Source organism: Pseudodesulfovibrio alkaliphilus, from assembly GCF_009729555.1.
In the GTDB taxonomy this organism is placed as follows: Bacteria; Desulfobacterota; Desulfovibrionia; order Desulfovibrionales; family Desulfovibrionaceae; genus Pseudodesulfovibrio; species Pseudodesulfovibrio alkaliphilus.
The window spans coordinates 57,672-284,597 of record NZ_WODC01000003.1 but is presented as its reverse complement, the minus strand read 5'-3'; the positions used below and the strand labels follow the sequence as shown (position 1 = coordinate 284,597).

208 protein-coding genes, 1 tRNA gene and 1 other RNA gene (2 of these 210 running past the window's edge) are annotated in these 226,926 nt (G+C 64.9%); 97 read left to right on the top strand and 113 right to left on the bottom strand.

Going from position 1 to position 226,926, the window contains the following annotated elements:
* The 4 genes from GKC30_RS06785 to GKC30_RS06770 all read left to right on the top strand — a co-directional run.
* Positions 1–1,081, top strand: partial view of a Tex family protein gene (locus tag GKC30_RS06785; RefSeq protein WP_155933367.1) — the 3' portion only. Its footprint begins 1,148 nt before the window's first position; 1,081 of the gene's 2,229 nt are visible here — the last part of the coding sequence; the start codon falls outside the window, past its left edge; the stop codon is at positions 1,079–1,081.
* Between the two features lie 105 nt (positions 1,082–1,186).
* Positions 1,187–1,639 carry a hypothetical protein gene (locus tag GKC30_RS06780; protein WP_155933365.1) on the top strand — a complete coding sequence of 151 codons (453 nt, stop codon included), beginning with the start codon at positions 1,187–1,189 and terminating at the stop codon, positions 1,637–1,639.
* A gap of 165 nt (positions 1,640–1,804) precedes the next feature.
* Positions 1,805–2,395, top strand: a complete 591-nt coding sequence (locus tag GKC30_RS06775) for a DUF4390 domain-containing protein (protein ID WP_155933363.1) — start codon at positions 1,805–1,807, stop codon at positions 2,393–2,395.
* A gap of 7 nt (positions 2,396–2,402) precedes the next feature.
* Entirely contained in the window at positions 2,403–4,595 is a 2,193-nt protein-coding gene (locus tag GKC30_RS06770) for a sensor histidine kinase (protein ID WP_155933361.1), read from the top strand.
* 205 nt (positions 4,596–4,800) lie between these two features.
* Here the strand turns inward: GKC30_RS06770 and GKC30_RS06765 are convergent, their stop codons facing one another.
* Complete coding sequence (locus GKC30_RS06765) at positions 4,801–6,045, bottom strand: EAL and HDOD domain-containing protein (protein WP_155933359.1); 1,245 nt, start codon at positions 6,043–6,045, stop codon at positions 4,801–4,803.
* Between the two features lie 204 nt (positions 6,046–6,249).
* On the opposite strand from GKC30_RS06765, the gene GKC30_RS06760 reads away from it, so the two are divergent.
* Positions 6,250–7,053, top strand: a complete 804-nt coding sequence (locus GKC30_RS06760) for a 2-amino-3,7-dideoxy-D-threo-hept-6-ulosonate synthase (RefSeq protein WP_155933357.1) — start codon at positions 6,250–6,252, stop codon at positions 7,051–7,053.
* 1,039 nt (positions 7,054–8,092) lie between these two features.
* Here GKC30_RS06760 and GKC30_RS06755 read toward each other — a convergent pair.
* The 3 genes from GKC30_RS06755 to GKC30_RS06745 are packed head-to-tail and all read right to left on the bottom strand — an operon-like array spanning position 8,093 to position 10,260.
* Positions 8,093–8,497, bottom strand: a complete 405-nt coding sequence (locus tag GKC30_RS06755; protein ID WP_155933355.1) for a hypothetical protein — start codon at positions 8,495–8,497, stop codon at positions 8,093–8,095.
* A 19-nt stretch (positions 8,498–8,516) separates the two neighbouring features.
* Positions 8,517–9,491 carry a HEAT repeat domain-containing protein gene (locus GKC30_RS06750; protein WP_155933353.1) on the bottom strand — a complete coding sequence of 325 codons (975 nt, stop codon included), beginning with the start codon at positions 9,489–9,491 and terminating at the stop codon, positions 8,517–8,519.
* Positions 9,492–9,513: 22 nt separating this feature from the next.
* A complete protein-coding gene (locus tag GKC30_RS06745; RefSeq protein WP_155933351.1) occupies positions 9,514–10,260 on the bottom strand; it encodes a S24 family peptidase in 747 nt (248 codons plus the stop codon).
* 159 nt (positions 10,261–10,419) lie between these two features.
* On the opposite strand from GKC30_RS06745, the gene GKC30_RS06740 reads away from it, so the two are divergent.
* Both GKC30_RS06740 and GKC30_RS06735 read left to right on the top strand, forming a co-directional pair.
* Positions 10,420–10,851, top strand: a complete 432-nt coding sequence (locus GKC30_RS06740; RefSeq protein ID WP_155933349.1) for a DUF5675 family protein — start codon at positions 10,420–10,422, stop codon at positions 10,849–10,851.
* Positions 10,833–11,069 (top strand): helix-turn-helix domain-containing protein, encoded by a 237-nt coding sequence (locus GKC30_RS06735; RefSeq protein ID WP_155933346.1) that lies wholly within the window; start codon positions 10,833–10,835, stop codon positions 11,067–11,069. The genes GKC30_RS06740 and GKC30_RS06735 overlap by 19 nt, the downstream gene beginning before the upstream one ends.
* Here the strand turns inward: GKC30_RS06735 and GKC30_RS06730 are convergent.
* From GKC30_RS06730 to GKC30_RS06700, 7 genes are all read right to left on the bottom strand, one after another.
* Positions 11,064–11,855 carry a hypothetical protein gene (locus GKC30_RS06730; protein ID WP_155933344.1) on the bottom strand — a complete coding sequence of 264 codons (792 nt, stop codon included), beginning with the start codon at positions 11,853–11,855 and terminating at the stop codon, positions 11,064–11,066. The two genes, GKC30_RS06735 and GKC30_RS06730, sit on opposite strands and share 6 nt — an antisense overlap.
* Positions 11,856–11,977: 122 nt before the next feature.
* A complete protein-coding gene (locus GKC30_RS06725) occupies positions 11,978–13,351 on the bottom strand; it encodes an SH3 domain-containing protein (protein WP_367614012.1) in 1,374 nt (457 codons plus the stop codon).
* A 90-nt stretch (positions 13,352–13,441) separates the two neighbouring features.
* Positions 13,442–14,014, bottom strand: coding sequence for a flavin reductase family protein (locus tag GKC30_RS06720; protein WP_155933340.1), 573 nt, complete (start codon positions 14,012–14,014; stop codon positions 13,442–13,444).
* Positions 14,015–14,116: 102 nt separating this feature from the next.
* A complete protein-coding gene (locus tag GKC30_RS06715) occupies positions 14,117–15,121 on the bottom strand; it encodes an asparaginase (RefSeq protein WP_155933338.1) in 1,005 nt (334 codons plus the stop codon).
* Positions 15,122–15,212: 91 nt separating this feature from the next.
* Positions 15,213–17,825: a [protein-PII] uridylyltransferase gene (gene glnD, locus GKC30_RS06710; protein ID WP_155933336.1), complete on the bottom strand. Its 2,613-nt coding sequence runs from the start codon at positions 17,823–17,825 to the stop codon at positions 15,213–15,215.
* Between the two features lie 105 nt (positions 17,826–17,930).
* Positions 17,931–18,269, bottom strand: a complete 339-nt coding sequence (locus tag GKC30_RS06705) for a P-II family nitrogen regulator (protein WP_155933334.1) — start codon at positions 18,267–18,269, stop codon at positions 17,931–17,933.
* Between the two features lie 22 nt (positions 18,270–18,291).
* Complete coding sequence (locus GKC30_RS06700; protein WP_155933332.1) at positions 18,292–19,494, bottom strand: ammonium transporter; 1,203 nt, start codon at positions 19,492–19,494, stop codon at positions 18,292–18,294.
* A 237-nt stretch (positions 19,495–19,731) separates the two neighbouring features.
* On the opposite strand from GKC30_RS06700, the gene GKC30_RS06695 reads away from it, so the two are divergent.
* Positions 19,732–20,175, top strand: coding sequence for a hypothetical protein (locus tag GKC30_RS06695; protein WP_155933330.1), 444 nt, complete (start codon positions 19,732–19,734; stop codon positions 20,173–20,175).
* Between the two features lie 116 nt (positions 20,176–20,291).
* Here GKC30_RS06695 and serB read toward each other — a convergent pair whose 3' ends face one another.
* Positions 20,292–21,500, bottom strand: coding sequence for a phosphoserine phosphatase SerB (gene serB / locus GKC30_RS06690; protein ID WP_155933328.1), 1,209 nt, complete (start codon positions 21,498–21,500; stop codon positions 20,292–20,294).
* 182 nt (positions 21,501–21,682) lie between these two features.
* Between serB and GKC30_RS06685 the strand changes: the two genes are divergently transcribed.
* Positions 21,683–23,197 carry a hypothetical protein gene (locus tag GKC30_RS06685; RefSeq protein WP_155933326.1) on the top strand — a complete coding sequence of 505 codons (1,515 nt, stop codon included), beginning with the start codon at positions 21,683–21,685 and terminating at the stop codon, positions 23,195–23,197.
* Positions 23,198–23,199: 2 nt separating this feature from the next.
* Here GKC30_RS06685 and GKC30_RS06680 read toward each other — a convergent pair whose 3' ends face one another.
* The gene (locus GKC30_RS06680; RefSeq protein ID WP_155933324.1) at positions 23,200–24,042 is read right to left on the bottom strand and encodes a mechanosensitive ion channel family protein; all 843 of its coding nucleotides are present in this window, start codon (positions 24,040–24,042) and stop codon (positions 23,200–23,202) included.
* An 86-nt stretch (positions 24,043–24,128) separates the two neighbouring features.
* On the opposite strand from GKC30_RS06680, the gene corA reads away from it, so the two are divergent.
* Positions 24,129–25,181 carry a magnesium/cobalt transporter CorA gene (gene corA, locus GKC30_RS06675; protein ID WP_155933322.1) on the top strand — a complete coding sequence of 351 codons (1,053 nt, stop codon included), beginning with the start codon at positions 24,129–24,131 and terminating at the stop codon, positions 25,179–25,181.
* Positions 25,182–25,295: 114 nt separating this feature from the next.
* Complete coding sequence (locus GKC30_RS06670) at positions 25,296–26,774, top strand: sensor histidine kinase (RefSeq protein WP_155933320.1); 1,479 nt, start codon at positions 25,296–25,298, stop codon at positions 26,772–26,774.
* Between the two features lie 37 nt (positions 26,775–26,811).
* Here GKC30_RS06670 and GKC30_RS06665 read toward each other — a convergent pair whose 3' ends face one another.
* The 3 genes from GKC30_RS06665 to GKC30_RS06655 form a co-directional block, all read right to left on the bottom strand.
* Positions 26,812–27,972, bottom strand: coding sequence for an AI-2E family transporter (locus GKC30_RS06665; RefSeq protein ID WP_155933318.1), 1,161 nt, complete (start codon positions 27,970–27,972; stop codon positions 26,812–26,814).
* A gap of 158 nt (positions 27,973–28,130) precedes the next feature.
* Positions 28,131–30,023 carry a molecular chaperone HtpG gene (gene htpG, locus GKC30_RS06660; protein WP_155933316.1) on the bottom strand — a complete coding sequence of 631 codons (1,893 nt, stop codon included), beginning with the start codon at positions 30,021–30,023 and terminating at the stop codon, positions 28,131–28,133.
* A 113-nt stretch (positions 30,024–30,136) separates the two neighbouring features.
* Positions 30,137–30,754, bottom strand: a complete 618-nt coding sequence (locus tag GKC30_RS06655) for a MerR family transcriptional regulator (RefSeq protein ID WP_155933314.1) — start codon at positions 30,752–30,754, stop codon at positions 30,137–30,139.
* A 306-nt stretch (positions 30,755–31,060) separates the two neighbouring features.
* Here GKC30_RS06655 and GKC30_RS06650 point away from each other — a divergent pair, with 306 nt between their 5' ends.
* The 3 genes from GKC30_RS06650 (at position 31,061) to GKC30_RS14885 (ending at position 32,371) form a co-directional block, all read left to right on the top strand.
* The gene (locus tag GKC30_RS06650) at positions 31,061–31,546 is read left to right on the top strand and encodes a MauE/DoxX family redox-associated membrane protein (RefSeq protein WP_155933312.1); all 486 of its coding nucleotides are present in this window, start codon (positions 31,061–31,063) and stop codon (positions 31,544–31,546) included.
* 171 nt (positions 31,547–31,717) lie between these two features.
* Positions 31,718–32,209 (top strand): bactofilin family protein, encoded by a 492-nt coding sequence (locus GKC30_RS06645; protein WP_155933310.1) that lies wholly within the window; start codon positions 31,718–31,720, stop codon positions 32,207–32,209.
* Positions 32,210–32,221: 12 nt separating this feature from the next.
* Positions 32,222–32,371 (top strand): hypothetical protein, encoded by a 150-nt coding sequence (locus GKC30_RS14885; protein ID WP_196772831.1) that lies wholly within the window; start codon positions 32,222–32,224, stop codon positions 32,369–32,371.
* A 1,000-nt stretch (positions 32,372–33,371) separates the two neighbouring features.
* Here the strand turns inward: GKC30_RS14885 and GKC30_RS06640 are convergent.
* The 5 genes from GKC30_RS06640 to hflK form a co-directional block, all read right to left on the bottom strand.
* Entirely contained in the window at positions 33,372–34,340 is a 969-nt protein-coding gene (locus GKC30_RS06640) for a hypothetical protein (RefSeq protein WP_155933308.1), read from the bottom strand.
* Positions 34,341–35,219, bottom strand: a complete 879-nt coding sequence (gene panB, locus GKC30_RS06635) for a 3-methyl-2-oxobutanoate hydroxymethyltransferase (RefSeq protein ID WP_155933306.1) — start codon at positions 35,217–35,219, stop codon at positions 34,341–34,343.
* A 121-nt stretch (positions 35,220–35,340) separates the two neighbouring features.
* On the bottom strand, positions 35,341–36,063 hold the full coding sequence (locus GKC30_RS06630; RefSeq protein WP_155933304.1) for a LexA family transcriptional regulator: 723 nt from the start codon (positions 36,061–36,063) through the stop codon (positions 35,341–35,343).
* Between the two features lie 323 nt (positions 36,064–36,386).
* Positions 36,387–37,238, bottom strand: a complete 852-nt coding sequence (gene hflC, locus GKC30_RS06625; RefSeq protein ID WP_155933302.1) for a protease modulator HflC — start codon at positions 37,236–37,238, stop codon at positions 36,387–36,389.
* Between the two features lie 12 nt (positions 37,239–37,250).
* The gene (gene hflK, locus GKC30_RS06620; RefSeq protein WP_155933300.1) at positions 37,251–38,327 is read right to left on the bottom strand and encodes an FtsH protease activity modulator HflK; all 1,077 of its coding nucleotides are present in this window, start codon (positions 38,325–38,327) and stop codon (positions 37,251–37,253) included.
* A gap of 106 nt (positions 38,328–38,433) precedes the next feature.
* Here hflK and GKC30_RS06615 point away from each other — a divergent pair, with 106 nt between their 5' ends.
* The 5 genes from GKC30_RS06615 (at position 38,434) to GKC30_RS06595 (ending at position 43,570) form a co-directional block, all read left to right on the top strand.
* Positions 38,434–39,807 carry a phosphomannomutase/phosphoglucomutase gene (locus GKC30_RS06615; RefSeq protein ID WP_155933298.1) on the top strand — a complete coding sequence of 458 codons (1,374 nt, stop codon included), beginning with the start codon at positions 38,434–38,436 and terminating at the stop codon, positions 39,805–39,807.
* Positions 39,804–40,292 carry a YkgJ family cysteine cluster protein gene (locus tag GKC30_RS06610; protein ID WP_155933296.1) on the top strand — a complete coding sequence of 163 codons (489 nt, stop codon included), beginning with the start codon at positions 39,804–39,806 and terminating at the stop codon, positions 40,290–40,292. Before GKC30_RS06615 ends, GKC30_RS06610 begins: the two co-directional genes overlap by 4 nt.
* A complete protein-coding gene (locus GKC30_RS06605) occupies positions 40,289–41,380 on the top strand; it encodes an efflux RND transporter periplasmic adaptor subunit (protein WP_155933294.1) in 1,092 nt (363 codons plus the stop codon). Before GKC30_RS06610 ends, GKC30_RS06605 begins: the two co-directional genes overlap by 4 nt.
* Position 41,381: 1 nt before the next feature.
* The gene (locus tag GKC30_RS06600) at positions 41,382–42,104 is read left to right on the top strand and encodes an ABC transporter ATP-binding protein (protein WP_155933292.1); all 723 of its coding nucleotides are present in this window, start codon (positions 41,382–41,384) and stop codon (positions 42,102–42,104) included.
* A 230-nt stretch (positions 42,105–42,334) separates the two neighbouring features.
* Positions 42,335–43,570 (top strand): ABC transporter permease, encoded by a 1,236-nt coding sequence (locus GKC30_RS06595; protein WP_155933290.1) that lies wholly within the window; start codon positions 42,335–42,337, stop codon positions 43,568–43,570.
* 127 nt (positions 43,571–43,697) lie between these two features.
* Here the strand turns inward: GKC30_RS06595 and GKC30_RS06590 are convergent, their stop codons facing one another.
* The 10 genes from GKC30_RS06590 to GKC30_RS06550 all read right to left on the bottom strand — a co-directional run bounded on the left by GKC30_RS06590 (position 43,698) and on the right by GKC30_RS06550 (position 50,903).
* Positions 43,698–44,090: a hypothetical protein gene (locus GKC30_RS06590; RefSeq protein WP_155933288.1), complete on the bottom strand. Its 393-nt coding sequence runs from the start codon at positions 44,088–44,090 to the stop codon at positions 43,698–43,700.
* Positions 44,083–44,460, bottom strand: a complete 378-nt coding sequence (locus GKC30_RS06585; RefSeq protein ID WP_231117069.1) for a hypothetical protein — start codon at positions 44,458–44,460, stop codon at positions 44,083–44,085. Before GKC30_RS06585 ends, GKC30_RS06590 begins: the two co-directional genes overlap by 8 nt.
* Before the next feature lie 13 nt (positions 44,461–44,473).
* Entirely contained in the window at positions 44,474–44,662 is a 189-nt protein-coding gene (locus GKC30_RS14980; RefSeq protein WP_231117068.1) for a hypothetical protein, read from the bottom strand.
* 220 nt (positions 44,663–44,882) lie between these two features.
* Complete coding sequence (gene rnhA / locus GKC30_RS06580) at positions 44,883–45,365, bottom strand: ribonuclease HI (protein WP_367614011.1); 483 nt, start codon at positions 45,363–45,365, stop codon at positions 44,883–44,885.
* Positions 45,358–45,870 carry a hypothetical protein gene (locus GKC30_RS06575; RefSeq protein WP_155933284.1) on the bottom strand — a complete coding sequence of 171 codons (513 nt, stop codon included), beginning with the start codon at positions 45,868–45,870 and terminating at the stop codon, positions 45,358–45,360. Before GKC30_RS06575 ends, rnhA begins: the two co-directional genes overlap by 8 nt.
* A 95-nt stretch (positions 45,871–45,965) precedes the next feature.
* On the bottom strand, positions 45,966–47,234 hold the full coding sequence (gene hemW / locus GKC30_RS06570; protein WP_155933282.1) for a radical SAM family heme chaperone HemW: 1,269 nt from the start codon (positions 47,232–47,234) through the stop codon (positions 45,966–45,968).
* Positions 47,227–47,595 (bottom strand): hypothetical protein, encoded by a 369-nt coding sequence (locus GKC30_RS06565; protein WP_155933280.1) that lies wholly within the window; start codon positions 47,593–47,595, stop codon positions 47,227–47,229. The genes hemW and GKC30_RS06565 overlap by 8 nt, the downstream gene beginning before the upstream one ends.
* Entirely contained in the window at positions 47,592–48,182 is a 591-nt protein-coding gene (locus tag GKC30_RS06560) for an epoxyqueuosine reductase QueH (RefSeq protein ID WP_155933278.1), read from the bottom strand. The genes GKC30_RS06565 and GKC30_RS06560 overlap by 4 nt, the downstream gene beginning before the upstream one ends.
* Positions 48,183–48,422: 240 nt before the next feature.
* Positions 48,423–49,892 (bottom strand): Rne/Rng family ribonuclease, encoded by a 1,470-nt coding sequence (locus GKC30_RS06555; RefSeq protein WP_155933276.1) that lies wholly within the window; start codon positions 49,890–49,892, stop codon positions 48,423–48,425.
* A gap of 33 nt (positions 49,893–49,925) precedes the next feature.
* Complete coding sequence (locus GKC30_RS06550) at positions 49,926–50,903, bottom strand: radical SAM protein (RefSeq protein ID WP_155933274.1); 978 nt, start codon at positions 50,901–50,903, stop codon at positions 49,926–49,928.
* A gap of 274 nt (positions 50,904–51,177) precedes the next feature.
* Between GKC30_RS06550 and GKC30_RS06545 the strand changes: the two genes are divergently transcribed.
* Complete coding sequence (locus GKC30_RS06545; RefSeq protein WP_155933272.1) at positions 51,178–52,044, top strand: tRNA (adenine-N1)-methyltransferase; 867 nt, start codon at positions 51,178–51,180, stop codon at positions 52,042–52,044.
* Positions 52,045–52,682: 638 nt separating this feature from the next.
* Positions 52,683–53,954 (top strand): amidohydrolase family protein, encoded by a 1,272-nt coding sequence (locus tag GKC30_RS06540; RefSeq protein ID WP_155933270.1) that lies wholly within the window; start codon positions 52,683–52,685, stop codon positions 53,952–53,954.
* Between the two features lie 250 nt (positions 53,955–54,204).
* Here GKC30_RS06540 and GKC30_RS06535 read toward each other — a convergent pair whose 3' ends face one another.
* From GKC30_RS06535 to GKC30_RS06495, 9 genes are all read right to left on the bottom strand, one after another.
* The gene (locus GKC30_RS06535; protein ID WP_155933268.1) at positions 54,205–55,014 is read right to left on the bottom strand and encodes a ZIP family metal transporter; all 810 of its coding nucleotides are present in this window, start codon (positions 55,012–55,014) and stop codon (positions 54,205–54,207) included.
* 128 nt (positions 55,015–55,142) lie between these two features.
* Positions 55,143–56,177: a dual-specificity RNA methyltransferase RlmN gene (gene rlmN, locus GKC30_RS06530; RefSeq protein WP_155933266.1), complete on the bottom strand. Its 1,035-nt coding sequence runs from the start codon at positions 56,175–56,177 to the stop codon at positions 55,143–55,145.
* Between the two features lie 46 nt (positions 56,178–56,223).
* Positions 56,224–56,439 carry a hypothetical protein gene (locus tag GKC30_RS06525; protein ID WP_155933264.1) on the bottom strand — a complete coding sequence of 72 codons (216 nt, stop codon included), beginning with the start codon at positions 56,437–56,439 and terminating at the stop codon, positions 56,224–56,226.
* 144 nt (positions 56,440–56,583) lie between these two features.
* Positions 56,584–57,171 carry a hypothetical protein gene (locus GKC30_RS06520; protein WP_155933262.1) on the bottom strand — a complete coding sequence of 196 codons (588 nt, stop codon included), beginning with the start codon at positions 57,169–57,171 and terminating at the stop codon, positions 56,584–56,586.
* Between the two features lie 1,027 nt (positions 57,172–58,198).
* Positions 58,199–59,038: a hypothetical protein gene (locus tag GKC30_RS06515; RefSeq protein WP_155933259.1), complete on the bottom strand. Its 840-nt coding sequence runs from the start codon at positions 59,036–59,038 to the stop codon at positions 58,199–58,201.
* Entirely contained in the window at positions 59,035–59,265 is a 231-nt protein-coding gene (locus GKC30_RS06510) for a Bbp19 family protein (protein WP_155933257.1), read from the bottom strand. Before GKC30_RS06510 ends, GKC30_RS06515 begins: the two co-directional genes overlap by 4 nt.
* Positions 59,255–61,036 carry a portal protein gene (locus tag GKC30_RS06505; protein WP_155933255.1) on the bottom strand — a complete coding sequence of 594 codons (1,782 nt, stop codon included), beginning with the start codon at positions 61,034–61,036 and terminating at the stop codon, positions 59,255–59,257. The genes GKC30_RS06510 and GKC30_RS06505 overlap by 11 nt, the downstream gene beginning before the upstream one ends.
* A 1-nt stretch (position 61,037) precedes the next feature.
* Positions 61,038–61,337 (bottom strand): hypothetical protein, encoded by a 300-nt coding sequence (locus GKC30_RS06500; protein WP_155933253.1) that lies wholly within the window; start codon positions 61,335–61,337, stop codon positions 61,038–61,040.
* 402 nt (positions 61,338–61,739) lie between these two features.
* Positions 61,740–63,356, bottom strand: coding sequence for a flagellar hook protein FlgE (locus GKC30_RS06495; RefSeq protein WP_155933251.1), 1,617 nt, complete (start codon positions 63,354–63,356; stop codon positions 61,740–61,742).
* A gap of 217 nt (positions 63,357–63,573) precedes the next feature.
* Between GKC30_RS06495 and GKC30_RS06490 the strand changes: the two genes are divergently transcribed.
* Entirely contained in the window at positions 63,574–65,490 is a 1,917-nt protein-coding gene (locus GKC30_RS06490) for a methyl-accepting chemotaxis protein (protein WP_155933248.1), read from the top strand.
* A 164-nt stretch (positions 65,491–65,654) separates the two neighbouring features.
* On the top strand, positions 65,655–66,185 hold the full coding sequence (locus GKC30_RS06485) for an OmpH family outer membrane protein (RefSeq protein ID WP_155933246.1): 531 nt from the start codon (positions 65,655–65,657) through the stop codon (positions 66,183–66,185).
* Positions 66,186–66,262: 77 nt separating this feature from the next.
* Here the strand turns inward: GKC30_RS06485 and GKC30_RS06480 are convergent, their stop codons facing one another.
* From GKC30_RS06480 to GKC30_RS06470, 3 genes are all read right to left on the bottom strand, one after another.
* Positions 66,263–66,619, bottom strand: a complete 357-nt coding sequence (locus GKC30_RS06480) for an Hpt domain-containing protein (protein WP_155933244.1) — start codon at positions 66,617–66,619, stop codon at positions 66,263–66,265.
* A 75-nt stretch (positions 66,620–66,694) separates the two neighbouring features.
* Positions 66,695–67,876, bottom strand: coding sequence for a glycosyltransferase (locus GKC30_RS06475; protein ID WP_155933242.1), 1,182 nt, complete (start codon positions 67,874–67,876; stop codon positions 66,695–66,697).
* A gap of 96 nt (positions 67,877–67,972) precedes the next feature.
* Positions 67,973–69,301 (bottom strand): hypothetical protein, encoded by a 1,329-nt coding sequence (locus GKC30_RS06470; RefSeq protein WP_155933240.1) that lies wholly within the window; start codon positions 69,299–69,301, stop codon positions 67,973–67,975.
* A 313-nt stretch (positions 69,302–69,614) separates the two neighbouring features.
* Between GKC30_RS06470 and GKC30_RS06465 the strand changes: the two genes are divergently transcribed.
* Positions 69,615–70,109 carry a 3D domain-containing protein gene (locus GKC30_RS06465; RefSeq protein ID WP_155933237.1) on the top strand — a complete coding sequence of 165 codons (495 nt, stop codon included), beginning with the start codon at positions 69,615–69,617 and terminating at the stop codon, positions 70,107–70,109.
* Between the two features lie 120 nt (positions 70,110–70,229).
* On the opposite strand, the gene GKC30_RS06460 is transcribed toward GKC30_RS06465, so the two are convergent.
* The 3 genes from GKC30_RS06460 to GKC30_RS06450 are packed head-to-tail and all read right to left on the bottom strand — an operon-like array spanning position 70,230 to position 72,105.
* Positions 70,230–71,033: a nitroreductase family protein gene (locus GKC30_RS06460; RefSeq protein WP_367614010.1), complete on the bottom strand. Its 804-nt coding sequence runs from the start codon at positions 71,031–71,033 to the stop codon at positions 70,230–70,232.
* An 11-nt stretch (positions 71,034–71,044) separates the two neighbouring features.
* A complete protein-coding gene (locus GKC30_RS06455) occupies positions 71,045–71,650 on the bottom strand; it encodes a hypothetical protein (protein ID WP_155933235.1) in 606 nt (201 codons plus the stop codon).
* A complete protein-coding gene (locus tag GKC30_RS06450) occupies positions 71,647–72,105 on the bottom strand; it encodes a hypothetical protein (RefSeq protein ID WP_155933233.1) in 459 nt (152 codons plus the stop codon). Before GKC30_RS06450 ends, GKC30_RS06455 begins: the two co-directional genes overlap by 4 nt.
* Before the next feature lie 154 nt (positions 72,106–72,259).
* Between GKC30_RS06450 and GKC30_RS06445 the strand changes: the two genes are divergently transcribed.
* The 10 genes from GKC30_RS06445 (at position 72,260) to GKC30_RS06400 (ending at position 84,843) form a co-directional block, all read left to right on the top strand.
* Positions 72,260–72,718 carry a hypothetical protein gene (locus GKC30_RS06445; protein WP_155933231.1) on the top strand — a complete coding sequence of 153 codons (459 nt, stop codon included), beginning with the start codon at positions 72,260–72,262 and terminating at the stop codon, positions 72,716–72,718.
* A gap of 29 nt (positions 72,719–72,747) precedes the next feature.
* Positions 72,748–73,524, top strand: a complete 777-nt coding sequence (locus GKC30_RS06440) for a GGDEF domain-containing protein (protein ID WP_155933229.1) — start codon at positions 72,748–72,750, stop codon at positions 73,522–73,524.
* A gap of 92 nt (positions 73,525–73,616) precedes the next feature.
* A complete protein-coding gene (locus GKC30_RS06435; protein WP_155933227.1) occupies positions 73,617–76,643 on the top strand; it encodes a PAS domain S-box protein in 3,027 nt (1,008 codons plus the stop codon).
* 100 nt (positions 76,644–76,743) lie between these two features.
* Positions 76,744–79,248: an EAL domain-containing protein gene (locus GKC30_RS06430; protein WP_155933225.1), complete on the top strand. Its 2,505-nt coding sequence runs from the start codon at positions 76,744–76,746 to the stop codon at positions 79,246–79,248.
* Between the two features lie 46 nt (positions 79,249–79,294).
* Positions 79,295–79,552, top strand: coding sequence for a hypothetical protein (locus tag GKC30_RS06425; RefSeq protein ID WP_155933223.1), 258 nt, complete (start codon positions 79,295–79,297; stop codon positions 79,550–79,552).
* 280 nt (positions 79,553–79,832) lie between these two features.
* Positions 79,833–81,929: a phage tail protein gene (locus GKC30_RS06420; RefSeq protein WP_155933221.1), complete on the top strand. Its 2,097-nt coding sequence runs from the start codon at positions 79,833–79,835 to the stop codon at positions 81,927–81,929.
* A 52-nt stretch (positions 81,930–81,981) separates the two neighbouring features.
* The gene (locus GKC30_RS06415; RefSeq protein WP_155933218.1) at positions 81,982–82,479 is read left to right on the top strand and encodes a hypothetical protein; all 498 of its coding nucleotides are present in this window, start codon (positions 81,982–81,984) and stop codon (positions 82,477–82,479) included.
* On the top strand, positions 82,476–83,444 hold the full coding sequence (locus tag GKC30_RS06410; RefSeq protein WP_155933216.1) for a hypothetical protein: 969 nt from the start codon (positions 82,476–82,478) through the stop codon (positions 83,442–83,444). The genes GKC30_RS06415 and GKC30_RS06410 overlap by 4 nt, the downstream gene beginning before the upstream one ends.
* A gap of 3 nt (positions 83,445–83,447) precedes the next feature.
* Positions 83,448–84,395 (top strand): discoidin domain-containing protein, encoded by a 948-nt coding sequence (locus GKC30_RS06405; RefSeq protein ID WP_155933214.1) that lies wholly within the window; start codon positions 83,448–83,450, stop codon positions 84,393–84,395.
* Positions 84,396–84,405: 10 nt separating this feature from the next.
* On the top strand, positions 84,406–84,843 hold the full coding sequence (locus GKC30_RS06400) for a tail fiber assembly protein (protein WP_155933212.1): 438 nt from the start codon (positions 84,406–84,408) through the stop codon (positions 84,841–84,843).
* 78 nt (positions 84,844–84,921) lie between these two features.
* Here the strand turns inward: GKC30_RS06400 and GKC30_RS06395 are convergent, their stop codons facing one another.
* The 5 genes from GKC30_RS06395 to GKC30_RS06375 all read right to left on the bottom strand — a co-directional run bounded on the left by GKC30_RS06395 (position 84,922) and on the right by GKC30_RS06375 (position 88,622).
* Positions 84,922–85,437 carry a cupin domain-containing protein gene (locus tag GKC30_RS06395; RefSeq protein WP_155933210.1) on the bottom strand — a complete coding sequence of 172 codons (516 nt, stop codon included), beginning with the start codon at positions 85,435–85,437 and terminating at the stop codon, positions 84,922–84,924.
* Between the two features lie 27 nt (positions 85,438–85,464).
* Positions 85,465–85,674 carry a SlyX family protein gene (locus tag GKC30_RS06390; protein ID WP_155933208.1) on the bottom strand — a complete coding sequence of 70 codons (210 nt, stop codon included), beginning with the start codon at positions 85,672–85,674 and terminating at the stop codon, positions 85,465–85,467.
* A gap of 137 nt (positions 85,675–85,811) precedes the next feature.
* Positions 85,812–86,699, bottom strand: coding sequence for a DMT family transporter (locus tag GKC30_RS06385; protein WP_155933206.1), 888 nt, complete (start codon positions 86,697–86,699; stop codon positions 85,812–85,814).
* Positions 86,700–86,859: 160 nt separating this feature from the next.
* Complete coding sequence (locus GKC30_RS06380; protein ID WP_155933204.1) at positions 86,860–87,507, bottom strand: cyclase family protein; 648 nt, start codon at positions 87,505–87,507, stop codon at positions 86,860–86,862.
* A 20-nt stretch (positions 87,508–87,527) separates the two neighbouring features.
* Positions 87,528–88,622 (bottom strand): tRNA dihydrouridine synthase, encoded by a 1,095-nt coding sequence (locus tag GKC30_RS06375; RefSeq protein ID WP_155933202.1) that lies wholly within the window; start codon positions 88,620–88,622, stop codon positions 87,528–87,530.
* A gap of 163 nt (positions 88,623–88,785) precedes the next feature.
* Between GKC30_RS06375 and GKC30_RS06370 the strand changes: the two genes are divergently transcribed.
* Entirely contained in the window at positions 88,786–89,193 is a 408-nt protein-coding gene (locus GKC30_RS06370; RefSeq protein WP_155933200.1) for a hypothetical protein, read from the top strand.
* A complete protein-coding gene (locus GKC30_RS06365) occupies positions 89,190–89,402 on the top strand; it encodes a hypothetical protein (RefSeq protein ID WP_155933198.1) in 213 nt (70 codons plus the stop codon). Before GKC30_RS06370 ends, GKC30_RS06365 begins: the two co-directional genes overlap by 4 nt.
* Positions 89,403–89,407: 5 nt before the next feature.
* Here GKC30_RS06365 and GKC30_RS06360 read toward each other — a convergent pair whose 3' ends face one another.
* On the bottom strand, positions 89,408–90,400 hold the full coding sequence (locus tag GKC30_RS06360; protein ID WP_155933196.1) for a tetratricopeptide repeat protein: 993 nt from the start codon (positions 90,398–90,400) through the stop codon (positions 89,408–89,410).
* 51 nt (positions 90,401–90,451) lie between these two features.
* On the opposite strand from GKC30_RS06360, the gene GKC30_RS06355 reads away from it, so the two are divergent.
* The 3 genes from GKC30_RS06355 to GKC30_RS15135 all read left to right on the top strand — a co-directional run bounded on the left by GKC30_RS06355 (position 90,452) and on the right by GKC30_RS15135 (position 97,258).
* Positions 90,452–91,738, top strand: a complete 1,287-nt coding sequence (locus GKC30_RS06355) for a terminase large subunit domain-containing protein (RefSeq protein ID WP_367614009.1) — start codon at positions 90,452–90,454, stop codon at positions 91,736–91,738.
* A complete protein-coding gene (locus GKC30_RS06350; protein ID WP_155933192.1) occupies positions 91,725–92,099 on the top strand; it encodes a hypothetical protein in 375 nt (124 codons plus the stop codon). Before GKC30_RS06355 ends, GKC30_RS06350 begins: the two co-directional genes overlap by 14 nt.
* Positions 92,100–92,254: 155 nt before the next feature.
* Positions 92,255–97,258, top strand: coding sequence for a FecR domain-containing protein (locus GKC30_RS15135; protein WP_155933190.1), 5,004 nt, complete (start codon positions 92,255–92,257; stop codon positions 97,256–97,258).
* A gap of 83 nt (positions 97,259–97,341) precedes the next feature.
* Here GKC30_RS15135 and GKC30_RS06340 read toward each other — a convergent pair whose 3' ends face one another.
* Positions 97,342–99,282, bottom strand: a complete 1,941-nt coding sequence (locus GKC30_RS06340) for a hypothetical protein (RefSeq protein ID WP_196772830.1) — start codon at positions 99,280–99,282, stop codon at positions 97,342–97,344.
* A gap of 280 nt (positions 99,283–99,562) precedes the next feature.
* Between GKC30_RS06340 and GKC30_RS06330 the strand changes: the two genes are divergently transcribed.
* Positions 99,563–100,945 carry a tetratricopeptide repeat protein gene (locus tag GKC30_RS06330; protein WP_367614008.1) on the top strand — a complete coding sequence of 461 codons (1,383 nt, stop codon included), beginning with the start codon at positions 99,563–99,565 and terminating at the stop codon, positions 100,943–100,945.
* A 76-nt stretch (positions 100,946–101,021) separates the two neighbouring features.
* On the opposite strand, the gene GKC30_RS06325 is transcribed toward GKC30_RS06330, so the two are convergent.
* The 5 genes from GKC30_RS06325 to GKC30_RS06305 form a co-directional block, all read right to left on the bottom strand.
* Complete coding sequence (locus GKC30_RS06325; protein WP_155933186.1) at positions 101,022–102,020, bottom strand: restriction endonuclease; 999 nt, start codon at positions 102,018–102,020, stop codon at positions 101,022–101,024.
* Positions 102,017–103,117 (bottom strand): DNA cytosine methyltransferase, encoded by a 1,101-nt coding sequence (locus GKC30_RS06320; RefSeq protein WP_155933184.1) that lies wholly within the window; start codon positions 103,115–103,117, stop codon positions 102,017–102,019. The genes GKC30_RS06325 and GKC30_RS06320 overlap by 4 nt, the downstream gene beginning before the upstream one ends.
* Positions 103,110–103,259 (bottom strand): excisionase family DNA-binding protein, encoded by a 150-nt coding sequence (locus GKC30_RS15215; protein WP_231117076.1) that lies wholly within the window; start codon positions 103,257–103,259, stop codon positions 103,110–103,112. The genes GKC30_RS06320 and GKC30_RS15215 overlap by 8 nt, the downstream gene beginning before the upstream one ends.
* Positions 103,260–103,388: 129 nt before the next feature.
* A complete protein-coding gene (locus tag GKC30_RS06310; protein ID WP_155933182.1) occupies positions 103,389–105,317 on the bottom strand; it encodes a sensor histidine kinase in 1,929 nt (642 codons plus the stop codon).
* A 194-nt stretch (positions 105,318–105,511) separates the two neighbouring features.
* Positions 105,512–106,309 carry a substrate-binding periplasmic protein gene (locus GKC30_RS06305; RefSeq protein WP_155933180.1) on the bottom strand — a complete coding sequence of 266 codons (798 nt, stop codon included), beginning with the start codon at positions 106,307–106,309 and terminating at the stop codon, positions 105,512–105,514.
* Between the two features lie 132 nt (positions 106,310–106,441).
* Here GKC30_RS06305 and GKC30_RS06300 point away from each other — a divergent pair, with 132 nt between their 5' ends.
* The 3 genes from GKC30_RS06300 to GKC30_RS06290 all read left to right on the top strand — a co-directional run bounded on the left by GKC30_RS06300 (position 106,442) and on the right by GKC30_RS06290 (position 109,379).
* The gene (locus GKC30_RS06300) at positions 106,442–107,926 is read left to right on the top strand and encodes a HoxN/HupN/NixA family nickel/cobalt transporter (RefSeq protein ID WP_231117067.1); all 1,485 of its coding nucleotides are present in this window, start codon (positions 106,442–106,444) and stop codon (positions 107,924–107,926) included.
* A 297-nt stretch (positions 107,927–108,223) separates the two neighbouring features.
* Positions 108,224–109,054 carry a phage capsid protein gene (locus tag GKC30_RS06295; protein ID WP_155933178.1) on the top strand — a complete coding sequence of 277 codons (831 nt, stop codon included), beginning with the start codon at positions 108,224–108,226 and terminating at the stop codon, positions 109,052–109,054.
* Between the two features lie 73 nt (positions 109,055–109,127).
* Positions 109,128–109,379 carry a hypothetical protein gene (locus GKC30_RS06290; RefSeq protein ID WP_155933176.1) on the top strand — a complete coding sequence of 84 codons (252 nt, stop codon included), beginning with the start codon at positions 109,128–109,130 and terminating at the stop codon, positions 109,377–109,379.
* A 241-nt stretch (positions 109,380–109,620) separates the two neighbouring features.
* On the opposite strand, the gene GKC30_RS06285 is transcribed toward GKC30_RS06290, so the two are convergent.
* Positions 109,621–110,457 (bottom strand): MBL fold metallo-hydrolase, encoded by an 837-nt coding sequence (locus GKC30_RS06285; protein ID WP_155933174.1) that lies wholly within the window; start codon positions 110,455–110,457, stop codon positions 109,621–109,623.
* Positions 110,458–110,521: 64 nt separating this feature from the next.
* Here GKC30_RS06285 and GKC30_RS06280 point away from each other — a divergent pair, with 64 nt between their 5' ends.
* Positions 110,522–111,049 carry a thermonuclease family protein gene (locus GKC30_RS06280; RefSeq protein WP_155933171.1) on the top strand — a complete coding sequence of 176 codons (528 nt, stop codon included), beginning with the start codon at positions 110,522–110,524 and terminating at the stop codon, positions 111,047–111,049.
* A gap of 173 nt (positions 111,050–111,222) precedes the next feature.
* Positions 111,223–113,634, top strand: a complete 2,412-nt coding sequence (locus GKC30_RS06275) for a methyl-accepting chemotaxis protein (protein WP_367614007.1) — start codon at positions 111,223–111,225, stop codon at positions 113,632–113,634.
* Positions 113,635–113,718: 84 nt separating this feature from the next.
* On the opposite strand, the gene GKC30_RS06270 is transcribed toward GKC30_RS06275, so the two are convergent.
* The gene (locus GKC30_RS06270; RefSeq protein ID WP_155933169.1) at positions 113,719–114,303 is read right to left on the bottom strand and encodes a phage connector family protein; all 585 of its coding nucleotides are present in this window, start codon (positions 114,301–114,303) and stop codon (positions 113,719–113,721) included.
* A 312-nt stretch (positions 114,304–114,615) separates the two neighbouring features.
* Here GKC30_RS06270 and GKC30_RS06265 point away from each other — a divergent pair, with 312 nt between their 5' ends.
* The 10 genes from GKC30_RS06265 (at position 114,616) to GKC30_RS06220 (ending at position 125,232) form a co-directional block, all read left to right on the top strand.
* Positions 114,616–115,905 (top strand): HD-GYP domain-containing protein, encoded by a 1,290-nt coding sequence (locus GKC30_RS06265; RefSeq protein WP_155933167.1) that lies wholly within the window; start codon positions 114,616–114,618, stop codon positions 115,903–115,905.
* A gap of 412 nt (positions 115,906–116,317) precedes the next feature.
* Positions 116,318–118,375: a methyl-accepting chemotaxis protein gene (locus GKC30_RS06260; protein WP_155933165.1), complete on the top strand. Its 2,058-nt coding sequence runs from the start codon at positions 116,318–116,320 to the stop codon at positions 118,373–118,375.
* Between the two features lie 140 nt (positions 118,376–118,515).
* Positions 118,516–118,591, top strand: a tRNA-Ile gene (locus tag GKC30_RS06255).
* Positions 118,592–118,767: 176 nt separating this feature from the next.
* Positions 118,768–119,775 (top strand): Nif3-like dinuclear metal center hexameric protein, encoded by a 1,008-nt coding sequence (locus GKC30_RS06250; protein WP_155933163.1) that lies wholly within the window; start codon positions 118,768–118,770, stop codon positions 119,773–119,775.
* A gap of 53 nt (positions 119,776–119,828) precedes the next feature.
* On the top strand, positions 119,829–120,566 hold the full coding sequence (locus tag GKC30_RS06245; RefSeq protein ID WP_155933161.1) for a zinc ribbon domain-containing protein: 738 nt from the start codon (positions 119,829–119,831) through the stop codon (positions 120,564–120,566).
* A 15-nt stretch (positions 120,567–120,581) separates the two neighbouring features.
* Positions 120,582–120,942: RNase P RNA component class A (rnpB, locus tag GKC30_RS06240), an RNA gene on the top strand.
* Positions 120,943–120,999: 57 nt separating this feature from the next.
* Positions 121,000–122,220, top strand: a complete 1,221-nt coding sequence (gene ispD / locus GKC30_RS06235; RefSeq protein WP_155933159.1) for a 2-C-methyl-D-erythritol 4-phosphate cytidylyltransferase — start codon at positions 121,000–121,002, stop codon at positions 122,218–122,220.
* 15 nt (positions 122,221–122,235) lie between these two features.
* Positions 122,236–123,108 (top strand): aq_1923 C-terminal domain, encoded by an 873-nt coding sequence (locus GKC30_RS06230; protein WP_155933157.1) that lies wholly within the window; start codon positions 122,236–122,238, stop codon positions 123,106–123,108.
* 43 nt (positions 123,109–123,151) lie between these two features.
* Positions 123,152–124,612 (top strand): cysteine--tRNA ligase, encoded by a 1,461-nt coding sequence (gene cysS / locus GKC30_RS06225; RefSeq protein WP_155933155.1) that lies wholly within the window; start codon positions 123,152–123,154, stop codon positions 124,610–124,612.
* A gap of 161 nt (positions 124,613–124,773) precedes the next feature.
* Complete coding sequence (locus GKC30_RS06220; protein ID WP_155933153.1) at positions 124,774–125,232, top strand: hypothetical protein; 459 nt, start codon at positions 124,774–124,776, stop codon at positions 125,230–125,232.
* A 112-nt stretch (positions 125,233–125,344) separates the two neighbouring features.
* Here GKC30_RS06220 and GKC30_RS06215 read toward each other — a convergent pair whose 3' ends face one another.
* The 3 genes from GKC30_RS06215 to GKC30_RS06205 form a co-directional block, all read right to left on the bottom strand.
* The gene (locus GKC30_RS06215; RefSeq protein WP_155933151.1) at positions 125,345–126,355 is read right to left on the bottom strand and encodes a DUF362 domain-containing protein; all 1,011 of its coding nucleotides are present in this window, start codon (positions 126,353–126,355) and stop codon (positions 125,345–125,347) included.
* Between the two features lie 57 nt (positions 126,356–126,412).
* Positions 126,413–128,851, bottom strand: a complete 2,439-nt coding sequence (gene topA, locus GKC30_RS06210; protein ID WP_155933149.1) for a type I DNA topoisomerase — start codon at positions 128,849–128,851, stop codon at positions 126,413–126,415.
* 162 nt (positions 128,852–129,013) lie between these two features.
* A complete protein-coding gene (locus GKC30_RS06205) occupies positions 129,014–130,657 on the bottom strand; it encodes a glycosyltransferase family A protein (protein WP_155933147.1) in 1,644 nt (547 codons plus the stop codon).
* Positions 130,658–130,982: 325 nt separating this feature from the next.
* Here GKC30_RS06205 and GKC30_RS06200 point away from each other — a divergent pair, with 325 nt between their 5' ends.
* The 13 genes from GKC30_RS06200 (at position 130,983) to GKC30_RS06140 (ending at position 140,747) form a co-directional block, all read left to right on the top strand.
* Positions 130,983–131,690 carry a YggS family pyridoxal phosphate-dependent enzyme gene (locus GKC30_RS06200; RefSeq protein WP_155933145.1) on the top strand — a complete coding sequence of 236 codons (708 nt, stop codon included), beginning with the start codon at positions 130,983–130,985 and terminating at the stop codon, positions 131,688–131,690.
* A gap of 24 nt (positions 131,691–131,714) precedes the next feature.
* On the top strand, positions 131,715–132,476 hold the full coding sequence (locus GKC30_RS06195; protein ID WP_155933143.1) for a motility protein A: 762 nt from the start codon (positions 131,715–131,717) through the stop codon (positions 132,474–132,476).
* Positions 132,477–132,506: 30 nt separating this feature from the next.
* The gene (locus tag GKC30_RS06190; protein ID WP_155933141.1) at positions 132,507–133,328 is read left to right on the top strand and encodes an OmpA/MotB family protein; all 822 of its coding nucleotides are present in this window, start codon (positions 132,507–132,509) and stop codon (positions 133,326–133,328) included.
* 2 nt (positions 133,329–133,330) lie between these two features.
* Positions 133,331–134,059 (top strand): OmpA/MotB family protein, encoded by a 729-nt coding sequence (locus tag GKC30_RS06185; protein ID WP_155933139.1) that lies wholly within the window; start codon positions 133,331–133,333, stop codon positions 134,057–134,059.
* A gap of 92 nt (positions 134,060–134,151) precedes the next feature.
* A complete protein-coding gene (locus GKC30_RS06180; protein WP_155933137.1) occupies positions 134,152–134,640 on the top strand; it encodes a flagellar basal body-associated FliL family protein in 489 nt (162 codons plus the stop codon).
* A 73-nt stretch (positions 134,641–134,713) separates the two neighbouring features.
* Positions 134,714–135,238, top strand: coding sequence for a flagellar motor switch protein FliN (fliN, locus tag GKC30_RS06175; RefSeq protein WP_155933135.1), 525 nt, complete (start codon positions 134,714–134,716; stop codon positions 135,236–135,238).
* Positions 135,231–135,653, top strand: a complete 423-nt coding sequence (locus GKC30_RS06170; RefSeq protein ID WP_231117066.1) for a FliO/MopB family protein — start codon at positions 135,231–135,233, stop codon at positions 135,651–135,653. The genes fliN and GKC30_RS06170 overlap by 8 nt, the downstream gene beginning before the upstream one ends.
* The gene (fliP, locus tag GKC30_RS06165) at positions 135,650–136,423 is read left to right on the top strand and encodes a flagellar type III secretion system pore protein FliP (protein WP_155933133.1); all 774 of its coding nucleotides are present in this window, start codon (positions 135,650–135,652) and stop codon (positions 136,421–136,423) included. Before GKC30_RS06170 ends, fliP begins: the two co-directional genes overlap by 4 nt.
* A 35-nt stretch (positions 136,424–136,458) precedes the next feature.
* The gene (fliQ, locus tag GKC30_RS06160) at positions 136,459–136,728 is read left to right on the top strand and encodes a flagellar biosynthesis protein FliQ (RefSeq protein ID WP_155933131.1); all 270 of its coding nucleotides are present in this window, start codon (positions 136,459–136,461) and stop codon (positions 136,726–136,728) included.
* A 138-nt stretch (positions 136,729–136,866) separates the two neighbouring features.
* Positions 136,867–139,281, top strand: a complete 2,415-nt coding sequence (locus tag GKC30_RS06155) for a Lon protease family protein (protein WP_155933129.1) — start codon at positions 136,867–136,869, stop codon at positions 139,279–139,281.
* Between the two features lie 13 nt (positions 139,282–139,294).
* Positions 139,295–139,951, top strand: a complete 657-nt coding sequence (locus GKC30_RS06150; RefSeq protein WP_155933127.1) for a metallophosphoesterase family protein — start codon at positions 139,295–139,297, stop codon at positions 139,949–139,951.
* Between the two features lie 34 nt (positions 139,952–139,985).
* Entirely contained in the window at positions 139,986–140,456 is a 471-nt protein-coding gene (locus GKC30_RS06145) for a 23S rRNA (pseudouridine(1915)-N(3))-methyltransferase RlmH (protein WP_155933125.1), read from the top strand.
* A gap of 12 nt (positions 140,457–140,468) precedes the next feature.
* Complete coding sequence (locus GKC30_RS06140) at positions 140,469–140,747, top strand: hypothetical protein (RefSeq protein WP_155933123.1); 279 nt, start codon at positions 140,469–140,471, stop codon at positions 140,745–140,747.
* On the opposite strand, the gene GKC30_RS06135 is transcribed toward GKC30_RS06140, so the two are convergent.
* Complete coding sequence (locus GKC30_RS06135) at positions 140,738–141,415, bottom strand: 16S rRNA (guanine(527)-N(7))-methyltransferase RsmG (RefSeq protein ID WP_155933121.1); 678 nt, start codon at positions 141,413–141,415, stop codon at positions 140,738–140,740. The two genes, GKC30_RS06140 and GKC30_RS06135, sit on opposite strands and share 10 nt — an antisense overlap.
* A 54-nt stretch (positions 141,416–141,469) precedes the next feature.
* On the bottom strand, positions 141,470–143,029 hold the full coding sequence (locus GKC30_RS06130) for a PP2C family protein-serine/threonine phosphatase (RefSeq protein WP_155933119.1): 1,560 nt from the start codon (positions 143,027–143,029) through the stop codon (positions 141,470–141,472).
* Positions 143,030–143,156: 127 nt separating this feature from the next.
* Here GKC30_RS06130 and GKC30_RS06125 point away from each other — a divergent pair, with 127 nt between their 5' ends.
* Genes GKC30_RS06125 through GKC30_RS06115 form a run of 3 tightly spaced genes read left to right on the top strand, consistent with a single transcriptional unit; the run spans position 143,157 to position 145,090 of the window.
* A complete protein-coding gene (locus GKC30_RS06125; protein WP_155933117.1) occupies positions 143,157–143,756 on the top strand; it encodes a hypothetical protein in 600 nt (199 codons plus the stop codon).
* A gap of 1 nt (position 143,757) precedes the next feature.
* The gene (locus tag GKC30_RS06120) at positions 143,758–144,711 is read left to right on the top strand and encodes a hypothetical protein (protein WP_155933115.1); all 954 of its coding nucleotides are present in this window, start codon (positions 143,758–143,760) and stop codon (positions 144,709–144,711) included.
* Positions 144,698–145,090, top strand: a complete 393-nt coding sequence (locus GKC30_RS06115) for a PqqD family protein (protein WP_155933113.1) — start codon at positions 144,698–144,700, stop codon at positions 145,088–145,090. Before GKC30_RS06120 ends, GKC30_RS06115 begins: the two co-directional genes overlap by 14 nt.
* Before the next feature lie 16 nt (positions 145,091–145,106).
* Here the strand turns inward: GKC30_RS06115 and GKC30_RS06110 are convergent, their stop codons facing one another.
* From GKC30_RS06110 to GKC30_RS06060, 11 genes are all read right to left on the bottom strand, one after another.
* Positions 145,107–146,312: a tetratricopeptide repeat protein gene (locus tag GKC30_RS06110; protein WP_155933111.1), complete on the bottom strand. Its 1,206-nt coding sequence runs from the start codon at positions 146,310–146,312 to the stop codon at positions 145,107–145,109.
* Positions 146,309–146,968: an energy transducer TonB gene (locus GKC30_RS06105; RefSeq protein ID WP_155933108.1), complete on the bottom strand. Its 660-nt coding sequence runs from the start codon at positions 146,966–146,968 to the stop codon at positions 146,309–146,311. The genes GKC30_RS06110 and GKC30_RS06105 overlap by 4 nt, the downstream gene beginning before the upstream one ends.
* Positions 146,968–147,378, bottom strand: coding sequence for an ExbD/TolR family protein (locus GKC30_RS06100; RefSeq protein ID WP_155933106.1), 411 nt, complete (start codon positions 147,376–147,378; stop codon positions 146,968–146,970). Before GKC30_RS06100 ends, GKC30_RS06105 begins: the two co-directional genes overlap by 1 nt.
* A gap of 4 nt (positions 147,379–147,382) precedes the next feature.
* Positions 147,383–147,982: a MotA/TolQ/ExbB proton channel family protein gene (locus tag GKC30_RS06095; protein WP_155933104.1), complete on the bottom strand. Its 600-nt coding sequence runs from the start codon at positions 147,980–147,982 to the stop codon at positions 147,383–147,385.
* On the bottom strand, positions 147,969–149,387 hold the full coding sequence (locus GKC30_RS06090; RefSeq protein ID WP_155933102.1) for a MotA/TolQ/ExbB proton channel family protein: 1,419 nt from the start codon (positions 149,385–149,387) through the stop codon (positions 147,969–147,971). The genes GKC30_RS06095 and GKC30_RS06090 overlap by 14 nt, the downstream gene beginning before the upstream one ends.
* The gene (locus tag GKC30_RS06085) at positions 149,384–150,139 is read right to left on the bottom strand and encodes a DUF3450 domain-containing protein (RefSeq protein ID WP_155933100.1); all 756 of its coding nucleotides are present in this window, start codon (positions 150,137–150,139) and stop codon (positions 149,384–149,386) included. The genes GKC30_RS06090 and GKC30_RS06085 overlap by 4 nt, the downstream gene beginning before the upstream one ends.
* A 286-nt stretch (positions 150,140–150,425) precedes the next feature.
* Complete coding sequence (locus GKC30_RS06080; RefSeq protein WP_155933098.1) at positions 150,426–150,749, bottom strand: hypothetical protein; 324 nt, start codon at positions 150,747–150,749, stop codon at positions 150,426–150,428.
* Between the two features lie 51 nt (positions 150,750–150,800).
* Positions 150,801–152,477 carry a PepSY-associated TM helix domain-containing protein gene (locus GKC30_RS06075; RefSeq protein WP_155933096.1) on the bottom strand — a complete coding sequence of 559 codons (1,677 nt, stop codon included), beginning with the start codon at positions 152,475–152,477 and terminating at the stop codon, positions 150,801–150,803.
* A 9-nt stretch (positions 152,478–152,486) separates the two neighbouring features.
* Positions 152,487–154,844 carry a TonB-dependent receptor gene (locus GKC30_RS06070; protein WP_196772829.1) on the bottom strand — a complete coding sequence of 786 codons (2,358 nt, stop codon included), beginning with the start codon at positions 154,842–154,844 and terminating at the stop codon, positions 152,487–152,489.
* Between the two features lie 211 nt (positions 154,845–155,055).
* Positions 155,056–156,123 (bottom strand): FecR family protein, encoded by a 1,068-nt coding sequence (locus GKC30_RS06065; RefSeq protein WP_196772828.1) that lies wholly within the window; start codon positions 156,121–156,123, stop codon positions 155,056–155,058.
* Entirely contained in the window at positions 156,116–156,691 is a 576-nt protein-coding gene (locus tag GKC30_RS06060) for an RNA polymerase sigma factor (protein ID WP_196772827.1), read from the bottom strand. The genes GKC30_RS06065 and GKC30_RS06060 overlap by 8 nt, the downstream gene beginning before the upstream one ends.
* A 193-nt stretch (positions 156,692–156,884) precedes the next feature.
* Here GKC30_RS06060 and GKC30_RS06055 point away from each other — a divergent pair, with 193 nt between their 5' ends.
* A complete protein-coding gene (locus tag GKC30_RS06055) occupies positions 156,885–157,628 on the top strand; it encodes a queuosine precursor transporter (RefSeq protein WP_155933088.1) in 744 nt (247 codons plus the stop codon).
* 83 nt (positions 157,629–157,711) lie between these two features.
* The gene (locus GKC30_RS06050) at positions 157,712–158,110 is read left to right on the top strand and encodes a hypothetical protein (protein WP_155933086.1); all 399 of its coding nucleotides are present in this window, start codon (positions 157,712–157,714) and stop codon (positions 158,108–158,110) included.
* A gap of 104 nt (positions 158,111–158,214) precedes the next feature.
* Here the strand turns inward: GKC30_RS06050 and GKC30_RS06045 are convergent, their stop codons facing one another.
* Positions 158,215–158,946, bottom strand: coding sequence for an SPOR domain-containing protein (locus GKC30_RS06045; protein ID WP_155933084.1), 732 nt, complete (start codon positions 158,944–158,946; stop codon positions 158,215–158,217).
* 24 nt (positions 158,947–158,970) lie between these two features.
* Positions 158,971–160,614: an arginine--tRNA ligase gene (gene argS / locus GKC30_RS06040; protein WP_155933082.1), complete on the bottom strand. Its 1,644-nt coding sequence runs from the start codon at positions 160,612–160,614 to the stop codon at positions 158,971–158,973.
* Positions 160,615–160,970: 356 nt separating this feature from the next.
* On the opposite strand from argS, the gene GKC30_RS06035 reads away from it, so the two are divergent.
* The 12 genes from GKC30_RS06035 to GKC30_RS05980 all read left to right on the top strand — a co-directional run bounded on the left by GKC30_RS06035 (position 160,971) and on the right by GKC30_RS05980 (position 172,882).
* Positions 160,971–161,378 carry a hypothetical protein gene (locus GKC30_RS06035; protein ID WP_155933080.1) on the top strand — a complete coding sequence of 136 codons (408 nt, stop codon included), beginning with the start codon at positions 160,971–160,973 and terminating at the stop codon, positions 161,376–161,378.
* A gap of 3 nt (positions 161,379–161,381) precedes the next feature.
* Positions 161,382–162,707: a DNA repair protein RadA gene (gene radA / locus GKC30_RS06030; RefSeq protein WP_367614006.1), complete on the top strand. Its 1,326-nt coding sequence runs from the start codon at positions 161,382–161,384 to the stop codon at positions 162,705–162,707.
* A gap of 128 nt (positions 162,708–162,835) precedes the next feature.
* Entirely contained in the window at positions 162,836–164,176 is a 1,341-nt protein-coding gene (locus GKC30_RS06025) for a phosphoglucose isomerase-related protein (protein ID WP_155933078.1), read from the top strand.
* 76 nt (positions 164,177–164,252) lie between these two features.
* Positions 164,253–165,677: an ATP-binding protein gene (locus GKC30_RS06020; RefSeq protein WP_155933076.1), complete on the top strand. Its 1,425-nt coding sequence runs from the start codon at positions 164,253–164,255 to the stop codon at positions 165,675–165,677.
* A gap of 21 nt (positions 165,678–165,698) precedes the next feature.
* Entirely contained in the window at positions 165,699–166,475 is a 777-nt protein-coding gene (locus GKC30_RS06015; protein ID WP_155933074.1) for a hypothetical protein, read from the top strand.
* Between the two features lie 52 nt (positions 166,476–166,527).
* Positions 166,528–166,995, top strand: coding sequence for a LysM peptidoglycan-binding domain-containing protein (locus GKC30_RS06010; RefSeq protein WP_155933072.1), 468 nt, complete (start codon positions 166,528–166,530; stop codon positions 166,993–166,995).
* Between the two features lie 174 nt (positions 166,996–167,169).
* On the top strand, positions 167,170–167,355 hold the full coding sequence (locus tag GKC30_RS06005; RefSeq protein ID WP_155933070.1) for a hypothetical protein: 186 nt from the start codon (positions 167,170–167,172) through the stop codon (positions 167,353–167,355).
* Positions 167,352–168,065, top strand: a complete 714-nt coding sequence (locus tag GKC30_RS06000) for an ATP-dependent zinc protease family protein (protein ID WP_155933068.1) — start codon at positions 167,352–167,354, stop codon at positions 168,063–168,065. The genes GKC30_RS06005 and GKC30_RS06000 overlap by 4 nt, the downstream gene beginning before the upstream one ends.
* Positions 168,058–169,593: a UUP1 family membrane protein gene (locus GKC30_RS05995; protein WP_155933066.1), complete on the top strand. Its 1,536-nt coding sequence runs from the start codon at positions 168,058–168,060 to the stop codon at positions 169,591–169,593. The genes GKC30_RS06000 and GKC30_RS05995 overlap by 8 nt, the downstream gene beginning before the upstream one ends.
* Positions 169,594–169,595: 2 nt before the next feature.
* A complete protein-coding gene (locus GKC30_RS05990) occupies positions 169,596–170,552 on the top strand; it encodes an alpha-L-glutamate ligase-like protein (protein ID WP_196772826.1) in 957 nt (318 codons plus the stop codon).
* A gap of 560 nt (positions 170,553–171,112) precedes the next feature.
* On the top strand, positions 171,113–171,967 hold the full coding sequence (locus GKC30_RS05985; protein ID WP_155933502.1) for an AraC family transcriptional regulator: 855 nt from the start codon (positions 171,113–171,115) through the stop codon (positions 171,965–171,967).
* Positions 171,968–171,991: 24 nt separating this feature from the next.
* On the top strand, positions 171,992–172,882 hold the full coding sequence (locus GKC30_RS05980; protein ID WP_367614005.1) for a DMT family transporter: 891 nt from the start codon (positions 171,992–171,994) through the stop codon (positions 172,880–172,882).
* A 13-nt stretch (positions 172,883–172,895) separates the two neighbouring features.
* On the opposite strand, the gene GKC30_RS05975 is transcribed toward GKC30_RS05980, so the two are convergent.
* From GKC30_RS05975 to GKC30_RS05935, 9 genes are all read right to left on the bottom strand, one after another.
* Positions 172,896–173,720 carry an ABC transporter ATP-binding protein gene (locus GKC30_RS05975; protein ID WP_155933062.1) on the bottom strand — a complete coding sequence of 275 codons (825 nt, stop codon included), beginning with the start codon at positions 173,718–173,720 and terminating at the stop codon, positions 172,896–172,898.
* A complete protein-coding gene (locus GKC30_RS05970) occupies positions 173,701–174,510 on the bottom strand; it encodes an ATP-binding cassette domain-containing protein (protein ID WP_155933060.1) in 810 nt (269 codons plus the stop codon). The genes GKC30_RS05975 and GKC30_RS05970 overlap by 20 nt, the downstream gene beginning before the upstream one ends.
* The gene (gene nikC, locus GKC30_RS05965) at positions 174,507–175,358 is read right to left on the bottom strand and encodes a nickel ABC transporter permease subunit NikC (RefSeq protein WP_155933058.1); all 852 of its coding nucleotides are present in this window, start codon (positions 175,356–175,358) and stop codon (positions 174,507–174,509) included. The genes GKC30_RS05970 and nikC overlap by 4 nt, the downstream gene beginning before the upstream one ends.
* Entirely contained in the window at positions 175,355–176,299 is a 945-nt protein-coding gene (gene nikB / locus GKC30_RS05960) for a nickel ABC transporter permease subunit NikB (protein WP_155933056.1), read from the bottom strand. The genes nikC and nikB overlap by 4 nt, the downstream gene beginning before the upstream one ends.
* Entirely contained in the window at positions 176,299–177,894 is a 1,596-nt protein-coding gene (nikA, locus tag GKC30_RS05955) for a nickel ABC transporter substrate-binding protein (protein ID WP_155933054.1), read from the bottom strand. The genes nikB and nikA overlap by 1 nt, the downstream gene beginning before the upstream one ends.
* A 272-nt stretch (positions 177,895–178,166) precedes the next feature.
* The gene (locus tag GKC30_RS05950; protein ID WP_155933052.1) at positions 178,167–179,804 is read right to left on the bottom strand and encodes an AMP-binding protein; all 1,638 of its coding nucleotides are present in this window, start codon (positions 179,802–179,804) and stop codon (positions 178,167–178,169) included.
* Between the two features lie 194 nt (positions 179,805–179,998).
* Positions 179,999–180,547 carry a helix-turn-helix domain-containing protein gene (locus GKC30_RS05945; RefSeq protein WP_155933050.1) on the bottom strand — a complete coding sequence of 183 codons (549 nt, stop codon included), beginning with the start codon at positions 180,545–180,547 and terminating at the stop codon, positions 179,999–180,001.
* 218 nt (positions 180,548–180,765) lie between these two features.
* A complete protein-coding gene (locus GKC30_RS05940) occupies positions 180,766–182,406 on the bottom strand; it encodes an AMP-binding protein (protein ID WP_155933048.1) in 1,641 nt (546 codons plus the stop codon).
* Between the two features lie 8 nt (positions 182,407–182,414).
* Positions 182,415–182,975, bottom strand: a complete 561-nt coding sequence (locus GKC30_RS05935; RefSeq protein ID WP_155933046.1) for a helix-turn-helix domain-containing protein — start codon at positions 182,973–182,975, stop codon at positions 182,415–182,417.
* 330 nt (positions 182,976–183,305) lie between these two features.
* Here GKC30_RS05935 and GKC30_RS05930 point away from each other — a divergent pair, with 330 nt between their 5' ends.
* Together GKC30_RS05930 and GKC30_RS05925 are read left to right on the top strand one after the other, a co-directional pair.
* Positions 183,306–184,238, top strand: a complete 933-nt coding sequence (locus tag GKC30_RS05930) for a radical SAM/SPASM domain-containing protein (RefSeq protein ID WP_155933044.1) — start codon at positions 183,306–183,308, stop codon at positions 184,236–184,238.
* Positions 184,239–184,285: 47 nt separating this feature from the next.
* The gene (locus tag GKC30_RS05925) at positions 184,286–185,125 is read left to right on the top strand and encodes a tetratricopeptide repeat protein (RefSeq protein ID WP_155933042.1); all 840 of its coding nucleotides are present in this window, start codon (positions 184,286–184,288) and stop codon (positions 185,123–185,125) included.
* Positions 185,126–185,226: 101 nt separating this feature from the next.
* Here GKC30_RS05925 and GKC30_RS05920 read toward each other — a convergent pair whose 3' ends face one another.
* From GKC30_RS05920 to GKC30_RS05885, 8 genes are all read right to left on the bottom strand, one after another.
* Positions 185,227–186,654, bottom strand: coding sequence for a sigma-54-dependent transcriptional regulator (locus tag GKC30_RS05920; RefSeq protein ID WP_155933040.1), 1,428 nt, complete (start codon positions 186,652–186,654; stop codon positions 185,227–185,229).
* Between the two features lie 81 nt (positions 186,655–186,735).
* Positions 186,736–188,424, bottom strand: a complete 1,689-nt coding sequence (locus tag GKC30_RS05915; protein ID WP_155933038.1) for a potassium channel family protein — start codon at positions 188,422–188,424, stop codon at positions 186,736–186,738.
* Between the two features lie 56 nt (positions 188,425–188,480).
* A complete protein-coding gene (locus tag GKC30_RS05910; protein WP_155933036.1) occupies positions 188,481–188,825 on the bottom strand; it encodes a P-II family nitrogen regulator in 345 nt (114 codons plus the stop codon).
* A 2-nt stretch (positions 188,826–188,827) separates the two neighbouring features.
* A complete protein-coding gene (locus GKC30_RS05905) occupies positions 188,828–189,556 on the bottom strand; it encodes a DUF1538 domain-containing protein (RefSeq protein ID WP_155933034.1) in 729 nt (242 codons plus the stop codon).
* Positions 189,553–190,248, bottom strand: a complete 696-nt coding sequence (locus GKC30_RS05900) for a DUF1538 domain-containing protein (RefSeq protein ID WP_367614003.1) — start codon at positions 190,246–190,248, stop codon at positions 189,553–189,555. Before GKC30_RS05900 ends, GKC30_RS05905 begins: the two co-directional genes overlap by 4 nt.
* A 130-nt stretch (positions 190,249–190,378) precedes the next feature.
* Positions 190,379–191,554: a cation:proton antiporter gene (locus GKC30_RS05895; protein WP_155933032.1), complete on the bottom strand. Its 1,176-nt coding sequence runs from the start codon at positions 191,552–191,554 to the stop codon at positions 190,379–190,381.
* A 57-nt stretch (positions 191,555–191,611) separates the two neighbouring features.
* On the bottom strand, positions 191,612–192,088 hold the full coding sequence (locus GKC30_RS05890) for a cation:proton antiporter regulatory subunit (RefSeq protein WP_155933030.1): 477 nt from the start codon (positions 192,086–192,088) through the stop codon (positions 191,612–191,614).
* A 130-nt stretch (positions 192,089–192,218) separates the two neighbouring features.
* Positions 192,219–193,994 carry a glutamine--tRNA ligase/YqeY domain fusion protein gene (locus GKC30_RS05885; RefSeq protein WP_155933028.1) on the bottom strand — a complete coding sequence of 592 codons (1,776 nt, stop codon included), beginning with the start codon at positions 193,992–193,994 and terminating at the stop codon, positions 192,219–192,221.
* 218 nt (positions 193,995–194,212) lie between these two features.
* Between GKC30_RS05885 and GKC30_RS05880 the strand changes: the two genes are divergently transcribed.
* The gene (locus GKC30_RS05880; protein WP_155933026.1) at positions 194,213–195,031 is read left to right on the top strand and encodes a nitroreductase family protein; all 819 of its coding nucleotides are present in this window, start codon (positions 194,213–194,215) and stop codon (positions 195,029–195,031) included.
* A 19-nt stretch (positions 195,032–195,050) separates the two neighbouring features.
* On the opposite strand, the gene GKC30_RS05875 is transcribed toward GKC30_RS05880, so the two are convergent.
* Positions 195,051–195,791: a tetratricopeptide repeat protein gene (locus tag GKC30_RS05875; protein ID WP_367614002.1), complete on the bottom strand. Its 741-nt coding sequence runs from the start codon at positions 195,789–195,791 to the stop codon at positions 195,051–195,053.
* A gap of 416 nt (positions 195,792–196,207) precedes the next feature.
* On the opposite strand from GKC30_RS05875, the gene GKC30_RS05870 reads away from it, so the two are divergent.
* Positions 196,208–196,693, top strand: coding sequence for an Lrp/AsnC family transcriptional regulator (locus tag GKC30_RS05870; protein ID WP_155933022.1), 486 nt, complete (start codon positions 196,208–196,210; stop codon positions 196,691–196,693).
* A 44-nt stretch (positions 196,694–196,737) separates the two neighbouring features.
* Positions 196,738–197,841 (top strand): alanine dehydrogenase, encoded by a 1,104-nt coding sequence (ald, locus tag GKC30_RS05865; protein ID WP_155933020.1) that lies wholly within the window; start codon positions 196,738–196,740, stop codon positions 197,839–197,841.
* An 85-nt stretch (positions 197,842–197,926) separates the two neighbouring features.
* Here the strand turns inward: ald and GKC30_RS05860 are convergent, their stop codons facing one another.
* The 6 genes from GKC30_RS05860 to GKC30_RS05835 all read right to left on the bottom strand — a co-directional run bounded on the left by GKC30_RS05860 (position 197,927) and on the right by GKC30_RS05835 (position 204,379).
* Positions 197,927–199,240 carry a TRAP transporter large permease gene (locus tag GKC30_RS05860; protein ID WP_155933018.1) on the bottom strand — a complete coding sequence of 438 codons (1,314 nt, stop codon included), beginning with the start codon at positions 199,238–199,240 and terminating at the stop codon, positions 197,927–197,929.
* Positions 199,241–199,729, bottom strand: a complete 489-nt coding sequence (locus GKC30_RS05855; RefSeq protein ID WP_155933016.1) for a TRAP transporter small permease — start codon at positions 199,727–199,729, stop codon at positions 199,241–199,243.
* A 58-nt stretch (positions 199,730–199,787) separates the two neighbouring features.
* Positions 199,788–200,789 (bottom strand): TRAP transporter substrate-binding protein, encoded by a 1,002-nt coding sequence (locus GKC30_RS05850; protein WP_155933014.1) that lies wholly within the window; start codon positions 200,787–200,789, stop codon positions 199,788–199,790.
* A 90-nt stretch (positions 200,790–200,879) separates the two neighbouring features.
* Positions 200,880–201,887 (bottom strand): TRAP transporter substrate-binding protein, encoded by a 1,008-nt coding sequence (locus GKC30_RS05845; protein ID WP_155933012.1) that lies wholly within the window; start codon positions 201,885–201,887, stop codon positions 200,880–200,882.
* Positions 201,888–201,942: 55 nt separating this feature from the next.
* Positions 201,943–202,536 carry a TetR/AcrR family transcriptional regulator gene (locus tag GKC30_RS05840; protein ID WP_155933010.1) on the bottom strand — a complete coding sequence of 198 codons (594 nt, stop codon included), beginning with the start codon at positions 202,534–202,536 and terminating at the stop codon, positions 201,943–201,945.
* 175 nt (positions 202,537–202,711) lie between these two features.
* Complete coding sequence (locus GKC30_RS05835; RefSeq protein WP_155933008.1) at positions 202,712–204,379, bottom strand: FG-GAP-like repeat-containing protein; 1,668 nt, start codon at positions 204,377–204,379, stop codon at positions 202,712–202,714.
* 277 nt (positions 204,380–204,656) lie between these two features.
* Here GKC30_RS05835 and GKC30_RS05830 point away from each other — a divergent pair, with 277 nt between their 5' ends.
* The gene (locus GKC30_RS05830; protein WP_155933006.1) at positions 204,657–204,884 is read left to right on the top strand and encodes a hypothetical protein; all 228 of its coding nucleotides are present in this window, start codon (positions 204,657–204,659) and stop codon (positions 204,882–204,884) included.
* Between the two features lie 31 nt (positions 204,885–204,915).
* Here the strand turns inward: GKC30_RS05830 and GKC30_RS05825 are convergent, their stop codons facing one another.
* From GKC30_RS05825 to GKC30_RS05800, 6 genes are all read right to left on the bottom strand, one after another.
* The gene (locus tag GKC30_RS05825) at positions 204,916–206,667 is read right to left on the bottom strand and encodes a PAS domain-containing sensor histidine kinase (protein WP_155933003.1); all 1,752 of its coding nucleotides are present in this window, start codon (positions 206,665–206,667) and stop codon (positions 204,916–204,918) included.
* Positions 206,668–206,787: 120 nt separating this feature from the next.
* Positions 206,788–207,099 (bottom strand): hypothetical protein, encoded by a 312-nt coding sequence (locus GKC30_RS05820; protein ID WP_155933001.1) that lies wholly within the window; start codon positions 207,097–207,099, stop codon positions 206,788–206,790.
* On the bottom strand, positions 207,096–207,575 hold the full coding sequence (locus GKC30_RS05815; protein ID WP_155932999.1) for a MauE/DoxX family redox-associated membrane protein: 480 nt from the start codon (positions 207,573–207,575) through the stop codon (positions 207,096–207,098). The genes GKC30_RS05820 and GKC30_RS05815 overlap by 4 nt, the downstream gene beginning before the upstream one ends.
* On the bottom strand, positions 207,572–209,320 hold the full coding sequence (locus GKC30_RS05810) for a rhodanese-like domain-containing protein (protein ID WP_155932997.1): 1,749 nt from the start codon (positions 209,318–209,320) through the stop codon (positions 207,572–207,574). The genes GKC30_RS05815 and GKC30_RS05810 overlap by 4 nt, the downstream gene beginning before the upstream one ends.
* Positions 209,317–209,859 carry a peroxiredoxin family protein gene (locus tag GKC30_RS05805; protein ID WP_155932995.1) on the bottom strand — a complete coding sequence of 181 codons (543 nt, stop codon included), beginning with the start codon at positions 209,857–209,859 and terminating at the stop codon, positions 209,317–209,319. Before GKC30_RS05805 ends, GKC30_RS05810 begins: the two co-directional genes overlap by 4 nt.
* Positions 209,856–210,593, bottom strand: coding sequence for a response regulator (locus GKC30_RS05800; protein ID WP_155932993.1), 738 nt, complete (start codon positions 210,591–210,593; stop codon positions 209,856–209,858). The genes GKC30_RS05805 and GKC30_RS05800 overlap by 4 nt, the downstream gene beginning before the upstream one ends.
* Before the next feature lie 268 nt (positions 210,594–210,861).
* On the opposite strand from GKC30_RS05800, the gene GKC30_RS05795 reads away from it, so the two are divergent.
* The 3 genes from GKC30_RS05795 to GKC30_RS05785 all read left to right on the top strand — a co-directional run bounded on the left by GKC30_RS05795 (position 210,862) and on the right by GKC30_RS05785 (position 217,421).
* Complete coding sequence (locus tag GKC30_RS05795) at positions 210,862–213,507, top strand: response regulator (RefSeq protein ID WP_196772824.1); 2,646 nt, start codon at positions 210,862–210,864, stop codon at positions 213,505–213,507.
* A gap of 94 nt (positions 213,508–213,601) precedes the next feature.
* Entirely contained in the window at positions 213,602–215,728 is a 2,127-nt protein-coding gene (locus tag GKC30_RS05790; RefSeq protein ID WP_155932989.1) for a glycosyltransferase, read from the top strand.
* Entirely contained in the window at positions 215,721–217,421 is a 1,701-nt protein-coding gene (locus GKC30_RS05785) for a glycosyltransferase (RefSeq protein WP_155932987.1), read from the top strand. The genes GKC30_RS05790 and GKC30_RS05785 overlap by 8 nt, the downstream gene beginning before the upstream one ends.
* A gap of 13 nt (positions 217,422–217,434) precedes the next feature.
* Here the strand turns inward: GKC30_RS05785 and GKC30_RS05780 are convergent, their stop codons facing one another.
* Together GKC30_RS05780 and GKC30_RS05775 are read right to left on the bottom strand one after the other, a co-directional pair.
* A complete protein-coding gene (locus GKC30_RS05780) occupies positions 217,435–218,610 on the bottom strand; it encodes a THUMP domain-containing class I SAM-dependent RNA methyltransferase (RefSeq protein ID WP_155932985.1) in 1,176 nt (391 codons plus the stop codon).
* Between the two features lie 23 nt (positions 218,611–218,633).
* Entirely contained in the window at positions 218,634–219,902 is a 1,269-nt protein-coding gene (locus GKC30_RS05775; protein ID WP_196772823.1) for a hypothetical protein, read from the bottom strand.
* A gap of 321 nt (positions 219,903–220,223) precedes the next feature.
* On the opposite strand from GKC30_RS05775, the gene GKC30_RS05770 reads away from it, so the two are divergent.
* Positions 220,224–220,871, top strand: a complete 648-nt coding sequence (locus tag GKC30_RS05770) for a hypothetical protein (RefSeq protein WP_155932980.1) — start codon at positions 220,224–220,226, stop codon at positions 220,869–220,871.
* A 70-nt stretch (positions 220,872–220,941) separates the two neighbouring features.
* Here GKC30_RS05770 and GKC30_RS05765 read toward each other — a convergent pair whose 3' ends face one another.
* From GKC30_RS05765 to GKC30_RS05755, 3 genes are read right to left on the bottom strand one after another with little or no spacing between them, the layout of a single operon-like run.
* On the bottom strand, positions 220,942–221,268 hold the full coding sequence (locus GKC30_RS05765) for an STAS domain-containing protein (RefSeq protein ID WP_196772822.1): 327 nt from the start codon (positions 221,266–221,268) through the stop codon (positions 220,942–220,944).
* Complete coding sequence (locus tag GKC30_RS05760; protein WP_231117065.1) at positions 221,265–221,717, bottom strand: ATP-binding protein; 453 nt, start codon at positions 221,715–221,717, stop codon at positions 221,265–221,267. Before GKC30_RS05760 ends, GKC30_RS05765 begins: the two co-directional genes overlap by 4 nt.
* A 23-nt stretch (positions 221,718–221,740) precedes the next feature.
* Positions 221,741–223,891, bottom strand: coding sequence for a SpoIIE family protein phosphatase (locus GKC30_RS05755; protein ID WP_367614001.1), 2,151 nt, complete (start codon positions 223,889–223,891; stop codon positions 221,741–221,743).
* Between the two features lie 142 nt (positions 223,892–224,033).
* Here GKC30_RS05755 and GKC30_RS05750 point away from each other — a divergent pair, with 142 nt between their 5' ends.
* Positions 224,034–226,565 carry an ABC transporter ATP-binding protein/permease gene (locus GKC30_RS05750; protein ID WP_155932974.1) on the top strand — a complete coding sequence of 844 codons (2,532 nt, stop codon included), beginning with the start codon at positions 224,034–224,036 and terminating at the stop codon, positions 226,563–226,565.
* A 326-nt stretch (positions 226,566–226,891) separates the two neighbouring features.
* A protein-coding gene (locus GKC30_RS05745; protein WP_155932972.1) for a carboxymuconolactone decarboxylase family protein crosses the window boundary here: on the top strand, positions 226,892–226,926 show its beginning. The gene runs 295 nt beyond the window's last position; 35 of the gene's 330 nt are visible here — the first part of the coding sequence; its start codon is at positions 226,892–226,894; its stop codon lies beyond the right edge, outside the window.

The window sequence follows — 226,926 nt, the reverse complement described above, 5'->3', positions numbered from 1 at the left end:
CGGGAAAGCCCTGCGCACCTTGTGCTCCAGGCATTGCATCGAGGCTGTGGCCGTGGGCAACGGCACCGCTGGCCGCGAGACAGAGGCGTTTGTCCGAGCCCTGGACCTGGGTGTGCCCGTGGTTCTGGTCAACGAGGCGGGCGCGTCCATCTATTCCGCGTCCGAGGCGGCCCGGCGGGAGTTCCCGGACCTGGACCTGACCGTGCGCGGCGCGGTCTCCATTGGGCGCAGACTGATGGACCCCCTGGCCGAGCTGGTCAAGATCGACCCCGGTTCCATCGGCGTGGGCCAGTACCAGCATGACGTGGATCAGGCGGCCCTCGGACGCGCCCTGGACGATGTGGTGGCCAGCTGCGTCAACTCCGTCGGGGTGGATGTGAACACGGCCAGTGTGGAGCTGCTGGCCCATGTCTCGGGCCTTGGCCCGGTCCTGGCCGCCAACATTGTGGCCCACCGGGACGGGAACGGCCCTTTTGCCTCGCGCCGCGATCTGCTCAAGGTCAAGCGGCTCGGACCCAAGTCCTTTGAGCAGGCGGCCGGATTTCTGCGGGTGCGCGGGCAGGGACCGGGGCATGATCCGCTGGATGCCAGCGCGGTGCATCCCGAGCGCTATCAACTGGTCCGGCGCATGGCCCGGGACGTCGGCTGCGCTGTGGCGGACCTGCTGCGCGACGAGGCGGCCAGGGGGCGTATCAGGCCGGAAGCGTATGTGTCCGAGGAGGTGGGGCTGCCCACCCTCAGGGACATTCTGGCAGAGCTGGCCCGTCCCGGACGCGACCCCCGCGCCGGGTTCAGCGCCTTTGCCTTTGACGACAGCGTCAGCGACATCGCGGACCTGCGCGAGGGAATGCGACTGCCCGGCATCGTTACCAATGTGACCAAGTTCGGCGCCTTTGTGGATGTCGGCGTCCATCGCGACGGTCTGGTCCATATCAGCCAACTGGCCGACCGCTATGTGGCCGACCCGGCCGAAGTGGTGGCCGTGGGCCGCGAGGTGCTGGCCACGGTCATCGGCGTGGACCATGCCCGCGGCCGCATCTCCCTGAGCCTGAAGGGCGGGCCGGTGGATGAGGGCGCATGACGACCGTCCTCCATCCCTGTGGTTGATAACGGTTGTCAATGTCCTGGGGTTGGGCTAGGCTCGCTTCCACCCGTTACGATCTGAACCATCACTGCGATCAAAGACATGAGAATATCACTGCTTGCCTTGTTTCTGGCGTTGATTATTTCCAGCATCCCGGCCCTGGCCGCCGACTCCCGCTACCTGGACCGGATGGCCTTTGAATCCGAGATCAAGAGCATCGCGGTCGTCTCCCGGGTGCAGCGCATGGGGGCCGGGGCCGAGGGCACCTTTTTGCGCGTGACCTTCAAGACCGACTACGCGTTGACCTCCTTTACCCCGGAGTCCTTCACGGGCGGCTGCAACACCATGGAGAGCGCGTGGCAGCAGCGCTCGCCGGGCACGGTATATTTCAATCCCAAGCAGGGGCAGAAGGTGTTCGTCACCGTCTCGTCCAACGACGGGGCCATCACGAGCCTCACGCCGCTGACCCCGCTGCTTGACGCCGTTGTCCGCACCGAACCCTGGCGGCTGACCTACAACCAAGGCCGCGCTGTCATCCTCCCCAAGGACGACTAGCCGTGGCCCGGAAAGCGGGGAAAGGGGAGGAAAACCCCTTTTCTCCGTCAAACCCTCGGCCCCCCGAAGGAGCCGCCGGAGGCTTCCCGCCATTGACAGGTTTGCCGTGGCCGGGAATCGCGCCGCTTGTCCTTTGTCGGCGGTGCTGATACACAGCGGGCATATATGAAAAACACCCACGCCGTTTCGGCGCCGGCCCGATTCCGGCTTCCCCTGGCCCTGGTTCTGGTCTTGGCCGCCTTCCTGGCGGCGGGGCCGGCCTGGGCCCAGGCCATCAGTCTTCGGGCACCCTCCCTGGCCAATGTCTCGGGCGTGCTCACGGCCCGTTTCGGGGTGGGCGTGTTGGAGCCGGTGGTGCTCAAGGGCGAGCTGGAGGACGGGGCGCAACTCGCCCTGCGCTGCTCGGTCAGCCTGCGCACCGCCCGGGACTACTGGTTTGACGGTCATCTGGCCTCGGCCACCTTTGTCAGCACCCTTTCCCGCGACGCCCTGAGCGGCGAATTCGTCATGGCCCTGCCGGGCAGGGCCGCCCCCCTGCGCGGCAAGGACATCCAGGCCCTGCTCCTGGAGGGTTGGGGAGTTCTGGAGGTTGGGCTCGGGCCGTGGGACATGCTGGAGCGCGGCCGCAAGTACCGTCTCTCCCTTGACGCCTTCATGGCCGACGCCGACGCGCCCGAGGGGCTGTCGCGCTTCATCTACTTCTGGTCATTGGACGCCGGGGCCGGGACTTCCTTCCAACTGGATTTCACCTACTGAGGCGGCCATGACTCCCGATCCCATCCGCATCAACCCGACCACCAGAACCGAGCGGAAGCGGCGCAAGCGGGAGTATGTCGTGGCCGTGGTCTTCCTGCTGCTCATTGTCGGGCTGACCTGGGCCGAGCTGAAATACCTGAGCGGCGACTACTACCTCATCCTCAACCTGCTCATCCTCAACGTGGTCCTGCTGCTGGGCATGATTTTCTATGTGGCCCGCAACGCCGTGCGCCTGATGCTGGAACGCCGCCGCAGGGTTCTCGGCTCCAAGCTCCGCACCCGGCTGGTCCTGGCCTTCATCTCCCTTTCCCTCATCCCCACGGCCCTCATCTACCTCGTTTCGGTCAAGTTCGTGCAGACCTCGGTGGACTACTGGTTCAAGGGGCAGGTGGAGGAGTCCATGGAGCAGGCCCTGGAACTTGGCCGCGCCTTTTACGGCTCGGCCCAGGAGCGGCTGGAACGGCGCGGCGAAGCCATGATCGCCGAAATCCGGCGCAGCGGCTATGCCTGGGGCGGCAAAACCATGAACGACTACTTGGGCGGGAAGTTCGAGGAGTACGACTTCAGCCTCATCGGCGTCATCAGTCCAGAAGGGCAGGAACAGAACACCCATGCAACGGCACAATGGGAGCAGGCATGGCCCGAGATCAAGGAAAAGGTGGACTGGCAGAGCCTGCGTGCGGACCCGCGCTCCTGGACCACCATCATCCCCAGGCCCGGCAGCGACCTGGTGCTGGGCGTCACTCCGGTGGACGAGGGCCGCTCCGGCTACCTGGTCATCGGCGAGACCGTGGGCCATGGCCTGATGCACCGCCTCGACCAGATCGTGCGCGGCCTGGACGAATACAAGAAGCTCAAGACCCGCAAATATCCCTGGAAGATGAATCTGTACCTGACCATGGGGGTCATGGCCATGCTCATCATCCTCGGGGCCATCTGGTTTGGTTTTCGGCTGGCCAAGGAGCTGTCGGCCCCTGTCCAGGCCCTGGCCGCGGGTACCGAGCGCATTGCGCGGGGCGATCTCTCGGTGCGCCTTGAGGACCGCTCCGACGACGAGCTGGGGTTCCTGGTCCAGTCCTTCAACCGCATGGCCGAGGATCTGGAGCAGAGCCAGAAGTCCGTGCAGCAGGCCAATGTGCGTCTGGCCCAGCAGAATCAGGAGCTGGAGCGGCGCGGCCAGTATATCGAGGCCGTGCTCAACAACATCACCTCAGGCGTCATCTCCATGAACGCCGAGGGGCGCATCGGCACGGTCAACACCGCGGCCGAGCACATCCTGGGCGTACCCGGTTCCATGCTCATCGGGCGCAAGCCGCAGTCGCTGCTTTCTGGCGATTTTGCGGACATGATGAACGAGGCCCTTTCCTCGGTCAGCGCCAACCCCGGCACCCTCTGGTCCCGGCAGATCGACCTGCCCGTGCGCGGCCGCAACATCAAGGCCCTGGTCAACGTGGTCTCCTTGCGCAACGTGGGCGGGCGGGAGGCCGGGCATGTCGTGGTGCTGGAGGACATCACCGAGCTTGAGAAGATCCAGCGCCTTGCCGCCTGGCGCGAGGTGGCCCGGCGCATCGCCCACGAGATCAAGAATCCGCTCACGCCCATCAAGCTCTCGGCTCAGCGGCTGCAACGCAAGTACGGCGAGCGGGTCCATGAAAAGGTCTTCGACGACTGCACCGAGCTCATCGTCAAACAGGTGGAGCGGTTGCAGAACATGGTCACCGAGTTCTCTTCCTACGCCAAGCTGCCCGAGATACAGCCCCGGCCCGACCAGCTGGCCCCTGTGCTGGAAGAGGTGGTCGGCATGTTCGAGAACACCCATCGCAAAATCCGGTGGAAACTCGAGATATTCACGACCATCGACACCTTTTCCTTTGACCGCGAGGCCATCCGCCGGGTGCTCATCAACCTCTTCACCAACGCGGCCGAGGCCCTGCGCGGCCAGCGCGACGGGCGGGTGCAGGTTCGAGCGGGCCACGACGCCGAAGCCGGGCTGATCACCATCACCGTGGCCGACAACGGCCCGGGCCTGCCCAAGGACTCTTCGCGCATGTTCGAGCCCTACTACACCGAGAAGAAGGGCGGCACGGGACTCGGGCTGACCATAGTGCGCTCCATCGTGGCCGATCACGGTGGCCAGGTGCGGGCCACGCCCAACTCCCCCAGGGGCACGGTGTTTGTCGTGGAGATTCCCGGCGCCTGACCTGCCTGAGCGCTTCTGGTCCCGAACGCTTCTGGCCTCCGGCCGCCCCTCCCCCACTTCGCCTTCGCGCCACTCCGCGCCAGATCCCCTTTGGGGTCGCCAGAGTGCGAAACCACGCGCCGCATCCTCTGTCGCAGCAGCCGGAAGGCGGGTGCCGGGAGAGGCGTCGATACGTTATCGTTTGCGAAAAATGCTGTTTTTTCTACTAGTCAGCGCTTTCCGATGCGAAAAACGAGTCGGCCCAGGTAAAGGCGTGCTGGTAGCTGACGGCCACAGTGCCGGGAAGCAGGTCCAGGGTCTTGGCCGTGGTGCCCACCGCGTCCCAGTCCGACTGCTCAATGGCCTTGGCCAGGGCGAGCCAGGGGGCGTAGCGGTTGTTTTCGCCGCACAGGGCGCTCTTGATGTCGTCCTCCACGGGCAGGTGTCTGACGATGTCCTCCATGCGCATGTCGAGCAGGGCGTCGAGGAGGGAGAAGAGGCCGAGCATGAAGAGCTTGTCCGACTCCTCCTCGTAGCCGCCGCCAAGGGCCGCTGTCTCGAAGAGCTTGGCCCGGTGGGCAGAGAGGTAGGAAAGCTCAAGGCTTTTCTGCGAGGGGGCCATGTCGGTGAGGATGATCAGCCGCAGCCAATTGCGGATGGGCTTCCACCCGGCCAGGACCACGGCCTGCCGGATGGAAGTGACGGTGGTGGCGAAGCTGAAGCTGGCGGAGTTGAGGAAATTCAGCAATCGGTAGCTGATGGCCACATCGGCCTCAATGGCCGGGGCCAGGGCGTCGAAGTTCGGTTCGTCCTTTTCGATGATCTCGAAAAGCTTGAGCCGGGTGATCTCCGAAGAGGCGAGCTTGCGGCCCGACTCGGTCTGCGGGTGCTTGAAGAAGAAGCCGTGGAAGAGGGTGAACCCGGCCTCCCTGGCCCGCTCCAGGTCGTCGGCGTTCTCCACGCATTTGGCGATCATCCGGGAGACGCCGAATTTTTGGCCCTTGCCGACGATGGCGGCGAGTTCCGAGGCGCTTTTGCCGGTCATGTCCACCAGGAGCGCGTCGGCCATCTCGGCCAGCGGTTCGCTGCCCGGGCTCCCCAGGAAGTTGTTGATGGCTACCTCGTAGCCGTCGCTCTTGAGCCCCCGCAGGGCTTGGAGCAGGGCTTCCGGGGGGGCGGCACGCTCCCCAAGGGTGATGACCGTATTGCCCGAGGGCACGGCCAGGGGGGTTCCGGCGGTCACGTCCTCGGGGGTGAAGTGGATGAGCAGCCGCGAGCGGTTGCCTGCCAGCCCCCGGCACAGGGGCAGGTTGGCCACCAGGTTCATGGTCGCCTCGGAGTTGTCCGAGATCACGGCCCGGTCGGCGTCCTGGCTGTCGCGAAAAAGCATCAGGTAGCCCCAGGTGTCGTTGTGCGCGGTGAAAATGGGCTGGCGGGCGACGAATATGGTCTGGTAGGTGGTCTCGTCCATGGTCCCTCTCTTTGGGGGCGTGTGCTTGCAGGATTGTGGTCGTATTTTCCGATGGAGTCAATACGGTGAGTGGGCGCGGAGCATGATTACCGCGCAGCAGGGAGTGATCATTGTGCTTTCCTCCGGCCCTGGAGTGTATTATGTCAACGGCACTGTCGAGCACTCCGGCGGCGCGACGCCAAACCACCATGCAAGAGGTGCAGGATGCATATCGGAAAAGCCATTCGTCTGGAGAGGATCTTCAATCGCGACACCCGGCGCACCATCATCGTGCCCATGGACCACGGCGTGACCGTTGGCCCCATTCCCGGCCTGGAAAAGATGCGCGACACCGTGACCAGTCTGGTGGCGGGCGGGGCCAACGCGGGCCTGGTGCACAAGGGGCAGGTCAAGCTTGGCCACCGGATGCAGGGGCGGGACTTCGGGCTCATCGTCCACCTGTCGGCGGGTACGGTCCTGTCGCCCTATCCCAATGTCAAGCGGCTGGTGACCACGGTGGAGGAGGCCATCCGTCTGGGAGCGGACGGGGTGAGCGTGCATGTCAACCTTGGCGACGAGACCGAGGGGCAGATGCTGGCCGATCTGGGCGCGGTGGCCGCCACTGCCGCCGAGTGGGGAATGCCGCTTCTGGCCATGGTCTATGCCCGCGGCCCCAAGGTGCCCGACGAATACGCCCCCGAGGTGGTGGCTCATTGCGCCAGGGTGGGCGCCGAGCTGGGAGCCGACGTGGTCAAGGTCAATTACACCGGGGATGCCGAGACCTTTGCCCATGTGGTGGAGTGCGCCTGCGTGCCCGTGGTCATCGCGGGCGGCCCCAAGCTTGAGTCCACACGGGATTTCCTGGACATGGTCCGGGTGTCCATCGACGCGGGCGGGGCCGGGCTCTCGGTGGGCCGCAACGTGTTCCAGCACCGCGATCCCTCGAGGCTGGTGCAGGTCCTTGGCCGCGTTGTTCACGAGGGCCTGGCCGTGGACGAGGCCCTGGACGGCTACCGGGACGTGCTGTAAGCGCTCCTGCTACCATGGGAGACGCGGCTCTTCCGGCGCCTCCTTTTGCGTCTGCGCCGTTTCGGTCCCCTGGCCCGGGGGGGCGGGCCGTCCTGCCGGGCCAGGAGCAGAGGAAGGTTCCCCGGGCGTCTTTCCTGCACTCTTGATCACCCCGTCTCCTTCGCGGCCGAACCCGCCCTCGGCGGGCATCGGTACCTGAAGCGCATCATGGCTCCGAGCCTGTCCGTCGCGCCGGGGCACTGCCGCGGACACCGCAAACCCTGCGCGGCGGAAGTCCTCGCTCGTCGGGAGCCCCTCCCCCTCACTGCCAAGTATCAATAGCGCAGCCCGCATAGCCAACCTCGCGGCATCACGACCGCACACAACAATCGCAATGCTGATATTGTGAATAGAAAAAATACAGAATAAGCGTTGAAACATTAGGGTCGACAGCGGCGAATGTCCAGCAAAAACTGACCAAAATTGTACGTAATGTGCTATTTTACTTTGAAAAAAGTGTCAAATAACATTATAAGTTTTTGCTGATGCAGAGGCAGTGGGCTTCATGGCGGCTGGCGCGACATTTCCGAAGTAAAGAAAGGTCTGTTGTGGGTTGGTCAATACATTGGCCTCGGCCGTCACTGCATTGGCAATGCGTCGCGTCAGACCTGTTTGCATTTGCCGGGGCATGAGGGGGAGTGCAAAGACGGCGGCCTGCCGCCCTTTGGCAGAAGAGGGTAAGCCTTCACGCCGCACAGTGCCTGTCCTTGGTGCGGGAGTCGCCCCTCTCTGTCCGCCTGATCTGTGGGGCGCGAAGACGGCCCAGGGCCTCGGCCTTGGGTCCGTTTGCGTCGACGGCTCACCATTGCTGACGCCCTCGGTGCGCTGGCTCCTTTAGCGGGCTGACAGGAGAAGGGCCGGTTCCGACATGGTGTGTCGGAACCGGCCCTTGCGGTGTTGGTACAGGTGTTCCTGACGCTGCGTCAGGCCAGCCGTCATTCAATGCGTTTCTTTCGGCGCAGGAGTGGACGCGCACCGCCGCCCGGAAGCGCGTACGGCCTCAGGAGGCGTTCGTGCCCGTGAACACGAACAGGGGCAGCTCGACCTTGGTCTGCCAGCCGCTGTCGGTTTTGATGGCGGCGGAAAGGGTGTGGCGGCCCTCGGCGGCCACCTTGAGGCCGGGCAGCTGGAAGTTCATCTTGTGGAGCATGGTCGCGCCGGGGGAGACCTCCTGGATTCCGAGCATGATGCCCTCGCCCTTGGGCGGGGTCAGGGTCAGCGACACGGTGAAGGGCTGGCCGCCTTCGCTGTCCAGCTCCCACAGGCTGACGAAGAACAGGGGCGGCAGGGTGGCGGGAAGCGCCGGGACCACGGCGTGTTCCACGGTCCGGATCAGGGAGGTGCTGTTGGAATCCCTGTCAATGATCAGGTCGGCGCAGAGCAGGGCGTACACGAGTCTTGGCATGGAAGCCTCCGATGGCGGGCTAGGGGTCGTGCCTGAGCCCGGAAAGGGACAGGCGGAGATCCTCGGGCAGCGAGAGCACCGAGGCCGGGTCGATGTGGGCCAGGAGCAGAGCCGCTCCGGTGCGCTGGCTCGGGCTGCCGGTGGTCACTGCGCGGGACAGGGCCGGTATGGCGTCGTGGCCGATGCCGAGCAGGGCGCGGAAGGCGGTCTGGGCCAGGGGGGTGCCGGGCCGGTCGAGCAGTCGCACCAGGGTGGATGCGGCGTTTCTGCCGAGCCTTTCCTGGGGATACAGCCCCGAGGGGGTCGCGCCCAGCAGCATGAGATGGTGCCAGACCAGGGCGGGCGGAGGGGAGATGTTGTCGATGGTCTCGGCCACCACATGCAGCACCCGCAGGTCTTCGGTATCAAGGGCCCGGATCAGGGCCGGAGCGGCCGGGGCGGCGTCCGCGCCCATGTGCCCCAGCAGCCACGCGGCCTTGGCCCGGGCAAAGGCGTCGTCCGCGGCCAGGCCCGCGATGAGGGCGGGAAGGGCGCGTGTGCCCATGAGGCTCAAGCCATAGGCTGCCGCGTCCCGTCTGGCCCGATCCGGGTCGGCCAGCAACTCCACCAGCCGGGGGGCCATGGGCGGACCGGCCGCGCCGGCCGCATGGGCGGCCATGCTGCGCACCGTGGTGTCCGGGTCGGCCAGGGCGGCCTCTATGGCTCCGGCGGCCAGTCCGGGTGCGGGTAACAGGCCCAGGCCCAGGGCCGCGCCGCGTCGCCGGACGGCGTCGCCCTTGTCCAGGGCGGACACAAGGCCGCGCATGGCGGGCTGTCCCAGCCCCTTGAGGCGGGCGGCGGCTTGTTCTCGGGCCTGGGGGTCGGTTCCGCCGAGAATGTCGGCCAGGGCGGGAATCTCAGCCTCAAGGGCCTGGGCGGCCGCGCCCGGGCCGACCGGGAACAGCAGGCACAGGACTGGCAGGCAGCAAGTGAAAAGTCGGATGGCTAAACACATGTCTATCTCCTGTGCTCAGGGGCTATTTCCTGGTCATGTCGCTCCATGCCCAGACCACGTTTCCGCCGATGGCGCGGCGGATGTCGCCGTCGTAATCGCGCTCCAGGCGGTAGGTGACGGGCGGGAACTGCCGGCTGTTGTCCGAGTAGAAGATGAGTTCCAGGTCGCCGTCGAGGCGTTTGGTGTTGACGCGCTTGACCATGGTGCCCCCGTCCGGGCCGGGCTCGCTGACGAGCATGATCTTGCCCGCCGGGCTGGGATCGCGGTCGTTGCGGTCCACCAGCACGATGTCGCCGGGATGCAGGGTGGGGATCATGGACAGCTCGTTCTTGCCGACCTCAACGGCCACCAGATTGGAGCGGAAGCGGATGGACTCCTGATGCCGCCAGACAAGAACCCATCCTTCTATCCTGTCCTCGGGAATCAGGCCGGGTCCGGCGGCCACGGGCGAACTGGCCAGGGGCACGGCAAGATAGTCGTCCGGCTGCGGATCGGCCGCGCCAGGCACTGCCTGGGTCTTGTCCGGCAGACGGAAGCATACCTCGCGGGCCGCGTCCGCGGGCTCGTCGCCAAAGGTCAGCGAGACGCCGATGCGGTCCAGGATGTGCCCCAGCGAGTCGGCGTTGAGGCCGCGCTCGCGTTTGAGGAATCGGTTGAGCTGCGAGGGGTCGATGCCCAGCTCGTCGGCCATGCGCTTGTTGTTCGGATACCGCTTGCCCCGGCCCACCCGACTGAGAAGGGCCTGACGCACGTCTTCGGTGAACCCCATGATCCTCCCCTTATGAATGACGCGAAGTTACGGACATATATACACGGAATTTGATGAATGTCTAAAGTAAAATGACAAAAACTGTTGACTGCTTCATAGTCAAACGTCTACGATCTCCTTGTTCGTGCCAGTGGAGGATCTCTGCATAAGGAGTGTCAAATGATTGAAAATATGGAGCTTGTTAGAATGGAGAGCAGTGAGGCCGGAACCTTTGGCGCACTCCGCCTTGACGGGCGGGTTTTCTGCCTGACTCTGGAGCCGCCGGATCGGGGCAATGCGGTGGGCCTGTCCTGCATCCCTGCAGGGCGCTATCAGTGCCGCCGGGTCAAGTCGCCGAGGTTTGGCGACACCTTCGAGGTGGCTGGCGTGCCCGGCCGGACACATATCCTGTTTCACCGGGGAAATGTGTCAGCCGACACCAGCGGGTGCGTCTTGCTGGGGTCGCGTTTCGGCGTGGTGGGCGGTATTCGGGGGATTCTCGAGTCCGGCCGTGCCTTTGTCGCCTTCATGGAGCGCTGCGCGGGGCAGGATCGTTTTGAACTGACCATCCGCGATACAGGGGGGGAGGGCGTATGGACTCCATCTGCCTGAAGGGGGCCAAGGACATCTGCCTGGCCGTGGGCGAGAACCCCAAAAACATGCACCGTCTGGTGCGGGAGTATGGCCTGCCCGCCTGGAAGCGGGGCGTCAAGGGAACATGGCGGGCCCTGCCCGAGGACCTGCACACCTGGATGCGCGAGCAGCGCAATCAGCATCTGGAGCGGCCGCCGCTGGCCGATGTGTGCCGACCCTGGGCGCGGGATTCATGAGCGCAGGGTCGGCGCAGCCCCTGCTTCCGGGAGGGCTGCGTCCAACGAGGCGGGAGGGCTTGTCTGCATCACGGGATGGCGCACCGAGCCTGCGCCGCTGACGCCAGCCACGCCTTGACTGTCCGGGGTGGAGGCGACGCAGCGGACCCCAGGGTCGAATCCGCGCAGATACATGCGCTCGGCCTGGGCCAGGGAGGATTCGAGGCGGTTGAGCCGCTCGGCGAGCGGGTCTGGCTCGATGGCGCGGGAGCCGACGGCCGTCAGAGCCCCGGTCTCGGTCGGAATCGGCCCGGCCCGGCGCAGAGGTTCGAGCCGTGCTTCCGGTTTTGCTTCCGGTCGAACGTCATCCCGTGTCTGTCTTTCTGGCCACGGCGTGGCGAGGGAGGCGGTCATGGTCGGGTATATAGGGGTGGTCAGCCCCTTTGGCGGCACGGGGTCTGCGTCTGCCGGTGCAGCGAGCACTGGCGCTGCGGCGGGTTCCGCCTCGCTGACCGCGCTGGGGGCGGCCCCGGCGAGCAGGGGGTGCTGCTCCGGGGGTTCTCCCGCCGGGCCGATGAACCACGCGAACTTCTCGCCAAAAACCTCGTCCGGGGTCTTGTCGTTGACTGCGTAGTGGTAGGCATACTCGGCCACGGTGCAGGCCGTTCCCGCATACTGGACCGGGGCCGGGCCAACCAGCCCGAGAACGCCGAGCATGGCGTTGACGGCCAGACAGCCCGCCAAGGACGCGGGCAATGCGGCCAACAGGGTGGCGGGGATCCATGGGGTGCGTGACGGTCTTTTCATGCCAGGGGATGTGCATGACCCGTACCCGAGGAGGATTCTCCCTGGCGGATGGCCCCCTTGGATGGGGCTTTTCGGTCTGTGCGCGGTCCAGTGTCGGGAAACCGTCGCCCGGTGTGGCCGGGCTATGGGGTCGCGCCGGATGCCGGGCCGAGGGTGTTAATGGAGGTCACGGTCTCCAGGAGGATGCCGTCGGGCCGCGACAGGGTGGGCAGCTCAAGGCCCGGCTCCAGGGTGGTGATGACCGCGCTGCCGATGACTTCGCGGCCCGGCTTGCCCTGGTGCATGGTCCGAAGGCCCCAGACCGCGTGAAAGACCACGGGTTCGCCGTCGTGTTGGCCGATGTAGAGCATGATGTGGCCGGGCTTGCCTACCAGGGTCATGAACGGGGTGGCCCGGGCCAGGATGAACCGCTTCTTGGCCTGCCGGTCGAGTCCGGCGATGGTCGCCACCTCGCCGGAGGCCGCCTGGGGCCGGGAGTTTCGCGGCAGGAAGATGCCGAACGGGGCCATCAGGTCCATGACCGCCATGGAGCAGTCGCGCCCCTCGTACAGCCCGCCCCAGCCGTAGGGCCGCCCGAGCATGGCGTTGATCAGCGCGGTGAAGTTGGCGGGAGTGGCCGCAAGGGGCGCTGGCCGGACCACGGAAGAGGGCAGGAAGGCCACCTGGGCCACTGCATCGCCGCGGCGATCGCGCACCGGGATGACCAGGGCCATGCCATTGTCGCCGAAACCGCCCTGGAGCACGGGCAGAATCCAGCCGATGTGGGCGTCGAAGCGGAACACGCCGTCTCCGTCCACCACGGGCACGTCGTCGCGGACGATGGCGGCGTAAGTGCCGGTGCGAAAGAATGTCTCAAATCCGTCGTCCACCCAGGCGATGTCCGTGGCCCTGACCCAGCCGAAGGCGTACCGCGCCTCCACCAACACCCAGGCCCGATCCTCGCTGGTGTGGGTGGCGAGCAGCGGCGTACCCGCCGCCACCAGGGAGTTCTGCATCATGTCAAAGGGGAACCCTTCGCCAGCCCGGGAGGGGTCGTAAAAGGTGGGCGGCAGGGTGGGCAGCACCCGCATGTTGACGTTGGTCACGGCAATGGCCCGGCGGTTCATGGAAGGATAGCTGTCCGCCCGTGCGTAGCGGCCCAGGCGCTTGATCCAGTCCGGGTCGCGGGCCAGGGTGTTTTCGCCGAAGAGGTGCGCCGTGCCGAAGTGAGTCAGCCCCCAGTAGGCTGCGTCGGCCTCGATGGGCGTCCGATCCGGCTCCCACGGGGCGAAATGGGCCTGAAGAAACTCCGCGTAGGCCAGGGTCTGTGCTGTGTTTGCAATGAGCGGCTGTTCGGGATCAAGGCCGTGATACACCCCGGCGTCCTGGGCCAGGGGAATCAGGTCGGCCGCCGGCCCGTCCGGGGTGCGCGGGGTGCAGCCGGTCAGAACCAGGATCCAGACAAGGGCAATGGCCAGGGACGGCCGGATGGTCCGCGCAGGGCGGGATTTCTTCACTATTGCGATGGGGCGCACAGAGGTTCTCATTTCCGCATTCGATCTGCTTTGGTCCGAAAAGTCAATACGCCTGGGATGGCCCTGGCCGGGTCACTTCATGAACGCCTTGCCGACATGGAAGCCCTTGGCCACCATCGGCCCCAGGCCGTGGTAGGTGCCAGCGCCCGGAGCATAGACCAGGGGCTGCACCAGGGCCGGGTCAGGGTGCTTGCCGTCCAGCAGCTTGTCCGCATCGCACTTCACATCCTTGATTTCGCCCACCATCAGGGTGTGGGCGCCCAGGTCGTGGGAATGGATCAGGGCGCACTCCATCACCAGGGGAAACTCGTCGATATAGGGGGCGTTCACATGCTCGCCGCGAACCGGGGTCAGGCCCGTTGCCGCGAATTTGTCCGTCTTGCGCCCGGAGACCAGACCGAGAAAATCCGCCTCGGCGGCCAGGGCTTGCGGGCAGACGCTGACGGTGAACGCCTTGTGGCGCATGATACCCGCATAGGTGTGGCGGCCCGGCCGCACCGATACGGTCAGGCAGGGCGGCTGAGAGCAGCAGATGCCGCCCCAGGCCGCGATCATGGCGTTGGGCCTGCCTTCTTCGTCGTAGGAGCCAACGGCCCACACGGGTGTTGGCAGGGCCAGGGTGGCCGGGCCGAGAGATTTTTTCATGGTCCGCTCCTTGTTTTTCCTGAGCCTATGCCAACCCGGGACAAAAGAAAACCGGGGAAAGCCTCTCCCTGTTCAGGGCGCTGATGCTGCGGAGCTTCTCTGTCATGCGTCCTCGAACAGGGCGCGGATGTGGTCCGGGTCGCGGGTGGTGCCCAGGGCGCAGATGAGTCGCAGCCGGGCCTTGGGGCCGCCCAGTCGGCCGCAGAGGATGACCCCCAGCCCGGCCAGATCGGCCCCGCCGCCGGGATAGCCGTAGATGGGCCAGACTCCGCCCTTGATGCAGCGGGTGGCCAGGACCACGGGGATGCCTTGGTCCAGGCACACGCCAAGGGCCGGGACAACGGCTGGCGGCACATTGCCTGCGCCGAATCCCTCAACGACAAGCCCTTGTATTCCTAGGGTTAGCAAGTGATCGACAAGCGATCGGTCCATCCCGGTGTACGCGGTCAGGAGCGGCACGTTGGCGCCCATGTCCACCGGGTGGAGCTTGCGGCGCGGGGTGTGGGTCAGGGCGCGATCGGCCAGGATGACGGACTCGCCCGCCACATAGCCGACAATGCCTCCCTCGCGGGACTCGAAGGCATCCACGTTGAGGGAGTTGACCTTGACCGCGTCGCGGGCGGCGAAGAGGCGGTCGGTCATGAGCACACAGGCCCCGGTGCCGGGCGGCAGGGGGAGCAGGCAGGCGCGTACAGCGTTGATCAGGTTGCGGATGCCGTCGTAGCCGGATTCCGAATAGTAGCGCATGCTTCCGGTCAGGATGACGGGCTTGTCCGAGTCGATGACCATGTCGCAGAGGTAGGCGGTTTCCACCAGCACGTCGGTGCCGTGCAGAATGACTGCGCCCAGGGTCTGCGGGCGGGCCAGGGCAGCCTCCACCTCGCGGGCCAGGGCAAGCATGTCGGCGGGGGTCATGTGCGGGCTGGGTTTGTCCGACCAGGCCACGGGGCGCAGGGTCACACCCGGTCGCTGGGGGGCCAGCTGGTTGAGCAGCTTGTGGAAGTTGCCGCCCGGCGCCACGCCGGGCATCCCCTCGGCCGGGGTCATGCCGATGGTTCCTCCGGTGAAGAAGACGGCGATTTCTCCCTGTCTCTCTGTCTCTGTCATGGGTCGCCCCGTGCTGGCTGAAGTTGGTCGCGATGCCTCACGCCCGATGTTGCAGAGTTTGACGCAAAGCGCAAGGCCGGTGCGCGGGTACTCAGGCCGGTTCTGCCGCGGCGAGCAGGGCGCGGCGTAGGGACTCGATTTGTCCGGGCTCGGTCAGCCTGCCGCCTGAGCGGTGGCGAACGTGGAAGATGTCGGCGGCGCGGCCCTTGATGGTGGCGATTTTGGCCAGGTGGATGGACAGGCCGTGGGCGGCCAGGGCGCGGGCCATGTCGTGCAGGAATCCGATGCGGTCCGGCGCGGCCACTTCGACCACGGTGAAGGCATCGCTGTCCCGGTTGTGGATGGCGACCAGGGGGCGCAGTCTGGGCGATAAGCCGTTGCGGGCCAAAGGCGACCTGCGCCGCTCGGCCAGCCGGGATTCGAGATCAAGGCGGTTCGTCAGGGCAAGGGAGATGGAGCGGCTGACTCGGGGCCAGACCTCGTCAAGGAACAGGGCGTCGGGCGGCTGGGTTACGGTGAACACGTCCACGGCCGTGCCGTCGGCCCAGGTGAAGAGCTCGGCGGCCAGGATGTTCACCCCGTGCAGGGCCAGGGCTCCGGCCATGACCGCGAAAAGTCCGGGTCTGTCCAGGGCCGCGAGGGTCAGGCGGCATGTCTCTTCCGCCGGGCCGGGTCCGGCCTCGGCAAGGACAATCCCTTCGCCGCCGGAGCCTGTTGCGCCGGGATGATTTTCCCGGCGTTCCCGCGCCACGGCCTCCCACAGGCGCCGCACCAGCCGGATGTGCCCGGCCAGGGTCTCCGGGGCCAGGGCAAAGAGTGCGCGTCGGGGCATGGCGTTTAAGGCGGCGTCGACCGTATCCCTCTCCTCCGGGAGTGTCGCGGCCAGCACGGCGGCCCGAATCCCCTCCACGCGGCCAAGGGGGCCCGGCTCGGCGGCGATGCCGTGCAGCAGCTGCCGACGCACCTTGAAATACAGCTCGCCAAGCAGCGAGCGCGACCACGTGTTCCAGGCCCGCGGGCCGGTGGCCATGGCGTCGGCCATGGACAGGAGATATAGCGCGTCGAGGCGTTGAGGGGTTCGGACCAGTCCGGCAACCTCCCCGATGACCCCGTCGTCCGCCAGATCGCGTCTTGTGGCGGTCTTGGCCAGAAGCAGATGGTGGCGGACCAGGAAGGCCACCTCGTCCACGGTCCTGGCGTCGCGGCCGAAGCGTTCCAGAACCCTGGCGGCGATGGCTGTACCCGCCTCGCAGTGGTCGGGCTCGTTCTTGCCCAGGTCGTGGAAGAATCCGGCCAGCACGAGGCGGTCATGGTCCGCGATCCGGGCCGCGATCTCTCCGGCCCAAGGGGCGTCCCTGTCCGCTTCCGCCGAGGCGAATCCGGCCAGCCGGGAAAGGCAGGCCATGGTGTGACGGCCCACGGGGTGGACGTGATAGTCGTTGAACTGGATCAGGTGCTCCACCTGGGCGAATTCCGGGATCAGGGCGGGCAGGAGCCGGGTTTCCAGCAGTCCGTCGCAGGCCGGGCCGGAGCGCGGGGAAGAGAATATCTCCACCAGGGCGGTAAGGGTGGCGTCCTGGTCGGCAAGCCCCCGGACTATGCGCGGCAACTGGCCGCGAATCACCCGGCGGGTGTTCCAGGTCAGGGGCAGGCCGGAATAAGCGGATTCGAGAAAGGCGTCGAGAACCGTGGCCGGGTCCGCCTGGCTCCGGGAAGTCAGGCTTACGCCGCGTCCGTCCATCGCCACACCCATGCGGGTGGCTCGGGCGGTTTGTTCCAGGGCCGGGAATGCCTCCTGAAACAGGGCTTCGCGCATGGCCTTGATCCGGGTCATGGCCTGATGCAGGCGCGAAAGGAAGAACTCCACGGCCCGGCCGGTGGCTTCGGGCCCGGTGCCGGGTGCGGCAAAGCCCATGAGCCGGGCGGTTGGCGGCTGGAGGTCGAAGAAGAGGCGGTCGGTCTTGCGCCCGGCGCAGAGGTGCAGGGCGGTGCGTACCCTGTTGAGAAACGCCTGATCCTCGCGCAGCCGGGCCAACTCCTCGGGCAAAAAGACCGGCTCAATGCCGAGGGCCTCCATGACCCGCTGAAGCCAGAAGACCTGCTGACCGTCGCGCAGACCGCCCAGGCCGTTCTTGAGTTCGGGTTCGAGCATGGCGCTGGCGTCGCCGTACTGGGCGGCGCGGGAGGCGTTGTGCCTGCGCAGGCTCTGGACAAAGATGCGGCCGTGGCCGCGCAGGGCCTTGGTTGCAAAGGCGTCGCACAGTCTGCGGAACACCTCGGCGTCTCCGGCCAGAGGGCGGGCGTCCATGAGGGAGGCGAGAACCTGGAAATCCTTGCCCGCCAGTGAAATGCAGTCAGCCACGGTGCGTACGCCGTGGCCGAGGTCAAGGCCGAGATCCCACAGGGGGAAGAGCAGTGATTTGACAAAGGGCTCGGCCTGGCCGGGAATGCGTCGGGCAAAAATGAGCAGAATGTCCACATCCGAGCCCGGGCAGAGTCTGCCCCGGCCGTAGCCGCCCACGGCCACCAGGGCGAAGCCCGGTGGATGTTCGCCTATCTCCTTGACCCGCTCCTCGAAGTAGCGATCAACAAGGTGGGTGCATTCCCAGGGGAATCCTGCCACAGCGCCGCCCCTGGCCCGTTCGAACAGGGCGTCACGTCCGCTCTTGAGGCGCTCGGCTGAGGGAGGAAGGGCGGTGTGCATGGCTTCCGATGGATTGGGGCGGGCGGCGGGAAGGGGGTTCCCGCCGCCCTGGGGATGACCACGCCCCGAACCTGGGCCGGGGCGCGATGTGGTTGCCCTGGGGTTTTAGACGGCATCCTCGCCGGTCTCGCCAGTGCGGATGCGAACCACCTCGTCCACGGGGGAGACGAATATCTTGCCGTCGCCCACTTGGCCGGTGTGGGCCGCCTTTCTTGCGGCCTCGACCACCTGGGCGGCGAAATCGTCCTCCACCACCACGTCGATCTTGATCTTGGGGACAAAGTCCACCTGATATTCCGCGCCGCGATAGACTTCCTTGTGACCGCCCTGGCGGCCGAAACCCTTGACCTCTCCGACGGTCATGCCCTTGACCCCGATGCCTGCCAGGGCCGTCTTGACCTCGTCGAGCTTGAAGGTGCGGGTGATGATCTCGATTTTCTTCATATGCGTATCTCCTTGGGGCTCGTTACCACTGATAGCCGGTCTCGCTGTGTTCGGCGATGTCCATGCCCTTGTCCTGGGCCGCGTCGTCCGCCTTGAGGCCGACGGTGGCGTCCACCACCTTGAAGATGACGAAGGTCATGGCAAAGCAGAAGGCCCAGGTGGCGACCACGGAGACGAACTGTACCCACAGCTGGTGTCCGTTGCCAAGGAGCAGTCCCTCGGCCCCGATGGTGGCGAGCACTCCGGTGGCAAGGGCGCCGTAGGTACCGCCCAAGCCGTGGATGCCGACCACGTCCAGGGCGTCGTCATAGCCGAGCTTGTTCTTGAGAATGATGCCGCCGTAGCAGATGACGCCCGCGCCCAGGCCCAGCACGAGGGCGGCCATGGGCGAGACGAATCCGGCCGCCGGGGTGATGGCCACAAGGCCCGCCACGGCGCCCGAGGCCGCGCCCAGCGTGGTGGGCTTGCCGCCGTGGACCCACTCGGCCACGATCCAGGACATGGCCGCTGCCGCTGTGGCCAGATGGGTGGCCACGAAGGCGCTGGCGGCCAGACCGTCGGCGGCCAGGGCGCTGCCCGCGTTGAAGCCGAACCAGCCGAACCAGAGTATGCCCGCGCCGAGGATGGTCATGGGCAGGTTGTGAGGGATGAACGCCTGGGAGCCGTGCCCCTTGCGCTTGCCGATGAGGATGGCGCAGCACAGGGCTGCCGCGCCAGAACTCATGTGGACCACCGCTCCGCCTGCGAAGTCGAGGGCGCCCATCTCGTCGAGCCAGCCGCCGCCCCAGACCCAATGGCACATGGGCGCGTAGACCAGGAGCAGCCACAGGGCCGAGAAGACCAGAAAGCCGGGGAATTTCATGCGCTCGGCAAAGGCTCCCGAGATGAGGGCCGGGGTGATGACCGCGAACATGCACTGGAAGATCATGAAGGTCAGGTGGGGCAGGTTTTCGGCCGGTGAGCCCGCATTGTCCATGCCCACGCCGTCGAGGAAGGCAAAGTCCAGCCCGCCGATGAGGCCGCCTATGTCGGTGCCAAAGGCGAGGGTGTAGCCGACCACGGCCCAGAGCACGGACACCAGCCCGAGCATGATGAAGGACTGCATGATGGTGGCGAGCACGTTCTTGGAGCGGACCAGTCCGCCATAGAACAGGGCCAGGCCCGGGGTCATGAACATGACCAGAGCCGCACAGATGAGAATGAAAGCGTTGTCGACGAAGTTCATTGTGGTACCTCCGGCGGCGGCTATTGCAAATCCGGGGCCAAAGAAATCCGGCCGAATTTCCTTGCTTTCCACAAGAACGTGCATTTTGCCCTTAACAAAAGTGGCAAATTTTGCAAAATCTTTTCATAAATGTAAAACAAGAAGCTTTCCGCCGGGCGGCTGGACGGGTTGACCGCGGTCCGGCCGGGTCCTATGCTTTATCGGACCGCGCTGTCTCCCGTACCAAGGAGGTCCCGCATGACGCGAAGCCGCAGCGCCGTGATCGTTTTCTTTCTGCTGGCCCTGGCCGTGGGCGTGGCCTTGTCCCTGGACTACACCGACACCTACGTGGCAGAGCGGTTCCGCAAGGCCTTGGCAGCCGGGCAGTACCGGCCGGGCGAGCCTTTTTCCCTTGACGCCTTTCTTGATTACCATGACTGGGATGCGGTCTGTTTCGTGGGGCCGGGGCATGTGCCCGAGCTGCGCAACCGCTTCGGGCTGGCCTATTCCCCGGCCGTGCGCCAGGGCAGGTGGAGTCTGGTTTTTGTCCGCGCAGACGCCGTGGTTGCCGAGGTGGCCCTGGCCAACGAGGAGCTGGCTCCGCCCGAGCCGATGCCGGGCATCTGCCTTGAGCGATGGGCTGCCTTTGTCAGCATTGAGGAAGACGCCCTTTCCCGCCGACTGACGGTCCTGGGGCATTGACCGTTTCAGGCCGGATGTGGCGGGATTGTCAAAACCGCGTTCTCGGGGCTTTGCGGATCAAGGCTTGGAGCGCATCACGGCCCGGCCGGGCCTCTTTTTCCGCCGCTTCCCTGTCCCTAGCGGACATCCCGATCGCGGACGCCTATGAGATAGAGGATCGAGTCGAGCCCGAGGTTGGAGATGGCCTGGCGTGCGCCTTTCTTGACTTTGGGCTTGGCGTGGAAGGCGATGCCGAGGCCCGCGAGGTTGAGCATGGGCAGGTCGTTGGCCCCGTCGCCCACGGCGATGACCTGCTGCAGGCTGATGCCCTCCTGGTCGGCAATGGCCTGGAGCAGCTCGGCCTTTTTTTGTGCGTCCACAATCTCGCCCAGGGCGCGGCCCGTGAGCTTGCCGTCCACTATCTCCAGCTCGTTGGCGTGGACATGGTCGATGCCCAGCCGCTCCTTGAGAATGTTGCCGAAATAGGTGAACCCACCTGAAAGGATGGCTATCTTGTAGCCCACATTCTTGAGGGTGGAGATAAGCCTTTCCGCTCCTTCGGTCAGGGGCAGCCGCTCGGCCACCCGGCACAGCACGGACTCGTCGAGCCCCTCAAGCAGCGAGAGGCGCTTGCGCAGACTCTGCTTGAAGTCCAGTTCGCCGCGCATGGCCGCTTCGGTGATGGCGGCCACCTGCTCGCCTACCCCGGCTTCCTTGGCCAGCTCGTCGATGACCTCTGCCTGGATCAGGGTGGAGTCCATGTCAAATGCCACCAGACGCCGGTTGCGGCGGAAGATGTTGTCTTCCTGGAACGCTATGTCGGCTACCAGCTCGGCGGAGATGTCGAGGAATTTAGCCCGCAGGGCGGCAATGTCCGGGGGGGTGCCGCGCACGGTGAACTCCACGCAGGCGCGGGAGTTCTGTGCCGGCCGACCGGCCAGGGGCACTCGGCCGGAGAGGCGATGGATGGTGTCGATGTTCAGGCCCGACTCGCTGACCACGGCGGTGATGGCCGCGATCTGCTCGGCCGAGATGGACCGGGCCAGCAGGGTGATGATGTGGCGCTGCTTGTCTGCCTCTCCCACCCAGGAGGCGTAGTCGGACTCGGCCAGCGGGTGGAGCTTCATGGTCACGCCCAGTTCGTGGGCCTTGAAGAGCAGGTCCTTGAGTACGGGCTGGGAGTCGTGAGGCAGCCGAACGAGGATGCCAAGCGTCAGGAAGTTGTGGATGACCACCTGGCCGATGTCGAGGATGTCCACATTGAATCCGGCCAGCACCTCCGAAAGCTCGGCGGTAAGCCCTGGCCTGTCGTTGCCGGTCACATGCACCAGTATGATCTTTTCCATGCGTCTCGCTCCCCTGCGCGGGTTTTGCGGACCTTGGCACAAATCGGGTCGGCAGTAAATGGCGCGGCGGCGAGGGTGGCGGGGCGGGCTTTCCTTTTGGCATGCAATGTTGCATATCGAAAGAGGGCGAAAGCGCCGGGGAATCGACATTTCGGGCAACCAGAAACGAGGCGAGCAAGACCATGACCCTGCTGAAACTGGCGAAAGAGCGATTTGGCGACCTGACCGAGGTTGAGGAAAAGCTGTTTCTGGATATTCAAATGGACGGGATGGCTATCTTCCTTGACGACTTGGAGGACATTGATCCCTCCACCGCCGATTTGCCAGAACTCCCCGCCGAGTGCGTGGCCTGGCTGCTGACGGACAGAAAGGTGGGGGAGCTGATCACCCACCGGGGCGTGACTGTAGTCGGGGCGAGGTTGACCGGGGTGCTGGATGCGTCCTTTGCGCGGTTCCCGTGGCAGGTTAATCTATTCCATTGCCATGTGTCGGAGGGCCTGAATCTTCGGGAAGCCTCCTTGGGCCTGCTGCGTCTTTCACGCTCCCATGTCGGATGGTTGAGCGCCGATGGCATGGGGGTTTCCGGGGATGTCTTCCTTGGACAGGGCTTCACCGCCTGTGGCGAGGTCCGTTTCCTGGGAGCGAGCATCGGTGGGGACTTGGAGTGCAGTGGCGCAACTTTTGACAATGCCGGCGGGTACGCGCTGAGCACGAATCGCATGAAGGTTTCTGGGGCGGTTTTTCTCAACAAAGGCTTCAGCGCAGAGGGCGAAGTGTGCCTTGTGGGCTCATCCATAGGCGGGAAGCTTGAGTGCACTGGCGGCAGCTTCCAAAATTCAGGCGGCGACGCTCTGAACCTTGAAGCCGTCACCCTGTCTGGTGCCGTGTATTGCAATGGCATGGCCGTTGACGGGCGTGTCAAAATCGAAAACAGCTCACTGCACAGAAAGCTGCATCTTGCCGATAACATATGGGAGGCGGGAAGCTCCCTTTCGCTGATCGGGACATCGGTCAATGTGCTTTGCGATGGTAATGGGGCATGGCCGGACAAGGGGAATGTGCGCCTGAACGGATTCACCTATGAGGCGATCCACGATGAAGCCACCAAGGACGTTGCCGAGCGCCTCGCCTGGCTCGACCTTCAGCCGGATGACGAATACCGGCCCCAGCCCTATGAGCAGTTGGCGGCGGTGTATGCGCGAAACGGGTTTGGCAGTCAGGCCAGGAAGGTGCTCATCGCCAAGAACAGGCGGCTGGCAAGGTTCTATCGGCGCGACATGGCGGCTGGTCTCAAGCGTCTTTTCCGGTCATCGGGCGAAGCGGTATTGCCGGGATACGGTTTCCTGCCCGGAATCTGGCACCACGTTCTCGGTGCGGTGGTGGGCTACGGCTATCGGCCGCAGCGGCTTTTGTACCTGGCGCTGGGCATGGTGGCTTTGGGCTGGCTGCTGTTTGGCCTGGGCGGGCAGGGGGCCATGGTTCCGGCCCTGGACGGGGCGCAGGGGCATCCGCCGTTTCATGCCTTGATCTATTCCCTGGACACCTTTCTGCCCTTGGTCGATCTGGAGCAGAAGAACCGCTGGGTGCCGGACGGCCGGGTCTGGTGGCTGGGCTGGTATCAGGTCTTGCACATCCTGATGGGCTGGTTCCTGACCACCATGGGCGTGGCCGCCCTCATTGACCGCCTCAAGCGGTAGCCCTACTCTGTCTGCATCGCTGCCAGCTCCAGCTCTCCCGGGGCGAGGTGGCCGAGGACGCGGGTGATTATGAAGTCTTCGCTTTCGCGGATCAGGCGGGTGCGGCAGAGGTGGCGCAGGGTCAGGCGGATGCCGCCCGGTGCCACGGTGACATAAACCCGGGGGGTCATCTCGCGAAAATAGACCGAGCGGCGCTCGAAGGCGGCCCGGATCTTGTCGAGGTCCATGGATTGCGACTCCCGGTACGCCTCGGCTGCGTCCAGCAGGATGGAGCGCGCCCGCTGCCAGTCGCTGGCCGGGGTCAGGGTCAGGCGCAGCTCGTGCCAGAGGTAGCCCGCGCCCCGAGTGTGGTTGACCACGGGCAGGGTCAGGACATGGGCGTTTGGCACCTTGACCAGCTTGCCCGTGCTGTGGCCCGTGGTGCCGCAGCCGCCGGATTCGAGCAGGGTGAAGTAGAGCACGCCCTTGGCGATGACATCGCCCGCGTTCTCGCCCACCTGGACCCTGTCGCCGATGGCGAAAAGCTCGCGCCAGAAGATGACGAAGGAACCGAGGAAGTTGAGGATAAACTCCTTGGACACGATGGTCAGGGCCGCGGCCACAAAGGTCAGGGCCGCGAAGACCGGGCTTAATCCCTCGAACCAGATGAAGACCAGCCCGACGACAAAGGCGATCATGGTCGCATACTTGATGGCGTGGGGCGTCTCGGCCACGGGTCTGCCGCGGCGGGTGGCAAATGACCGGGCCATGCGGGCCAGGACCAGCAGGGTCAGGGCCAGGGCCACGGTGTGGGCCACCTTGACCAACTGGGGATTATCAAGAATCTGGAGGATCAGCGCATCCATGAAAACTCCCGCGTGGACATAGGTGGTTTCGTCGGTATATTTTGATAGCAGGAACCCAGGCCCATGACAAATCAAGGGAGGCGCCCATGTTCGATTCCCTGCGCTGGATGCGCGTCAAGCACGACAGCCCTCCGGGCTCCCTGATCTATGCGGGCGAGGGGCGCGACTTCGCCCCCTTCGTCGAGGTGTGCGCCTACTCCCGGGACGCCCTCATGGAACGGCGGCTGGACCCTGGCGAGAGCATCGCCCCTGCGCCGGATCGAGTCAACCTCGTGGTGGTGGTGGGCATCCATGATGCCGAGACCATCCGCCGGGTGGGCGCTGATCTCGGTTTCCCCGCTCTGGCTCTGGAGGATGTGATGAACGCGGGCCAGCGGGCCAAGTTCACCTTGGCAGACGACGAGACCGCCTTTGTCGTGCTCAAGCATCTGGCCGAGATCGATGGAAGCTTGGTCAGCGAACAGGTCAGTCTGTTCTGGCGCGACAATCTGGTGGCCGTGTTCCTCGAGCGCGAAGACGACCTGCTCGACGGCGTACTGGCCCGCATCCGCAAGGGCAAGGGGCGCCTGCGCTCCGAGGGAGGTGCGTATCTTCTGTGCGCCATTCTCGATGTGCTGGTGGACTGCAACATGGCCGCCCTGACCCGTTTCGGTGAGCTGGCAGAGGCCCTTGAGGCCCGTCTGGAGGGCCGCACCACCGATGATCTGCTGGGGCGCCTCTACACCCTCAAGCGAGAGGTGCTCCTGCTGCGCAACCAGCTGGTGCCCATGCGCGAAATGTTCAAGGCCCTGCTGGGCGAGGATGCGGACCTGCCCGAGCCGGTGCTGCCCTTTCTGCGCGACGCGGCCGGGCATCACGAGCAGACCGTGGACGCGGCCACCACGCTCCACGACATCCTCAAGTCCATGATCGACTACCAGATATCGCTCCTCTCCATGCGGACCAACCGGGTCATGCAGTTTCTCACGGTCATCGCCACCATCTTCATCCCGCTGACCTTCATCGCCGGGGTCTACGGCATGAACTTCGAATACATGCCCGAACTCTCCTGGCGTTACGGGTATTACTATTCCCTGGCGATCATGGGGGCGGTGGGCGCAGGCATGCTCGTCTACTTCCTGCGCAAGCGTTTTTTATGATTCTCGCCGGTTTTTTCGCGCATTGCTTGTCTTCGGGCTGTGCAGGACGTATATTGTTCGCAATCGTGGGCCATGGTCCGATGCGGACAACGGCCCGGCAGACAGGGAGGCCGCATGCGGTTCGCCGACGATTCCCGGCGCGAGGAAGCCAGGACCCGGCTCGACTTCGACTCCGACGAGGAGCGGTTCGAGTATGTGGTCCGGCGCATCGAGGAAAAGCTCGACGACTACGAGGGGTACGACTTCACCCTGCGTCAGGTGCGTGCCCTGAACATTTTCTTCGAGCTGGCCCAGGAGGTGCGCGGGCGGGACATGTTCTACGCCGTGTGCATGATGATCCCCAGGGTTCTCTTCGGTCTTGAAAGCTCCATTTATCTGCTGGAGGACGAGGAGACCTTTGCCCTGGCCGATTGCTCCACGGACCGATGCGCCTTTGAGCCGGTGCGTACCTGGGACCACGAGCTGACGCACCATGTCATCCTCTCCGGGGACCGCCTGCACATCCCCATCCGGTGCAATCCCCACTATGCGGACATGCTTCCCTTTCAGCCGCCCCACAACATCCTCGGCTCCTTTGTCCTCCACCCCTGCGGAAACACCCAGGGCCACGAGTGCCTGTTTCTTGAAAAATACGTCAACCGCGTGGGCTACCAGCTCCATCAGCGCATCATCCGCTCGCGAAACCGGGAACATCTGCGGTTCATCAAGTCCATGGTCCAGGACATCGGGCACAACGTCATTGTGCCCAACATGTACTTCAAGCTCTATTTCAACCGGCTCAAGCGGCAGATCGAGGAACTGCACATGACCACCGAAGGGGTGCTCATCCACATGGCCCGCTGCGCCGACGGGGAATGCGTGCGCCAGGGCGAGCGGCTGGCCCGCACGGCCGCGGCCATCGAGGCCCAGTACCAGGAGATCTACCGCCACTACGAGACCACCTCCATGTTCCTTGAGACCCTGTTGCGCCGTCGCCACTTCGAGGAGGGGCGCTATGTGCTGGAAAAGCGCGAGGTGGACCTGCGCACCGGGGTGCTGGAGCCGCAGCTGGAGCGCTACCGTCAGGCCCTGGAGGACCGGGACGTGCAGATCGGCTACCAGCTCGGCGGTGCGCCGGACCAGGAGGTTCGCATGGTTATGGACCGGGGCCTCATCGCCCAGGTCTTTGCCAACTTCCTCTCCAACGCGGTCAAGTACACCGAGCCCGGAACCCTTCCCGACGTTGGCCGGGGCAAGTTTCTTTCCTACGGCTGGCAACTGCTCAAGGATTACTACGGACCGGGCCGTCCGGCCATCCGGCTGTGGGTGATCACCACCGGCCCCCCCCTGCGACTGGACGATCCCATGGCCGTGTTCAAGCCCGGATTCCGGGCCGACAATGTGGCCAGGGAGAGCGGCACGGGCAGGGGGCTCTACTTTGCGCGTCAGGTTGTGGAGCTGCATGGTGGCAGCGTGGGCTACCGCCACGACGGGCGCGGCAACGAGTTCTACTGCCTGCTCCCCTTCGAGCAGGAGCCAAGGGAAAAACACGCCGCCCCCGAGTCGATCAGCCAGGACGCCGCGACCGTGGAGTGCGGCGATTCGCGGCAATGAGTCTTTTGGCAGGGCCTGGGCGGGCAAGGCGCCGTTGTCAGCCGTGCGTCTCTCCTGTGTCGTCCGGCTGCGGGGTGGGCGGCTGGCCCTTCTCGTCGTCAAGGGGGCGGCGGCCGGCCAGCATGCGGCGGTAGTAGGAGAGGCACAGGCAGGTGGCAGGCAGGGCGATGAGCAGTCCGAGGAATCCGAGCAGTTTGCCCCAGATGGACAGGGAAAGCAGGATGAGCCAGGGCGAGAGGCCCAGGTTTTCACCCTGGATTCTCGGGATGAGTATGATCTCCTGGATGGCCTGGACCACGGCGAAGACGAGCAGCACCAGGACGATGCCGATCCACGGCGGCTGGCCCGCCTCCAGCGAGGAGAGCCCGGCCAGGGCCACGGCGGGAGCGATGCCCAGGGTGCCCAGATACGGGGCGATATTGAGGATGCCGATGAACATGCCGAGCATCACGGCCATGGGCAGACCGATGAGGACAAACCCCACGGACAGGAGCGTCCCCACCAGCAGGGCGATGATCATCTGTCCCCGGAAATACAGACTCATGGTCCGCTCGAATTCCTGCATGAAGGCCGCGGCTCCGGCCCGGTAGCGCTCGGGCAGGTAGTCCTGCCAGCGCTCCCGGATTCTGGCGAAGTCCGCCAGCAGAAAGATCACATAGAGCAGGACCACCCCCAGGCCCAGGACCCAGGCAAAGAGGTCCAGGGTGCGGTAGAGCACGCCCCGGACGCCGGGCAGCAGGGTTCCGGCCACTCGGCGCATGGCCTCCACCGCGCCGTCGCTGGTGAAGAGGGCTCGCACGTTTTCGTCCCCGGCCATGGTACGCACCCAGACCCAGACCTCGTCGGGCAGGTATTCCCTTGCCCGTCTGGCCAGGGCCGCATTGCCCGCCAGATCGGCCAGCACCCGGCCCATGTGGGCGAACTCCGCCGCCACCAGGGGGGAGAGCAGCCAGACCACTCCGGTGGCCACGGCGGCCAGCCCGGCCACGGTGATGGCCACGGCCAGCCAGCGGTTGCGCACGGCGCGTTCCACCCGGCTGGTCAGCGGGTTGAGCAGATACGCCAGGAGCAGGGCCACCACAAAGGGGATGAGCACGCCCGAGAGGTAGCCGAGCATCCAGACAAGGCCTGCCACAAAGGCTGCGCCAAGCAGCATGCGGACCACGCTGTCCAGGGTGTATGGGGTGTCTTTGAGCATGGCGACCTTCCAGGCGGTGGGTGTCTTTCGTCAGTCTCTTCCTATCAGCCCCGGCGGCTTTGGACAAGCCGAGGCAGCCCATTCCGGCGGACACGACAAAGGCCCCGCCGGGCGTATTGAGCCGGGGGGCCTTGTTGTCTGTCGGTCGTTGTCGGCCGTTACTTTCTGGAATCCACGTACCAGCCGCTCGATTTGGTCAGCAGGTCCTGAACCCGGCCCACCAGGGCGTGGGGGTCGGTCAGGTAGCCTTCGAGCAGCAGGGCGGACTCGAAGAGCTGGTTGGCCGCCTGGCCGATGAACGGGTCGTCGGCGTCCTGCTCGAAGATGGTCAGCATGTTGCGCACCAGGGCGTGGTCCGGGTTCACCTCCAGCACCTTCTTCGGGATGGAGGTGTCCTTGCTGATGACGCGCATGATCTTGTCCATGGAGCTGGTGACGTTGCCGTCCGGGTTGGCCAGACACACGGGCGAGCCCGAGAGCCGCCGCGAGACCCTGACCTCGGTGACGGATTCGCCAAGGGCTTCCTTGATGCGGGCCAGCAGCCTGTCCAGGGTCGTTTTCTGGTCGTCGCTGAGGGGGGCGGCCTCTTGGTCCCGTTCCAGGTTCTCGAATCCGTCGAGGGTGGCCATGTCCGCGTGTTCGGCCGCCACCAGGGCGTGGCCGTCGAAGTCGCGCAGGGCGTCCATGACGAACTCGTCGATGGGCTCGAAGAGGTAGAGGACCTCAATGCCCTTCTTGCGGAAGACTTCCAGGTGGGGGGAGAGGCCGAGCGCCTCGCGGCTTGGGCCGTAGGCGTAATAGATTTCCTTTTGCCCCTCCCTGGCCCGGGAAAGGTAGTTGGCAAAGGAGGTCAGCCCCTCGGCGTTTTCACTGGCCGAGGAGTTGAAGCGCACCAGCCGGGCGAATTTGTCCTTGTTCAGAAAATCCATGTATCCGGCCTTGAAGAGAGTGCCGTGGGCGCGCCAGAACTCGGCGTAGCGGTCCGCGTCGTCCCTGGCGATCTTCTCCAGGTTGTCCAGCGCCTGCTTGACCAGGGTGGAGCTGATCTTGCGCAGGAGAAGGTTGTCCTGAAGCGTCTCGCGGGAGATGTTCAGGGGCAGGTCCTCGGTATCGACCACGCCTTTGATGAAGCCGAGATACTCGGGCAGAAGATCCTTGTTCTGCTTCTCGATGAGCACGCGGCGGACATAGAGATCAAGCCCCCTGTTCTCGCGGTTCATGCCAAAGGGATCGTCGCCTGCCTTGGGGATGAACATCAGGGCGTTGAACTGCACGGGCGCGTCCACCGAGGTGTGCAGGGTGTCGAGCGGGTCCTCGGCGTCGTAGGTCAGGAACTTGTAGAACTCGGCGTACTGCTCGCTGGTGATCTGGAACTTGGGCTCGCGCCACAGGGCGGTGACGGTGTTGACCCGCTCGCCGTCCACATGGATGGGGAAATTGATGAAGTTGGAGTGCTTCTTGATGATGGACTTGAGGTGCGCCGCGTTGGCGAATTGCCCGGCCAGATCGTCCTTGAGCCTGACCACGATGCGGGTGCCGCGGGCCACGCCGTCCTCTTCGAGTTCCTGGAGTTTGTAGTCGGTCTTGCCGTCCGAGGTCCAGACCATGGGTTTGGCGCCCGGCTCAATGGAGCGGGTGGTCACTTCCACCTCGTCGGCCACCATGTAGACCGAGTAGAAGCCCACGCCGAAGCGGCCGATGAGGGTATCGAGGGACTCCTTGCCCTCGGTGGCCATTTTCGTCAGCTCGGCCGTTCCCGAGTGGGCGATGGTGCCGATGTTCTTCATCAGCTCGTCGCGGGTCATGCCCACGCCCGTGTCGGTAACGGTGACGGTCTTGGCGTCCTTGTCCGCCTCGATGCGGATTTCAAGGGGGGTGTCGTCCTGCCCGCCTTGGGCGGTGGTCAGGAAACGGACCTTTTCCAGGGCGTCCGAGGCGTTGGAGATGAGCTCCCGCAGGAATATCTCCTTGTTGGTGTAGAGGGAGTGGACCAGGATGTCGAGGAGCTGGCTGACCTCGGCCTTGAACTTGTGGGTGGTTTTCTTGCCCATGCGGTTGTCCTCCGAAACGTGCTGTGCGCGAAGATCCGCCGGGCGTTCGGCCCGGCGGGGACGCGAAAATGATATGTGGGTGGGGCGCTGACGGCGGTCAGCGCCACGCGGAGTTAGGTAGTCACGGAACGGATCTTGTCAAGGAGGTACTTTTCCATCTCGCGGCGGTCCTTGCGCAACCGGACCATCTCGGCCTCCATGATCTTGAGCTTTTCCCTGAGCAGCTCGTTTTCCGCCTTGAGCTGATGGGTTTCCTCCATCTGGGCGGTGATGCGCCGGGCAGCGTCCTCCAGTCCCTGGCGAACCTCGGCCACATCGGCGCCGTTGCCGCAATCGCTCCCGGCCAGTACGCTGCGGACGCCCTCGCCCACGCTCCGCGCGATTTCCAGGCCGATGGCCGCGGCCATTTTCATGGCGGGCTCCATGGCCGATTCCATGGCGCTGGCAGCCATGGCGGGGGGCAGGGAGACGCCCTGTGGCATGGCGTCGGCGTGGAGCGGGTAGTCGTGGGAGAGCTGGTCCATGACATCGCGGGCCGTGTGCCCTTCCTTGAGCAGCCGCGAGATGGTGCCGAAGACCTCGACGGCCTCGGGCCTGAAGCGCTTCTGCCGGCCTCGACCCACGCTGGGCAGGTGCTGTGCAAACCGATTCTTCCAATAGTGGACTGTGGATTCCGGCAGCTCCAGCTCCCTTGCGATCTCGGCCACAGACAGCACCTTCTTGCCGCTCATTGCTTGTTCCCCCTGATGTGTTGCCTTGTTGTTTTTCATTGGAGTACAAAAAAAATCGCGTCATCTCAAGAAAAATCTCTATTTATCTGCTTAATTTCAAAGAGTTTTTCCTCTCTGCGGCGGTTGTGGTTGAAATTCTTGATATTTTCTAGACAATATCGGGATTCTGTTGCTGCGCGGTTGTGGCCGGTTGCATGGCGTTGCAGGTGGTTGCTGGCCGGGGTTGTCGTCGGCAGGGGAATTGCGCACCAGGGGGATTGTCCGTATAACCGAAGCGCCCCTGGGCTAAGGAGGATTCGGCGATTCATGACCAGACAGACGTTGATGACAGGCGCGTATCTCGCGCTCAGGCTCGGCCTGGGAGGCGCGTTCGTGTATGCCGGGGTGCTCAAGCTCATGGACCCCATGGCCTTTGCCGCTGCCATTGACGGCTACGGGCTGGTGAGCTGGAGCACGGCCAAGACCCTGGCCAGGGTGCTGCCCGCAGTGGAAGTGGTCACCGGAGCCGGGCTGGTTTTCGACATCCGCGGGGCGTTGGGGCTGGTTGTGGCACAGTTGTTGGTGTTCATGGGCGTGCTGGCCTGGGCCATGCACCTGGGGCTTGATGTGGACTGCGGCTGCTTCGGCCCGTCAGGGCTTCCGCCGGGGATCACGCCCCCGCCGCCCTCCGATGGCCTTGGCGAGACGGCCAGGGCCATGATCCGCGATGCGGCCATGCTCGCGGCAGGCGGCTTGATCCTTTGGTTGCGGCGGATTCTCGGCGTTCGCCCGCGTCCGCATCGGCGCGGCTAGGCTTTTGCGGGCAACGCCGGAGAGGCCGGGCATGGACAGCCTGGGGCGGCGTGGTTGCGAAAAAGATGTGGCCTTTGGCTCTGGCCGGGGGTATAGAAGAGTCCGGTTGACGCCGATATGATCGGCTCCGAGGGGATGCGCCGCATTCCCCGCACAGCTGTGAGGTGAGCGATGGGCCTTTTTTCGAAAAAAAAGACAGACAACACCGAGCTGAACGCATTCCTGGGCGTTGGCACGGAGTACCGCGGCAAGCTCGACTTTGTGGGCGCCGTACGCATAGACGGCCGTTTCGATGGTGAGATTTCCACCGAGGGCGATCTGGTCCTGGGGCGCAAGGCGCACATCACAGGCACAGTCCGGGTGGGCAGGCTGACCTCGTGCGGCCGTATCGACGGCGATGTGGTGGTCACTGAACACACCGTGCTCGAAGCGACCTCGGTGCTCAACGGCAGTCTGCACACCCCCGTGCTCACGGTGGAGCGCGGAGCAGTCGTGGAGGGTTGTGTGTCCATGAGCGGGAACGCCGGACCTGTCAGAAAAAAAGTGGTGGCAGCCGATTTCGGCGGCAAGGGAGTTTCCGGGAGCGCGGGCCAGCCGGATGCGGAGCCGTCCGTGTCGTCCGGTTCCGTGGCCCGGACCGGCTCCGATGACGCAAGCATCTAAGGAAGGAAGCATATGTTTGAGCTGGTGATTGAACGCAATGGGGTGGAGCTTGTAGTCTATTCTGCCGAGAGCCGGCGTGAGGTGGAGCTGGTGCTCCAGCGTCACATCCGCTCCCTTACGGCAGGCTCCGCTTTTGTCCGCGAGGCCAAGGTCGGCAAGTAAGCGGCGAACCGAGGTTTGCGGGTACTTGACAGGCTGCTTTCGAGCCGGGACAACGCCATGGAAAAGGGCCGCTTGCGCGGCCCTTTTCTGTTTGGGGGTTCACTGGTTGAGGAGGTTAGGATCTGCGTTCAAGGAGGTGTGGTGTATGCTTAAAAAACTCTGGGTCCAGATTGCGGGCGCCGGGCGGTGTGGGGGCTTTTCACCCGGACGGCCACTGGAACCGGAGTCCTGAAGCCAGGCTTGTCTCCCTCGCCTACCCGGATGCCGGAGAAGGCATCCGGGGAGGAGAGGAGGGACCGCCGCAACAAGGCGGCGGTCAGGATGATGAGAATGAATGTTGCTGCGTCGTGCATACACACTCTTAGCATCTCCTGTGCCAAACATTTTTAGGCGTTATTTCAGTATGTTGCAAATTGTTGTTACAGCAACGATTGTGCAATGTGCAGGTTTTTACTCCTGTGGTTGTGCTTTCTTCTGCACTTTGCTTTCGGTTTATCCGCCCCGCCCGGGCAGGCAAAGGAGAAGAGCCGCTTGCGCGGCTCTTCTCGGTTGGGGGGTTCACCATGAGGAGGGGGATGGTGCAGGATGTTTTTGGGGTGTGTTCAGGGCTTTGTGCGCCGGGTGTGCGGCCTTGCCGCCCGGTGTTGCCTGGATGGCCGGCCCGTCACCGGAGCAGGCCGCAGGACTTGGTCGTTGTCCTGCTCTTCCCTTCTGGCGGCTGAAGGCTCTCGGGTGGAGAGCAGCGACCGCTTCAGCAGGAGGGCCATCAGAACGAGAAAGATGAAGGTTGCCGCATTGTTCATGCCCTGGCTTAAGCATGACTCATGCCAAAATTTTATCGATAAATTCTAGCTGGTTAAAGTTTGTTGCTAGTGCAACAGATGTGCATTCTGCACACAAGTGCAAGGCAAGGGTTTTCTTGTGCAATTCTTCGACCGCGGAAAGGCCTGTGCATGGTCAGGACGGCAGGGGGGTGAGGGGTGGGTCTTTTGGGCAGCGGTCAGGCGACCAGGGCATAGACTCCGCCCACCAGAATCAGGCTTGCCGCCCGCAGGGTCTGGTTACAGGCGATGAGCCTGACCGCCATGCGCGGCTTGAAGATGCCTGCGTAATAGGGAAACTGGTGGCGGAAGGCACGCATGGGCGATGAGAGGATGTTGCCGACCATGAGGGCCAGCACGATCTGATACTGGGTCAGTCCGGCGTCGGCGATAAGGGCCCCGGCCACGGCCAGCCCGGCGGTGAATTCCGCGGCCATGTGAAAGGCCACGATGGTCAGCGCCTCGGGGGGGAGGAAGGAGAAAAACCCCACCTGCCCGGCCATGAACTGCTCAAGCCAGGAGAAGAGTCCGGCCTGCTTGAGCAGAAAGAATCCCGCGTAGATGGGTGCCGTGATGTACAGCACCCTGGGCAGACGCTCGAGAAATCGGCGCCATGTCTTGCGCAGGGCCGAGCCCTTGTCGCGCATGGCCTCGGCCTCGTCCAGACGACAGGGAACGCACCCCTCGGGCACGGGCGGCAGCAGGAAGCGGCCGGCAACCACGATGGACACGGTGCGCAGCACGGCGGCCACTGCGGTGAGGCCCACATACACGGCGGCCGTGCTTCCGATGAACGGGGCAGCGATGAAAAAGACCGTGGGCAGATGCAGGAAATAGGTGGGCAGACTGTTGAAGAGGTTGGAAAGCATCAGCTCGCGGTCGCTGATGGTTCCCTTGGCGTGGGCTTCGGAGAGCATGGTGTTGGCCGTGATGCCGGAAAAGAAGGCCATGGAGAAGCTGGCAGCGGACACATCCTTGAGCCGGGCCCGCCGGGCCAGGGGATCGGCCAGCCGTGCGGCGTGGCGCGTCCAGTGCAGCGACTCGATGAGGTTACCCACAAACAGGCCGAGACTGATGAAGAAGGTCAGCCGCATGAGCGGCCAAAGCAGCCCATGCCAGAGCACTGGCCACGACAGGTCAAAGAACATCTATTTCTTCTTCTTGACCTTGAGCTTGCGGACCTGGGCCACCTGGTCCTCGGGCATGTAGAGCGTGTTCTTGTCCCCGGGAAAACGGCCGCGGCGCACATCCTCGCAGTACTGGACCAGAGCCTGACGCGAGGCCTCGCCCAGGTCGGCGTAGCGTCGGACGAACTTGGGGACAAAGCGATCAAAGAGCCCGAGCACATCGTGGTAGACCAGGATCTGGCCGTCGGTGACGCTGCCCGCGCCGATGCCGATGGTGGGGATGTCCACGGCTTCGGTGATCAGCTGGGCGCATTCCACGGGCATGGCCTCAAGGACCACGCAGAAGGCCCCGGCCTCTTCCACGGCCTGGGCGTCGTCGATGAGCGCCCTGGCTGCCTCGACCGACTTGCCCTGGGCCTTGAACCCGCCGAAACGGGCGACGTGCTGCGGGGTCAGGCCCACATGGCCCATGACCGGGATGCCCGCCTCGGTCAGGGCGCGGATCTGGGGAACCACAGCTGTGCCGCCTTCAAGCTTGACCGCCCTGGCCCGGCCCCGGCCCATGAGGCTGTGGGCGGTTTCCATGGCGCGCTCCACCGTGCCGTAGGACATGAAGGGCATGTCGGCCACGAGCAGGGCGCGGGACACGCCCCGGCTGGCGGCCAGGGTGTGGTGGACCATCTCGTCCACGGTCACGGACAGGGTGTCCCTGTGGCCGAGGACCACCATGGCCAGGGAATCGCCCACAAGGACGATGTCCACCCCGGCCGAGTCGGCGATCATGGCCGAGGGGTAGTCGTAGGCGGTGATGCAGCAGATCTTGTCGTCCACGCCTTTGCGGGCCTGGATGTCCGGGGCGGTGACGGGCGACTGGCGTCCGGTGTCGGTGTTGGTATTCATACCAGGACAGTATGGGGCGAGCATGGCCGCGTCAAGGGGACGGGCCAGGGAATGGACAAAAGGAAAACGGGGCCGGACGGAATGCTCGGTCCGGCCCCGAAAGGATCGCGGTTCTTCCGTCTTACATGGGAGCCAGGGTTTGCAGCACCCAGATGACGCGGCCCACGGTGCGCTCGTCCATTTCGGCGGCCGGGATGGTCAGGTCGGTGTATTTGTCGTTGTCCGCCTTGAGCAGGAAGCTGTCGCCCTGCATGAAAACACGGCGAATGGCCAGGCCCTGGTGGGGAAAGTGCACGGCGCAGAGGTCTCCGTCCGGGTGCTCGCGCTGGTCGCGGTCGATGCCCACAAAGGCGCTGCGGCCGATGACCGGCTCCATGGCCGAGGAGTCGACCTTGACCACCTGGAGTTTCGGGCGGCAGAAGGACTCGGGCACGGACAGTTCCTCAACGGGATTGGGTTCCCAGGCGGCGCTTTCCTTGTCGGCTCCGGCCATGGTCGAAACCGGGACCACGCGACCGCGGGAATTCATGCGGCCATAGGGGGCCGGGGTCTCGCGCAGCAGGGTGTCGGCCGGGATCTTGGCCTTGTCGGCGTTGATATAGACCGGCTCCACTCCCTCGGACAGCCAGTCAGGGTCGAGCCCGTGGCTGCGGTAGAGCTTGAGAAACCAGTCGGCCGGGATGGAGCAGCGGCGCTTGGCGTCGGAGATGCTTGACTGCCTGACATCCAGAACCTCTGCCAATTGCACCTGGGTGCGGGCGCCTGTGGCCTTCTTGATCCGCTCCAGCGCTTCCTCGAACCATTTCAATTGGGCCTCGTCACAGTGACGTTTTTTCTTCGGCATGGTGGCTCCTTTGAACCTGTGGCTACATTTGTGTAGCCAGTGACTGTCGCATTCATGCTCCGTCAACCAGGAGCATACTCGTGGTTTCCTAGCCGTGAGAATGATTTTTCTGGATCACTCGGAGATTTTTTGACAGACGGCCTTTGGAGGGTGTGCTGTGGATGAGGAGCTGTCAAAATATCGTGTTGTCGAAAACTTCCCAGGCACTTTGGGAGAATTTCCCGGTATTGTCAAGCCGTGCATATCTGATGGGCAGGACAGTTTCAGGGCACGGCCCGTCTTGGCGCGGGCCGTGCCTTGGTGTGTTCCGAATGTCAGCCGGGTCACCGCATGTGGCGCAGGAACTGGCTCTCGGGGGTCATGATGAAGCGGGTGTTGTCGCCGAAACTCTTGCGATAGGCCTCAAGGCTGCGCATGAAGTCGTAGAAGTCAGGCGCCTTGCCCAGGGCTTCGGCGTAGATGGCCGTGGCTTGCGCGTCGCCGTCGCCTCGGACGATCTCGGCCTCCTTTTCGGCATCGGCCAGGATGATGGCCCGCTGCTTGTCCGCTTCGGCAATGATGCGGGCGGAAGCCTCGCGGCCCTCGGAGCGATACTGCCTGGCCTGGCGCTCGCGCTCGGCCTTCATGCGGCCGTAGATGGCCCGTGCGTTTTCCGGCGGCAGATCGGTGCGCTTGATACGCACATCCACCACCTCGATGCCGTAGGGGCGCAGCAGCTCGCGGGAGCGCTCGGTCACGGCGGTCATGATCTCCAGACGCTTGTGGGAGACCACCTCGATGAGGGTGTAGCGGCCCACAGCCACGCGCAGCTGGGAGCGGATGATGTCGTCCAGCCTCGCCTGGGCGCCCTGGACGCTGCGCACCTTGGTATAGAAGGTGAGCGGGTCGTAGATGCGCCACTTGGTGTAGGAGTCCACGTTCATGTATTTCTTGTCAGCGGTGGTGATCTCCTCGGGCCGGGCGTCAAAGTCAAGGATGCGCGAGTCGAAGAAGACCACGTTCTGGACAACGGGGAGCTTGAAGTGCAGTCCGGGCTCAAGGGCCACGTCGCCCACCGGGCGGCCGAGTTCGAGGACGATGGCCCGCTCGGTCTGGTCCACGGTGAAGACGACCTGGGTCAGACCCAGGGTGGCGACGACAATGAGAGCTATAAGCGCTATGGTGATCGGTTTCATGGTCTCTCCCCCCTATTGCTTGGCCTGGCTGGGTGTGGCCTGCCTGGGCAGCTTGTCCAGGGGCAGGTAGGGGACGGACTTCTTGAGCGCGTCGTCGGCCATGATCAGTTTCTCGACATCCGGGTTCTGGAGGATGGACTCCACGGTTTCGAGGTACAGGCGTCGCCGGGTGATGTCCTTGGCCTTGTTGTACTCGGTGAGCACGGCCAGGAAGCGGGAGGCGTCACCCTGGGAGCGGCGGACCTTGGCCTCGGTATAGGCCTGGGCCTCGTTGACGATGCGGGCTGCCTCGCCTCGCGCCTTGGGCAGGATGTCGCGCTCGTAGGCCTCGGCCTCGTTGACAAAGCGGCTGGAGTCCTCGCGGGCGCTGGCCACGTCCTTGAATGCTTCGATGACCTCGTCGGGCGGATGCACGTTCTGCATCTGCACGGCCACGATGTTGATGCCCGATTCGTAGGAATCGAGAATCTGCTGCATCAGGTCGCGGGTTTCCACCTGGATGTCCTGCTTGCCGGTGGTCAGGGCGTCGTCGATCCTGGAGCGGCCGATGACCTCGCGCATGGCCGACTCGGCCACGTGCACGATGGTCGCCTCGGGCGAGGCCACGTTGAAGAGGTACTCGCGGGCGTCCTTGATCATGAACTGCACCGTGAACTGTACGGAGACGATGTTCTCGTCGCCCGTGAGCATCAGCGCCTCCTCGGGCACCTCGCGGGAGACCCCCTGCTGGAAGTTGCTCTGCAACAGTCCCCGGGCCACGGAGCGGAAGCCGAACTCGAGCCGCTGGATCTGCGTGACCTTGGGGGTGACGGCGCTTTCCACCGGGAAGGGAATGTGGTAGTTCGGCCCGGGTGTGGTGATCCGGTCGAACTCGCCGAACCGTTTGACCACGCCGATCTCGTCCGGCTCTACAATATAGAAGCCGGAGGCGATCCACAGGACGATGAGGAGAGGAACGACGAGTTTCCACCCTGGCACCTTGAAATTCTTGAATTTCTGAAAGTGCTGTTGGAAATCGTCAAATCCCGGCGGCTTGCCGCCCGGGCGACCCTGTTGTTGTTTCTGGAGTTTTTCCCAATCCCAATTCATAATAGAGCAGGAATAGGCATAATCGGGCGCAAGGTCAAGAAGAGTCGGACGGTTCCGCCTGTCGGCCCCTCGGGGCCGGATTGCCGTCAAATCAACGGGGAGACGCATGCTGCCAATCAATAAGGGAATTTTTCGGGCCTACGATATCCGGGGCATTGTGGACGAGGATTTTGACGAGGCGTGGGTGCAGGAGCTTGGCCGTGCCTGCGGGGCATTCTTTGCCCGGCGCGGAGCCGGTCGCGCCCTGGTCGGGCACGATTGCCGGGCAAGCTCGCCCGCCTATCAGCAGGCCATGGCCCGGGGGCTGGCCGCCACCGGCCTGGACGTGCTTTGCCTGGATCAGGTTTCGACCCCGGTTTTTTATTTTGCGGCCCGCCATCTGGGTTTTGACGCAGGGGTGATGATCACCGCCAGCCACAATCCGAGCGAGTACAACGGGTTCAAGGTCTGGAGCGGCCGCTCCACCATCCACGGCCGCGATGTGCTGGTCATCCACGACCTCATGGCCGCGGGCGACTTCCCCTCGGGTTCCGGCATGGTTTCGTTTCACGACATCCTCCCGACCTATGCCGGGGATCTGCTCTCCCGCGTCACCCTGGCCCGGCCGGTGCGGGTGGTGGTGGACGGCGGCAACGGCGCGGCCGGCGACCTGACGGCCGACATTCTCGAAGAGGCCGGGGCCGAGGTCTTCCGGCTCCACTGTACGCCTGACGGTTCGTTTCCCAACCATCACCCGGACCCGGTGGTGGAGGCAAACATGGAAGACCTCAAGGCGGCTGTTGTGGAGTTTGGCGCGGATTTCGGCGTGGGGCTCGACGGCGACGGCGACCGCATCGGCGCCGTGGACGAGACAGGCCGCCTCATGTACGGCGACCAGCTCCTGGCCATCTATGCCCGCGACCTGCTGCGCGAGCTGCCCGGCGCGGGCGTGGTGGCCGATGTCAAGTGCAGCCACCTGCTCTTTCGTGATGTGGAAGCCCACGGCGGCCGCGCCGAGATGTGCGTCACCGGCCATTCCATCGTCAAGGACCGGATGATCGAGACCGGCGCGGCGCTGGGCGGCGAGATGTCGGGCCACATGTTTTTCTTCCACGGCTACCACGGCTTTGACGACGCCACCTTCGGCGCCCTCAGGCTGGCGGCCATCGTCAGCCGGGCCGACCGGCCCCTGTCCGCCTTTCTGGCTGACTGGCCCACGGTCTACAACACCCCGGAAATCCGCATGGATTGCCCCGAGGCCATCAAGTTCGAGGTGGTGGCTCGCGCCCAGGCGTACTTCAAGGCTCGCTACCGGGTCATTGACATGGACGGCGCCCGCGTGGAGTTCGGCGACGGCTGGGGGCTGGTTCGCGCCTCCAACACCCAGGGAGCCCTGGTGTTGCGCTTCGAGGCCGAATCCGCAGCCCGGCTCGAGGAAATCCGCGCCCTCATGGAGCCGCCCGTCCGGGGCTGGATAGCCGAGCTGGGGGGAGAAGATTGAGCGGCCCGAGGGTGTTGCTAGGATTGTTGCGCCGTCTGCGCTCTATCGTCCTGCGCAGCGAGGTGCGGGTGATGGGCCGGTGCGGCGTCTGCGGCCAATGCTGCACCGGCATCCTCCTGCGCGACAGGGGCCGCTGGATCAAGACCGAGCGGGCCTTTCGCAGACTCTGTCAGGACAATCCGCGCTACCGGCGCTTCGAGGTCATTGATCGCGACGAGGCGGGCCACCTCGTGTTCCGCTGCGCCCTGCAGGACGAAGATAATTATTGCACAAGCTATGCGGACCGGCTGCCCTTGTGTAGGGAGTACCCATCGAAGTCCCTCTACTATCAGGGAGTCACCCTGCGTGAGGATTGCGGTTTTTCCTTCAAAGCAACGACGTTTCGTGACATACTCATGCGCCGCAAGAGACGCTCGGTCCCGGAATTCACCGAGGTGTTGCGCCAGGAACTGAACAAGCCCGGGAACAGGAAACAGACGCCATGAAAAAATTCCTCTTCATTCTCGTGACCATACTGATCACAGGCGGCGGCATATGGTTCTTCGCTGGCGGCGCGGCCAAGAAGGAAATCACGGTCATCCGCACCGCCACCGTGGCCCGCGGCGATGTCTCGAGAATTCTCGAGGCCACGGGTATCGTCAAGTCCCAGGTGGGCGCACAGGTCAAGATCGGCGCACGCGCAACCGGCGTCCTCGAATCCGTGTCCGTCAAGGTGGGCGACGCGGTCGGCAAGGGCGACCTCATCGCCACCATCGACAGCCGCGAGCTGCGCTCGCAAATCTCCGAGGCCGAGGCCAATCTGCGCCAGCAGACTGCCAAACTGCGCTATATGGAAACCAACCTGCCCCGCAAGAAAAGCCTGGTCAGCCAGAAGCTCGAGCCCCAGGACTCCCTGGACATCGCCATCCAGGACACAGAAATGGCCCGCCATGCCGTGGCCTCGGCCCAGGCCAGGCTCGACACCCTCAAGGTCCAGCTCTCCTACACCCGCATCCACAGCCCCATCGACGGCGTTGTCAGCCAGGTGGCGGCCCAGGAGGGCGAAACCATCGTCTCCGGCCTTTCCGTCACCAACCTGATCACGGTCATCGATCCCTCGCGCCTGGAAATGTGGATATACATCGACGAGACCGACGTGGGCCGCGTCGCCCACGGCCTGCCCGTGCGCTACACCGTGGACGCCTACCGCGAACGGGTCTTCGAGGGCGAGGTGGACACCATCTATCCCGAGCCGGAAATCCGCGACAACATCGTCTATTACCGGGCCCTGGTGCTGGTCTCGGCCGAACAGGCCGGGTTCCTGCGGCCCGAGATGACCACCCAATGTAAAATCATCGTCGAGACCCGCCGCGATGTCCTCGCCGTGCCCAATACCGCCATCAAGTGGGTGGGCGGCCGCAGGGTCTGTTTCGTGGTGGACGATCCCAGGCGCCCCCCTCGCGAGGTCATGCCCGAACTCGGACTGGTCGGGCTCGAGGCCAGCGAGGTGCTCTCCGGTCTCAGCGAGGGCGACGTGGTCGCCACCCAACTGGTTCTGCCCGCCTCCGGGGCAGGGAAGGGAAGGGGCAACTAGCATGGCGGACACGGCCATCAGCCTTGAAGCCATCACCAAGACGTTCTTCCAGAACGCCGAGAACAAGCCCACGGCCGACGCCCCCGGCATCGAGGTGCTCAAGGGCATCACCCTTGAGGTCCCCAGGGGGGAGTTCATCGCCCTGCAAGGCACCTCGGGCTCGGGCAAATCCACCCTGCTGCACATCATCGGTCTGCTGGACAGGCCCACCTCGGGCATCTACCGCCTGCGGGGCCGCGAAACCTCCGCCCTTGACGACGACCAGCAGTCCGACCTGCGCAACCTGGCGCTGGGTTTCGTCTTCCAGTCCTTTTACCTCATCCCCTACGCCACGGCACTGGAGAACGTGACCCTGCCCGGCCTCTACTCCGGCAAACCGCACCGGGAACTCAGGGAACGCGCCGCCCGCCTGCTGGCGGATGTGGGCCTTGAGGACCGCATGGACTTCAAACCCTCCCGCCTGTCCGGCGGGCAGCAGCAGCGCGTGGCCATGGCCCGCGCCCTGCTCAACGAACCCGACATCATCCTGGCCGACGAACCCACCGGCCAGCTCGACTCCGCCACCTCGGTGGAAATAATGAAGCTCTTCCATACCGTGCACCAGACCGGCAAAACCATCGTCATCGTCACCCACGACGAGGACGTGGCCCGCGAGGCAGACCGCGTCATCAAGCTGCACGACGGCCGCATCGCGGAAGACGTGAGGCGCGGGGCGGCTGGGTGAGGGAGAGGCCTCCGGCGGCCCCTTCCTGGGGACCAGGGCGCTGTCCTGGACCCCAGGCTTGTTTCCGGGCGGGCGCGCCGGAAACGGGGTTTGGGTTAAGAAGTAGCAATTGTTTTGGCATGACGGACGCTTGAACGATCGCCCCCTCCCGCGCACATGCGCCGCCAAAAAATTTCGGAAGGGAGAGGGGTTGGGGGGTTCAGGGGGGAAGGGGAGAGGCACCACACAGCATGAAGGCACTACGATTACACGCGCGGGTGGCGGGCATGGGCTTGGGGGCTGTATGGTCCTTCAAGCTGCGTTCGTTTTTCGTGGTATTGGGCGTGGCGTTTGGCATAGCGAGTCTGACCCTGATCGTCACGGCGGTGGACGGGGCCAACCGCAGGGCCGTGGAGATGGTGGAGATGTTCGGGCCGGACGCGGCGCTGGTCTTTGGCGGCAACGTGATGATGCGTGCCGTGGGTATGCGTACCATGACCCTGAGCCGCGACGACGTCAGGCAGGTGCGCGATTCGCTGCCGGGTGTCAGGGCGGTGCTGCCCATGCGCTCGATGGGGGGGCAGACGGTCAAGGCGGGCGGGCGCAACGCCCAGGACGTGCAGGTGATCGGCACCACAGAGAATTACGCCCTGGCCTGGAACTGGCCGCTGGCCGAGGGCCGAGACCTCACGGCCGAGGACGAGGCGGTCGGGGCCAAGGTGGTGCTCCTTGGCGACAAGCCCAGCAGGGAGCTGTTCGGGGACGAGTCCCCGGTGGGCCGGGTGGTGTTCATCAACAACGTCCCGTATCAGGTGGTGGGCAAGCTGTCCTACCGCGGGGTTGCCACGGGGGGCGGTGGCGACATTGACAGCCGCGTGGTCATTCCGCTGAACACCCTGCTCCAGCGGTACAATCTGGACCGGAACTATTTTCGCGCCTTGCGGGTCAAGTTTTACGAGCCCGAGCACATGGAGGCGCATGTGGAGAACCTGCGCTCGCTGCTGCGCGACCTGCACCGCCTGGAGCCGGGGGCGGACGACGACTTCACCATCCTGACGGCTGACGAGATCTTGAAATTCTTAAGCATGTTCAAGGGCGGGCTGTCCATCTTCCTGGGGGTGACAGCCACCATCGCCATGCTGGTGGGCGGGTTCGTGCTGGCCAACCTGTTTTCCATCAGCGTCAGCGAGCGGGCCGAGGAGATAGGGCTGAAGAAGGCGCTGGGGGCGCGTGGCTCGGCCATCATGTGGCAGTTCCTGGTGGAGGCGTGCGCCCTGACGCTCTTGGGCGGGGTGCTCGGGTTGTTTCTCGGTCTGGGGCTCGGCCAGTTCCTGACGCGCCTGGACATCCTGACCATCCAGTTTTCGTGGAAGGCGTTCTTCCTGGCCCTGGCCGGCTCCCAGGCCGTGGGTCTGATCTTCGGCCTCAAGCCCGCCCGCCAGGCCGCCGGGCTTGACCCCATCCAGGCCCTGCGCGGCGAGGGGTGAGGCGTTTCCTTTCAATTGCGATTCGCGGACCCTCGCCCGCATATCCAGCATCAGCACAAGGTTTTTCAGCCGCTTCAGGTTCTGCAATTCGTTGGATATCTGCCAACGGCTCCCTGTGCGAATCAGCTTATGGAAGATACGATTTCACTTTGTCCGGGCACATCTTCATTGCGGTATCAAGAGCCTCCTCTGGCACTGAGTGCACGACACAGAACCATTCTCCTCCAGAAGGAAACTCGTCCTTTGGGATGACGATAACAGCATATCCCGTTCGCACCGTAATTGAGTCATCATGACAGTTGGCAACAAACTCCTTCAGAGAGGTCTTTGTGACATCCAAATCAACGCATGCCACAAAGACCCTTTTTTCTTTTCCTCCGTCAAGATAATCTCGTCCTTTGCTCACCACGATACTTTCAATATCTTCACAGGAGAGATGAAGGTCGCATGCGAGCGCCTGTATTGTGCAAACGAAAACGAGGAGTAAAGAGAGAGCAACACAGGACATTGTATTAGCCATCCCAATCCTCATAAATGATCGTGTAGTTGACTTGAATGTTGTCAGAACCATGACCCACCAACCGAATTTTCCAGATGACAGGTGCATCCTCATCGCTGGTCAAATTGATCGTGTGCGAGGCTTGAGGTGGACAAGCATAATTCCCTTTGGATTCACCATTAACTTCGAGCCAAACGCCAGTAGTCGCACCGCCCCAGACACCTTTCAGACGAACGAGAACGTGCTTGCCTCCCTTAAACCTGCTCCACTCATGGGTGGATAAAGTGCCATTAATATGTCGCTTGGGTTTTTGCAACGGATGTTTCTTGATTTCGCACTTGCAGTGAGGGTGGGGCCGTTCAGGTTCCTCCATGAATTCCTTGCCAGCCATTGCATGGCATTTCTCACAGGCATTCTGCTTTGGGAACAGTCCAGTAATAGTCCCCTTTGTGGTCGAATTTCCTTGCTTCTCTTGAGGATTGGGCTTTCCTGGCATTTGCCAAGTTCTCTTCCGTCGAGACCCTGACCATCCGCCTGGGCATCCCGTAGATCAGTTGATCGTCACCGATGTGTTGCCCCTGTTTTTCGCTCATGGGCAGTCTCCTTTTCCTTGTGTTGTCTTGGCCCGCGTGGAGCAGGCTTGAATGACGGCTGGATAACACGGGTTTTGGAGAGGAACGGAAAACGGGCGCGGCAGGACAGGAAAGGAGTGCATAGGGCGAAGAAGTCCGCTTGACAGGGGATGCCGGACACGCCGACGCCATCCCCTCGCGTCGGCGTGTTTCATTGGCGTGGCGATGATGGCGAGAAGGGTTACGGGGCCGTATCGTCCAGCAGGTTCTGGCCTGCGGCGGCGGTGCGGGCCAGAACGTCGCAGCGCTCGTTGAGCAGATGGCCGCTATGGCCCTTGACCCAGTGAAAGGTGACATCGTGCCGCTCGATCAGCGGGATGAGCCGCTGCCAGAGGTCCTGGTTCTTGACCGGCTTCTTGGCTGCGGTCTTCCAGCCGTTGCGCTGCCAGTTGCCGATCCAGTCCTTGGTGATGGCCTCCTGCACGTATTTGGAGTCGGTCCACAGGTCCACGGCGCAGCGGCGGGTCAGGGTCGAGAGGCCGACAATGACCGCCCGCAGTTCCATGCGGTTGTTGGTGGTGTCGCGATAGCCCTGGGAGAGTTCCTTGTAGTTGGGGGCGTTCATGCCCTTGTACTCGCCGTGGATGAGGACTGCGCCGTAGCCGCCCGGACCGGGATTGCCCAGGCAGGAGCCGTCTGTGTATATGGTCACGCGGCTACTCACCGGGCTCGTCTCCTTCAAGGCCGGTCAGTTTTTCGTAGATGGCGGCCAGGGCCATCTGGATTTCCATGGGCCATTCGTCGGTGGCAAGTGCGGGCAAGAGAGACTCCGTTTTGAGGGATTCGATGAAGTCGGCGCCGAGGGCGCGGCTCATCATGGGGGGGAAGCGCAGCTCCACGCTGCCGATGGCCGGGGCCAGACCCATGTACATGGTCTTGGCGTCCAGCGCAGGGACCACAAAGTCGCCGCCGAAAATCTGCACCCGGCAGCTCATGCCGAACTCCTCCTTGAGGGCGCGGGCAAAGGAGACGATGAACTTGCGCTGCTCCTCGGTGAGGATGCCGGTTTCGTCATAGACCGTGCCCTGGCGGCTGAGGGTGTCCAGCACGCGCTCGTTGTTCTTGACAAAGGCCCAGGCCACCAGGGCGAAGATCAGGACCAGGGCGAGGGCGCGGATGATTTTTTCCCTGGGGGACTGGCCGGGGACCTTGGGTATGGCTATGTGCATGGGTTCTCCTCGTCGCAGGGGCCGGGTGCAAACGACCCTACGTCTACCCCGACACGGCCCGGGGCGCAACCGGATGTCTGCCGTTCGCGGGCGGACTACTCCCCGTCAAAGGCAAGACGGCGGATGATGACGTTGGACACGAGCATGCCGTTCTTGGTCAGGCGCAGAAAGCCGTGGCTGATGCGTACGAGGTTTTCGCGGTGCAGGGCGGCGATGAGCCGTTCGTGGCGCTTGATCATGTCGAATCCGGCGCGTTTGCGGAACTCCTTGAGGTCGAGCCCCTTGGCCGTGCGCAGGGAGAGCATGACCATCTCGCGCAGCAGGTCCGTGTCGGTCAGGGTTTCGTGTTCGCGGCCCACCAGCCCGCCGCGCACATAGGCGTCGTATTCGTCCATGTAACGCGGGTTTTCGAAGCGGCGACGCCCGATGGTGGACACGGCCGACGGCCCCAGGCCCAGGTAGTCGGCCCCGCTCCAATAGCCGGAGTTGTGGGCCGAGACGAATCCCATGCGAGCGAAATTGGACACCTCGTAGTGCATGTAGCCCATGGATTCGAGGTATTCCGCGCCGTAGACGAACATGCGGCCCTGCTCCTTGTCGGGCGGCAGGGTCAGGGGGCCGTCCTCGGCGCACAGGGCGGCCATGGGCGTGTCCGGTTCCAGGGTCAGGTTGTAGGCCGAGATGTGCTCGGGCCGCATGGACGTGACCACGGCAAGCTGGTCCACCCAGCCCTTGAGCCGCTGGCCGGGCAGCCCCCAGATGAAATCGAGCCCGATGTTGCCGAACCCGGCCTGACGGGCGCTGGTGTAGGCGGCGTGGGCCATGGCTGCCGAGTGGGGGCGGCCCAGGGCGTGCAGGTCCGCGTCGCTCAGGCTCTGCACTCCAAGGGAGAGGCGGTTGACGCCCATGGAGAGCAGTGCCCGGAAATAGCTGACATCCGTTGCCGAGTCCGGGTTGGCCTCCAGAGTCACCTCCATGGCCGGGCCAAAGTCGAAGGACTTGTCCAGTGCCTGCATGATCTGCGCAAGATGGGAAAGGGGGATCAGGCTCGGGGTGCCCCCGCCGAAATAGACGGTGCGCAGCTTGGGCCTCTTGAGCCGCGCTCCCCAGAGCTTGATCTCCTCAAGCAGCAGCTTGTGGTACCAGGCAAAGGTGACTTGGTTGAATGCCTGGGAGTGGAAGGTGCAGTAGTGGCAGCGCGAGCGGCAGAAGGGGACATGGATGTAGAGGAGCAGTCCTTTTTCATCGGAGGGCGCTCCTTTGGGGCCGTCCCCGTCCTGCTTTCCTGCCTTCCTGCGGCCCTTGCCGACCGCGTCGGGAAAGGCCGGGCGGGTGGGCACGTCCTCGCCGTAGATCCTACCCATGGTCGTCCTGCCGGTGCCGGCCCAGGAAGACGGTCAGCCCGGCCCATACCAGGACCGCCCCGGCCGCCAGCCGGAGGATCCCCGTCCCGGTTCCGCCCAGACCGGCCGGGTCGGACTCGGCCAGCAGGAGGATGGCCCCGGCCATGAGATGACGCGTGGCCGTAATCAGCATGACCAGCACCACGGTCCACAGGGGGACGGGACGCCCCTGGCGGGCCATCCAGCTCAAGGCCGAGAAGACGACGAGGGCCAGGACGCCTGTGGTCCAGGCGTCAGGCGTGTTCAGGATCAGGCCGTGGGCCAGCCCTTCGACCGCGGTGACGGCCACGAAGAGAGCGAGGGCGAGGTCGCGGCGGTTCATTGCTCTCCTCGCTGCTTCGGCCCCTTGCCGCCGGGTTGCCTCTTCGGCCCCTGGAGCAGCCGGGCGTGGCGTTCGTTTTCGCTGTAGAGGCAGCCGCAGTATTGCTGGCGGTAGATGCCCCACTCCCTGGATGTCTCGATGCCCTCGCTCCAGCCCTGGCGGAAGTCGTGGTAGACAAAGGGGGCGGACTTGCGCGCCATGTCCCGGCCCAGGTCGGCGATGGTCTCGTGGTTTTGGTGTTTGGAATAGAGCAGGGTGGTGGAAAAGCCGTCGAACCCGCCCTTTTCGGCTATGGCCGCGGTGCGCTCCAGGCGGCGGGCATAGCAGAGAAAGCAGCGGTTGGCCTCGCGGTGGGCCATGTCGCGAAACCACGCCTTGGGGTCGTACTCGTCGTCCTTGACGATGACCTTGACGCCCAGCCGTCCGGCCACCTCAAGGCATCCGTCGCGCCGTTTGACATACTCGGTCAGGGGATGGATGTTGGGGTTGTAAAACAGCCCCGTGACCTCGAAACCCTGATGGCGCAGGGTGCCCAGCGTGGTGATGGCGCACGGCCCGCAGCAGATATGCAGGAGAAGGCGTTTCATGTCTCTTTCCGGTTGCATGGCCGGGCTCGCAATCTGATCCCGGAAGGGGTCAAGCAGTCTGTTCAAAAAGGTTCGAGTGCCGCCTTGAGCCGTTGATGAGCCGTCTTCGGCGAACCCTGCGGGTCAGGGCGGCAGCGACAGACGCGAAAAAAGGTCAAGGCCGATGCCCAAATGCGCTGTTCTGCGGGCTCGTGACCCTTTTGAAGCAACGCCGCAGCCGGACATTTTGCAACAGCCGGACTATTCGTCGTATTCGTACTCGATATCCACATGGATGCGCTTGCCGTAGCGGCTCTCCAGGTCGGCCAGAACGCCACGCTTGTTGTTGAGCAGATAGATGGCCAGTTCCTCCTCGCAGGTGAAGTCCACCATCTCGTTGCCGGGTTTGCGGGCTTCGCGGTGGATGTCTTTCAGTGCCTGCATGGCCTGCCACTCCATGTTGCGCCGGATGCCGGTGCCCTTGCAGCAGGGGCAGGGCTCGGTGGAGATGGCGATGGCCGAGGAGCCGAGGCGCTGGCGCACCAGCTCCATGAGGCCAAAGGGCGAGATGCGGCTGACATCTGTGCGGGCCCTGTCGTTCTTCATCTCGGCCTTCATGACCTTCTCCACCTCGCGGCAGTCCTTGGGGTTCTTCATCTCGATGAAGTCGATGACCACCTGGCCGCCGATGTCGCGCAGACGCAGTTGGCGGGCAATCTCGCAGGCAGCCTCCATGTTGGTCTTGAGCGCCATTTTCTGGAAATTCTTTTCGCCGCCGATCTTGCCGGAGTTGATGTCGATGGCGGTCAGGGCCTCGGTGGCGTCGAAAACGAGCCGCCCGCCCGAGGGCATGGATGCTTCGCGGGAGTATATCTCCTGCACCTGCTTGACGAGGTTGAAGCGCTCAAGCAGGCTCAAATCCGCGTCCTCATGCAGCTTGACCAGGTTGTTCTTGCGGGGGAAGGCGAGTTTGACGAACTGGTTGACCTGCTCGTAGGTGTCCTTGTCGTCCACCCAGACCTCGGTCACGTCCAGGGTCAGGTAGTCGCGCACTGCGCGGGCGGCCAACCCCAGCTCCTGGTAGACCATTGCCGGGGCCTTGACCTTCTGGGCGTTGGCCCGGATGTCCTCCCAGAGCCGGTTAAGGTACTTGAAGTCGCGTTCGAGGGCGGCCTTGGCCTGGCCCACGGCGGCCGTTCGGGCGATGAGCCCCACGCCTTCGGTGGTGGGGAAGGTCTCGATGACGTTCTTGAGCCGCTCGCGTTCTTTTTCGTTCTCGATCTTGCGCGACACGCCCATCTGGCTGCGGCCCACGGTATAGACAAAGCTGCGGCCGGGCAGCGAGAGGTAGGTGGTCAAAAACGCGCCCTTCTTGCCCGTGGGCTCCTTGACCACCTGGACCAGAACCTCCTGGCCCGGCTTGAGCACCTTCTGCATCAGCGGGTAGCGAGCCCCCTTTTTCATGGGATAGCTGCCCATGTAGTATTCGGGGTGGACCTCGTCTATCTGGAGAAAACCGTTGCGTTCGGCCCCGTAGTTGATGAAGGCGGCCTGCAATCCGTTGTCGATGTTGTGGATGTAGCCCTTGTAAATGTCGCCCTTGGTCTTGGCCTGATGGACCATCTCAACGTAATACTCGTTGACCTTGCCCTCTTCGGCGATGACCACCTCCACCTGTTCTCCCGGCAGTACGGAGATGAACATCTTTTGCCGTTTCTTCTTGTCGGTCATAAAATCCTCGTGTCAAAAAATGTATGAAATAATTCAAGGCTTTGGCGAGTCCTTTTTGGCGTCTTCAAGGACGTGCCCCGAGCCGTGGTAGCAGAGTTCGCCCCGGTCGGCGCGGGCAACGATCTCGCCCGCCTGTTCCAGGGCCTCCACGGCCGTACGCACCGCTTCGCGGGGTGCGCCCAGGGCCTGGGCCAATTGTGCAACGGTCTGGGGCCTGCGCACGAGGGAGGCGAGCACGAACTCGCGTGTCCGCGTCGTGTCCAGCGTGGCGTGTGTGGGCTCCTTCCGTTCCCCGACACGGGCCTGTCCCGCGCCGAGCGCCTTGCGCCAGCGGCTCAAGGTGGCCCCGTCCACGGGGCCGACTCCCCTCACCGTGCCCGGACGGGTCAGTGTGACCACATCCACCCGGTCAGGGGCGAGCTGCTGGCAGAAAGTCTTCAGCCTGCCCAGGTTCTCGTCGGAATCGTTGATTCCCGAGGCAAGCAAAATCTCCAGAAAGATCAAGCCATCAAACTCCCGCCTGAAGGCAAGAAGCCCCTTGGCCACGTCCGATGGCGTCACCCCGGCGCAGGGGCGGTTGACGGCCTCGAACTCCGCCTCCACCAGGGAGTCCATGCTCGGCAGGACCACGTCGGCCAGGGCCAGTTCGCGGCGTACCTCGGGGATGATCATGGTGGTGGCGTTGGTCAGCACGGCCACGGGCACGGAGGGAAACAGGGCGCGAGCTCCCTGGATGACCTCGGGCAGGGCCGTGTTCAGTGTCGGCTCGCCCAGACCGCCCAGGGTTACTGCCTCGGGCGGCTCGAATCCTTGCGCCTTCCAGTGGGCCAGCTCGTCGAGGATGACCCGTGCCGGGACGTATTCCCTTCGCTCAAGGGTCAGGGTGCGGGTTGCCCCCACCTCGCAGTACACACAGTCCATGGAGCAGACGCGGCCACCCAGCAGGTCCAGCCCCAGGGACCGGCCCAGCCGCCCGCTCATGACGGGTCCGAAGACGTATGCGTATGCCATGTGCCGGGCGTACCTCGCAGGGGTTCGGGGGGTGGTTCCAAAAAAACGTGAGCAATATTAAGCAGCAGGGCGCACATGTCAAGGAGTCCGTCCACTCCGGCGGCCTCGGCCCGCCCTTCTCCACTGCATGAAACCTACAGGGCGGACGGTGCGCTGGCAAGGGGTATGTGCGTCGGGCATGGGCCGTACCCGCAGGCCGGGTGCGGCGCTTTTCCTTGACTTCGCGGCCCGGGGGCCGTACCCCAAGCCATATTTTCACCAGGAGCATAAGGACATGATCGAACCAGGACAACTCGTGCTGCTCATCAGCCACAAGGGCAAACGCTATCTGCGCAAGCTGGAGGCGGGCGCAGAGGTGCATACCCATGACGGCAGGCTGCTCATGGACGACGTGGCCGAGGCCGGATTCGGCCAGTACGTCAAAACGCATCTGGGCCGGTCCTATCTCATCCTCAAGCCCACCCTGCACGACCTGATCAAGGGCGTGAAACGCCAGACCCAGATCATGTACCCCAAGGAAATCGGGTATCTGATGATGAAGCTGGGCATCGGCCCCGGCTCCACGGTCATCGAGTCCGGCACCGGCTCGGGCGGCCTGACCACGGCTCTGGCCTGGTTTGTGGGCGACACGGGCAAGGTCATCTCCTACGAGCGGCGGGCGGATTTTTACAAGCTGGCGGGCAAGAATCTGGAGCGCGTGGGCCTGGCCTCGCGTGTGGAGCAGGTCAACCGCAACATTGAGGACGGTTTTCTGCACTCGGGCGCGGACGCGCTTTTTCTGGATGTGCGAACCCCTTGGGAGTACCTGGGGGGTATTCCGGGCGCGGTTATTCCCGGCGCCATGTGCGGCTTTCTGCTGCCAACGGTCAACCAGGTCAGCGACCTGCTGCGCGGGCTCGAGGCCGGCCCCTTTGCCGAGACCGAGGTGCTGGAAATCCTGGTGCGCCGCTGGAAGCCCGTGGCCGACCGCCTGCGTCCCGACGACCGGATGGTGGCCCATACCGGCTTTCTGGTCTTTGCCCGCTACATGGAGCCGCCCGCGGGTCCGTCGGCCGAGCTGGATGACGGGGAAGCCCCCGCCGCCGCCCCAACCGATTCCGACCTGGAGCAGGACATGGGCCCGGACCTGGACGACGAGTAGCCCGACCCCGCATCCCGTCAAAAAACAACAGGCCCGCCTCCCTTGAGGCGGGCCTTGTTCGTTCCGGGCAAAGGCATAGTGGACAATCGCTTCCCCTCCAGGTCCGTAGCCGTGGTAATCCACGGATTCGCCAAGCTATTTCTCTAATTTTCTTTTCCTCTGTCACCGAAGTGACTGCTGGGAAGCGTTTCGTCCCTTCGGGCCGAGGTACTTTTTGGCTGGCGCCCCAAAAAGTACCCAAAAAGTGCGCTTTTTTTCTGTGATCGGGTCTCCCGCGCCGCACCCCAGTAACGTCGGGCCGCTGGCGAAACAGTTGGAAGCGTCGAAGACTCCGCTTCCGCCGGGTTTCGCCCGAGGCGCGGCCCGACGAACTGGCGCTGCGACGTTCCGCCGATTGTCTATCTGCCGTAAGTGAAGTCGAAAATGATGTGACCAGCGTGGACATGAAGAGATTCCGAGATCACAGTTCCTTTCCGCCTCCTGCTACCGCAGCCCTTCCATCTTCCTCCTCTCTTGCTCCCTACGGCCAGAGGGGAAACAGAGGCGTTTCCCTGTCAGCCCGTTCCGGCCCCTTTATCATTGGCGCAGCGTGGGGTAGTAGAGGAGGGAAATCAACGACTCCCACGCGAGGAACACCCATGCCCCTTGACCTGATCGTCAGAAACTGCGTCCTGCACGGCGAGCCGGAATTGATGGACATCGCCTGCGCGGGCGGCCGCATCGTGGAGGTGGCCCCGGCCATCCAGGCCTATGCCGCCAATGAGGTGGATGCGGGCGGCCACCTCGTCACCCCGCCCTTTGTGGACAGCCATTTTCACATGGACGCCACCCTGTCCGTGGGCATGCCCCGGCTCAACCGCGACGGCACCCTGCTCGAAGGCATCCGCATCTGGGGCGAGCTCAAGCCCCACCTGACGGCCGAGAGCATCAAGGCCCGGGCCATGAAGCTCATCTCCTGGGCCGTGGCCAGGGGCAACCTGGCCATCCGCACCCACGTGGACACCACGGACCCGAGCCTGATGGCCGTGGACGTGCTCCTTGAAGTGCGCCAGGAGATGCGGGACGTGGTCGACATCCAGCTCGTGGCCTTTCCCCAGGATGGCCTGCTCCGGTCACCTGAGGGTATGGGGCTGATGCGTGCCGCCCTGGACCGGGGGGTGGACGTTGTGGGCGGCATACCCCACTTCGAGCGGACCATGGAGGCGGGCCGCGAGTCGGTGCGGCTGCTGTGCGAGCTGGCGGCCGGGCGCGGCCTGATGGTGGACATGCACTGTGACGAGTCCGACGACCCCCTGTCGCGCCATGTCGAATCCCTGACCTTCGAGACCCAGCGGCTGGGTCTGCACGGCCGGGTCGCGGGATCGCACCTGACCAGCATGCACTCCATGGACAACTACTACGTGTCCAAGCTCCTGCCGCTCATGGCCGAGGCGGGCGTCAACTGCGTGTGCAACCCGCTGGTGAACATGAACCTCCAGGGCCGCCACGATACCTATCCCAAGCGGCGCGGCCTGATGCGCGTGCCCGAGTTGATGGCCCACGGCATCAACGTCTCCCTGGGGCACGACGATGTCATGGACCCGTGGTACCCCATGGGCACCCACGATATGCTGGAGGTTGCCCACATGGGTGCCCACGCCCTGCACATGACCGGCGTGGAGCAGCAGGAGGCGCTCTTTGACGCCGTGACCGTCAATGGGGCGAAGACGCTTTGCCTGGATGGCTACGGAATGACTCCGGGCTGCCACGCGGACATGGTGGTGCTTCAGGCTGCCTCCAAGATGGAGGCCCTGCGCCTGCGCCCGGCCCGGCTCCACGTCATCCGCCGGGGCCGCGTCATTGCCTCCACCCCGGAGGTGGCGGCCAGCGTGGACCTGGGGGGCGGCCCCATGCGGGTGGATTTTCGCTAGGCGGCTGTTGAAAAACGGCGATCTGCGTCGTTGCTCAAAAAGGTCACAAATCCGCAGGACAGCGGATTTGGACGTCGGCTCCTGCCGACGCCCCGAAAGGGTGAGCCCCAGGACGGGGCGAATCAAACCCTCGCGTACGAGGAGTACGCTTCGGCCTTGACCTTTTTCGCGCCTAGCATCTCACCATTTTTGAACAGCCTGCATATTCTGATTATTTCAACGGCCAGTTGGCCTGGTCCCGATTCCTGCCTCAGGACAGGGCCACGTCCAGAATCATCATCACGGTGAAGCCGAAGATGCAGCCCATGGTGGCCTGATCGCCGTAGCCCGAGGCCTGGGATTCGGGAATGACCTCCTCCACCACCACGAAGATCATGGCCCCGGCGGCAAAGGCCAGGGCATAGGGCAGGATGGGCTCGGCCAAAAAGACCGTGGCCGCGCCGATGACCGCGGCCACGGGCTCCACCGCGCCGGACGCCTGGCCGTAGAAGAAGCTTTTCCTGCGCGACAATCCCTGCCGACGCAGCGGCACGGACACGGCCGTGCCCTCCGGGAAGTTCTGGATACCGATGCCGATGGCCAGGGCCACGGCCCCGCCCAGGGTGGCCGAGTCGAATCCGGCGGCCACCGCGCCAAAGGCCACGCCGATGGCCAGTCCCTCGGGGATGTTGTGCAGGGTGATGGCCAGGACCAGCAGGATGGAGCTGTTCCAGTCGGTCTTGACGCCCTCGGCTTCGGAACGGGGCGCGTGGATGTGCAGGTGCGGAAGAAAGATGTCCACCAGCCGCAAAAAGGCCGCGCCCAGGACAAAGCCCACGGCCGCGGGCACGAACTTGAACGCGCCCATGTGTTCGCTCATCTCAATGGCCGGGGCCAGCAGCGACCAGTAGCTGGCGGCGATCATCACCCCGGCGGCAAAGCCGAGCATGATGTCCAGGGTGCGCTTGCTCACGTCCCTGCCCGCAAAGACAACGGCCGCCCCCAGGGCGGTCATGCCCCAGGTGAAGAGGGTGGCCAGCAGGGCCTGGGTGACGGGGGAAAGGGCGGTGAAATACTCCATCTGGCGGTCTCCTTGGGCCGGGCGATACTGCGATCCTGGGAGCATACCCCATGTCCGCCTCGGTTGAAAAGCCCGTGCCGGGTCGCTGTGCGGCAGGTCCGCTGCGCTGGCCGAAAGGGTTGGGCCTGTCAGTCGGCGTCGGCGGCCTTGAGCTGGCCGCAGGCGGCCTTGATGTCCGCGCCCATGGAGCGGCGGATGAAGGCGGTCAGTCCGTGGTCCCACAGCCGCTTCTCAAAGGCCTCGACCCTCTCGCGCTCCGGGGCCTCGTAGGGCATGCCCTCGGTGGCGTTGTAGGCGATGAGGTTGATCTTGCCTTTTTTGCGGTCGATGAGCCGGGCCAGTTGGTCGGCGTGCTCCAGGGAGTCGTTGACACCCTTGAGGAGCAGGTACTCGAAGGTGATGCGCTCCCGCGGGCGCATGGGATAGGCCCGTAGCGCGGCCATGAGGTCGTCCAGGTGGACGCGGGCCGCCCTGGGCATGATCCGGGCGCGCAGCTCCTGGGTGGGCGCGTGCAGCGAGATGGCGGGCAGGGCCACCTCCCGCTCGCCCAGGATGCGCAACTGCTCGGGAAAGCCCACGGTGGAGACCATGGAGCGCCGCCACGACAGGGAAAGCCCGCGCTCGCAGGGCAGGTCGTCGAGCACCCCAAGCAGGGTTTCGAGATTGAGCAGCGGCTCGCCCATGCCCATGAACACGAGGTTTTTAAGGGGGTTCATACCGCGGTCCTCCAGATACTGGCGGCCCACCAGCACCTGGCCCAGGATCTCGCCGTAGGTCATGTTGCGCTCGAAGCCGAGTCTGCCGGTGCTGCAGAAGGTGCAGCCCATGGCGCAGCCCACCTGGGTGGAGAGGCACTGGGAGTAGCGGTCCTGCATGGGGATGAGCACGGTCTCCACCAGCTTGCCGTCGCCAAGGCGCAGCAGGAACTTGATGGTCCCGTCCTCGCTCTGCTGCACCCGTGCCACCTCGGGCCAGGCGATGGTGGCCATGGCCGCCAGCTTCTCGCGCAGGGGCTTGGAGAGGTTGGTCATGCCCGCCACGTCGCGGACGCGCTTTTGCCACAGCCACTGCCAGATCTGCTCCGCGCGAAAGCGCGGCTCCTTCAGCTCGTCCGCCACAAAGGCTTCGAGGTCGCTCTTGGTCAGCTCGATGAGATTTTGCATGCGAGCCAGACACTAATGCAACCCGGCCCCGTGTCAAGCGGCAGGGTCAGGCGGCAGGGTCAGGCGCGCCTTTGTCTCCCCTCAGAAATCGCACGTAGGCCCAGCCCAGGGTGCAGAAGGCGGCGACGGTGACGGCCAGCGCCGCTGAGAGTAAAGCAAAGCATAGCGGTATGAAGTGGTAGTCGTCAAATGTCATGAGCACGCGTTCATGCACAAGAGTGGCATAGTGAACCACAAGCAGGGGGATGAGGAGTTTGTTCATGGCGTGCGTTCAGGTGCTTTCTTCATGCTTGACGGTCGTGTTGTTGAGTCCGGGCGGCAAGGCATCTTTTTCCAATGTGAATCTGTTGTAGAGAATGGCTGCGGACGCGGCAACGTATAAAATATGGATGACGAAGCTCGATGTTCATAGTGCATAGGTGAACGGAGCATGGAGAATGAAAATGATGCTGTAGAATATGGCCCACATGAGGGAGGTCATGACCGGGATGGTGAACGTGTGCACGATGGCGAGGCAGATGACGGTGACGGCGCAGAGTCCGGCAACGAAGTATTGCAGAAGGATGATCACATCGGGTTCAGCGAATTCCAGGATTGATGCTGCGGCGATGGACAGGAGCATGAGGGCGGACAGGAGTGAATGCGCGACAAAGCCCCTGTCTGGCCGGGGCTGGTGGTCCGGGGAAGAGGCCCGGACGAAAGAGGCGAGGGCATAGAGCATTGCGGCGGCACTGAGCGCGTGCAGGGCTGCGAGATGCAGGGAGATTCCCGCGCAGTATGCGGCCACCACGCCTGCCGTCACCAGCGAGAGCGCCGAGGCCCCGAGGGTGGCGATCCGCGTTTGTCGGGCGACGGCGTGGTTGGCCAGCGGCACGGCCCCCAGCGCGAGAAGCAGAATCGCCGGGGGAGCCTGCCCTTCGAGAAACAGGGCCATGCCCTGCCACGCCGAAAGGGCCGCCGACACCGCGAGGAGGAGAGATGCCATAATATTCATCAGGCGCTCCGGGTGATTGTGGCCACCGGGAGCTTCCGGTGGCCACTGTCTATTTGCTGTTTTGTTTTCTTTTGTGCCATTCACCAAATTTTTGAATTGGCGTCACTCGGGGGTCTGGCAGTCCAAGATACCCATCCGCAAAGGGTTGCAACTTGGCTTTCATGACCCCCTTTATCCACTCACGGTCCCGTTCCTTGTCAGGGTGGCCATCGGGTTTGTAGATGCTCGGGTGAACATGCTTGTAAAACCACGACTCGGACTCGCGCTGCGCGTCAGGACCCGGTTTCTGGCCTTTCTCCCATTGTTTCAGGGCCTCGGCGTCCTGGGTTGCATTGCGCTGGGGGCCTGGGCAGCGGCCGAGGTGCTGGCCTCGAAAGTCCTGAGACCCAGCCCTGGGCAAGCAGGGAGCCGAGGGGGTGTGCCGGGGCGGGCCTCTTTTTTCCCTGCCCCGGCGAGGACGCGGTTGAGGGTGACTCTGATCCCGTGGTCGCGGGGGTCCCAGTTGCGCGGTTTTTCCGTCACCCACCAGTCATCGGCAGGATCGTCGGTGCGGCGTTTTTTTTATCAGGTCACCCTCCTTGCGTACCGGCTCAAACATCCCGTCTGCATAGCAGGCTGTCCAAAAACGCCCGATTGCTGCGTTGCTTCAAAAAGGGCAAACCCTCGCGTACCTGGAGTACATCTCTGCTCTCATGATCCGTAAGGCTCGAAGACTCGCCAACGGCTCAAGGGCTTCGGCCTTGCCCTTTTTTCGCGCCTATCGCTGCTGTCCTGATCCGTAGGATTCGCCGAAGACGGCTCATCAACGGCTCAAGGCTGCACTCGAACATTTTTGAACAGCCTGCTGGAAGATGGTGTTTAAGGAATGAAGAATTGCGCTATTGGCGATTCTGTCTGCCGGTGGTGTTGTCGTAGCGCAGTCGGGTGTATTTGTCAGTATTGAATGCGTCGAACATATAGATTGTCCTTAGCGAGTGCGGTTGGATTGGGCCGGGGGACGAGCCCCCGGCCCGGTGGGGCGGGGCGGTCAGATTTGGCCGCCGGGGACGTAGTTGCCGGGGTACAGGGCTTCGAAGCCCTTGCGGACCTTGGTCACGTAGGTGTCGTCGCGGCGCGACGGGTCGTGGTAGCGCGGGTCCTGCATCATCTCGCGCAGTTTCTCGCGGCTCAGTTCCTCGCCCCAGCCCGAGGGCGCGCCGCGCAGGCCGCTTTCGAGCACCAGGGGGGCGATCTTGGCAAAGGCGCTGATGACCGCGGCCCGGTCGCCCGCGCCGGTCCGGGTCAGGGCGTCGAGGAGTTCCTCGCCGCCGATGGCCTCGGCCGCACGCAGGGCTTTGTCGAGCAGACGCGGGGTCTCGCCCCGGTGCACGGCGCGAAGGGATTCCAGCTCGCTGTCGCGCAGGCGCTGGGCCTCGTCGCGCAGGCAGTGGTGGGCGTCCAGCACCAGGGGCAGGAACCAATGATAGAGTCCGGCCACCTGGGCCGGGGTCAGGCCCAGCTCGTGGGCCCTGGCCCGGAGGCCCGCGATCAGCTCCTCGCGCAGCTCCAGATCCTCGGGCAGTTCCAGCTCGGGCAGGGTGTAGTCGTCCGGGCTCTCGGGCCGCCCCAGGGCGGCGTGGAAGGCGGCCATCTGCTCCGCGTCGGCGTCCGGCCCGGGCAGGCGGATGTAGCCCTCGGGCGTCCTGCCCAGCAGCTTCTGGGCGTGGACCAGGGCCTTGACCGCCTCGTCCTTGCTCGCGTAGCGGGCCAGGGCCGGGTGCTCGCGCAGGGGGATCTCGCGCTCCTCGCCGTCCTCGCCGGTCAGGCGCACGGTCCATTCCTCGGGCAGGGTGGCCCGCCAGTCGTTGATGTCCTTGGTCATGGTCATTGGGTGATCTCCTTGAGGTTGATGAAGTGGGTTTCGTCGAGCATGTGCTTGACGTGCAGCACCAGGGACCGGCGGCCTTCCTCGAAGGCGGCCCGTCCGGGGTCGGTGGAGAAGGTGGAGCGCATGAACGAGCCGCGCCGCTCCAGATCCTCCATGACCCGTTTGCCGTCCGCGGACTCGAAGAGCCGCCGGTAGGCGCGATGCAGATCCAGCGGGCTAACCGGCATGGCTGGCCCCCCTTTCCGTCGGGGCGGAGCCGAACCCGTTGTCTGGCGCGTGATCGGGCGCGGTATGGGATTCGGCCCGGTCCGATTCGTCGGGCCGGGTTGCCGGGGACGCATCGCCGAACCGGGCGGCCAGCAGGGACCACAGGTCGGTCAGCACGCTGGGCCTGTCTGTGTGCGCCTCGGCCAGGACGCGGGCCGTCTCGGCCACCTGGGCAGCCACCCGGACCATGCGCGAGGTCTCGTCCGTGCGGGTCTTTTCCGCTCGCGTCTGGGCCACCTCGGCCTCGGGCCGCAGGTAGTCGGGCGGGGTGCCGAACAGTTCGGCCACATGCCGGGCGGCCCTGTCCGTGGCGAAGTTGTCCATGATCCCGAAGGGATCGGCGCTTCCCACCAGCGGGGCCAGGTATTCCATGGTCCGGGCCAGTCCCCGGGCCTCGAACTCCTTCTGGGCGCGGGCCACGGGCGAGGTGTAGCGCACCTCGATGTCGTCCGGGCCGAACCCCTCGGGAAAGGGAGGCAGTGCGCCCGCCCGGAGCATGATGCGGAACACGCGGCGGATGAGGGGGCTTAAGAACTCGGCCTGGAGCCTGCCCAGCACCGGGCCGAGCACGCGCATCCGCTCGCTCTGGCGGATGACCGCCTCGGTGGCGGTCACGGCCGGGCCGTCCGGGGCGAGCTGGTCGCCCAGGAAGATGCGCCGGATGGACTGGCGGCGCTGCTCCATCATCCGCTCGGTGGCGGCCAGATCCACGGTCACGGGCAGGGCCTCGATGCGGTCCGGGCTGCCCGCCCGGTAGTAGGAGAGCCCCCCTGGCCCGGAATGGACCGGCCCGAGGAACCCGTCGTCAGGCACCATCAGCGGCGGGTCGGACATCTTCTCGGCGGCCATCAGCGCGGTGCGGGCCATGGCGTTGAGCACCCTTGTGTCAGAGAGGGCGGTCTGGCCCGGCCCGCGGCCATAGGTCTCGCCTGCGGCCTTGGCCCAGCGGGGCACGAGGTAGGGCATTTCCAGGTAGCCGGATTCCTCCAGCACATGGTCCGCGCCGGTCTCCACATAGACGCTGGCCCAGGGGAAGTGGGCCGCGCCCAGGGCAAAGGGGTCGCGGTCGGTGCGCGGGAACACGGCGTGCAGGATCTCCACCTTCTCGTCCGGCCGTTCCTCGGCCGTGCGCCGGGTGGCGTCCGAGCAGGCCGCGCCCCATTCACGGGCCGCCTGGCGGGCCGTGAGGACGTAGCGGCGGTAGACCGTGTCCACCGCGCCGCGCACCGACTCGGCCGCAAAGACCTCGCCCAGGGGCCGGGTGCGGAAACTGACCACCGTGTCCGGGTCCGCCTCCACATACATGACCGCCGTGCCCAGCAGGACCACGTCGAGGTACAGCTCGTGGACATTGGTCTGGAAGCCGGTGTCCTCGGTGTTGAAGAGGGCGATCATGCGGTCGCGGGCCTGTTGCAGGAAGGCGCGCACCCCGCCCGCGTCGCCCTGGGCCGGGTCGCGTGCGCGGATGTCGAACCAGGGCATGGCCGGGTTGGTCAGCAGCCCGCCAAGGGACGAGGCGAGCAGCTCCAGGGCGTGGCTGGGCGCGGAGTCGAAGATGCGCTCGTCGCCCACGCGCCCCCGTGCAATCAGCGGGTCTGCCCCGGTGAAGCTGTTCTTGCGCGGGAGCATGTAGTCGGTCAGCTCGCGCCAGGAGGCGAGCCAGGGGCGGCGGGCCTCCTCCAGCCCGGCGAACCGGGCCTTGAGCGAGCGGGCAAGTTCCGTGGTGTGCATGCTACTCCCCCAGCTTGGTCTTGAGCGTCCCGGTGGCGGCCGCGTTGTCGTCGGACGAGGCGGCCGTGCCAGCGGATGCCTGGGCCAGCCGTTTCTGCTCCACCGTCCGGGCCTCAAGGAGCTTTTCCCGCTCGCGCTTGCGTTCGCGGGCCTCTTTTTGCCGCTGTTCCTCCTCCTGGCGGGCGCGTTCGGCCGCCAGCTCAGCGGATCGGTTCGAACCGGACGAGCGCTGCTGGCCCGCGCCGAGTACGCCTGCCACGCCGCTGAAGACCGAAGTGATGAGTGCCGGGCTTCCTCCCATGATGAATCCTCCTGTGAAGAGGCTGTTGAAAACGGCGATCCGCGTGGTTGCGTCGATGCGTTCACAAATCCGCAGGACGGGGCGAATCAAGGCCTTGCGTGCAGGAGCCGCCTCTTGGCCTTGCATTGTTTCCGCGTCCGGCATCTCGTCATTTTTGAACAGCCGCTCTGTCTTGACCTTTTCGCCGGTCAGTTAAAGGGTTTTTCGGACCATAGCCCTGGAATCCGCCCCGGACGGAGAACGGGCGAAAGGAGGAGTCGAAAGGACGAGAAAGGGCGGACATTGCCTGTTGACAGGGGTTCCGGTCAGGGTTGTCCTGGAGGTTCAAGCTGTCGGCGCAAACGACGAGGGCCGCCGCCGGAGTGCTTCCGGCGGCGGCCCTCGGCTGTGTCCTGCCCGGCGCTAGCGCTTGATGCTGATGAGGGTGTTGAGCAGGGAATCCGTGGTGGTGATGACCTTGGTGTTGGCCTGGTATCCGCGCTGGGTGATGATCATGTCGGCGAATTCCTGGGCCATGTCCACGTTGCTTGTCTCCAGGGAGTTCTGCTCGAAGAAGCCCCTGCCTCCCTGGCCCGCCTTGCCCACAATGGCCTCTCCCGAGGCGTCGGTGGACACGAAGTGGTTGTTTCCGGCGCGGCGCAGCCCCCACTCGCTGGTGAAGCGGTAGTTGGCGACCTGATAGAACTGCTCGCTCTGGCCGTTGGAGAAGTAACCGCTGAGGAATCCGTCCTTGTCCACGCTGGTGTTGAGCAGATAGCCCCAGGTGTGGCCGTCCTGAATCTGGAAGAGGGTGAAGGAACTTTGATCGTAACTGGTGGTGATGCGGGCGTCGCGTCTGGCATCGTCCATGCCCGGCAGGTTGTTCGCGTTGCGTCCCACATCGGCGGCCGTGGCCCCGCCCGGTTTCCAGGAGGAGGTTCGCGATGTCAGGCCGAAGTCGTAGCTTATGGTCACCATCTCCCCGATGGCCGCCCCGTTGCTGCCGTAGGTGAAGGAAAACTCGGGCTTTCCGTCGGCGCTGAACGAGGCGGGAGCCCAGTTGCTCAGGACCTTTCCGTCGGCCCTGGCGCCGGGGTCCAGAGAGTAGGCCGACTGCTCCACCAGCTCGCCCTGGTCGGTGAAAACCAAGACCCCCATTCCGGCCAGCCCGGCCGAGGAGGTATTGAAGGCGTCGCTGCCGTCCGCCGAGGTCGGCAGCGCCACAAGGTATTCCCAGTAAATGTATCCCGGAACCGCGTTGGACAGCGTCGAGGTGTCAACGGGATCGAAGTGGACGCTCAGTTTGCGCTCGTTGCCCTCGGAATCGTACACGGTCAGGTTCGAGGAGTAGGCGGGCTGGTTGTCGCCGAAGGGGTTGCCGTCGGCGCGGCTGCCGTCGTAGGCGGCCAACATGGCGAAGAAGGGGTTGGTCTCGCTCGAGTGCTTGTCTCCGGACATGGCGTCGAGATTGGTGACCATCGCCACCGAGGAGGTCGCCCGGGGTTGGGAACGCACCACCCTTGCAGGCTGGCCGTCTATGATCACGTCCTCGTAAGGCAGCTGAACGTCCGAGACCTGGTTGGACACTTCCCCGGTTTGGCGGTCAACGACATACCCCTGGAGCCTGAATCCGTGGGGGTCCACCAGATAGGCGTCGAGATCGAAGCGAAACGCCCCGGCCCGTGTGTAGTGGGTGGCCCCGGCAGCGCCTTCCGAGCCCGGGTCGCGCACCCCGAAGAAGCCGTTGCCGGAGATGGCGAGGTCGGTGGACGTGCTCGTCAGCTCCAGGCCGCTTTGGGTGAAGATGTTGCGCACCGCGGACATGGCCACACCCATGCCTATCTGGCTCGAATAGCTGGCCCCCGACTCATACTGTCCGCCGCCCGAGGCGAGTTGCCGACTCATGGCGTCGCAGAACAGGGCGTCCGCACGGCGGAACCCCATGGTGCTGACGTTGGCCAGGTTGTTGGCCACCACCTGCATCCGGTTGCCGTGGGCGACGACGCCCGTGGCGCCGACAAACAAGCTGCTAAAACCCATACCTTCCTCCGATCCGGCCCGGTTGGGCCAGGCAGGAAGCGCTCCGGGGGACCCGGCCCCGGCAACATCTTCCCCTTTGCTTCTCCGCCGGGGAAACAGCAAGGACCATGCCACGGAAAAAGGCTCCGCCACGTTTCCCGCGGCGCATTATTATAATGGATTATCCCCTCGCCCTCAGGCCAAAGTTGACACGAACATGTCAAAAAGGGGGGGCACCATGCGTATCGTTGAAAACCTCGGGGTCGGCCAGAGGCTGATCCTGGTCATCTCTGTCGTCATTCTCGCGCTGCTCGGGGCCATCGTCGTCGATGTGACCCTGAGCACCAGAAACCTGACCTTGTCCATCTCCGACAAAATCCTTTCCCAAAACAGCAGAACCGTTACCTCCACCTTGAGCGGCTGGCTCGGCGACAAGCTGCGCTATCTGAACTTGGCGGCGGAGAATCCGTACGTCATCGAGGCGGCCCTTGGCGGCGATTTTGAGGCGGCCACTGCCTGGCTGGTCAAGGCCAAGGAGGCCGACCCGGCGCTGGAGTCCCTCTTTGTCCACGATGCCCAGGGCATCTCCGTCGTCACCACCAATCCGGGCGGTCGCGGCCGCTCCTATGTCAACCAGGAATACTTCACGACCATCATCAAGGAAGACAAGGCCAGCTACATCTCCAATATCGTGCTCTCGCCCGTCAGCAAGCAGCCGCGGGTGGCCATCGCCGTGCGTATCCGCGACAAGGGCCGGACCGTGGGCTATGTTGGCATGTCCATCATGGCCTCGGCCTTCACCGCCGCCTACATCGATCCCATCAAGGTCGGCTCCGAGGGCTATGCCTTCATTCTCGACCTGGACGGCCGCATCCTGGCCCACCCCGACAAGGGGCTCATCTTTGAAGACGTGAGCCAGCACGACTTCATCAGAACGATGATTACCCGTAAAAGCGGCTTCATCGAGTATTTGTGGCAGGGGGACATCAAGTACCTGGCCTTCAGCCAGGTGCCGGAAACCGGCTGGATCGTGGCCCTGGCCGCCGACCAGGACGACCTCATGACCGAAGCGGCCCAGCTGCGCACCCGGCTGCTGCTCCTGGGCGCCACGGGGCTGGCCCTGGCCATCCTGGTCATTTTTCTTGTCTCCCGCAGGCTGATAACCCGGCCGCTGGCCTCCATCGCAGCTCAGGCCGAGGCCATCAGCGACGGCGATCTCGATGTCCGTTTCGAGACCTCCTACAGCGGCGAGATGCGGATGCTCAAGGAATCCTTTGAACGAATGGCCGCGCAGTTGCAGCGCATCGTCGGCGACGTGCATGCCGCTGCCGAGCAGGTCTCTGCCGGCGGCGAGGAATTGAGCGCCACGGCCCAGGATCTGTCCATCGGCGCCAACAATCAGGCCGATGCCGTGGACAAGCTCTCCTCGGCCATGGAGGAGATGACATCCAGCATCGCCCAGAACTCCGAGAATGCCAACCAGACGGAATCCCTGGCGAGCAAGGCGGCCCGGGACGCCCAGCACGGAGGCGAGGCCGTGGCCGAGGCCGTGGGCGCCATGACCGAGATCGCGGACAAGATCACCATCATCGAGGAAATCGCACGCCAGACCAATCTGCTGGCCCTCAATGCGGCCATCGAGGCGGCTCGTGCCGGGGAGCACGGCAAGGGCTTTGCCGTGGTGGCTGCCGAAGTGCGCAAGCTGGCCGAGCGCAGCGGCGCGGCAGCGGCAGAGATCGGCCAGCTCTCGGCGTCGAGCAACGCTGTGGCCAACCGGGCGGGCAAGATGCTCGAACAGCTGGTGCCAGATATCCGCAAGACGGCCGAACTGATTCAGGAAATCTCGGCAGCAACCGGCGAGCAGCGGGTGGGGGCCGAAGAGATCAACAATGCCATCCAGGATCTCGATACCGTGGTCCAGCGCAACGCAGCCACGTCAGAGGAGGTGGCCTCCACGTCCGAGGAGCTGGCCGGTCAGTCCGTGCAGTTGCAGCAGACCATAGGGTTCTTCCGTCTGGCAGGGGTGTCCGGCGGTCCGGCTCCGAAGACTGCGGCCAAGGGGCCCAAGGTGGCCCGCGCAACCCCGGCCGCCCTGCCTTCGTCTGCGGCGTCCGCTGACAAGGCAGAGGCCGACGACGAGTTCGAGCGGTTCTGATCCGCCCGACCCGGGATCGCCCTGCGCGGGGCGGCGGCCTGCCTGCCGCCGTCCCGCGCCTTTTTGCCCCCTAGCAATCGCCCCTTGCCATGAGGCCCCGCCCTGCGTAGGGTGGCTGCCTCGGCAAGCGAGAGTGAACCCAATCAACCAACGGAGCCAATGATATGAAACGTCTCATCGTCCTGCTCGCCATCGCGCTGCTCGGCCTCGGCCTTTTCGGATGCAACCAGCAGGCCGGAATCGCTGTCGGCGTGGTGGATGAAGCCGCCGCCTTCCAGAACAACAAGGCGGCCACCTCGGCCATGACCTATCTTCAGGAGCTGGGGACCCCCCTGCAGCAAAAGGCCGAGGCTGCCTACAAAGCCATGCAGGAGGACCAGAGCGAGGAGAATGTGGCCGCCTACAAGGCCGCCATGGGCGAACTGCAGAGCGTCATGAACGAAGAGCAGCAGCGCGTGGTAGCCCTTATCGACGCCAAGTTCAACGAGGTGCTCGAGACGTACCGCAAGGACAAGGGGCTGACCATCATCCTTAGCCGCCAGTCCGTCATCGCCGTGGACAACGCCGTGGACATCACCGCCGACATCTCGGCCGCCATGGACGCCATTGAGCTGGACCTGACGCCTCCGGCCCGCCCGGTCGTGGACGATGCGGCTGTCACGGAACAGGCCCCGGCCGCGTCCGACGAACAGTAGCCTTTCGACCGCCCGCAAGAGAAGGCCAGCCCGTTTGGACGGGCTGGCCTTTTTCTCGTTCGGAAGGAGTTGTCGGGTCAGCCCTGCGGGTTGCGGGCCAGAAACTCGCGCATGGCCAGCCGTGCGGTGTCGAGGCTTTCGACGAAATCGGCGTAAAGACGCCGTGTCGTACCCAGGTCGCCGTCCTTGGCCGCCTCCTCCATGGACAGGGCCAGCCCGGCGTTCACGGTGGAGCGGACCACGCCGCACATGCCCTTGAGGGAGTGGGCCAGTTTGGACGCCTGATCCATGTCGCCCTGTTCCAGGGCTGCTGCCAGGGACTCGGAACGCTCCGGGCTGTCCTCCAGAAACGCATTGACCAGTTCCGCGGCCAGCTCCATGTCTCCGGCGAGACTCTGCACAAATCGCTGCTCGTCAAACAGGGGGTCGCTCATGTTCGGGACTCCGGGCCTGTGGCGGCCTTGGCTCGTGTCAAACAGGTGTTCATGCCATGTACCATCCCGGGCCGGTCATGGGAATGATTTTTCCGGCCCGGCGCACAGGGCGGTGTAGAGGGCTTCGTAGCGACGGGCCGCCGCAGCCGGGGAAAATCCCGCCACCACGCGCTCTCTGGCCGAAAGCCCCAGGGCGTCCCGGCCGAGCCGTCCCAGGCCGGCCATGCGGACCATGGCCCGGGCCAGGGCCTGGGCATCGCCAGGGGGCACGACCTCGCCAGTGTTCCCCACCAGGGCGGCGCTGTCGCCCACGTCCGTGACCACGCTCGGCACCCCGCAGGCCATGGCTTCGCCCACCACATTGGGCAGGCTCTCGCCCGCCGAGGACGAGACGTGCATGTCCATGGCCGCCATCACCCGCTCAAGGTCGTGCCGCTCGCCCAGGAGCCGGACACGTCGGGCTCCCCGGATGCCGGGCCGGGAGTCGAATCCCGCCTCGGCCAGCCAGGCGGCAAGGCGTTGGTTGTCGCTGTCCACCCCGCGCCCGGCCAGAACGAATACCGCGTCGGGCAGTTCCTGTGACGCCATGCCTGCGGCCAGCAGCAGGGTGTGGTGGTCCTTCATGGGGTCGAACCGGGCCGCGTGGCCGATGACAAGGTCGTCGGCCCCCAGGCCGAGTTCGGCACGAACCGCGGTCCGGGCCTCGGCGTCGGGCCGGAAGCGGTCGGCGTCGAATCCGTTGGGGATGATCTCGAACCGGCGGGGCGAGTAGCCCAGGCCGCGGTGGAAATCGCGTGCGGCAGCCGAGTTGGTCACTGTCGCGTCCGGGAACCGGGAGAGGGCGGCGCAGGCCCGCAGCGTCAGGGCCGTGGTCCTGGGGTAGCGGTCGAGATCCATGAAGGCGCAGCGGATGTTCCAGACCAGCCGGGGCGAAGCGCCCAGGGGAAAGGCCAAGGCCCGCGCCGCCAGACCGAGAAGGTCGGCATGGTAGAGCCATGTCTGCACCACATGGGGCCGGTATGAACGCATCATGCCTGCCAGCCGGGCCAGTCCCGCCGGGGACGGAACGCCGCGGCGCATGCTCAGAGACGCCACTTCCACGCCCGCATCCGCCAGCCGCCGCCCCATTTCGCCCGGCGCCACCAGACTGACCACGCGGCAACGAAAGCGTACCGGGTCCATGGTGGCCGTCAGTCTGTGGAGCGTGGTTTCCGCGCCCCCCACATCCAGGCCGGTGATGACGTGCAGTATTCTCATGCTGGGTGTGCGGCCTGTCCGCCGCATGTTCCCTCTAGCATCATCCGGGGCAAATCGCCAGAGCCGGACCGGACGATCATCTGCCTCTCGTCAGGGTCAGCCATACACGCAATCCCCCCCGGCCTCTCGGTTCCAGTGCCCCCCCTCGAAGACGAGCAGCACCTCCTGCATGGCCAGCGTCCGGCAGTTGTTGAGGCATATCTTGGTTTGCTGCGCCTCAAAGGAAGATGCCACCTTGCGGGTGGGGGGCAGAAACCCCCGTACCCAGACATTGCGCCCCGGATGGTCCGAGACGATGAACGGATAGGCGCGTTCGGCAGTTGCCGAGCCGCATCGGGGCGCAGTCACTACCGAGGGCCGGTCGAGCCGGATCGAATCGCCGCGATCAAGGAACATCAGCCGCGTCCCGCTGCACAGCAATGCCCCGCAACCGGCTTCGCCGTAGACAAAGACCAGGGCGCTGTCCGGGTCGGCCATCCGGCGGACTCGCCGGACCATTTCCGCCGGGCTGGCCGCGTCAGGCAGGCCGGCAAGGGGCGGGACCTCCGTCCCGTTGAGGCATTTCATGGGGTGGCGGGGCACCAGTCGTCCTTCGAGCCACGGCAGAGGCCGAAAGAAGCGCACCCTTGCATTTACCCTGTCCAGCTGCGCCGCGGCCATGGCGGCCAGCGCCAGGTTGCGCAGCAGCGGGCCGCTTTCCGACTGTCCCGGCCGAGCCGACAGGGCCAAAAGCAACCTGCCGCAGACCATGACCAGATCGGCCGGATCGCCCCCGGACAGCATCCGCCATCCGGCCACTTCAAGCAGGCGGATCACGGCCCGTGCCGTGGCGGACGCATCAGGGACGGGCCGCATCCGGCCAGCCAGCTCGGCCAAGGCCCGGCCGAGAAACCTGATCGTCCCGGTTTCGTTCCCCATGTCCGATGCCAAATGCGCCATGTGCACGGCCAGGGCCGCATCCAGGCAGCCCGTCAGGGCCAGGGCCACGAGCATGGCCGCCCCGCGCAACCGGGAGTCTCCCGGCCAGCCCTCCCGGAGAGCGCCCCGGACTGTCCCGAAGCATGGTTCCCGCTCCGCAAGGGCGGCAGGCTCGGCGGTGTCGGGTTCCGTGGACAGAATCTGCCGCCGCCAGCCAGCCCAGTCTCCGTCGAACCGGGCAGCGGCAGCGGGAAGAGACGCCAGTCCCTCGGGCAGCCAGTATTCGGCCACGGGGTATTGCACCTCCATGAGTTCCAGCAGCCCGCAGAGGCGTCCGGGGGTGGGCAGGCTGCACACTGCCGCCCGCAGCCCGCGAGTGCGTCTGTCCGCAAGCTGTGCGGCCAGACCTTCCTCAGGTCCGCCGCCGTCCACGAGATAGCCGCCCCGCGGACCGCGCAGCAGATACGCGTCGCCGTAGCGCATGGGAAGCACCCTGAATTGCGTCATGTTCACCGCCGTTACGAGATAGGGAATGCGCTACGGGGGATACTCTCTTCTTTATTATTATGTCAATCTATATCGTTATAACGCTTCAAAAAAAGCGCATTTTTCCCTCTTTGACGAAAAGCGGGTGAATTCAACCGGGTGGGGATTTCCGATGCCTGTCGCCCGGGGCGAAAACTTGGCCAATGGCTTGAAGAATCAACGCCTTGGCAGAAGAAAAATTTGATTACATAGGGGAAATTGAAAACATTGACAAGTCCAAATCAGGCAATTATATGCCATCAGTCCAAAAAACGTACAGGAGACTTCACACCCGATGAAAACACTACTCAACTACGCGCTAACGCCTGTGCTGTGCGCAGCCATGGTCATCCTCGCTGTAGTTGCCTTTGCCAAGCAGCAGGAGATCGATACGTTGCGCCACAAGCTCGCCTTGTCCGAGCAGACGGCCACCGCGCGCAAGAACATGGTCGAGGAGGCCCGGCTCATTCAGAAGGCCATGCACGCCAATCCGGTGCGTACCGTCACCGTCACCGCCTACAATCCCACCGTGGAACAGTGTGACGAGGACCCGCTCATTGCCGCCAGCATGCGCCGGGTCCGCGCCGGGACCATCGCCGTTTCCCGCGATCTCTTCGACCAGGGCTGGGTGTTCGGCCGCAAGGTCCGCATCGAGGGGCTCGGCATCTTTGAGATCAACGACCTGATGAACAAGCGCTTCACCCAACGCATCGACATCTTCATGTGGGACGAGGGCGAGGCCAGGCAGTTCGGCAAGCGCAGCATCAAGGCGGCGCTGCTCGACATCTGACCCGCCGGGAAAACCCGGCGAAACAACGCCATACGATCGCGGCCGCAGAGGCCATGCAAAGGGCGCACTCCCCGCAAGCCGGGGGGTGCGCCCTTGGCGTCTGCCGTGTCGCGCCGCGTCTCAGTCGAGCCAGCGCAGCTCCACTTCGCGCCGCAGGGGGATACGCGCATAGCGGTACTTGGGATAGCCGAGCATCAGGGCGGCGTAGACGCCGTGCCCCTCGGGCAGGCCCAGGGCATCGCGGATGGGGCCGTAGCCCTCGGCGGCCTCCATGAGAAACCCGGCCCAACACGCGCCCAGCCCGTGGGCATGGGCGGCCAGCTCCAGGTAGGCGGCGGCCAGGGAGCAGTCCTCGGCCGGGTTGAACCCGTCCTCGGGCGCGTGGGCCACGGCCACGTGGGGTGCGCCGTGAAGCACCTTGTCCACGCCCCGCTCCCAGTTCCTGATGACGCCGGGAAAGACGTTGTTGATGGCCATGAACTCCACGGTGAGTCCGGCCAGACGGTGGGTGGCCTCGCGGGTGCGGGTGACGATCCAGCGGGCGGGCTGGCCGTTCTTGGCGCTGGGCGCGAAGCGGGCCACATCAAGCAGGTCGGCCACAACCCCCTCGGGAATGGGCTTGTCGCCATAGGTGCGTACCGAACGGCGGCCGCGCAGAAACTGATACGCCTGCTCAAGGCTGATCCTCAGATCGCGCTCCATGGGCGGGCACTGGGCCGGGGCCAGTCCGGCGGTCACGGGCATGGCGGGCAGGGCCAGGGCGGCCACGGGACAGACGGCCACGCAGTGGCCGCAACCGATGCAGGTCTTCCTGGCCGCGGGCCTGAGCTTCGGGAACCCCTCGCCGTCCTCGACGATCAGGGAATAGGGGCACTCGGCGGCGCAGGCGCCGCAACGCTTGCACAGCGAGGTGTCGCAGAACACCCGGCCAGCCCCTATCTGCCCGCCCCGAGCCGGGAGCACACGGACCGGACCATCTCGCCCGTGACCCCGCGCAGGGCCTCGGCCAGGATGTCGGACCGGGTGGAATAGCCGGGAACGACCACGTTCTCCACCTCGCTGGTGAACCGCTCGGAGTGGATCACCGCACCGTCGCGCTGGAGCATGATGCTCACCGAGACCCTGGCCGCCCAGGTGGTGGCGCCGGTCTGGTTCAGCTCGGTGGCGAGGACTTCCCCGGTGATCAGGGGCGCGGAGCCGGGAACCACGCTGGAGGTGCGGTACTTGGGGTCGCAGCCGGCGGCCTTGAGTTCGTCGAACAAGGCCCAGCCAACCCAGTCGGCCACGTCAGAGAGGGGCTCCAGGGCCGCCCCGTTCCTGTCGGTGCCAAGCCGGGTCAGGGGCCGTTTGTCCGAAAACTTGAAGACAATGACCTCGCCCGAGCAGGGACCGGCCTGCGGCCCCAGGGCATAGGTCAGCTTGACCGCGTTGTCCTTGGCGCATCCGGCGGCCAGAATCAGCAGACCCAGCAGGGCCAGACACGCGCCGGCCCGGCTGGCCGCGCCCAATGATTCGCGCACTCTGGCATGGAATCCGTTCATCGTTCCTCTCCTTGCCCGTCCGGGGCCTGCGGGCCGTCCGAGGGCTGTTCATCGCGTTTGTCCAGCTCGCTGTCCATGCGGTCCAGGAGCTTTTTGGTGATGCCAAGCAGCCTGTCCAGGCTCTCATTGACAAAGGTTCTGGCCTTGATGTCCAGTTCGTCGTCCTGATCCTCGCGAGCCGCGGCATCGCTTGTGGCGGCACCGGGCCGGGGGGCCGCGTTCGCCTCGAGCGCCTCGCGCACGGCGTCAATGCCGCGACGCACCAGGGAGAGTTCGTCGCGCAGGGCTTCGTCCCTGGCGCGCATCTCTTCCCTCAGGGCCGCCACCTCCGCCTCCAGGGCGCTGACCCTGTCGCTGTCGCCGTCCCTGTCTCCGGGGGGTGGCCCGCAGGCGGAAAGGCAGAATAGGAGCGCCAACACCGCAGCCACCAGGAGTTGTCCGTTTCTTGGTCTCATGGCCCGCATGATTACCATAGAGCCAACCGCCCTGACAATGCGTTCGCGGCCGCCCACGCGATCGGACCTTGATTTTGGCGCGAAATCCCGTACAATGCGGATGGTTATGAACAGAAATCGGCTCCGGCCGCAAGACACGAGGCGATGCCCACCCATGCTTCCCTTCCGCACACTGACCACTGCCCTGCTTCTGCTCTGCCTCGTTGGTTTGGCCCCGGCCGCAGACTTCGTCGAAGCGCCGAGGCCCGATACCTTTCGTGGTCTGGCCTGGGGCACTCCCCTGGCCGACATCCCGGACCTTGAGCGCGTACCCGGCCCCAACTACCGCAACACCTACCACCGCAAGGACGAACGGCTCTCCTTTGGCGACGCGGAGATCGTGTCCGTGGCGTATTACTTCCGCAGCGACCGGCTCTACCGCGTGGGCGTGGCATTCAAGGGCCGGGCCAACCATTTCCTGATCAAAGAGCGTCTGCTCGGTCAATACGGTCAGGGCCGGGGGGTCGGCTCCCGCTACGGATGGATGTGGCCCGACTTCTCGGTGGAGCTGACCTATGACGATTCGGCCGGGAGCGGGGCCCTCTATTACACCTTTGAGGGCGGGCTCGACTGACCCGTCCGGGCCACAGGACACCAACGGCCATGACCCGGGACAAACCGTCATCAGGCAGACTCAAGACCCGCTACACGCTCTTCTATGTCCTGAGCGTGGCCGCGCTGACAGCGCTGCTGTGCACCAACTTCGGGGTGATCTACACCCTGGCCCTGACCCCGCCGGACGAGCCTGAGATGATGATGAAGCTGGTCTACATCGTCATGGTGGCCGGGTTCCTCGTCCTTGCGGCCCAGGCCCTGCTGGTCTTCACCCGGATTCTGGCCGCCCTGGGCCGCGACGGGCGCGAGATGGAGCGTCTGCGCGAGCAGATAGACCAGCTCTCGGTTTATGACGAGCTGACCAAGGTGTATAACCGCTACAAGTTCGATTCCGTGGCCCAGCGCGAAATGGACAACGTCCGCCGCTACGCCACCCCTCTCTCGGCAGTCATGTTCGACATCGACGACTTCAAGGGGCTCAACGAGACCCACGGGTACAAGACCGGCGATCTGCTGCTGGCCAATCTGGCCCGGTTCGTTGGGGCCCGGCTGCGCAAGACCGACTACGTCTTTCGTTGGCGGGGGGGCAAGTTCATCATCCTGGCCCCCCACACCGACATCGACAAGGCGGCTATCATGGCCGAAAAACTCCGCCAGATCGTGGGGCACAAACTCTTTGGCGGCAAGATTCGCATGCGCCTCTCGCTGGGGGTGGCCCAGTGCCGCGGCGACGACACCGTCGAAACCTTCCTGCACCGGCTCCAGTCCGCCCTGACCGGGGCCAAGAGCCAGGGCAGAAACCGGGTTGTGCTCGCCAGGAGCTGACCCCGCTTCGGCCATTCTGCGGCGGCCCGGCGGGAGCGCGGCCGGGCATCATGAGCCAAGCCTTGAGGCGGCGTCTCAACGGGGAGGGAGACATGGCTCTGATCATACGGGAATTTCTGAAACTCTATGGTCCGTTGGCCTTGGCCATCGTCCTGGCCTCGCTCTGGTTCCTCCACAGCCGCGACCTGGAGCACCTCAACGCCGTGCGTCTGCGGCAGCCCCTGATTCTGGAGCGCGAGGCCGCCATCATCGACCGAGCCGTGAACGGCTTGGCCGCCGACGCCAGACTTTTGGCCCGACTGGCCGCCGACCGTCTCGACGGATTGCCCGGCCCCGCCCTGGAGCGTATCTTTTCCGACTTCGCCCGGACCAGACCCCATTCCCTCATGGTCCGGTTCATCGACAACCGCGGCATGGAGCGTGTGCGTGTCGATCAGGCCTGGTCCGGCCCGGTCGTCGCGCCGTCCGAATTGCTCCAGGACAAGGGGGAGCGGTACTATGTGCGCGAGGCCCTGCGCATCGACCCGGGCAGTGTCTTTGTCTCGGACTTTGATCTCAATGTGGAGCAGGGCCGCATCGAGGTGCCCCACCGGCCCACCCTGCGCTTCGCCAGCCCGGTGGTCGATGCCGGGGGCAGTGTGGTCGGCGCGGTGGTCATCAATTACGACGGCAGACATCTGCTGGATCAGGTCAAACGGGCCGGGGCCTCCGGCGAGGGGCTGACCCTGCTCTGCGATGCCCGGGGTTTCTGGATAATCGGCCCGGCCACGGACGAGGAGTGGGGCCGCGATCTCGGACGCCCGGACGCCACCATGGCCGTCCGCTTCCCCGAGGCGTGGCGGGCAGTGGCAGGGCAGGAGGAGGGCCAGACGCACACCCCCGAGGGGCTCTTTTCCTTTGTGTCCATTCACGTTGCCCAGGACGCCGACGGCCCTGGAGCCGCGGACTGGCGGCTCATGACCTGGGTTCCTCCGGCCGTCCTCTCCCTGCCCTGGGCCACCCCCTTCACCGGGCTGGCCGTGCTCTTCCTGCTGACCCTGGTTCCGGGATGCTGGTTTCTGGCCAGCTACCGGGTGCGTCAGGCCGAGGTGGAGGCCCGCCTGCGCGAAAGCGAGGCGCGCACCCTGGCCATCAGTCGGTCGGCTCAGGATGCGGTGGTGATGATCGACGACCAGGGGCGCGTCACCTTCTGGAATCCGGCCGCCGAAAGGCTCTTCGGCTACCCGGCCGGGGAGATTATGGGCAGGCGGCTCCACTCCCTGCTCGCGCCGGAAGAAATGCGGGCCAGGGCCGAGGCGGGCATGGCCGGATTCGCCCGGTCGGGCCGTGGCCATGTGGTGGGGCGGGTGGTGGAGCTCGATGCGCTGCGCCGGGACGGCTCCACGGTTCCGGTGGAGGTGGGCGTGGCCTCGGTGCAGTTGGACGGCCGCTGGTACGCTGTGGGCACCCTGCGCGACATGACCCGGCGCAAGCGCTACGAGGCGGCCCTCCGCCGCAGCGAGGAAACCAGCCGGACCCTGCTCAACGCCCCGGACCATGTGGCCATGCTTATCGAGCCAAACGGCAGCATCGCTGCCATCAACGAGACCGGCGCACGCCTCTACGGACAGGAGGCCGAAGCCATGATCGGCCGCACCCTGTTCGAGTTCCTGTCCGGGGAACGGGCCGAGGCCCTGCGCACCATACTCCGGGAGATCATCGAGCAGGCCCGGCCCTCCCGGTTCGAGGCCACTCGCGACGGCCGCCGCTATCTGGCCAGCGTCTACCCCGTCACCGGCCCGGACGGCGCAGTGGAGCAGGTGGCCATTTTCGCCCGGGACATCACCGAGCAGCGTCTGGCCCAGGCCGCCCTGCAACGCTCCGAACAGCGCTTTCGCGATGTGAGCGCAGCGGTGGGGGAATTCATCTGGGAAACCGATGCGGACGGGATATACACCTTTGTCACCGACGATGTCTTCTCCGTGCTCGGCCGCACTGCCGAGGAATTGCTGGGCCGTTCCCCGGCGGTGTTCATCGCCCCGGACCAGACCGATGACTTCGTGCGCTGGCAGACCGATGTGTACGCCCGGCGCGAGCCCTTCTCCAAGGTCGAGCTGCGTTGCGTCACCCGGGACGGCCGCACGGTCTGGCTCCAGTCGAGCGGTGTGCCGTATCGCGACGAGGAGGGACGGTTTGGCGGGTATCGCGGGGCGGATATGGACATCTCGGAGCGCAAGCGGGCCGAGGAGATCATCAAGGCCAGCGAACGCAAGCTTCGCGCCCTGGCCGAGTCCGCCTACGACGCCATTGTCATGATCGACGGAAACGCCCGTGTCTCCTTCTGGAATCCCGCAGCCGAACGTCTCTTCGGCTTTGCCGAGGACGAGGCCATGGGGCGGGCCATCACCGATCTGATCACCCCGCCGGAGCTGCGCGAAAAGACCCTCATGACCCTGCGCCAACTGGCCGGAGGCGACGGCCCGCCATCCCTGGGGACCCTCCAGGAAACCGAAGCCGTGCGCAAGGACGGCACCCGGCTGCCGGTGGAGCGGTCCGTGTCTTCCTTCCGCCTCGGGGGCGCATGGTACGCCGTGGCCACCATCCGCGACATCACCGAGCGCAAGACCACCGAGGCCAGGCTTCGCGAGCTGGCGACCACCGACAGCCTGACCGGGCTGTACAACCGCCGCCGCTTCATGGAGCTGGCCGAGCGGGAATTCGTCAGGAGCCGCCGCTACCAGGGGGCGCTGACCATGCTCATGATGGATATCGATCATTTCAAACGGGTCAACGACACCCATGGCCATGATGTGGGCGACGAGGTGCTGCGCGAGCTGGCACACATCTCTCGCGTCACCCTGCGCGAGCCGGACGTGCTTGGCAGGCTGGGGGGCGAGGAGTTCGGCGTGCTCTTGCCCGAGACCGACGCAGCCGCGGCCCTGGAGGTGGCCGAACGGTTGCGTAGGGCCATTGAGGACGCCTCCATGGTTACGGCAGCCGGAGAAATGCGAATTACCGTGAGCATCGGCGCGGCCGCCTCGGACGCGGACGCCGACTCCGTGGCCACCCTGCTCAAGCGGGCCGATGTGGCCCTTTACGCGGCCAAGGAGGCCGGACGCAACCGGGTGGTGGCCGGATGACGACAAGAATCACCCTCTTTACTTCACTTTTACACAACCACGTCGTATGCTGGAGCAGAGTCGCAACTCTGGCCCCAACCCCCGCGACCGGGAAAAACTGATGCGTTCACGCCGCCTGTCTTCGTTCTTCGAGTTCACCCCTTTGGGCATGCTCCTGCCTGCGGCGCTTACGCTGGCCCTGTTTGGCGGGTCCATCTTCCTCTACCTGCTCCCCTCCATCCACAACGCCTTCATGAACGACCGGCGCGAGAACATCCGCATGCTCACCGGCACGGTCATCAACACCCTGGCCCACCTTCAGCAGCGGGTCGAGGCCGGGGAGCTTGGCCCGGACGAGGCCAGGGACATGGGCCGCGAGCTGGTGCGGGCCATGCGCTACGGCCCCGAGGGCAAGGACTACTTCTGGATCAACGACGAGACTCCGCGCATGGTCATGCACCCCTACATCCCCGAGCTCGAGGGGCGCGAGCTGACAGAGTACACCGACACGGAGGGGAAGGCCCTGTTTATGGAGTTCATCCGGGCGGCGGAAACCCCCCAAGGCGGGTTCGTGAACTACCACTGGCAGTGGAAGGACCAACCGGAAATCCTTGCCCGCAAGCTCTCCTATGTCCGCAAGTTCGAGCCCTGGGGCTGGATCGTGGGCACCGGCATCTATCTCGACGATGTCCAGGGCGAACTGGCCGGATACCGCAACCGGCTCGCCGTCATCTTCATGGCCATTTTGTTGGTGGTGGCCGGCATTGAGATATACGTCCTGCGCAAATTCGCCCGCGGGGCCAGGGAGCGGGCCAAGATACGGCTGCAACGCGAGCGCCTGCTCGATGCCCTGCGCTCGGGCGAGGAGCGCTACCGCACCATTGCCGACTTCGCCTACGACTGGGAGATGTGGATCGACACCGACGGCGGCGTGGTCTACTGCTCGCCCGCCTGCGAACGCATCTCGGGCCACCCGCCCGAGCGTTTTTTCGAGCGTCCCGGGCTGCTGCGCGAGGTCATCGTGCCCGAAGACCGCGAGGCGTGGGACAAATATCTGATTTTCATCAATACCGAGGTGGGCGGTTCCCTGGATTTCCGCATTGTCACCCGCAGCGGGCAGACCCGCTGGATCGGCGTGGTGGGCCGGGCGGTGTCCGGCATCGGCATGAAGCCGCTGGGCATCCGGTGCAGCTTCCGCGACATCACGGACCGCAAGGAGATGGAGGAACAGCTCCGGCATCAGGCCCTGCACGACCCCCTCACCGAGCTGGCCAACCGGACCCTGTGCCTGGACCGCATCGGCCAGGCCATGCGCCGGGCCGGACGCCGGGGCAACTACTACTTTGCCGTGGTCTTCCTTGATCTTGACCGATTCAAGATCATCAACGACTCCCTGGGACACCGCTTTGGCGACATGGTCCTGGTGGAGACGGCCAACCGCCTCGCCCGCCATGTGCGTACTCTGGACACGGTCTCGCGCTTCGGCGGGGACGAGTTCGTGCTCCTGCTCGACGAGCTGGCCAGTCCGGGCGAGGCCATCCGCATCGTCAAGCGCATCCGCGAGGAGCTGGCCCAGCCCTTCCTTTTCGGCGGTCACGAGGTGCAGACCACGGCCAGCTTCGGCATTGTCCTGAGCCCGGTCCCGGACATCCGCTCCTCCGAGGTGCTTCAGCGGGCCAATATCGCCATGCACCAGGCCAAGGAGGCGGGCCGCAATCGGTTCAAGGTCTTCACCGCCCGCATGCTCGAAAGCGCCGTGGACCAGCTGACCATGGAAAACGACATGCGCCGGGGGCTGGAGTCCGGGGAATTCCATGTGGAGTTCCAGCCCATCATGGACCTGGGCGGTTCGGACATCATGGGCTTCGAGGCCCTGGCCCGCTGGCAGCATCCCGAACGCGGCTCCATTCCGCCCTCGGAGTTCATCCCCATGGCCGAGGAGTCGGGCATCATTCTCAAGCTCGGCGAGTGGGTGCTGCGCGAGTCCCTTCTGACCCTGGCACGCTGGCGCAAAAAGACCAGCGGAGCCGAGGACATCTTCATCTCCGTCAACCTCTCGGGCAAACAGTTCGCCCGGGCCGAGCTGGACAAGCTGGTCATCGACGCCCTGCGGGCCGCCAGTCTGCCGCCCGAGGCCCTCAAGCTCGAGATCACCGAATCCGCGCTCATGGATCACCCGGAGACAGCCATCAACGTCCTCAAGCGGCTGCGCCGCATCGGGGTGCGATTCTCCATCGACGATTTCGGCACGGGCTATTCCTCGCTCTCCCAGCTTCAGCAGCTGCCCGTGGACACGCTCAAGGTGGACCGCTCCTTTATTTCGCGCATGAAGACCGACCCGGAAAACATGGAGATCGTCCGTGCGGTCATCGCCCTGGCCCATTCCCTTGGTCTGGATGTGGTGGCCGAGGGAGTGGAGGACGCGGGCCAACTGTGTTCGCTCATGGAGCTTCGCTGCGAGTCCGTGCAGGGGTTCTATTTCCACAAGCCCCTGGCCCCGCACGATGCCGAGGCCCTGCTCCAACGCCGCGCCGAAGGCGGCGACGCCTCGCCAGGACAGCGGATGCGCGAGGCCAGACAGGGTTGCCGGGACGCCCGGTCGTCTGACGACGCCGGGTCCGCCTGAGAGCGAGCCCCTTGTCATCCCCTCCCGGGATGCTTACACTCTGCCCATGACCAGACAATTTGATCCAGAACTGCTCTATGTGGAGTGCAGCCAGTGCGGTCAGCCCATCCTCTGGGGACACGGCATGACCTCCAGGCTGCTGGCCATGGCCGGGATCGACGCCACCGCTCTGGACGAGCGGTGCGTCATCGTGTCCGAGGGTTGCCCGGCCTGTCGTCCCGGCGAGACCTCCTTCACCACCCAGGTCGTGCGCCTGAACCGCGAAAAGGACGACCGGATAATTCAGCCCGCCGCCACCAACTAGCGGCGTCCACCGGCCTTGGGCGCAATAACGCCGGGCCGATCCGCCACAACCGCTCCCGACCGCCTTTGATCGGGGACGCCCATTCCCATGCCTCTCCCCCCGCCAACAGCCGCCTCCGGGGTCTGACTCCACGCCCTGTCAACAGGGAATGTCCGACCTCCGGCGCCCTCTGACATCCTTATTTCGCCCGTTCTCCATCCCGGCAGAAAAGCCGGGCTAGCCTGTGCCGCAGATCCCGACACGCCCGCCCGGGCTGTCGAAACAGCAAGGAGACGCGGACATGAGCATAGCCACCCCGGCATTGACCAACTTCACGGCGGGTGAGATCAGCCCCCGCCTGGCGGGCAGGGTCGACCTGTCCCGCTATTTCAACGGCTGCCGCACCCTGGAAAACTTCCACATCCACCCCCACGGTGGGGCCACGCGGCGCAGCGGGCTGCGTTTTGTCGTTCAGGCCCTTGGGCAGGTCCGTCCTGGGCTGCTGGTCCCCTTTGAGAGCAACGCGGAAGAGGCCTATGTGCTCGAATTCGGCGAGGACGATTCAGGCCAGGGGCGGATGCGCGTGTTTAGCGGCAACGGCCCGGTTCTGGTCCAGGGGGTTCCCCTGACCCTGGATATGCCCTACCGGGCAGACCAGCTTGAGCGGCTGCGGCATGCCCAGTCGGGCGAGGTGCTGGTGCTGGCCCACCCGGACCATCCGGTTCGCACCCTCACCCGCAAGGCCCACGATCATTGGGAGCTTGAGGAGATGGACTTCATTGGCCGTCCCGCCGCCTGGACCGATGGCAACAACCCCTCGGTGGTCGCCTTTTTCGAGCAGCGGCTGGTGCTGGCCGCCACGCCTGCCCAACCCGGCACCCTGTGGTTCTCGCGCACCGGAGAAATGACGGATTTTCGCCTGCGCACCCGCGAGGCTCCCCTTGACGGCTGGCGCGACCGCGAGATCGTGGACGCAAACGGCGACGGTCTGCGCGACGGCCGTCCGGGCGATACCTTTACCCTGCTCGACGGCGACGGGTTCGAGAAGCTCGACGGCCTCAAAGGCCAGCACCCGGACGGGACCACCCGCTATTACCGCTACAAGGGGGCGGCCAACCTCACGGCCTCAGGCGCGGACAGGACCGTGACCTTCAAGGCCGCGCCCACGGGCTCGCAGGTGGAGCCGGTGCGCGACGCGGCAGGCGAGCTTGACGCCGAGTTCTGGGATTGCCTTGAGCCGGGGGACAGGACCGAGGCTCCGGCAGGCGCAGAGCCCCTGGACGATGACGCCATCGAAGTCACCCTCTCGGGCAGACAGGCCAACGCCATCGAATTCCTTGTGGCTCGCGGCAGGCTCTGGGTGGGCACGGCCGGAGGCGAATGGACCTTGGGCAGCTCCCTGGGCGATCCGGTCACTCCTGCATCCATCAAGGCGAGCCAGGAGGGCTCCTGCGGCGCATCGCCCACCCGGCCCGAGGCCGTGGGCTTCGCCACCCTCTATATCCAGCGCGCCCGCCGCAAGATCCGCGAGATGGCCTATCGCTACGAGTCCGATGCCTATGTCTCACGCGACCTGACCATCCTCTCGGAGCACATTACCCGGCCAGGCCTGACCCAGATGGCCTATGTCCAGGAGCCGGACTCCATTCTGTACTGCGTCCGTGCCGATGGCGTGCTCCTGGCGCTGACCTATGAGCCGGACCAGGAGGTGGCCGCCTGGTCGCGGCTGCCCACGGACGGCGTGGTGGAGTGCATCGCCGCCGTACACAACCCGGCCGAAAAGCGCGACCAGCTCTGGGCCGTGATCCGGCGCACCGTGGGCGGACAATCGCGGCGCCATGTGGAATTCCTCGAAGCCGAGTTCAACGGGGTCATGGAAGACGCCTTTTTCGTGGACAGCGGCGCGACCTACGACGGCGAGCCGACCCAGACCCTCACTGGCCTTTGCCATCTGGCCGGGCGCACCGTGGACATCCTGGCCGACGGCGCAGTGCAGACCGCCCGCACGGTGGATGCGCAGGGGGTTGTCCGTCTCGACCGGCCCGCGGCCAGGGCGCACGTGGGCCTGCCCTATGTCTCGCGGCTGCAGCCCATGCGCCTTGAGGCGGGCAGCTCCCGCGGCACGGCCCAGACCAAGCGAAAACGCATCACCAAGGTGGCCGTGCGCTTTCACGACACCCTGGGCGGCCGGGTCGGCCCCTCGCCGGACAGGCTGGAGCCGGTCTACTTCCGCTCTCCGGCTGTGCCCATGGGCCGGGCCAGCACCCCCTTTTGCGGCGACAAGGCCGTCAACTTCCCCGGCGGATGGACCCGGGAAGGGCTGCTCACCATCGTCCAGGACCAGCCGTTGCCCATGAGCGTGCTGCTGGTGGTGCCCACCACCGTTGTCAACGAATGATCCGGGCCTGGCCCGGCCAGTCCACCCAACCCCCAACACAGGAGAACAGACCATGGGAATGAACCAAAACGCTGCGGGGCTCTTCCAGCCGGGAACCGACCTGGCAGGCAGCGTCTACCAATTGCTGACAGGAACAGGCATCAGCCCCGGCCGGGGCTCCGAAGCCGAGGAGTCCGCCCGGCTCAAGGAGTTTGAGGCGTCTGTCAAGGCCCAGGACATCCTCAGGCGCGCCGATGCGGATGCCGACGCCCTGCGCACCGACCGCGAGGCCCGGCGAGGCACCCAAAACGCCGCATGGGGGGCCTCCGGTCTGGCCATGAGCGGCTCAAAGGAGCTGCTTCGCCAATCCGCCAGAATCAAGGACGGGCAGGACGAGGAGGATCTCCGGGCCGAGGGGGCCGAGGCGGCCCGCGATGCCCTGAACCAGGGCCGCGCCGCGGGCAACCTGACGCGCATCAACGGCTCGGTCCCGATTTCGGGTGCGGCCAATACCCAGGGCTCGATCCTGTCCAGTGGCTCCAAAATATACAAATACGGGAGGTGGTCATGACCGTTTCATCCATCGAATCCAAGGCCCGCTACGCAGGGAACGGCTCCACGGCCAGCTTTGCCATCCCCTTCATGTTCCTGCGTGACGACGACATCGAGCTGGTGCTCTCCTCAAGCCGGGGCGAGCATCCCCTGACCATCAGCACCGACTACACCCTAAGCGGCGCAGGCGAGCATGCCGGGGGCCAGTGCTCCCTGGCCGTGCCGCCCGGCCAGGGCGAAGTGCTGGTCATCCGGCGCAACCCGGTCATGGTCCAGGAGGTGGACTACGTGGAGAACGACGCCTTCCCGGCCGCCACCCATGAAGCCGCCCTGGACAAGCTGACCATGATCTGCCAGGCCCTGGCAGAGCGCCTGGACCGGACCATCACCTTCCGCGTCTCCTCGGCCGTGACCGGGGTGAACCTGCCCGAGCCGGAGCCGGGCCGGGTTCTGGCCTGGAACGATGCCGGAACCAACCTGGCCAACAAGGACACTGCCGCCCAGGGGGCCGTGCTCCTGCCCCTTCCCGTTGCCCAGGGCGGCACCGGAGCGGCCACAGTGGCCGACGCCCTGGCCAGCCTCGGCTTCTCCCCCCTGGGCGCAGTCCTGGCCGCCGCCCCGGACGCGGCCAAGGCCCGTCAGATCATCGAGGCCCAGCCCGCCAACCCCGCCCTCCTCAAGGCCGACACCCCGGCCACCCTGACCGCAGGATTCAGCGAAACGGCGGTGCCCTACGCCTCAGGCGACTTCTTCGTGTCAGAAGGGGCTCTCCGCACCGTGGACACCACTGGCGGTGTGACGCTTGGCAGGATCATGGGACATGGCCGGGTGACGCTCTTCCTGACTGGCGGCGGCCCAGTATCCTACGACTCCATCTACACCCGCGTAATTGGGGAATATGACCCCAGTAAGAGGGGCTGCATCGTCCAAGCGTTTAATTATGGCACCCACAGGTGGCTCGTTTTCGCCAACACGGAGGATTAGGCCATGGGACTCATTGCCGACCTCCTCATCCCCCCGCAGTGGCGTATCAAAACCGCCGCCTCCCTCACGGACTTCTCCTCGCCCGGAGAACTGCCGAGCCTCTGCACCCTTTCAGTCTGGTTCGATGACGGGATGGGCTATGAACACGTCCACATCCAACGTGCGTACGCCAACGTCTCTGTACGCATCAACGGCGTTATTGCGGACGAGTACGCCGGAAACCCCAGCGCCATAGGCGGGAGCCACGCCGATCTGCTCAAAATCGCGCTGACCCGCCGCTACGGCGGCTTTGCCGGGACATACGCCGAACTGTACTGCGTCCATCAACTCGTCGATGCCGAGGCGTTCGGCAAGGGCACGGGCGCGTCATGGCGTCCGGTTGAAGCGGTGTTGCCGAACGTGGTGTGGGACAGGTCCGGGACCGCATATGCGAGCAGCAACTTTGCTGCGAACTACTGGCCCGCGCAAGCCTTTAACGGAAAATACGGGGATGGATGGTGCGCGGCCACGGTTCCCTCGGTCAACTCCCCCGTCATATTGGCGTACGACTACGGAGCGGCGAAACAGGTGAACAACTACACGCTCTTCGGATGGGGCAATAACACCGCCAGGACGCCAAGCGATTGGAACGTGCAGGGAAGCAACAATTCCACCAACGGAATGGACGGAACGTGGACCACGCTGGACACGCGAAGCGGCGAAGACCCTACCTATGGAATCCACTATTCCATCACATCGCCCAGCCCGTATCGATGGTGCAGGCTGCGCATCACCAAAGCGTTGGGAGGGCAAGCCTGTGGCGTCAAGGAGTTGCTGCTGTTCGTCGAGGACGGAACAGACCTCCACGGGTCGCACCTTGATTTTGCCAACCCCGATGCCCTTGGCGAGGACGTGAGCGGCAACGACAACCACTGGACCGTGCAGGGCACACCGTCCATCAACAGACCATAAGGAGAACGCAATGTACAGATACCCTGACGAAACCATCAGGCGGCGGCTGCCGGGCAGGATGATTGACGGCAACGTGATCCGCTACACCAGAGACATGAACGCCGAACAGCTTGACGCCCTGGGCTACAACGAGGCCATCCCGGTCGTCCGCCAGCCGCACACCGTCTACACCACCGAGTGGATCAAGGATGAGTTGGTGTACCGGGAACAGATCGTCACCGCCGTGGTGGACGAAGCTGCCCGTGACGCGGCCCTGGCCCGGTCCATCCGCGCCGAGCGTGACCGTCTGCTTGGCTTGTCCGATTGGACGCAGCTTGCGGACGCTCCCTTGAGCGAGGACGAACGCGACGCCTGGACCGCCTATCGCCAGGAGCTGCGCGACGTGCCGCAGCAGGCGCGCTTTCCGGGGGCAGTGGCGTGGCCGGAGCTGCATGAACCCGCAGGCTGACCCCCTGGCCGGGCAAACAAACGGCCCGCCTCAGGCATCCGGGGCGGGCCGAACCTGTGAGCAGCGTCACCAGCCGGGCTAACCGGCCGTGAGGGGAACAATCCTGTCAGCGAATCCGGGATAGGCGTTCAGCAATTCGGCACGAACCGCGTGGTCGTAGTCCGCGAACTCGAATCCCGGCGCCACGGTGCAGCCCATGAGGCCGAACCCGCCTCCGGGCACAAGGCGCATGCCCTGCCAACTACCGGCCGGAACCACCACCTGGGGACGGTGTCCGGCCAGAAGATCGTGGCCGAGGACCACGGCCTCGCCGCACCCGTCCGGGTGCAGCAACAGCATCTCGCACGGGTCGCCCATGTAAAAGTGGAAGACCTCGTCCGTGACCAGCCTGTGCATGTGCGAATAGGTCTGCGGGGTGAGCAGATAGTAGATGGCCGTGGAGTGGCAGCGCTCCCCGGCGTATCGTCCGGGCAGGGCATGGACGGCATGGACCTCTTGCGACCGATGGGTTTCGGCGTAGTAGCCGCCTTCTTCGGGGTGGGGCTTGAGTCCGAGGATGTCGATAACTTCTCGTGCGGTTATTTTTTTATTCATTTGGATGTGATGCTTGTTGTCGGTAACTTATCCGTTGTAGTGCGGCGGCGGCAGGTCGGCCGGTCCGGACTGGCTCAGAACGTCGTCCATCTCGCGCAGCTTGCCTGCCATCCGTTCCACCTGCCGGGTCAGATCGGTCAGCTGCCGCTGCTGATCAAAGACCGCGTCGCTCAACTTCTCGATGGTCTGGTCCTGCAACGCCACAAGGCTTTCCAGCCGTTCGATGCGTGTTTCCATGGTCCCTCCCTGGTTTTCGCCCGGTGGCGGGCCTTTTGAATGATCCGTCCTGTGGGGGCGGGGATTCCCGTTCCATAGTGCGTCAGCGGGCCGGCGGGGTCAAGGGGAGTCGGTCTGACGCCACGTCGGCGGGAGGGTCAGTGCCGGTTGGTCAGGTACACGCCGGACACGACCATGGTTCCCCCCAGGAGCAGGGAGAGGTGGATGGGCTCCCTCAGGATGAGGGCGCCCATGATCACGGCAAAGACGGGCACGGTGTTGATGAAGATGCCCGCCCGCGAGGCGCCGATGACCGAGATGGCCCGATAGTACCAGAAATAGGCCAGCCCGGTGGCCAGCACGCCGAGGAAGACAAGACAGGCCCAGTCGATGGCCCGCGCCCTGACGACATCCTCGGCCAACCCTCCGGCCACGGCCGGTCCGAGGAGCATGAGGGTGCCGAAGAAGCAGGACCAGGTCACGGCCGTAAGCGGCGAGAGGCGTTTCATGGCCGAGCGGCCTCCCAGGGAGTAGGCGGTCCAGCTGGCCACGCAGCCGAGAATCATGAAATCGCCCCGGTTGACCCCGCCGGAGAGCAGCGCCAGGGGGTTGCCGTCGGCGATGACCACGGAAACGCCTACCAGCGAGAGCAGCGCCCCGGCCATGCGTACCGGGCCGAACCGCTCCTTGTAGAGCAGGGCCGAGAGCAGGGATATGCACACCGGAATGCAGGCCACGATGAGGGCGGCGCGTCCGGCCGGGATGGTCTGCAAGCCGGTGAAGAAGAAGTAGCTGTAGATGAACACCCCGGTGGCTCCGAGAAAAATCGCGGGCAGGATCTGGCCGCGCTCAAGACGCGGCATGTGCCCCTCGGCCCGGCGGCACATGACCGCGAGCATGGCCGAGGCCAGCACGAAACGCAGAAAGGCTGCGGACATGGGGTGGATGGACTGGGCCAGGACGCGTCCGGCCACCCAGGTGCCCCCCCACAGGGCCATGCTGAGGATGAGCAGGGTGTAGACCGAGGTGAGAGAGTGTTCTTTCATGATGGTGCTCCGGCAGCAGGTATATGCCTGCCGGGCCGATTAATCCAGCGCCATGACATGGGTTTTGCCGAACAGGGCAGTGTCCGGGAAAACAAAGGATGAGGGTGGTCGGCCGAGGGGCCGTGCGTCATGTCTGGAGCTTTTTTTCCGGCCTGTCGGCTTAGAAGACCAGAGCCGTGGCCCGGACGGGAGAGCCCTCGCCGTTGCGGATGCGCAGGGGCAGACAGCAGAAGAGAAAGCCCTCCGGCGGGAGTTCGCCGAGGTTTTGCAGGTTTTCGACGATGATCAGTCCGTGGTTCAGGAGGATGGCGTGGGCCTCCGTGGTCCCGTTCACAGGATCGGGCGAGGGGGTGTCGAGGCCCACTCCCTTGAGTTCGAGCCCGGCCAGGAAGCGGCAGGCCGTGGCGGTCAGGGTGGGGTAGTCGCGATAATATCCGTCGCGGCCCCAGCGGGCGTCCCACCCGGTGCGCAAGAGCGCGAAGTCGAGTCCGTCCATGTCGGCCAGCCGGGCCAGATGGGTCTGGTCTATTCGCAGCCCGGAATCCGTGCCCCCGGTCAGGCCGGTCAGGTCCACCACCGCGCCCCAGCCCGTGAAATTGCCGGGGCCGAGGCGGTCCAGGCCGGGTGCGTCGGCAAAGGCGTGGGCCGCGATGTCCACATGAGTGCCCGCGTGGCAGGTCATGGCCAGGGAGGTCTGGGCGTAGCCGTCTTGATGGATCTCGGCGGTGCAGCGGATTTCCGTGGCCTCGTCGCCGGGGTACACGGGCATTCCCGTCTCGATGATGTGGGAGAGGTCTATGGCTCGCATGGCTGGGCACCTCGGACCGATCAGATGTTGAAGAGGTTCATGTTGGGCCGCCGGGCCAACCGCAGTCCGGGCGTCAGATGGGCGCGGGCCGCCTCGCGCACCTCGGCCATGCTCCTGGCCGCCAGGAAGCGCGATTGTAGCGCATGGCCGTAGGTGAAGTTGGCCGCGAAATAGATGGTGAAGAGCTTGAAGCGCTTCAGCGCCCGGACAGGGTCGAAGTGGTTGTCCAGGGCCTCGGCCAGCCGGAGGGCGTAGTCGCGAAAGCCTTCGCCCTCCAGGACCTCGGCGGGCAGATCGCCGCCGGTCCACTCGGCGAAGAGCCAGGGCCGGGCAATGGCCATCCGGCCAATGGACACGCCTGCGCAGCCTGTGGAGCGGAGCATGTCCAGGCAGTCTTCGGGCGTGACAACGTCGCCGTTGCCCATGACCGGGATGGAGACGGCTTTTGCCACGGCCCGGATGTGGTCGCGTCTGGGCGGCCGGGTGCGTTTGTCCGGGGCCACGCGGGGATGGAAGATCAGGCAGTCCGCCCCGGCCGATTCAAAGCGCCGGGCCAGGGCCACAGCCGGTTCCACCTCGGGAGACCAGCCGGTGCGGAACTTGACGAAGACCGGGATGGAAACCGCGGTGCGGACCGCCTCGAGGGCTGCCAGAGCCGCGTCGTGATCGCGCAGCAGGGCCGCGCCCGCGCCTTTTTTGACAATGCCGGGCACCGCGCAGCCCATGTTGATGTCCACGCCGAAAAACCCCTCGTCCTCCACGCGCCGTGCGGCCAGGGCCAACTCGGCCGGCTCTGCCCCGGCCACCTGGCAGACCAGGGAGCCAAGCTCTGCCTCGCGCCAGCGGAACACGGGCGAAACCCTGGAATTCTCCGTGGGCAGGGCCCGCGCCGAGCACATTTCGGTAAAGGCCAGGCCGCAGCCGCCGTAGTGGCCGAGTACCTCGCGATAGGCCACATGCCCCAGCCCGGCCATGGGTGCCAGCCAGAGCCGGTTGGCCGCCATGCGTCCCCGGAGGGTCAGGGGGCGGACCAGCCGGTCGGCCAGCTCCGCCTGGATACCCGGCGAGCTGTCCGGGCCAGGGTCTTGGGGCGAGGTGTCGTCTCCGGTCTGCATGGGGCGCAGAGTCGCCTTGGTCCCGGCCCCTGTCAAGAGGGATTCCCTGGCCTGTTTCGCCTCATTGGGCTCCTGTCGCGCCCGTTCGCCGTCCGGGCCGAAAACCGGGGATAGGCTGGGCCGTGTCCTGGAGGAAGAACGAAACACCAAAGGAGACGAGACGATGCCCATACCCGTAATCGGCGCCGTTGCCGGATTGCTGACCACCGTGGTGGATGGCGTGGCAACGACGATGAAAAGCAAGCAGGAACTGAAGAAGGCGGTCATGGAAAACCGTATGCGCCTGGCCGGGAGCGACCGGGAATACAACCACGAATGGGAGATGAAGCAGCTTGAGAACGCAGGCTGGAAGGACGATGTGCTCTTTTTCGCCTGGATAGGCTTCTTCATCTGGAGCGGTTTCGACCCGGACCGGGCAGGCGAGGTGCTTGAGGCCTGGGAGCGTCTGCCCGAGTGGTTTTTGCAGATCACCTTCTGGATCGTGGCCGCCGTGCTCGGCGTCAAGAAGATCGGCGACTACCTGCCCGGAGCCGTCAAGGGGCTGCGCGACGCGGTGAGGAAGGCTCGATGACCGCCCTGGAACGCGCTGAGGTGCGCGATCTGCTGGCCCGCATCGATGAACGGGTCAAGGCCATTCAGGAAGACATCCGCGAGATCAACCTGTCGCGCCGCTGCGCCTCGCACCATGTCAAGATCCGTACCCTGGAGCGCATGGTCTGGGGGTGTCTGGCCGGGCTGGCCGGGTTGGGAGCGCGGATGCTGGTGGAGAGCTTGCGCTGACCGGGCTAGGGCGTGATCTCGTCCGGCGCGGGTTCGTGCGGCGGCTCGGGCTCGGGCTCGGGCTTGGGCGGGACAACAACCTTGGGCCTGCCCGCGTAACCTGCGGCCTGCTCCTGGTAGGCTGCGGCAGCGCGGTCGTCCCCCTCGGCCCGCGCCAGCCCGAGGGCTCTGCGGGCCGCGTCGGCAGCGGCGGGGTAGTCCCCGCTCCCGGCGTACGCCTCGGCCAGCAGGGAGTACAGGCCGCTGTCCGAGGGGGCCAGGACCAGGGCGCGGCGGTAGTCGGCCTCGGCCCTGGGGTAGTCGCCCAGCCGCATGGCCACCTCCCCGCGGGCCATGAGCGCCGGCAGGGACTGTGAGTTGAGGGACAGGGCCTGGGTCAGGTCGTGGAGGGCGGCCTCGTCGTCGCCCAGGGCCAGACGGGCCAGCCCGCGATTGAAATAGGCTTCGAAATGCGCGGGATTGATGGCGATGGCCCTGTCCAGGTCGTGGACCGCGTCGTCGGCCCTGCCGAGCCGGGCATAGGCCGTGCCCCGCAGGGCCAGGGCCTCGGACACCGAGTCGTCCTGATCGAGCACCCGCGACAGCTCGCGCACCGCATCGGGCCAGGCTTCGCGTCGGAAGAGAATGTAGCCCAGGGCGAACCGGGCCTGGATATGGTCGGGCCGGATGTCGAGGGCGTGCCGCACATCGGCCTCGGCCTCGTCCATCTGGCCGTGGCCGAGGAGCAGCAGCGCCCGGTGGTAGCGGGCCAGGACCAGATCGGGGTCGAGTTCAACGGCCTCGTCGAGGTAGCCCAGGGCCATGTCGTCGTCCAGGTATTCGCCGTTGTGGTAAAGCTGCACGGCCTTGTTCAGGGCCGCGGCGGCCATGGCCTCGCGCCGCTGGGTCGCGATCTCGTGGTCGGTCAGGGTCGGCCGGGGTTGGACCGACGTGGCCAGACAGCCCGTCTGGACGAGCAGAAGAAAGACAAGAAACACAACCGGGTTGGCATGGCGCATGGTCCCGAAATACCCGCGCCTGTCCTGCCCGTCAATATGAGGAATCACAGCGTGACACGGGAACTCTATACCCCAAGGCCCCTTCAGGCCGAAATCGAGGCCGGTCTGGCCCGCTTCTCGGTGCTGGTGTGCCACCGCCGCTTCGGCAAGACAGTGCTCTCGGTCAACCGGCTTATCCGGGCGGCCAGGGAGACGCGCCGCCCCGACTGGCGCGGGGCATACATCGCGCCCCTCTACAAGCAGGCCAAAACCGTGGTCTGGGATGAACTCAAGCGATATTGCGGCCTGGGCCTTGACGGCTGCACCGTGAAATTCCACGAGACCGAACTTCGGGCCGACTTCGACAACGGGGCGCGCATCCGCCTCTTCGGGGCCGAGAACCCGGACTCCCTGCGGGGCATGTATCTTGACGGCGCGGTCTTTGACGAGGTGGCCCAGATGCCACACCGCGTCTGGACCGAGGTGATCCGTCCGGCCCTGGCCGACCGCATGGGCTGGGCCATGTTCATCGGCACGCCCCGCGGCAAGAACGCCCTCTACCGGCTCTGGCGCGATGCGCAGAGAGACCCGGACTGGTTCGCGGCCATGTACCGCGCCTCCCAGACCCGCATCATCGAGGCCGGGGAGCTGGCCGCAGCTGCACGGGAGATGTCGCCCGAGGAGTACGAGCAGGAGTTCGAGTGTTCCTTCACGGCGGCCATCCGCGGCGCGTACTTCGGGGCGCTGGTGGGCGAGGCGGAAAAGACCGGACGCATCATCGCGGTCCCCTGCGATCCGGCTCTGCCCGTCCACACGGCCTGGGACCTGGGCATGAGCGACTCCACGGCCATCTGGTTCTTCCAGGCCCGGCCGGGCAACACCTTTGCCGTCATCGACTACGTTGAGGCCAGCGGCGAAGGACTCGACCACTATGCCCGCGTCCTGGACGAGCGCCGTTATGCCTACGGGACTCACATCGCGCCCCACGACATCCGGGTGCGCGAACTGGGCACGGGCAAGTCGCGACTCGAGATCGCCCGCAGCCTGGGCATCCGCTTCGACATCGCGCCCAACATCCCGGTCCAGGACGGCATCAACGCGGTGCGGGCCATGCTGCCCCTGTGCTGGTTCGACGCGGTCCGCTGTGCGCCGGGGCTGGAGGCCCTGCGCCATTACCGCCGCGCCTTCAACGAGCGCATGAACGACTTCTCGTCCCGGCCGGTGCACGACTGGACCAGTCACGCGGTGGATGCCTTCCGCTATCTGGCCGTGGGCTTCCGCCAGCCCGGAGGCGGCCCCCGGCCGCCACGGGCCGTCAACGAATACGACCCCTTCGGGAGGACGCATGAGCGTTCGTGAATGTGCGCTGCGGCCCGAGTGCATGGCCCATATCCCTGACGACGGATACCGCTGGCTTGAGCTGCACCACCAGGGGGAGGCCTACGGCCATGCGGCCCTGGCCGAGCGCGGGAGCGACCTTGAGCTGCACCTGACCCTGATCCGCTGGGGGCCGCTGACCAGACGCAGGCTGGCCGCCGATGCCGACTGGCTGCGCACCGAGGCCGTCCGCTTGGGCAAGCGTCGCGTCCTGGGCCTGCGTGCCGTCGGCCCTGACGGATACGACCCCCGGCTCTTCCGCTTCGCCCGGCTCTTCGGGTTCAAAGAGGCGTGGGTGCTTCAGGCTGCGGCCATGGCCGTGGAGCCCGATAGGTCGCCATGATCTCGTGGCTGCCCTTGTTTTGGCGTTTTTCCAGAGAGTTGCGTTGTAGGCGGAGGCCGCGGGAAAAGCCCTGAAAATTCTTGCCGCAACCCCGGGAAGATGCTACGCGATATATTAAGAATATATCTAGCTCATCGCGCACAAGGGGATGACGCATGCCTGAAGCCACTCAGATCGGCGTGGTGACCATAGCCTATGGCACCGCCACCGCGGAAGGACCGGACGGGGTACGGGACCTGGCTCCCCAGAGCCCGGTCTTTGTCGATGAAATCATCACCACCAAGGGCGGCGCCTCGGCCGTGGAGATCAAGTTCGCCGACGGCGCAGTCCTCTCCCAGGGGCCGAACTCCTCGGTGGTCCTCGACACCTACGTCTTCAACCCGGCCCAGAGCGCCGGGGAGATGACCATCAAGCTCGTCCAGGGCACTTTCCGCTCGGTCACGGGCGAGATCGTGGACATGAACCCCGAGGGCTTCAGCCTCGAAACCCCGCTGGCCACCATCGGCATCCGGGGCACCACCACCGGCCACAAGATCGTTCCGGGCCAGCCCGAGAACCACGTTGTGGTCGATTTTGTGGACAAGCCCGTGATCATCCGGCCCATTGCCGGCGGCCCGGTGGCCATCATCACCCAGGACGGCGGCATGGTCACGGCCACGCCCGGCGGCCTAAGCCCGGTCTTCATGGCCTCCCAGGCAGAGCTGGCCCAGTTCGAGCAGCTCTCGTCCCAGTCGCTGCAGCAGGCCGCGCCGAGCCTTGACGGCTCGGACGACCAGGGTGATCAGGACGAGGGAGGACAGGACGAATCCGGCTCCCAGAACGACGAAGGCGGACAAGAGCAGGGAGAGGGGCAGGAAACCCAGGGCGAACAGGCAGAGGAACAGGGACAGGAAGCCCAGGGCGAGCAGGGAGAGGAACAGGAAGGCGCAGAAGAACAGGGCGGCGAACCTGAACAACTGACACAGGGCCAGGGACAAGGGCCGGGTCAGGGCGTCGGCCAGAACCAGGGCGGCGTTTTCGATACCGGCGCTGGCGTGGGCCAGGGCCAGGGACAAGGCCAGGGACCGGGTGCCCAGCCACCCAAACCGGCCGCGCCGCCACCCCCGCCTCCGCCGCCACCCCCCGCCCAGACCGGGGGTACTGGCACCGGCGACGAGGGCGACGAAACCCCGCCCGACACGACCCCGGCGCAACCGGCGGTGGTCACCACTCTTGATCTTTCCGAATGGGACGCGAACCTGACCGTCAACCTTCAGGAGTCCCCGGTCTACTATGAAATCACCGGCGACCAACTCTCCCGCGTGACCCTGACCAGCACGGACACCACCACCTACGCCATCCGCACGGTCTATGGCAGCGCCCACCACGACAACCACATCACCGGCTCGGCCCAGGGCGACAGCCTCTACGGCGGCATGGGGTACAACACCCTAAACGGCATGTGCGGCAACGACTACCTTGCCGTGGGCCACTACGAGAGCGAATTCAACTCCTACATGCTCGGCCCCCTGAGCCCGTACGACACCATCGACGGCGGGGCGGGCACCGACACCCTGGCCTTTGACGGCACATATGAGAACGACACCTTGTCGCTCACCAACGTCACCGGCATCGAGCACATCCAGCTCGGCAGCACCCAGACAGCGCTCATGGGCCATAACGGGTTGGCCGGTGCGGCCACCTTCTCCATCGACGCCTCGGGCATCGATCCAGAAGATTACCACGGCATTTTCTTCAGTTGGGACGGCGTCAGCATCTCGAGCTTCAGCCAGTTCATCGTCGGCTCGGGCGGCAACGACTTCATCGTCGGCGGCAGCGGAAATGATACCCTGTTCGGCGGCGCGGGCAACGACACCCTGTTTGGCACCGGGGGCAACAACGTCTTCTTCGGCACCAGCGTAGGCAACGACTCCATGACCGGCGGCAGCGGCAACGACCGCTTCTCCATGGGCACGCAACTGACCGCGGACGATTTCATCGACGGCGGCGCGGGCGACGACTCCCTCTATTTCACGGGCAACACCGAAAACACCACAGCGTTGAACAGCGTCACCAACATCGAACATATCATCCTCGGCAACGCCAGCACGAGCCTCGTCTACAGCCCGACCGGAACAGGCACCATCACCATCAACGGCTCGGCCATCACCTCGCCCAAAACCCTGAACTACGACGGCTCGGGCGCAACCCAGGCCCAGCACATCATCGGCGGCGCTGGCAACGACACCCTCGTCGGCGGCGGCGGCAACGACACCATTCAGGGCGGCGCGGGCGCGGACAATTTGAGCGGCGGCACCGGAGGATTCAACACCCTGTCCTATGCCTCAAGCACGGCAGGGGTGAACATCAACCTGGCCGCCAACACGGCCTCGGGCGGCCACGCACAGGGCGACACCCTTGCCTCGGGCACCTTCAAGGGCATCATCGGCTCGGCCTACGCCGACAGCCTGACCGGCACCTCGGCCAGCGAACGCTTCGAGGGCGGCGCGGGCCACGACTCCATCGTCGGCGGCACGGGCAACGACTCCATCGACGGCGGCGACGGCAACGACATCCTCATCAGCGGCGGCGGCCAGGACACCATCCACGGCGGCGCGGGCAACGACACCATCGTCATCTCCGCCCCGGTGGAGACCGGCTCGGTCTTTGACGGCGGCACGGGCACCAACACCCTGAAGATCAGCACAAACTCCGCGAGCTTTTTCGCCGCCACCGTGGCGGGCATCAGCGTGGTCCTCTTTGAGGGCAGCAGTGTCTCGGCCTCCTTCAAATCAGACCAGCTGGAAGCATGGTCAATGAATACGGCGAGTCCTGGCACATCGGTCACCATCACCATTCAAGACACATCGGGCGGTGACACCATCGACCTGTCCGCCTTGAGCTTCGGAACCAACTGGAATCTGACGGGAAACAGAATCACCGTCACGTCGACTGGCGGCAACGACCTTGTCAAGGCATCGGCCACGGCGGAAACCTTTAACGGCAGTGCGGGCGACGTTACCGTGGACTACAGCGCGTCCACAGCGGGCGTGAGCGTCAATCTTGACCTTGGGGAAAATTATCGCGAAGGCTCGGGCGAATACGCCGCGGGGGATAGGTATATAGACATCACGGCATTCATCGGCTCGGCACACAACGACATCTTCACCGGGCAGGATGACGCGAACAACTACTTTGAAGGGGGCGCGGGCAAGGACCGCTTTATCATGTCCACCTTCCTGGATCAGAACGACACCATCAGCGGCGGCGCGGGCTGCGACACCCTGGAATTCACCTTCGTTGACGACACCATGCCGCTGACCAACGTCACCGGCATTGAGCACATCATCTTAGGCGATGCGGCGACCTGGCTCACGGGCCACGACGCTCTGGCCGACCCGGGGTCCATCTTCACCCTCAATGCGCAACACATCGAAGGCTTAGGCTACAACTTGGTTTGGAATGGCGAAGACATTTCAAGTTTCAAGCAATACATCATCGGCTCAAACGGCAACGACTCCATCGTCGGCGGCGCTGGCAACGACACCCTCATCGGCGGCGACGGGCAGGACTGGCTTGAAGGCGGCAAGGGCAACAACTCCATCGTCGGCGGCGGCGACGACCCGATCAGGCGTCTGTTCGACGTGGCCTCCTACGCAAACGAAACCAGCGGCATCAACGTTAACCTCGTTTCGGGCACGGTCACGGGCAGCGGCATCAACGACACCCTGGTGGGCATCAACGCGGTCATGGGCACGAGCGGCAACGACACCTTCCTCGGCAACGGCGACCCCATCAACGTCTTCTTCTACGGCGGCGGGTCCAACGAGGTTGACGGCGGCTCCGAGCACGACCCGGATGCGGGCACCGGCTTTGACGTGGCCTCCTATGAATACGCCGCTGTAGGCATCATCGCCACCCTCGACAACTACGGCAACGGCACGGTTCAGATCGGCGGAGCAGGCAACGACACCCTCTCCAAAATCGACATGATCTGGGGCTCGCCCCATCACGACTCCTTCAGCTTCACCGGCGAGGGCGACTTTGAGGTCATGCCCGGCATGGGCAACGATACCGTGACCGGCAGCGGCGACGGCTGGACCAATGTGACCTACTGGGCGCTGGACCAACTCGTCGATGGAGTCGGCATCACCGTCATCTGGAACAGCGCGCACTGGGAGGTTGCGGGCTCGAACTGGACCGACACCCTCATCGGCGTCCAGGCCATCGAGGGCACGGTAGGGGACGACACCTTCACCGGCACACCCGGAGTCGCCATTGAGTTCCGGGGCTGGGCCGGGAACGACATCTTCAACGGCAACGGCGGTCATGTCACCGTGTCCTACGACGATGTTCCGAGTGGTGTGAACGTCAATCTCGCAGGCGGCACGGCCTCCGACGGTTGGGGGGGCACCGACACCCTTAACGGCATCCAGTCTGTTGTGGGATCTGATTTCGACGACACCCTCATCGGCAGCGATTACGCAGACCTGCTGGTGGGCAACGACGGCGACGACGAAATCCAGGGCGGACTCGGCAATGACACCCTCATCGGCGACCAGGGCGACGACATCCTCATCGGCGGCGACGGCTTTGACTACGCCTCCTACGCGGACGACCCGTCAGGCGTGGAAGTCAACCTATCCGACGGCTATGCCTACGACGGCTGGGACAACACGGATTCGCTGTCGGGCATAAACGGCGTCATCGGTTCGAGTTTCGACGACACCATCATTGGCAACGGCGATATCAACATCCTCTTCGGCGGCCAAGGCGCTGACCTGTTGACCGGCGGAGGCGGCAGCGACACCTTCGCGTACATGAACCCCCTTGAGGGCGGGGACACCATCACGGACTTCAAGGCTGGCGAGGACTATATCGGCCTGAACCACATGGCCTTCGCCCACTTCTTCACGAACGGCGTTTTCATCGAGGACAACTTCGACTCAATCGTCTCGGCAACGTACAGCAGCGGGATGGTGGAGTTCGGTTCGGGACAAACTTCCGGCTTTGTCTACGCCAGCGAGCTTGATAGCGAGGTCGGCAAGCTGTACTTCGTCACCGATCATGGCACAGCTGAGGAAACCAGCCTGCTCATGGCCACCATCACCGAGTACAGCGACGCCTCGCCGGGTGACAACAACCTGACCTACGAATCCTTTGTCGAGATCATGGGCTAACCCCGACCCATCGTCACCAACACACCACGGCGCACCCGTCCTCCATGGACGGGTGCGCCTCTTTTTTTCTCTCGCCAACCAAGTCAGGCGTGGCCGACAAAGAGGCTGCCGCCCGAGCGCTCCGGGGCCTGGATGACCTGGGTCAGGTGGATGGTGGTGGAGTTGTCGAAGTTGTAGACCGGGTCCTGGGTGGTGGAGAGGCTGACGCTGCGGTCTTCGACCATGTTGAAGGCCGAGTTGTCCTGGTCCACAAAGCGGTTCTCCACGTTGCGCACAAGGTTCTGGGAGTTGTCCACCACCACCTGCCGCGTCTCGGGATAGGCCACGGTCGTTTCCCGGTTCTCGACAAAGCTGGTGTTGTGGCTGGTCTCCCGGATGTTGACCGAGTTGTCCACCTCGGTGACGCTGGTGCGGTGCTCCGCGTGCTCGGTGCGCGAGTTGTCCGCGCTGATGGACACGGAATTGTCGTGGTGGACGGTCGTGTCCCGGGATTCGACATAGGTGGTCGAGCCGTGCTCGGTGACGCTGTTGTCGATGTGGGTCTCCTGGCGGTTGTCCGCGCTCCGGTTCTCCACGTTGACCGTGGACTGGTTGGTCACCTGCTCCACGTTTGTGGAGTTGTCCACGCTCCGCTCCGAGCTGAAGTCCTGGCTGTTGGCTGTGCTGGTGTCGTAGGAATTCTGATGGAGGGTGGTGTCCGAGCGGTGGACCGCCGCGTTCATGGACATGTCGAAGTACGCGTCCACAGTCTCGCGGTTGTTCACCTCGTGGTAGCGCTCAATGTTCTGGGTCTGGTCCACGTTCATGACATGGGACGAGGACATGTCCACGGCCATGGGACGGCCCGTCTGATCGTCGAAATCGAGCCTGGGCAGGCCCAAGGGCTCGGCATAGCCGTCGGCCGTGGGTATCCACGGGGCCTGGAGGGTCTGCCTGGGCTGGAAGCCGTAGGTGTGGACCGTGTGCTGGAACACGTCGCTGGGCCAGTTCTGGGTGTGGCCGAAATACATGCCGTGGGGATTGGTCATGCGAAACGCCTGGACCTGCCCGGCGGGTGTCGAAGGCATCACCCCGACCATGCTCGGCATGGAAAACCCGAGCTGGGGCGTGATGGGCACTGCCCCGGCTGGCGAAATGGGCTGAATGCCTAGCGCCGGGGCAATGGCCACATGGCCGGTGGCCGATTCCGAAGCCCGGCCGGGTTCCGTGGCAGGGCCGCCGCCACCGCCGCCGCCGGTCGACCCTCCGCCCGTGGCGGGCGTAATGGTTGTCCTGCCTGATTCTGTGGAGATGGGGACGCTGGCCCCGCCCGACGGCCCGGCCGACGACCCGCCCGAGCCAGTGGACATGGGGCTCACGGCCCCGGAACCGCCCGAAACGCCCGCGCCGCCGCCTCCCGTGGCCTGGGCCACGGCCTGACCTCCGGTGCCGTGGCCGACAGGTTCTCCGCCGCCGCCACTGCGGCCGCCAAAGCCGCCTCCGCCGCTGCCGCCCAGGGAAGCCGGACCCGCGCCGATCGCCACGGCACTGCCTCCTTGGCCCCCACCGCCAACGTGATGCGCCGGGCTGGTGCCGCCTCCCCCGCCAAGGCCGCCCGCAACAACCGTTGCTCCGCCCGCAACCATTCCGGGGGCTGCCCCGCCGCCCTGGCCGATGCCCGGACTTCCTGCCCCGCCGCCCGAGAAGCCGCCCGGAGCAGACATGCCCCCTGGCGTCAGCGCCGAGGGAGCGCCATAGGGAATCCTGGGCGCCGAAGTGTCGATGGTCACGCTGGCCGGAGAGATGTCGATGGGAACGCGGGCCGCCGAGGTGTCGATGGGCACCCGGGCCGGGCTGGTATCGATAGGGACGCGGGCAGGGGTGGTGTCTATGGGAACATGGGCCGGGGTGGTGTCGATGGGCACATGCCCAGGCTCGCCGGTCACAACGCGACCGGCCTCGCTGGCCATGAACGAACCGGCCGGTCCCGCCGTCACCTGTCCGGGAGGCCCGGCCACGATGAAGTCGGTCACGCTGGTTGACACTGTCCGTCTCCCTGCCAAAGCGCACCGTCCCTGGTCCGCACAGCAGCCCGAAAAGGGCTTTTTGGCAGTTGTAGGATATACGTCCCGGCCCGGGCCCGTCAAGAGGCATCGCCGCCGGGCCTGGGCCTGGGAAGAATGGCGAACCAGGGACGCGGACGCAACACGGCGAGGCGTACGCCCTGCGGCCGGGAATCCGGTGCGCTTAACGCGGGTGCGGCGGCCTGGGTCCTTGAATTCGCGACACGGACGGGATAGGAACAGGACAAGCAAGGAGAGAGCCGTGATTTTGAAACACCAGGACCCCGCCCGCCATGCCCCGGACCCCGCCGCGATCATGGCCGCCGTCAGTGAGCTGGGTCGCGACGCTTCGGGCGGAGCCGAGGCCCTGTTCATGGCCGTCATGCTCGCCCCGGAGTCGCTGCCCTATGATTTCGCCCTGTCCGTGGAGGGGGCGCCGCACAATCCTTCGTTGATCAATCCGGCCGCGTCCTTTTTCGCGGCCACGGCCACTCTGGAGCCCCTGGTGGTCCGGGGGCTGGTGGTCACGGACCCGGACGCGCTGACCTACCGGGTGGTGCCCGGTGTCAGGGACACGCTGCGCGCCAGCCTGGACAAGGCCGCCACCCTCGACTGGGCCGGTCGGGCCGTGTACGGCCTCAACCTGGTGCTGCCTGATGCGGAGCCCGCCAACTGGCCTGCGGTCAAGGGGCTCATGCCGCACATCCTCGCCTGTCGCCAACTGGTGGTCCAAGAGGGGCTGCGCACCCCGGCGGCCAACAGGGTGCTGCATCAGGCCGGGTTCTCGCTCCATGCGCAGGGCCGCCATGGCGAGGCAGCGGAGCTGCTGGACCTCGCCCTGACCGTGGATGTGGACATCAAGGGTCCGGCCCACCCGGACATCGCCGCCGACCTCGAAGGGCTGGGCATGGTGCTCTGGGCGGCTGGCGACCTAAGGCGGGCCGAGGCCGTCTTTGCCCGGTGCCTTGCCCTGCAGCGGGAGATCTTTACCGAAGACAATCCCGTCGCCGCGCCCATTCTCAATGCCCTGGCCGTGGTCCGTCAGGGGCTCGGCCGGTTGGATCAGGCCGAGGCCGACTTTCTCGAATGTCTGCGTGTGCTGGTCAAGGCCCATGGCGAGGGCCACCCGAGCGTGGCCTCCTGCCTGGGCAACCTGGCCCTGCTCCACGAGGCGGCGGGCGGTCCGGCCAAGGCTCTCCCCCTCGCCGAGCGGGCTCTGGAGATCAATCAAGCCGTCCTGGGCGAGACTCATCCCGAGGTGGCCGCCGACCTGACCACTGTGGCCCTGCTCTGCGACGCCCTTGGTGAAGCGGCCAGGGCCGAGGACTGTTTCCGCCGGAGTCTGGCAGTGCGCGAGCGGGCCTTTGGACCTGATCATCCCGAGACAGCCCAGGCCCTGTGCAATCTGGCCCTTTTTCTCGACGGCGCCGGCCGCATCGACGAGGCTGTGGAGCGCTACGAGCAGGGGCTTGGGGCCTACGAGGCGACTCTTGGCCCCGGTCATCCGCTGATGGAGCCCGCCCTGGACAAATATCTGGCCCTGCTGGAGCGGGTCGGCGGCCGCCCCCGCTCCGACCGGATGCGCTCCCTGGCCGAGGCCGCCCTGCGCCGCGTGGTCGAGGGAGCCGGAGGGGACGGGCGGTGAGCGGGGAGGGGCAATGACAGTCAGTCTTCGGTTTGTCGGGAGTCAATAGCCAACAAAGAATCGTTATCGTGGGCGGCTATTCAGGCAAGAAAAGGCTTTTCGACGGAACCCAATCTCGGGCAATTGCATCCGCTTTGGTCAGCCACCGCGAAATACGCTTGTCGGGCGGGACGGATTCTCCCCAATATTCAACAAACAAGGCGTCGTCCATCATGAGGGCTGCTTTCCTCATTTCGTCTTCGACAAGCTTTAGGGCTCGTTCAATGTATATTCCACCTTCGTCGTCGTTGAGTGGGTTGGCTACACTGCCTGCAGAGAAAAGGTCTCTGGCTTGGTGGCAGACCACGCCATGATAGGTAAGCAAGTAAAGAACGACATCGTCGTATTTGTTTCTGGAGCGACCTGATTTGACGATTCCCGGACACAGAAGGGCGGCTTCTGCGCGAAGCCTTATTTTCTCTTCCGAGGAGAGGCTCGTATAGAGGCGGGCCTGAATGGGTAGGGCGTGTTCTGCTTCAGGCGAGTCCTCCAACCACCACAGGCGTTCGCCGCTTTTGAGCCGTGACCTGGCATATGCGCGGATGTGGCGCATCTTTTCTTCCATTGGCAAAGAGCGAAACGCGTCGTAGCCGATGCCCATCAATTCAAACAGAGAACGACGAGCGAACAGCTCAACTTCAAAGCGGGGAACATGCGAAGTGCGGACGTGGATAACGCTTTGCTCATACTCAGCCCATCGTACTTCGGGAAGACCGCCCATTTTTCCGAAAACCAGATACACTTGTTTGACAGTTTCTATCCGGTTTGTCTCAAGAACACTGTTGGCGACGCTTCGCCACGTGTCGTTGAGTGTGAATTTCACCTCAACGCCATAATTTCCCACAGCGATGTCTGGAAACGCCTGAGGGTGCGGCTTGAAATCGATTTTTATGGAGGAGTCGGTTAGGGCTTTTCGGATACCCAGCCTTACGGCGTCCTCAAAGCTTGCGGCGGTTTCAAACAACATTTCGCGAGCTGCCGCTGTCAGTTCGCCGCAAATCGTGTTCAGCAGGGCTTCAAACTCCTGCCGGGTCATGGTTGGCAGCCATCAAGGACAAGCTCAACAGCCTTGGCAATGTGCCAGGCTAAGACCGGCGGGACAGCGTTGCCAACTTGTCTCTCTGTTTCCCGTAGCTTGGCGTCGAAAAGGTAATTGTCAGGAAACGATTGAAAGCGTGCTGCTTCCCGCATGGATATTCGCCGTGGAAGGGAGTAATGGAATTGGATATTCCCATGGCATTCCGCACGGATAGTGTATCCAGGTCTTTCGGCTATCAGCTTCCTGTTTCCTTGCTCGGCACTTTTGCTTGCACGGCTCCAAATATGGTTGAATTCTTCAGTACGTTCCAGATGTTCCAAGTCGCCTATTGCCTCCTTGGCCGAGATGTGGGTGGTGCAAACAGGTTCCGGATGGATGAATTCCGGAACATCTGACCTTGTTCCTACGATGAATACCCGCTCTCGCGTTTGTGGCACTCCATAGTCCGCAGCCTGATAAAGCCGGTGGCTTACCGTATAGCCCTTTTCAGCGAAGTCTTTTAAAATTCGTCTCAGTGAGGTCTCGTTGTGCCTCATGATCAGGCCCTTGACGTTTTCTGCCACAAAAATTTTGGGACGAACGCGGTCGACTACCTCCACCATGGCGCGGTACAAACCGCTACGCTTCCCATCCACGCCAGCCCCTTTTCCATTGACAGAGATGTCTTGGCAAGGGAAGCCGCCTATCACGGCATCCGCATTTCCTGGGACGGTGGGGAGTGCATCCCAAACGTCTCCTTCAATAAGATGATTGCCGATGTTTTTCCGATAGGTCCTGCAGGCCGCAGCGTTTATCTCATTAGCCCAAACAATGTCGAGTTGTGTTTTTTCGTAGTGTGTTCCGAGGAAATCAAAACCCCCAACAAAGCCCAAGTCCAATCCGCCGCATCCCGAAAACAACGAGATGACGGTCGCTCGGTTGCGCAAATCCGTTGTAATCCCCGTGCCCTGGTAGCTTGGTTCGATCAGATGGTTCCGGGACGAGATCATGCCAGGCGTGGGGGCGGGCAGCCGGTTCTTGGTCAGTGTTGTCGTAAAAGCGGTCATGTTTATTTTGCTTCCACCGTTTGTCGGACTTTGTACGACTTCAGCCATATATCCAGTTCCTCCACGTCAAATCTCCATTCTCGGCGAGTTTGTGAGCCGGGACTCGCCCCTTGTGGGCAAGGTCGTAAAGGATGGATTTGCCGACCTTGAGATATTTGGCGGTTTCTTCCAATGTTAGCCAGTTCGTCATCAGGCGCTCTCTGAGCGAATCGATATCAAGCAATGTTTGGTTAGAGTACATTATTCCCTGTCATTGAAGCAAGGAGGAATAGCCCAAGCCGTTCATGCGGATGAGTGTGCTATGGGGTATCCGGCTCCCTCAGGCGGCGGCGGGGAGGGTGAAGACAAAGGTCGAGCCCTTGCCCACTTCGGATTCGACCCAGATGCGGCCGCCGTAGTGCTCGACGATCTCGCGGCAGATGGTCAGGCCAAGGCCCGTGCCATTGGGCTGGTCGCCGATAGCGGCGGTCTTGCTCTGGTGAAATTTTTCGAAGATGCGCGATTGGTCGTCGAGGTGGATGCCGGGGCCGGTGTCGGCCACTTCCACCCGCACCTGACCGAAGCGGGGAAAGGCGCGTACCGTGACGCTGCCGTCGTCCGTGAACTTGGCCGCGTTGTTGAGCAGGTTGATGAGCACCTGCTGCATGCGGTCCGGGTCGGCGATGACCACGGGCAGGGCCGGGTCCACCTCGGCAATGAGCCGGACCCGCGAATTCTGGGCGAAGAGGCCCGTGACGGACTGCACGGCTGTTTCCACCACCTCGCCCATGTTCAGCCGCACATCGCGCCAGCCCATGCTGCCTGACTCGATCTTGTTCAGGTCGAGCACGTCGTTGATCAGCCGGGTGAGCCGCTCGCCCTCGTGGCTGATGATCAGCAGATTGTTCTGGATGCGCTGGCCGCGCTTGACCAGGGCGGGGTCGCTGGTCAGGGGCAGGTAGTTGCGGGTGAATTCCTTGTGCAGCAGCTTGGCAAAGCCGAGGATGGAGGTCAGCGGCGTGCGCAGCTCGTGGGAGACAGAGGAGAGAAAGGCGGATTTCATCTCGTCGAGCTCGCGCAGCCGCTGGTTGGCCTCTTCCAGTTCGCGGGCCTTGTTGACAAGGTCCTCGGTGCGCTCGCGCACCAGCTGCTCCAGGTGGCGGTTGAGGTCGGCCAGATCCTGCTCGGCCTTCTTGCGGTCCGTAATGTCCTCGAGGATGCCATCGATGAACACGATCTCTCCGCTGTCGGCGTAGATGGCCCGTGCGTTGAGGGAGCCCCAGATGGTCTTGCCGTCACGGCGGTAGTATTCTGCCTCGAAACGCTTGATCTCGCCGCGCTCGCGCACCTGTTTGTAGAAATCCTGCATCCGGTCCGGGTTGACCATGGTGCGCGACCCCAGGGAGCGGACATTGGAGAGGAATTCATCCAGGGATTCGTAGCCGAAGATGCGGGCCATGGCCGGGTTGGCCCGGCGCAACACGCCGTCCGGCGTGGCCTGGAAGATGCCCTCGATGGAGTTCTCGAAGATGCCCCGGTACTTCTCCTCGGCCTCCTGGAGGGTTTTGTTCATGGCCTGGAGCTTTCGCTCCCGCGCCTCGATCTCGGCAGACATGTGCCGGAACCGGGTGGCGATCTCGATCAGCTCGGTGTGGCGAACCTCTCCGAATTCATAAGAAAAATCGCCCTTGGCCACCCGGGCGATGCCCTGCTGGAGCACATGCAGCGGCTTGTTGAGGAAGACGCGCAGCAAAAGGCCGGTGATGGCCAGGATCACCGAGATGGCCACCAGGATGATCAGGGTGGAGACGATCATCTGCTCTTCGAGCTGCTGCTGTTCGCGGGCCAGGGTGAAATCTATCTCGGCGCGGCCGATGGTCCGGCCTTCGAAGACGATGGAGCGGACCTTGCTGAAGTCCGGGGGCACACCCGAGAACTTCTCGTGGGCAAAGACCACTTCGTTGCGCGAGCCGTAGATGCGGATGGCCTGGACCATGTCGTCGTGGGTGTAGACAGAGCCGATGAGCCGGGCGTTGTCGTAATCCAGGTTCCAGATGGGCACGGCCAGGATTTCCGCCACGCTGGTGATTGTGTCCTCGCCCTTGTCCCCGGCCTTGCGCCACATGGCTTCGAACTGCTGCCAGTAGGCGTAGCCGGCCATGGCCGTGGCCACCAGCAGGACGATACAGACCAAGCTGGCCGTGAGGTCACGCGAGATGGACCTGCTGGACAGGAGGGGGCGCTTGGTCGAGGATGGGTCGTGGCTCATTGACGGTTCCGGCTAACGGGCGGGGCCAGGGGTGGTTGACGCCTCATTCCAGCTTTTTTTCCTACACAAATCGCGGTGTCGTGTCATCATCATTGTATCCCTGCGGGACACGCGCATCGCATTGCCGCTTTCCATCCTTGCGGGGAATCCATTGCTCCATCCGGCGAGGCCGAGGGGCGCGGATCGACTCGGCATCATAGGCCGTAGCGGGCCGCAGTGGCCCGGAAGTCCTCGCGTTCGGTCAGGACCTGTCGGGCTTGATCCAGCCGCTGGAGGAGGGCCGGGCTCAGGGTCGGCGAGAGCAGCAGATCGACGCGCACCGGGGAGAGGGGCAGAGGGGAGCCCAGTGCCCGTGCCGGAAGATGGAGGGCGTCTACTGCGTGAAGCAGGGCCAGCCGCTCTGCGGCCACGGCATCCACCTTTCCGGCCAGAAGCAGCTTGAGCCCGCGTGACAGGTCGGGCACGGGCAGCAGGGCCACGCCTTGGCGGGTGGAGAGCAGGGGATCGCCCGGTTCGTCGCGGACCACGGCCACGGTCTTGCCCGCAAGGTCGTGCCGGGAGCGGAGCGGGGTGCCGCTGCGGGCAATGGCCGCGAACTGCGACTGGAGCAGGGGGCCTGCGTTGACTGCGCCTCTTCCGGGCGGGGGGCCGCCCGGCAGCACGGCCATGTCCGCCTCGCCACGCGCCAGGGCTTGCAGGATTTGGCGCCGCGAGGAAAGTGTGGCCGTTGTCCCGGCCCCGGCCCCGGCCGCCAGGAGCTCGCCCAGCTCAAGCCCCAGGCCGGCCGGTTCGCCATTGTGGACAAAGCCGTAGGGCGCCATGTCCACCACGGCCAGACGCAGGACTCGGGCTTCGTCGGCCCGGACAGGGGTGATCCCGCCCGGCAGCAGGGCCAGTGCCGGGACCAGCAGCATTGCGGCCAGCGCAGCGCCAGTGCGCCTGATCGGGCCGGAAGAGAATCGGGCCAGGGAAATGAAAACGGATTTCGGCATGAAAGCTCCTGTGCTACGGCGATCCGACACGCACGGTACCCGCAATTGCGCATCGTGACAATATTGTCTGCCGTTTTTCCGGTCGTCTCCGCCCTTGCCATCGGCAGGGGAGTAAACTAGTAACCAACAGTCATGTGGTCCACCGTATTTCCGATGCGCCCTCTCCGGGCTCTGGCGGCCCGGCAGCCGAGCGCGGCCGCGGTGCTTCTCGTCCTCTCCCTTTTCCTGGGGTTCCCGGCCGACCGCGCAGCGGCGCACCCCCACGTCTATGTGGATGTTTCCCTCGTCTTTGCCGTGGACGAAACCGGCCTCACCGAGCTGCGCCAACGCTGGCTGTTCGACGAGATGTTCACCCAGGCCATCATGGCCGATCTCGGTCTCGACGGATACGGGCTGGCCACCCCGGCCGGACAGCGGGTCATCCGCGAGGGTGCCTTCAACTATCTCGCCAACTACGGCTACTTCACCCTGATCGAGTCCGCCGGCCGCCGCATCCGCCCCGCTGTCACCGCCTTCCGGGCTGATCTCGACAGCGGACGCCTGATCTACGAGTTCACCATGCCCCTGGCCCTGGGGTTTGACGAGGTCAGAAATTTCCGGGCCGCGGTCTTTGACCCCGAATACTACACCGACATCCTGCTGCTGCGTGACGACATATCCTTCGAGATCGGGGGCACGGCGCAGGTCAGCCATGCCATTCACCCGGCACGGGACCACACCTACTGGCATTTCATCGTGCCCGAGGCCGTCCATCTCGTCCTCTCCGGCACCCCGGACAGCCCCCTGGAGCCCATCCTCGTTCCGCAAGCGGCCGGTCCGACCGGCCCGGTGGAGCGGCTCATGGCCCATGTCCGCGCCATCCAGAAGGAACTCAACATCCGCCTCAACGGCTTTGCCACGGAGATCAAGGACAATCCCCTGGGCCCGGCCCTGTGGACCTTCCTGGCCCTTTCCTTTGTCTACGGCGTGGTCCACGCCGTGGGGCCGGGGCACGGCAAGACCGTGGTTTGCTCCTATTTTCTGAGCAATCCCGGTTCCTTTCTCTCGGGAGCGATCATGGGCAACGCCATCACCTTTGTGCACACGGCCTCGGCCGCCGTGGCCGTGGGCGCGGCCTATCTGCTCTTTTCCTCGGGCATGGGCGGTTTCCAGGCGGCCAGCCGCGCCCTGCAACCGGCCAGCTACGCCCTGCTCGCCCTCATGGGCCTCTTTCTCACCGCCAAGACCCTGTTCGATCTCTCCCGTGGCGGGCTCGTGGCCGAAACGTCCTGTCATATCGACCATCAGGCCCTGGGCGACACCGGCAACATCCGGCGCGTGCTCATGGTCTCCTTTGTCACCGGCCTTATCCCCTGTCCGGGGGCCGCAGTCATCCTCGCCTTTTCCATCGGCCTGAACCTCTTCTGGGCCGGGCTCGCCGCCGTGGTGGTCATGGCAGCGGGCATGGGCCTGACCACCACCCTCTTTGCCTGGGCCGCCGTGGCCGCCCGCGGGTTGACCCTGCGCATGTCCGGCAGGAACGTCAGGCTCTTCAACATTGTCTACGCCACCCTTGCCATCTGCGGAGCCGCCAGCATCGCCGTCCTCGGCACCGCCATGTTCGTCAGCAGCATTTGATTCACGGCTTTCCGGGGCGGCCTTTGCGCCATCCCCGGGAATCTTCTCCTCCCCCTCCCCCTTCCCCTGTCAATGGGGAATGTTGCGCCTGTTTTGCCCTGCGGCGCCCCTGCGGCGCCCGGTTTCGATCCGGGCGGAAAACCGGGTCTAGAGTCTTGGCACCGGCCCGGAGTTCCGGTTCCGGCCCGCTGTTGCGCCGCGAGCGTTTCGCGCCGCAAGGGCGGACACCCGGCATCGGGACCATGTCCGGGCACCCGGCCATCGTCAAACAGAGCAACACGAGGAGTAACAACGACAATGTCCATGACCATTACCAAAGCCTTTGTGACCGAGTACGCCGAGATGGTGCACCAGTCCTACCAGCAGCGCGGCTCCAAGATGCGCAACACGGTACGGTTGCAGTCCGGCGTGACCGGCTCCACCTGCGTGTTTCAGCGCGTGGGGCGCGGCGCGGCGGGCAGAAAGACGCGCCACGGCAACGTGCCGCTGATGAACCTCGACCACGCCGCGGTGCCGTGCGCCCTCTCGGACTGGTACGCGGCCGAGTACGTCGACAAGCTCGACGAGTTGAAGCACAAGCACGACGAAAAAAAGGTCGCTGCCGAGGCCGGGGCCTGGGCCCTGGGCCGCAAGGTGGACGAGCTGATCATCGGTCGGCTGGGCGGCGCGGCCAACGTCATCGAGGAGGGCGGCACCGGGCTGACCAAGGACAAGATCCTGCGCGCCTTCGGCACCCTTAACGCGGCCGACGTGGCTGACGACGGGCATCGCTTCGCCGTGGTCGGGCCGCACCAGTGGAACGAGCTGCTGAACATCCGGGAGTTCAAGTCCAGCGACTACGCCGGGGAGCAGTATCCCTGGCTGACCGGCACCGAGTCGCGCACCTGGCTGGGCATCACCTGGATGTTCCACACCGGACTGCCGCTGGCCGAGGGGGCCCGCAGCTGCTTCATCTACCACCGCAATGCCCTGGGGCTGGCCGAGGGCCAGGAGATCAAGGCGTTCGTGGACTGGGTGCCCGAGAAGGCCGCCCACTTGGTGGACCACATGCTCAGTGCCGGGGCCTGCCTCATCGACCCGGACGGCATCATCGAGATCCGCTGCGACGACGACGCGGTTATCCTCTAGCCGCGCCCGGCCACGGGCCACGCGAAACACCAAACCGGGGGATGCGCTCCCCCGCCCAACCAAGGAGACAATCATGGCAGGATACCAGAGCGAGGACATGCGGCTCATGGGCGGCGTGCCCGGCCAGCAGCTCTTCGTCTACCGCAGCCAGGACGACGCGGCCGACATCAAGACCCAGGGGTACTTCGATCAGGCGGCCGAGGACTACAACCTGGACACGGGCGACATCATCGTCGCCTGCACCGGCCCCACCCGGGCCGACGCCGTCACCCTGCTGGTGGCGACCAACACCGCGGGCACGGTCACGGTGGCCGCTTCCGCCTAACCTTCAACCTCCTCCAGGCATGAACACCGGGGGGCTTCCGCGAGGGAGCCCCCCATACTTTCGAGAAAGGCCCGATCGCGTCGTTGCTTCAAAAAAAGTCAAATCCTCGCGTGTTGTGTTACGCGTCGACCTTGCCCTTTTTTCGCGCCTGGCACTCGCACCTTTCTCGACAGTCTGGGAATGACCATTCTATAATCCTGACTGCGTTTTCAAGGGATTCTCTCTTGGGAGCATGGAGCATTCACCCCGTCAGCACCAAACCCGAACCCACCTCGCGGACGGGGCAGCGGGCGGCAAGGGCGATCTTGGCCGCCAGATCGGTGCAGTGGCAGGGGTAGAGGGCGTCGAGGTGCAGGGCGGCCAGGTAGTCGGCCGTGGCGGTCAGCCGGGCGGCCGGGGCGTCCAGCAGGTGGAAGCCGCCGATGATGTTGCGCACCCGGTCCATGCCGGTGACGCGACGGGCATGTTCCACGGTGTTGCACACGCCCGCGTGGGCGCAGCCGGTGATGACCGTGAGGCCGTCGGCGGCCACATGGACCAGGGCCGTGTCGTCCGGGATCGTATCCGGGATATCTCTGTCCGCGTCCGGGCGGAGGCCCAGGGGCGCAGGGTGCTCGAAGTCGTTGTTGCGGGGAATTTCGCCCAGCCAGATCAGGGATTCCGAGAGCCGGACCGGCTCGCGGGACAGGACCAGCTCGAACTGGCGCGAGAGCTTGTCCCGGACCAGCAGGCTGCCGATCTCGGGCAGCGGTGCCGCGCTGCGGGAGTCAAAGGCGCGGGGATGGGCCAGCAGCCGGGGCCGCTCTTTCCCGCGCAGGAGATGTTCGCTCTCCACCCGGTGGCGGATGAGGGCGTCGAGGCCCCATGTGTGGTCCAGGTGGCCGTGGGAGAGGGCCACCCAGTCAAGGGCCAGCAGATCGATTCCGGCCCGGCGGGCGTTGGTCAGAAACACGTCGGAGTAGCCCGCGTCAAAGAGCAGGCGCAATCCCGCGTCCTCGATGTGCAGGGACAGGCCGGGTTCGGCCAGATAGTAGCTGTCGGTGAGGGTGGCGTTGTCAACCAGCACGGTCAGTTTCATGGGCTGTCTGTCTCTCCTGTCTTTCGCGCTTTGCCATTGGTCACCTTTCCTATATGACGGCGGCATGTTGGTGCGCAACCCCAGAGTGTCAGGCCATGTCGGCCGCATCTCCACGCAGACGGCCCTGGCGATCCTGGTCCTGGCGCTTCTTTGCTCCTGCGCCAGGGCCGAGGCGGTTCGGCTCGTCCGGGTCATCGACGGCGATTCGCTGCTGGTGGAGCTGGCCGGGCGCAGGGAGGAGGTCCGGCTCATCGGCATCGATGCGCCCGAGGGACGGCAGGAGTTCGGTGCCCGGTCTCGCGGCCATGTCGCGGAGCTGTGCCGCGGTCAAACGCTGCGCCTGGAATTCGACACGCAGCGGCGCGACCGCTACGGCCGCCTCCTGGCCTACCTCTTTGCCGGAGAGCTGATGGTCAACGAGGAGCTGGTCCGGTCCGGGCTGGCCCTGGCCCTGCCCGTGCGGCCCAACACGGCCCATGCGGGGCGGCTGGCCAGGGCCGAGGCCGAGGCGCGGGAGGCGGGCCGTGGATTCTGGGTCCAGGGCGGGCTCAAGCTGACCCCGGCCCAGTGGCGCAAGCGGCATGGTCGATGAGAGACCCTCGGCGGCTTCTCCGCGTCGTTTCGGTTCTCCAATGAAAAGAGTTCCGTTCCGTTGACATAAAATACGAATCAGTGGTATTAATTTTTACAATTCCCATCAATAGATGGGAGCTTCGCGCCTGTGGTGGGCGCGAGCGGAGACAACCGCAACATCAAGGGGGGCATGTGTCTTTAGGGAACCTGCCATTTCAAGCCAAGCTGCAGATCGGGGTTCTTTCCGCCGTGGCCACGGCCATCATAGCCATGTCGGCCGTCACCTATTTCCAGGTCAACGATTCTCTGGAGGTGCTGGGGCTGACCTCCATGAAGGCGTCCTGCGAAAGCACCGTCAACATGATGAAAATGCAGGAGGACCTGCTCGGGGAAAAGGTCCGGGGCGACCTCCTGTTCATGGAGGAGGCCATCGAGGCGGCAGGAGCGCCGCGCCTGGATCAGGATTCGCCCGTATCCATGACCATCATCAACCAGTTCACCCGCGAGAGCGAGCAGGTGACCATCCCTGCCATGCGCTTCGGCTACCGGAGCGTCAACAACAACTTTGACGTGGTGGACGCGGTCCAGCGCCGGGTGGGCGGCACGGCCACCATCTTCCAGGTGCTGCCGGGCAAGCTCTTGCGCATCTCCACCAATGTCCTGACCCTGGACGGCAAGCGGGCGGTGGGCACCTTCATCCCCGACTCCAGCCCGGTCTACAAGACCATTATGACCGGCAAGACCTACTTCGGCATCGCCTATGTGGTCAACGCATGGTACCAGACCGCCTACAAGCCCTTCACCGACCCGGCGGGAAGGATCATCGGCGTCATCTACGTGGGCCGGGAAATCCTCTCTCCGGCCTTTCGCGACGCAGCGGGCGCGGCCAGTGTGGGCGGCGAGGGCTACGGCTTCATCTTCAATCAGTCCGGCCAGTTGATCATGCACCCCACCCTTGAGGGCAAGTCCCTGACCGACTATCCCTTCTGGGACAAGTTCAAGGCGGCCACGGACGGCATTGTCGAGTACGAGTTCGGCGGCGAAGTCAAGCAGGTCTATATAAGGCGCTTCGATCCCTGGGGCTGGAGCTACGGATTCTCCCTGACCCGGGCCGAGATGATGCACGGGGTGGATACGAGAATCCTTTACTGGAATATCGGCGTGGCCGCGGCGGCCATCCTGGGTCTGGCCGTGATCATGACCCTGATCATCCGGTTGGTCACGCGGCCGCTCCACGCCCTTTCGGCCTTCACCGAGGAGATAGCCCGGGGCAATTACAACGCGGCCATCGAATACCCGGCCAGGGACGCCATTGGCGACACCATCCAGGCCGTGCGCGACATGACCGCCGAGCTCAAGAACAAGCTCGGCTTCTCCGAGGGGCTGCTCAAGGGGCTGACCGTGCCCTGCGTGGTCATGGACCTCGATGAAAAGATCACCTTCATCAATCAGCAGGAGCTTGACCTCTTCGAGAAGCCGGGCAAGCCCGAGGAATACATCGGCCAGCCCTTTGGCAAGTTCGTGTATGGCGACGCCTCCAAGAAGACCAGCCTGCACCAGTGCATGCGCGACGACTGTAACCTCCTGGGCCAGGAAACCTCGGGCACCACCCCCTCGGGCCGCCGCTACGACATCGTGGTGGACAGCGCCCCGCTGAAGGACTTTGACGGCCGCATCATCGGCGGCTTCACCCTGATCAAGGACATGACCGCCATCAAGGAAGGCGAGCGCCAGACCCAGGCGCAGCACGAACGGCTCCTGGCCGTGGCCCACGAGGCGGACGCCATTGCGGCCCAGGTCTCGTCCGCGGCCGAACAGCTGTCGGCCCAGGTGGAGCAGTCCACTCGGGGTACCGAGGTGCAGCGGGAGCGCGTGGCCGAGACGGCCACGGCCATGGAACAGATGAACGCCACCGTGTTCGAGGTGGCCAAGAACGCCTCCAGCGCGGCCGAGAACGCGGACCACGCCAAGGAGAAGTCCCAGGAGGGGGCGCAGCTGGTGGGCGAGGTCGTGGCCGCCATCAACCAGATCGAGCGGCGGTCCGAGGAGCTCAAGCAAAGCATGACCCAGCTCGGCGGACAGGCCGACGGCATCGGGGCCATCATGCAGGTCATCGAGGATATTGCGGACCAGACCAATCTGCTGGCCCTCAACGCGGCCATTGAGGCGGCGCGGGCTGGCGAGGCGGGGCGGGGATTCGCCGTGGTGGCCGACGAGGTGCGCAAGCTGGCCGAGAAGACCATGGACGCGACCAAGCAGGTGGGCAAGGCCGTGGAGGATATTCAGGCCGGTGCCCGGCGCAACATCGCCGCCACAGAGGAGGCGGTCACGGCAGTGGTCGAGAGCACCAATCTTGCCCGGTGCACCGGACAGGCCATGGAAGAGATTCAGTCCCTGGTGGAGCAGTCGTCGGATCAGGTGCGCAACATCGCCACCGCAGCCGAGGAGCAGTCGGCAACCAGCGAGGAGGTCAACCGGGCCACGGACGAGATCAACGTCATTTCCTCGGAGACTTCCAGGGCCATGCACGAATCGCGGGAGGCCATCGATTCGCTGGCAGCCCTGGCCGCCCAGCTCAACGAACTCATCAAACGCATGCAGTGAGCGACCGCCGAACCGGCGAGTCGCAGGGGCCGTCCAGGAGGGCGGCCCCTGCCGTTTCGCAAAGGCGTGTTTGGCCCACGGGCCTTAGCCCCGGCCGATTTTTGCCCCCAGCCAGCCCACAGGGGTCACGGATTCGGGCACGCCTTCACGGGCGTTCACCCCGCGTGCTTCGGTCAGCTTGTCCTGATACACCTTCCAGCACGACTGGGCCAGGGAGGTGGAGCCCGTGAGCGGGTAAGCCAGGGTGGCCGCCAGCCGTGCTGCCAGGGCTTCGGCCAGCAGGGCGTCGTATCTTCGCGGGTCGGTCTCGCGGCGCACATGGGTGATGAACAGCGGTGCCCCTTCGTTGCACAGCACACTGCCGCCATGTATCTCCCAGTCGCGCACCAGGGCTCCGCCCGGACCCACCATGCGGACGATGCGCAGGAAATCCGCGGGCAGCGTGTAGCGAAACTCCCATCTCCACAGGGGCGATTCCGCGGCCGCGGCCAGTTCGGCCTGGGCTGTGGCGCAATTCCAGGGGTGGGCGCGCAGCACCGCGTCGCGCACTCCGGGCCAGCGGTGATTGCACAGGGCGGCTGCCTTGCTCTCGTCGCCCAGGGACATGATCGCGTCTTCGCCCAGATCGAGCAGGGCATTGTTGCAGATTTCAATGACGCTGTTGGCCATGACTCCTCCTTGAGACGCCCGGACAGTGGGCGCCTTGATGACGGTGATCCGCCGGGGGATTCCGACGGATGGATCCACGCTAGCACGGGGTTTGCCCCTTGCGCGTCAGCGGGTGCCGACAGGGCGGGACAGGGCGAAAAAGGCGGCTATAACGCCATTGACAGGGAGGGCGGTTCCCATTAGCCCTGACGTTTGCCGAGCAGAGGGGCTCCGGGGGTTGCGGTTTATTGACAGACGCGATCCGCGGGTCTGGGTACACTCAAGCCGGAGCCGGGCGAAACCGTCCGGGCATCAAAGGCTTTTTTTAGGACAATGAACAACATCCATCTTCTTGATCTCATCCAGGGGGCGTCTGGTGCCCTGGACTATGTCAACTCCACGGTTACGGGCCACCATCGCCGGGTGGGGGCCGGAGCCGCCGCCATCGGGGGCGCCATGGGTCTTGAGGGGCGCGACGCCGCCGATCTGGTGACGGCCGCGCTGCTCCACGACATCGGCGCATTTTCCCTGGATCTGCGCCTGGACGGGCTCGATTTCGAGGCCGACCACGGCGACCACGCCCGAGCCGGATTCCGGCTGCTCTCGGTCCACCCCATGCTTTCCCGCGTGGCACCCCTGGTCCTGCATCACCACACCCCCTGGCACAGGCTGCCGCCCCTGTCCGACCCCGGTCCCGGCCAAGCCGACACCCCCGCCGCAGCGCTCCTGGCCAACATCATCAACCTCGCCGACCGGGTGGATGTTCTCGATCAGGTGGGAACCCGCCGGGTCGTCCGGGAGCGCATCCGGCAGATCATCAGCCACAACGCCGGTACCGTGTTCGCCCGCGAGGCTGCCGAGGCGTTTCTCGACCTGTCGGCCGGGAGCGAGTTCTGGGACAAGCTCTCCGGCGATTGGACCCATGTGCGTGAGGCCGTGGACCTTCCCATGGCGGATGACCTCATCTCCCATGACCAGTTGCTGCCCTTTTCCCGCTTCTTCGCCCTGATTATCGACTTTCGCAGCCGCCATACCGCCACCCATTCCCTGGGCGTGGCCGAGACTTCTGCCCGGCTGGCCGCCCTGGCGGGCATGCCGCCTGAGAGCCAGGACCGGCTTCGGCTGGCGGGCAACCTGCACGATATCGGCAAGCTGGCCGTGCCGGTGACGCTCCTCGACAAGCCCGGCCCCCTGACCCAGGAGGAGTTCGAGGCCGTTCGCCTTCACGCGGCCGCTTCCGAATCCATCCTGCGTTCGGTGCCCGGGCTTGACGACATCGCCGACTGGGCCAGCCAGCACCATGAACGCCCCGACGGATCGGGGTATCCCCATGGTCTCAAGCGCGATGCGCTTTCCCTTGGCAGCCGCATCGTGGGGGTGTGCGACGTGTTCACAGCCATCACCGAGGACCGGCCCTATCGGCCTGGAATGACCCCGGACCAGTCGGCCCGCGTCCTTCGGGACATGGTCGGGCAAGGCTCCCTTGACGCCGATCTGGTGGCCCTGCTCCTCGACAATCACGCCGAAGTGGCCGAAGCGCGGCGCGAGGCCCAGGCCAGGGCCCATGTCGAGTTTGAGCGCTACCGTTCGTTGCGGGTTGACGGGGCAGCCCATGCCGCCTAGCGCAAGCCCTGGGAATAGCGTCCGCCAAGGGAGCCCGGCCTTGGCAAAGCCCGATCAGACAGGCTCGCACGTCTGGGTTTGTAAAGTATAGTATCGTCTTTTCTTAAAGCACCGAATCGATCCGGACTTTGTCATCAGGCCGGTTTGACAGGTTGTTTTCCGGCGTCGGCCCCCTGCCTCCCCCTTTTTCCCCTTTTTCCCCTTGGTCCGCGGTCCTTGGTGTTGCGGGCTTCTTTGGCCTGTCTCTCCTGGTGCGGCTTGCGGTTTTTTGATAATCCATATTCAGTGGCTGAAAATAATAGACTGAAGGCTGTATTTTGAGGAGAAAATTTGCCTGGACTGATACAAGGAGTCGAAAGGAGTCGATATGTCAGGGGCGCGTTGCGCCCACGCAAGACCTGGAGGGGAAACGATGCGTTGGAAGGACTGCAAGCTGTGCGTCAAGTTCGGTGTCGGGTTCGGCGCCATTCTGCTACTGGCCGTCGCCCTTGGCGTTTGGGCGGCCTTGGGCATCAACAGCATAGTGCATGACGCCGAGGAGGTCATAGGCGGCAACGAGCTGCGCGGCAATTTCACCGAAAAGGTGGTGGACCACCTCAAATGGGCCGAGGAGGTCAACGAACTGCTGACCAACACGTCGGTTCACACCCTTAATGTCCAGACCGACCCGCGCCAGTGCGCCTTTGGCCAATGGTATTACAGCGATGCGCGGGTCCGGGCGGAGCGGATGGTGCCCGCCATCAAGCCGCTCCTGGCCGAGATCGAGGCGCACCACAACGCGCTCCATGCGTCGGCCATCGACATCGGGCGCAAATACGCTCCTGCCGACGTGGCCCTGGGCTCCTACCTGCGCGAAAAGAAGCTCGACCATCTCGTCTGGATGAGCGTCATCCGCGATACGCTGCTCAACCCCAACGCCCGAACCGCCAATGTCCAGACCGACCCCCATGCCTGCAACCTGGGCGTGTGGCTCTACGCGCCGGACACCGAGCGGCTGATGCGCGAGGATCGGGAGTTCGGCGACAGGACGCGGAGCATCCTTGCCCCGCACGCTGCCCTGCACGAGTCGGCCATTGAGATCAACACCCTGCTCGCCGCTGGCGAACGCAACGCGGCCCTGCGCTACTTCCGCGACACCACAGCCCCCCTGGCCGAGGAGACCCTGGCCGCCATCGACGGCCTCCTTGGCCTGCTCGACAGCCGCCAGCAAGGGTACGAGGAAGCCAAAGATGTCTATGCCACAGTGACCCTGCCCGAGCTCAACCAGGTGCAGCGGCTGCTTAGCGAAAGCGTGGAAATCATCGCCCGGGACATCATGACCGACGAGGTCATGCTCATGCACGCCGATGAAACCCGCGTAGGCGTCGTGGGCTTCAACGTGGTCGCCGTGGCCCTGGGCGTGCTCCTGGCCTGGGTCATCGCCAGGGGCATCATCGGTCCGCTGCGCAAGGGCATGGAATTTGCCGAGACAGTGTCCACCGGGGATCTGCGGGCCACGGTGGACATCAGCCAGAACGACGAGGTGGGCCAGCTGGCCGGTTCGCTGACCGACATGGCCGGTCAACTCAACCGCGTGGTGGGCGAGGTCAACTCCGTGGCCGAAGGCGTGTCCGCTGGCAGCGAGGAACTGTCGGCCGCGGCCCAGTCCCTGTCCCAGTCCGTCACCGAGCAGGCCGCCTCCATCGAGCAGATCTCCGCCTCCATGGAGGAGATGAGCGCAGGCGTGCGCTCCAATACCGAGAACGCCCGCCAGACCGAGGCCATCGCCAGCAAGGCGGCCCAAGGGGCCACCGAGAGCGGAAAGGCCGTTGTCGAGGCCGTGGATGCCCTCAAGAGCATCGCCGAGCGGATCACCATCATTCAGGAGATCGCCCGCCAGACCAACCTGCTGGCGCTCAACGCCGCCATTGAGGCTGCCCGTGCCGGGGAGCACGGCAAGGGCTTCGCCGTGGTCGCGGCAGAAGTGCGCCAGCTGGCCGAACGCAGCGGGCACGCGGCCGAGGAGATAGGGGAACTCTCCGGCACCTCCATGCAGGTGGCGGACAAGGCCGGACGGATGCTCGACGAACTGGTGCCCCAAATAGGCAAGACGGCAGAACTCATACAGGAAATCACCGCCAGTTGCGTGGAGCAGGACAAGGGCGTCAGCGAGATCAGCACCGCCATCACCCAGTTGGACAAGGTCATCCAGGGCAATGCCTCGGCCTCAGAGGAAATGGCCTCCACCTCCGAGGAGCTCTCGGCCCAGGCCCAGGCCCTGGCCCACTCCATGACCTTTTTCAAGGTCGATCAGTCTGCCTACAAGCGGCAGCAGACCAGGGTCGTCACCAGCCGCACCCGCCGCCCTGCCTTGCCCCAAAGCCAACAGGCCAAACCCAGTTCCGCCCACAGGGCAGACAGGGGCGGCAAGCCCGCCCTGGCCTCCGGCGTGGACCTGGAGATGGGGCACGACGAATACGAACGCTTCTGAAGAGGTGGGGTGGAGGATTCCGGGCAGGGGCGGGCCTTTTGCCGTCGCGGAATCCTCCGTCCCGCCCTGGTCCAGGCAGTTGCGGTTTCCGGCTTGACTCCCGTTGCTTTCCCGGCTATGTTCCTCTGCTCGGAGACTGCGGGCCAGTAGCTCAGTTGGCAGAGCCACCGGCTCATAACCGGTCGGTCCCAGGTTCGAATCCTGGCTGGCCCACCATTTTTTCCCTCCGGCCCGAGAGGTTAGCGCGATCTTTACCACCCCGCCCGCGAAACACGCATATATCCTGAAATCTCCCGCATGGCTTTCGGGCCGGGAAACAGAAGAGGAAATGGATGCTCCCGAGGGGGATACCCTACGGGAGCATCTTGTTTCCGCTTTCGAGGCGTAAAGATATGAAAATAAAGGATGTTCTTGGAGAAATCCGCGCCTTGGCCCCGGAGGACGGGCAGAGCGCCTGGGACAATAGCGGGGTCCAGGTGGCGGGCACCCTGGTTGAGACCGACAAGGTGGCCGTGTGTCTCGAGCCCGCGCCGGACATGGTCGGGGCCTGTCTGGACTGGGGCGCCGGGGCCGTGGTCACACACCATCCCCTGTACATGAAGCCCGTGTCTCTGGGCGCACCGGGGCGGGTGCTTGATGTGGCCCGCCGGGTCATGGTTGAGGGAGCGTGGCTTTATGCGGCCCACACCTCTCTTGATGTCCGGCCGGGCGGCCCGGCCTTCTGGCTTGGGAGCGAGCTTGGATTGCGCGACGCGCTCCCCCTCGAGAAGGTCCACGCCCGCTGCCCGGTGGAGGCGTCCTTTTATCTTGACGAGCCCATCTCCCGGGCCACGGCAGACATCTGGTCCAGGCGCGAGTCCATCCACTCGGTCTCCCAGAGCGGTACCGGCGAGGTGCGCGTGGTCTGCGACGAGGCGGACTGGCCATCCGTGGCCGAGGCCATTGTCTTTGCCGTGGGCAGCAGGCCGGTCTTCTATCTGCGCAAGCTCTGCGCCCCTTGCGACGCGGTGGGGTTCGGCGAGGTGGGCGATCTGCCCGAGCCCATGGATTTCGAGGCGTTTTCTGCCCGGCTGGACGGGCTGCTCCCGGCCCATGCCCGGGGCTACTGGACGGTTTCTGGCCCGCGGCCCGGCCATGTGGCCCGTGTGGCCTATTGCGGCGGCTCCGGTGCCGGTCTGGCGGCCGAGGCGGCCAGGGCGGGAGCCGATCTGTTCATCACTGGCGACATGAAGTACCACGCCGCAGTCGAGGCTGGCGTGTGCGTTCTGGATGTGGGGCATTTTTCTTTGGAAGAGGAGATGATGCGCCGGTTCGCTCTGGAGCTTTCCGGTCGCCTCTCCGGCGTGGAGGTCCGTTTCTTCCCAGGGAGCGACCCCTTCCTGGTGCGGATCAGGGCATGACAAATTTACCGTTTATGCGCGTGATTTTCAAATAGATAGCGAGGTTACAACAGATGTACGAGAAACAGATCGAGCAGTTGATCATTTTGCAGCAGGTGGATGACGAAATCCTTGTCCTTGAAGACGAGATCGCTAAGGCGCCGCTAGAGCTTTCCGACCTTGAGGCCCAGATGGCCGAGTTTGACGAACGGCGTGCCCAGATCGACGAGCGCATCGACCTGCTCAAGAGCCAGAAGAAAAAGCTGGCCGCCGAGATCGAGGACGACGCAAGCCGTATCAGGAAGAGCAAGAACAAGCTCATGCTGGTGGGCAACACCAAGGAATATCACGCCATGATGCGCGAGATGGACAGTCTTGAAAAGCTCAACCGAATGCGCGAGGAGGAGCAGACCGCCGTGGAGGAGGAGTTTGTCCGCCAAAACGAGGCCACCGAGGCCCTGACCGGGGAGATGAGCGGGGTCAAGGAGCAGTATGACGCCCTCAAGACCACCCTGGACGAGCGCCTGGAAGAGGCCAACAAGCGCCTCGAGGGGCTTGTGCGCAAGCGCAAGAAGGCCTGCAAGGTGGTGCCCCCGCCGATTCTCGGCCGCTACGAGTTCATCCGCGAGCGCATGGAGAATCCGGTCATCGTGCCGGTGGCCGATGCCGTGTGCCATGGCTGCCATATCATGATCCCGCCGCAGATCTTCAACGAGCTGCAAAAGGGCCAGCAGATATTAAGCTGCCCCAACTGCCAGCGGCTCATCTACTGGCACCGGGGGGACATGGTCTTCGGCGAGGCGCAGGAATAGATTGATTTCGGGTTTGGAGCCGGACAGGCTGTCGCTGCGATCATTGATCGGAGAGGAAAGTCCGGGCTCCACAGGGCAGGACGCTGGGTAACGCCCAGGGGGAGCGATCCCCGTCAAGTGCAACAGAAAGCAGACCGCCTCCGGGGAAACCCGGCGGCAAGGGTGAAACGGTGGGGTAAGAGCCCACCGGCTGTCGTGGCGACACGGCAGGCCAGGTGAACTCCGTTCGGAGCAAGACCAAATAGGGTAGCGTACGAGGCCGGCCCGGCCCAGGCTACCGGGTAGGTTGCTTGAGGCGGCTGGTAACAGCCGTCCTAGAGGAATGACAGCCGCCCCCTCGGGGGCACAGAACCCGGCTTATCGGCCGACTCCAAACCTGATACCACCATGGCGGGAGGGGCGACCCTCCCGCCTTTGACAACACAAGGCACGCATGAACCGACCGCTGGAAAACATATGGGGCATCATCCTGGCCGCCGGATCGGGCTCGCGCCTGGCCGGTGCCGCAGGGGGCGTGGCCAAGCAGTATATCGAGCATCGGGGTGCGCCGCTCTTCTGGCTCTCGGCGCGTACCTTCTCCCGCGTGGCCGGGGTGCGCGGGGTGGTCTTCGTCTTTCCCGATGCGGACATGGCGGCCATGGACAAACGCGTGAACCAGCTTTTCCGCAGCGAAAACCTGGGCCTGGACTGGGCCGTGTGCGCCGGAGGGGCGCGGCGGCAGGACTCTGTGGCGCTGGGGCTGGCCGCCCTGCCGTCAGGCTGCGACGGGGTGCTGGTCCATGACGCTGCCCGGCCCTTTGTTTCGGCCAGTACCATCGCCCTGCTCATCGATGCCCTGCGCCGGGGCGAGCGGGCCGCGATCCCGGCCATCGCGGTGGCGGACACGGTCAAGCGCGTGGTCCCGGACCGTAGCGGCGGCGAAAGCGTGGCCCAGACCCTCGACAGGGCCGCCTTGCGGGCGGTCCAGACTCCCCAGGCATTCGAGACCAAGCTGCTGCGCGAGGCCCACGCCCAGGCCGGGGCCCAGGGCTGGGAGGCCACTGACGACGCGTCCATGGCGGAGCGGATGACCCCGCCCGTTACCGTGGCCGTCATTCCGGGTGATCCGGGCAACGTCAAGATCACCACGCCCGAGGACCTGAAACGGCTCGAAGAGGCCCGGACCACCGTTCCCTGCGTGGGCTGGGGATACGATGTCCATCGATTCGGCGCAGCGGACGACAGGCCGCTGGTGCTGGGCGGGGTGCCCGTGCCCGGAGGCCCGACGGTGGTGGCCCACTCGGATGGAGACGTGCTGCTCCACGCCCTGGCCGACGCCGTGCTCGGAACCTTTGGCGGCGGAGATATAGGCACACACTTCCCGGACACGGATGCGCGTTTCGCCGGGGCGGACAGCGGGGTGCTCCTGCGGGAGACCCTGGCCATGGCCGAGGCCGCCGGAGTGCGGCCGGTTCAGGCGGACCTGACCATCATCACCCAGATACCGAAAATCGCGCCCCATGCCGGGGCCATTGCCGTCAATGCGGCCCGGCTGCTCGGGCTGCCCGCCGACCGGGTCAACGTCAAGGCCACCACAGAGGAGGGCCTCGGGTTTACCGGCAGCAAGCAGGGCATCAAGGCCGTGGCCGTGGTGACAGCCCTGCGGGAGGTTTAGGCGGCCGTGTCCGGTTTGCGCAAATTTTTCCTTTCCTTTGTGGTTTTTGCGGCCATCTGCGCGGCCGGGCTGTACTGGTTCGTCAACCACGAGGTGGAGCGGGCCTTCAATCAGGCCGTGAGCGATGTGCCTGGCCTCATTGTTTCCTATGACGATATCGCGGTCCGTTTCTCCGACCAGAGCGTTATCCTTGAAGGCGTGGAGGCGGCCCTGCCCGGTGGGCAGCGCGTGTCGGCCGAGGAAATCCGCTTCGGCGCCTTTGACCAGAAAAATCCGGTGCCCCATTTTGCCAAGGTCTGGGTGCGGGGTCTGCTGGTGCACGTCACCCCGGCCAATTTCGGTTCCTGGGCCGCACCCCTGCTCTCCATGGGGGTACGCGAGATCCGCGGCGACCTGGCCGTGGACTATGCCTACGACCTCACGGCCCAGGCGCTGACCGTACGCGCCTTCTCGCTGTCAGCACCCCAACTGGGGGAGGTCTCGCTGACCGGCACCGTGGACCGCCTTGACCTGGACCGGCCGCGTGTGGAAAAACTCGTGGGGCTGCGACTGGTCGCCGCCAACCTGATCTATGAGGACCGCGCCCTGGTGGGCATGGCCTTGGGCAGTTCGGCCAGACTGCTGGGAATCTCCCCGGCAGAGGCCCGCGAACGCTTGCTGGCCGAGATCGGATCCATGATCCGCTATGGCGCCCGCGAGGGCAACGCCGTGGCCGAAGACGCCCTGATGGGGCTGGCCGAGTTCGTGGCCGAGCCCGGCCGGGTGGTTGTCTCGGCACGGCCGGACGAGCCCGTGCCCTTGCTTTATTTCTTCATGGGCCGCGATCTGTTTGACAACCTGCGGTTGCTCAATGTCTCCGTGACCACGGACTACGAGCGCGACATTTAATCAATAGCCATTGAAATCGAATGATTGCGAATGGAGTATTTGAATGAGACTCTATAATACCCTGGCCAGAAAGAAGCAGGAGTTCATCCCCGCCAACGGCAACGCCGTGAACATGTATGTCTGCGGCATCACGGCCTATGATCTCTGTCACATCGGTCACGCCCGCTCCAGCGTGGTCTTTGACGTGCTCTTCCGTTACCTGCGCCACAAGGGCTACGATGTCACCTTTATCCGTAATTTCACTGACATAGACGACAAGATCATCAAGCGGGCCAACGAGACAGGGGCCGAGGCCGGGGAAGTGGCCGAGCGGTTCATCGGCGAGTTTTATGTGGACATGGACCGCCTGGGCGTGCAGCGGGCCAGCGTGGAGCCCCGCTGCACCGAGCACATCCCGGAGATGATCGCCATGACCGAGCAGCTTATCAGCCAGGGCAACGCTTATGCCACGCCCTCGGGCGATGTGTATTTTCGGGTCCGCTCCTTTGCCGCATACGGCAGGCTCTCGGGCCGGAACATTGATGAGCTGGAGTCCGGGGCGCGTATCGACCCGAGCGAGGAAAAGCAGGACCCGTTGGACTTTGCCCTGTGGAAGGCCGCCAAGCCCGGCGAGCCATCCTGGGATTCGCCCTGGGGACCGGGACGCCCAGGCTGGCATTTGGAATGTTCGGCCATGAGCGAGAAATACGCCCCTCTGCCGCTGGACATCCACGGCGGCGGCCAGGACCTTTCATTCCCCCATCACGAGAACGAGATTGCCCAGTCCGAGGCTGCCACGGGCAAGCCCTTTGCCAACTACTGGGTCCACAACGGGTTTGTTCAGATCAACTCTGAAAAGATGTCGAAATCTTTGGGCAACTTTTTCACCATTCGCGACATCCTTGAGAAGTTTCTGCCCGAGTCCCTGCGTTATTTTCTGCTGACCATGCACTATCGCAGCCCGCTTGACTTCTCCTTCGACGCGCTGGAGGAGGCCGAGAAGGGGCTGCGCCGCGTCTACGCAGCCTTGGCCCAGGCGGACGCGGAGCTGGCCAAGACCAGTTGGAAAAAATCTCCCTTTCCGGCCGAACTGGACGAGGAACTGGCCGCCATTGAAGGCCATTGGGACGAGGCCATGGAGGACGACATGAACACCGCCGGGGCCTTGGGTCATATCTTTTCGGCCGTCCGTCTGATCGGCCGGGTGGCCGAGGACAAGAATTGGCGAAAATCCGAGGGGGGACGGGAGTTTTTCCTCCGCGCCAAAGCGGCCATGGTCAGGTGGAGCGCGGTGCTCGGGGTGTTCGGCCATGATCCGGCCGAGTTCCTGGCCCAGCTGCGCGACAGCCGCGCCGCCAGGGCGGGCATTGATCCGGCCCGGGTTCAGACCCTGCTCGACGCCCGCCAGCAGGCGCGCAAGGACAAGGATTTCGCCCGCTCCGACGCCATCCGCGACGAGCTGGCCGCCATGCGGGTGGAGGTCAAGGACACCCCCCAGGGCGCCACCTGGGATGTGGCGGGTTAGGCCCTGCGGCCGGGCCGTGCCGTCATTCCGGCCGGGCCCGCGGCGCGGGTCTCGCTGTCCGGGCGGCAGAAAGACAGCTGGCGTTTGCCTTGTTGGTTCGGCCGGGCGTTGACCCGGGCGTGACCGAGACATGAACAGCCGCATCTTGTGAGGAGTATCCGATGGAAGACAATCCTGGACGCTATGCCCTGACCCTGGTTTGCGCACTCATCGCCATTCCGTTGTCGCTGCTGCTGGACAAGAAGCTGCACCAGAAACATCCCGAGGCCAAGCCGTACAAGTGGGGGTACTACACCGGATTGATGGGCATGCTGACCTACGGGCTGCTGGCCCTGACGCTTGTGGTCACTTCGGCGGTCAAAGATCAGAAGACCCTCACGGCCCTGGTGTTTTTCACCCTGTCCATCATTCCGTACTACTACATCATCATGCGCAGGAAATGGGCATGGGTGGTGGGTGTCATCCTGCTCTTCAATCCCATCCTGTGGATCGTCAACGCCGTGTATGCCAGAAACCGCTGGAAGGAGATGCCGGTTCCGACGGACGATCCCGACGAACCTGCCACGGAAGGTACGCCGGAAGCCGGGAACGAGCCGCCCCGGCGCCAGGACGAGCCGTAAGCCGTCCGCCCACCCCACCACGGGAACCTGCAAAGCCCGGCCCGCCGAGAGTGGCGGGCCGGGCTTTGGTGTGTCTGAGGGACGGCTGCGTCGCATCCGGTAGATTCAGCCTCTACCCAGCCAGTATCTCCTGCACCCGCCGGGCGAAACCGTCTGCGCCGGGGCCGATGGGGACCAGCTCTATGTTTTCGGGCGAGGAGGCGCCGATGCCCAGTTCGGCGGCGCGGCGGATCTGCTCCTGGGCGAAGACAGGGCCGGTCATGACTGCATCGGTGGTGGGGTACATGCGCAGGATGGCCACGCCCACGGCGTCCACGGCCACGGGGTCGGTGCCTGCCACGATGACGCCGGGCGAGACCTCCCGGCCAGCGTGGGGGCCGCCGGTAACAAAGGCTTTCATGGCGTCCATGACGATCAGGTCGTTGCGGAAGGCGAGGCTGATCTCCGCGATGAGGGAGCGCTGGAGCGGCGAGCGGTGCAGCTCGCTCATGTAGTTGTAGCCGTCGGCCGGGTCGTGCTTGGCCACTGCGCCCACGGCATTCTTGAGAGCCATGGTGAAGTGGCCGCCGTACTGGTGGGTCTTCAGGCAGCAGGTCTGGACAACGGCATCGGCCCCGGCAAAGGGCCGGGCCAGCAGGAAGCCCCGCTTCCACTGGCTGCGGGCCGGGCGGCAGGTGACGTAGCCGTCTGCGTCCAGCTCGTCCATGACGACCACCTCCACCCCCAGCTCCTCAGTCAGGGAGCGCACGCCCAGCGAACGGAGCACCTGGGCCGTGTCGCCCATGCCGCTGCGTTCGGCCAGGGTCATGGACGCTGGCCCGGCCTCGGCCAGGGTCTCGACCAGGGTGCGCAGCGTGTCGGGATGTGTGGAGGCCGGAAAGGGGTCAGCGCTGTTGTAGTTGGCCTTCAGCGCGATGCGGGCGCCCCGGAAGCGTGCCGGATCGAAGCGGGCCATGGCCGTGCGAATGCCCTGGACGCGGTCGTCTGTCCTGACGATGACGACCATGGATTTGGCTTGGGCGCGTGCGGCCAGGCCGGAACCGCCGAGAATCCCTGCCGCGCCCAGCAGGGTGCGCAGGCACTGGCGGCGGCCCATCAGTCGGGTAAACAAGGTGTCGGCCATGATGGTCCTCCTTCAAAGCACCATACGGCCAACCTCGCCCGGAGTAAAGACGACGGATCAGCCCTCGTCGCCGGAGTCTTCCCCGTTGTCGTCGATGCCCCTGGTGAAGCCGCATCCCTTCCGCGGGCAGGCCAGATGCTCGCCCTTGTCGCGGGTGGTCTTGCGGGTCAGGATGGGATGGCCGCACTTGGGGCAGGGTTCTTTCACGGGCCAGTTCCAGACCGCGTAGTCGCACTTGGGATAGGCCGAGCAGGAATAGAAGACCTTGCCCCGGCGCGAGGATTTCTCCACCAGTTCGCCAGTGCACCCTTCCTCGGGGCAGGGCACGCCGGTTGAGAAGGGCTCGGCATAGGTGCAGTCGGGGTAGTTGGAGCAAGCGATGAAGCGCGAGCCTGTGCGCGCCTTCTTGAGCAGCAGCTCGCCGCCGCAGTCCGGGCAGACGCCGACCACTTTGGGCTTGTCTGCCTCGACCACGGTGATCTTCCCCTCGGCGTCCCGCTCGAAATTGACGATGTTCTTGCAGTCCGGGTACCCGGTGCAGCCCAGAAATTCGCCCCGACGGCTTTGCTTGATGGCCATGGGGCGGCCGCACTTGTCGCATTCCACCCCGGTTTCCTCAGGGGTTTCGCGCTCCACGACCTTGATGCCCCCGTTCTCGTCGCGGGTGAAGTTCTTGATGGTGCGGCAGGCAGGAAACCCTGTGCAGCCGAGAAATTCGCCTGTCCGCCCGAATTTGATGGCCATGGGCTTGCCGCAGTTCTCGCAGACGATGTCCGTTTCCTGCTGGGAGCGGGCCATGCCGGAGCGGGCCTTGTCCAGGGTGGGGTAGAAGTCGTCGCCGAACTCCTTGAGCAGCTTGACCCAGTCCTGCTTGCCCGCGGCCACGTCGTCGAGCAGGTCCTCCATGCGGGCAGTGAAGCCGACATCCATCAGGGCCTCGAAATGTTCGGAGAGCTGATCAGAGACGATGAAGCCGAGCTCGGTGGGCACGAAGCGCTTTTCCTCCTGGCGGGCGTACTCGCGATCAAGCAGGGTGGAGATGATGGCCGCGTAGGTGGAGGGTCTGCCGATGCCCAGCTCCTCCAGGGTCTTGACCAGCGAGGCCTCCGAGTAGCGAGGCGGTGGCTGGGTGAACTTCTGCTCCTTCTTCAGTTCGTTCAGGCGCAGGGTTTCGCCCTCGGTCAGCTTGGGCAGTTCGGTTTCGGCCTCGGCCGTTCCCTTGTCCATGGCCGCGAGGAAACCGGGGAAAAGCATGCGCTCGCCCTTGGCCCGCCACTGGGTCCTGGGGGCCTTGACCAGCACGGTGGTGTCCCAGAAGTTGGCGGCCGCCATCTGCGAGGCCACGAAACGCTGCCAGATGAGGCGGTAGAGGCGGTACTGCTCCGACGGCAACAGGGTCTTGACCTCGTCGGGGGTGATGGTCACATCCACGGGCCGGATGGCCTCGTGGGCGTCCTGAGCCCCGCCCTTGGTCTTGAAATTCCGGGTCTTGGGCGGATAGTAGTCAGCCCCGAAACGGTCGATGATCAGTTCCCTGGCCGATTCCTGCGCCTCCTTGGCGATGCGTACCGAGTCGGTACGCATGTAGGTGATCAGGGCGGTGGTGCCGCGCCTGCCCAGCTCCACGCCCTCGTAGAGGCGCTGGGCCACGGACATGGTCCGCTTGGCCGAGAAGCCGAGCCGCCGGTTGGCATCCTGTTGCAGGGTGGAGGTGATGAAGGGGGGCAGGGGGTCGCGCTTGCGCTGCTTCTCCTGCACCGATTCCACGGCGAACGCGCCGCCTTCCAGGGTCTTTTGGAGCGCTTCGGCCTCGTCGGCTGAGGCGATGTGGTTGACGCCGGGCTTGACCGTCTTGTCTGAGAGCTTGTGCAGCTCAAGCCAGAAGGGGGGCGGGTTTTCTCCCTCGAGCAGCACCTTGAAGGGCCAGTATTCGTCGGCCGTGAAGGCCCGGCGTTCCTTCTCGCGTTCCACCAGGAGCTTGAGCGCCACGGACTGGACCCGTCCGGCCGAAATGCCGCGCTTGACGTTTTTCCAGAGGATGGGGGAAATCTTGTAGCCCACCAGCCGGTCCAGGATGCGCCGGGCCTGCTGGGAGTCGAAAAGGTTTTCGTTGAGCTCCTGGGCGTTTTCCAGGGCTTCCCTGACGGCGCGGGCCGTGATCTCGTTGAACTGGATGCGCCGGATGTTGTCGTTGACCGGCTTGAGCAGCTCGGCCACGTGCCAGGCGATGGCCTCCCCCTCGCGGTCCGGGTCAGGGGCGAGATAGACGGTGCCTGCCTTTTTGGCCGCGGCCTTGAGGCGTTTGACCACGTCCTCCTTGCCCTGGATGACCTCGTAGCGGGGGGTGAACCCGTTCTCCTCGTCCACGCCCAGGTCGCGGGTGGGCAGGTCGCGCACATGGCCCACCGAGGCGTCCACCATGTAGTCCTTGCCCAGGAACTTGCTGATGGTCTTCACCTTGGCCGGGGACTCGACGATAATCAGATCTTTTGGCATGGAAACCCTTGGTCGTCCTTTTGGGGGGTGGGGCAGTCTGCGCTGTCCCGTGTCATTGGTTCGAGGGGGTGCTATGCCCGCTGACCGGGCGGTTCGTCAAGCTTCTGTATATTGATAATGGGTCGGAGGGTGCTGCTTCCTGGCACGAAACGAGCGCCAGCCCTAGAATTCCGGCAGAGGGACGCCCAGATCAAGGCTCAGGTTGTCCAGAGCCTTGAGCCGGTCCAGGTGGTCGGCGTGTTTGAAGTAGAACTTGATGTCGTTGCCCATGATGGCCCCGAGATCCGGTTTGGCCAGGGTGGCCTTGGTCTCGTTTTTCCCGCTGGATTGGTGGTGGACGCAGGCCACCGTGCCGCAGTACATGATCCGGTATCCGTTGAGGCACAGGGCTATGTCGTGGTCGATGTCGTCCACCTGCGACGGACTGAAGCGGATGTCGAAGCCCGCCGGGATGCCGGCCAGGGCACTGGTGCGCAAGAGGTGCAGACAGCCCATGACGCTCCTGGTCTCCCGGATCACGTCGTAGAGACGGGTGTCGTACATGTTTTCCGGGGCGGGCAGGCTCATCCTGAGCAGCCCGTGGTCGGCGATGGCCACGTAGCGGAAGAGATACTGGTACATGGCCGGTTCGCCAGGGTGAAGCACCTTGCAGCCCACGGCGCCGATTTCGGGGTCGGTTTCGGCCACGGTGAGAAAGGCGGCCAGCCAGTCCTCCTGCACCGTGACATCGTCGTCGAGAAAGGCGATATAGTCCGAGGTTCGCACTTCGGGCAGGTTGGTCAGCCAGTTGCGCGCTGCCGGGGCGCCGATGTTCACATGCAGATCGTGGACCGTGAGCTGGTTATGGGGGAACAGGGCGCGGGCCTTCTCCACCACCTCGCGGCTGTGGTCGGTGCAGCCGTTGAGCAGCACGTCGATGCGGGCCGGGCCGATGGCGGAGCGGCTCAGACTCTCAAGGGTCTGGCCCAGCATGTCCGCCTTGTTCCAGGAGTACAGGCAGATGTTGACCCGGCGGCGCGACAGCAGCGAGGCGTCGGCCGCAAACGGCGATTGCAGCTGGGCCAGCCGCAGGCGTACCGGGGTCTGTCGCGGGTCCTGGCGCAGCGAGTTTTCGTAGAGCCGGATGGCTGTTTCCGTCTCGCCCGCGGCCACGAACATGGCCGCGGCCAGATTGAGGCCCGTCTCCCGCAGGGACGCGTGGCTGAGGGTCGGCCACAGGGCCATGGCCCTGTCGAAGTCGCACAGGGTCGCATGGTGGTTGAAGAGGGCCATGTCCCAGTCGCGGCGCAGGGGCTCGGGGCAGACGAAGTTTTCGAGCCACGGCTCAGCCGACACGCCAAGAAGGCGGCCCACGTAAAGGGCATATTGGGCTGCCGGGACATGGTCCGGGCAGACGCGTGTCAGCCCGGCCAGGAACTCGCCGACCTCCTCGGCATCGTGCTTGAGATCCAGGCCGGTGATGAGGTCGTAGGTCTCCTTTTCGCGCATGTGCCGGGCCACAAGGTCCATGCGTTGCCTGACCTGGGGATTGCCGGTGAGCCGGACCGCGGCCTCCAGCAGCCCAAGTCGGAAGGGCCGATGCTGCAATGCCTTGTCCAGCAGGTAGAGCAGGGCCTTTTGCGCGGTCTCGTTTCCGGCCGCATCAGGATCGTTGGCCAGCCGCTCGATGAAGCAGAAGCACACGGACTCGTCCAGGAGAAAGCTGTGGAGGTGGTTGCGGACGTAGAGGAGCACCTCGTCAAGAGACAGTTCCCTGAGCTGGGCGGACATTCCGTACTGGAAGGTTTGCAGATAGCGTTCGTTCATGGCGGGCCTTTGGCGTGTCTGGTGAGAGTGGCAATTGATAATGCCATGAGCTATGACACAGCCGACGTGTGCATGACAAGGGCCGGTTTGATTCCCCGGCCGGTCATTGCGGAGTCAACTATAGAGAAAGTTTAGAGTTTTTGCGGCGAAAAACATGGGCGACCAAATTGGTTTTCTGCGGAAAATCGGATGGTTAGCCTGTTGGTTCTCGTGGTATGGACAGAGGGCTGGGGGTGAGCGTACCCTTTTTTCATTAATTCATTAAGCTAAAGGAAAAACGGGCCGATAAGGGGAATGAGCCTAAGGCCCGGATTCATTGAGAGATATGATGGACAGATCAAGGGAGTTGGCCAGGGCGGCTGCCCGGGTTCGCGAGGAGCTGGCCCAGGCGGCGCAGCGGGCCGGGCGCGACCCCGGCCAGGTGACCCTGGTGGCGGTCTCCAAATTCCATCCGGCCGGGGACATTCGCGCCCTGGCCGAGGCCGGGCAGGCTGATTTCGGGGAGAACTACGTGCAGGAGGCCCTGGCCAAGCGCGAGGAGCTGGCTGACTTGGCCCTTCGGTGGCATTTCATCGGCGGGCTGCAGACCAACAAGGCGCGTTTCGTGGCCGGAAACTTCGCCCTGGTGCATAGCGTGGACTCCATGAAGCTGGCCCGGGCGCTGGACGGCAGGGCTTCGGGGCTGGGGGTTGTCCAGGACATCCTCATCCAGGTGAATGTCGCCGGAGAGGAGCAGAAATCCGGGGTGGACGAGGCCGGACTGCCGGAGCTGGCCGAGGCGGTCGAGGCCATGCCTGGGCTGCGTTTGACCGGGCTGATGACCCTGCCGCCCTTTTTCGACGACCCGGAGCGGGCCAGGCCGGTGTTTGCCCGGCTGAGGCGTCTGCGCGACGGGCTGGAAGGGCGCCTTGGCCGCCCGCTGCCCCACCTCTCCATGGGCATGACCGGCGACTTTGCGGCCGCCGTGGAGGAGGGGGCGACCGTGGTTCGCATCGGCACGAGGATTTTCGGGGCGCGTGCGCCCAGGCAATAACGAGGCAAGGCAAAAGGGCAGGGTATGGATCTCGGAACCGTCATCGGCATCGTTCTCTCCTTCGGTCTGGTCTGCTCGGCCATTTTGACCGGATCGAGCCTGATCATCTTCATTTCGGTGCCGTCGTTCCTCATCGTCATGGGCGGCACCCTGGGCGCGGCCCTGGTCAACTATCCCATCAGCTACGTCATCGGGCTGGTGGGCGTGGTCAAGAACACCTTCTTTTCGAGCATGGAGACACCCCAGGAGATCATCGACCGATTCAAGGACTACGCCAATCGCGCCCGCCGCGAGGGAATTCTCTCGCTGGAGCCCCTGATCAAGGAGATCGATGACGAATACATGCGCAAGGGGCTGCAGCTGACCGTGGACGGCCTGGAGCCCCAGACCATCCAGGAAATTCTGGAAACCGAGATATCCTACCTGAGCGAGCGCCACGCCACGGGTGCGGATGTGGTGGCCGTGCTGGGCACCCTGGCCCCGGCCATGGGCATGATCGGCACGGTCATCGGCCTGGTGCAGATGCTCCAGACCATGAGCGATCCGTCCACCATCGGCCCGGCCATGGCCGTGGCCCTGTTGACCACCCTGTACGGAGCCCTGCTGGCCAACCTCGTCTTCAACCCCATGGCTGGCAAGCTCAAGGCGCGCAGCAAGGAGGAGATTCTGCTGCGGGAGATGATCATGGAGGGCATACTCTCCATCTCCAAGGGCGAGAACCCGCGCATCATCGAGGAAAAGCTCAACAGCTACCTGCCGCCCAAGGACAGGGTCGTGACCGACTAGCGGGCCGCGCCTGCCAGGGAGACCGGGAACATGGCCAGAAAAAAGAAGAAACGGCAGTGCGAGTCCATGGCGCCGTGGATGATCACCTTTTCGGATGTCATGACGTTGATGCTGACATTCTTCGTGCTCCTGGTCTCCATGTCCCACATCGACCCGCGCCGCAAGCTGGTGGCCCTTGGCTCCATCATCGGCACCTTCGGCTGGCACGACGCCAGCTACGAGGTCTACTCGCGCAAGGACACCCGGCGCACCGTGGAGCCCGGCCCCATCGACATCGGCGATCTCGAGCCCCTCAAGGAGCTGCGGTGGGAGAACATCGACGACGACATCAACTTCCGCTCCAATAGATTTGTCCAGATTCTCTCCATCGACGCCAGCCTGCTCTTCGGCCCCGATTCCGTGAGCCTGAGCGCCGAGGGCCGCGCCGTGCTCGACGGATTCATGCCCGTACTCGCCCAGGTGCAGTATCCGCTGCTGCTGGCAGGCCACACCTCCATGCTGCGCGACGAGCTGGGCGCGGACTACCAGCCCGGCGACGACGAGCGCGACCCGGACCTGTCGTGGCGGATGTCCCTTGGCCGGGCCCTGGCCGTCTATCGTCACTTCATCGACAGGGGAATGCGCCCCGAGATGCTCCGGGTCGAGGGGTTTGGCAAGTACATGCCCTATTACACCCAGACCACGGCCGAGAGCCGGGCCAGGAACCGCCGCGTGGACATCGTCCTCGACAAGCGCAACCTTGACGCGGGCGAGCGCATCCAGGCGCTCGGCGGCGAGGTGCGCGTCCCGGTGGAGTCCGTCGATATAGACGGCTTCCGCTTCGACCTGCGCCCCCTGCCCGGGGTGGAGTAGCCATGGCCGGAAAGAAGAAAGAGCCGCCCTGCCCGCCGCTGGCCCTGTGGCTGGTCACCTTTTCCGATCTGGTGACGCTGCTGCTGACTTTTTTCGTGCTCATCCTGACCATGTCGTCCATGGACAACGCCATCCTGACACGGGTGACGCTTCAGACCGCTGACCTGGGCCTGCTCGACAAGCGCGGCTCGGGCCGCGTGGAGGTCAAGGAGCGGCTCATAGTGGACCTGATGGAAAAGCCCTGGGAGGTCATCAACAAGAAGCAGCGCATCAAGGATCTGCTCTTTCCCGACGATGACCTGCCCGAGGAACTGAGCAAGGCGGAGCTGGACCGGAACCTGGAGGTGCTGGCCCGGCCCGATGGCGTGGCCCTGGTTTTTTCCGATCAGCTGCTCTTCGGCCCCGGAGAGTCGCGCCTGAGCCCCCAGGGCCAGCGGCTCATGGATGCGCTGATTCCGCTGCTCATGTATATCTCGGCCCCGGTCAACGTGGCCGGGCACACCGATGTCACTGACGCCGGGATCGATCCCTACGCCCTGTCGGCCGACCGCGCCCTGGCCGTGCTCGATTTTCTCGTGGATTCCGGGGTGCCGCCGCGCCGTCTTTCGCTTTCGGCCTATGGGGGCGATGTCCCGGCCCTGGACGAACGGGGCAGACCGGCGGCCTCGGCCATGAACCGCAGGGTGGAGGTGCTGCTCAAGACCGCCCGGCCTGTGGGCGGATACCAGTAAGCCCGGTCCGGACGCTCTTAACTTTGTCTGGAAAACATCGCGAAACCACGTTATGACAGGCTGACCAAACAGGAAAACCAGAGGTGGCCACCATGGCTGAAGAAGATCTTGTCCAGGAAGGAAAGAAGAGCGGCAAGCTCAAGTGGATCATCATCGCGGTGGCGCTGATCCTCCTCGCGGTGGGCGGGTATTTCGGCTACACCATGTTTTTGGCCCCGTCCGACGAGGCGCGGACAGAAGAGCGAGGCGGTTCGGCCGATCCGCTCCCCGAATCGCTCGAGGGTATCCTCGTGCCGATGCCCACCTTCCTTGTCAATCTGGCCGATCCGCTGGGGCGGCGCTATCTCAAGCTCGGCATCGAGGTCGAGGTGCGCGACAAGAAGGTGGAAAGCGATCTGCTCAGGAACGAGGCCAGGATCAGGGATACCCTGCTCCTGCTCCTTTCGAGCAAGAGCTACGACACGCTCTCCACGATAAAGGCCAAGGTGGAGATGAAGCAGGAGATCGTGGACCGGCTCAACCAGATTCTTGGAAGAGGCACGGTCCTGCGTGTCTACATCACGGAAATGGTCATCCAGTAGCACGTCTCTTGCAGGGCCCTTTGCGGGCCGTCAGGTTTTTTGACGGGCACAACGTATTTCGCGAGGTGACGACATGGCCGATGATCAGGACAAACTGGCACAGGAGTGGGCCGACGCGCTGCTTGAGGGCAACGACGTTCCCGACCCGTCCGAGGCCGCCAGCGCTGATGTGTCCAGCGACGACGAGGCGCTGGCCGACGAGTGGGCGGCCGCCCTGGCCGAGACCACCCAGGAAGAGATCAAGCACGACAAGGAGCAGGCGTTCCTCTCCACGCAGACCCACGACTACGAGTTCAAGGACATGGGCAGCGCGGCCAAGGGCGCCCCTTCCGGCGGCAAGCGCGACCTGGACTTCATTCTCGACATCCCCCTTGAGGTGTCTGCCGAGCTGGGCCGCACCAAGCTGTTGATCAACGAGCTGCTCCAGCTGGGCCAGGGATCGGTGGTGGAGCTGAACAAGCTGGCCGGCGAACCGCTTGAGATATACGTCAACGGCAAGCTCGTGGCCCGCGGCGAGGCCGTGGTCATCAACGAGAAGTTCGGCATCCGGCTCACGGACATCATCAGTCCCATCGAGCGGGTCAAGCAGCTTGGCTAGCGCCGTGGCCCAGGGCAACGCCACATCCGCGCCCATGGCGCTGCCCGTGGTGGACTCGGGAGTCTCCATCCTGACCACCCTGGGCTACCTGTGCCTGTTGCTTGCCGTCATTTTTCTGGCTTTCTACCTGCTCCGGCGCATCGGTTTTCACGGCCTGGGCGGGACCGGGGGCAAGGGGGCGCCCCGCCTGATGAGCCGACTGGTTCTTGGCGCCCGCCAGAGCGTGGCCGTGGTGCGCTTTCGCGGCCGCGATTTTCTGCTGGGCGTGACCGAGGAGCGCATCAGCCTGCTGGCCTCTGAGGACGCCGATGCTGGCCCGGACGAGGCGGACGCGCCTGTCCGCTCTTCGGGCCCTGGGAGTTTTGCGGACCTGCTTGGGAAAAAGATTCGCCCGAATAGGGGAGAGGACGGATGATCGTGGGCAAGGCGCATCGCTTTTTGACGCTTCTGGCCTGTGTGGCGGGCGCCCTGGCGCTGCTGCCCGGTCTGGCCCTGGCCCAGGAGCCGGTCATTCCCAAGCTGACCATGGAGCTGGCCGCCGGGCAGGCCGAGCCGGGCGAAATCTCGACCCTGCTCGAAATCCTCTTTCTGCTCACCGTTCTCAGCATGGCTCCGGCCATCATGCTGACCATGACCTCCTTCACCCGGATCATCATCGTCTTCCACTTTCTGCGTCAGGCCATGGGCACCCAGCAGATGCCGCCCAGCCAGATCATGGCCGGGTTGGCCATTTTCATGACCGTGGTTATCATGATGCCCGTGGGCAAGGCCATCAACGACACGGCGCTCCAGCCCTACCTGGCCGAGGAGATCCGTTTCGACGAGGCCCTTGACCGGGCCCAGGCACCCATTCGCGAGTTCATGTTCAAGCACACCCGCGAAAAGGACCTCTCCATCTTCTACACCATCACCAAGGAAGAGCGGCCCAAGAACCGCGACGAGGTCAGCACCATCATGCTGGTGGCGGCCTTTACCATTTCCGAGCTCAAGACCGGCTTCACCATAGGCTTTCTCATCTACATCCCGTTTCTCATTCTGGACATGGTCGTGGCCTCCATTCTCCTGGCCATGGGCATGATGATGCTGCCGCCGGTCATGATCTCGCTGCCGTTCAAGATATTGCTGTTCGTGCTCGTGGACGGGTGGAGCCTGCTGGTCGGGTCCCTCGTCAACACCTTTCAGTGACCGGGCGCTTCCGCGTTCCCGGGGAGTAGTGCGTCATGACGCCTGAATTTGTGGTCGGTTTCGCCCGACAAGCCATCGAGGTCACGCTGACCATCGCCCTGCCCATGCTCGGGGTGGGCATGGCGGTGGGTATCTTCATATCCGTGCTGCAGGCCGCGACCCAGATCCAGGAGATGACCCTGACCATGGTGCCCAAGATCGTGGCCATCTTCATCACCCTGCTGGTCGCCTTTCCCTGGATCATGGACAAGATGATGACCTACACCACCAATCTTTTCCTCAACCTGCCCAACTACATTCAATAACTCCCCCGCCCGGCCGTTCCGTCTTTGGCCTTGCCCTGGCAGCGGCAGTGGTCATGAAGCGGGGTGACATCGTCGGGGAAAATCCGTATCTTCGCCCTGCGGCGCATTGACCGCGCACCACGAACACGAGAGCAGCCGATGAGCAACACCGCCACCCCGTTGGTGAAGGGCCTGAGCGGCGACAGGCTGCGGGCCGCCATGGACCCGGCCCGGATACCCTTCGCCTCCAGCGCAGACATCCCCCAGCGAAACGTCCACGCCAGATTCCAGCCCAGGGCCATCCAGGCCCTGTCCCTGGCCCTTGAGATCAGGGGCAACGAGCACAATGTCTATGTCTCGGGCGAGCCCAACATGGGCCGCACCTACTTTGTCATGAGTTTTCTCAAGCCCGCTGCGGCCCGTGCCGAAACCCCGTGCGACTGGGTCTACCTCTACAATTTCGAGGATAACGACAGCCCCATCGTCGTGCGGATGCCCGCCGGGCAGGGACGCAAGTTCAAGCAGGCTCAGCACAAGGCCATGGCCCACATCCGCCAGGAGATTCCGGCCCGTTTCGAGAAGGAGGCGTTCCAGAAGAAGCACGAGCGGATGATCAAGAAGTACAACTCCAGGCGCGAGGAACTCTTCAACAGGATGGACGCCACGGCCGAAAAGGAGAGCTTCAGTCTAAGCCTCGACGAGGAGGGCGTGCTGACGCTCTCGCCCATCGTGGACGGCCAGGTGGTCTCGGACAAGGACTTCGAGACCTTGAGCCCGGCCCTGCGCAAGAAGCTCAAGACCAAGGGCGAGGAGCTGCTGGCCAGCGTCAGCGCCATCCTGCGCAAGATCAACCAGAACGAGGCGGACATGCGCCAGTCCGAGGTGGACCTTCAGCGCGAGGCGGCCAAAGCCGTGCTCGACGAGAGTTTTGCCAAGGTCGTGGAGCGGTTCAGGGTTGTGGACGGGCTGCCCGAGTATTTCCAGGCCCTGCAGGACGAGGTGCTCGATAACGTGGACCAGTTCATGCCGCGTGACAACGCCCTGGCCGGGCTCATGCCCGAGGGGGCGCCCGGCGGCGAGGATTTCTTCACCCGCTTCGAGGTCAACCTGTTCGTGGACAACGGCAAGACCAAGGGGGCGCCCGTGGTGGTGGAGGACCACCCCACGGCCTTCAACCTGCTCGGCTCCATCGAGCGCGAGGCCGAGATGGGGGCGCTCTACACCGATTTCACCCTGATCAAGGCCGGGGCCATCCACCGGGCCAACGGCGGATTCCTGGTCCTCAATATCGAGGATCTGCTCTCCAATCCCAATTCCTGGGAGGGGCTGCTGCGCGCCCTGCGTTCCGGCCATTCGCGCATCGAAGATCCTGTGGACCCGGACCAGGTCCGCGCCCGCACCCTGCAGCCCGCCCCCGTGGACCTACGGCTCAAGGTCATCCTCATCGGCACCGAGGAGCATTACGAAATTCTCCTCTACAACGACGACAGGTTCGACAAGTTCTTCAAGCTCAAGGCGCACATGCAGCACGCGGCCACGCGAAACGCCGCCAGCATCCGCAACTATCTGCACGTCATCGGCCAGATCGCTGCCGAGTCGGAGCTGCTCCCCTTCACCCGCGACGCCATGGCCGGGCTTGTGGATTTCGGCTCCCGGCTGGTGGAGGACCAGAAGCGCCTTTCGCTCTACATTCCCCTGCTGCGCGAGCGGATGATCGAGGCTTCGGCCATGGCCCGCATGGCCGGGCGGGGCGAGGTCGGCCCGGCCGATCTCAGGTCGGCCGTGGCCGCCAAGGACTACCGGGTCAACCTCTATGAAGAGGAGTTCATGACCGAGTACGATCGGCAGGTGATCAAGGTGCAGACCAGCGGCCATGCCGTGGGACTGGCCAACGGGTTGTCCGTTACCCAGTTCGGCGATTACGAGATCGGCCTACCCCACCAGATTTCCTGCACCGTGGGCGTGGGCCACGGCGGCATTCTCGACCTGGAGCGCGAGGCCCAGCTGGGCGGCCCCATCCACACCAAGGGCATGATGATCATCAAGTCCTATCTGGTGCGCCTCTTTGCCCAGGACAAGCCCATCGTCCTGACCGGCTCCCTGTGCTTCGAGCAGTCCTACGCGGGCATTGAGGGCGACTCGGCCTCGGGCGCGGAGCTTGCCTCCCTGCTCTCGGCCCTGTCCGGAGCGCCCATCAACCTTTCCTGCGCCTTCACCGGAGCGGTGTCCCAGTCGGGCGCAGTCATGGCCGTGGGCGGGGTCAATCGCAAGATTGAGGGATTCTTCGAGGTCTGCCGCCGTCGTAAGCTCTCCGGGCGTCAGGGAGTCATCCTGCCCGCAGATAACGTGGTCAACCTGATGCTCAAGGACGAGATCGTCCAGGCCGTTGACGAGGGGCGGTTCCACATTTTCCCGGTGCGGACCATCGAGGAGGCCATGTACATCCTCACCGGAATGCGCTGCGGGGTGCGGGGCAGGAACGGCCAGTACCCCACGGGCACCCTGTACCGGCTGGTGGATGCGCGGCTGGCCGAGCTTACCCGCCTTGCCGTGGCCGCCGAGGGCAGAAAATAGAGGAGGCCGCGCCATGTACTGGATAGCCTTTGGCGATGTTCACGAAAGCACCGGGGTGCTGGGCTCGATCCCCGGTCTGGCCCGGGCCAGCGGGGTGATCATTACTGGCGACCTGACCAACCGGGGCGGCCGGGAGTCGGCCGACCGGGTTGTCGGCGCGGTGGCCGACTTCAATCCGCGCATCCTGGCCCTGCCGGGCAACATGGACACCGAGGCGGTGCAGGCCCGGCTCGTGGAGCGGGGCATGGACATCCATCTGCGGGTGAGGGAGCTTGCCCCCGGCCTGGGGCTGATGGGAGTCGGCTATTCCACACCCACGCCCTTTGGCACGCCGGGCGAGGTGGCCGAGGAAACTCTGGCGGGCTGGCTCGACGCCACTCACGCCCAGGCAGCGCATTTCGACGCCTTGATCGTGGCCGTGCACGAGCCGCCTCTGGGCTCAGGCGTGGACCGGCTGGGCAACGGCCAGCATGTGGGCAGCCCCGGCGTGCGGGCCTTCATCGAGCGCACGCGCCCGGCCCTGGTCCTGACCGGCCACATTCACGAGTCCAGGGCCGTGGACCGCATAGGGCACAGCACGGTCATCAATCCGGGCATGCTGGCGGGCGGCGGGTTCGTGCGCATCGAATACCGCGAGGGCGCGCTCTCGGCCGACCTGATGAGCGTCTGATGCGCCATCCGAGGCGGCGGAGGAAGGGGACGGAATGAGCGCCATGGGTTTCATATGGGTGGGCAGGCTCAAGGAGTCCTTTTCCCGTGACGGGTGCGACCTGTACTGGAAGAAGCTGTCGCGGTTCTTCAGGATCGACGAGGCCGTGATCAGGGACGGTCCGGGCAAGCTGCCGCCCGCAGAGCGCAGCCGCAAGGAGGGAGAGGCCATCCTGTCCCGGCTGGCGTCCGGCGATGTGCCGGTCATTCTCGACGAGGGCGGCGACCGGCTCACCTCGCGCCAGTTTGCCGCCTTTGTGGAGAAGTGGACGGACGCCCCCAACCAGCGGCCGGTATTTGTCATCGGCGGCCCCTTCGGCCTGTCGAACGAGGTCAAGGCGGCGGCGCGGGCGAGCATCCGCCTCAGCGACATGACCCTGCCCCACGAACTGGCCCGGCTGATGTTGCTGGAGCAGTTGTACCGGGCCGCCACCATCCTGAAAAACATGCCATACCATCATGATTGACGCAGAGGGACCATGCTGGACATCGACTATCTGAAGCGCGTGGAGAGCTATTTCGCCAGCGGCGACTGTGCCTTTGAATTCGAGCACGGCGAGGAGGAGCGGCGGCTGGCCATCATCGAGTTCCTGGAAACCCTGATGGATCTCGGGGAGCTGGCCGACGTGCTGGCCACCAAGCTCATCTTCAAGGACGCGTATGCCTCGCTGACCAGCGAGGAGGGCGTGGACGCGGCCCTGGAGGCCGAAGGCGGCGCTGCGGCGGAAAATGGGGACAAGGACGGTCCTCAGGGCTGAGGCTCGACCCGTTGCAGCGGCCAGAAATATCGGGTTTTCCCGCCAGCCGGGTAGCTGGCCGCCTCGGCCGGTGACCATCCGGCGGGCAGTTCCGCCTCGGGCGGGGGCGGGGTATTGGCCAGGATGACCACTGTGCCCCAGGGCCTGAGCATGGGCCGCACAAAGGGAAGCAGCTCGCGCCAGGGCATGAAGGCCCGGCTGACGATCAGGTCGGCGGTGGCGTGGTTGCCCCGGAGGGCAAGGCTGTCCAGGACCTCTTCGGCCCGGCCGTGGAAGACGTGGGTTGCGGCCAGCCCGAGCCTGCCCACCGCCGAGCGGAGAAAGGTGGCCCGTTTGTCGCGGCTCTCCACCAGCCAGTATTCCCCCCGAGGCCAGATCGTCCGCAAGGGAATTCCGGGCAGTCCGGCTCCGGCTCCGAGGTCGAGGCATAGCGGGGTGTCGCCCAGCTGAAGCCCATTGAGAAAATCAGCCAGATACAGGCTGTCCACCACCAGGGTGTCAAAGATGGCGGTCCAATCCGCCGGTCCCACCAGATTCATCCTGGCGTTCCATTTGACGAGCTGGCCGAGGTACTGGGCCAGGGACGCGGCCTGGGCCTCGGTCACGGGGCGGCCGAGCCTGCGGGCGGCGGCGGCCACGTCGGCCGGTGTCGGTACGGACTTGGTCATGGGCTGGCAATACGGGGTTTCGATCCGGGAATCCAGAAAATCCTGCGCCGGGGGTCAGACTCCCTTGACGACCACGAGGGTGATGTCGTCGTCCTGGGGTGTGGCCCCGGCAAAGTCGGCCACGGCTGCGAGCAGGGCGCTGACCAGTTGCCGCGCATCCGCGCCCGAGTTGTCGCGCAGGACCTGCCGCACCCGCTCGTGGCCGAACATATCTCCCTGGCGGTTCTGGGCCTCCCACAGGCCGTCGGTGCCTATGAGCATGGTCTGGCCCGGCCCTGGCAGGGGCATGGTTTCCTGGTGAAAGCGCCACTCCCGATCCACGCCCAGCGGGATGTCCCGGCCCCGAAGCTCTCGGAAGCTGTTGTCGGCAGGGTCGTGGAGCAGGGGCGGCTGATGGCCCGCGTTGACCCAGGTGGCCTCCCTGGCCGCAGGATCGAGGACCACGAAGAACAGCGTCATGAACCGGCCCGTGTCGTCGATGTCACGGGTCAGATGGCGGTTGGCGGTGGTGATGTTGCGGGCCGGGGAGCCGGGCGAGGCCGCGCTCTGACGGACCAGGGCGCGCCCGGCGGCCATGAGCAGGGCCGCGCCGATGCCGTGGCCCGACACATCGCCCACGGCCACGGCCACGCGGCCGCAGACCTCGTCGTCGCAGCCGATGTAGTCGAAGAAGTCGCCCCCCGTTTCCTCGGAGAAAACGGCTGCCCCTGCCAGATCAAGGCCGGGCAGTGCCGGAGCCTGATCAGGCAGCAGGTTCTGCTGCACCTCCACGGCGATGCGTAATCCGTCGCGCAGACGTTGGCCGTCGCGCAGACTGGCGATCATGGCGTTGGTATGGGCAGCGATGACGCCCATTTCATCGCAGGTGACGGCGGGCACGTTCCGGGAGAGGTCGCCCCGGCTGACGGCTTCGAGCACAGCGGTCTGGTTGGCGAAAAGCAGACGCAGGTTGCGGGAGTAGGACACGGCCAGGTTGACTATCAGGGCCAGCAGCGCGGCCATGACAAGGAGGATCTCCCCGAGCACGGCAGGACCCAGGAAGGGGAGCGAGGCCGGGCTGAGGCCCTGCTCCGAAAGCCAGCGGATGTCTCCCAGGAGCATGACCAGAAGGACGGCGGCGGCGAGGGAAACCACTGCCGTGGTCACCAGGATGAACTGGCTGGCGATGGACACGACCCGGCATGGAGGGCTCTGCTCGCGGGTAAAGCTTCTGCCTGGCTTGGCCAGGCGGATGGTCTCGCGTTCGCGCTCCAGGGCGAGATCAAGGCTGGCGAACACGCCGATGGCGAATACACCCAGGGCCAGCTTGAGACCGCTTTCCAGGAGGCCGAAGCCAAAGGTCAGCCGCAGGGCAACGGCCGTGACCAAGGCTGCCGCGGCGAACAGGCCAAGGTCCACGACGAGCTGGAGACGGGCCCGTAGCGCCGGGGGGCGTCGGGAAAGCAGCGGGGGCAGGGCCAGGGAGCGCACAAGCATGGCCAGGGCCAGGGGCAACAGCAGGAGCAGCCACAACAGCGGGGCGGCCAGCCCTTCGATGAGCGGGCAGGTCTGCCCGCCGAAGAAGGCGCCGCCCGCCATGGCCAGCAGAAAATATGTCGCCGCCCTTGGGGACATGGCTCCTCCGGGGTTGCCTGATTCGTTGTTCGCGCTCTATCCCTTTGCCAAGCGAGGGTTTCTCGTTTATCCATAAGATACCGCCTACGGGGCGGACAAGTCTTTTTCATGCAAGGGAGTTCTGGCAATGAAGCAACCGATTGCACTGGCGGTTCTGGTTCTGCTGCTTGTCTCCTCGCCGGGGCTGGCCGGGGAGCTGCCCCTCACCCTGGCGGGGTTCACCCTGGGGCGGGACATGGTCCAATACAAGGGCCACTGCCAGGGTCCGGCCCTGGTTGTCCCGGACATTCCCTTTCTGACCGAGAGAAGCCTGACGCCCGACGCCGTACCTGGGATACGCGGCGGCAGCCTGACCCACGGCAACTGCCTGGGCGAGGACAAGCTGCTGCGCATCAAGCTGAAATTCCACGACACCAGTCAGAAGTTCTTCAACAAGCTGGTCAAGGAGTACACGGACCGCTTCGGCAAACCCGACAGCTACCAGGGCGATGCCTTCCGCAACGTCATCGCCTGGCAGTGGGATTTTTCCCAGGGTGGCGAAGCCATGTCCGTGCTGGTCATGTGGAGCCGCGATAAGGAGATGCGGCCGGGCGTGTCCATCAAGATGACCCTGGAATCCGGCGTGGAGGCCGAGTATCAGTGTTTCATGGCCGCGTCGGGCAGGCAGGAGCAGGAGCGGGGCGGGCCTACGGCCATCCGCAGTCTCGACGAATTCATCCCCCGTTAGCATGGCCGAATACCACTGGAACGGCGTGGGCCTGACTGTGCCGGACGAATGGGAGCCCTTGGTTCTTGAGCGGGACGGGCTGACCTTGGGCAGCGGATCGCGCCCCATGTGCGAGCTTAAGTGGCGAACTGTGGCTGGCGGGTTTTCCTTTGAAAAGCATCTCAGGCGGCTGGCAAAAGGGCATCGCGACGCGGCCGTGCGGGCTGTGGCGGACGACGATCCGCCCCTGGTCTGGCGCGAGGCCGTGGAGGGGCTTGAGCGCTCCGGTCTGCGGGTGCGCAGCTTTGTCTGGCAAGCCGGGGGGCATCGCGGCATGGGGGCGGCCCTGCACGGCCCTGGCACCGGACTGGCCGCGTTGGTCCAGTTCTTCATGCACGGCGAGGAAGACAGGGAGGCAGAGGGGCTGGCGGCAGCAGCCCTCGCCGCCTTCCGCGACCACACCGTGCCCTGGGCCGAACGCAGCGATCCGGCCAGCCGGAGGACCGTGCCCTTTTGCATGTTCGGTCTGCGCGGCAGGGTTCCGGCATCCTTTGGTCTGGACAGCTTTTCCTTCCGACCCGGACATTACCGTGTGCGTTACTGGCGGCCGCGTCGCCCGGACTCCGGCAATGGCAGGCCGACGCCAAGGGGCTCGGGAACACGGCTGACCTTTGAGCGCTTCGCTCCGGCCAGCGTCCTGCTCAAGGGGCGCGGGCTGGACGGGTGGGCAGCGGAGGCCCTGGCCGATCCGCCTCCCGTGGGAGCGGTCTCCATCGGTCGGGACGGGGAGGCTGTCTGGTCGTGCGTGGCCGCCACCTCTGTGGCGCGAAGGCTCCTGCGTCGCGAGAACCATGCCCGGGGCCGGGTCTGGCTGCCGGCGGGTACCAATCACATTCTGGCCGTCACCGCCACGGGCGCGGTGCCGATGCCTGACGCGCCGTTTGCGGCCGCGGTCCAATCCTATGAGCTGGTTTAAGAAACGCGCACCTCATCCGGTCATTCCCCGCGCCCAGGCCCTGAACATGGTCCCGGTGCGCAGCACCGAGGTTCGGGCCGAGACAACCGCCGAGGGCGTGGTGCGCCTGTCCTACCCCCTGGCTGTCAAGCCGTGGTTCGGGCGGTTGGCCGACAGGGTCGGCCTGTGGGACGGGCGGCCCATGATCAAGCGGCTCGAGCTTGACGAGATGGGCGGCTTTGTCTGGGAGCGTATCGACGGCGAGCGGTCGGTGCGGCGCATTGCCGAGGAATTCGCCGCCCATTACGGCCTGCAGGCCCGCGAGGCCGAGCTTGGCGTCACGGCCTTTATCAAGGACATCGGCCAGCGGGGTCTGCTCGGCCTCAGGGAGCCTGTGTGAGAGGGCTTGAGGCCGGTCAGCGGGTCCGCTTCGCGTCGATGCCGTCGATTTCGGCGCGTACGGCGAGCATGTCTTCCAGTACCACAAGGTAGGGCGCAGCGCGGCGTCGGTGGCTTTCGAGCCCGGCCAGACGGCGGAACTCGCGGCTGGCCCGTTCCCATTCGCGTTTTTCCCAGGCGCACAGGGCGATGAAGAACCGCGCCTCCGGGTTGTCCGCGCTCTCCAGGATGCGGCGAAACGCCGCCTCGGCCGCCTCGAATTTCCGGTGGCGGTAAAGGGCCTTGCCCGCCTCCAGGGCGGCGGTCGGGTTGCTCCTGTGGTGCTCGAGGAGGGTCACGGCCTGTGCGGTCCTGCCCGCTGAGGCCAGCAGGGCCGCCACCTTGATGGCCTCCTCGGGCGTCGGGTTCTGGCCGTAGGTGCGCGTCAGGGTCGCGGCGGCCAGCAGGGGGGCACCCTGGTAGGCATAGAGGTTGGCCAGCCGTTCCACCTCCTGGCGCGTGGGTGCGGCGAGGCTGTGGGCGATCTCCAGGGCTGCGCTCGCCTTGGCGTACTCTTCGCGGTCCAGGTGCAGCCGTGCCAGCACCTTCCAATACTCGCCTTCGTCGGGGTGGTCGTTGAGAAAGCGAAGCACCATGGCCTCGGCCTGGGCCGGGCGTTTTGCTTCTATCAGGGCGTGGATGGTCAACTGGACCCATTGTTTGCGTGGCTTGGCCTCCTGGTTGAGAAGGGAGGTGAGCACTCTGGCCGCTGCCTGGAAGTCCTCGCCGAGGTAGTAGGCGCTTCCTGCCTGGAAGAGCAGGTCCGGCGCTGGTTTTTCCTGCAGGGAATGGGCCTTTTCGAAGAACCCTCCCGCCTCGGCATGTCGTTCAAGTTCATACAGGACCACTCCGGTGTTCAGGCACAGGTACTGATTGTCCGGGTGCGCGGTGTGGCCGGTTTTGAAAGCCGCCAGGGCTTCGGTTTTCTTGCCGCTCTGGTGCAGTGCGCCGCCGAGCACGAGGTACACCTCGGCGTCCACATTGCCCTGGGCGGTGTCCATGTATTCCCTGAGCAGCTTCACGGCTTCGGTGAATTGTTTTTCATCCATGAGCCGATGGGCCGCGTGCAGCGCCTGACGGGCCTGGGGCGGGATGGCGGCACGGGCAGGCCCGCTGAACAGCGCGATGGCAAAGAGGCTCAGTAGCAGGGCGGGAACAAGGGAGAGAGAGCGTGGCGAATTCATCGGGTCAACTCGAAGGTGAAGGGGAGCAGGACCCAGGTGTCCACGGCGCGGCCCTGGTAGCGTCCGGGCTGGAACTTCCAGCGTTTGGCGGCGGCCAGGGCGGCTTTGTCAAAGACGCCCGGAGGATTGGTCGAGTGGATGGTCACGTTGGTGGGCTCGCCCTGGCTGGTGACCAGCATACGCACCACCACCTCGCCCTCGATGCGGCTGCGCTGCGCCGTGTACGGATACTCGGGCGGAACGCTGCGCAGGGGATGGGGCACCTCGTCCACCTCGTCCATGGAGAAGCCGACGCCGCCCAGGTCCATGTCGGGAATGGCGATGCCACCGCCCAGTCCGGGATGCAGGTCCGCGCTGAAGCTCGGCAGAGAGACGGACATCTGGGGTTTGTTGGCCTGGGTTTTTGATCTCTGGGATACCGTCTTTGGCAGTTTCTCCGGGGGCTTCGTCTCTTCGAGCTTCTTGGGCTTGGGCGGCTCCGGCGGAGTGTCGGCGCGGGGAACGGCGAGACGGATGGCTCCGGTGATTTCGGAGTGGGTGGCGGGCTGGCGGCCGTCGTTGAGCAACAGCACGCCCACATAGGCCAGCCCGGCGATCATGACCGCAGCCATGCAGGCGGCGGCGAATTCACGCGAGTCGCCAGTCCTGCGGAGCATTACTGCCGCCTCGCCGCGATGCTGATGTTGCGCACCCCTGCCAGTCGGCACTGGTCCAGCACCTGGACCGCCGCTCCGGTGGAGCTGTCCCTGTCTGCCACGATGACCACTGATCCGTCGGGGGTCTCGGCCAGGAAGCGCTCCATGTAGGCGCGCACCGAGCGGATGTCCAGGGGGCGCCCTTCGACGAATATCCTGCCTTCGGCGGTCAGGCCGAGGATGACGTTGGCCTTTTCCATGGTCTCGGCCGACTGGGCCGAGGGGCGCTGGACCTCAACGCCCGCTTCGCGCACGAAGCTGGTAGTGACCACGAAGAAGATGAGCAGAATGAAGACGATATCAATGAGCGGGGTCATGTTGATGTCGCTTCGGCGCGAGCGCCTGCCTCGGGTGTACCGGATGCTTCTCATGGGGCTACTCCGTGCGGGCCAGCAGGCGGATGCAGAAGAGTTCCATGCGGTCTCCGAGCTTCTGGGCGCGTCGCATGAGCAGGCAGCCCAGCACCAGTCCGGGCACGGCCACCACAAGTCCGCTCTGGGTGGTGATCAGCGCCGCCGAGATGCCGGAGGCCAGGGCGCGGGCGTTGCCCGTGCCGAACTGGGCGATGGCTTCAAAGGTGGTGATCATTCCCGACACCGTGCCGAGCAGGCCCAGCAGGGGGGCAATGACGGCCACCAGGATGATGGTGCCGATGTGCCGTCGGGCCATGTCCGCCTGTTTGGCGCGCAGGGCGGCGAGCATCTTGCGGTTGAGGTCCGGGTCGTCGCAGCGCTCGCGCATGAATTGGCAGAGGATATCCCACTGCCATCGGGCCAGTCTGCTTCCGTCGCCGTTGGCAAAGGCCTCCAGGCACTGCTCGGGGGTGGCCTCGCGCAGCCGCTCGCGCAGGAAGCGGATGAGCTTGGCGATGGCCAGGGTCCACATGAGCAGCGAGAGGATGGTCAGGGGGACCATGGTGGACCCGCCTACCTGAAAGTGGTTGATTGCCAGTTCCATCAGGTCATGCTGCGGCATTGAGTTCCTCCGGCTTTATGATCTGTCCCTTCTTCATGAGGGCCACGGCCAGGCCGGTGCCCTTTTCCTCCATGTCGCCGACGATGGCGTCCACGCGGCGTTCAAGGATATGGTGCAGGATGATGATGGGCACGGCCACGGCCAGCCCGAGCTGGGTGGTGACCAGGGCCTCGGAGATGCCGCCGGACATCATGCGCGGGTCGCCAGTGCCGTGCACGGTGATGATCTGGAAGGTGTTGATCATGCCGGTGACCGTGCCGAGCAGACCAAGCAGCGGAGCCACTGCGGCCAGCACGTTGAGGGTGGGCAGAAAGCGCTCCAGGGCCGGCAGTTCCTTGAGCAGTCCCTCCTGGTAGGCGTTCTCCACGACTTCCTTGGTGTTGCCCATGTATTTGAGCGTGTGGTCGATGATGCGGCAAGTGGGGAATTGCGAGCGCTCGCGGCAGAAATCGCGGCACTGCTTCCATTCGCCCGCATTCACCAGGCCAAGGATGGTCTTCATGTTGCGGTCCGAGTTGCCCCTGACCCGGCTGAGGAAATAGAAGCGCTCGGCCACCAGCCCGAGGGCCACCACGCCCACCAGGATGATGGGCCAGACCAGCAGGCCGCCGCTGGCGAGCCATTCGCCGATGCCGCGCTGCTGCTGCTTGAGGCGGGCCAGTGCCGCTCCGTTGGAGATGTCGAGGGGAAAGGTATCGGCCTTGCCGTCGAAAAAGGCGTTCATCTCCCTTGAGAGGGACCAGCCCGGGGTGCCCTGGGCAGCCACGAGGTCGCCTCCGGCGGGCCGCAGAAAGCCGAGAGAGCCGTCGCTCAGGCGGTATGCCTGGGTGAAGGTGCCTATCCTGACCATTTCCCCGGACTGCTCAAGGCCGTCGGTGCCGATGAAGGTGCCGGTGCGGCGCACGATCTCGCCGGACGACTGCATCTCGTCGAGGTACAGGGTCAGCAGGTTGCGGATGCCCTGGAGCCCGGCGAACCTGTCGGGCTGGAGAATGTCGTCAAGCATGGGCGCACGCTCGGGTTGCTCTGGCGTGGTCAGGCTCTCGTGAAAGGCGTCCCGCGCCTGCTTGGCAGAGGTGCGGATGGCCCCGTCAATGGTTCTGATTTCGTGGGCCTGGGCGGCAAGCTCCTCTTCCAGGGCGGCCTCTCGGGCAAGGAGGGTCTCGTATTCGGCCTTGAGGGCGTCGAACTCCCGCTGCCTGGTGTCGATGCCCCGTTGCAGGGCGGCCCGTTCGCCGGTCAGCTCCTGGCGCTCCCGTGCAATGATGTCCAGTGTCTCGCGGGCGTTTTCCCGTGTGGCCTGGGCGACCTCGGTGGCGGCCCTGGCCGCACGGCTCCAGTCCTGTCCATGGGCGGCTGTCGCCAGGGATGCCATGAGTGTCAGGGCGAGAATCAGGCGGTTCATCGGGCACCTCCCACGGGCAGGACGAGCAATTCGACCGCCCGCTTGCGTTCGGCCATGTCCCTGGCCCGGCTCAGGGTTTTCGCGTACTGGGCGTCAAGGGGAGTCCACGCCTGGGACGCTCTGTCCCATGCGCCGGAGCGCTGCCCGTCGCCCGTCTGGTAGAAGAGAGCCGTTCGGCCCAGGCGGAAGACGGTAACCAGGGTGGGCTGGCCGTCAATGTTTAGCTCCTGGGTCGAGGTGCTCACGGTGCGGCCGTATTCCGCTTCCACCAGCAGGGCCTCGAAGACGCGGCGGAGCTTTTCGCTCAGTTCCAGCCGGTAGTCGTCCAGGGATTCCCGCAGGAACGCGATCCGGTCCCGGCGCTCCTCCTGCAGGAAGGGAAGGTCCGTGTCCACAAAGTGTTCGAGGCTCTCGACCACGGTCTCCAGGAAGGGCTCAAGCTCCATGCGGATGCGTTTTGCCTCCTCCTTGCGCCGCTCCAGTTCGGCAATGACATCGTGCTGCCGACGCACATACCGGGCATACTTCTCGTTCTGGAAATCAAGCCACGCCTCCAGGGCCTTCATGTCCCTGATCTCGGCGGCCAGGATTTCCTTGCTGTCTTCCCACTCGCGGAAGCTGCGCTGGGCCGAGGTCTCGGCAGATACCGCGGCCACGACGTTTCCGTGCACGTCCACCGCCGTGGCCGCGGCCGTGACCTGCGCTGACAGGATCAACAATACGGCCAGAAAGGCCGGGAACTTTTTGGTCATTCAGACACTCCTTGTGCGAACGCTCGATAACGACACAAATCCCCTTCCGCATGACGAAAACCGGCAGCGGCGACAGGGCTGGGCCGTCGGGCTTCAGGGCGTGGCGCCCATGAAGATTTTGATTTTCATTATCGCCTTAGGGCGTCTTTGTCCAGTGTTGTTTTGGAGATAATGAAGAAATTGTGGGCGTCCCTCCGACAAGAGGCGAATCGGACGGACGCCCGGGCTGTTCGCCCTTCAGGTGGAGCGGTTTTCCTTGCCTGCGAAACGCGGTCGGGGCAGCCGGTCAGATGCCGGCTCCCCGGGCCTTGTGTCCCGGTCCGGCGTCCACCTCCACCTCGTAGGGCACCTCGGGCCTCTCGAAGGTGCAGGTGCCGAAGTCGTCGGTTCTTCCCTGCCAGAGCAGGCTGCCGTCCGCCTTGTCGTAGATCTTAACCGTGGTCCTTGAGGCCAGTGCTCCGTTGGAAAAGAGCCCTTCAAGCTCCACCATGCCGTCACCCGCGTCGTGCAGGGTGAAGTAGAGGGTGTGGGCGTGGGCCTGCCAGCAAAGGGCCAGGACGAATAGCGGGGTCAAAACGAGGAGCGCCAGGGGGGTGGTTCTTGCTGTCATGGTATCTTCTCCGGTGGTTGCGGTTGAATTTGGCGGTGCGTGCGGAGCCGGTCACGAGGGGTCTGCAGTGGACCCGGCCACAAGGGGCCATTGGGCTCTGTGCACCTTTCCGTCCCATGAGGTGATTTCCACCCACAGCTCGGCCTCTTCCATGTTCTCGGGCAGTTGCAGCGGGGCAAAGGCGAGTTTTTCGGCTCCCATGACCCGGACGCCCCTCCCGCTTGATCCCCTGGCCCCGGTGATGCCGATGAGGATGGACCGGGCGTCCCGGTAGTGCCCGTCGGCGAAGGTCGGGAAGGCCATGACCCTGCCGCCCGGGTGCAGAAGCTCCGGCGACGGGGCGCGCATGTCCGGCGTGAGCCGCAGGGCGACGTGGAATACGCCTGTGCTGGCGGGCGCGTAGGTCAGGGTCGGCGGGGGAGCGCCCCGTCCGCCCATGGTGGTGGCGAGAACGATTCCCGCGGCTGCGCCGACGAGGATCAGCACATTGACATACTTGAACACGCCCATGGCCCCTCCCCACGGCCTGACCCAGCGCCATGCCCTGCGCCAGCCCAGGTCGGCGGCGGCCCGGCGTGTGCGGCCAAGGAAGATGAGCAGACCCGAGATGGACAGAAAGCAGGCCCCCGCGCCAAGGAGGAACCAGAGCAGTTTCATGAACATCCTGGCCCCCCAAGGCGCCCGCATGGGCAGCAGTTCGCCATGGTGCAGCTGGCTTATGCCCTGGAACAGGAAGTGCCCCAGGGAGAGGTCTTCAGACAGGAACGCCGCCATGATCTCGCCGCTGAATGGGTTGACCGCCACGGCGTTGGGTTCCGGGCCGAGCAGATATTCCCCCCGCTCGCCATGCACCACAAAGGGCATGTTGATGTTGGCTGGCGGCATCAGCCCGGTCACGACCATGTCGGGATAGGCGGCCAGGACCGTGTCCACGATCTCGACTCCGCTCAGGGGCGTCGGGGTATGCGGTCCAAGGGCTTCGAGGTCTGCCTGTTCCAGGCTGGGCGGGGCGGGTTGCGTCTTGACCACGTTGGGCACCAGCTCAAGGTGGGCCAGAGGGAAGTTGTAGAAGTACCAGGTTCCGCTCAGGGCGATGATCAGCAGGAAGGGCAGCGACCATAGGGCGATGAGCTTGTGCAGGTCGCCAAGGAGGATGCGCTGCCCGCGGTCCTGGCGGGGCCGCTTGAGAAAGCCCCGCCAGAATCGCCGGTAGGCGAAGAGTCCGGCAACAATGGCAACCAGCATGACCACGCCGCTGAAGTTGACCACGTAGAATCCGTACACGCCCTGGAAGAGCACCGCGTGCAGACGCATGAGGAAGTGCTGCACCGTCATGCGCGGTTGCTCGCCGAGGATGCTTCCGGTGTAGGGGTCAACGGAGACGTTGCGGCGCTGGTTGCCCGGGAGGATCACAGTGGTCGAGGCCGGGGCGTACCGCTGGTGGACGGCCGTGTCCATGTGGGTGATGCCCAGGCCGGGATACTCCCTGGCCACCGCGTCGTACAGGGCTCCGGGGTTGATCTTTGCCGCGTCCGGGCCGGGCGGCACGGTCCGCATGGTCGGGAAGACGAGCTGGTCCACCTCCGGGGCGAACACGGCAAGGGTTCCCGTGACAAGAACCAGGGTGAGCAGCATGGTGAACCACAGGCCCGCCGCTGAGTGGACGAGGTGGGCGATGCGGGCCATGGTCTTTCCGCCGCGGGGCGGGGAGGTGTTGGTTGCGGTCATGGGATATCCTTAGAACTCGTATTTGACGCCCACGCCGAACTCGCGGGGATTGCCCACGATGGCCCGTCCGATCTGGAGTTCGCTGACGGTGTAGAACTTGTCGAAGACATTGTTGACGTAGCCGTAGAGCGTGAACGAGGCGAGGTTGTAGCTGGCCTGCAGGTCCACCACGGTGTAGTCGCCGGCCGAGAGGCTGTCCCTGGTGTCCTCGCTCTTGTATTTGCCCACGTACCGGGCGCGGCCGCCCAGGCGGAGACCGTCGATGATTTCGTAGTCCGCTCCCAGGGACAGGGTGATGTCGGGCGAACGCATGAAGGACGCACCCTCGGCATTGATGCCGCCCGCTTTGGTGAACTTGTCGATCTTGGTCTTGAGCAGACCCAGGCCGCCGAAGAGGCGCAGGGAGTCGGTGGCCAGGTAGTCGGCGCTCAGTTCAAGGCCGTAGCTGTGGGCCTCCTCCGCGTTGGCGATGCCATAAATTACACTGCCAAAGGCCACGCCCGCCTGGTAGTTGAGCTGGTAGTCCTCGTACCGGGCATAGAAGAGGTTGGCGTTGAGCTGGAGACGGTCGTCAAGCATCCTGGTGCGGGCGAACAGCTCGTAGTTCCAGACGGTTTCCTCGTCAAAGGTGTTGAGGGTGCCGTCGGACCAGAGGACAGTGACGCCGCCGGGGTTGAACCCGCGGGAGACCATGGCCCCGATGCGCAGATCGTCGGTCACGTCGTAGCCGAGGACGGCCTTGGGCAGCAGGGCGTTGAAGGTCTTGTCGTAGTCGAAGTCGACGTTGTAGAGCGACCCGCCCGTGGTCAAGCCGGTGCGGTGCTGCCGGTCGCTCTCAAAGCGCAGACCCAGGGTCAGGTCGAGCCGGTCCGTGATGTCGTAGGTGGCTTCGGTGAACAGGCCGACACCTGTTTGCAGGTCCTTGAAGGAGCCCACTCCGGCGATGCTGTAGTTGAGATACTCGTCGGCGTAGGAGCGCTGGAGAAAGACACCCGCAAGGCCGGACAGCCCGGAATCCTCGGCCTGCCAGCGCATGATGGTTTCGTTGGAAAGCTCGCCCTTGTCCGTTGTCGCGGTTCCCGCGTTTTCCATGTCCACATACCGTCTGCTGGAGACGGCGGCGTAGGAGAGCCGGTTGCTGACCTCCACGGCATCGGAGAACTCGTAGCTCACGTCGTGGATGCCCGCGTTGGAGATGACATGCCAGGAAGGCAGGTTGACAGAGATGGATTTAAGATCCTTGTAGGGTTTTTTGACATATTCCGCTTGCGGTCCCTCGTTGTGCACCCTTGTGAGGGTGAGTTTCATTTTCATTTCCGGGACGGCGGAAGGTTCCCACAGCAGTTTTCCGCGCACAGTTCCGTTGAGGATGGTATTGGGGTCCGGGCCGTAGTCGTCGGTGGGCTGGATGTCCACAAAGCTGTCGCGCCGACGCATGTCGCCGGAGACGATGAAGGCCAGCTCCTCGTCCACGACGGGGCCGGAGAGGCTGGCCGAAAGGCGGCCGGATCGATAGTCGCCCACCTCGGCCTGGGCCTTGGCCTTGTGCTCGAAGGTGGGGTCGGCCGTGACCACGTGGATGGCGCCCGCGATGGAGTTCACGCCCTGAGAGGTGGTCTGGGGGCCGCGAAAGACCTCGACGCGGTCCACGTCCCAGACGGAAGTGGCGCCAAAAATGAATTCGTTGAAGCTGACAGGCCTGCCGTCCACAGTGATGGTCGCCCGGGGACGGGACCCGCCAAAGAAGGCGTACACGCCGCCCAGGGGGCCGCCCGCCTTGATGCCTCGGATGGTGGGGCCTTCGTTGCTCTTGCCGCCCAGGTCCACGTTGGGGGTGTACTGGAGGAGGTCGCTGACTTCCTTGAAGGCGGGGGTGTTGTCGATGTCCCTGCCGCTGACGACCGAGGCGGAGGAGGCGGTGTCGTACAGGGTTCGCTCGGCGCGCTCGCCAGTGACGATGACTGGAGCAAGGCGCAGACCCGAGCCAGTGTCCATGCCAGTGGCCGGTTCGGAGTCGGCGTCGGCCTCCCGGGCGGCGCTGTCAACGATGACAATGGCGTTGTTGGCGGAGCGCCGGGCCGCGAGGTTTGAGCCGTGCAGCAGGCGCGAGACCACTTCGTCGGCGGTGAACCGGCCGGTCACGGCCGGGGCCATGCGGTCGCGTACCATGTCGCCGGGGGCCACCACGGTCACGCCAAAGGCTTGTCCCGTGGCCGTCAGGGCCTGCTGCAGGGGCTGGGCCGGAAAGTCGATGTCGCGTACGTCTCCCTGGGCCAGGGCCGCCGGGGTCATGATCAGCAGTGACAGCGCCAGGGTCGCGGCCGTGAGCGCTGTGCGGCATGTTGCGGAAAGAATCTGTTTCACCACGTCAATGTCCTCCTCAGAACGAATGGGTGCGCAGGAATGGGGTGCGTCGGCAGGCCGCAGCGTGAAGTCCCGGACGCGACAAGCGTTGCGGGGCGTTGCGTACAGGCTCTGGGGCCGACTTTGGTGAGCGGAGTTTACTATCCCTCTACGAGATAAGACGCCTGAGGGGGGCTGGACGTAACCGCGATACGAAAAAAAAAGGGGTGAGTTGTCAGGGGGCGCTGCGTAGCTCGATGTCCGGGCCGACATGGGCCAGCCGGACGGGAAGCGCCTCGGTCAGGGTTGCGAGTATGCCCTGGATATCGTTGCCGTGGAAGGTGGCGGTGAGCCGGATGCGTCCTACGGACTCGTCCCGGATGCGGATGGAGCGGCGCTGATAGCGGTTCAAGTCCGCCACGATTTCGGCCAGAGGGGCATCGATGTAGACCAGCATGTTGTGGCGCCAGGGGGCCACGTCCTCGGCCCGGACCGATTCGACACGGACCGGCGCGTCGGCTTCCAGGGAGAGGCGCTCGCCCGCCGTCAGGACGCGGGAGATGCCGGATGTCGTGGCGGAATCGCCTGTCTGGTATTGAGCGGAGGCGTCCGGGTCGGCCAGCTGGGGGGAGGAGACGCTGACCACGCCGCTGGTCACGGCCACACGGGCTCCGAGCTCGCTGCGTCGGATGTCGAAGGCCGTACCGTGCACCGTGATCCGCAGGTCGCCGGATTCGACGACAAAGGGCCTGGACGTGTCTCGCTCCACCTCGAAAAACGCCTCACCCTCGCTCATCCGTACAAGTCTGCCGTGGCTGTCCATGGTCGCGGCGATGGAGGTGTTCGCGCCCAGGGTGACGCTGCTGCCGTCGTCGAGGCGCACGGTCCGCACTTCGCCGATGCGCGTGGCGTGGGCAGCCTCCCGGACCGGGGCAACACCGGGATCAACCGTGAGGTGAGAGATGGCGAAAACAAGCAGACCGCAGATCACGGCAACGCTGCCCACGGCCATGGGCTGCCTGCACTGCATACATTCGCGAATCCGGCATACCGCTCCGCGCATCGCCGCCCGAGCCCTTTCGCGCCACGACGGGTGGAAGAACGCCGGGTCCAACTGCTCGCGCCCGAGACCGCCCAGCTCGTGCCAGAACCTCCGGGCGCGGTCAAAGGCCTCCCTGTGGGAGGGGTCCGCCTCAAGCCAGGCTGCCAGGGCGCGGCTGTCCGCCTCGGAGACGTGGGCCTCGTCCAGGGTCGCGCACCACTCAAAGGCGGTTGTCATGATGTCGGTGCCGGGTTTAGCCATCTCGTTCTTCCGGGTTGGGGGTGTCCTCGCCCAGGGCCGCGTAGATGTCGGCTGCGGCCCTGGCCACATGCTTGCTGACAGCGGGTCTTGAGACACCCAGGGTCTCGGATGCCTCGGCGTGGCTCAAGCCCTCTATCCTGGTCAGGATGAAGGCCCTGCGGCGCTGCTCGGGCATGGCTCGCAGACAGGACACGGCGATGGCCACCTGCTCTTTGCCCGACAGGATGCGCTCGGGGGTCAGGGAGTGGTCGTCCTCCTGACCCAGCGCCTGCCGCGACTCAATGAGATACCGCTGGGCCACCCGCCTGGAGCGGAGGTCCGAGAGCGCCATGTTGCGGGCCGTGCGCCAGAGAAAGGCACGGATATTGTCCACCGTGCCCGGCTTCTTGTGCGCGGCCATGCGTTCGAAAGCGTTGTGGGCGATTTCCTCGGCCTGGTGCGGGCAGGAGCGGAAGTGCGCTCGCAGGTAGCCCACCAGGGAGTCGAAACACCCGTCGTACAGCTTTCGCAGGGAATCGTTGTAGCCGATGCAGAGAGCCTCTGCATCCCTTTTCTTTGTTCTGTCCAAGGATACCGCCATATCTGGGACTGTGTGAAAATGAGTTTCAATATCGGATAGTGGCGGGGCAAGAAAAAGTCAATGGGGAGTTTCAGGCGGGGAGGGTGGCTGTGCTTCCGGGCAAGACGGAGGGGGGAAGGGCCATGCGTTGCGCCGCCAACTTTGGCTTGACCTGTAGCGGGTTCGGGACTAGGCAACCCCCATGAACGAAACGCTCTGGATCGCCTTTGCCCTTGTGGACCTGTGCATGGTTCTGGTGGTGTACCGGCTGTTCGGCCGGGTGGGCCTGTTCGGCCTCATCGTCTTCAACCTGCTGCTGTGCAACATCCAGGTGCTCAAGACCGTGGAGCTTTTCGGCCTGACCACCACCCTGGGCAACGTGCTCTACGCCAGCGTCTTCCTGGCCACGGACCTGCTCAGCGAGTTCCACGGCAAGAAGGAGGCGCGAAAGGGCGTGCTGCTTGGCTTTGTGGCCCTGGTCATGATGGTGGCCTACATGCAGATCGCCCTGCTCTTCCAGCCTGCGGCCGATGATTTCGCCCAGCCGCATCTGGCCGCGCTCTTCGGCTTCATGCCGCGCATCGCCCTGGCCAGCATGGCCGCCTACCTCGTCTCGCAGATGCACGATGTCTGGGCCTTCCACGCCATTCGCGAGCGCACGGGCGGACGCATGTTGTGGCTGCGCAACAACGCCTCCACCGTGGTCAGCCAGCTCCTTGACTCGGCCATCTTCTGCTTCATCGCCTTCTGGGGGGTGTTCCCGCTCAACGTGTTCCTTGAGATCATGCTCTCCACCTACATCATCAAGGTGGCCGTGGCAGCCCTGGACACCCCGTTCATCTATCTGGCACGGCGCATGTTCCGGCGCGGGGCGGGCGACGCCGACCGGCTCGAAGACGCGGGCCGAGCCGACGGGACCGCCTGGCAGGCCGCGCACAAGCACTGACCCCCGGCCGGAACGGGCCAAAACGTGACAACGCTTCGGGGCGGGCCGTCAGGTCCGCCTCTTCTCATGTGCAGGATACCATGATGACACTTCTCGTTTATGCCCTTGCCTGGCTGCCCATGCTCGGCCTTGCCGTGATCAACGGCGTGATCCGCGAGACGGTCTACGGGCCGTATCTGCCCGAGCTTGCCGCGCACCAGCTTTCGAGCCTGACGGCCGTGTTTCTCTTCGCCGCCTATGCCCTGTGGCTCGGCCGGGTCCGCCCGCTGGCCTCGGCGCTTCAGGCCGTGCTGGCGGGAATCCTCTGGCTGGGGCTGACCGTGGCCTTCGAGTTCTTCATGGTGGTGATGCTTCAGGGCCGCCCTCTGACGGACGCCCTCGATGACTACGATCTGGCCTCGGGCCGGGTGTGGGTGCTGGTGCTCGTGGCCGTTGCCGTCCTGCCTTGGGCGGTCCGTCGGTTCGGAGCCGGGCGGCGCTGACGGCCGGACCCATCGCGTCCGGCCCGGCCCCATGACGGCAACCAAGCGCCCGCCACGGAACTATCCGTGGCGGGCGCTTGGTTGCCGTGGGCTGCGGGCAGGTGTCAGCGGGCGGTCTTTTTTCTGAGCAGGGGCTTGTCGACGCCGAATTTCGCCAGGGCGGCGCGCATGGTCTCGGTGGAGGCCGCCGTGCCGTGATGGAAGACCTGGACGCGGTGCCAGGTGGCGCCGTTGACATCGCCGGATTCCACACCGGCCTTGAGTCCGGCTGTGCCCAGCTTGTCGGCCAGGGTCTGGGCCATGTCCCGCTGGCGGAAGGAGGCCACCTGATAGACGTAGTCGAATACCGGATCGCCGGGCGCGGCCTGGGCGGCCGGTTGGAGGGCGGCCTGGGCCTGTGGCGCGGCAGGCGTTGCCGCGGCCTGGGGCGCCGGGGCTTGCGGCTGCACGGCTGCCTGGGGCTGCGGCCGAGGTGCCGGGGCAGCCGCAGGAGTCGGCTCGGGCGGCAGGATGTCCATGATCTTGTCGGGCGAGACCCTGAGGCGGTCGGGGTATTCCAGCTCCTCGGCCTGGAGGACGGTGGGAAGCGGTTGTTCTTCAGCCAGTTGGCCGTGCTCGGTGCGCGGCATGATCTGGCCGAGCCTGGGCACATCCGCCTCGGGCCGGTAGCCGCGTCCGATGAGGATGCCCATGACGAAGAAGAAGGTCAGGGCGAGTGCCCCCGCGCCGACCGCGCTGATCATGCCCGGCAGGGTCAGGGAGAAGTCCCATGTCCTGCCCGGCCTGCTCTGCTTGGGAGTTTTGACTTTGGGCGGCGTTGCGCCGATGTCTGCCATGATTTCCTTGCCCCCTCGCGCTCGCTACATGGATTGCGGGGCGTTCACGCCGAGCAGCCCCAGGCCGTCCCTGACCACCCCGGCCACGCAGCCCAGCAGCATCAGCCGGGCCGAGGCCAGGGCCGGGTCTGCCGAGAGGACATGGCAATTGGTATAGTATCTGTGCAGGGTGGAGGCAAGCTCCTGAAGATAGCTGCTGATCAGGTGCGGGCTCTGGGCGCGGGCGGCGGATTCCACATAGTCGGGATACTGGTCGAGCAGGCGCAGCAGGTCCATGTCGAACTCGGTGTCGAGCATGGCCAGTGAGGTCCCGTCCGGCCCGGCGGGGCTTACGCCCGCCTCGGCGGCCTTGGCAAAGAGCGAGCAGATGCGCGCATGGGCGTACTGCACATAGTAGACCGGGTTGTCCATGGTCTTTTGCTTGACCAGCTCCAGGTCGAAATCCAGCCGGGAGTCGGACTTGCGCGAGAGGAACATGAATCGGGCCGCGTCCGCGCCCACCTCGTCCACCACGTCCTTCAGGGTCTCGAACTCGCCCGCACGGGTGGACATGGCCACGGGCTCGCCGTCGCGCAGCAGGTTGACGAGGTTGACCAGGATGACGTGGAGCCCTCCCTTTTTGCCCAAGGCCTCGCAGGCGGCCATCATGCGCGGCACGTAGCCGTGGTGGTCCGCACCCCAGATGTCCACCACCAGATCAAAGCCGCGCTTGAACTTGTGGTCGTGGTAGGCGATGTCAGAGGCGAAATAGGTGGTGTCGCCGCCGGATTTGCGCAGCACGCGGTCCTTGTCGTCGCCAAACTGCGTGGAACGGAACCAGAAGGCGCCGTCCTGGTCGAATCCCAGGCCGCTGCGGCGCAGGTCCGCAAAGGTCTCGTCCACCAGCCCGTCGGCCACCAGACTTTTCTCGGAGAACCAGACATCGTGGCGTACGCCAAAGGCCCGCAGATCCTCCCTGATGCCCTCAAGGATCTCGTTCATGCCGTGGTCCTTGCAGATTTTCACGGCCGCGGCCTCGTCCATCTCCAGAATGTCCGGGTTGGCGGCCAGCACGTCGCGGGCGATGTCGATGATGTAGTCGCCCCGGTAGTAGTCCTCGGGCTCTGCCTCGTTGCGGCCTGCCAGCTCCTTGAGCCGGTACCAGATGGACGAGCCGAGGATGAGCATCTGGCGGCCCGCGTCGTTGACGTAGTACTCGGCCTCGACCTCGTGCCCGGCCTTTTCCAGGATTCGCACCAGGGAGTCTCCCAGGGCCGCGCCCCGGCCGTGGCCGATGTGCAGCGGTCCGGTGGGGTTGGCCGAAACATATTCCACCTGCACCCGGACGCCCTTGCCCAGATCGGATGCGCCGTAGGTTCCGTCCGCCTCGCGGATGACGGCCACGGTTTCCTGCCAGAAGCCGGGCGCGAAGGTGAAGTTGAGGAATCCCGGCCCGGCGATTTCGATGCGGGCGAGGCGCGGGTCGTCGGCCATGGCCTCCTTGATTTCCTCGGCGATGGCGCGGGGCGGTTTGGCCGCCTGCTTGGCCAGCATCATGGCCACATTGGCCGACATGTCGCCGAACCGCCTGTCCTTGGGCGGCTCGATGACGGCCTTGTCCGGCCACGCAAAACCCTTGTCGGCCAGCACCTTTTGCAGCGCATTTTCAAGATGTGTCTTCGCTCTCATGGCTTCCTGATCTCCTCCGGGAAAAGCTCGTGGAGGCCGCTTTAGCACGTTTGCCCCCGCAATCCAAGCGGAGAAGAGAGGGTGGCCCGACGGCCCGGCGGGGAATGGCGCCCGGTGGCGAGGTTGTCCACCTGTTTGCACGAAGCGCTCTTGCATTGTGCACGGAAGACGCCGCGATGCCGGGATGTGCCTGCGGGTTTGCCCTGCCTTGCGGCTTTTTTTCCGGGCTGGACATTTTGACGCAAAACACGGGATAGTGCGAAAACCCCGGACAGGCACTGCCGTGGCCCGCGACCATTGCGGGGCGGACCGGGACGGCGCCAGGACAATGCCACAGAAAACAAGGAGATTGGGATATGATCAAACATGCGCTGAGGTCCTTTCTGATCCTCATGACTGTTGCGCTGTTCGTCCCCGGACCGGCGCTTGCCGGAGGGGCCGATATTGCAGGAAGCTACGCCGTGGCGGGGTGGGACCCCGGTTCGGACCCCTCAGGGCCCAAGGACTATGAGGGCACTGTGGGCCTGACCGCCTGGGGAGAAGCCTGGAAGTACCGCGGCGAGATGGACGGCCACGTCTATGTGGGCGTCGGATTCTTTGACGAGTCTGCCGGGACCCTGAGCTTGTCCTTCACCAGCGAGGATGGTTCCGAGGCCGGTGTGACCGTGCTCAAGGCCACCGGGGACGGGTTTTCCGGCAAATGGGTCTTTGCAGGCGTCGGCAACGGCTTGACTGGGCGCGAAATCTGGACCAGGGCGCGGTAGCCTGTGAAAACCAGGGAAGCTTATCGTTGCGCCTCCTGCGGAGGGCAGTCGCCGCGCTGGCAGGGGCAATGCCCGTCGTGCAAGGAGTGGAACACGCTGGAGCCTGTGACGGTCAATCGGGCCACGGCCGCCCTGGCGGGCGGGGACAGCGTTCGGGACCACCCCCGGCTGCTGGAGGACCTCAAGGCAGAGGATCTGGCTGCGCGTCCTTCGGGTGTTGAAGCCCTGGACGCCCTGCTTGGCAGCGGGCTGGTGCCGGGCGCGGCCATCCTGCTGGGGGGAGAGCCGGGCATCGGCAAATCGACCCTGCTCCTGCAATTGGCCGGAGGGCAGGCCCGCCTGGGCCGCACCGCCGTGTATCTCTCGGGGGAGGAGTCCCTTCCCCAGCTCAAGGGCCGGGCCGAGCGGCTCGGCCTGCTGGGTCCCGGTCTGATGGCCCTGGCCACCAACAAGGTCGAGGATGCGCTGGCCGTGCTCGACGGGCCGAATCCGCCCGAGCTGCTCATTGTGGACTCGGTCCAGACCCTGGCCTCGCCACTGGCCGAGGGTATCCCCGGGTCCGTGGGGCAGGTGCGCGCCGTGTCCGGCGAACTGGTGGAGAAGACCAAGCGGACAGACACCACCCTGATCCTGGTGGGGCATGTGACCAAGGACGGGCAGATCGCCGGACCGAAACTGCTGGAGCACATGGTGGACACGGTTCTCTACCTCGAAGGGGACCGCAAGCATTTCTCCCGCGTGCTGCGGGTGCTCAAGAACCGATTCGGTCCCAGCGACGAGCTGGTGGTCTTCACCATGACCGAAGAGGGGCTCAAGGTGGTGGAGGACCCGGCCACCTTCTTTCTTGGTGCCCGGGACCCGAGCCTTTCGGGCACGGCCATGGCCCTGGCCGTGGATGGCCAGCGCCCCTTTGCCGTGGAGGTGCAGGCCCTTGTCTCCAAGTCGTTTCTGTCCATCCCCCGGCGTACGGCGCTGGGGTTTGACACCAATCGCCTCAATCTGCTGCTGGCCGTGCTGGAGAAGCGGCTTAGGCTCAACCTCGGCGGCCATGACATTTATGCCAAGATCACGGGCGGTCTGGCTTCCCGCGACCCCGGCCTCGATCTGGCCGTGGTTTCGGCCGTGCTCTCCTCCTACTATGACCGGCCGCTGCCCGAGATGGCCGCCTTCTGGGGCGAGATCGACCTTAACGGCCAGGTGCGGCCCGTGGTCGCCCATGAGGTGCGCCTCAAGCAGGCGGACCGGCTGGGCCATGAGCCGGTCTGTCACGCCGGGACCTGCCCGACCCTGGCCGAACTGCAGCGGACGCTTTTCGGCAAGCCGGAATAGCCCGCCGGGCGGAGCAGAGGCGTAGGTCCGCACCCCCGGCCCTTCCCTTTTTCGGGAATGCTGGTACTGTGGCCTTTCCTGTGACCGGCCTGTTTCAGGTCACGACCGTTCAGCCCAAGGAGGACACCATGGTCGATATGCTCGACTGGACTGGCGCGAATCTGGAAAATCTTGACACCGCCCCCCTTGAGGCGCGGGCTGGGGAGATGGCCTCGCGGCTGGCCGCGGAGACGGGCGCGGGCAGGCTCCCCTTTCTGACCATGCCCTACGGCCCGGCCCTCGGGGACGAGCTGGCGCAGCTCAAGGATTTTCTCAAGACCTTCGATCATATGCTTTTGCTTGGCATCGGCGGGTCGGCCCTGGGTGCGCGGGCTCTGCAACAGGCGTTCTTCCCCCAGCAGGACCAGCCGGGCCATGCCGGTCCCTGGCTGTGGGTGGCGGACAACGTGGACGCCTACGCCCTGGAGGCGTATCTGGCCAAATTGCCGCCCGAGAAAACCGTGGTGGTCACGGTCTCCAAGTCCGGGGGGACCATCGAGACCGTGGGGCAATATTTCATCGTCAAGGAGTGGATGCGTACCCGCCTGGGCGATGCCTGGGCCGCCCACATGCTCCTTGTCACGGACGAGGACCGGGGGTTCCTGCGCGGTGAGGCCGAGCGCCATGCCATCCGGGCCCTGCCTGTGCCCGACAACCTCGGCGGCCGGTATTCCGTGCTTTCGGCCGTGGGGCTGATCCCGGCCCTGTTTCTGGGCATGGACATCGACGCGCTGATGGACGGAGCGCGTCAGGTGGCTGCGCCCCTGGCCGCTCCCGGTCTGACCGGCGACGCCCTGGCCGCACACGGCTCCTTCCAACTGGCCGTTTGGGGCGCGGCGCTCCTCGAAAAGGGCTTTGATGAGATGATCTTTTTCGCCTATATCCCCTTGTGGGCGCGGTTTGGCGACTGGTTCGCCCAGCTGTGGGCCGAGTCGCTGGGCAAGGAGGGCAAGGGCAGCCAGCCCATCCCGGCCGTGGGCGTCACGGACCAGCACTCGGTCAACCAGATGTTCATGGACGGCATCCGCAACAAGGCATGCCTGTTCCTGACCTGTCCGAACCTGCCGCGGGGACCGAAGTTTCCCTCCGACCTGCCGGATCAGTTCGCCTATGTCCGGGGGCGGGATTTCGGGGAGTTGCTCCAGGCCGAGGCCCTGGGCACACGCATGGCCCTTTCGGACAGCGGGGTGCCCCTGGTGGAACTGCGCCTGTCCGACGACGGGCCCAGGCAGGCGGGCAAGCTCATCGCTCTGCTGGGAGCGGCCACCATCCTCACCGGCTGGCTCATGGGCATCAACCCCCTTGATCAGCCCGCGGTGGAGATGGGCAAGCGGCTGGCCAAGGCGCGGATGAACGCCGACGGGCTGACGGAGGAGAAGGCGGCCCTGAACGCCTTCCTCACGGCGGATCGCGATCTGCGGCAATTCTGATCGCTCCGGGGGCGGCCCGGATGGGGACATACCTACGACCGGCCGGGCCGATGGCCCGGTACAGGGGTTCACTTCGTTGACACAGCATAGCGACGGCGGCGGCAAGCCGCTCCAGTTCGTCAAGGTCATTTCCTGGAGCCTGTTCGCCATCATTCTCGGGTTCAGCCTGCTGCTGTCCGTCTTTATTTCCAAGTACGCGGAGCGCACCCTGCTGGACAAGCAGGAGAAATTCGCGCTGCTCCTGGCTGAGAACGTCAGCCATCAGGTGTTCACACGTTTTGTCATGCCAACGGTCATGCGCTACGGGGGCATCAGCCTTCGCCAGGAGGAGCAGTTTCGGACCCTGGATCAGGTGGTGCGCTCCACGGTCCACAGCTTCCACGTCACCTCGCTGCGCATTTACGATCCCCAGGGCATCATCACCTATTCCCTGGACAAGGACGAGGTGGGGCGCAAGGGCGATGCCCTGTTCATGGTCACCCGCACCTGGGAGACGGCCCGGTTCTCGCCCGAGATCCTGGCCAGGGTCTCCAAGTTCGCCTCGCTCTTCCGGGTCAGCCTCAAGCCGGGGAGCCTGACCCTGCGCGCCTACTATCCCCTGCGGGCCGAGCGCTCCCTGACCGACATCTCCGAAAACCCCATCATGGGCATCATGGAGTTCACCCAGGACATCACCCCCGACTTCATGGCCATGCTCAACTTCGAGCGGCTGGTCATCGCCTTTTCCCTGCTCACTTCGGTGGTGCTCTTCTTCCTGGTGCTGGCCGTGCTGCGCCGGGCCGAGCGCCTGAGCAACGAGCAGCTGCGCGAAAAGGAGCAGCTCATCTTCGAGTTGCAGCAGCAGGAGAAACTGGCGGGCATGGGCCGCATGGTGGCGGGCGTGGCCCACGAGATTCGCAATCCTCTGGGCATCATCTGCTCCAGCGCCGAGCTGATGCTCAAAAAGGCGGCCAAGGAGCAGAGCCCCCACACGCGGATTCTCGAGGCCCTGCACGAGGAGGCCAAACGGCTGACTCGCACGGTGGGCGAGTTTCTGGACTATGCCCGACCCAGGAAACCGGCCCTGGCCGCGGTCGATGCCGGGCGTCTGCTCGATCAGGTGGCCGTGTTCATGGAGCCCGAGTGCGAGAAGCTCGGCGTGGTCATTGACCGCGAGTACAGCGGCGATCTCACGGTGCGCGGCGACAAGGATCTGCTCTACCGCGCCTTCTACAACCTCATCGCCAACGCCCTGCAGGCCATGCCCGGCGGAGGCCATGTCTACTTGCGGGCCGCCCGCGACGAGGGCGGGCTGCACATCACCATCCAGGACACCGGCCCGGGATTCGTGCCCGAGCACATCGAGCAGGTGCGCGATCCCTTTTTCACCACCAGGGATGCCGGCACCGGCCTGGGGCTGGCCCTGGTCTCCACCATCCTCGAAAGCCACGGCGCACAGATGGATCTGAGCAACGCGGACGACGGCGGGGCGCGGGTGGACATCATTTTCCCGGCAGTGTAGCCGGAGGACGGGAGGCGAGCGATGTCCAAGGCGTGGATTCAGGCCAAGCACCCGGAGTTCGTCCGGGACCTGTTCAAGTTCTTTTGCCAGGCGTGCGAGACCCTGGAGCGGCAGATGGAGGGCTTTGACACCGACGGCACGGTGCAGTTCGAGGTGCTCAGGGACATTGTTGGCACCGAGATGGACAAGGGGCTGCTTTGGAGAATGAAGGACACGGCCCACCACGTCTTTCGCAACGACCCCCATGGCCAGCTTGGCGGCAGACTGCTCGACTGGGCCATCGGCTACATCTTCCACGAGACCATCAAGCTCAAGGAAGATGCCTACCAGAAGGAAAACTACGCGCCCTGGTTCCATGTCCAGATCAAGGGCGACCCCGGGAGCGCAGACGCCGAGCAGGATGTGGCCAGCCAGCTTTTCCTGGTACTCAGCCAGACCGAGGAATCCATGCGGCGCGAGATAGCCCGTATCCGCTTCATCATGGCCAAGTGCCGTCAACTGCTGCCCGGCTACCTGCATCGCCACAGCGACAACGTCCTGCTGGCCCGGTACATTTTTTCCCAGAACGGGCTGGTCAGGAGCGTGTTCCGCGACGAGTACGAGGGACTGATCCAGGCCATCTACGGCGACGAACCCGAGCGCATGTACGTTCTGGCCAGCCAGAGCCTGCGCATGGGCGGCTGGATCGAGGAAGCGGTCCAGGCTTTGGACAAGGCGAGGGAGGAGAACCCTTGCAGTAGAATTGTCTTGCAAGAAAAGAAAATAATTGATAATTGGGCAGATGGCATGCAGTCGTGAACTGTGTGCACAAGCGGGTATGGAAAGCGAATCAATTCCGAGGAGGCAATCAATGAAGAAGCTGATTTTACTTGCAATCGCCATGTGCCTTGTCTTTGCCTGGGGTTGCTCGAAGAAAGTGAAGACCGAGCCAGAAGTGGTCGTGGTCGAGGAGAAAGAGGTTATCGTCGAGCAGGTCGTTGTGACCGATCCGATGGATGTGTACAAGGCCGAGTACGACGCCCTGCCCGTGTCCCACACCGTGACCAAGGGCGAGTGCCTGTGGTGGATCTCCGAGTACAAGCACATTTACAACGATCCCTTCATGTGGCCCATGATCTACAAGGCCAACCGCGGCCAGATCAAGAATCCTGATCTGATCTACCCCGGCCAGCAGTTCGAGGTGCCCCGCTACGGTTTCGATCTGGAAGAGGTCAAGGCCGCCCGCAAGGACGCCGGAGCCCCCTGGAAGGCCCTTGAGCCCGGACAGGATGCCATGATTCCCGCCGAGATGCGCGCCGCTCTCGGATACAGCTTCTAGGACCGTCCTCTCGCGATCATATGGTCCGTCCACCCCGCCAGGGGTGGGCGGACCTTTTTGTTTGCGGGCCATTGGATAGCCATTGGAGCCCCGTGAGCTACAGCCGGCATTTGTTTTATCAAAGGGTTGCAGCTGTCTGGCCGCAGCCATGGCGAGTCCGTGCCCACAGCGGGCATGCACATCGATTTCACATCCTTGCGCCAAGCCCGCATCTGGACTATGGGCTACAGTGCACCGGAATTCGGCGACCTTCATGTCTCGACAGAGACGGCCGACATGGCCCAAATGGTTGAAAACTCGGAAGGGCAGTTTCAAGTGAGCGCAAGGCTGAAGCCGCCCGAGAGGGATTTTATCAGATGAGATACGCGAAATTCGGTTTGATTGCCTTTCTCCTGACGGCACTCGCGCTGACGGCCGCATGCGCTCCCAAGCGTATTGGCGATATTGACCCTGACCAGAGCCAGCAGCCCGCCTCCGAGAGCGACGACACGCAGCTCAGGGATGAAACGAGTGACGACCCCGGCGCCGCATCGGTCCAAAGTCCGATTGAGCAAGCGAAACCGCCCACCCCGCAGAAACACCCCAGGCCCGAACCCGCAACCACCCCGGCCAAACCCCCGGCCAAGCCTAAAATCAATGACATGATCGTGCTCGGTCAGATGGAGTATGTTTCCTTTGAAAGCATCGGGATAAAGCTCCCGGCCAGAATCGATACCGGGGCCACGACATCGTCTCTGCACGCGGATACCATTCAACCCTACGAGCGCGATGGGAAAAAATGGGTGCGGTTTTCTCTGAAGAGCCCGGTTTCGGGCGACATCATCGAAGTGGAGCGTCCTCTGCATCGCACCGTTCTGATCAAGGGGCATCACGGAGAGTCGCAACGACGTTATGTGGTCAAGCTTCCGGTGAAGCTCGACAGCATTGAATGCGTGACCCCGTTTTCACTGACGGACCGGAGTGGCTACGAGTTCCCGGTTCTGATCGGGCGTTCGCTTCTGCATGGGCGCGCCGTGGTGGACGTGACCCAGGAGTACACGACTTCTCCCTTGAGCGAGAAACATGAGTAGCAAGATACAGCTCTACACACTGGTCTGTCTGCTGGCGGTCCTTGGAATCGGCGTCACGGTCTACAAGGTCGTCTGCCTGGGCTTTGCGCTCTCGCCGTCAGCGCGGGAAATGGTCTGGACTGTCGAGGCGGAAATATCCTTTGATGCCGACGGCGGCCCGGTGGAGGTCTCGCTGAACCACCCAGACAATTTCAAGGATCTTGTCATCGTGGACATTGTGGACATCGTGGATGAGAACATCGGCTACACCTATCGGGTTGTGAACGGAAGCGGCGGCACCCGCGCCCTATGGAGTACGGAAAACGCCAAGGGACCCCAGAAGATATACTTGCGGATCAAGGCCTACCGTCGTGGCAGCGCCGAAGGAGTTGAGCCCTTCAAGCGTGAAAACGACGAGCCTCGGCCTCCCCGGCTGAGCGGCGCGGCGGAGATGTTTGCCGACACGCTCCTGGCCGCGGCCAAGGAGAAGCAATCCGATCCGGTTCCTATGGCCATGGAGCTTCTCCGCCTGCTCAATGATCCCGAGAACAACACCGGAGCTTCAAGCCTCCTCAATCTCAAGCACGTTTTGGATGGGCCGCTGGGAGTTGCCCGGGCCCTGCTGCACCGGGCCGGGATAGAGTCCAGGGTGGTGGGCGGCATCTTCCTTGGCGCGAAGGGGGCAGGCACACCCTACCGCCGCTACCTTGAAGTGCGCGACGGTCCTTACTGGGTTCTGCTGGACCCGCGCACGGCAACCGCCATCAATTCCGAAGCCTTCCTGCTCTGGCAGCTCAACGACGAATCCCTGCTTGAAGTCATCGGGGGAAGCAATTCCAAGGTTTCGTTCTCTTCGGTGGAAAATTCCATGCTGGCCAACGTGGCGGCCATCGACTCCGAGTTGGGCAGAAAGTCGCCGTTGGTGGACTTCTCCATCTACACCCTGCCTGTCCAGGTGCAGGCAGCCTTCAAGCTCTTGCTGCTCATTCCCCTGGGCGCGTTCGTGGTGGTCGTCATGCGCAGCCTTATCGGCATTAGGACGAGCGGCACGTTTCTGCCCATCCTCATCGCCCTGACTTTTTTGCAGACGACGTTGCTTCCTGGTCTCGCCCTGTTTGTCCTGATCGTCTCCCTGGGGCTCGCCCTGCGGTCCTATCTCAGCCGTCTCAATCTGCTGCTGGTGCCGAGGATATCAGCCGTCCTGGTCTTCGTCATCATCATCTATCTGGCCATCTCGGTCATCAGCCACAAGATGGACAGCGATGTGGGCCTGCGGGTCACGTTCTTTCCCATGATCATCGTTGCCTGGACCATTGAGCGGATGTCCATTCTCTGGGAGGAGGAAGGCGTCAAGGAAGTGCTCATCCAGGGCAGCGGCTCCCTGCTCACGGCCAGTCTCGTCTATCTGCTGCTGATCAACAGGCTGGTGGGGCATCTGACCTATTCATTCCCCGAGCTTCTGCTGGTCGTGCTGGCCGTCATCCTGCTGATCGGCAACTATACCGGCTACAGGCTCAGTGAACTCCGTCGATTCGAGCCTTTGAAATGAGGATGCCCAGGCTACGCTTCATCACACCCGCCCGGCTGAAGGAGCTGGGCATCGTCGGCATGAACATGCGCAACGTCCGGCTCATCAGCGAGAACAACCCGCGCCGCCTGTTCCCCCTGGTTGACGACAAGCTCAAGACCAAGGTGATGGCCGAAGCGGCGGGCATCCCGGTTCCGAGACTGCTGGGCGTGGTTCGCGTTCAGCAGCAGGTCAGGGAGCTTGTGCCGTTCCTGAGCGGTCAGCCGGACTTTGTGATCAAACCGGCCAACGGGAGCGGGGGCAAGGGGATACTGGTGATCACCGGGCGAGAAGGCGAGGGGTTCGTCAAGTCGGACGGCATGGTCATCAGCCGGGCCGATCTGCACAGGCATACATCCAACATTCTCAGCGGGCTCTTCAGTCTCGGCGGCAGGGCGGACGTTGCCATGCTTGAAGAAAGAATCATCTTTTCGGATGTGTTCGACGGCTTCTCATTCCAGGGCGTCCCGGACATCCGGGTCATTGTCTACAAGGGATATCCGGTCATGGCCATGGCTCGGCTTTCCACAGTCAACTCCAGAGGCAAAGCCAATCTGCATCAGGGGGCGGTGGGCACGGGCGTGGACATCGGCACCGGGTGCGCCCTGCTGTCCATTCAGCACGGCACTCCCCTTAAGACGCATCCAGACACGGGGAAACGTCTGGCCGATCTGGTGATTCCCGAGTGGGCCGACTGCCTGGCCCTGGCCTCGCGTTGCCACGAGATGACCGGCCTGGGCTACCTCGGTGTGGACATCGTCCTGGACAAACACCGAGGCCCGGTTATCCTGGAGCTCAACGCCCGCCCCGGCCTTGCCATACAGATGGCCAACGGGACTGGCCTCATGGTGCGCCTGGCGGCCATTGATGCCCTTGACCAGCCGCACGAATCTGTGGCGGAGCGCGTGGCGTTTTCCCAGGCCAGCTTTCGTTCACAATAATCGGGCTTCATCTCCCTCTTGCTGCCAGGGGCTCCTTTGCCCTGCGAAGGCCTCGCGGGGCGGTTGTCATTGCCCCTGCTTGGTGGCATGCCGGGCCGGGTTCGTCCGCCGGGCTCCACGCTGCCTGTTTCGCTTCATATCAGCGGATCAAGGCGGCGCAAAGGGGTTGGGCAGGTGCAGGCCCGAGCCGGGGCGCCTTCGACCGCTGCCCGGCCCGGCCGCGATCATCCCTGGCGGCAAAAGGCGCGGCAGCCGGAAACGCGCTGGCAGCTGCGGACCACGTCCCGGCACAGGAGCAAGGGGCGCTTGTCTCCCGGAATTGACGGTGTCTCCGGCGTGGACCAGCCCCAAATCCGGTGGCCAGAGCCGGACCCTGGGGCACAAGGCCCGCGTTTCCGACACTCTCTGAGAGATATGTATCGCTTCCTCCTGTGCCGTTGTCCAGGGTCTCGCAACGGTCCGCATGGCCTATCCGGCTCCGGCCGGAAAACGGGGTGGGACGCGGGCCGGGAGCCGTAAGCCCTTGCCAATGCCCTGGTACGGAGGCATGATCCGTGACCATGGAACACTATCAGGAAGAGCCGCGTCCGGGGTGCGAGTTTGCGATCATGACCGTGCCGCCGGGGCTCGGCGGGGTGGAGCTGTTACACGCACGGTATGTGACCCAGCGGTTTTCGCGCCATTTCCACGAGGGGTACGCGCTGGGCTGCATCGAGGCCGGGTCCATGCGTTTCCGGTACATGGGCCAGGAGGTGGTGGCGGCCAGGGGGCAGGTCAATCTGGTGGTGCCGGGCGAGGTGCACGACGGACATGGAGCCGCGCCGGGAGGGTGGGCCTACCGGATGTTCTATCTGCGGCCCGAGGTGCTGGCAGGGGCGACGGGCGATGCCTTGCCCGACTTTCGCATGGGGGTGATCGACGACCCTGGCCTGGCCGCCCGGATCGTGCTTACACACCGGCTTCTGGAGCGGCCCTGGACGCCGCGCATGGAAAAGGAGACCCGCCTCATGGCGCTGCTGCGCGAGTGGATCGGCGGTTGGGCCGAGGAGCGCTGCCGTCGCCCTCGGGCCGGGCGGGAGCATCGCGCCGTGGCCCGCGCCAGGGAGGTCATTCGGGCGGAGTATGGCGAGGACCTCTCCCTTGGGCGGCTGGCCCGCGAGGCCGGGCTCTCGCCCTGGCATCTGGTGCGCGTCTTCGAGGGCGAGGTCGGCGTCACCCCGCATGTCTATTTGACCCAGGTGCGGGTGGACCGGGCCCGCCGGATGCTGGCCGGGCCGGGCCGCATCGCGGATATCGCCGTTGAATGCGGTTTTGCCGATCAGGCACACCTGACCCGTCTCTTCAAGCGCCAGACAGGGATGACGCCCGGCGGCTTCCGCAAGAATCTTCAAAACCGGGCGGCCGGGCAAGGGTAAGGTCTCTCCAACAAAGGAGAGCCTGTGAACGCATCCCTCCATGCCCCTGTTTGTCTGACCCTGGCCATGATCCTGGTGGGCAGTTCGGTGGTGGCCGGCAAGATCATGGTCGAGGAATTGCCCGTGCAATTTGCCTCGGCCCTGCGTTTCGCCCTGGCCTTGGTCATTCTTCTGCCGCTTCTGCGGATGCGCGAGGGCGGCTTGCCCCGGCTTTCTCGCCGATCGTGGCTGATCCTGGCGGTTCAGGGCCTGTGCGGCTCATTTCTGTTTACGGTCTGCCTGCTCCACGGGCTGGCATTGACCGCTCCGTCCAGTGCCGGGGTCATCACGGCCACCACACCGGCCTGCATGGGGCTCATCGCCTGGCTGGGCATGGGCGAGCGGCCCACGCGTCGGGCCGGGCTGGGCATATTGCTGTCCGTGGCTGGCCTGCTGGCCGTCAATGCCGCGTCTGATCCGGGTACAGGGTCCATGCCCTTTGTCGGGAATATGCTGGTGCTCGGAGCTGTGTGCTTCGAGTCGTTCTTTCTGCTTCTGCGCAAGGGAGTGACCGAGCCGCTCACGCCTCTGGCCGCGGCCACGGCGGTGTCGCTTTTCGGGCTGGTCTGGTTCCTGCCCGGCGCGGCCTGGGACCTGATCTTCACGATTCCCGCTTCCGGGGGATTTGGCGCGGTGTCAGTCGTGGGCTGGGTTTCGGTGGCCTACTATGGCGTGTTCGTCACCGTGCTCGCCTATCTGTTCTGGTTTGCAGGCGTGACCAGGGTGAGCGCGGCCACGGCCGGGGTCTTCACCTCGGTCATGCCCGTGTCTGCCCTGATCCTTTCGGCCGCGATCCTGGGCGAGTCCGTGGGGCTGTCCCGGATTGTCGGGTGCGCCTGCGTACTGGCGGGCCTTGTGCTCATCTCGCGCCGCTAAGGCGCTGCAAGGATCAGCCAGCGGCCAGGCTCGAAGTACGGGCGGGCTTCTGATCGTCCTGGCCCGGCATGGGGGGGAGGATGGCCCCGGAGAGTTCGTCCAGGTCGCGCAGCCCGCTCATGGCGGTGATCCTCTGCGGGTCAAAGCCGTGCAGGGTTCCATCGCTCAGGATGAAGGCGCGGTCGCAGAAGCGCCGCACAAGCCGAAGGTCGTGGGTGACAAAGAGATAGGCCGTGCCGAGCTTGTGGCGCAGGGAGTCGAGCAGGTCCAGGATGCGGGCCTGGATGAGCATGTCGAGGCTGCTCACGGCTTCGTCCAGAACAATGACCCTGGGGGACGGAGCCAGGGCGCGGGCGATGCAGATGCGTTGGAGCTGGCCGCCGCTGAACCGGCCGGGCAGCTTGGCCGCGTCGTCTGGGGAGAGGCCGACCTGTTCCAGCAGCTCGGCGGTGCGCTCCCTGAGGCGGCGGCCCGAGAGCCTGTCGAAATTGCGCAGGGGTTCGGCGATGATCTGGCCTGCGGTCATGCGCGGGTTGGTGGACCCTATGGCGTCCTGAAAGACCACCTGCACCTCACGGCGTATGGACGGAGGCAGTGTGCGGATGCCGGTGACATCCTGCCCGAGGATGCTGACGCTGCCGGTATCCGGTTTTTCCAGGCCCAGCGCGAGGCGGCCCAGGGTGCTCTTGCCGCTGCCGCTTCTGCCCACGAGCCCGAGGCATTCCCCGGCGGCCAGGGACAGGGAGACGCCCTGCAGGACCCGGACGCGCTCCTGTTTGCGGAAGAAACCGCCCCGGCCGTAGGATTTGGTGACGTTGTCAAGGGTGATGACTGACATGGTCAAAGCTCCCGTGATGCGGTGCCGAAAATTGCAGGTGGGTGGCGATCAGCTCCTGGGTGAATTCGTGTCTGGGTGCCCGGAAGATGTCGTTGACGCTGCCGCGTTCGATGATCCTGCCCTGGTGCACCACCGCGACGCTGTCGGCCAGACGGGCGATGACGCCAAGGTCATGAGTGACCAGGAGCATGCCCAGGCCGCGCCGCCGCTTGAGTTCTTCCAGCAGGTCCAGGACCTTGGCCTGGGCCACGGTGTCGAGATCGGTGGTGGGCTCGTCGGCAATGAGGAAGGGGGCCTTGAGGATCAGGGCCAGGGCGACCATGACCCGCTGGAGCATGCCGCCGCTCATCTGAAAGGGATAGAGGTCCGGCACCTGGCCCGGGTCGGCGAAGCCCACTTCCCTGAGCGCTTCGAGAACCTCGCTCTCGGCGTCCGGGCCGAGCATGTCGTGGGCGGCCAGGGTCTCCTTGAAATGCGTGCGGATGGTGAAGACCGGGTCAAAGCAGCTCATGGGGTTTTGCAGGATCATGGCCACCTTGCGTCCCCGAATGCAGCGTCTGTCGTTTTTGCCGTTCAGGGTCTTGCCCTCCACAAGGACGCTGCCCTCCATGGACAGTCCCCTGGGCAGCAGATCGAGCACGCTCAGGCAGGTCAGGGACTTGCCGCTGCCGCTGGCTCCGACCATGCCCAGCACCTCGCCCTTGCGGGCCGAGAAGTCGATGCCCGCGAGCAGCTCCTTGCCCGCGGAGCGCACCCGCAGATCGCGGACTTCCAGGAACGGGGGGGTCATCGGGTTTCCTCCTGTGCCGCCAGGGCGGGGTCAAAGGAGTCCCGCAGGGCATCGCCAAGCAGGTTGAAGGCCATGACCGTGATAAAGATCATGACGCCGGGGAGCATGACCAGCATGGGATTGGTCCAGAAGAACTGCCGCGCATCGCTGATCATGACCCCCCATTCGGGCATGGGCGGGGTGACGCCCAGGCCCAGGAAGGAGAGCCCCGAGACGTGCAGCATCATGTGGCCGATGTCCAGGGTGGAGAGGATTATCAGCTGGGCGAAGACCGGCGGCAGGACATGGCGCACCACGGTCATGACCCGGCCTGTTCCGGCCACGCGGGCCGCCAGCACATAGTCTCGGTTCTTGAGGGTGAGGACCATGCTGCGGATGATGCGTGCGTACCATGCCCAGTGGGTAAGGGCCACGGCGAGGATGACATTGACCATGCCGGTACCCAGGACGCCGATGAGGAACATGGCCAGGATGAAGGTCGGGAAGGTGAGAAAGACATCGCAAAAGCGCATCAGCGTCGAATCGACAATGCCGCCGGCATAGCCCGAGATGGTGCCCACCACAAAGCCCAGCACCAGGACGATGGCGAGGATCGCCGCCACGGAGCTTATGGAGGTGCGGGTGCCGTAGACCAGCCGGGAGAGCACGTCCCGGCCCAGATGGTCGCATCCGAGCGGGTGTTCGAGGGAGGGCGGGGCGAATTTCCGTTCCAGAACCACGGCGGTGGGATCGTCCGGGGCCAGGATCGGGGCGAAGAGGGCTGTGGCGCATACGGCCGCGGCCATGACCGTGGCCAGGACGAGGACGCAGCGCTTGCGGATGGTTCCGGCGAGATCGTTCCTGGTCATCGGTTGCCGCCTCCCTGAAGCCGTATTCTGGGGTCGAGCCAGGCGTAGAGGATGTCCACGCACAGGTTCATGAGCACGAAGATGGCCGTCATGATCAGGATGAAGCACTGCATGACGGGATAGTCGCGGTTATAGATGGCCGAGACCGCGAAGCGGCCCACGCCGGGCCAGGAAAAGATGCTCTCGGCGATGACCGCGCCGCCGAAAAGCTCGCCCACGTGCATACCGATGGCCGTGACCACCGGGATGAGGGAGTTGGTCAGGACGTGCCGACCCACCACTACCCGCTCGGGCAGGCCGCGGGCCCTGGCATAGAGCACGTAGCGGGTGTGCATGTTGTCGAGCATGTTGCCGCGGATGAGCCGGGTGTTGATGGCCATGGACATCAGGGACATGGACAGGGCGGGCATGATCATGTGGTCGAGCCCGCCCATGCCTAGCGGCGGCAGCCAGCCAAGCTGGATGGAGAAAAGCCACACCAGGATGAAGGCGAGCCAGAATCCGGGCATGGACACTCCGGCAAAGGCAAAGGCGCGGGTGGCGTGGTCCGGGAGCCGGTCCTTCTCCAGGGCGGACCAGATGCCCAGGGGCAGGCTTATGATCAGGGTCAGCAGCAGGGAAAACCCGGCCAGCTTCAGGGTGTTTGGCAGATAGAAGAGGATTTCGGAAAGCACGGGCAGGCCGGTGACATAGGAGCGGCCGAAGTCCAGCACCAGGGCCTTGCCCAGCCACTGCGCGTACTGGGCGGGCAGCGGCAGGTCAAGCCCAAGATCCTGCCGGGCCACAGCCAGTGCCTCGTCCGTGGGCGGGATGTTGGACAGCCGCAGATACGACATGGCCGGGTCGTTCTGCCCGAGCCTGAGGATCAGGAAGACCACGACCGAGACGGCCAGCAGCATCGGGATGAGAATCAGCAGCCGCTTGGCGATGTAGCGCAGCATCACCTCTCCCGGGACATAAGCTCAAAAGGAAATTCATACTTGGTTGGCCCGAAGGTAACCCCCTTGAGCTCCGGCCGGTGAACCGTGATGTTGGTCATGTAGGAAAGGGGGAGATACACGGCCTGCTCGTGCAGGGTGGTCAGGATGTCGCGGTACAGCTCCTGGCGTTTCTCCTCGTCCACACTGACGAGCACCTCGCTGATCTTGCGGTCGATTTCTTCCTTCATGGGCAGACCGATCTGGGCCTGATAGTCCGCATGGGCCGGTTTGCGCATGGAACTGCAAAAGGAGTGGGGGTCATAGGGGGCGCCCCAGGTGTCGCCGAAGATCATGCCGAACTCGCCGCTCTTTTGGCGGGTGAGGAAGGAGTCCATCTCCTCGCCCACGAGGCGGACCCTGATGCCCAGGCGCTTCAGGTCGCCCTGGATGACCTCGGCCACGGACTTCTGCAGGCTGTCGTTGCCGACAAAGCACACGTCAAAGGCCAGCTCCCGGCCGTCGCGGGTGCGATACCCGGCCTCTTTCTCCTGTTTCCATCCTGCTTCGTCCAGAAGGGCGGCGGCCTTTTGCTGGTCGTGGGCAAAGGGGGCCAGGCCCAGGTCGCAGTAAGGCATGTCCGGCGAGAACAGGGTGTCGGCCATGGGCTCCACGCCCAGGAAGATGTGCTTGACCATGGCCGCCTTGTTCACTCCGTACAGGATGGCCTGACGCACGGCGAGGTCGCTGGTGGGAAACAGGTTGCTGTTGATGGCCAGCACCCTGGTGGCCTGGGGGGCGGAAATGGCGGTCTCTATGCCGGGCATGGAGGCGAAGCGGTTGAAGGTGTCGATGCCGATCTGGCCGCTGCCGTGGCCACCGGAACCGAAGATGAGATCGATCTGGCCGGTCTGGAAGGCGACGGCCCGGCCGTCGGAATCCGGGATGACCTTGACCAGCAGGCGTTTGAACTTGGGCTTGTTGCCCCAGTAGCGTTCGTTGGCAACAAAGAGATCGTGCTCGCCCTTGCGGGTTTCGGCGAGCACCCAGGGGCCGGTGCCGATGGGCGCCTTGATTCCCTTGCCGGTGTTGCCGTCCTCAGGGAAGCCCGAGGGGGAGAGGAAGCGCATGGGTCGTATCAGGCAGAGTTCCTGCAGTGTCGGATAATAGGCGTTTTTGAGAACCAGTTGGAAGGTATGCTCGTCCACCGCCACCGTGTCCGCGATCTGGTTGATGAATTCCAGCCAGTTGTGCCGCTGGGAGTTCAGGAGCACGGCATCGAAGTTCTTTTTCGCGGCTGCCGCGTCAAAGGGGGTGCCGTCGGAAAAGGTGACGCCCTTGCGCAGATGGAAGGTGTAGGTCCGCCCGTCGGCCGAGATGTCCCAGGACTCGGCCAGCCACGGCTCCAGCCCGCCTCCCTCGCCATAGCGGACAAGGGGCTCGTAGACCATGGCCTGGGCGAACATCTGGCTGGGCGAATAGGCGTGGGGATTGAGGGGCCCCACGTTGGCAGCCCAGGAATAGTTCAGGGTGTCGCCCAGATCGGCCCGAACCGGCCCGAGCATGGCCGACGCCACCAGCACGGCTGCCGACAAAAGATAAAACACGGCTCTTTTCATGGTACGACTCCTTAATAGGGGCGCTTTGGTCAGATATGATTCAAGAAAGTGTGTGACGAGTAGCTTGTCCCGTCAACCTTGTCAATGTGGTACCTCGGTTCCGATGAATGTGTCGGCCAGAGTACCTGGACAAGGTGAATGGCCTTGAGCCCTGTCGGGGAGCGGTGCGAGCGCCGGATGAGGACTGCCGGATGCGGGGGCCAGGAAAGGAAAGCGGGCCGGTGACGCGATGCGTCGCCGGCCCGATTCCCCATGCGGTTCCGGTTCTGCCGTCAGACAGCGTATTTTTCGAGGTCCGCCTCGCGGATTTCCTTGCGTTTGATCTTGCCGCTGATGGTCTTGGGCAGTTCGTCCACGTATTCGATGATGCGCGGGTATTTGTAGGGCGCGGTCAGCTCGCGCACAAAGGTCTGGAGAGCCTTGGTCAACGCCTCGTCCCCGACGTACCCCTGTGCGAGGACCACGGTGGCCTTGACGATCTGGCCGCGCACCTCGTCGGGCACGCCTGTGACGGCGGCCTCGATCACGGCGTCGTGGGCCACCAGGGCGGACTCCACCTCAAAGGGCCCGATGCGGTAGCCCGAGCTCTTGATCAGGTCGTCGGTGCGGCCCATGAACCAGAGGTAGCCGTCCTCGTCGGCCCAGGCCTTGTCTCCGGTGTGGTACCAGCCGTCGAACTTGACCGAGGCGGTCTTCTCCGGCTCGTCCATGTAGCTGTCGAAGAGGCCGAGCACGGGCGAGTCGATGTTGATGCAGATTTCCCCTTCCTCGCCCTGGGGCACGGGCTTGCCCGATTCGTCGAGCAGGGCGATGTCCCAACCGGGCACGGGCTTGCCGATGGACCCGGCCTTGGGTTTCATGAAGGGGAAGGTGGCAACCTGGAGGGTGGTCTCGGTCTGGCCGTAGCCCTCGTATATGGGCAGGCCCAGCGCCTTGTGCCAGGCGTGGAAGACCGATTCGTTGAGCAGTTCGCCCGCGGTGGTGCAGTGGCGCAGGGCCGAGAGATCGTGCTTGGAGAGATCCTCGCGCACCAGGAAGCGGTAGACCGTGGGCGGGGCGCAGAAGGTGGTGACGCGGTGTTCGGCCATCACGCGCAGCAGGGCATCGGCCTCGAATTTGCCCCGAAAGTCCCAGACAAAGACCACGGCGTCGGCCATCCACTGGCCGTAGAACTTGCCCCACACGGATTTGCCCCAGCCGGTGTCGGACAGGGTCAGGTGGATGTCTCCCGGGTTCAGGTCGTGCCAGACAGCGGCGGTGGTGTAGTGGCTGTATGGGTATTTGTGGTTGTGCACGACCATTTTGGGCATGCCGGTGGTGCCGGAGGAGAAGAAAATGACCAGCGGATCGGGGCCGCCGGGGGTGGCCGGGGTGCGCGGGCATTCGGGCGAGGCCTGGGCCATGATCGCCTCGAAGTCGAGCCAGCCCTGGGCTGGGGCACCGCCCACCTGGACCCGCAGATGCAGACCGGGGCAGTCGGGCAGGGCCGCGTCCACGCGTTGGGTGATGGAGTCCTCGCAGAGGATGGCGGTTATTCCGGCGTAGTTGACCCGCTGGGCGATGTCCTTGGTGGTCAGCAGGGAGGGCGAGGGGATGGGCACGGCGCCGATGCGGTGCAGGGCGAGCATGGCGGTCCAGTATTCGACCCTGCGGTAGAGGATGACCATGACCCGGTCGCCGGGCTTGACCCCGCGCCCGGTCAGGGCGTTGGCCAGCCTGCGGGAGCCCTGTTGGAAGAAGCCGAAGTCGAGGTCGCGCCGGACGCCTGTGTCGTCCACATGGATCATGGCGGACTGGTCCGGCCGCTTGGCGTCGAGCACGTCGTAGGCAAAGTTGAAGTCGTCGGGGCAGCGGAGCCGATAGTTGGCCCGCATGTCGTCGTAGCTGGTGAACGAGGGTTTGGTGTTCATGGCGATGCGTCTCCGTTGTCCATGGATTCGACACTGTGGTCTGGCAGGCCGTTGATAGAGTCAGAACATGCAGATCATTCAAAAATGGTGAGATGCAAGGCGCGAAAAAAGGTCAAGACCGAAGCGTACTTCCCGTGTGCGGGGATTTGAACTTTTTGAAGCAACGCCGCAGATCGCCATTTTTCAACAGTCTGCTAGAGAATCACGTCGATGAATCGGGCCTCGCGGCCGTCCAGCCCGCGCATGGCATGGGGCGTGGAGGAATCGAAGTAGACCGAATCGCCGGGTTCGAGAATGAGCGGTTCGCCGCCAAGCCTGAGTTCCAGGCGGCCTTCGAGCAGATAGATGAACTCCTGACCGTGGTGGCTTGTCTCGGTCATGGCCTCGCCGCTCTTGGGCGGAACGGTGATGAGAAACGGCTCCATCTGCCGCCCGGCGAACTTGTAGCCCAGGCTTTTGTAGTCGTAGTCCTTGCGCCGGTCCACGGCGAACCCCTCGCCCTTGCGCACCAGGGCGTGGGACTTGAGGTGCGGCTCGCGGCCCGAGATGAGGGTGGTCAGGTCCACCCGGCACAAGCGCGAGACATCGAGCAGGTAGCCCACGGGAATCTCCATGGTGCCCGTTTCGTATCCGGCCACTGTCGTCTCGTCCACGCGCAGCAGCTCGGCCATCTCCCTGACGGTCCAGCCGATGCTCTCGCGCAGGCCTGTCAGCCGTGGCGCGATTTCCTTGTATTGTCCCATGGTTGCCTCCCCTGGGTTGTCGAAAAACGTCCGATTGCCGCTTTGCCTCAAAAAGATCAAACCCTCACGTACTTAAGAGTACATCTCTGCTCTCATGATCCGTAAGGCTCGAAGACTCGCCAACGGCTCAAGGGCTTCGGCCTTGATTCTTTTCGCGCCTTGCACTCGTACGCCTATTACAGCCTGCGGAATGTTGAAGTGCATCCGGTGGCGGTCTGCTACGCGTCGGGCCACAGCTCGGCGGCCATTTCGCGCAGCTTGAATTTCTGGATCTTGCCCGACGCGGTCATGGGATAGGCCGTCAGGAAGCTCACGTATCTGGGCGTCTTGTACCGGGCGATCTTGCCGCGGCAGTAGTCGATGACATCCTCGGGCTCCAGGGCCGCGTCCTCCTTGAGGATGACGAAGGCGCCCACCTCCTCGCCGAACTTCTTGCTGGGCACCCCGGCCACCTGCACGTCGCGGATGCCGTCCATGGCGTAGAGGAATTCCTCGATCTCCCGGGGGTAGACGTTTTCCCCGCCCCGGATGATCATGTCCTTGAGGCGGCCGGTGATGGAGAGATAGCCATCCTCGTCCATGACCCCGAGATCGCCGGAGTGGAGCCAGCCGTCGGCGTCGATGGCTGCCTCGGTGGCCTTCTGGTTGTTGTAGTAGCCGACCATGACGTTGTATCCCCGGCAGCAGATCTCGCCCTGGATGCCGGTGGGTGCCTCGCGGCCGGTTTCCGGGTCCACTATCTTGATCTCCACCTCGGGCATGGCCTGGCCCACGGTCTCGGTCATCTGGCGGATGGAATCGCCGATCTTGGTCTGGCTCATGACCGGGCTCGATTCGGTCAGGCCGTAGCAGATGGTGATCTCCTTCATGTTCATCCGGTCCATGACCCGCTTCATGACCTCCACCGGGCAGGGCGATCCGGCCATGATGCCGGTGCGCAGGCTCGAGTAGTCGAAGCGTTCGAAGAGCGGATGGTCCAGGATGGCGATGTACATGGTGGGCACCCCGTACAGGGCGGTACATTTTTCCTGGTCCACGGCGGCCATGACATCAAGGGGCACATAGTCCTCCAGAATCACCATGGTCACTCCGTGGTTGACGCAGGCCAGCACGCCGAGCACACAGCCGAAACAGTGGAAGAGCGGCACGGGCAGACACAGCCGCTCGCCGGGCGCGAAGTGCTGGTTCTTGCCGATCCAGTAGCCGTTGTTGGCGATGTTGAAGTGGGTCAGCTGCACGCCCTTGGGAAAGCCCGTGGTCCCCGAGGTGTACTGCATGTTGACCACATCGTGGGGGGCAAGCTGGGCCTGGCGGGCGCGGAACTGTTCGTCGGAGACCATGGCGGCCATGGCCTGCAGCTCGGGGATGGAGTACATGCCCCGATGCTTCTCGTGACCGAGGTAGAAGACCCTCTTGAGTTTGGGGTATTTATTGGTGCGCAGTTGGCCGCGCTCCTGGGTCTTCAGCTCCGGGATCAACTCGTAGACCGTGGCCAGATAGTCGTGGTCGCGGTAGTTGCCGATGATGAAGAGGTTCTCGGTCTCGGAGTGTTCGAGCAGATACTTGAACTCGTGGGAGCGGTAGTGGGTGTTGACCGTGAGCAGGATGGCCCCGATCTTGGCTGTGGCGAACTGGAGCGCCACCCAGTAGGGCACGTTGTTGGCCCACACGGCCACCTTCTCGCCCTTCTGTACGCCAAGAGCCATGAGCCCCTTGGCCAGGGTGTCCGTCAGTGCGCCGAACTCGCGGTAGGTCAGGCGGAAATCGCGGTCCACATAGACCACGGCCTCGGTGTCCGGGTGGCTGGCCGCGGTCTCGTCAAGGAGTGCGCCCAGGGTGATTTCTCGGGTTGCTGCCATGGTGCCGCCTATTCCGGGAAGTAGAGAACCGCGTAGATTTCGGCCTTTTCATCCCCGGCGCAGGCCACGTTGTGGGGCACCACGGAGTTGAAATAGACCGAGTCTCCGGGCGAGAGCACCGACTCGTCCTGGCCGTAGCGGATGCGTACCTGGCCGGAGTGGACCACGATGAACTCCTCGCCTTCGTGGGAGGAGAGGGTTTCATCCAGGGCGGATTTGGGGAGCATTTCGATGAAGAAGGGCTCCATGTGGCGGTCGGTCTTGCCTTTGCCCAGGGAGTGGAAGACCATGCCCGGCTCCTTGCCGTCCGGGTGCATGGTCAGCTCTTCCTCGCGCTCGGCCAGCCGGACGATGAGCGGGTCGCTCGAGACCTGATCGTCGAGAAAGGTGCCAAGGCGTACGCCCAGGGCGCGTGCCAGCTTCACCAGCGGTCGAAGCGAGGGGTACATGTCGCTTTGTTCCACCGCGGTGATGAAGTCCTCGGTCAGGCCGGTGCGTTCGGCCAGATCTGCGATACTCAGCTTCTGCCGTTCGCGGTATGCCTGAATCCTGTTGCCAGTGCTGCTCATGGAAAACTGCTCCTTGCGTCTCTTCGGCCCTGCGGCCTGCATCCTTGCGGGAACGAACCGCTGTTTGGGATGTTGATTTGCCGCCCCTGCGTTTACCCGAAACCGACGCGATTGTCACCACATGGGAAAAAAACGCAAACCGGGCGGGAGCGTTGCCTTCGTTTTTCACGCGGTGTATGGTCGGCAGGCAATGCCCGCAGGCCAGCCCTGCGGCTTGACGGGCGTATTTTTGCGCCGGGCGGGATGCCCGGCGAGCTGGCGCACGGGGGAGCCCGGGCGTCCCCTGGGCCGTGCCCCGGGCAGAGGAAGAATAGAGCAGGAGGAGGCGTTTTGGCCGAGTATTACATGCCCCGTCAGGGGAGTTCCTATTTCGAGAATATCGTCACCTGGATCAGGACGGGCAAGCGGTTCCGCCCCCGTTTTCCCCGTGCCGTTCAGTTTCAGACCCTGTCCACGTGCAACGCCAAGTGCGTGTTCTGCTGCCATTCGAGCGAGCCCAAGGCCATTCCCCATGGGCGCATGGATGACGGGCTCATCAGCAAGATCATCAAGGAATGCGGGCACAGCGGCGTGGGCAGGATAAGTCCGTACATGACCAACGAGCCGCTTATGGACAAGCGGATGCCGCGCATCCTGGCCGACATCAAGAAGCACTCCATTCTGCCGGTCAAGACGCGGATCACCACCAACGCCAGTCTCCTGACGCCCGAGATCGGCGAGGCGCTGATTGATGCGAAGTTGAGCCAGATATGGATCAGCGTGAATGGATACAGCGAGGAGACATACCACCAGTCCATGTCTCTTGATTTTGCAAGGACCATGGAAAACATCGACAGCTTTCTGGCTCTCAAGCAGAGGATGGGAAGCCAGCATCCCAAGGTCAACATCACCACCCTGCGCACCCGGCTCGTGGAGCACGAGCTGGAGAGCGCCAGGAAATACTGGGACCAGCGCGACGTGAAATTTCACATCCACGCCGTGGACAATCGCGTGGGCGAGGAAGCGTTCGGTTCCGTCTGCGTCGATGTCCAGGAGAGGAAAAAGAAGCGGTATTGCGACTTGTTCCTCAAGCAGGCCTACATTGTCGAGAACGGCGACATGATCATCTGCTGCCACGACTGGAGGCAGTCGGTGGTCGTTGGCAACATCACCAACAGTTCCATCAGGGAAGTCTGGAATTCCGACAGGTTCAAGAAGCTGATCTACGAGTTTTTCGAGGGCAATTTCGAGAATCTGGAGATATGCCGCAAGTGCGGCTGCTAGCGCATCGGGCGACGGGATTTCGGGAGACGGCAATCATCGGGGGGCAGATGACGGCAGATGATCGGACCGCCGGGGGCAAGGTTCCCCGTGACGCAGCCATGCCGGAGGTGGAGATTCCCAGTTCCGTGCAGCGGCACCGGATATCCGGGGTGTTTTCGAGCCAGAGCGTGGTTCGGGTTGGCACCGGCACCACCTCGCGCAAGGTCATCCAGAAGGCATACTGGTACGCCGAGGAGGCCGGGCCGGACGAGGACGGCAACATCGTGGTCATGGTCCGGCCCCTGAACAAGAACAATGTGCCCTCGGGCCAGGCCGAGGCCGTGCCCAGAGCCGACTTCCTGGAGCGTTACAATCCGGAGCTGGAATACTACCAGAAGGAAGTCTACCCCCGGATGCAGGAGCTGGACAGCACCCTCAAACGCGCCGAGGCCCAACGCGAGCAGGGAGCGCTCTATTCCGCCCAGTTCGAGTACGAGGCGGCCCTGAACGTGGACGAGGAGAACGTCCGGGCCAACTTCGGCCTGGGCCTGACCTACATGGAGCGCGGCGACGCGGGCAAGGCGGGCGACATCTTCAAGCGCGTGGTCTCCCTGGAGGCCGCCTTTGCCCCGGAGCACAAGCACCTTTTCAACGAATTCGGCATCAATCTTCGCAAGTCCAAGCTCCTCGACCAAGCCGTGGAATACTACGAACGCGCCCTGCAACTGACGGACAACGACGAGAACCTTCACTACAACATCGCCCGCGCCTATTTCGAGCGCGGCGACAGGGATCAGTGTCTGGCCAATCTGCGTCGGGCCCTGGAGCTCAACCCCCATTTGGAGGAGGCGCAGAAATTTCTGGCCTATGTGGAGAAGGAGGCCGGGGGGCCGGTGCTCGACGTGTGAGGCCATGCCCTCGGCCCGTGCCGGAAAAGGCTTGCCGCAGAAACAAAACGGCCGACTTCCCCAAGGAGGTCGGCCGCGTTTATTGCAGGGCGGGGCCGGGGTCAGACATCCAGCCCCTGTTTCTTGTACTCGTTGAGCTTGTTGCGCAGGGTGCGTACCGAGATGCCCAGCAGTTCGGCGGCCCTGGTGCGGTTGCCCGTGGTCTCCTCCAGGCTTTTGAGGATCAGGCGTTTTTCCATCTCGTGCAGGGGCATGACCGAGAGAGCCTCGGCCATGGAGGCGGGCGGCGGGGTCTGGCTGGCGGCCTGTTGCTCCGCGCCCACCGAGGTCAGGTCGTCGGGCGTCCATCCCTCGTCCCCCATAAGGAAGTGACGGGTCTGGATGGGGCCGGCTCCGGCCAGGAGCACGGCGCGTTCCATGAGGTTCTGCAATTCGCGCACATTGCCGGGCCAGTCGTAGTCCATGAGCCAGTTCTTGGCGTTTTCGGTAAAGGCGAGCTGGCCCAGGCCGTAGGCCGCGCTGAACTTGTTGGCGAAGAATTCGGCCAGCAGCAGGACATCGTCGCCGCGCTCGCGGAGGGCGGGCAGCTTGAGGGGGATGACGTTGAGGCGATAGAAGAGGTCCTGGCGGAACTTGCCCTCGGCCACGGCTCCTTCGATGTCGCGGTTGGTGGTGGCCAGGACGCGCACGTCCACGCTGACAGTCTCCACCCCGCCCACCCTGTCGAACTCAGACTCCTGGAGCACGCGCAGGAGCTTGGCCTGGAGGCCGAGGTCCATCTCGGTGATTTCGTCGAGGAGGATGGTGCCGCCGTGGGCCAGCTCGAACTTGCCGGGCTTGCGGCTGATGGCTCCGGTGAAGGCCCCCTTTTCGTGGCCGAAGAGTTCGGATTCCAGCAGGTGCTCGGGCAGGGCCGCGCAGTTGATGGCCACAAAGGGCTTGTCCGTGCGGTCCGAGCTGTGGTGCAGGTAGCGGGCGAACATTTCCTTGCCGGTGCCTGATTCGCCGGAGATGAGCACCGTGGCCTTGGACCGGGCCACCTGCCGGGCCAGGGCGAGGACGCGCAGTACGGCCTCGTGGCGGCCGATGATGTGAAATTTGCCGGGCCCGGCCTGGGCGGCGGGGGGGCGCTGCGGCTGGGAAGGGGCAGTGGGCTCTGGCTGTTGCGGCGCAGTGGGCTCGGGCGGGAGCACCAGCTTGATCTTGTCCCAGGCCAGGGGCTCGACCCAGTAGTCGCGTGCGCCCATGGAGAGGAAGCGGGTGGCCTCCTCGGCGTTGCCGTTTGGCGTGAAGATGATCACAGGAGGAAAAGCGTCGGCGGCGCGGGCCTGATCGAGTAGGGAGCGGGCGTCGAATCCCTGCATGGCCGGGCGGCAGAAGACAAGGCAGGGTTGGGATTTCCTGATGAACCCGAGGGCTCCGGTCAGGTTGTCGGCCAGCCCGGCCTGGAGCCCCGCCGCTTTGAGGGTGGGAAAAACGGCGGTCACGGACTGCGGTTCCGCGATGAAGAGCACGGTTCTGGCTGACATGATCCTGTCTATTAACGGGAAGTTGAATTGTTTACAAGAGGTTCACCGTTTCGTTCGGAGCTATGCCCATTGGCCCTCGCGTCAGCCCGGATATTTTTCCATGAACAGGCGCTCGGCCGAGGCGTCGCCGATGACGTAGAGGGAGTCGTCCGCGCTGAGAGCCCGGGCCGGGTCCGGGTTGACCTCCAGGGTGCCGTCGCGGTCCACGGCGATGACGCTGCACCCGGTTTCCTGGCGCAGGCCGCTGTCCATGAGGGTGGAGCCCTCCAGGGAGCGGTGGACCTTGACCCGGAAGATGTTCAGCCCCTCGGTCAGGGTGAGCACCTTGCCCGGGCTGAGGAGGTTGATGATGGTGTTGGCCGTGATGGTGGCGTAGGACATGACCAGGTCGGCCCCGGCCTTGTGCAGGACGCTGATGTTGCGGTCCAGGGTGGCCCGGCTGACGATCTGGATGTCCGGGCGCAATCGGCGGCAGTAGATGGTCAGGTAGATGTTCAGATCGTCGTTGTGGGTGGTGACGAAGACCGACGGGGCCTTGTCGATGCCCGCGGCCTCCAGGGTTTCGAGGTCCGAGGCGCTGCCGTGGACGTAGTGTTCCCCGTCGCGGATGAGCTTTTGGTTTTTCTCCACAATGCGGTAGTCCACGCCCTGGGCGGCCAGGGTCCTGGCCGTGGCCCGGCCCACCCGGCCGCCGCCAAGGACCAGCACCGGGGCTGCTACCGGCGCGGTGGGACCGGCAAAGGCGTCGAAGGCGTCGAGCTGGTCCCTGGTCCCGGCCAGGACCAGGACCGAGCTTGGGCCGATGACCGTGTCCGGGCGCGGGGCCTCGACCCGGCCGCGCTCCCACAGGCCGACGATGTTCATGCCCGTGGCGTCGCGCAGGCCGCAGTCGCGGATGGTCCGGCCCACCAGCGGGGTGCCCTGGGCGGGCGCCTCGGCCAGGAGCAGCTCGCTGACGCTGCCGATGACGTTGCTGCGCGCACCCGCGCCCAGGTTGCGCCGGGCCAGCATCTCGCCGAGCATACGCATGAACTGGAAGACGTGGCTCGCCCCGGCCAGCCGGAGGATGTCCAGGGATTCCTGGGAATCGGCGTTGGCCACGATGGGCACCTCGGGCGCCACCTCGCGGATGGTGAAGGCGGCGTTGGTGTTTTTCATGTCGTCGCTTAGGACCACCACCATGGCCGCCTTGTCCGCCCGCAGCCGCCGATAGGTCTCCGGGTCGTCGGACGGGCCGACAACGGGCTTGTAGCCCTGGTCCATGAGGTCCAGGGCATGGTGCACGTCGTGGACCAGGATGCAGTGGTCGAAGTGGAACTGGTCGAGGCGTACGGCCAGGTTCAGGGCCACGGGATCGGCCCCGACGATAATCAGGTGGCCCGAGGCGGTCTCGGGCATCTCGCGGCGCACCCGCGACTTGGTCTGGGCTTCGAGAAAGGGCGCGTAGAAGAACTGGATGAAGGTGAAGGGGAGCATGACCAGCAGGAAGACGACGCCCGAGAGCAGCACCACCAGCGAGAACATCCTGCCCAGGTCAGAGGTGAAGGTGATGTCGCCGAACCCCAGGGTGGACATGACGGTAAGCGTCCAATAAAATCCCGTCACCCATGAAAATTCCTGCCCCTCGCGCTCCATGAGCACATGGAAGAGCACACTGTAGAGGGTGATGCACGCCAGCAGGAAGAGAATGAACTTGACCAGGGCGCGCAGGTTGCGCTGGGTGCGCCTGTCGCGGACGAAGAAGGCTATCTGCGAGGGGATGAACTTCATGGTGCGGTTCCGTGATGACGCCTTGGCTCCGGGGCCTGTCGCGGCTGGTCACCGGCTCAGTTGCCGGTAGCCTCTTGGTTTAAAAGGTGGCAGATGCCTGCCACGTTCTTCAGTTCCAGGACAAAGGCGATGCCCTTGCCCGGCTGGTTCAGGTCGCCCGCATCCACGATGGCCCGGAGAATCCCCTGCGTTCGGTCGCTGGGCACGATGGTCAGGACAATGTCCTTTTCCGGTTCGATGGGGATGCCCCAGAGCTTCTTGTTCTCGCGGATGCCGGTGCCGCGTCCGGGAATGATGGTTCCCCCCTCGGCGCCGGCAGCCTTGGAGGCGGTGATGATGGCCTCGCAGTTGCCCTTGTCCACCACGGTGACGATCAGGTCAAAGGGGATGTCCAGTTCCATGCCTAACTCCTTCTCTTTGCGTAAGTCACGATCATTCCCAGGGCCATGACCGAGAGGATGGGGGCCAGGGCCACCAGGGCGATGAGCCCGAAGCCGTCCAGAATGGGGTCGCGCCCTTCCATGGCCGAGGCGATGCCCAGGGCCACGGCCAGGACAAAGGTCACGGTCATGGGGCCGGTGGCCACTCCGCCCGCGTCAAAGGCGATGGCGATGAAGGTCGGGTCGCAAAAGCGCATCATGACCAGGGCGGCCAGATAGCCCGGGATGAGGATGTGATGGATGGGAACGCCGTAGATGATCTTGGCCATGCCCAGGGCCACGAACACGGCCACGCCCAGGGACAGGGCAATGAGAATAACCTTGCCCTTGATGCTGCCCGAGGACGCCTTTTCCACCTGCTGGCTGAGAATGTGCACCGCGGGCTCGGCCACGGTGGCCACCAGACCGAGGACAAAGCCGATGGGAATGAGCGGCCAGGTGGAATCCATGGCGCCAAGGACTTCGCCCATGGCCGTGCCCACGGGCATGAAGCCCACCTGCACCCCTTGCAGGAAGAGGACCAGCCCGGCCATGCACAGGGCCAGCCCCTTGGCCATGTTCAGCACATATTCCGTGGGCAGCTTGAGGTAGCGCACCTGAAAGAAGATGAAAAAAAGCACCAGCGGGGTCAGTGCCTGGAGCACCTCGGCGACCACGTGGCCGAAGTCGAGAAAGTCGAGCAGGCCGGTCATCCGTAGAACATCCCCAGGAGCATGACCCCGATGACCGGCCCCACCGAGGCCAGACCCACAAGGCCGAAGCCGTCGGAAAAAGACGAGCGGCCGCCCATGACCGCCACGGTGCCGAGGCCCAGGGCCAGGATGAAGGGAACCGTCACCGGCCCGGTGGTCACGCCGCCCGCGTCAAAGGCGATGGGCACGTAGTCGGCCGGAGTGACCAGCGACAGGGTGATGATCAGCAGGTAGCTGACCGCGTAGAGCCAGGCGATGGGCGTTTTGAAGACGATGCGGGCCATGGCCAGGACCACGAAGATGGCCACGCCAAGCGCCACGCTGAGGATGAGCACCTGCCTGTTGACCGCGCCATGGGAGGCGAGGTCCACCTGATGGGCCAGCACGCGCACGTCCGGCTCGGCCACGGTCACGGCAAAGCCGAGGATGAAGGAAAAGAAGAGCAGGAAGCGTAGCGAGCCGTGCTTGGGCAGGTCGCCGCCCACGGCCTCGCCCATGGGGAGAAGCCCGATCTTCACACCCTGGAGAAAGAGGAACAGCCCGGCAAGGACCATGGCCGCGCCCACCAGAAAGCGTGCAAAGACATCCCAGGGCAGGGAGACGAGAAACACCTGCAACAGGACGACCACCCCGGCGATGGGCAGCACGGCCAGCAGGACTTCCTTGAGGTTCTCGTTCATTCCGGTCTTCACCTGTTTCTCCAGTGGTAGCATGGGCGGGCGTGTCGGGGAATCAGGTCGCCGACAATAGAGAAATTATCAGCACCAGGATGGGTTTTCAAGGCGTTTCGCCCGGTGCCGGGTGGTGGCGTTGGGGAGACGGCTATCCAGCGGTTTCGGTCTTGGCCGCCTTGCGGGCCTTGCGCCACTGGTGGAAGCGGTCGGCATAGGCAGGTGCCTTTTGGAAGAGAAAGACCCCGAGCATGGCCGTGATGATGACGTAGACGCCGCTGAACACGCGCAGCTGGGCCGCGGCCAGGCTGGCGATGACGGCCGAGAATTCTCCCCGCTGGACCAGCGAGAGTCCGGCCCTGGCCGCGATCTTGGGCGAGAGGCCCGAGATGCGCCCGCCCAGGTAGCCGGTGAGCACCTTGCCGATCACGGCCCAGACCACGCATACTCCCAGCAGCAGGGGCATGGGCACGCCGTCGCCGAACTGCACCGTGGTCCCGAACCAGAAGAAGAAGAAGGGGAGCATGATGTTGCGCAGCGGGATGAAGAGCTGCTCCAGGTCGTGGGCCTTGCCCGTTTCCGAGAGCATGACCCCGGCCAGGAACGCGCCCAGGATCTCGGAGAGGCCGAGCCAGAGAGCCAGCCCCGCATAGGCCAGGGCCAGTCCGGCCGCGAACAGGGGGATGAAGTCGGTCTGGATGTAGCGGCCCACGAAGGTGGTCATCCGGCGGAAGCCGAAGTAGGCGATGACCACAGCCCCGGCCACGAAGAGGACGATCTTGAGGGTGAGCAGTCCGGCGAACCCGGCGGTCATCTCCTCCCCGCCCACGGTGGCGGCGATGAAGGTGACCAGCAGCGGGGCCACAAGGTCCTCGAAGATGAGCAGGCCGAGGATGAACTCGGACTCGGGGTTGGCCAGCCGCTTCTTTTCCTCCAGCAGCTTGACCGTGATGGACGAGCTGGTGGCATAGGACACGGAGCCGATGATGAAGGCGGAGAGGATGTCGAGCCCCAGGATCAGGCCAAAGCCCATGACCACGCCGAAGTTGAGGGCCACGTCGATGAGCCCGGCCGGCCAGATGCGCCGTCCCACATCCATCATTCGGATCAGGGGAAACTCGAGGCCCACGATGAAGAAGAGGAAGACGATGCCGATTTCGGCGGCCTCGTGGATCTGCTTGTGGTCGCTGATATGCCCGGCCAGGACCACCCCGAGCAGGATGTAGATCAGCACCGAGGGCACCCTGATCTTCATGGAGGTCAGGGACGCCCCGAAGAAGGTGATCAGCACGATGCCGGCCAGGAGGAGGAAGGGAAGGCTGTCCATGTGGCCTCGCTCAGTGGTGTTGTGCGCGTCCGGGGGCTGCGGCCTCCGGTATGCCGCCTAGCGGCACAGGTCTTCGAGGGCCTTGATCTGCTCCCGCGAACCGATGGCCATGAGCACATCGCCCTCGGTGATGACCTCGGTGATGTCCGGGCTGCCGATGATGGCGCCGCCCCGGTCGATGCCGATGATGGTGGAGCCGGTCATCTTGCGGATCTGGGACTCGGCGATGGTCTTGTCCTTGATCTGGCTGGCGGCACCGACCTTGATCCACTCGATGCGTACCGAGCGGAGCAGGAGGTCCATGCGGTCGTCGGCCACGGGCTGGTAGTCCACGCCGAGCAGGATGGCCCCGAGCTTGCGGGCCTCCTCGTCGCTGAACTTGACCGTGGCCAGGGGATCGTCGTCCGGGTCTTCGAAATAGTAGATTTCCCGGTTGCCCGTCAGGTGAAGCAGGACCACGATGTGCTTCCCGCCCACGGTGGTCATGGAGTATTTTTTCCCGATGCCGGGCAGATCCGTTGTCTTGACGTCCATGGTGTCCTCCAGCTTCTTTGATGCAACTAGGTTTGTACCTGCGAACGGCCCGAATGTAAACGAAGATCGGTCCTGGCGGCGGAGGCGCGTCAGGAAACGAAGCCGATTCCGCCCTTGCCCCTCGGCCTGCTCACCCCTCGGTCTTCTGCTGAATCTTGGCCCAGGTGTCGCGCAGGGTGGCCGTGCGGTTGAAGACAAGACGCTGGCCGGGCACATGGTCTCGCGAGTCCGCGCAGTAGTAGCCGGTGCGCTCGAACTGGAAGTTGGTGCCCGGGGCCATGTGGGCCATGGCCGGCTCCACCAGGCAGCCGGTCAGCACCTCCAGGGAGTCGGGGTTGACATGGTCCGTGAAGCTGCCGCCCTCGGCCACGGCGTTTGGGTTGTCGCAGGTGAAGAGGGGGCCGTAGTTGCGCACCTCTGCCGTGAGCGCGTGGGCGGCCGAGACCCAGTGCAGGGTTCCCTTGATCTTGCGGCCGTCCTTGGACCAGCCGCCGCGGGTCTCGGGATCAAAGGTGGCGCGGACCTCGGTGATCCGGCCGTCGTCGCCGCGGGTGAAGCCGGTGCAGGTGACATAGTAGGCGAAGCGCAGCCGCACCTCCCGGCCCGGGGCGAGGCGGAAGTATTTTTTGGGCGCCTCCTCCATGAAGTCGGCCCGCTCGATCCACAGCTCGCGGGCGAAAGGCACCACGCGGGTGCCCATGGACTCGTCCTCGGGGTGCAGCGGCATGGTGAATTCGTCCAGCCCGTCCTCGGGATAGTTCTCGATGATCAGCTTCACCGGGTCCATGACGCCGAGGTAGCGCGGGGCGCGGTCGTTGAGGTCCTGACGGATGCAGTGCTCGAGCAGGGCGTGTTCCACGGTGGAGTCGGCCTTGGCCACGCCGATGCGGTCGCAGAAATCGCGCAGGGCGGCCGGGGTGCACCCCCGGCGGCGCAGGCCGCAGATGGTGGGCATGCGCGGGTCGTCCCAGCCGCTGACGTATCCCTCCTGCACCAGTTGGATGAGCTTGCGCTTGGAGAGCACCGTGCCCGTCAGATTGAGCCGGGCGAACTCGTACTGCCTGGGCCGCTGCTTGAAACCGGGCAGGGCGGCCAGTTCTTGGTAGGCGGCCGCGTTTTCGCCGAAGAGTTCAGGCATTCCGAGCCCCTGCATCAGCGTGTCCACGCACCAGTCGTACAGCGGGCGGTTGTTTTCGAACTCCAGGGTGCAGATGGAGTGGGTGATGCCCTCGATGGCATCGGACAGGCCGTGGGTGAAGTCGTACATGGGATAGATGCACCATGCGTCGCCCGTGCGGTGGTGGCTGGCGTGCTTGATGCGGTACAGGGTCGGGTCGCGCAGGACCACGTTGGGCGAGGCCATGTCGATCCTGGCGCGCAGGACGCAGGCGCCGTCGGGCAGATCGCCCTTGCGCATGGCCCGGAACAGGGCGAGGTTTTCCTCCATGGTCCGGCCGCGGTAGGGCGAATCCGTGCCCGGCTCCTTGAGGGTGCCCCGGTTGGCGCGGATCTCCTCGGCGCTCTGATGGTCCACATAGGCTTTGCCCATTTTGATGAACAGCTCGGCGATGAGATAGAGCTTCTCGAAGTAGTCCGAGGCGTAGAAGTTGGCGTCCCATTCGAAGCCGAGCCAGCGCACGTCCTCCTTGATGGACTCCACGTACTCCACATCCTCCTTGACCGGGTTGGTGTCGTCAAAGCGCAGGTTGCACCTGCCCTGGTAGTCAAGGGCGATGCCGAAGTTGAGGCAGATGGACTTGGCGTGGCCGATGTGCAGGTAGCCGTTGGGCTCGGGAGGAAAGCGGGTGTGGACGCGGCCGCCGTAGGCGCCGGTCTCGTTGTCGCGTTCGATGATGGTGCGGATGAAGTCCTTGCCTCTTTCCGGGGCGTCGGGCGTGGTGCTCATGTGCTGTTTCCTCGTTGCCATGGGGCTTGCCCTGGCAGCCTTGTCCTTGTTGCTTTGCCGGATGCGGTCCTGGGGGGAAATGATAATCGCGCCGGGTCATCGAATTACGGGAAAACCGCTGGCCGGTCAACGTGCGCCCCGGCTTCCTGGCTCCGGTTCTTGCTCCTCCGGCAGGAAAGAGGCACCATGGGGCCGCACCTCAACCCCGGAGGAACTCCATGCCCCTGTTCACCGTTGATGCCGACGCCTGCGCCCGCGACGGCCTGTGCGCGGCCGTGTGTCCGGTCGGCTGCATTGTCGGCGCACCGGATCAGCTGCCCGTGCCCCATGAGAAAAAGCAGGCCTATTGCCTCGAGTGCGGCCATTGCGTGGCCGTCTGTCCCCGCGGGGCGCTGCGGCTCGACCGCTTCGCCTCCGGCCCGGTGCGCCTTGATCGGGCCGACCGGCCCTCCCTTGATCAGGTGGAATGGCTGCTCAGGGCGCGGCGCTCCATGCGCACCTTCAGGCCCGAGCCGCCCGATCGCCGATTGGTGGCCCGGCTCCTCGACCTGACCCAGTACGCACCCTCGGGTCACAACGCCCGGCCCGTGGAATGGGTGGTGGCCGCAACCCCGGAGGCGGTGCGCGTTGTTGCCACGGCCGTGGCGCAGTGGATGCGCGACGAGGCGGAGCGGCAGACGCCCCTGGCCGCAGCCCTGCATCTGGCCGGGGTGGCGGCGGCCTTTGACGCGGGCGTGGACATCATCTGCCGGGACGCACCCATGCTGGCCGTGGCCCATACCCCGGCTCAAGGCATCACCCCGGCCGAGGACGGGGTCATCGCGGTGACGTATCTGGAGCTGGCGGCCGCCGGAGCCGGGCTCGGGGCGTGCTGGTGCGGGTATCTCTGCGCGGCGGCCAGGCATGACCCGCGGGTGACGGAAACCCTCGGGCTGGACGAGAGCCGCGTGGTGCGCGGCGCATTGCTGCTCGGCCGCCCGGCCAGACGCTACGCTGCCGCACCGCCCAGGCCTGCGGCCCGGACCGAGTGGCTGTGACGGGCGCCCCCCTGAGGGGCTATGCCTGAGCCTGGGCCGATTTTTGGCAATACTTGAGGAATTTCTGGGCCTCGACGAACTCGGGGTTGAGGCTTAAGGCCTGTTCCAGGCTGCGAACGCACAGGTCGCTCATGCCTTTTTCATAATAGACCCGGGCGAGATTGAAGTAGACGTTCTCGTCGTCCTCCACGATTTCCAGGGACTTGTTGTAGTAGCGGATGGACTCGTCGTAGTGGCCGTTCTTGCGCAGCGAGATGCCGAACTGGTTGAATTTCTGCCGGTGTTCGTAGGTGAACGCCTCGTCAAGGCCGAGGAGGGTTTCGAGCACCTTCTTGAGTTTGTCGAAATCCTTTTGCTCGGAGTAGACCTCGCCCAGTCCGTAGTTGGCGTCCACGTGTTTCTCGTCGATCATCAGTGCCTTGAGAAACTGGCGCTCGGCCTCGTCGAGATCGCCCGAGGCAAAGGCCTCGTTGCCCATCTTCACCTTTCGGCTCAGGGTATTGAGGGCCGGAACCGTGTGGATGCGGTAGTAATGGGGCTCGGGCGTGTACTGCCTGAGGAAGTTGATCTCGCCGAGGACGCTTCTGACGCCCGAGGGCACATGGTGGGCGTTGAGCGGCTGGACCTCGAATTCTGCGGGCGAGAGCTGGCGCGCGTACCAGTAGGTCACGTTTTGGTGTTTGCCCTGGGTGCCGCCGGTGCCGATCTCGGCCTCTTGCGACAGGGAGTAGACGCCCAGAATCTGCGGATAATCGCTCACGTATTGACTCCGTCTGTTTGCGTCGCGCCCGGCCGCCATCCGGGGGAAGCTGTGTTTTATGGCAATCGGAAGGCCTACCACAAATCATATTCCAGAGGGTAATGAAAAGCAATAACTCTTCGCAATTCGCTCGGGACAAGCGGCTTGGGAAGGTCATTGCTGGCTTTCCGTGTGGACAGGAGCGGGCTGACGACATGGTTGCAGGGTAGGCAGGTTGCGGCCACCTCGGCCAGACCGCGGGCGAGGCCGTGTCGCCCGCCGTGACGAGGCGGCTGGCCGGGTACGTGCGGCGGGTCCGCTGCCGTTGTTTTCGCGTCAGACCGTCCAAGCAAAAAACAAGTTGACAATAATTTTGCCTTTTCGATAAAAATTCCCATCAAGATTTTCAAAACGGAAGAAAACGCCACGGAAAGGCCATGGTGAAATACCTCCTTGATCCCCACGACAGAAAGTTGGTGGCGGCACTGACCGCCGACGGACAGCGCTCGCCCGGCAAGGTGGCCGGGGAGATGGGCGTCACCGCGCCCACGGTGCGTTCGCGCCTGAAGAACCTTATGGCCGCCGGAGTGCTCAAAGTCGCCGGGCTCATCGACCCCATGAAGGCGCGGGGGCTGACCGTGGCCCTGGTGGGCATATCCCTCAACAGTCACGAACAGCTCGACGAGAAGCTGGCCTGTATCGGCTCCCTGCCGCGTGTCAACTGGTGCGCCGTGGTCACTGGCCGTTACGACATCATCGCGGAGATCGTCTGCTCCGAGGACATCGGAGACCTCTACGACTTTCTGGACCAGGATCTCTCCAAGGTGGGCGGGGTCAATTCCAGCGAATCGTTTGTCGTCATGAAATCGCGGCGAAAGTGGCTTTTGCTGCCCGATGCCGTGGTCCGGGAGTTCAACGCATAACCCGCCCACCGCGGCGGACGGATTTATTCATCAAGGAGAGAGTCATGATCATTGGTATCCCAAAGGAAATCAAAACATTGGAGAACCGCGTCGCCATGACGCCGGGTGCGGTCGAAACCCTGGTGCGCCAGGGCCACACCGTGCTGACCGAGACCGGCGCAGGCCTGGGCAGCGGCCTGGGCGACGAGGAATACGCCGCTGCCGGAGCCAGGCTGGTCACTGCTGCCGAGGCGTGGGGGGCACAGATGGTCATCAAGGTCAAGGAGCCGCTGGAGTCCGAGTTCGGCTATTTGCGCGACGACCTTATCCTCTTCACCTATCTGCATCTGGCCGCCGCCGAATCCCTGACCCACGCCCTGCTCAAGGCGGGCACCACGGGCATCGCCTACGAGACCGTAACCCTGCCCGACGGCTCCCTGCCGCTGCTCATGCCCATGAGCGAGGTGGCCGGACGCATGGCCACCCAGGTGGGCGCACATTATCTCGAAAAGAATCAGGGAGGTCGCGGCATGCTGCTTGGCGGTGTGCCCGGCGTGGCTCCGGCCTCGGTGGCGGTCATCGGCGGCGGCGTGGTCGGCACCAACGCAGCCCGCATCGCCGTGGGCATGGGGGCGCATGTGACCATCCTCGACCTCTCCCACAAGCGGCTGCAGTATCTTGACGACATCTTCCAGGGCCGTCTGACCACCATGGCCTCCACCGAGCCCAACATCCGGGCCGCCGTGCAGGCTTCGGACCTCGTCATCGGCGCGGTGCTGGTGCCCGGGGCCAAGGCCCCCAAGCTGGTCACCCGCGAGATGCTGCCCACCATGAAGGAGGGCTCGGTCATCGTGGACGTGGCCGTGGACCAGGGCGGCTGCGTGGAGACCATCAGGGCCACCACCCACGACGACCCGGTCTATGTGGTTGACGGCGTGGTCCACTACGGCGTGGCCAACATGCCCGGCGCCGTGCCCCGCACCTCCACCTTTGCCCTGGTCAACCAGACCCTGCCCTATGCCCTGCGCATCGCCCGCGACGGCATGGACGCCCTGAGGAAGGACCCCGGCCTGGCCCTGGGCCTGAATACCTGCAAGGGCAGGTTGACCTGCCCGGCCGTCGGGCAGGCCCTGGGTATCGACTCCGTGACCCCGGCCCAAGCTCTCTAGGCCGTTTACCTCGTCCCAAAACGGAAAACCCCGTCCGTTCCGGTAAGTCGGAGCGGGCGGGGCTTCTTTGTTGTTCGGGGCCGGGTCAGTACATGAGGCCCGGCAGGTAGAGGATGATCTGGGGGAAGACGAAGAGCAGGGCGATACCCGCGATGATGGCCAGCATGAAGGGCACGATGCCCCTGAAGACCTGCTCCAGGGTCACGCCGGGCGCGATTTTCTGGCACATGCCGTAGACCACGTAGACGTTGATGCCCACCGGGGGCGTGATGACACCCATCTCCGTGACCAGGACGATGATGATGCCGAACCAGATGGGGTCGTAGCCCATGCTGGTGACCACCGGGAAGAAGACCGGGATGGTCAGCATGATCAGGGCCAGGGAGTCCATGAAGCAGCCGCCGATGAAGTAGATGAGGATGATGGCCGCCATGATGGCGTAATGGGGCATGTCAAAGGAGGCCACCCAACTGGCGATGTCAAAGGGGATGCGGGTCACGGCCAGGAACTTGCCGAAGACCACTGCGCCCGCGATGAGGACCATGACCATGCACGAGGTGCGCAGGGTCTCGTGCAGGGAGTTGACAAAGGCGTTCCATGAGAGCTGGCGCTTGATCACGGCCAGGGCAAGGACGCCGAGCACGCCTATGGACGCGGCCTCGGTGGGCGTGAACCAGCCCCGGAAGAGCCCCCCGATGACCAGGGCGAAGATGATCAGGGTGTCGAGCAGCCCGGCCAGGGACTTGAGCTTTCTGGACCAGGGGAAGGACTCCCCCTTGGGGCCAAGGGCGGGGTTGATCCGGCACTGGATGGCGATGGCCGCCACGAACAGGGCCGTGAGCAGGAAGGCCGGGAAGATGCCGGAGACGAAGAGGGCGCCGATGGACTGCTCGGTGAGCACTCCGTAGATGATCAGCACCACGCTGGGCGGCATGATCATGCCGAGTCCGCCGCCCGATGCCACCGAGGCCGAGGCCAGGGAGTTGGCGTAGCCGTAGCGTTTCATCTCCGGTATGCCCACGGTGGACATGGTGGCCGCTGTGGCCGGGCTGGAGCCGCAGACCGCGCCAAAGGCGGTGCAGGCCGAGACAGTGGCCATGGCCAGCCCGCCCCGGGTGCTTCCGAGAAAGTGGTAGGCGGTGTTGTAGAGCCTCTTTGAGATGCCGCAGTTGAAGGCGATCTGGCCCATGAGGATGAACAGGGGGATGGTGGACAGCTCGTAGGAGGCAAAGGCGTCGTAGATATTGCGCGACATGAGGTTCAGCCCGCCGCGCCAGGAAGTGAGCAGCGAGAAGCCCACGAATCCGACAAGCATCATGACGAAGGCCACCGGCATCCGGGTCATGAACAGCAGGACCATGACGACGATGCCGACGATTCCGGCGGTGGTAGGGTCCATCTAGTCCTCCCCGCCTTTGAGGAACCGTGCGATGTCCCGGACCAGGAACAGGGAGTAGACCAGAAAGCCGAAGGCGAGCACGTAGATGATCAGGTAGTCGGGCAGCTCCAGGTTCATGGAGACCTCGCCGGATTCGGACTGGGTCCGCGCATACAGGTACATGCGCCAGGCCACGATGGACACCAGGGCCAGGGTGGCAGCGGTGGTCAGCAGCTTGACTGCGCGGCGGGTGCGGCGCGGCAGACGACGCACGAATATCTCCACGCCGATGTGGCTCTTTTGCTGGTGGGCGTACGGCAGGGCGAACCCGACCACCACGATGCCCAGGATGGAGACAATCTCCTCGCAGCCGAAGATGGGCGTGTTCCATACGCCGCGCATGAGCACGTCGGTCCCGGTGAGCAGCGCCATGCAGAAGAGGCAGAGGGCGGCGATGGCGCGCATGGCCCGCTCCAGATGGTCGAGGGGGCCTTTCTTCATTTCTTCCATGAGACGGATAATCCTTGCGTTCGCTGCGGTGCGGGCTCGCCCGTCCCGCGCTTGTTGGCTATTGCAGGGTGGAGCGGGTGTACTCGATGATGGCCGCGCCGTCGAGCCCCCTGGCGTCTGTTTCCCTGATGTATGCCTCGATGACCGGCCGGGACGCCTCGACCCAGCGGGCCGATTCCTCGGCGGACAGCTCGATGACGGTCCCGCCCTGTTCGATGAGATAGCGTCTGCCCTCGATGTCTGCCTCGTCCCAGGCCTGGGCGTGTTTTGCTGCCCACTGGGTGTTGATTTCGCGGATCACGGACTGGGATTCGGGGTCAATGGCCGCCCACTTGGCCTTGTTCATGACAATGAAGAAGACCGTGGTGTAGGCCACGTCGAAACAGTCGGTGCCGAACTTGCAAACCTCGCCGAGCTTGAAGGAGAGGTTGGACTCGATGGGGTGCATGGAGCCGTCCACCACGCCCTTCTGGAGCAGCTGGTAGTTTTCGGGCATGGGCTTGGCCACCGGGGTGCCGCCCAGGGCCTTGACCAACTGGGCCGAGTTGCCTGTGGAGCGGATTTTTTGGCCCTTCAGCTCCTCCAGGGTGGATACGGGCTTGCTGGTGGTGAAGAGCAGGCCGGGGCCGTGCCCGTTGAAATACATGACCTCCACATCGGCCAGCTCTTCGGGCTTGAAGCGGGCGTAAACCGCATTGGCCGTTTCCGTGGCCTGTGCCGCGTTCTTGTAGCCCAGCGGCAGGTCCACGGCGGCCATGACCGGGAACCGCCCGCGAGTGTAGGCGAGGCAGGAGAGCCCTATGTCGGCGATGCCCTCGACCACGCCGTCGTATGTCTGCTGGGCCTGGGTCAGGGTGCCGCCGGGGTAGTAGTTGATGCTCACCTTGCCGCCGGTACGTTTTTCCACCTCGCGGCACCACGCCTCGGCCAGTTGCGACTGGTGGTTGGCGGGCGGGAAGAAGTTGGAATAGGTCAGCCTGACGGTGTCGGCCAGGGCAGGGCCGGGCGCGGCCGTACAGAGAGCGGCCAGGGCGGCGAGCGACAGGAGCAGTTTTTTCATCGATCTCTCCAGCGTGCTGTGGTCCTTGAAGGGTCTGGGCCCTCCCCGTCTATGTCAAGGCGGCCCCGCCGCAACGGGGCCGCCGATGCGCTATTTTGCTTCGTCCATGGCCGCCCGCAGGAAGGCGACCACGCCCGGACCGTCCAGGCCCCTGGAGGCGGTGGCCTTTTCGTAGGCGGCGATGACAGGCTGGGCGGCCTCCACCCAGCGGGCGGCCTCGGCATCGGCCAGGGGCACGAAGCTGCCGCCCTTTTCGAGGAAGTAGTCCCTGCCTTCCTGGTCGGCCTCGTCCCAGGCCGCGCCGTGGCGCACGGCCCACTCGGCGTTGATCTCGCCGATCACGGCGCGGGTCGCCTCGTCCAGGCGCTGCCACTTGGCCTTGTTCATGACCACGAAGAAGGTGGTGGTGTAGGCCACGGGAAAGGACTCGGTGCCGTATTTGACCACCTCGGCCAGCTTCCAGCCCTTGTTGGACTCAAGGGGGTGGATGGAGCCGTCCACCACGCCCTTTTGCAGCGACTGGTAGCAGGTGGGCATGGACTGGGCCACCGGGGTGCCGCCCAGGGCCTCGACCAGTTGGGCCGAATTGCCGGTGGAGCGAATCTTGAGTCCCTTGAGGTCTTCCAGGGTGGCGACCGGGCGCGGGGTGGTGAAGAGCAGCCCCGGACCATGGGCGTGGAAATACATGGGGGCCACGTCGGTCAGCTCGGCCGGGCTGTATTTTTCGTGGACCGCGTTGGCCGCTGCCGTGGCCTGGGCCGCGCTGGTATAGCCCAGGGGCAGGTCCAGGGCGGCCATGACCGGGAAGCGGCCGCGTGAGTAGGCGAGGCAGGAAAGCCCGATGTCCGCGATGCCTTCGACCACGCCGTCGTATGTCTGCTGGGCCGGGGTCAGTGTGCCCCCCGGAAAGTAGTCGATGACCACCGCGCCTCCGGTGCGGCGCTCCACCTCGCGGCACCATTCCTCGGCCAGCTTGGACTGGACATGGGTGGGCGGAAAGAAATTGGAGTAGGTCAGCCTGAGGGGGGCGGCCAGGGCCGTGGCGGCCGTGACCAGGCTCAGGGCAAGGACTGCGGCCAGGGTGAGGAGTTTTTTCATGGTGCGTCTCGTTGGTTGATTGTGTTCATCCGGTCCGGGCGCGTGCCCACCGGGTTCAGCCTTGCATGGTGCCGTGGCGCAGGGCCATGGCGATGGCCGTTTCGCGTACGTCCCGCACGCTCAACAGCCGGGTGCCCAGGGCGCGGTGGATGAGGAATCCCTCGAACAGGGCCGTGTTCAACGCCCCGATTTTTTCCGGGGGGTAATCGGTCTCGATGTGGCCGCGTACCAGATCGGCGAAGATGGCGTTGGAGAGCCGGTAGCCGGACTTGTTCATGCGTTGCCTGAGCACGTCGTTGCGGGCCGAGTAGACCGTGAACTCAAGAAAGATGGACGACCAGTTCTCGTCGTCCAGGATGGACTCCAGGAAGTCCCAGATGATGTTCATGACCTCTTCAAGGCTGGTGGCCCGGTCCACCCTGCCGTTGCGCTCGGCCCGGTAATGACGGAATTTCCGCTCCACGATGAGCAGGAACAACTCGTCCTTGCTGTTCCAGTGCCGGTAAAAGCTGCCCTTGGCATAGCCCGCGTGCTCGGTGATCTCGGCCACGGAGGTCTGCACGAATCCCTTGGACCCGAAAAGGAAAAAGGCCGAGTCCATCAGCTCCTGCATGGTCTGCCGGGATTTTTCCTGCTGTTTCTTGGCCATTGCGCATCCTGTTTCGCCGGGCTGTGTGACCATTGGTCAAAAAATGACCAATGGTCATTTTCGAGGTCATGGCTACCATGGGCCGGAAAAACTGTCAAGAAAAGGAGGGATGGAGAAGGGGCGCGTACCGTTTTTTCTGGCGGTTTTGCTCCGGTCGCCCAGGACCGGGACTGGCTTAGGTGATGATGTCGTCCACGGTCAGGGCGGCGTCCGGTTCGGTCAGGGTGATCTCGGCCACAAGGATTTCGTCACCGGCCAGGGAGGTTTCCGGGTCGTAGAGGAGCCGTCCTGTTGTCGGCCCGGAGGACTCCCATATGAACGCCTGGCCCGGGGTTTCGGTCGGCAGGGCGTCGGCCGGGCGCAGGACGCCGGAACCGAAGGCAAAGGAGAGCTTGTCCTCGCCGGGGGTGAAGTCCGTGATGGTGTCTCCGCCCTCGGTGGGGCTCTGGTAGTGGAAGGTGTCGCTCCCCCGTCCGCCCGTGAGAATGTCCTGGCCCTGGCCGCCGTAGAGCAGGTCGTCGCCGTCGCCGCCGAACAGGATGTCCCCGCCCGGCCCGCCCACCAGAGTGTCATTGCCGGAGCCGCCAAAGAGTATGTCGTTGCCCTGGCCGCCGTAGATGCGGTCGTCGCCCTTGTCGCCGAAGAGGATGTCGTCGCCGTCGCCGCCCAGGAGGAGATCGTTTCCGTCCCCGCCGAAGAGCCAGTCGTTTCCCCGGCCGCCGATGAGGGTGTCGTTGCCGCCGCCGCCCACGATCCAGTCGTGCCCGTTGCCGCCGAAGAGCACGTTGGCCTGGTCGTCGCCGGTAATGTGGTCGCTGAAGTCGGAGCCCACGGCGTTGCCGCCTCCTGTTTCGCGAAGGTCGAAGCGCACGCCCTCGGGGCTGCCCGAGGCGTCCACCGTGGGAAGTCCGGCGCCGCCCATGGCGTGAAAGGTGCCAGGGTCAGGCTCGGCCAGGGGGTCGGGGTCTGTCCGGTCCACCCGGATTGTTTCGTCCGCGGCTTGCGATACGGTTTTGCCGTCGCTTTCCGGGGGGATGTTCCAGGCTCCGCCGCCCACGGACTGGGTCGTGTTGAGCGTTGGGCCGGCCGGGACAGGGGATATGGCCGGGAGGACCGGCTGGGGCGAGAAGTTGCCGCTGCCGTCGCTGATCAGCCAGGTCTGGCTGCCGCCGCTGTCAACGACGCACAGGTCGCTGAGTCCGTCGTTGTTGGCGTCCCTTACATACAGGGTGACGGCGCTGGCCTGGGAAACCGCCCGGAACGCCTGCCAGGAGGCTCCGTCGTGGGCGATGATGCCCAGAGCGCCCGTGGTGGCGTTGAAGGTGATGATTTCCAGGGTGGGCGTGGTGATGTTGAAGCTGCCCACTGCCAGGACCGTGCTGCTGCCCAGGTTGGGCCAGCTCAGGACCTGGGTGCCGAAGGTGCCCATGTGGCCCTTGAGCAGCACGAGATCGGTGCCGGTGCGTAGAACTATGTCCGCGTGGCCGTCCCCGTCCACGTCGGCCACGACGATGGCCCGGGGGGCGTCGAGCCGCAAGCGCACGTTCTCGGCCGACCACTCGCCGTCGTTGCGCAGGATGGTCACTCCTGAACCGTGGCCGACCACCAGTTCCGTCCGTCCGTCGCCGGTCAGGTCGCCCGCGGCCATGGCCGTCGGGGTGAGGTGCGGGGGCAGGGGGGTGTCGGCGAAGGTGCCGGAGGCTGTGGATTCGACCCAGAAATCCGGTCCGTGCAAACGGGAGAAGTAGTCCGGTCCCGTTGAATCCGGCGGGTCTGGCGACACGTCCGCCGGGGCGCCTTTCCCGTCACGGGCGGCGCCATGGTGCTGATTGTCGTCCGTCAAGACATCCTCCCTGATGAATCGACTGGTGGTCGATGGAACCTGCGTTCTGTATCAGCAATACGGTACGAAAGTCAAAGAGGGCGTCAGGGCTCCCTGGGCATGTCCGACTGGCGGCATCAATTCTCCCTTGGATAGCCCCGGGCGGGAGGTGATGGAAATGTTGTCGAAGCGCGGAGATTGTCACCCGTTCGTCACACGCGGGCCGGAGCGCTGTGGTAGCTTCCCCATGGCGTTGGGCGGGAGTCCGCCAGGCGTCTCATCCAAGGGAGGAATCGCCATGGAATGTCGAAAAACAGTTGAGGTCGAGGAGCGCAACAGCCAGCCTCAGGTGCGTCACTGCGCCGTCTGCTTCGCGCCCATCGGGGACAGCGCCGCAGCGGCCAGGTCCCAGGAGGGGCACCACTACTGCGCCCGGTGCGCCGACGCCATGTTCAAGGCCGGAGCCCTGGAGGGGCTGCGCCACGATTCGCAAAACAGGATGCCCAAGCACATACCCTCGGCCTGATTCATGCCGCAGCCAGACGCCGCGGGTGCCGTCATCCCGTCGGGCAGGACTTTCCCGAGGGAATTCTGACCGTGACCGTGGTGCCTGATTCCGCAGAGGAGCACATGGCGATGGAGCCGCCGTGCTGCTCTGCCACCAGCCGTGCGCTGTAGGTGCCGAGCCCGATGCCGCCCGGCTTCCCGTCTGTGGCATATTTCTCGAAGAATCTCGATTGCATGGATGGCGAGACCGCCCCTGCGTTGGCGATGCTGATGCGGCATTCCTGGCCGGTGCGGACAGCCACGCTCACGGGTTTGCCCTCGCATGCCTCCACCGCGTTCTTTATCAGGTTGCTGAGCATGGAGTAGATCAGCGCCCGCTCGCCGCACAGGTTTACCGGCCCGGTCTCCCCGTCCGGGCAGTCGTCCACGGAAACGGTCACGGTCACCGGGTTGTCGCGGCCGAGCTGTGTGTTGGTGATCACCTCGCGCAGCATGGCCGTCAGGTCGAACTCCTCGAAGCGGAACTCGTAGGTGCCGGTTTCGAGCTTGTAGAGTTCCTGGGACTGGTTGATCAGGGCGAGCATCATGGTTCCCGCGTCCTCCACGGCCTTGAGCATTTCCGCCTGACGGGGGGTGATGTTCTCCTCCTGCCGGATGATGCGCGGAATGCCGATGATGCCCGAGAGCGGCGACTTGAGGTCGTGGCGCATGATGCGTGTCATGTCCTCCTTGAGCCGGGTCATCTCCTTGCGCCGGGTCACGTCGATGCCCACACAGACGAACTCGCTGATCCCGCCCTGGCGGTCCGGCACCGCCGTGCTGATCCATTCGGTCCAGAAGCGGCCGCCCTCGCGCCCCACGATCTCGCACTCGAAATCCATGCGCTCGCCCGAGGCGAGAGTCCGCGTCAGATCGGCCAGCATCTCCTCGTGGACCGCCTTGTCCTGGTAGGCCCGGCATCCCCTGGCCAGCAGGTCGGTCAGCCGCATTCCGGCCATCGCGGACTCGGGATACTGAAAATGTTCCAGGGCGCAGCGGTTGGCAAAGGTGACAACGCCGTCGCGGTCAAGGCGCAGCACGAGGCAGCGGGCGTTCTGGACCAGGCTTTCGTACAGGGCGCGGCTGGCCCGCAGCTCGTCTTCAAGGCGTTTTCTGTGGTCGATGTCCCTGGCCGAGCCGCGTATGCCCAGGTATGCGCCTTTGTCCGAGAACACGGGCAGGCTGCTGTGGGCCACCCAGTGCTCGTTGCCCTGTCTGTCGCGCAGCATGAAGTCAAAGGCCGCTGGCCCGGGTATGCCGTCGGCGCTGGACATGGCCGAAAGCACTGTTTTCCGGTGGTCCGGGTGTATCAGCGAGGCAAACAGGCCGGGGTCGTCCATGAACTCTTTCGGGGAGTGGCCGGTGAGCTGTTCGCAGGCCGGAGACACGTAGATGAACGCGCCGTCCGGTGCCAGCCAGTATTCCCAGCCGGAGGTGAAGTCGGCCACGGTGCGGTAGCGTTCTTCGCTTTTGGCCAGCCGCTCGGCTGATTCGCGCATGGCGCGCAGCAGCGGGCCGATCATCAGGATGCCGAAGAAGACGAGGATCGAGATGACCAGGCCGAGGGTTTCATAGGACAGGGGCGGGGTGTCGCGCCCGGCGATGATGCCGATCAGGGTGTGGGCGCGGCGGAAGGCCATGATGAAGATGCCTGCCGAGAGCAGTATCCAGGCCCATTTGCGCCCGGCGTGGGCGATGAGCGCGAGGGCGAGGCAGCCCGCGGCGAACTGGAGAATGGTCGAGCACAGGACGATGGCGATCATGGCTCTGCTCCGCCCGGCGCTGCCGGGAGGTCTTCCAGCCCCGCCTCCCTCGGACGGGCCTGGACGTGGCACGCCCCGAGCTTACGGCGTTTTGCCGGGATGTGAAAGAAAAAAGCCCGGCTACCGCCGCTGGAAGACCAGATCCCCCACGCCGGGCAGGGCGATGGTCAGCCGCCCGGCTTCCGTCCGTCCCTGGATCACGCCGCCCTCCCTGGTGTGCAGCCATAACTGCCCTGGTTTTGGGGTGGACCACTTGAAGGCTATTTCGTCGGTGTCCGTGCTCCAGGTGCCGCGTCCGTTTTCTGCCAGGGTCAAAACAATGTCGATGCCGTTGGCGGCGGCTTGGTAGCGGCCGACGGCGTCGTCCCTGTCCGGGGCGCAGGCCCAGAGCGCCAGGGCCAGCAGACAGGCCAGGGCTGTGCGCGTGGTCATGATCCGATCCTCCCGAGCTTGCCGAGGAAGAGCCTGTCCGCCTGGAGGACCGCGTCGTACCTGTAGACATGGAGCGTCATGGTTATCCAGCCCAGGTCGCGCAGCACGGTCCACCAGCTGATGGGGTCCTCGATGGTCTTGAAACAGCCGCAGCTGATGGGTGCGCCCCGCAGCAGGTTGATGAATATGGCCACGGTGAATACCGCGAGCATGGCGGCAATGACCGCGGCCGCAGAACGGACCCGTACCCCGAGGATGAGCAGTGCGCCGCAGACGATCTCGATCCACGGCATGAACACGGCCAGGGCGTTGACCGCCCAGTAGGGCGCGAGCCGGTAGGAGGCGATGGTCTCGCTGAACTCGGCGGCGTAGTTGATCTTGTACATGGCCGCATAGACGAAGAGACCGCCGATGTAGAGGCGGAAGGCCAGGGCCAGCCAGGGGTGGGTCAGGATGCGCCGGAGCAGTCCGATCATCGGGTCACCTCGTATCCGGCCCGTTTCCATGCCTGCAGGCCGCCCTTGAGGACCATGACGCTCTGGTGGCCGAGGAGTTCCAGTTCGCGGGCCACGTCCGCATCGTAGTGGCGGCTGATGGTCCTGCCGTAGACGAGCAGCGGGGTCTCGGGGTCGAGGGAGGCCAGCTTCATGGAGTAGACGAAATCAAACAGGTCCTTGGGCAGGTTCACGGAGCCGGGAATGGCCTCCTGGCGGTGAAAGTCTGCCGGTCGGGCGTCGATGAGCACGGCTTGGCCCGCTTCGGCCATGCGTCTGGCTTCGTGGGCTGCGACCAGGGCGGGGGGCGGGGCGAAGAGGGACTTGGGCACCAGCTCGATGCCGCCGGGACTGGCGGAGTTGAACAGGACGCCCAGTACCACTCCGGCCAGGATCATCACCCAGGCGTCGAGCCAGGAGGCGCGCCAGGCGCGGGCCACCTCGCCCCGGACCAGCCCGACGATGCGCTCCCTGGCTTCGGTTTGGACCGTGACCTCCTCCCTGGCCCGGGTCAGGGCGTCCAGGGTGGCCTGCAGCTCCGCATTGCGGACGGTGAGGGCCGTGTTCAGTTCCCGGACCTGTCTGCCGTGCCAGGCATTGCCCAGGGTGACGATGAAGATGCCGAGCAGCGAGCGCAGAAATTGCACTCCCTGGGGGTGCAGGCCCTGGTCCGGGAGAGGCTCGGCGAGTCCGATGGCTCCGTGCCACTCCTGATCGAGGGAGAAGAGTACCGCCGTGTCTGCCCGGGCGGGCAGGGCGGCCACGGCTTTCCTATCGTCGAGCAGTTCCGTCTGGTTGGCTCGGGGCATCCTGTCCTTGAGTTCCACGAATCGGGCCAAAATCTTTTCCCGGCCCTTGTCCGAGGCCACGGCCTCGGCCTCGTCCGGGTCGGGGCCGCGATAGGCGGTGTCGACCTGTCCGGCCCGGGGGCCGTGCAGACCGATCCAGCCGCGGGAGAAGCCGAAGGTGCCCATCAGGGTCAGCAGGAAGGCGTCGAGAATGGCCTTGGGGTCGTTGAGACTCGAAAGCTCCAGGGAGGTCTCGTACAGGGTGCGCAGCCGGAACGCCTGACGGTCCAGCTCGTCGCGGGCCTGTTCCATGCGTCCGAGGGCCTGGGTGAGGCAGGCATTGTTTTCGCTCAGGGAGGCGTTGAGGGTCTGGACGCGTTCGTCGGCGCAGGCCCGCTTCAGGGCGGTGGAGAGGATGTCCGTCAGCCCTTGGATCAGTTCGATTTCATCCTGGCTGTAAGGGGTTTTCGTGAGCCTGGGGCCGAGGATCAGCAGCCCGCGGGAGTCGCAGTCGAGCCGCATGGCAACCACTGCGCTGGTTCCGGCGGGCAGGGAGGGGTCGCTGGCCAGATGCGGGCCGGTCAGCATCGTGGGGCGCGGCGGCGGGGCGGTTTGGGGCTCGTCCTGGAAGAACCTGTCCGCCAATCCGACCCCGGCCAGCTCACAGCGCTTTCTGTCGTCGGGCATCAGCCCGAGGCTCTCGACTTCGACCCGGTCAGGACCGACCACGATCCCAAGGCCGAAGGTAAGACCCAGCGGCCCCATGACCACCGGCAGGAACCGGCGCAGGGTGGACCCCGTATCGGTCAGGTCCGAAAGCTCGGTAGCCGCCTCGAACAGGGTCTTGAGGTGGAACAGTCGGCGTTCGCTTTCCGGGGCCGGGCCTTCGGTGCGGCCCGGTCCAGCCGACAAGGGGTCCGTGGGGCGGTCGCTGCTCATTCTTCCAGTGCCTGGATGCGTCTGAAGAGTTCGTCCATGTCGTCAATCATGCCCAGGTGGGCGTAGCGGACCTTGCCGCTGCGATCCACGATCATGGTGAACGGGGTTTTGGGCTCGCCCAGCAGCTTGTGGATTTCATACCCGGTGTCGTGGGCGATGGGAAAGGCGTACTCGCGTTGGCGGATATAGCGTACTTCCATGCTCGTGCCGCCTGCGGCGATGCCGATCAGGGTGATGCGCGAGTCGAGCCCGGCCCGTTTGAGGCGTTTGGCGAGCCGTGTCAATTGCGGCGACATTTCGTGGCAGACAGGACAGTACACCCCGATGATCTCCATGAGTGTGTAAGGGGTCGGCAGGTCGGCGAGGGTGAAGGGGGCGTTGGCGGTCAGCCCCAACTCTGCCGCGTCTTCCTCCACGGCCAGGGGGGGCATGGTGAAGGGCGGCAGGGTGTCGCCCGCCTTGGGCGGTCCGGCCGGGGCGGGGGAGGCCCACAGAAGAATGGCCAGCAGCAGGGGCAGGATGCGGTGCGCTCGGGTCATGGGTCGCTCCTTGGCTCGGTGCGAAGAGACGCCAGGGCGTCTTCCTCGGTGTCGTACAGGGGGGCAAGGGTGGTCATGCCGACCATGGACAGCACCTGTCTGAAGTTGTCGGAAAGCCCGGCCATGGCCACGGCTGTCCCGGCCTTGCGACAGTCCAGCAGCAGCTGGGTCATAAGGGCGATGCCCGCTCCGTTGATGGAGGTGCTCTTGGAAAAGGACAGTACCACTCCGGTCGGGCCGGTGCCCGCCTCGTCAAAGGCGGCCTTGAGCCGGGCCTCGGAGCCGGAGTTGACCGCCCCTCGGATATCAATGATCCCCACGCCGTCGCGCTGGCGCACCAGAAAATCCTCCTCCCGGCTTTTGGCCAGATCGATGCGCTCCCGGGCGCGTCCCAGGGCGGCGTCGAGGGCGGGCTTGCGGATGGGCTTGTTGATGAAATCCGTGGCGTCGAGGCCCAGCGCCTTGATGGCCAGGTCCATGTCCCCGTGGCCGGTGATGATGATCACCTCGGTGGCGGGCGACAGTTCCTTGATCCGGGCCAGCACCTCCAGCCCGTCCATGCCCGGCATCTTGATGTCCGTGAGGACGATGGGCATGGCGTGCTCGCGGAACAGGGCTATGCCCTCTTCCCCGTTCTCGGCCGTGAAGACCTCGAATCCGTAGGCATCCAGCATGAGCCTGAACATGGACAGGGTCGGTCGCTCGTCGTCGATGACCAGAATCTTGAGTGGCATGGGCTCTCCTCGGGGTGCAGCGGGCGTATTTGAGGACAAGTCTAGGTCGGAAATGACATTCGTGTCCAGCAAACCGTGTCCGTTCCTCGTATGGGAGTCCAAGAAACGGGGAATGCGGTTGCCATGGCCCCGTGCGGATGGTACGGATTTGAATGGGAATACACCATGGGAGGGGACGCATGGGGGTAAGGGTTCTGGTCGAATGTCCCGGGCGACAAGGGTTTCGGGCCGGGCCGACCGAAGGGAATCGCTTGGCGGGGAGTCGGCCATGCTGAGGTTTTTTCACGGTTCGATCCGCAAGAAGCTGGTCATCCTCGTGCTCCTTGCCACGCTGCCGCCCTTTGCGGTCATCGCCTTCAATGAGATGGCCGCCCGGCAGCACATCCTGGAGATGGCGGGCAAGGACACCGCCACGCTGCTGCGCGGGTACACCGAGGTGCAGCGGCGGGTGGCCGACTCCACCAGGGCTTTGCTTACGACCGTGGCCGTCTTGCCTGCGATGCAGGACGCCAACCCGGACGCCGTGCATGCCATCCTGGCCGCGCTCATCTCGGCCAACCCCATTTACACGAACGCCTTTCTTCTGGATCTGGACGGGCGCGTGGTGGCCGGAAGCCTGCCCGGCCTGCACGACTTCGATTTTTCCGACCGCAAGCATGTCATCGAGGTGAAGCGGACCGGCGCATTCTCGGCTGGAGAGTATGTCGTGGGGCGGGCCATTCACAAGCCCATTTTCCCCTTTGCAGTGCCTGTGTTTGACCCCCGAGGCGAAATGCGGGGAAGCATCATCATCGGCGTGGACCTGACTCACTTCGGAGAGCTGTTCGATCAGGCGTCTTTCCCGCCCGGTTCCTTTGTGGGCATTTGCGATCACGCCGGGCGCAGGCTTTTCCGCCATCCGGCCAACGACGCCACGCCGCCGGGCACACCCATCCGCGACGAGGTCTTTCTGGCGGCCAGCCAGGGCGATGCGCCGGGTTTCATCCGGGCCAAGGGCTCGGACGGACCGCGCCGCATCGTGGCTTTCGAGCAGGTCCGGTTGGGGCCGGACGGGCCGCCCTACATGTATATGTTCATGGGCTTTCAGGAATCCGAGGTGCTCCGGCAGATCAATGATCAGGCCGTGCTGGGCGGAGTGACCATCGCCGTGTCCCTGGCACTGGCCCTGCTCCTGGCGTGGTACGCGGGCGGCCGCGCCCTGGCCCGCAACCTCGAGAGGCTGGCCGACGCCGCCTGCCGGGTGGGCTCCAGCGGCACCATGCAGTCAAGCGGCATCGACTACAACGACGGCGAGATGGGCCAGCTGGGCAAGGCGTTCGATACCATGGGGAGGCTGCTCGAAGAGCGCGAGGCCGAGCGCAACGAGGCCCTGGCACGCCTCTCGGAGAGCGAGGAGCATTATCGGACGCTGCTGGAGAACAATCCGGCGGGCATCTGCCTTGTGGACCCGAACACCATGACCATCGAGTTCGCCAACCCGGCCTTTTTGCGTCTGCTGGGCCTCGGGCCGGAAGACGTGGGCGCGGTCAGGATCGGTGACATCCACCCTCCCGAGGATTTGGAAGCCATTTCCGAGGGGTTCAGGCGGCACAGCACCCAGGACATGATTTTCAGCGCGGCCGTGCCCTGCCTGACCCGCTCGGGCGAGCGCATCCTGGTGGACATCTCTTCGGCAAGGGTCAGGGTGTACGGCCGGATGCTCCTGGCCGGATTCTTCACCGACATCACCGAGCGCAAGCGGTTCGAGGACGCCCTGGTGGTGGCCAAGGAGGCGGCAGAGCAGGCCAACCGGGCCAAGGACGAGTTCCTGGCCAATATCAGCCACGAGGTGCGTACCCCCCTCAACGGCGTCATGGGCATGCTCCAGCTCCTCAGGGCCACGGCTCGGGGCGGCGAGCAGCGGGGCTATGCGGATGTGGCCATCCAGTCTTCGCGCAATCTGCTGCGCGTCCTCAACGATGTCCTGGATTTCTCCAAGATCGAGGCGGGCAAGCTCGACCTGTACGAGGAGCCCTTCGATCTGGCCGGACTCATGCGCCAGTGCATGAGCCTCTTCAGGCTCCAGGCCGACGAAAAGGGCCTTGTGCTCGAACACGGCATCGATGATTCGGCACGGGCCTGCTACATCGGCGACGAGGGGCGCATCCGTCAGGTGCTCTTCAACCTGCTTGGCAATGCCATCAAGTTCACGGCTTCCGGCTCCATCACCCTTGAGGCCTATGCCCTGCCTCACCGGGAGCCGGGGCGCGAGCGGCTCTTCTTTTCCGTGGCCGACACCGGGTCGGGCATACCCGACGCCAAGATCGACTATATCTTCGACGCCTTCACCCAGGTGGACGGCTCCCTTGCCCGCAAGTATCAGGGCGTGGGGCTCGGACTACCCATCGTCAAGCGTCTGGTCCGGCTCATGAACGGTTCCATGGTGGTGGACAGCGAGCTTGGGGTGGGCACCACCATTCTCTTCAACGTGGCGGTCCGCATCCCCGAGCGGGGGGTGTGCGCCAGGGTGGAGCCCGAAGAGGCGGCCGCCGGAGCCAATCCCTTGCGCATCCTGCTGGTGGAGGACGAGCGGGTGAACATGCTCATGGCCAAAAAACTGCTCGAAAGCCTGGGACATGCCGTGACCTGCGCCGAAAACGGCGAGCGGTGCCTTGAGATTCTCCGCCATGACCGATTCGATGTCGTGCTCATGGACATTCAGATGCCGGTCATGAACGGCATGGAGGTCACCCGCCTTATCCGGGCCTCCGAGGATTTCCGCCATGTGGCAGACATCCCCATCGTGGCCCTTACGGCACACGCCACCCACCGGGACCGCGAGGCCGCCCTTGAGGCCGGCATGAACGACTATGTGAGCAAGCCCTTTGAGAAGGAGCATCTCGAAGCCACTCTGCAACGCGTTGTCGCCGGGTGACGCCGGGGATTCCCGGCCCTCGGGCGGTGTCGTCCTTCTTGCCCTGGTCCGGGCCATCTGCTACCACTCCATTGGCCATGCAAGCGAGAGTACAATGATCCGAATCCCCTTCGGCAGTTCCATTCCGGTCTTTTGCTACCATAACGTCAGCGAGGTGGACGGCCACTCGCCAGAGCGCTTTGGCGAGCATCTCGACGCCATTGAGCAGGCCGGATTCAGCACCCTTTCGGCCCTGGACCTGCTGGCCGTGGTGCGCAAGGAAAAAAAGGCCCCGCCCAAATCCGTGGTTCTCACCTTTGACGACGGCCATTTGAGCAACTGGCTGACCGTGGTGCCCGAGCTGATGCGTCGGGGCATGACAGGCACATTCTTCGTCCTGACCGATTTCATCGATCCCGGTCCGGCTCGCACCCTGGCCGACGCCCCGGCCATGCAGGCCATGCCCGAGGCGCTCAAGGCGGCTCTCGGCAAGGGCGACCACTCCCAATTCGTCAACGAGGGCGAGGTGCGGGCCATGCTTGAGGCAGGCATGGAGGTTTTCTCCCACGGCTGCCGTCACCAGGGCGCGTTCCGCTCCCTGCGCCCCCTGGCCCGCATGGGCGAGGCCCACGCCCGCTGGCCCGCCTGGGGCATATACTCGGATGCCGGGCCGGACTGGCCCGTCTTCGAGGACGGCAGCGCCTATGTCTACGACGGTTTTTGGCCGCGCCCCGGCAAGGCGGGGCGGCCGCGCATGGTCCTGCGCTCCCCGGCCGAGCGTCTCGACTTCTGCCGCAGGGATTTCGCCCGCAGCATCGAGCGCATCCGCGAATTGAACCGGCTCGAAACCCAGCTCTTCTGCTGGCCCTGGGGACATTTTTGCGCCGATGCCCAGGCCGAGCTGGAGCGGGCAGGGTTTGCCGGGGCCTTTACCCTGGAGCGCTTTGTCAACGCCCGCGGCACAGACCCCTTCCGCCTCAGCCGCATCGGCGTGGGGCGGGGCAAGACCGGGGAATGGGTCCGGGCCAGATTGCGGATGTACGGCTCGGCCCCTGCGGCCCGGGTCTTCTTCAAGTTCTGGCGCAAGCGGCCGGAGATCCGCCGGGTGCTCTATGCCGCCGATACCCATCTTGTGCCCGGCGACGGCCGCCAGATGCTCGACAACATCAGGGCCATGCGGGACATGGGCGTGGATGCCTGCGCCCTGCTTGATCCGGCCTCGCCCCTGTTCCGGGCGGTCGAGGAAAGCGGGGCCGGGGTTTTCCCCTTTTCGCGGTTCGGGGACTCTGCTGCCGCCGGGGCGGGGCTGCGCAAGCTGGTCCGGGAGGAGGGGGTTGACGTGGTCCACGTTTTCGACGGCCGGGCCTTTAGGATGGGTGTGCTGGCCCGGCTCCTGGGCGGCCGGTTCCGGCTTGTCGTCAACCGGGATGCCCTCTCCCGGTCCGGCGGTCTTTTTCCCCTTTGGACCGGGGCGGCAAGCGGCGTTATCTGCGACTGGGCCGGATGCGCCGAGGCGCTACGCAGACGCGGGGCACCCGCCAGCCGGTTGAGCGTGGTGTACGATGCCTACCGCGGCCCTGACTTCGGCGAGCCGGCGCCGCGCCGCAAGCGGGGGACGCGCCTGCTGTATGTGGGCGACGGGACCGGGGCCAAGGGGTTTGACGTGTTTCTGCGGGCAGCGGCCCGGTTCTGCCGGGCGGGCGATCATCGCGATGTGGAATTCGCGGCGGTGGGTGTGCGCGAGGCCGATATGGCTCTGTTCGACCACTTGCTCACCCCGGCGGTGCGCGAGCGGCTGCGCGTGGTCGGGGAGATCCCCCGTCACGCCGTGCTTGAAGAGATGCGGGCCTCGGACGTGCTGGTCATACCCCCGCGCCTTGCAGATCTGCCAGGCTCCTTGCTTGAAGGCTTCAGCCTGGGCTTGCCTGCGGTCTGCACACGGGTGGGCGGCATGACCGAGCTGGTGGCTGACGGGGTCAACGGCCTGATCTGCGAGAGCGAGGACCATGACTGCCTTGCCGCGAAGATGCGCCAGCTGGTCCAGGACCCTGCCGCCCGTTTTGCCATGGGCCGGGTCGGGCGGGCTGTGGTCCGCACCCTGCTCACGCCCGAGGTCAAGGCCCATGCCCTGATGCGCGTCTACATGGGCGAGCGGCTGAACGCCCCGCTGCCGGTGGTCGAACTGGCCGACTCCCTGCCCCCCCTGCCGGGCGATCCCTTTGGCGGATGTTCCCATGACTGACGAACACGGCGCGGGCCGTCCCGGCCACGGACCCATCGCCGCCCTCTGGGATTCGCTGCCAGAGCCGCTCAAGCACAAGCTGCTGCCGGGGTTCACCGGCAAGCGCCATCTGCTTGATGTGGCGGGCTGGTGCCTGCGCTCCGGCAATCCGGGACTGACCCCGGTGGCCGTGGACGCGGTGCGGACCGCCTTTGGGGAGAATCCTCTGGACGGGGCAATGGCCAAGGAACTGCTGGCGGTCGAACCGCTGCGTCAACTGCTGCCGGAGCCCACCCGTCGCTCCCTTGCCGGGCTGGCCTCCCTCTGGCGCAGGCCGGAGAGCATCGCCTACTATCATCGGCTGCTGGCCCGGCGCGATTTTGAACGAACGCTGGATTTCATCGAGCAGTCCGCAGCCCGTGAGCCGGAAAACCTTTTCTGGCGCGAACAGGCCGTGGCCATGGGGCTTGTGGGCAACGCCCCTGACCGGGCAGAGTCCGTGGCGCTTGCGGGGTTTCCGTCCTTGCCCGAGATGGCTCCGCTCAAGGACTGCGCGGCTGCCCGCATCCTGGCCTTCCGGGGGCGCGGGGCCGACGCGGCCCGTCTCTATCGACAGACGGCAGACGTGTTCGGCCCGGCCTTTGCCGGAGTCGGCGCGGGGCTGGCCCTGCTCGCCGAGGGGGACCGAGCCTCTGCCAGTCTGCTCCTGATCGGCGGTTTGCGTCATGCCCCCTGGAATACCAGTCTGCTCCTACGGCTCTATGATTTGCTGGCCGGGCATGATGAGGAGGTGCGCCCCTTGGGCGGAAGCGTGGCTGTGCTGCTCTATTCCTGGAACAAGGCCGTGGAGCTGGACGCCACCCTGCGCTCGCTGCTTCAGTCCGAGCTGGCCGGGGCGTCCCTCTTTGTCCTGGACAATGGCTCCACCGACGGCACGGCAGAAGTGCTGCGCTCCTGGCAGACGCGGTTTGATTCGCGTCTGGGCCCCGGCCGGTTCACGGTCCTTACCCTGCCGGTCAACATCGGTGCGCCCGCTGCCCGCAACTGGCTGATGCGCCTCCAGGCCGTGGCCCGGCACGACTTTGCCTGCTATTTGGACGACGATGTGGAGATCCCCTCTGACTGGCTGCTGCGTCTTGGCGCGGCCGTGCACCATTATCCCGAGGCAGGGGTGTGGGGCTGCAAGGTGGTCGATCACGCCAACGGAGCCCTGATCCAGAGCGCAGACAGCCATCTGCTGGTGGACGAGGACGGCCCGCCGCCCGACCTGTCGCGTCTGGCCCCCAATCCTTTCCGTCTCTCGGACCTGCATATCCAGACCCTGGATTGCGGGCTCCTGGACATCCTGCGTCCTTGCGCCTCGGTCACGGGCTGCTGCCATCTCTTCCGTACCCGAGACCTTCTTGAGGTCGGCGATTTCGCCATCCACCTCTCGCCCTCCCAGTACGATGACATGGAGCGGGACCTGCGGCTGTGCGAGGCCGGGCGGTTTCCTGTCTACCAGGGGCACCTGGGCGTGCGCCACAGGAAGCGCACGGGCGCGGCCTCGCGTGTGTCGGACCGGGAGGAGGGCAACGCCCTGGGCAACAAGTACAAGATGCAGACCATGCACGAGCGCTCCGCTCTGGTGGCGGCCATGCACGCCGAACGGGCCCTGCTCGATGCCGACCTGTGGCGCAAGCTCGGGCTGGTGGAGCGGGCGTTGCTGGGGTGAGCCCGGACCCTGGTCAGGCCTGCTTGCGGGTGCCCTCGTACAGCTCGTACTCGAGCAGGCGGCATTCGATCTTGGCGTTGTAGAGGATGTGTCTTCGGCGGGTGCGCAGCCCCACATGTTTGGCCAGGTCGAGGTTGCCGGTGAAGAGGAACCCCTTCTTGCCCCGGCAGCGCTGCTTGAAGAAATCCCCGATGGCCCGGTAGACCGGCTCCAGGGCTCTGGCCTCGCCCAGGCGCTCGCCGTATTCCGGGTTGAGCATGACCACCCCCGGCCCGTCCGGCACCTCGGTCTCGCGAAAGTCGCAGACCGCAAATTCGATGAAGTCTCCCACCCCTGCGTTGCGCGCATTGTCCCTGGCCGCCTCGATGGCCGCCGGATCATGGTCCGTGGCGATGATCCGGCCGCCGAAGTCCGGGGTCTCGGCGTCCTCGGCCTCCTCGGTCAACCGCTCCCATGCGGCGGGATTAAAGCCGGGCAGACGCATGAAGGCGAAGTCGTCGCGCAGCAGACCGGGCGCACCGCGCATGGCTATGAGGGCGGCCTCGATGGCCAGGGTGCCCGAGCCGCACATGGGTGCCACGAAATGTCCTCCTGCGGCTGCCATGGCGGGCCAGTCCGAGGCCAGGATGCAGGCAGCGGCCAGGGTCTCCTGCATGGGCGCGGTGTGGGGACGCTTGCGATACCCCCGGCGAGGCAGGGGGTCGCCCGTGGTGTCGAGATAGAGGGTCGCCCGGCGGCCCCGCCAGTGCAGGAAGAGGCATACCCCGCTGGTCAGCGGCCCGGAGTCCGGGCGGCGGCCCAGGCGCTCCATGAACCTGTCGGCCACGGCGTCCTTGACCCGCACGGCGGCGAAGCGCGAGTCCGTGACCCCGGTGTCGCGGATGGAGGCATCCACCCGGAAGTAGCCGTCCGCAGGGATGTATTTCTCCCAGTCGATGGTCCGGGCCGTTGCGTACAGGGCGTCCGGGCCGGAGGCGTCGAATCGTTTCAGCTCGTAGAGCACCCGGTGCCCTGTGCGCAGATGGAGATTGAGGCGCATGCAGTCCTCAAGGGTGCCCCGGGTGAGGACGCCCGCATCGAGCGTCTCGCCGTCAGGCAGGCCCATCCCGGTCAGTTCGGTTGCCAGGAAGCCGGACATGCCCTTGGGGCAGGTGACGAGGACTGGGGCGGTCTCGGAGAAGAGGGTCATGGCATTCCTTGGCAGGCGGAAGGTTACAGGGGGCGCAGATCCCATTCGGCCACCGGGTCGGGTGCGGATTCCGGCTGCGGGGCGGTGGTTTGCCGTTGCGTTCCGGTCAGGGTGGCGGGACGGCGCAGGGCCAGGATAAAGGCGAGGCAAACGGGCGCGGCCATGGCCGGGTCGTAGAGCAGGGGAGTGGCCATGCCCTGGGCGATGAGGGACGCCGTCAGGCCCGCGCCCATGCGCGTGGGGCGGCGCAGAAGAAGCCAGACCAGCCCGGCCAGCAACGCCAGCGGCGCGACCACGCCCCAGGCCAGGAAGGTGCGCAGCCAGAAGGAAGGCACCTGGGCGATGGATACGCCAAACAGGGTGGAACTGCCCATGGCAGCCTCCCATACCGGCACCATGGTTACGGGAAATTCCAGGGGCAGAGGGACGGACAGGGAGAACCCGGTGACAAGGGACAGTGGCTCGCGGCTCCAGAGGGCAAGGGTTTCGAGCCACAGCCAGTAGTCCACGTAGCGCACGGAGTCCAGGCCCCCCATCGGCAGCAGGAAAGTGGCGGCCAGCAGGATGAAGCAGGCCGTGCAGTACAGGCTGCGTCGCCGGAGCGGCCCACGGCCGAAGCAGAGGATCACCCACGCCCCGGCGAAAAGGCCTGGCCGGGACAGGCAGGCCAGCAAGCCGACCATGACCAGCCCGCGCCACAGGCGGCGGCCCTGATCCGGCTCCGTCATGCCGCGTTCGCCCGGACCGGGCCTGAGGCTGGCGCACAGGGAGACCAGGAGCAGCCCGGCCAGCACGTCGGGGTCGCCGATCAGGCGCACGGTGGGCACGGCCCGGAGCACCGCCGCCTCCACAGCCAGATCAATGATGCACAATGCGCCGAGGAGGGCGCCGAAACGCTGGAAATCGGCCCTGTCCGGCATTCCGAAGGTGGTTATCCAAAGCAGGCACAGCAGGAGCATGACGGCTGGAATCAGCCCGTGGAGCAGGGGCGTGGCCGGTTCGGCGGCCATGGCCAGCCCCGGCGCGAAGCGGTACAGCCCGGCGGCCAGCAGCGAGAAGAGAACGGCGTGGAAGATGCCCCAGGCTCGGACAGGCCCGCCCGGCACGGGGCGGAGCATGGCGGCCGCACAGCCGACCCCGGCCAGGAGCAGCCAGGGCAGAAAGGGCGAGGTGCCGCCAGGCCCGGACAGCCCCACAGCGGCGGTGGCCAGCGGCAACGCCGCGTGGGAGACGGCCAGAGGCAGTCCGGTCAGGGCCGTGCGTCCCGGCTGTTGCTCGGTGGTGCTCTGCATCAGGACCGTGGAATACCCCGTTGCCGCGTCAAGGTAAAGGGCGGCACCTGACCCGCAGTGGCCTCCGGGGAAGGGGAAGCCCGGAAAAATCGGCGCATTTTTTTGAGCGTCCATTTTTTTTCAAATAAATCTAGACATTTGTCTTGCCTCTGTAACCAGTTGAATTTGAAGCAATTTTTTGCTGCTTTTGCTGGGGTTTTGGCAACATCCCTAAATGTTTTGAAAACATTGCCCGATAAGAGAAAAGAGTATAAGGTGTCAGTGCGTTATCCGCTCATTGGGGAATGAGGGTGGTCAACGACAGTCAATGTGGGGGTGACCATGAAGGACAGCGTACGGGCCGTTTTGAGGAAGGCGGCCATCATTTGCATTCTGGCCGGCACAGTGTGTCTGCCCGGCTGCGCGGTGGTGGGGCCGCTCCTGAGTGTTGGCGGTCTGGCCGGGCTTGCGCCGTTGCAATATGCCTCCACGGCCTACACTTTGGGCGAGTTTACCTACGAGTATGCGGCCAACGGCAAGGACCCCGGCGAGGTTGTCCGGGCCAAGGTGGACGGGTTTGTCTCCGGCGAAGCCTTCGCCCTGCCGGGTTCGTCCGAAATGCCTGATTCGCGGCAGGGTTACGATGCTCCTTCGCCCATGCCCGACAACATGCTGGCCACCAGGAGCCGGGTGCGGCCCGGCGAGAGCCAGGCCCGGCAGGCAGACCCGGACGGGATGGAAACCATGGCCGTCCTGGCGGCCTCGGGCGGGGCGGACGCCACTGCGCAAAGCCTGTCGGACGAGGCGCGTCAGCAGCGTGTCGAGCAGCTTCTCGGCCGCCGCTCGGTCCAGTACGAGCGGCTGGAGACGCGGCGAATGCTCTTTGGTCAGGCCCATGCGCGGGGTCAGCTCTCCCTGCGTCAGACAGCCATGGCCTCGGCTCCGAATCTTGTCATTGGCGCCATGGGCGAGACCACCCTGCGGCAGTAGGGTGGGCCACGCCCGGGCGCGGGTGTTCGCCGGGGCATGATCCCTTTGGTGAAACAACGCCGGGTCAGGACTACATGCCGCTCATCGCGCCCGCCCTGTCGCGGAACAGGGGGAAGATCTTGTCGTAGCCCGAGACCTCAAACACTTCCTGAATGTAGTCCCTGACCCCACAGATCGCCACCCTGCCTGACGCCTTCTTGAGGCGCTGGTAGGCGAGCACAAGGATGCGCAGGCCCGAGCTGTTGATGTAATCCAGGCCGCTGAAGTCGAAGAGCAGGCTGGTCTCGCCCGCTTCGAGCAGGGCCAGGACCTTTTCCTCCAGGGCCTGGGTGCCCTCGGCGTCGAGGTTGCCGTCCACGGCCAGGACGGTGATGCCGTTTTCCTTGGATTCGGTCATTGCCACGTTGTACCTCCCTGTTGGCTCGGCGGCTCCGCCGGGGCGCCGTCGTCGCATATGCATTTGCGCAGCAGCAGAATGTTCTTGCCGTTTTCTCTCGTGTACTGGATGCCGTCCATCATGCTCTTCACCAGATGGATTCCCATGCCCCCGATGGGACGGGTCCGCTCGTCCAGAGGCACCTCAAGCTCCGGGGGCGGAGCCTCCAGAAGGTTGAAGGGAGCGGCATCGTCCTCTATGCGCACAAAGACGCATCCTTTGTCCAGCGTGATGGTCACATCAATGGGGTGCTCGTCAAAATCCGCGTATCCGTAGCTGATGATGTTGGTGATCAGCTCGTCAAGGCACAGGGTGAGATGGAAGGTGCACCGGGGCGAGAGGCCGTGGGCCGCGGCAAAACGCTCCACCTCGGGCTGGACCCGTTTGAAGCAGTTCATTCTGTTGGTCATCCGAAAGGAAGTGACATGCGTTGTCATGCGTTGCCCCGTGCGCCTTCCGGCGTCTTTGCGGCGCGGTCCTCCGGGGCGACGGCCGACCCGGTTCGCCTGATCACCACCACGGCGGTGTCGTCCTCGCGAACGCCTCCCTGATGGGTGTTCACCGCGTCCATGAGGGCGTCGAGAATGCCTTGCGCATTGTTATGGGCATTCTCCCGGATCAAGGCAAGCATTCTTTGCTTGCCGAACATGCGGCCCTCGGGGTCGTGCGCCTCCCATACTCCGTCTGTGGCCAGGACCAGGAACTCGCCCGGTTCAAGTCTGGCATGTCCCTCGGTGTAGATCGTTTCCTCCAGCACGCCCAGGGGCAGACCCTCGCCGCCCAGCTCTTCCGTGTCATGCGCTCCGGGCAGATGGCGGATGGCCGGGTCGTGACCGGCGCGCACCCAGCGGATGGCCCCCGCCTCGTCCAGAAGCTCCAGGTAGAACAGGGTCAGGAAGCGGCCCGTGCCGTCCAGGTCGCGGGCCAGGCTGGCGTTGATGGCCCCCAGGCGCTCCCCGGCTCCCATGGGCACGTCCGCAAGGCTGTGCAACTGGCCGCGGACCGAGGCCATAATCAGGGCCGAGGCCACGCCGTGCCCAGACACGTCGCCCAGGACCACGGCCAGGGCGTGGCCGGACTCCGTGCGGACCTTGACAAAGTCGTAGTAGTCGCCGCCGGTCTGGTCGCAGTAGACGATGCCCCCGGCCAGATCGTAGCCGGGCACGGCGGGCGGTTGGCCCGGCAGCAGCAGTCGCTGCACCTCCTCGGCCAGGGCCATGTCCCGCGTCAGGCGCATCCGCTCGGCGAGCTTGGGCACCATGTCGTTGAAGGCGTCGGCCAGAACATCGCGCTCGTCGTCGGTTCGGGGAGCCTGTATCCGGGCCGAGAAATCGCCCTGGGCCAGACGCCCCGCGGCCTCTGCCATGCCCACTATGGGTCGGGTGATGGCCCGGGAGCCGAACCAGGCCAGCAGAGCGGTGGCTATGAGCATGTAGCCCGATGTGGCGGCCGACATGGAGCGGATGCGGGCGAGCATCGCCGCCAGGGAGCCGGAAACTTCGTCGGGAAGACGGGCGACCACGCTCTCCGGGGTGATGAGCAGAAAACTGTAGCCGCGGCCTGTGGCATAGGCCCAGACGCTGTCTGCCCCGTAATGGGGCAGGCGCATGGTCCCGCTGGGCGACTCGGCCATGAGGGCCATGAATCGCGCCATCGCCTCGGGATCGTCAGAGACCATCCGCTCCTGGCCCACGCCCATGCGCCAGTGGCGGCCGTGGGCCTGATAAGACTGCTGGGCCAGGATGATCAATCCTCCCTGGCCGTCGGGCGCGACCATGTAGGAGCGGATGGCGTCGCTCCAGCGTAGCTTGAGGTCGGTTTCGTAGAGCACGGAGGTGATGGGCACGGCCAGGGCCGCGACTCCGGCGAACCGGCCCGCGGCATCGAAGATCGGGCAGCCGATGACGGCCACGATCTGCCCGGTGGTGGGGTCGGTCTGAGGCAGGGTCCATTCGGGCCGCAGGCTTTGCCGCACGTTGCGGTACCAGTCCTGATAGCGGGGGTCGTAGCCCCGGGGGAGGCCCTCAAGCCCGGGGTGGCGGACCAACGGGCCGGACTCAAGGGCCACAGCGGTCCAGGCCATGGTTCGCTCAAGGGAGTCGCTGACTTCCTTGAAGACCGGCAGCAGGCCGGCGAGCCTGTTGGCAAACTCCCGTGTGACGGCATCCTGGGCGAAAGGCGGGATGTGGATGCTCAGGGCCTCGAAATCCGGGGGAGGGAGGGAGTTCCCGCCATTGGTCATCATGGCGCGGCCGCCCCTGGGCATGGGCGGGGCGTGGGGTGGAGAGGTCTCGCGCAGTGAGGCGGCACCGGACTCGCCGAGCAACGGGCCAGTCTGCCGCGCCAGGGTGACGGCACCAATCCGCAGCCCGGCGCCCCGGCTTTCGATCAGGCGTTGGGTGGTGACAGCGCTGTGTTCCAGTTCGGCGGTGACGATGGCCAGCAGTTCGTCGCGGGTTCCTTCGGACAGGGTCTCGGCCATGTTCATGGCGGCGCGGCCGGTGACGGTGCGCGAGAGCAGCAGGGGCAGCAGACTGAAGGCGATCAGCACAGCGAATATCTTGACGCGCAAAGACAGCTTCACGATTCGGCTCCTAAGGCATGGGGGCGCGGCTGCGACCCGTCGTTCAACAAGTTATTATCGCACACTTAACGCTTGGAAAAGAACTCTTTTGGGATTATATGTTTGTGACGCACCAACTCTTCATGCACAGGGAAACCCGTCAATGCCTCATCCCAACGAAACCAAGCGAATTACCAAGACCTCCCTCTACTCCTGGGTCTTGTTTAGGAATATCCATCTCCAGCTCATCGTCATCGGCGTCATCGTGGTCACGGTGTCCATGCGTGTGCTGCCGCTTGAGATGCAAAAGAGGATCATCAACGAAGCCATCGGCATGAAGGATCTGCCCGCCCTGTACCTGTACTGCGGGCTGTACATCGGCGCGGTGACGCTGGCGGGCGTGCTCAAGTACGTCATCAACCTGATGCAGAACTACATCGGCGAGAAAACGCTGATGACCGTGCGCGAGAGGCTCTACGAGCATCTGCTCTCCCTGCCGGTCCAGTTCTACCGCCGCACCTCGCCGGGCAACGTCATCTCCTACATCATCACCGAGTTCATCCCTGTGGCCACCTTCATCGGCCAGGCCGTGGCCGTGCCCGCGGTCAACATCCTGACCTTCTTCGCAATGGCCGCATACATGATTCACCTCAATCCGGTCATCGGGCTGATCTCCATCACCCTGTACCCGCTCGAACTCATCCTCCTGCCGCGCATCCAGAAGTATTTCCGCCGGGCCAACCGGCGGCGCATCAAGCATACCCAGCGGCTCTCCGGCCTTGTGGGCGAGGCGGTAACAGGCGTCCACGAAGTCCACTCCAATGCCTCCATCCCGCTTGAGAAACAGCGCTTCAAGAAGGTTTTGCTCAAGCTCTACAAGGCCACCCTGATGCAGAACGCCCTGCGTTTCGGCATCAAGTTCGTCAACAATTTCTTCATGAGTCTCGGGCCGTTCATCCTCTTCCTCATCGGCGGTTACTACGCCATACAGGGGCATTTCGACGTTGGCGCTATTGTTGCCTTTCTCTCGGCCTATGAAAAGCTCTATGACCCGTGGAAGGAGCTGATGGAGTTCTGGCAGGTGTACCAGGACAGCTCGGTGCGCTACAAGCAGATCATGCGCGCCTTTGATCACGCCCCGGAGTTCGCCCAGGCCGTGGAGGGACGCGAGCCCTACCATCTCGACAACGATATTGAGGTGCGCGACCTTTCCTTTGTGGTGGGAGGCAACATCAAGTTGCTCGACCGCGTCTCCCTCACGGTCAAGGGCGGCGAGCATGTGGCCCTGGTCGGGTTTTCCGGCTCGGGCAAATCCACCCTGGCCCTGTGCATCGCCCAGCTCTACAAGTACACAGGCGGCAGCGTGCTGGTGGGCGGGCGCGAGGTCTCGGAACTGACCAAGCCCGACATCTCGCACAACCTCGGCATGGTCGCCCAGCATCCCTTCATCTTCGACGGCACGGTGCGCGACAACCTGCTCTACTCCTGCCGCTCGTTGTCCATGCAGGGCGGCGGCTGCACCGATTCCGGCGAGGAGCCTGACCTCGACACGCTGATCAAGCTCACCCAGCAGGTGGGGCTGTTTACCGACATACTCGCCTTTGCCCTGCGCACCCGTCTTGGCAGCGAAGAGGAAAACCCAGGACTGCGGGAGATCATCGTGGCCTCTCGCCGGGAGTTTCAGCTGGGCGAGACCGGCATGTTCGCCGATGTGGCCGAGCATATCGAGTTTTTCGATCCGGCCGCCTACAGCCGGTACATGACCGTGGCCGAAAACATCGCGTTTGGCGCACCGATCAAGGATGAATTCGACCCCGAGCACCTGCACCTGCATCCTCGGTTTATGGAATTTCTTGAAAGCCATGGCCTCATGGCCCATCTGACCGTGCTGGGCGAAACCCTGGCCCGTGTCGTTACCGACGAACTGGGGCCGGAGCCCCCCCACGAGGCGTTTGCCAAGTGCCCCATCCCCGAGGCCTATTATCCGGAATACCTCAAGGTGGCCAACCGTCTTGACTCGGGCGAACCTCTCAATGCCCTGGAAAACGGCCTTATTCTGCGCCTTGCGCTGGGCTTTGTGCCGGGACTGCACCGGCAGGTTGACCTGGACAAGGGGTTTGCCAACCGCGTGGTCAACTCCAGGCGCGACTTCGTGGCCCTGGCCGAACTGGCTTTCCCAGACGGTTTCAGCTTCTTCCAGCCAGACAGATACATCGAGAGCCTCAACATCCAGGACAACATCCTCTTTGGCCGCGTTCGCGCCGATTCCCCCGGAGCCGAAGACGAAATCAACCACCGCATCATGCAGGCCCTGATCATGCAGGGCGCACTGGAGGCCGTGGCCGAAATAGGCCTCGCCTTCGAGGTGGGCTCCATGGGCGACCGGCTTTCGGGCGGCCAGCGCCAGAAGATCGCCCTTGCCCGTACCTTTCTCAAGAACCCGCCCGTGCTCATTCTCGACGAGGCCACGGCAGCCCTGGACAACAAGTCCCAGGGCCGAGTGCAGAACATCATCACCTCCAACCTCAAGGGCAAGTCCACGGTGCTTGCCGTCATCCACCGCCTCGACATGCTGCCCCACTATGACAAGGTCGTGGTCCTCAAGGCGGGCAAGATCGTGGAGCAGGGGCCGTATCAGGAGCTGCTTGACAAGAAGGGGGCGCTGTACACCCTCATCCATGGCCGGGAGGAGTGATCTCTCCAAAGATAATGCCGACGAAAGTTCAGCATGATGGTGAAATTGTCGACGAATAAGCTGTTTCGATGGTACTAATGACAATAAAATTCATAATTGCAGGCAAAAGGCTGTTGGAATTTCACTTTACAGCGTCTGTTTTTGAGGGTAATCCCTGATCTTCCCAATCGGGACTCTCTCCCTCTCATCGATGTTCCGGCTCCGGGGGCGTTCCCCGGGGCCGGAGCATACGGCGGACAAGCGCTGCATCCCGACGACGGACAGTGCCAGCGGCTTGGCGGTCAGGTGTCGGTCGAAGCGGAGTACACCCAGACAAGGAGGCGACCATGAAGGAACCCGCAGAAAAGGCCACTGAACTCTT

Bases quoted from the DNA above. Each gene is read 5' to 3' on its own strand.
- GKC30_RS06780 (WP_155933365.1), top strand. From the start codon at position 1,187: ATGAGAATATCACTGCTTGCCTTGTTTCTGGCGTTGATTATTTCCAGC.
- GKC30_RS06775 (WP_155933363.1), top strand. From the start codon at position 1,805: ATGAAAAACACCCACGCCGTTTCGGCGCCGGCCCGATTCCGGCTTCCC.
- GKC30_RS06770 (WP_155933361.1), top strand. From the start codon at position 2,403: ATGACTCCCGATCCCATCCGCATCAACCCGACCACCAGAACCGAGCGG.
- GKC30_RS06765 (WP_155933359.1), bottom strand. From the start codon at position 6,045: ATGGACGAGACCACCTACCAGACCATATTCGTCGCCCGCCAGCCCATT.
- GKC30_RS06760 (WP_155933357.1), top strand. From the start codon at position 6,250: ATGCATATCGGAAAAGCCATTCGTCTGGAGAGGATCTTCAATCGCGAC.
- GKC30_RS06755 (WP_155933355.1), bottom strand. From the start codon at position 8,497: ATGCCAAGACTCGTGTACGCCCTGCTCTGCGCCGACCTGATCATTGAC.
- GKC30_RS06750 (WP_155933353.1), bottom strand. From the start codon at position 9,491: ATGTGTTTAGCCATCCGACTTTTCACTTGCTGCCTGCCAGTCCTGTGC.
- GKC30_RS06745 (WP_155933351.1), bottom strand. From the start codon at position 10,260: ATGGGGTTCACCGAAGACGTGCGTCAGGCCCTTCTCAGTCGGGTGGGC.
- GKC30_RS06740 (WP_155933349.1), top strand. From the start codon at position 10,420: ATGATTGAAAATATGGAGCTTGTTAGAATGGAGAGCAGTGAGGCCGGA.
- GKC30_RS06735 (WP_155933346.1), top strand. From the start codon at position 10,833: ATGGACTCCATCTGCCTGAAGGGGGCCAAGGACATCTGCCTGGCCGTG.
- GKC30_RS06730 (WP_155933344.1), bottom strand. From the start codon at position 11,855: ATGAAAAGACCGTCACGCACCCCATGGATCCCCGCCACCCTGTTGGCC.
- GKC30_RS06720 (WP_155933340.1), bottom strand. From the start codon at position 14,014: ATGAAAAAATCTCTCGGCCCGGCCACCCTGGCCCTGCCAACACCCGTG.
- GKC30_RS06715 (WP_155933338.1), bottom strand. From the start codon at position 15,121: ATGACAGAGACAGAGAGACAGGGAGAAATCGCCGTCTTCTTCACCGGA.
- glnD (WP_155933336.1), bottom strand. From the start codon at position 17,825: ATGCACACCGCCCTTCCTCCCTCAGCCGAGCGCCTCAAGAGCGGACGT.
- GKC30_RS06705 (WP_155933334.1), bottom strand. From the start codon at position 18,269: ATGAAGAAAATCGAGATCATCACCCGCACCTTCAAGCTCGACGAGGTC.
- GKC30_RS06700 (WP_155933332.1), bottom strand. From the start codon at position 19,494: ATGAACTTCGTCGACAACGCTTTCATTCTCATCTGTGCGGCTCTGGTC.
- GKC30_RS06695 (WP_155933330.1), top strand. From the start codon at position 19,732: ATGACGCGAAGCCGCAGCGCCGTGATCGTTTTCTTTCTGCTGGCCCTG.
- serB (WP_155933328.1), bottom strand. From the start codon at position 21,500: ATGGAAAAGATCATACTGGTGCATGTGACCGGCAACGACAGGCCAGGG.
- GKC30_RS06685 (WP_155933326.1), top strand. From the start codon at position 21,683: ATGACCCTGCTGAAACTGGCGAAAGAGCGATTTGGCGACCTGACCGAG.
- GKC30_RS06680 (WP_155933324.1), bottom strand. From the start codon at position 24,042: ATGGATGCGCTGATCCTCCAGATTCTTGATAATCCCCAGTTGGTCAAG.
- corA (WP_155933322.1), top strand. From the start codon at position 24,129: ATGTTCGATTCCCTGCGCTGGATGCGCGTCAAGCACGACAGCCCTCCG.
- GKC30_RS06670 (WP_155933320.1), top strand. From the start codon at position 25,296: ATGCGGTTCGCCGACGATTCCCGGCGCGAGGAAGCCAGGACCCGGCTC.
- GKC30_RS06665 (WP_155933318.1), bottom strand. From the start codon at position 27,972: ATGCTCAAAGACACCCCATACACCCTGGACAGCGTGGTCCGCATGCTG.
- htpG (WP_155933316.1), bottom strand. From the start codon at position 30,023: ATGGGCAAGAAAACCACCCACAAGTTCAAGGCCGAGGTCAGCCAGCTC.
- GKC30_RS06655 (WP_155933314.1), bottom strand. From the start codon at position 30,754: ATGAGCGGCAAGAAGGTGCTGTCTGTGGCCGAGATCGCAAGGGAGCTG.
- GKC30_RS06650 (WP_155933312.1), top strand. From the start codon at position 31,061: ATGACCAGACAGACGTTGATGACAGGCGCGTATCTCGCGCTCAGGCTC.
- GKC30_RS06645 (WP_155933310.1), top strand. From the start codon at position 31,718: ATGGGCCTTTTTTCGAAAAAAAAGACAGACAACACCGAGCTGAACGCA.
- GKC30_RS14885 (WP_196772831.1), top strand. From the start codon at position 32,222: ATGTTTGAGCTGGTGATTGAACGCAATGGGGTGGAGCTTGTAGTCTAT.
- GKC30_RS06640 (WP_155933308.1), bottom strand. From the start codon at position 34,340: ATGTTCTTTGACCTGTCGTGGCCAGTGCTCTGGCATGGGCTGCTTTGG.
- panB (WP_155933306.1), bottom strand. From the start codon at position 35,219: ATGAATACCAACACCGACACCGGACGCCAGTCGCCCGTCACCGCCCCG.
- GKC30_RS06630 (WP_155933304.1), bottom strand. From the start codon at position 36,063: ATGCCGAAGAAAAAACGTCACTGTGACGAGGCCCAATTGAAATGGTTC.
- hflC (WP_155933302.1), bottom strand. From the start codon at position 37,238: ATGAAACCGATCACCATAGCGCTTATAGCTCTCATTGTCGTCGCCACC.
- hflK (WP_155933300.1), bottom strand. From the start codon at position 38,327: ATGAATTGGGATTGGGAAAAACTCCAGAAACAACAACAGGGTCGCCCG.
- GKC30_RS06615 (WP_155933298.1), top strand. From the start codon at position 38,434: ATGCTGCCAATCAATAAGGGAATTTTTCGGGCCTACGATATCCGGGGC.
- GKC30_RS06605 (WP_155933294.1), top strand. From the start codon at position 40,289: ATGAAAAAATTCCTCTTCATTCTCGTGACCATACTGATCACAGGCGGC.
- GKC30_RS06600 (WP_155933292.1), top strand. From the start codon at position 41,382: ATGGCGGACACGGCCATCAGCCTTGAAGCCATCACCAAGACGTTCTTC.
- GKC30_RS06595 (WP_155933290.1), top strand. From the start codon at position 42,335: ATGAAGGCACTACGATTACACGCGCGGGTGGCGGGCATGGGCTTGGGG.
- GKC30_RS06590 (WP_155933288.1), bottom strand. From the start codon at position 44,090: ATGGCTAATACAATGTCCTGTGTTGCTCTCTCTTTACTCCTCGTTTTC.
- GKC30_RS06585 (WP_231117069.1), bottom strand. From the start codon at position 44,460: ATGGCTGGCAAGGAATTCATGGAGGAACCTGAACGGCCCCACCCTCAC.
- GKC30_RS14980 (WP_231117068.1), bottom strand. From the start codon at position 44,662: ATGAGCGAAAAACAGGGGCAACACATCGGTGACGATCAACTGATCTAC.
- GKC30_RS06575 (WP_155933284.1), bottom strand. From the start codon at position 45,870: ATGCACATAGCCATACCCAAGGTCCCCGGCCAGTCCCCCAGGGAAAAA.
- hemW (WP_155933282.1), bottom strand. From the start codon at position 47,234: ATGGGTAGGATCTACGGCGAGGACGTGCCCACCCGCCCGGCCTTTCCC.
- GKC30_RS06565 (WP_155933280.1), bottom strand. From the start codon at position 47,595: ATGAACCGCCGCGACCTCGCCCTCGCTCTCTTCGTGGCCGTCACCGCG.
- GKC30_RS06560 (WP_155933278.1), bottom strand. From the start codon at position 48,182: ATGAAACGCCTTCTCCTGCATATCTGCTGCGGGCCGTGCGCCATCACC.
- GKC30_RS06555 (WP_155933276.1), bottom strand. From the start codon at position 49,892: ATGACCGACAAGAAGAAACGGCAAAAGATGTTCATCTCCGTACTGCCG.
- GKC30_RS06550 (WP_155933274.1), bottom strand. From the start codon at position 50,903: ATGGCATACGCATACGTCTTCGGACCCGTCATGAGCGGGCGGCTGGGC.
- GKC30_RS06545 (WP_155933272.1), top strand. From the start codon at position 51,178: ATGATCGAACCAGGACAACTCGTGCTGCTCATCAGCCACAAGGGCAAA.
- GKC30_RS06540 (WP_155933270.1), top strand. From the start codon at position 52,683: ATGCCCCTTGACCTGATCGTCAGAAACTGCGTCCTGCACGGCGAGCCG.
- GKC30_RS06535 (WP_155933268.1), bottom strand. From the start codon at position 55,014: ATGGAGTATTTCACCGCCCTTTCCCCCGTCACCCAGGCCCTGCTGGCC.
- rlmN (WP_155933266.1), bottom strand. From the start codon at position 56,177: ATGCAAAATCTCATCGAGCTGACCAAGAGCGACCTCGAAGCCTTTGTG.
- GKC30_RS06525 (WP_155933264.1), bottom strand. From the start codon at position 56,439: ATGAACAAACTCCTCATCCCCCTGCTTGTGGTTCACTATGCCACTCTT.
- GKC30_RS06520 (WP_155933262.1), bottom strand. From the start codon at position 57,171: ATGAATATTATGGCATCTCTCCTCCTCGCGGTGTCGGCGGCCCTTTCG.
- GKC30_RS06515 (WP_155933259.1), bottom strand. From the start codon at position 59,038: ATGACCATGACCAAGGACATCAACGACTGGCGGGCCACCCTGCCCGAG.
- GKC30_RS06510 (WP_155933257.1), bottom strand. From the start codon at position 59,265: ATGCCGGTTAGCCCGCTGGATCTGCATCGCGCCTACCGGCGGCTCTTC.
- GKC30_RS06505 (WP_155933255.1), bottom strand. From the start codon at position 61,036: ATGCACACCACGGAACTTGCCCGCTCGCTCAAGGCCCGGTTCGCCGGG.
- GKC30_RS06500 (WP_155933253.1), bottom strand. From the start codon at position 61,337: ATGGGAGGAAGCCCGGCACTCATCACTTCGGTCTTCAGCGGCGTGGCA.
- GKC30_RS06495 (WP_155933251.1), bottom strand. From the start codon at position 63,356: ATGGGTTTTAGCAGCTTGTTTGTCGGCGCCACGGGCGTCGTCGCCCAC.
- GKC30_RS06490 (WP_155933248.1), top strand. From the start codon at position 63,574: ATGCGTATCGTTGAAAACCTCGGGGTCGGCCAGAGGCTGATCCTGGTC.
- GKC30_RS06485 (WP_155933246.1), top strand. From the start codon at position 65,655: ATGAAACGTCTCATCGTCCTGCTCGCCATCGCGCTGCTCGGCCTCGGC.
- GKC30_RS06480 (WP_155933244.1), bottom strand. From the start codon at position 66,619: ATGAGCGACCCCCTGTTTGACGAGCAGCGATTTGTGCAGAGTCTCGCC.
- GKC30_RS06475 (WP_155933242.1), bottom strand. From the start codon at position 67,876: ATGAGAATACTGCACGTCATCACCGGCCTGGATGTGGGGGGCGCGGAA.
- GKC30_RS06470 (WP_155933240.1), bottom strand. From the start codon at position 69,301: ATGACGCAATTCAGGGTGCTTCCCATGCGCTACGGCGACGCGTATCTG.
- GKC30_RS06465 (WP_155933237.1), top strand. From the start codon at position 69,615: ATGAAAACACTACTCAACTACGCGCTAACGCCTGTGCTGTGCGCAGCC.
- GKC30_RS06455 (WP_155933235.1), bottom strand. From the start codon at position 71,650: ATGAACGGATTCCATGCCAGAGTGCGCGAATCATTGGGCGCGGCCAGC.
- GKC30_RS06450 (WP_155933233.1), bottom strand. From the start codon at position 72,105: ATGAGACCAAGAAACGGACAACTCCTGGTGGCTGCGGTGTTGGCGCTC.
- GKC30_RS06445 (WP_155933231.1), top strand. From the start codon at position 72,260: ATGCTTCCCTTCCGCACACTGACCACTGCCCTGCTTCTGCTCTGCCTC.
- GKC30_RS06440 (WP_155933229.1), top strand. From the start codon at position 72,748: ATGACCCGGGACAAACCGTCATCAGGCAGACTCAAGACCCGCTACACG.
- GKC30_RS06435 (WP_155933227.1), top strand. From the start codon at position 73,617: ATGGCTCTGATCATACGGGAATTTCTGAAACTCTATGGTCCGTTGGCC.
- GKC30_RS06430 (WP_155933225.1), top strand. From the start codon at position 76,744: ATGCGTTCACGCCGCCTGTCTTCGTTCTTCGAGTTCACCCCTTTGGGC.
- GKC30_RS06425 (WP_155933223.1), top strand. From the start codon at position 79,295: ATGACCAGACAATTTGATCCAGAACTGCTCTATGTGGAGTGCAGCCAG.
- GKC30_RS06420 (WP_155933221.1), top strand. From the start codon at position 79,833: ATGAGCATAGCCACCCCGGCATTGACCAACTTCACGGCGGGTGAGATC.
- GKC30_RS06415 (WP_155933218.1), top strand. From the start codon at position 81,982: ATGGGAATGAACCAAAACGCTGCGGGGCTCTTCCAGCCGGGAACCGAC.
- GKC30_RS06410 (WP_155933216.1), top strand. From the start codon at position 82,476: ATGACCGTTTCATCCATCGAATCCAAGGCCCGCTACGCAGGGAACGGC.
- GKC30_RS06405 (WP_155933214.1), top strand. From the start codon at position 83,448: ATGGGACTCATTGCCGACCTCCTCATCCCCCCGCAGTGGCGTATCAAA.
- GKC30_RS06400 (WP_155933212.1), top strand. From the start codon at position 84,406: ATGTACAGATACCCTGACGAAACCATCAGGCGGCGGCTGCCGGGCAGG.
- GKC30_RS06395 (WP_155933210.1), bottom strand. From the start codon at position 85,437: ATGAATAAAAAAATAACCGCACGAGAAGTTATCGACATCCTCGGACTC.
- GKC30_RS06390 (WP_155933208.1), bottom strand. From the start codon at position 85,674: ATGGAAACACGCATCGAACGGCTGGAAAGCCTTGTGGCGTTGCAGGAC.
- GKC30_RS06385 (WP_155933206.1), bottom strand. From the start codon at position 86,699: ATGAAAGAACACTCTCTCACCTCGGTCTACACCCTGCTCATCCTCAGC.
- GKC30_RS06380 (WP_155933204.1), bottom strand. From the start codon at position 87,507: ATGCGAGCCATAGACCTCTCCCACATCATCGAGACGGGAATGCCCGTG.
- GKC30_RS06375 (WP_155933202.1), bottom strand. From the start codon at position 88,622: ATGCAGACCGGAGACGACACCTCGCCCCAAGACCCTGGCCCGGACAGC.
- GKC30_RS06370 (WP_155933200.1), top strand. From the start codon at position 88,786: ATGCCCATACCCGTAATCGGCGCCGTTGCCGGATTGCTGACCACCGTG.
- GKC30_RS06365 (WP_155933198.1), top strand. From the start codon at position 89,190: ATGACCGCCCTGGAACGCGCTGAGGTGCGCGATCTGCTGGCCCGCATC.
- GKC30_RS06360 (WP_155933196.1), bottom strand. From the start codon at position 90,400: ATGCGCCATGCCAACCCGGTTGTGTTTCTTGTCTTTCTTCTGCTCGTC.
- GKC30_RS06350 (WP_155933192.1), top strand. From the start codon at position 91,725: ATGAGCGTTCGTGAATGTGCGCTGCGGCCCGAGTGCATGGCCCATATC.
- GKC30_RS15135 (WP_155933190.1), top strand. From the start codon at position 92,255: ATGCCTGAAGCCACTCAGATCGGCGTGGTGACCATAGCCTATGGCACC.
- GKC30_RS06325 (WP_155933186.1), bottom strand. From the start codon at position 102,020: ATGACCCGGCAGGAGTTTGAAGCCCTGCTGAACACGATTTGCGGCGAA.
- GKC30_RS06320 (WP_155933184.1), bottom strand. From the start codon at position 103,117: ATGGCTGAAGTCGTACAAAGTCCGACAAACGGTGGAAGCAAAATAAAC.
- GKC30_RS15215 (WP_231117076.1), bottom strand. From the start codon at position 103,259: ATGACGAACTGGCTAACATTGGAAGAAACCGCCAAATATCTCAAGGTC.
- GKC30_RS06310 (WP_155933182.1), bottom strand. From the start codon at position 105,317: ATGAGCCACGACCCATCCTCGACCAAGCGCCCCCTCCTGTCCAGCAGG.
- GKC30_RS06305 (WP_155933180.1), bottom strand. From the start codon at position 106,309: ATGCCGAAATCCGTTTTCATTTCCCTGGCCCGATTCTCTTCCGGCCCG.
- GKC30_RS06300 (WP_231117067.1), top strand. From the start codon at position 106,442: ATGTGGTCCACCGTATTTCCGATGCGCCCTCTCCGGGCTCTGGCGGCC.
- GKC30_RS06295 (WP_155933178.1), top strand. From the start codon at position 108,224: ATGTCCATGACCATTACCAAAGCCTTTGTGACCGAGTACGCCGAGATG.
- GKC30_RS06290 (WP_155933176.1), top strand. From the start codon at position 109,128: ATGGCAGGATACCAGAGCGAGGACATGCGGCTCATGGGCGGCGTGCCC.
- GKC30_RS06285 (WP_155933174.1), bottom strand. From the start codon at position 110,457: ATGAAACTGACCGTGCTGGTTGACAACGCCACCCTCACCGACAGCTAC.
- GKC30_RS06280 (WP_155933171.1), top strand. From the start codon at position 110,522: ATGTTGGTGCGCAACCCCAGAGTGTCAGGCCATGTCGGCCGCATCTCC.
- GKC30_RS06270 (WP_155933169.1), bottom strand. From the start codon at position 114,303: ATGGCCAACAGCGTCATTGAAATCTGCAACAATGCCCTGCTCGATCTG.
- GKC30_RS06265 (WP_155933167.1), top strand. From the start codon at position 114,616: ATGAACAACATCCATCTTCTTGATCTCATCCAGGGGGCGTCTGGTGCC.
- GKC30_RS06260 (WP_155933165.1), top strand. From the start codon at position 116,318: ATGCGTTGGAAGGACTGCAAGCTGTGCGTCAAGTTCGGTGTCGGGTTC.
- GKC30_RS06250 (WP_155933163.1), top strand. From the start codon at position 118,768: ATGAAAATAAAGGATGTTCTTGGAGAAATCCGCGCCTTGGCCCCGGAG.
- GKC30_RS06245 (WP_155933161.1), top strand. From the start codon at position 119,829: ATGTACGAGAAACAGATCGAGCAGTTGATCATTTTGCAGCAGGTGGAT.
- ispD (WP_155933159.1), top strand. From the start codon at position 121,000: ATGAACCGACCGCTGGAAAACATATGGGGCATCATCCTGGCCGCCGGA.
- cysS (WP_155933155.1), top strand. From the start codon at position 123,152: ATGAGACTCTATAATACCCTGGCCAGAAAGAAGCAGGAGTTCATCCCC.
- GKC30_RS06220 (WP_155933153.1), top strand. From the start codon at position 124,774: ATGGAAGACAATCCTGGACGCTATGCCCTGACCCTGGTTTGCGCACTC.
- GKC30_RS06215 (WP_155933151.1), bottom strand. From the start codon at position 126,355: ATGGCCGACACCTTGTTTACCCGACTGATGGGCCGCCGCCAGTGCCTG.
- topA (WP_155933149.1), bottom strand. From the start codon at position 128,851: ATGCCAAAAGATCTGATTATCGTCGAGTCCCCGGCCAAGGTGAAGACC.
- GKC30_RS06205 (WP_155933147.1), bottom strand. From the start codon at position 130,657: ATGAACGAACGCTATCTGCAAACCTTCCAGTACGGAATGTCCGCCCAG.
- GKC30_RS06200 (WP_155933145.1), top strand. From the start codon at position 130,983: ATGATGGACAGATCAAGGGAGTTGGCCAGGGCGGCTGCCCGGGTTCGC.
- GKC30_RS06195 (WP_155933143.1), top strand. From the start codon at position 131,715: ATGGATCTCGGAACCGTCATCGGCATCGTTCTCTCCTTCGGTCTGGTC.
- GKC30_RS06190 (WP_155933141.1), top strand. From the start codon at position 132,507: ATGGCCAGAAAAAAGAAGAAACGGCAGTGCGAGTCCATGGCGCCGTGG.
- GKC30_RS06185 (WP_155933139.1), top strand. From the start codon at position 133,331: ATGGCCGGAAAGAAGAAAGAGCCGCCCTGCCCGCCGCTGGCCCTGTGG.
- GKC30_RS06180 (WP_155933137.1), top strand. From the start codon at position 134,152: ATGGCTGAAGAAGATCTTGTCCAGGAAGGAAAGAAGAGCGGCAAGCTC.
- fliN (WP_155933135.1), top strand. From the start codon at position 134,714: ATGGCCGATGATCAGGACAAACTGGCACAGGAGTGGGCCGACGCGCTG.
- fliP (WP_155933133.1), top strand. From the start codon at position 135,650: ATGATCGTGGGCAAGGCGCATCGCTTTTTGACGCTTCTGGCCTGTGTG.
- fliQ (WP_155933131.1), top strand. From the start codon at position 136,459: ATGACGCCTGAATTTGTGGTCGGTTTCGCCCGACAAGCCATCGAGGTC.
- GKC30_RS06155 (WP_155933129.1), top strand. From the start codon at position 136,867: ATGAGCAACACCGCCACCCCGTTGGTGAAGGGCCTGAGCGGCGACAGG.
- GKC30_RS06150 (WP_155933127.1), top strand. From the start codon at position 139,295: ATGTACTGGATAGCCTTTGGCGATGTTCACGAAAGCACCGGGGTGCTG.
- GKC30_RS06145 (WP_155933125.1), top strand. From the start codon at position 139,986: ATGAGCGCCATGGGTTTCATATGGGTGGGCAGGCTCAAGGAGTCCTTT.
- GKC30_RS06140 (WP_155933123.1), top strand. From the start codon at position 140,469: ATGCTGGACATCGACTATCTGAAGCGCGTGGAGAGCTATTTCGCCAGC.
- GKC30_RS06135 (WP_155933121.1), bottom strand. From the start codon at position 141,415: ATGACCAAGTCCGTACCGACACCGGCCGACGTGGCCGCCGCCGCCCGC.
- GKC30_RS06130 (WP_155933119.1), bottom strand. From the start codon at position 143,029: ATGTCCCCAAGGGCGGCGACATATTTTCTGCTGGCCATGGCGGGCGGC.
- GKC30_RS06125 (WP_155933117.1), top strand. From the start codon at position 143,157: ATGAAGCAACCGATTGCACTGGCGGTTCTGGTTCTGCTGCTTGTCTCC.
- GKC30_RS06120 (WP_155933115.1), top strand. From the start codon at position 143,758: ATGGCCGAATACCACTGGAACGGCGTGGGCCTGACTGTGCCGGACGAA.
- GKC30_RS06115 (WP_155933113.1), top strand. From the start codon at position 144,698: ATGAGCTGGTTTAAGAAACGCGCACCTCATCCGGTCATTCCCCGCGCC.
- GKC30_RS06110 (WP_155933111.1), bottom strand. From the start codon at position 146,312: ATGAATTCGCCACGCTCTCTCTCCCTTGTTCCCGCCCTGCTACTGAGC.
- GKC30_RS06105 (WP_155933108.1), bottom strand. From the start codon at position 146,968: ATGCTCCGCAGGACTGGCGACTCGCGTGAATTCGCCGCCGCCTGCATG.
- GKC30_RS06100 (WP_155933106.1), bottom strand. From the start codon at position 147,378: ATGAGAAGCATCCGGTACACCCGAGGCAGGCGCTCGCGCCGAAGCGAC.
- GKC30_RS06095 (WP_155933104.1), bottom strand. From the start codon at position 147,982: ATGCCGCAGCATGACCTGATGGAACTGGCAATCAACCACTTTCAGGTA.
- GKC30_RS06090 (WP_155933102.1), bottom strand. From the start codon at position 149,387: ATGAACCGCCTGATTCTCGCCCTGACACTCATGGCATCCCTGGCGACA.
- GKC30_RS06085 (WP_155933100.1), bottom strand. From the start codon at position 150,139: ATGACCAAAAAGTTCCCGGCCTTTCTGGCCGTATTGTTGATCCTGTCA.
- GKC30_RS06080 (WP_155933098.1), bottom strand. From the start codon at position 150,749: ATGACAGCAAGAACCACCCCCCTGGCGCTCCTCGTTTTGACCCCGCTA.
- GKC30_RS06075 (WP_155933096.1), bottom strand. From the start codon at position 152,477: ATGACCGCAACCAACACCTCCCCGCCCCGCGGCGGAAAGACCATGGCC.
- GKC30_RS06065 (WP_196772828.1), bottom strand. From the start codon at position 156,123: ATGGCTAAACCCGGCACCGACATCATGACAACCGCCTTTGAGTGGTGC.
- GKC30_RS06055 (WP_155933088.1), top strand. From the start codon at position 156,885: ATGAACGAAACGCTCTGGATCGCCTTTGCCCTTGTGGACCTGTGCATG.
- GKC30_RS06050 (WP_155933086.1), top strand. From the start codon at position 157,712: ATGACACTTCTCGTTTATGCCCTTGCCTGGCTGCCCATGCTCGGCCTT.
- GKC30_RS06045 (WP_155933084.1), bottom strand. From the start codon at position 158,946: ATGGCAGACATCGGCGCAACGCCGCCCAAAGTCAAAACTCCCAAGCAG.
- argS (WP_155933082.1), bottom strand. From the start codon at position 160,614: ATGAGAGCGAAGACACATCTTGAAAATGCGCTGCAAAAGGTGCTGGCC.
- GKC30_RS06035 (WP_155933080.1), top strand. From the start codon at position 160,971: ATGATCAAACATGCGCTGAGGTCCTTTCTGATCCTCATGACTGTTGCG.
- GKC30_RS06025 (WP_155933078.1), top strand. From the start codon at position 162,836: ATGGTCGATATGCTCGACTGGACTGGCGCGAATCTGGAAAATCTTGAC.
- GKC30_RS06015 (WP_155933074.1), top strand. From the start codon at position 165,699: ATGTCCAAGGCGTGGATTCAGGCCAAGCACCCGGAGTTCGTCCGGGAC.
- GKC30_RS06010 (WP_155933072.1), top strand. From the start codon at position 166,528: ATGAAGAAGCTGATTTTACTTGCAATCGCCATGTGCCTTGTCTTTGCC.
- GKC30_RS06005 (WP_155933070.1), top strand. From the start codon at position 167,170: ATGCACATCGATTTCACATCCTTGCGCCAAGCCCGCATCTGGACTATG.
- GKC30_RS06000 (WP_155933068.1), top strand. From the start codon at position 167,352: ATGAGATACGCGAAATTCGGTTTGATTGCCTTTCTCCTGACGGCACTC.
- GKC30_RS05995 (WP_155933066.1), top strand. From the start codon at position 168,058: ATGAGTAGCAAGATACAGCTCTACACACTGGTCTGTCTGCTGGCGGTC.
- GKC30_RS05990 (WP_196772826.1), top strand. From the start codon at position 169,596: ATGCCCAGGCTACGCTTCATCACACCCGCCCGGCTGAAGGAGCTGGGC.
- GKC30_RS05985 (WP_155933502.1), top strand. From the start codon at position 171,113: ATGGAACACTATCAGGAAGAGCCGCGTCCGGGGTGCGAGTTTGCGATC.
- GKC30_RS05975 (WP_155933062.1), bottom strand. From the start codon at position 173,720: ATGTCAGTCATCACCCTTGACAACGTCACCAAATCCTACGGCCGGGGC.
- GKC30_RS05970 (WP_155933060.1), bottom strand. From the start codon at position 174,510: ATGACCCCCCCGTTCCTGGAAGTCCGCGATCTGCGGGTGCGCTCCGCG.
- nikC (WP_155933058.1), bottom strand. From the start codon at position 175,358: ATGACCAGGAACGATCTCGCCGGAACCATCCGCAAGCGCTGCGTCCTC.
- nikB (WP_155933056.1), bottom strand. From the start codon at position 176,299: ATGCTGCGCTACATCGCCAAGCGGCTGCTGATTCTCATCCCGATGCTG.
- nikA (WP_155933054.1), bottom strand. From the start codon at position 177,894: ATGAAAAGAGCCGTGTTTTATCTTTTGTCGGCAGCCGTGCTGGTGGCG.
- GKC30_RS05950 (WP_155933052.1), bottom strand. From the start codon at position 179,804: ATGAACACCAAACCCTCGTTCACCAGCTACGACGACATGCGGGCCAAC.
- GKC30_RS05945 (WP_155933050.1), bottom strand. From the start codon at position 180,547: ATGGGACAATACAAGGAAATCGCGCCACGGCTGACAGGCCTGCGCGAG.
- GKC30_RS05940 (WP_155933048.1), bottom strand. From the start codon at position 182,406: ATGGCAGCAACCCGAGAAATCACCCTGGGCGCACTCCTTGACGAGACC.
- GKC30_RS05935 (WP_155933046.1), bottom strand. From the start codon at position 182,975: ATGAGCAGCACTGGCAACAGGATTCAGGCATACCGCGAACGGCAGAAG.
- GKC30_RS05925 (WP_155933042.1), top strand. From the start codon at position 184,286: ATGACGGCAGATGATCGGACCGCCGGGGGCAAGGTTCCCCGTGACGCA.
- GKC30_RS05920 (WP_155933040.1), bottom strand. From the start codon at position 186,654: ATGTCAGCCAGAACCGTGCTCTTCATCGCGGAACCGCAGTCCGTGACC.
- GKC30_RS05915 (WP_155933038.1), bottom strand. From the start codon at position 188,424: ATGAAGTTCATCCCCTCGCAGATAGCCTTCTTCGTCCGCGACAGGCGC.
- GKC30_RS05910 (WP_155933036.1), bottom strand. From the start codon at position 188,825: ATGGAACTGGACATCCCCTTTGACCTGATCGTCACCGTGGTGGACAAG.
- GKC30_RS05905 (WP_155933034.1), bottom strand. From the start codon at position 189,556: ATGACCGGCCTGCTCGACTTTCTCGACTTCGGCCACGTGGTCGCCGAG.
- GKC30_RS05895 (WP_155933032.1), bottom strand. From the start codon at position 191,554: ATGGACAGCCTTCCCTTCCTCCTCCTGGCCGGCATCGTGCTGATCACC.
- GKC30_RS05890 (WP_155933030.1), bottom strand. From the start codon at position 192,088: ATGGACGTCAAGACAACGGATCTGCCCGGCATCGGGAAAAAATACTCC.
- GKC30_RS05885 (WP_155933028.1), bottom strand. From the start codon at position 193,994: ATGAGCACCACGCCCGACGCCCCGGAAAGAGGCAAGGACTTCATCCGC.
- GKC30_RS05880 (WP_155933026.1), top strand. From the start codon at position 194,213: ATGCCCCTGTTCACCGTTGATGCCGACGCCTGCGCCCGCGACGGCCTG.
- GKC30_RS05870 (WP_155933022.1), top strand. From the start codon at position 196,208: ATGGTGAAATACCTCCTTGATCCCCACGACAGAAAGTTGGTGGCGGCA.
- ald (WP_155933020.1), top strand. From the start codon at position 196,738: ATGATCATTGGTATCCCAAAGGAAATCAAAACATTGGAGAACCGCGTC.
- GKC30_RS05860 (WP_155933018.1), bottom strand. From the start codon at position 199,240: ATGGACCCTACCACCGCCGGAATCGTCGGCATCGTCGTCATGGTCCTG.
- GKC30_RS05855 (WP_155933016.1), bottom strand. From the start codon at position 199,729: ATGGAAGAAATGAAGAAAGGCCCCCTCGACCATCTGGAGCGGGCCATG.
- GKC30_RS05850 (WP_155933014.1), bottom strand. From the start codon at position 200,789: ATGAAAAAACTGCTCCTGTCGCTCGCCGCCCTGGCCGCTCTCTGTACG.
- GKC30_RS05845 (WP_155933012.1), bottom strand. From the start codon at position 201,887: ATGAAAAAACTCCTCACCCTGGCCGCAGTCCTTGCCCTGAGCCTGGTC.
- GKC30_RS05840 (WP_155933010.1), bottom strand. From the start codon at position 202,536: ATGGCCAAGAAACAGCAGGAAAAATCCCGGCAGACCATGCAGGAGCTG.
- GKC30_RS05830 (WP_155933006.1), top strand. From the start codon at position 204,657: ATGGAATGTCGAAAAACAGTTGAGGTCGAGGAGCGCAACAGCCAGCCT.
- GKC30_RS05825 (WP_155933003.1), bottom strand. From the start codon at position 206,667: ATGATCGCCATCGTCCTGTGCTCGACCATTCTCCAGTTCGCCGCGGGC.
- GKC30_RS05820 (WP_155933001.1), bottom strand. From the start codon at position 207,099: ATGACCACGCGCACAGCCCTGGCCTGTCTGCTGGCCCTGGCGCTCTGG.
- GKC30_RS05815 (WP_155932999.1), bottom strand. From the start codon at position 207,575: ATGATCGGACTGCTCCGGCGCATCCTGACCCACCCCTGGCTGGCCCTG.
- GKC30_RS05810 (WP_155932997.1), bottom strand. From the start codon at position 209,320: ATGAGCAGCGACCGCCCCACGGACCCCTTGTCGGCTGGACCGGGCCGC.
- GKC30_RS05805 (WP_155932995.1), bottom strand. From the start codon at position 209,859: ATGACCCGAGCGCACCGCATCCTGCCCCTGCTGCTGGCCATTCTTCTG.
- GKC30_RS05800 (WP_155932993.1), bottom strand. From the start codon at position 210,593: ATGCCACTCAAGATTCTGGTCATCGACGACGAGCGACCGACCCTGTCC.
- GKC30_RS05795 (WP_196772824.1), top strand. From the start codon at position 210,862: ATGCTGAGGTTTTTTCACGGTTCGATCCGCAAGAAGCTGGTCATCCTC.
- GKC30_RS05790 (WP_155932989.1), top strand. From the start codon at position 213,602: ATGATCCGAATCCCCTTCGGCAGTTCCATTCCGGTCTTTTGCTACCAT.
- GKC30_RS05785 (WP_155932987.1), top strand. From the start codon at position 215,721: ATGACTGACGAACACGGCGCGGGCCGTCCCGGCCACGGACCCATCGCC.
- GKC30_RS05780 (WP_155932985.1), bottom strand. From the start codon at position 218,610: ATGACCCTCTTCTCCGAGACCGCCCCAGTCCTCGTCACCTGCCCCAAG.
- GKC30_RS05775 (WP_196772823.1), bottom strand. From the start codon at position 219,902: ATGCAGAGCACCACCGAGCAACAGCCGGGACGCACGGCCCTGACCGGA.
- GKC30_RS05770 (WP_155932980.1), top strand. From the start codon at position 220,224: ATGAAGGACAGCGTACGGGCCGTTTTGAGGAAGGCGGCCATCATTTGC.
- GKC30_RS05765 (WP_196772822.1), bottom strand. From the start codon at position 221,268: ATGACCGAATCCAAGGAAAACGGCATCACCGTCCTGGCCGTGGACGGC.
- GKC30_RS05760 (WP_231117065.1), bottom strand. From the start codon at position 221,717: ATGACCAACAGAATGAACTGCTTCAAACGGGTCCAGCCCGAGGTGGAG.
- GKC30_RS05750 (WP_155932974.1), top strand. From the start codon at position 224,034: ATGCCTCATCCCAACGAAACCAAGCGAATTACCAAGACCTCCCTCTAC.